Source organism: Pseudomonas sp. BB438 (assembly GCF_057180225.1).
In genome coordinates this window covers 657,501-880,898 of sequence record NZ_CM170001.1, presented here as the reverse complement: position 1 = coordinate 880,898, position 223,398 = coordinate 657,501, and the positions used below count along the sequence as shown (strand labels likewise).

General features: G+C 65.1%; 222 protein-coding genes, 4 tRNA genes, 2 rRNA genes and 5 riboswitches (2 of these 233 running past the window's edge). Of the genes, 79 read left to right on the top strand and 149 right to left on the bottom strand.

What is annotated here, in order from left to right; genetic code table 11:
• The 4 genes in view from AC1ZV1_RS04280 to AC1ZV1_RS04265 are tightly spaced (each overlapping or abutting the next) and all read left to right on the top strand, a layout consistent with a single transcriptional unit that may run on beyond the window.
• Positions 1–456, top strand: partial view of a 4-hydroxyproline epimerase gene (locus AC1ZV1_RS04280; RefSeq protein WP_484295651.1) — the end only. The gene continues 489 nt to the left of window position 1, outside the view; only the last 456 of its 945 coding nucleotides appear in the window; the start codon falls outside the window, past its left edge; the stop codon is at positions 454–456.
• Positions 453–1,565, top strand: coding sequence for an NAD(P)/FAD-dependent oxidoreductase (locus AC1ZV1_RS04275; protein WP_484295650.1), 1,113 nt, complete (start codon positions 453–455; stop codon positions 1,563–1,565). Before AC1ZV1_RS04280 ends, AC1ZV1_RS04275 begins: the two co-directional genes overlap by 4 nt.
• Positions 1,558–1,794: a 2Fe-2S iron-sulfur cluster-binding protein gene (locus tag AC1ZV1_RS04270; RefSeq protein ID WP_484295649.1), complete on the top strand. Its 237-nt coding sequence runs from the start codon at positions 1,558–1,560 to the stop codon at positions 1,792–1,794. The genes AC1ZV1_RS04275 and AC1ZV1_RS04270 overlap by 8 nt, the downstream gene beginning before the upstream one ends.
• Complete coding sequence (locus AC1ZV1_RS04265; RefSeq protein WP_484295648.1) at positions 1,791–3,038, top strand: FAD-dependent oxidoreductase; 1,248 nt, start codon at positions 1,791–1,793, stop codon at positions 3,036–3,038. Before AC1ZV1_RS04270 ends, AC1ZV1_RS04265 begins: the two co-directional genes overlap by 4 nt.
• 25 nt (positions 3,039–3,063) lie before the next feature.
• Here AC1ZV1_RS04265 and AC1ZV1_RS04260 read toward each other — a convergent pair whose 3' ends face one another.
• Entirely contained in the window at positions 3,064–3,429 is a 366-nt protein-coding gene (locus AC1ZV1_RS04260; protein WP_484295647.1) for a VOC family protein, read from the bottom strand.
• A gap of 88 nt (positions 3,430–3,517) precedes the next feature.
• Positions 3,518–4,201 (bottom strand): helix-turn-helix transcriptional regulator, encoded by a 684-nt coding sequence (locus tag AC1ZV1_RS04255; RefSeq protein ID WP_484295646.1) that lies wholly within the window; start codon positions 4,199–4,201, stop codon positions 3,518–3,520.
• A gap of 135 nt (positions 4,202–4,336) precedes the next feature.
• On the opposite strand from AC1ZV1_RS04255, the gene AC1ZV1_RS04250 reads away from it, so the two are divergent.
• From AC1ZV1_RS04250 to AC1ZV1_RS04210, 9 genes are all read left to right on the top strand, one after another.
• Entirely contained in the window at positions 4,337–5,116 is a 780-nt protein-coding gene (locus AC1ZV1_RS04250) for an AraC family transcriptional regulator (RefSeq protein WP_484295645.1), read from the top strand.
• Positions 5,117–5,475: 359 nt separating this feature from the next.
• Positions 5,476–6,282: an ABC transporter substrate-binding protein gene (locus AC1ZV1_RS04245; protein WP_484295644.1), complete on the top strand. Its 807-nt coding sequence runs from the start codon at positions 5,476–5,478 to the stop codon at positions 6,280–6,282.
• A 70-nt stretch (positions 6,283–6,352) separates the two neighbouring features.
• Positions 6,353–8,071: a cis-3-hydroxy-L-proline dehydratase gene (gene lhpI, locus AC1ZV1_RS04240; protein ID WP_484295643.1), complete on the top strand. Its 1,719-nt coding sequence runs from the start codon at positions 6,353–6,355 to the stop codon at positions 8,069–8,071.
• On the top strand, positions 8,071–8,736 hold the full coding sequence (locus AC1ZV1_RS04235) for an amino acid ABC transporter permease (protein ID WP_017521732.1): 666 nt from the start codon (positions 8,071–8,073) through the stop codon (positions 8,734–8,736). The genes lhpI and AC1ZV1_RS04235 overlap by 1 nt, the downstream gene beginning before the upstream one ends.
• A gap of 11 nt (positions 8,737–8,747) precedes the next feature.
• The gene (locus AC1ZV1_RS04230; RefSeq protein WP_484295642.1) at positions 8,748–9,398 is read left to right on the top strand and encodes an amino acid ABC transporter permease; all 651 of its coding nucleotides are present in this window, start codon (positions 8,748–8,750) and stop codon (positions 9,396–9,398) included.
• Positions 9,391–10,113 carry an amino acid ABC transporter ATP-binding protein gene (locus AC1ZV1_RS04225; RefSeq protein WP_484295641.1) on the top strand — a complete coding sequence of 241 codons (723 nt, stop codon included), beginning with the start codon at positions 9,391–9,393 and terminating at the stop codon, positions 10,111–10,113. The genes AC1ZV1_RS04230 and AC1ZV1_RS04225 overlap by 8 nt, the downstream gene beginning before the upstream one ends.
• Before the next feature lie 158 nt (positions 10,114–10,271).
• Positions 10,272–11,303 carry a trans-3-hydroxy-L-proline dehydratase gene (locus tag AC1ZV1_RS04220; RefSeq protein ID WP_484295640.1) on the top strand — a complete coding sequence of 344 codons (1,032 nt, stop codon included), beginning with the start codon at positions 10,272–10,274 and terminating at the stop codon, positions 11,301–11,303.
• Between the two features lie 107 nt (positions 11,304–11,410).
• On the top strand, positions 11,411–12,328 hold the full coding sequence (locus AC1ZV1_RS04215; RefSeq protein ID WP_484295639.1) for a dihydrodipicolinate synthase family protein: 918 nt from the start codon (positions 11,411–11,413) through the stop codon (positions 12,326–12,328).
• A gap of 229 nt (positions 12,329–12,557) precedes the next feature.
• The gene (locus AC1ZV1_RS04210) at positions 12,558–14,135 is read left to right on the top strand and encodes an aldehyde dehydrogenase (NADP(+)) (RefSeq protein ID WP_484295638.1); all 1,578 of its coding nucleotides are present in this window, start codon (positions 12,558–12,560) and stop codon (positions 14,133–14,135) included.
• Between the two features lie 162 nt (positions 14,136–14,297).
• Here the strand turns inward: AC1ZV1_RS04210 and AC1ZV1_RS04205 are convergent, their stop codons facing one another.
• The gene (locus AC1ZV1_RS04205) at positions 14,298–15,293 is read right to left on the bottom strand and encodes an Ldh family oxidoreductase (protein WP_484297500.1); all 996 of its coding nucleotides are present in this window, start codon (positions 15,291–15,293) and stop codon (positions 14,298–14,300) included.
• A gap of 254 nt (positions 15,294–15,547) precedes the next feature.
• Here AC1ZV1_RS04205 and dxs point away from each other — a divergent pair, with 254 nt between their 5' ends.
• Positions 15,548–17,458 (top strand): 1-deoxy-D-xylulose-5-phosphate synthase, encoded by a 1,911-nt coding sequence (gene dxs, locus AC1ZV1_RS04200; RefSeq protein WP_484295637.1) that lies wholly within the window; start codon positions 15,548–15,550, stop codon positions 17,456–17,458.
• Positions 17,459–17,499: 41 nt separating this feature from the next.
• A riboswitch (cobalamin riboswitch) is annotated at positions 17,500–17,676 on the top strand.
• Positions 17,677–17,782: 106 nt separating this feature from the next.
• Positions 17,783–19,639, top strand: a complete 1,857-nt coding sequence (locus tag AC1ZV1_RS04195) for a TonB-dependent receptor domain-containing protein (protein WP_484295636.1) — start codon at positions 17,783–17,785, stop codon at positions 19,637–19,639.
• 171 nt (positions 19,640–19,810) lie between these two features.
• Here AC1ZV1_RS04195 and AC1ZV1_RS04190 read toward each other — a convergent pair whose 3' ends face one another.
• The 4 genes from AC1ZV1_RS04190 to AC1ZV1_RS04175 are packed head-to-tail and all read right to left on the bottom strand — an operon-like array spanning position 19,811 to position 23,445.
• On the bottom strand, positions 19,811–20,410 hold the full coding sequence (locus tag AC1ZV1_RS04190; RefSeq protein ID WP_484295635.1) for an HAD family hydrolase: 600 nt from the start codon (positions 20,408–20,410) through the stop codon (positions 19,811–19,813).
• The gene (tesB, locus tag AC1ZV1_RS04185) at positions 20,407–21,276 is read right to left on the bottom strand and encodes an acyl-CoA thioesterase II (protein ID WP_448679170.1); all 870 of its coding nucleotides are present in this window, start codon (positions 21,274–21,276) and stop codon (positions 20,407–20,409) included. Before tesB ends, AC1ZV1_RS04190 begins: the two co-directional genes overlap by 4 nt.
• Positions 21,277–21,289: 13 nt before the next feature.
• Complete coding sequence (locus tag AC1ZV1_RS04180; RefSeq protein ID WP_484295634.1) at positions 21,290–22,906, bottom strand: nitroreductase family protein; 1,617 nt, start codon at positions 22,904–22,906, stop codon at positions 21,290–21,292.
• Positions 22,903–23,445, bottom strand: a complete 543-nt coding sequence (locus AC1ZV1_RS04175; RefSeq protein WP_484295633.1) for a GNAT family N-acetyltransferase — start codon at positions 23,443–23,445, stop codon at positions 22,903–22,905. The genes AC1ZV1_RS04180 and AC1ZV1_RS04175 overlap by 4 nt, the downstream gene beginning before the upstream one ends.
• 209 nt (positions 23,446–23,654) lie before the next feature.
• Between AC1ZV1_RS04175 and AC1ZV1_RS04170 the strand changes: the two genes are divergently transcribed.
• Positions 23,655–24,860 carry an MFS transporter gene (locus AC1ZV1_RS04170; RefSeq protein ID WP_484295632.1) on the top strand — a complete coding sequence of 402 codons (1,206 nt, stop codon included), beginning with the start codon at positions 23,655–23,657 and terminating at the stop codon, positions 24,858–24,860.
• A 100-nt stretch (positions 24,861–24,960) separates the two neighbouring features.
• A complete protein-coding gene (locus AC1ZV1_RS04165) occupies positions 24,961–25,884 on the top strand; it encodes a histone deacetylase family protein (protein ID WP_484295631.1) in 924 nt (307 codons plus the stop codon).
• Here the strand turns inward: AC1ZV1_RS04165 and AC1ZV1_RS04160 are convergent.
• Complete coding sequence (locus tag AC1ZV1_RS04160; RefSeq protein ID WP_484295630.1) at positions 25,869–26,369, bottom strand: hypothetical protein; 501 nt, start codon at positions 26,367–26,369, stop codon at positions 25,869–25,871. The two genes, AC1ZV1_RS04165 and AC1ZV1_RS04160, sit on opposite strands and share 16 nt — an antisense overlap.
• Before the next feature lie 301 nt (positions 26,370–26,670).
• Between AC1ZV1_RS04160 and AC1ZV1_RS04155 the strand changes: the two genes are divergently transcribed.
• The 3 genes from AC1ZV1_RS04155 (at position 26,671) to AC1ZV1_RS04145 (ending at position 29,040) form a co-directional block, all read left to right on the top strand.
• Positions 26,671–27,912: a TIGR03862 family flavoprotein gene (locus AC1ZV1_RS04155; RefSeq protein WP_484295629.1), complete on the top strand. Its 1,242-nt coding sequence runs from the start codon at positions 26,671–26,673 to the stop codon at positions 27,910–27,912.
• Between the two features lie 59 nt (positions 27,913–27,971).
• Positions 27,972–28,577 carry a GNAT family N-acetyltransferase gene (locus AC1ZV1_RS04150; RefSeq protein WP_484295628.1) on the top strand — a complete coding sequence of 202 codons (606 nt, stop codon included), beginning with the start codon at positions 27,972–27,974 and terminating at the stop codon, positions 28,575–28,577.
• A 94-nt stretch (positions 28,578–28,671) separates the two neighbouring features.
• Positions 28,672–29,040 (top strand): VOC family protein, encoded by a 369-nt coding sequence (locus tag AC1ZV1_RS04145; protein ID WP_484295627.1) that lies wholly within the window; start codon positions 28,672–28,674, stop codon positions 29,038–29,040.
• 61 nt (positions 29,041–29,101) lie between these two features.
• On the opposite strand, the gene AC1ZV1_RS04140 is transcribed toward AC1ZV1_RS04145, so the two are convergent.
• From AC1ZV1_RS04140 to AC1ZV1_RS04100, 9 genes are all read right to left on the bottom strand, one after another.
• Positions 29,102–30,574: an aldehyde dehydrogenase family protein gene (locus tag AC1ZV1_RS04140; protein ID WP_484295626.1), complete on the bottom strand. Its 1,473-nt coding sequence runs from the start codon at positions 30,572–30,574 to the stop codon at positions 29,102–29,104.
• Positions 30,575–30,598: 24 nt separating this feature from the next.
• Positions 30,599–31,417, bottom strand: coding sequence for an ABC transporter permease (locus AC1ZV1_RS04135; RefSeq protein ID WP_484295625.1), 819 nt, complete (start codon positions 31,415–31,417; stop codon positions 30,599–30,601).
• 1 nt (position 31,418) lies between these two features.
• Complete coding sequence (locus AC1ZV1_RS04130; protein WP_484295624.1) at positions 31,419–32,330, bottom strand: ABC transporter permease; 912 nt, start codon at positions 32,328–32,330, stop codon at positions 31,419–31,421.
• A gap of 75 nt (positions 32,331–32,405) precedes the next feature.
• Positions 32,406–33,548 carry an ABC transporter substrate-binding protein gene (locus AC1ZV1_RS04125; RefSeq protein WP_484295623.1) on the bottom strand — a complete coding sequence of 381 codons (1,143 nt, stop codon included), beginning with the start codon at positions 33,546–33,548 and terminating at the stop codon, positions 32,406–32,408.
• Positions 33,549–33,598: 50 nt separating this feature from the next.
• Positions 33,599–34,711, bottom strand: coding sequence for an ABC transporter ATP-binding protein (locus tag AC1ZV1_RS04120; protein ID WP_484295622.1), 1,113 nt, complete (start codon positions 34,709–34,711; stop codon positions 33,599–33,601).
• A 218-nt stretch (positions 34,712–34,929) separates the two neighbouring features.
• Positions 34,930–35,748: a helix-turn-helix transcriptional regulator gene (locus AC1ZV1_RS04115; protein ID WP_484295621.1), complete on the bottom strand. Its 819-nt coding sequence runs from the start codon at positions 35,746–35,748 to the stop codon at positions 34,930–34,932.
• Between the two features lie 169 nt (positions 35,749–35,917).
• On the bottom strand, positions 35,918–37,300 hold the full coding sequence (gene rhlE1, locus AC1ZV1_RS04110) for an RNA helicase RhlE1 (RefSeq protein WP_484295620.1): 1,383 nt from the start codon (positions 37,298–37,300) through the stop codon (positions 35,918–35,920).
• Between the two features lie 50 nt (positions 37,301–37,350).
• Positions 37,351–37,827, bottom strand: a complete 477-nt coding sequence (locus AC1ZV1_RS04105) for a LabA-like NYN domain-containing protein (RefSeq protein WP_484295619.1) — start codon at positions 37,825–37,827, stop codon at positions 37,351–37,353.
• A gap of 93 nt (positions 37,828–37,920) precedes the next feature.
• Positions 37,921–38,673 carry a DUF2076 domain-containing protein gene (locus AC1ZV1_RS04100; protein WP_484295618.1) on the bottom strand — a complete coding sequence of 251 codons (753 nt, stop codon included), beginning with the start codon at positions 38,671–38,673 and terminating at the stop codon, positions 37,921–37,923.
• A 149-nt stretch (positions 38,674–38,822) separates the two neighbouring features.
• Between AC1ZV1_RS04100 and AC1ZV1_RS04095 the strand changes: the two genes are divergently transcribed.
• Together AC1ZV1_RS04095 and AC1ZV1_RS04090 are read left to right on the top strand one after the other, a co-directional pair.
• The gene (locus tag AC1ZV1_RS04095; RefSeq protein WP_484295617.1) at positions 38,823–39,473 is read left to right on the top strand and encodes a YciC family protein; all 651 of its coding nucleotides are present in this window, start codon (positions 38,823–38,825) and stop codon (positions 39,471–39,473) included.
• 88 nt (positions 39,474–39,561) lie between these two features.
• Positions 39,562–39,993, top strand: a complete 432-nt coding sequence (locus AC1ZV1_RS04090) for a VOC family protein (RefSeq protein ID WP_484295616.1) — start codon at positions 39,562–39,564, stop codon at positions 39,991–39,993.
• Between the two features lie 46 nt (positions 39,994–40,039).
• On the opposite strand, the gene AC1ZV1_RS04085 is transcribed toward AC1ZV1_RS04090, so the two are convergent.
• Positions 40,040–40,876: an SDR family oxidoreductase gene (locus AC1ZV1_RS04085; RefSeq protein ID WP_484295615.1), complete on the bottom strand. Its 837-nt coding sequence runs from the start codon at positions 40,874–40,876 to the stop codon at positions 40,040–40,042.
• Positions 40,877–41,018: 142 nt separating this feature from the next.
• Here AC1ZV1_RS04085 and AC1ZV1_RS04080 point away from each other — a divergent pair, with 142 nt between their 5' ends.
• Together AC1ZV1_RS04080 and AC1ZV1_RS04075 are read left to right on the top strand one after the other, a co-directional pair.
• Positions 41,019–42,101 carry an endonuclease/exonuclease/phosphatase family protein gene (locus AC1ZV1_RS04080; protein WP_484295614.1) on the top strand — a complete coding sequence of 361 codons (1,083 nt, stop codon included), beginning with the start codon at positions 41,019–41,021 and terminating at the stop codon, positions 42,099–42,101.
• A 104-nt stretch (positions 42,102–42,205) separates the two neighbouring features.
• The gene (locus AC1ZV1_RS04075) at positions 42,206–42,970 is read left to right on the top strand and encodes a substrate-binding periplasmic protein (RefSeq protein ID WP_484295613.1); all 765 of its coding nucleotides are present in this window, start codon (positions 42,206–42,208) and stop codon (positions 42,968–42,970) included.
• A 106-nt stretch (positions 42,971–43,076) separates the two neighbouring features.
• Here AC1ZV1_RS04075 and hrpB read toward each other — a convergent pair whose 3' ends face one another.
• Positions 43,077–45,608: an ATP-dependent helicase HrpB gene (gene hrpB / locus AC1ZV1_RS04070; RefSeq protein WP_484295612.1), complete on the bottom strand. Its 2,532-nt coding sequence runs from the start codon at positions 45,606–45,608 to the stop codon at positions 43,077–43,079.
• A 193-nt stretch (positions 45,609–45,801) separates the two neighbouring features.
• Here hrpB and AC1ZV1_RS04065 point away from each other — a divergent pair, with 193 nt between their 5' ends.
• Genes AC1ZV1_RS04065 through AC1ZV1_RS04055 form a run of 3 tightly spaced genes read left to right on the top strand, consistent with a single transcriptional unit; the run spans position 45,802 to position 47,628 of the window.
• Complete coding sequence (locus AC1ZV1_RS04065; RefSeq protein WP_259759135.1) at positions 45,802–46,218, top strand: polyribonucleotide nucleotidyltransferase; 417 nt, start codon at positions 45,802–45,804, stop codon at positions 46,216–46,218.
• 1 nt (position 46,219) lies between these two features.
• Positions 46,220–46,732, top strand: coding sequence for a DinB family protein (locus tag AC1ZV1_RS04060; protein WP_484295611.1), 513 nt, complete (start codon positions 46,220–46,222; stop codon positions 46,730–46,732).
• Entirely contained in the window at positions 46,732–47,628 is an 897-nt protein-coding gene (locus AC1ZV1_RS04055) for a cation diffusion facilitator family transporter (RefSeq protein ID WP_253449042.1), read from the top strand. The genes AC1ZV1_RS04060 and AC1ZV1_RS04055 overlap by 1 nt, the downstream gene beginning before the upstream one ends.
• Here AC1ZV1_RS04055 and AC1ZV1_RS04050 read toward each other — a convergent pair.
• Positions 47,621–48,772 carry a DUF6515 family protein gene (locus AC1ZV1_RS04050; protein WP_484295610.1) on the bottom strand — a complete coding sequence of 384 codons (1,152 nt, stop codon included), beginning with the start codon at positions 48,770–48,772 and terminating at the stop codon, positions 47,621–47,623. The genes AC1ZV1_RS04055 and AC1ZV1_RS04050 overlap by 8 nt on opposite strands.
• A 439-nt stretch (positions 48,773–49,211) precedes the next feature.
• Here AC1ZV1_RS04050 and AC1ZV1_RS04045 point away from each other — a divergent pair, with 439 nt between their 5' ends.
• Positions 49,212–49,691 carry an Lrp/AsnC family transcriptional regulator gene (locus AC1ZV1_RS04045; RefSeq protein WP_484295609.1) on the top strand — a complete coding sequence of 160 codons (480 nt, stop codon included), beginning with the start codon at positions 49,212–49,214 and terminating at the stop codon, positions 49,689–49,691.
• Between the two features lie 304 nt (positions 49,692–49,995).
• The gene (locus tag AC1ZV1_RS04040) at positions 49,996–50,199 is read left to right on the top strand and encodes a DUF2788 domain-containing protein (RefSeq protein WP_015475469.1); all 204 of its coding nucleotides are present in this window, start codon (positions 49,996–49,998) and stop codon (positions 50,197–50,199) included.
• A 20-nt stretch (positions 50,200–50,219) separates the two neighbouring features.
• On the opposite strand, the gene AC1ZV1_RS04035 is transcribed toward AC1ZV1_RS04040, so the two are convergent.
• On the bottom strand, positions 50,220–50,846 hold the full coding sequence (locus AC1ZV1_RS04035; protein ID WP_484295608.1) for a pseudouridine synthase: 627 nt from the start codon (positions 50,844–50,846) through the stop codon (positions 50,220–50,222).
• Between the two features lie 90 nt (positions 50,847–50,936).
• Here AC1ZV1_RS04035 and AC1ZV1_RS04030 point away from each other — a divergent pair, with 90 nt between their 5' ends.
• A complete protein-coding gene (locus AC1ZV1_RS04030; RefSeq protein WP_484295607.1) occupies positions 50,937–51,989 on the top strand; it encodes an MBL fold metallo-hydrolase in 1,053 nt (350 codons plus the stop codon).
• An 83-nt stretch (positions 51,990–52,072) separates the two neighbouring features.
• Here AC1ZV1_RS04030 and AC1ZV1_RS04025 read toward each other — a convergent pair whose 3' ends face one another.
• From AC1ZV1_RS04025 to AC1ZV1_RS03945, 17 genes are all read right to left on the bottom strand, one after another.
• Positions 52,073–52,636: a hypothetical protein gene (locus AC1ZV1_RS04025; RefSeq protein ID WP_484295606.1), complete on the bottom strand. Its 564-nt coding sequence runs from the start codon at positions 52,634–52,636 to the stop codon at positions 52,073–52,075.
• A gap of 116 nt (positions 52,637–52,752) precedes the next feature.
• Positions 52,753–53,529 (bottom strand): deoxyribose-phosphate aldolase, encoded by a 777-nt coding sequence (deoC, locus tag AC1ZV1_RS04020; protein WP_484295605.1) that lies wholly within the window; start codon positions 53,527–53,529, stop codon positions 52,753–52,755.
• An 82-nt stretch (positions 53,530–53,611) separates the two neighbouring features.
• Positions 53,612–55,096 carry an AMP nucleosidase gene (amn, locus tag AC1ZV1_RS04015; RefSeq protein ID WP_484295604.1) on the bottom strand — a complete coding sequence of 495 codons (1,485 nt, stop codon included), beginning with the start codon at positions 55,094–55,096 and terminating at the stop codon, positions 53,612–53,614.
• Positions 55,097–55,284: 188 nt separating this feature from the next.
• Positions 55,285–56,934, bottom strand: coding sequence for an acyl-CoA dehydrogenase family protein (locus AC1ZV1_RS04010; RefSeq protein ID WP_484295603.1), 1,650 nt, complete (start codon positions 56,932–56,934; stop codon positions 55,285–55,287).
• On the bottom strand, positions 56,931–57,614 hold the full coding sequence (locus tag AC1ZV1_RS04005) for a TetR family transcriptional regulator (RefSeq protein WP_484295602.1): 684 nt from the start codon (positions 57,612–57,614) through the stop codon (positions 56,931–56,933). Before AC1ZV1_RS04005 ends, AC1ZV1_RS04010 begins: the two co-directional genes overlap by 4 nt.
• Positions 57,615–57,735: 121 nt before the next feature.
• Entirely contained in the window at positions 57,736–58,986 is a 1,251-nt protein-coding gene (locus AC1ZV1_RS04000) for an OprD family porin (RefSeq protein ID WP_484295601.1), read from the bottom strand.
• Between the two features lie 246 nt (positions 58,987–59,232).
• On the bottom strand, positions 59,233–60,210 hold the full coding sequence (locus AC1ZV1_RS03995; RefSeq protein WP_484295600.1) for an NADH:ubiquinone reductase: 978 nt from the start codon (positions 60,208–60,210) through the stop codon (positions 59,233–59,235).
• A 19-nt stretch (positions 60,211–60,229) separates the two neighbouring features.
• Positions 60,230–61,147, bottom strand: a complete 918-nt coding sequence (locus tag AC1ZV1_RS03990) for an SDR family NAD(P)-dependent oxidoreductase (RefSeq protein WP_484295599.1) — start codon at positions 61,145–61,147, stop codon at positions 60,230–60,232.
• 49 nt (positions 61,148–61,196) lie between these two features.
• Entirely contained in the window at positions 61,197–62,342 is a 1,146-nt protein-coding gene (locus tag AC1ZV1_RS03985) for an acyl-CoA dehydrogenase family protein (protein ID WP_484295598.1), read from the bottom strand.
• Between the two features lie 16 nt (positions 62,343–62,358).
• On the bottom strand, positions 62,359–63,114 hold the full coding sequence (locus AC1ZV1_RS03980; protein ID WP_484297499.1) for an enoyl-CoA hydratase/isomerase family protein: 756 nt from the start codon (positions 63,112–63,114) through the stop codon (positions 62,359–62,361).
• Between the two features lie 8 nt (positions 63,115–63,122).
• Positions 63,123–64,181: an acyl-CoA dehydrogenase family protein gene (locus AC1ZV1_RS03975; protein WP_484295597.1), complete on the bottom strand. Its 1,059-nt coding sequence runs from the start codon at positions 64,179–64,181 to the stop codon at positions 63,123–63,125.
• 4 nt (positions 64,182–64,185) lie between these two features.
• Positions 64,186–64,590, bottom strand: coding sequence for a PaaI family thioesterase (locus AC1ZV1_RS03970; protein WP_484297498.1), 405 nt, complete (start codon positions 64,588–64,590; stop codon positions 64,186–64,188).
• Between the two features lie 50 nt (positions 64,591–64,640).
• Complete coding sequence (locus tag AC1ZV1_RS03965; RefSeq protein WP_484295596.1) at positions 64,641–66,011, bottom strand: MFS transporter; 1,371 nt, start codon at positions 66,009–66,011, stop codon at positions 64,641–64,643.
• Between the two features lie 39 nt (positions 66,012–66,050).
• Positions 66,051–66,932 carry a MaoC/PaaZ C-terminal domain-containing protein gene (locus AC1ZV1_RS03960; RefSeq protein ID WP_484295595.1) on the bottom strand — a complete coding sequence of 294 codons (882 nt, stop codon included), beginning with the start codon at positions 66,930–66,932 and terminating at the stop codon, positions 66,051–66,053.
• A complete protein-coding gene (locus AC1ZV1_RS03955) occupies positions 66,916–69,051 on the bottom strand; it encodes an acetate--CoA ligase family protein (RefSeq protein WP_484295594.1) in 2,136 nt (711 codons plus the stop codon). The genes AC1ZV1_RS03960 and AC1ZV1_RS03955 overlap by 17 nt, the downstream gene beginning before the upstream one ends.
• Positions 69,052–69,163: 112 nt before the next feature.
• The gene (locus AC1ZV1_RS03950; RefSeq protein ID WP_484295593.1) at positions 69,164–70,315 is read right to left on the bottom strand and encodes a thiolase; all 1,152 of its coding nucleotides are present in this window, start codon (positions 70,313–70,315) and stop codon (positions 69,164–69,166) included.
• A complete protein-coding gene (locus AC1ZV1_RS03945) occupies positions 70,312–70,698 on the bottom strand; it encodes a Zn-ribbon domain-containing OB-fold protein (protein ID WP_484295592.1) in 387 nt (128 codons plus the stop codon). The genes AC1ZV1_RS03950 and AC1ZV1_RS03945 overlap by 4 nt, the downstream gene beginning before the upstream one ends.
• 141 nt (positions 70,699–70,839) lie before the next feature.
• On the opposite strand from AC1ZV1_RS03945, the gene AC1ZV1_RS03940 reads away from it, so the two are divergent.
• Complete coding sequence (locus tag AC1ZV1_RS03940) at positions 70,840–71,655, top strand: IclR family transcriptional regulator (RefSeq protein WP_484295591.1); 816 nt, start codon at positions 70,840–70,842, stop codon at positions 71,653–71,655.
• Between the two features lie 375 nt (positions 71,656–72,030).
• On the top strand, positions 72,031–73,050 hold the full coding sequence (locus AC1ZV1_RS03935) for a branched-chain amino acid aminotransferase (protein WP_484295590.1): 1,020 nt from the start codon (positions 72,031–72,033) through the stop codon (positions 73,048–73,050).
• Between the two features lie 67 nt (positions 73,051–73,117).
• Here AC1ZV1_RS03935 and AC1ZV1_RS03930 read toward each other — a convergent pair whose 3' ends face one another.
• Positions 73,118–75,508 (bottom strand): hybrid sensor histidine kinase/response regulator, encoded by a 2,391-nt coding sequence (locus AC1ZV1_RS03930; RefSeq protein WP_484295589.1) that lies wholly within the window; start codon positions 75,506–75,508, stop codon positions 73,118–73,120.
• A gap of 207 nt (positions 75,509–75,715) precedes the next feature.
• Between AC1ZV1_RS03930 and AC1ZV1_RS03925 the strand changes: the two genes are divergently transcribed.
• From AC1ZV1_RS03925 to AC1ZV1_RS03910, 4 genes are all read left to right on the top strand, one after another.
• Positions 75,716–76,513, top strand: a complete 798-nt coding sequence (locus AC1ZV1_RS03925; protein WP_484295588.1) for a hydroxymethylpyrimidine/phosphomethylpyrimidine kinase — start codon at positions 75,716–75,718, stop codon at positions 76,511–76,513.
• 43 nt (positions 76,514–76,556) lie between these two features.
• Entirely contained in the window at positions 76,557–77,186 is a 630-nt protein-coding gene (thiE, locus tag AC1ZV1_RS03920; protein WP_484295587.1) for a thiamine phosphate synthase, read from the top strand.
• Positions 77,187–77,227: 41 nt separating this feature from the next.
• Positions 77,228–78,514, top strand: coding sequence for a glutamate-1-semialdehyde 2,1-aminomutase (hemL, locus tag AC1ZV1_RS03915; RefSeq protein ID WP_484295586.1), 1,287 nt, complete (start codon positions 77,228–77,230; stop codon positions 78,512–78,514).
• Between the two features lie 228 nt (positions 78,515–78,742).
• Positions 78,743–79,285: a tetratricopeptide repeat protein gene (locus AC1ZV1_RS03910; protein WP_017521798.1), complete on the top strand. Its 543-nt coding sequence runs from the start codon at positions 78,743–78,745 to the stop codon at positions 79,283–79,285.
• Positions 79,286–79,367: 82 nt separating this feature from the next.
• Here AC1ZV1_RS03910 and AC1ZV1_RS03905 read toward each other — a convergent pair whose 3' ends face one another.
• The gene (locus tag AC1ZV1_RS03905; RefSeq protein WP_138216935.1) at positions 79,368–79,700 is read right to left on the bottom strand and encodes a DUF1820 family protein; all 333 of its coding nucleotides are present in this window, start codon (positions 79,698–79,700) and stop codon (positions 79,368–79,370) included.
• Positions 79,701–79,837: 137 nt separating this feature from the next.
• On the opposite strand from AC1ZV1_RS03905, the gene miaB reads away from it, so the two are divergent.
• The 5 genes from miaB (at position 79,838) to lnt (ending at position 85,338) form a co-directional block, all read left to right on the top strand.
• A complete protein-coding gene (gene miaB, locus AC1ZV1_RS03900; protein ID WP_484295585.1) occupies positions 79,838–81,175 on the top strand; it encodes a tRNA (N6-isopentenyl adenosine(37)-C2)-methylthiotransferase MiaB in 1,338 nt (445 codons plus the stop codon).
• A gap of 105 nt (positions 81,176–81,280) precedes the next feature.
• Positions 81,281–82,285: a PhoH family protein gene (locus AC1ZV1_RS03895; protein WP_484295584.1), complete on the top strand. Its 1,005-nt coding sequence runs from the start codon at positions 81,281–81,283 to the stop codon at positions 82,283–82,285.
• The gene (ybeY, locus tag AC1ZV1_RS03890) at positions 82,278–82,739 is read left to right on the top strand and encodes an rRNA maturation RNase YbeY (protein ID WP_484295583.1); all 462 of its coding nucleotides are present in this window, start codon (positions 82,278–82,280) and stop codon (positions 82,737–82,739) included. The genes AC1ZV1_RS03895 and ybeY overlap by 8 nt, the downstream gene beginning before the upstream one ends.
• A gap of 20 nt (positions 82,740–82,759) precedes the next feature.
• Positions 82,760–83,599, top strand: coding sequence for an HlyC/CorC family transporter (locus tag AC1ZV1_RS03885; protein WP_484295582.1), 840 nt, complete (start codon positions 82,760–82,762; stop codon positions 83,597–83,599).
• Between the two features lie 206 nt (positions 83,600–83,805).
• A complete protein-coding gene (gene lnt / locus AC1ZV1_RS03880; protein ID WP_484295581.1) occupies positions 83,806–85,338 on the top strand; it encodes an apolipoprotein N-acyltransferase in 1,533 nt (510 codons plus the stop codon).
• A gap of 49 nt (positions 85,339–85,387) precedes the next feature.
• On the opposite strand, the gene AC1ZV1_RS03875 is transcribed toward lnt, so the two are convergent.
• Both AC1ZV1_RS03875 and AC1ZV1_RS03870 read right to left on the bottom strand, forming a co-directional pair.
• On the bottom strand, positions 85,388–86,149 hold the full coding sequence (locus tag AC1ZV1_RS03875; protein ID WP_484295580.1) for a YdcF family protein: 762 nt from the start codon (positions 86,147–86,149) through the stop codon (positions 85,388–85,390).
• A gap of 46 nt (positions 86,150–86,195) precedes the next feature.
• Positions 86,196–86,627, bottom strand: coding sequence for a hypothetical protein (locus AC1ZV1_RS03870; protein ID WP_484295579.1), 432 nt, complete (start codon positions 86,625–86,627; stop codon positions 86,196–86,198).
• Between the two features lie 235 nt (positions 86,628–86,862).
• Here AC1ZV1_RS03870 and leuS point away from each other — a divergent pair, with 235 nt between their 5' ends.
• From leuS to holA, 3 genes are all read left to right on the top strand, one after another.
• A complete protein-coding gene (gene leuS, locus AC1ZV1_RS03865; protein ID WP_484295578.1) occupies positions 86,863–89,484 on the top strand; it encodes a leucine--tRNA ligase in 2,622 nt (873 codons plus the stop codon).
• A gap of 80 nt (positions 89,485–89,564) precedes the next feature.
• The gene (locus AC1ZV1_RS03860) at positions 89,565–90,179 is read left to right on the top strand and encodes an LPS-assembly lipoprotein LptE (RefSeq protein WP_484295577.1); all 615 of its coding nucleotides are present in this window, start codon (positions 89,565–89,567) and stop codon (positions 90,177–90,179) included.
• Positions 90,180–90,215: 36 nt separating this feature from the next.
• Positions 90,216–91,253: a DNA polymerase III subunit delta gene (holA, locus tag AC1ZV1_RS03855; RefSeq protein WP_484295576.1), complete on the top strand. Its 1,038-nt coding sequence runs from the start codon at positions 90,216–90,218 to the stop codon at positions 91,251–91,253.
• Positions 91,254–91,324: 71 nt separating this feature from the next.
• Here holA and AC1ZV1_RS03850 read toward each other — a convergent pair whose 3' ends face one another.
• Positions 91,325–92,557 carry an MFS transporter gene (locus tag AC1ZV1_RS03850; RefSeq protein ID WP_484295575.1) on the bottom strand — a complete coding sequence of 411 codons (1,233 nt, stop codon included), beginning with the start codon at positions 92,555–92,557 and terminating at the stop codon, positions 91,325–91,327.
• Positions 92,558–92,879: 322 nt separating this feature from the next.
• Here AC1ZV1_RS03850 and capB point away from each other — a divergent pair, with 322 nt between their 5' ends.
• The 3 genes from capB (at position 92,880) to AC1ZV1_RS03835 (ending at position 97,689) form a co-directional block, all read left to right on the top strand.
• Positions 92,880–94,553, top strand: coding sequence for a caprolactamase subunit beta (capB, locus tag AC1ZV1_RS03845; RefSeq protein ID WP_484297497.1), 1,674 nt, complete (start codon positions 92,880–92,882; stop codon positions 94,551–94,553).
• 11 nt (positions 94,554–94,564) lie between these two features.
• Complete coding sequence (gene capA, locus AC1ZV1_RS03840) at positions 94,565–96,646, top strand: caprolactamase subunit alpha (protein WP_484295574.1); 2,082 nt, start codon at positions 94,565–94,567, stop codon at positions 96,644–96,646.
• 98 nt (positions 96,647–96,744) lie between these two features.
• Entirely contained in the window at positions 96,745–97,689 is a 945-nt protein-coding gene (locus AC1ZV1_RS03835) for an AraC-like ligand-binding domain-containing protein (RefSeq protein WP_484295573.1), read from the top strand.
• 16 nt (positions 97,690–97,705) lie between these two features.
• Here AC1ZV1_RS03835 and AC1ZV1_RS03830 read toward each other — a convergent pair whose 3' ends face one another.
• On the bottom strand, positions 97,706–98,056 hold the full coding sequence (locus tag AC1ZV1_RS03830) for a YciI family protein (RefSeq protein ID WP_484295572.1): 351 nt from the start codon (positions 98,054–98,056) through the stop codon (positions 97,706–97,708).
• 191 nt (positions 98,057–98,247) lie between these two features.
• On the opposite strand from AC1ZV1_RS03830, the gene arfA reads away from it, so the two are divergent.
• The 3 genes from arfA (at position 98,248) to AC1ZV1_RS03815 (ending at position 100,203) form a co-directional block, all read left to right on the top strand.
• Positions 98,248–98,400, top strand: coding sequence for an alternative ribosome rescue factor ArfA (gene arfA / locus AC1ZV1_RS03825; protein WP_045215115.1), 153 nt, complete (start codon positions 98,248–98,250; stop codon positions 98,398–98,400).
• A 71-nt stretch (positions 98,401–98,471) separates the two neighbouring features.
• On the top strand, positions 98,472–98,771 hold the full coding sequence (locus AC1ZV1_RS03820; protein WP_484295571.1) for a hypothetical protein: 300 nt from the start codon (positions 98,472–98,474) through the stop codon (positions 98,769–98,771).
• Between the two features lie 169 nt (positions 98,772–98,940).
• On the top strand, positions 98,941–100,203 hold the full coding sequence (locus tag AC1ZV1_RS03815) for a lytic murein transglycosylase (protein WP_484295570.1): 1,263 nt from the start codon (positions 98,941–98,943) through the stop codon (positions 100,201–100,203).
• A gap of 43 nt (positions 100,204–100,246) precedes the next feature.
• Here the strand turns inward: AC1ZV1_RS03815 and lipA are convergent, their stop codons facing one another.
• The 12 genes from lipA to AC1ZV1_RS03755 form a co-directional block, all read right to left on the bottom strand.
• A complete protein-coding gene (gene lipA / locus AC1ZV1_RS03810) occupies positions 100,247–101,242 on the bottom strand; it encodes a lipoyl synthase (RefSeq protein ID WP_192290498.1) in 996 nt (331 codons plus the stop codon).
• Complete coding sequence (gene lipB, locus AC1ZV1_RS03805; protein ID WP_484295569.1) at positions 101,239–101,892, bottom strand: lipoyl(octanoyl) transferase LipB; 654 nt, start codon at positions 101,890–101,892, stop codon at positions 101,239–101,241. The genes lipA and lipB overlap by 4 nt, the downstream gene beginning before the upstream one ends.
• Positions 101,892–102,191 carry a DUF493 domain-containing protein gene (locus AC1ZV1_RS03800; protein WP_484295568.1) on the bottom strand — a complete coding sequence of 100 codons (300 nt, stop codon included), beginning with the start codon at positions 102,189–102,191 and terminating at the stop codon, positions 101,892–101,894. Before AC1ZV1_RS03800 ends, lipB begins: the two co-directional genes overlap by 1 nt.
• 190 nt (positions 102,192–102,381) lie before the next feature.
• Positions 102,382–103,539 (bottom strand): D-alanyl-D-alanine carboxypeptidase family protein, encoded by a 1,158-nt coding sequence (locus AC1ZV1_RS03795; RefSeq protein WP_054906759.1) that lies wholly within the window; start codon positions 103,537–103,539, stop codon positions 102,382–102,384.
• A 98-nt stretch (positions 103,540–103,637) separates the two neighbouring features.
• Entirely contained in the window at positions 103,638–104,663 is a 1,026-nt protein-coding gene (locus AC1ZV1_RS03790) for a septal ring lytic transglycosylase RlpA family protein (protein WP_484295567.1), read from the bottom strand.
• Positions 104,660–105,682: a lytic murein transglycosylase B gene (gene mltB / locus AC1ZV1_RS03785; protein WP_484295566.1), complete on the bottom strand. Its 1,023-nt coding sequence runs from the start codon at positions 105,680–105,682 to the stop codon at positions 104,660–104,662. The genes AC1ZV1_RS03790 and mltB overlap by 4 nt, the downstream gene beginning before the upstream one ends.
• A gap of 8 nt (positions 105,683–105,690) precedes the next feature.
• Positions 105,691–106,794, bottom strand: a complete 1,104-nt coding sequence (rodA, locus tag AC1ZV1_RS03780) for a rod shape-determining protein RodA (protein WP_416746467.1) — start codon at positions 106,792–106,794, stop codon at positions 105,691–105,693.
• A 44-nt stretch (positions 106,795–106,838) separates the two neighbouring features.
• The gene (mrdA, locus tag AC1ZV1_RS03775; RefSeq protein WP_484295565.1) at positions 106,839–108,728 is read right to left on the bottom strand and encodes a penicillin-binding protein 2; all 1,890 of its coding nucleotides are present in this window, start codon (positions 108,726–108,728) and stop codon (positions 106,839–106,841) included.
• Between the two features lie 15 nt (positions 108,729–108,743).
• Positions 108,744–109,211 (bottom strand): 23S rRNA (pseudouridine(1915)-N(3))-methyltransferase RlmH, encoded by a 468-nt coding sequence (gene rlmH / locus AC1ZV1_RS03770; RefSeq protein ID WP_015475414.1) that lies wholly within the window; start codon positions 109,209–109,211, stop codon positions 108,744–108,746.
• A gap of 7 nt (positions 109,212–109,218) precedes the next feature.
• Positions 109,219–109,572, bottom strand: a complete 354-nt coding sequence (gene rsfS, locus AC1ZV1_RS03765; protein WP_138520096.1) for a ribosome silencing factor — start codon at positions 109,570–109,572, stop codon at positions 109,219–109,221.
• A 20-nt stretch (positions 109,573–109,592) separates the two neighbouring features.
• Positions 109,593–110,249, bottom strand: a complete 657-nt coding sequence (nadD, locus tag AC1ZV1_RS03760; protein WP_045215141.1) for a nicotinate-nucleotide adenylyltransferase — start codon at positions 110,247–110,249, stop codon at positions 109,593–109,595.
• Positions 110,249–111,514, bottom strand: a complete 1,266-nt coding sequence (locus tag AC1ZV1_RS03755) for a glutamate-5-semialdehyde dehydrogenase (RefSeq protein WP_484295564.1) — start codon at positions 111,512–111,514, stop codon at positions 110,249–110,251. The genes nadD and AC1ZV1_RS03755 overlap by 1 nt, the downstream gene beginning before the upstream one ends.
• Before the next feature lie 299 nt (positions 111,515–111,813).
• Here AC1ZV1_RS03755 and AC1ZV1_RS03750 point away from each other — a divergent pair, with 299 nt between their 5' ends.
• Positions 111,814–113,040, top strand: coding sequence for an alpha/beta fold hydrolase (locus tag AC1ZV1_RS03750; protein ID WP_484295563.1), 1,227 nt, complete (start codon positions 111,814–111,816; stop codon positions 113,038–113,040).
• A 36-nt stretch (positions 113,041–113,076) separates the two neighbouring features.
• Here the strand turns inward: AC1ZV1_RS03750 and AC1ZV1_RS03745 are convergent, their stop codons facing one another.
• A complete protein-coding gene (locus tag AC1ZV1_RS03745) occupies positions 113,077–113,931 on the bottom strand; it encodes a class I SAM-dependent methyltransferase (protein WP_484295562.1) in 855 nt (284 codons plus the stop codon).
• Between the two features lie 63 nt (positions 113,932–113,994).
• On the opposite strand from AC1ZV1_RS03745, the gene AC1ZV1_RS03740 reads away from it, so the two are divergent.
• Complete coding sequence (locus AC1ZV1_RS03740) at positions 113,995–114,714, top strand: DNA-3-methyladenine glycosylase (protein WP_484295561.1); 720 nt, start codon at positions 113,995–113,997, stop codon at positions 114,712–114,714.
• Entirely contained in the window at positions 114,711–116,027 is a 1,317-nt protein-coding gene (locus AC1ZV1_RS03735; RefSeq protein WP_484295560.1) for a bifunctional DedA family/phosphatase PAP2 family protein, read from the top strand. Before AC1ZV1_RS03740 ends, AC1ZV1_RS03735 begins: the two co-directional genes overlap by 4 nt.
• 7 nt (positions 116,028–116,034) lie before the next feature.
• Here AC1ZV1_RS03735 and AC1ZV1_RS03730 read toward each other — a convergent pair whose 3' ends face one another.
• Complete coding sequence (locus tag AC1ZV1_RS03730; RefSeq protein ID WP_484295559.1) at positions 116,035–116,949, bottom strand: LysR family transcriptional regulator; 915 nt, start codon at positions 116,947–116,949, stop codon at positions 116,035–116,037.
• Positions 116,950–117,052: 103 nt separating this feature from the next.
• Between AC1ZV1_RS03730 and AC1ZV1_RS03725 the strand changes: the two genes are divergently transcribed.
• Together AC1ZV1_RS03725 and AC1ZV1_RS03720 are read left to right on the top strand one after the other, a co-directional pair.
• On the top strand, positions 117,053–117,340 hold the full coding sequence (locus AC1ZV1_RS03725; RefSeq protein ID WP_484295558.1) for a putative quinol monooxygenase: 288 nt from the start codon (positions 117,053–117,055) through the stop codon (positions 117,338–117,340).
• Between the two features lie 25 nt (positions 117,341–117,365).
• Complete coding sequence (locus AC1ZV1_RS03720) at positions 117,366–118,379, top strand: zinc-binding alcohol dehydrogenase family protein (protein WP_484295557.1); 1,014 nt, start codon at positions 117,366–117,368, stop codon at positions 118,377–118,379.
• 139 nt (positions 118,380–118,518) lie between these two features.
• Here the strand turns inward: AC1ZV1_RS03720 and AC1ZV1_RS03715 are convergent, their stop codons facing one another.
• The 13 genes from AC1ZV1_RS03715 to nrdR form a co-directional block, all read right to left on the bottom strand.
• The gene (locus AC1ZV1_RS03715) at positions 118,519–119,325 is read right to left on the bottom strand and encodes a cobalamin-binding protein (protein WP_484295556.1); all 807 of its coding nucleotides are present in this window, start codon (positions 119,323–119,325) and stop codon (positions 118,519–118,521) included.
• Entirely contained in the window at positions 119,325–119,741 is a 417-nt protein-coding gene (locus AC1ZV1_RS03710) for an MFS transporter (RefSeq protein ID WP_484295555.1), read from the bottom strand. The genes AC1ZV1_RS03715 and AC1ZV1_RS03710 overlap by 1 nt, the downstream gene beginning before the upstream one ends.
• Positions 119,738–120,367 (bottom strand): GTP cyclohydrolase II, encoded by a 630-nt coding sequence (gene ribA / locus AC1ZV1_RS03705; RefSeq protein ID WP_484295554.1) that lies wholly within the window; start codon positions 120,365–120,367, stop codon positions 119,738–119,740. The genes AC1ZV1_RS03710 and ribA overlap by 4 nt, the downstream gene beginning before the upstream one ends.
• Positions 120,368–120,488: 121 nt before the next feature.
• Positions 120,489–121,133 carry a retropepsin-like aspartic protease family protein gene (locus tag AC1ZV1_RS03700; protein ID WP_484295553.1) on the bottom strand — a complete coding sequence of 215 codons (645 nt, stop codon included), beginning with the start codon at positions 121,131–121,133 and terminating at the stop codon, positions 120,489–120,491.
• Between the two features lie 5 nt (positions 121,134–121,138).
• The gene (locus AC1ZV1_RS03695; RefSeq protein ID WP_484295552.1) at positions 121,139–121,924 is read right to left on the bottom strand and encodes a substrate-binding periplasmic protein; all 786 of its coding nucleotides are present in this window, start codon (positions 121,922–121,924) and stop codon (positions 121,139–121,141) included.
• Between the two features lie 9 nt (positions 121,925–121,933).
• Positions 121,934–122,449, bottom strand: coding sequence for a phosphatidylglycerophosphatase A family protein (locus tag AC1ZV1_RS03690; protein ID WP_484295551.1), 516 nt, complete (start codon positions 122,447–122,449; stop codon positions 121,934–121,936).
• Positions 122,450–122,451: 2 nt separating this feature from the next.
• The gene (thiL, locus tag AC1ZV1_RS03685; protein ID WP_484295550.1) at positions 122,452–123,411 is read right to left on the bottom strand and encodes a thiamine-phosphate kinase; all 960 of its coding nucleotides are present in this window, start codon (positions 123,409–123,411) and stop codon (positions 122,452–122,454) included.
• 147 nt (positions 123,412–123,558) lie between these two features.
• Positions 123,559–123,981, bottom strand: coding sequence for a transcription antitermination factor NusB (gene nusB / locus AC1ZV1_RS03680; RefSeq protein ID WP_484297496.1), 423 nt, complete (start codon positions 123,979–123,981; stop codon positions 123,559–123,561).
• A 62-nt stretch (positions 123,982–124,043) separates the two neighbouring features.
• Positions 124,044–124,520, bottom strand: a complete 477-nt coding sequence (gene ribH / locus AC1ZV1_RS03675) for a 6,7-dimethyl-8-ribityllumazine synthase (protein ID WP_015475395.1) — start codon at positions 124,518–124,520, stop codon at positions 124,044–124,046.
• A 234-nt stretch (positions 124,521–124,754) separates the two neighbouring features.
• Positions 124,755–125,861, bottom strand: coding sequence for a bifunctional 3,4-dihydroxy-2-butanone-4-phosphate synthase/GTP cyclohydrolase II (gene ribBA / locus AC1ZV1_RS03670; RefSeq protein ID WP_484295549.1), 1,107 nt, complete (start codon positions 125,859–125,861; stop codon positions 124,755–124,757).
• A 16-nt stretch (positions 125,862–125,877) separates the two neighbouring features.
• The gene (locus AC1ZV1_RS03665) at positions 125,878–126,546 is read right to left on the bottom strand and encodes a riboflavin synthase (protein ID WP_484295548.1); all 669 of its coding nucleotides are present in this window, start codon (positions 126,544–126,546) and stop codon (positions 125,878–125,880) included.
• 153 nt (positions 126,547–126,699) lie between these two features.
• A riboswitch (FMN riboswitch) is annotated at positions 126,700–126,862 on the bottom strand.
• A gap of 122 nt (positions 126,863–126,984) precedes the next feature.
• Positions 126,985–128,085, bottom strand: coding sequence for a bifunctional diaminohydroxyphosphoribosylaminopyrimidine deaminase/5-amino-6-(5-phosphoribosylamino)uracil reductase RibD (ribD, locus tag AC1ZV1_RS03660; RefSeq protein ID WP_484295547.1), 1,101 nt, complete (start codon positions 128,083–128,085; stop codon positions 126,985–126,987).
• Entirely contained in the window at positions 128,085–128,546 is a 462-nt protein-coding gene (nrdR, locus tag AC1ZV1_RS03655) for a transcriptional regulator NrdR (protein WP_484295546.1), read from the bottom strand. The genes ribD and nrdR overlap by 1 nt, the downstream gene beginning before the upstream one ends.
• A gap of 138 nt (positions 128,547–128,684) precedes the next feature.
• Here nrdR and AC1ZV1_RS03650 point away from each other — a divergent pair, with 138 nt between their 5' ends.
• From AC1ZV1_RS03650 to trxA, 3 genes are all read left to right on the top strand, one after another.
• Positions 128,685–129,152 (top strand): YbaY family lipoprotein, encoded by a 468-nt coding sequence (locus AC1ZV1_RS03650; protein ID WP_484295545.1) that lies wholly within the window; start codon positions 128,685–128,687, stop codon positions 129,150–129,152.
• A complete protein-coding gene (locus tag AC1ZV1_RS03645) occupies positions 129,149–129,805 on the top strand; it encodes a class I SAM-dependent methyltransferase (protein ID WP_484295544.1) in 657 nt (218 codons plus the stop codon). Before AC1ZV1_RS03650 ends, AC1ZV1_RS03645 begins: the two co-directional genes overlap by 4 nt.
• Before the next feature lie 255 nt (positions 129,806–130,060).
• Positions 130,061–130,930 carry a thioredoxin gene (gene trxA, locus AC1ZV1_RS03640; protein ID WP_484295543.1) on the top strand — a complete coding sequence of 290 codons (870 nt, stop codon included), beginning with the start codon at positions 130,061–130,063 and terminating at the stop codon, positions 130,928–130,930.
• 109 nt (positions 130,931–131,039) lie between these two features.
• Here the strand turns inward: trxA and AC1ZV1_RS03635 are convergent, their stop codons facing one another.
• Positions 131,040–131,393 (bottom strand): hypothetical protein, encoded by a 354-nt coding sequence (locus AC1ZV1_RS03635; RefSeq protein WP_484295542.1) that lies wholly within the window; start codon positions 131,391–131,393, stop codon positions 131,040–131,042.
• A gap of 124 nt (positions 131,394–131,517) precedes the next feature.
• Here AC1ZV1_RS03635 and AC1ZV1_RS03630 point away from each other — a divergent pair, with 124 nt between their 5' ends.
• From AC1ZV1_RS03630 to AC1ZV1_RS03605, 6 genes are all read left to right on the top strand, one after another.
• Positions 131,518–132,087 carry a DUF2796 domain-containing protein gene (locus AC1ZV1_RS03630; protein WP_484295541.1) on the top strand — a complete coding sequence of 190 codons (570 nt, stop codon included), beginning with the start codon at positions 131,518–131,520 and terminating at the stop codon, positions 132,085–132,087.
• A gap of 15 nt (positions 132,088–132,102) precedes the next feature.
• Entirely contained in the window at positions 132,103–132,810 is a 708-nt protein-coding gene (locus AC1ZV1_RS03625) for an ABC transporter ATP-binding protein (RefSeq protein WP_484295540.1), read from the top strand.
• A 2-nt stretch (positions 132,811–132,812) separates the two neighbouring features.
• On the top strand, positions 132,813–134,078 hold the full coding sequence (locus AC1ZV1_RS03620; RefSeq protein WP_484295539.1) for an ABC transporter permease: 1,266 nt from the start codon (positions 132,813–132,815) through the stop codon (positions 134,076–134,078).
• A 51-nt stretch (positions 134,079–134,129) separates the two neighbouring features.
• Positions 134,130–134,648: a DUF3299 domain-containing protein gene (locus tag AC1ZV1_RS03615; RefSeq protein ID WP_484295538.1), complete on the top strand. Its 519-nt coding sequence runs from the start codon at positions 134,130–134,132 to the stop codon at positions 134,646–134,648.
• A 136-nt stretch (positions 134,649–134,784) separates the two neighbouring features.
• Entirely contained in the window at positions 134,785–135,504 is a 720-nt protein-coding gene (locus tag AC1ZV1_RS03610) for an OmpW family outer membrane protein (protein WP_484295537.1), read from the top strand.
• A gap of 57 nt (positions 135,505–135,561) precedes the next feature.
• Positions 135,562–135,918 carry a SirB2 family protein gene (locus AC1ZV1_RS03605; RefSeq protein WP_484295536.1) on the top strand — a complete coding sequence of 119 codons (357 nt, stop codon included), beginning with the start codon at positions 135,562–135,564 and terminating at the stop codon, positions 135,916–135,918.
• Here AC1ZV1_RS03605 and AC1ZV1_RS03600 read toward each other — a convergent pair.
• The 4 genes from AC1ZV1_RS03600 to AC1ZV1_RS03585 form a co-directional block, all read right to left on the bottom strand.
• Complete coding sequence (locus AC1ZV1_RS03600) at positions 135,899–136,846, bottom strand: NAD-dependent epimerase/dehydratase family protein (protein WP_484295535.1); 948 nt, start codon at positions 136,844–136,846, stop codon at positions 135,899–135,901. The two genes, AC1ZV1_RS03605 and AC1ZV1_RS03600, sit on opposite strands and share 20 nt — an antisense overlap.
• The gene (locus tag AC1ZV1_RS03595) at positions 136,839–137,723 is read right to left on the bottom strand and encodes a sugar nucleotide-binding protein (protein ID WP_484295534.1); all 885 of its coding nucleotides are present in this window, start codon (positions 137,721–137,723) and stop codon (positions 136,839–136,841) included. The genes AC1ZV1_RS03600 and AC1ZV1_RS03595 overlap by 8 nt, the downstream gene beginning before the upstream one ends.
• A gap of 140 nt (positions 137,724–137,863) precedes the next feature.
• Entirely contained in the window at positions 137,864–138,352 is a 489-nt protein-coding gene (locus AC1ZV1_RS03590; protein WP_484295533.1) for a DUF934 domain-containing protein, read from the bottom strand.
• A complete protein-coding gene (locus tag AC1ZV1_RS03585) occupies positions 138,349–140,013 on the bottom strand; it encodes a nitrite/sulfite reductase (RefSeq protein WP_484295532.1) in 1,665 nt (554 codons plus the stop codon). Before AC1ZV1_RS03585 ends, AC1ZV1_RS03590 begins: the two co-directional genes overlap by 4 nt.
• Before the next feature lie 345 nt (positions 140,014–140,358).
• On the opposite strand from AC1ZV1_RS03585, the gene ccoG reads away from it, so the two are divergent.
• The 3 genes from ccoG (at position 140,359) to AC1ZV1_RS03570 (ending at position 145,363) form a co-directional block, all read left to right on the top strand.
• On the top strand, positions 140,359–141,768 hold the full coding sequence (gene ccoG, locus AC1ZV1_RS03580; protein WP_484295531.1) for a cytochrome c oxidase accessory protein CcoG: 1,410 nt from the start codon (positions 140,359–140,361) through the stop codon (positions 141,766–141,768).
• Positions 141,769–141,854: 86 nt separating this feature from the next.
• Positions 141,855–143,264, top strand: coding sequence for a GntR family transcriptional regulator MpaR (gene mapR / locus AC1ZV1_RS03575; RefSeq protein WP_484297495.1), 1,410 nt, complete (start codon positions 141,855–141,857; stop codon positions 143,262–143,264).
• Positions 143,265–143,563: 299 nt separating this feature from the next.
• Positions 143,564–145,363, top strand: a complete 1,800-nt coding sequence (locus tag AC1ZV1_RS03570; protein WP_484295530.1) for an ATP-binding response regulator — start codon at positions 143,564–143,566, stop codon at positions 145,361–145,363.
• Positions 145,364–145,445: 82 nt separating this feature from the next.
• On the opposite strand, the gene cobM is transcribed toward AC1ZV1_RS03570, so the two are convergent.
• From cobM to AC1ZV1_RS03550, 4 genes are all read right to left on the bottom strand, one after another.
• Positions 145,446–146,192: a precorrin-4 C(11)-methyltransferase gene (gene cobM, locus AC1ZV1_RS03565; protein ID WP_484295529.1), complete on the bottom strand. Its 747-nt coding sequence runs from the start codon at positions 146,190–146,192 to the stop codon at positions 145,446–145,448.
• Positions 146,189–146,605 carry a cobalamin biosynthesis protein gene (locus AC1ZV1_RS03560; RefSeq protein ID WP_484295528.1) on the bottom strand — a complete coding sequence of 139 codons (417 nt, stop codon included), beginning with the start codon at positions 146,603–146,605 and terminating at the stop codon, positions 146,189–146,191. Before AC1ZV1_RS03560 ends, cobM begins: the two co-directional genes overlap by 4 nt.
• Positions 146,606–146,682: 77 nt before the next feature.
• Positions 146,683–147,393, bottom strand: coding sequence for a CbtA family protein (locus tag AC1ZV1_RS03555; protein ID WP_484295527.1), 711 nt, complete (start codon positions 147,391–147,393; stop codon positions 146,683–146,685).
• A gap of 164 nt (positions 147,394–147,557) precedes the next feature.
• The gene (locus tag AC1ZV1_RS03550) at positions 147,558–147,746 is read right to left on the bottom strand and encodes a CbtB domain-containing protein (RefSeq protein ID WP_138216880.1); all 189 of its coding nucleotides are present in this window, start codon (positions 147,744–147,746) and stop codon (positions 147,558–147,560) included.
• Between the two features lie 101 nt (positions 147,747–147,847).
• A riboswitch (cobalamin riboswitch) is annotated at positions 147,848–148,066 on the bottom strand.
• A gap of 71 nt (positions 148,067–148,137) precedes the next feature.
• Positions 148,138–148,332, top strand: a riboswitch (cobalamin riboswitch).
• 235 nt (positions 148,333–148,567) lie between these two features.
• Between AC1ZV1_RS03550 and cobW the strand changes: the two genes are divergently transcribed.
• Both cobW and cobN read left to right on the top strand, forming a co-directional pair.
• Entirely contained in the window at positions 148,568–149,620 is a 1,053-nt protein-coding gene (gene cobW / locus AC1ZV1_RS03545; protein WP_484295526.1) for a cobalamin biosynthesis protein CobW, read from the top strand.
• 115 nt (positions 149,621–149,735) lie between these two features.
• The gene (gene cobN / locus AC1ZV1_RS03540; protein ID WP_484295525.1) at positions 149,736–153,467 is read left to right on the top strand and encodes a cobaltochelatase subunit CobN; all 3,732 of its coding nucleotides are present in this window, start codon (positions 149,736–149,738) and stop codon (positions 153,465–153,467) included.
• 57 nt (positions 153,468–153,524) lie between these two features.
• Here the strand turns inward: cobN and AC1ZV1_RS03535 are convergent, their stop codons facing one another.
• The 4 genes from AC1ZV1_RS03535 to AC1ZV1_RS03520 all read right to left on the bottom strand — a co-directional run bounded on the left by AC1ZV1_RS03535 (position 153,525) and on the right by AC1ZV1_RS03520 (position 155,736).
• Positions 153,525–153,737 carry a hypothetical protein gene (locus tag AC1ZV1_RS03535; RefSeq protein WP_484295524.1) on the bottom strand — a complete coding sequence of 71 codons (213 nt, stop codon included), beginning with the start codon at positions 153,735–153,737 and terminating at the stop codon, positions 153,525–153,527.
• Between the two features lie 27 nt (positions 153,738–153,764).
• A complete protein-coding gene (locus tag AC1ZV1_RS03530; RefSeq protein ID WP_484295523.1) occupies positions 153,765–154,145 on the bottom strand; it encodes a hypothetical protein in 381 nt (126 codons plus the stop codon).
• Between the two features lie 58 nt (positions 154,146–154,203).
• A complete protein-coding gene (locus AC1ZV1_RS03525; RefSeq protein ID WP_484295522.1) occupies positions 154,204–155,301 on the bottom strand; it encodes a 3-deoxy-7-phosphoheptulonate synthase in 1,098 nt (365 codons plus the stop codon).
• A 300-nt stretch (positions 155,302–155,601) separates the two neighbouring features.
• A complete protein-coding gene (locus AC1ZV1_RS03520) occupies positions 155,602–155,736 on the bottom strand; it encodes a hypothetical protein (RefSeq protein ID WP_256205205.1) in 135 nt (44 codons plus the stop codon).
• A gap of 143 nt (positions 155,737–155,879) precedes the next feature.
• On the opposite strand from AC1ZV1_RS03520, the gene AC1ZV1_RS03515 reads away from it, so the two are divergent.
• Positions 155,880–156,887, top strand: coding sequence for a magnesium chelatase ATPase subunit I (locus tag AC1ZV1_RS03515; RefSeq protein WP_484295521.1), 1,008 nt, complete (start codon positions 155,880–155,882; stop codon positions 156,885–156,887).
• The gene (locus tag AC1ZV1_RS03510; protein ID WP_484297494.1) at positions 156,869–157,558 is read left to right on the top strand and encodes a vWA domain-containing protein; all 690 of its coding nucleotides are present in this window, start codon (positions 156,869–156,871) and stop codon (positions 157,556–157,558) included. The genes AC1ZV1_RS03515 and AC1ZV1_RS03510 overlap by 19 nt, the downstream gene beginning before the upstream one ends.
• A 27-nt stretch (positions 157,559–157,585) precedes the next feature.
• Here the strand turns inward: AC1ZV1_RS03510 and AC1ZV1_RS03505 are convergent, their stop codons facing one another.
• The 4 genes from AC1ZV1_RS03505 to cbiE form a co-directional block, all read right to left on the bottom strand.
• A complete protein-coding gene (locus AC1ZV1_RS03505) occupies positions 157,586–158,209 on the bottom strand; it encodes a glutathione S-transferase family protein (protein WP_484295520.1) in 624 nt (207 codons plus the stop codon).
• A gap of 135 nt (positions 158,210–158,344) precedes the next feature.
• Positions 158,345–159,073, bottom strand: coding sequence for a cobalt-precorrin-6A reductase (locus AC1ZV1_RS03500; protein WP_484295519.1), 729 nt, complete (start codon positions 159,071–159,073; stop codon positions 158,345–158,347).
• A complete protein-coding gene (locus AC1ZV1_RS03495; RefSeq protein WP_484295518.1) occupies positions 159,070–160,167 on the bottom strand; it encodes a cobalt-precorrin-5B (C(1))-methyltransferase in 1,098 nt (365 codons plus the stop codon). Before AC1ZV1_RS03495 ends, AC1ZV1_RS03500 begins: the two co-directional genes overlap by 4 nt.
• A gap of 15 nt (positions 160,168–160,182) precedes the next feature.
• Positions 160,183–161,394: a precorrin-6y C5,15-methyltransferase (decarboxylating) subunit CbiE gene (gene cbiE, locus AC1ZV1_RS03490; protein WP_484295517.1), complete on the bottom strand. Its 1,212-nt coding sequence runs from the start codon at positions 161,392–161,394 to the stop codon at positions 160,183–160,185.
• 67 nt (positions 161,395–161,461) lie between these two features.
• Positions 161,462–161,702: riboswitch (cobalamin riboswitch) on the top strand.
• Between the two features lie 78 nt (positions 161,703–161,780).
• Between cbiE and cobG the strand changes: the two genes are divergently transcribed.
• From cobG to AC1ZV1_RS03455, 7 genes are all read left to right on the top strand, one after another.
• Positions 161,781–163,136, top strand: a complete 1,356-nt coding sequence (gene cobG / locus AC1ZV1_RS03485) for a precorrin-3B synthase (RefSeq protein ID WP_484295516.1) — start codon at positions 161,781–161,783, stop codon at positions 163,134–163,136.
• Complete coding sequence (locus AC1ZV1_RS03480; RefSeq protein WP_484295515.1) at positions 163,129–163,755, top strand: precorrin-8X methylmutase; 627 nt, start codon at positions 163,129–163,131, stop codon at positions 163,753–163,755. The genes cobG and AC1ZV1_RS03480 overlap by 8 nt, the downstream gene beginning before the upstream one ends.
• Complete coding sequence (locus AC1ZV1_RS03475) at positions 163,755–164,495, top strand: precorrin-2 C(20)-methyltransferase (RefSeq protein WP_484295514.1); 741 nt, start codon at positions 163,755–163,757, stop codon at positions 164,493–164,495. Before AC1ZV1_RS03480 ends, AC1ZV1_RS03475 begins: the two co-directional genes overlap by 1 nt.
• Positions 164,495–166,144 (top strand): precorrin-3B C(17)-methyltransferase, encoded by a 1,650-nt coding sequence (gene cobJ, locus AC1ZV1_RS03470; protein WP_484295513.1) that lies wholly within the window; start codon positions 164,495–164,497, stop codon positions 166,142–166,144. Before AC1ZV1_RS03475 ends, cobJ begins: the two co-directional genes overlap by 1 nt.
• Before the next feature lie 147 nt (positions 166,145–166,291).
• Positions 166,292–166,789, top strand: a complete 498-nt coding sequence (locus tag AC1ZV1_RS03465; RefSeq protein ID WP_484295512.1) for a sigma-70 family RNA polymerase sigma factor — start codon at positions 166,292–166,294, stop codon at positions 166,787–166,789.
• Entirely contained in the window at positions 166,786–167,760 is a 975-nt protein-coding gene (locus tag AC1ZV1_RS03460; protein WP_484295511.1) for a FecR domain-containing protein, read from the top strand. The genes AC1ZV1_RS03465 and AC1ZV1_RS03460 overlap by 4 nt, the downstream gene beginning before the upstream one ends.
• A gap of 147 nt (positions 167,761–167,907) precedes the next feature.
• A complete protein-coding gene (locus AC1ZV1_RS03455) occupies positions 167,908–170,352 on the top strand; it encodes a TonB-dependent siderophore receptor (protein ID WP_484295510.1) in 2,445 nt (814 codons plus the stop codon).
• 84 nt (positions 170,353–170,436) lie between these two features.
• Here the strand turns inward: AC1ZV1_RS03455 and AC1ZV1_RS03450 are convergent, their stop codons facing one another.
• The 9 genes from AC1ZV1_RS03450 to AC1ZV1_RS03410 form a co-directional block, all read right to left on the bottom strand.
• Positions 170,437–170,625 (bottom strand): hypothetical protein, encoded by a 189-nt coding sequence (locus tag AC1ZV1_RS03450; protein WP_484295509.1) that lies wholly within the window; start codon positions 170,623–170,625, stop codon positions 170,437–170,439.
• 367 nt (positions 170,626–170,992) lie between these two features.
• On the bottom strand, positions 170,993–173,584 hold the full coding sequence (locus AC1ZV1_RS03445) for a hypothetical protein (RefSeq protein ID WP_484295508.1): 2,592 nt from the start codon (positions 173,582–173,584) through the stop codon (positions 170,993–170,995).
• Positions 173,581–174,030, bottom strand: coding sequence for a hypothetical protein (locus AC1ZV1_RS03440; protein ID WP_484295507.1), 450 nt, complete (start codon positions 174,028–174,030; stop codon positions 173,581–173,583). Before AC1ZV1_RS03440 ends, AC1ZV1_RS03445 begins: the two co-directional genes overlap by 4 nt.
• Before the next feature lie 104 nt (positions 174,031–174,134).
• Positions 174,135–174,569 (bottom strand): hypothetical protein, encoded by a 435-nt coding sequence (locus tag AC1ZV1_RS03435; protein WP_484295506.1) that lies wholly within the window; start codon positions 174,567–174,569, stop codon positions 174,135–174,137.
• Positions 174,566–176,575, bottom strand: a complete 2,010-nt coding sequence (locus AC1ZV1_RS03430) for a hypothetical protein (RefSeq protein WP_484295505.1) — start codon at positions 176,573–176,575, stop codon at positions 174,566–174,568. The genes AC1ZV1_RS03435 and AC1ZV1_RS03430 overlap by 4 nt, the downstream gene beginning before the upstream one ends.
• A complete protein-coding gene (locus AC1ZV1_RS03425) occupies positions 176,572–178,116 on the bottom strand; it encodes a site-specific integrase (protein WP_484295504.1) in 1,545 nt (514 codons plus the stop codon). Before AC1ZV1_RS03425 ends, AC1ZV1_RS03430 begins: the two co-directional genes overlap by 4 nt.
• Positions 178,091–179,347, bottom strand: a complete 1,257-nt coding sequence (locus AC1ZV1_RS03420; protein ID WP_484295503.1) for a tyrosine-type recombinase/integrase — start codon at positions 179,345–179,347, stop codon at positions 178,091–178,093. The genes AC1ZV1_RS03425 and AC1ZV1_RS03420 overlap by 26 nt, the downstream gene beginning before the upstream one ends.
• Positions 179,348–179,480: 133 nt before the next feature.
• Positions 179,481–179,978, bottom strand: a complete 498-nt coding sequence (gene ssb, locus AC1ZV1_RS03415; protein WP_017521888.1) for a single-stranded DNA-binding protein — start codon at positions 179,976–179,978, stop codon at positions 179,481–179,483.
• An 18-nt stretch (positions 179,979–179,996) separates the two neighbouring features.
• Complete coding sequence (locus AC1ZV1_RS03410; RefSeq protein ID WP_484295502.1) at positions 179,997–181,385, bottom strand: MFS transporter; 1,389 nt, start codon at positions 181,383–181,385, stop codon at positions 179,997–179,999.
• A gap of 212 nt (positions 181,386–181,597) precedes the next feature.
• Here AC1ZV1_RS03410 and uvrA point away from each other — a divergent pair, with 212 nt between their 5' ends.
• Positions 181,598–184,432: an excinuclease ABC subunit UvrA gene (gene uvrA, locus AC1ZV1_RS03405; RefSeq protein ID WP_484295501.1), complete on the top strand. Its 2,835-nt coding sequence runs from the start codon at positions 181,598–181,600 to the stop codon at positions 184,430–184,432.
• A gap of 146 nt (positions 184,433–184,578) precedes the next feature.
• Here the strand turns inward: uvrA and bfr are convergent, their stop codons facing one another.
• The 52 genes from bfr to AC1ZV1_RS03145 form a co-directional block, all read right to left on the bottom strand.
• The gene (bfr, locus tag AC1ZV1_RS03400) at positions 184,579–185,043 is read right to left on the bottom strand and encodes a bacterioferritin (protein ID WP_413348494.1); all 465 of its coding nucleotides are present in this window, start codon (positions 185,041–185,043) and stop codon (positions 184,579–184,581) included.
• Positions 185,044–185,177: 134 nt separating this feature from the next.
• Positions 185,178–186,626 (bottom strand): catalase KatA, encoded by a 1,449-nt coding sequence (gene katA, locus AC1ZV1_RS03395; protein ID WP_484295500.1) that lies wholly within the window; start codon positions 186,624–186,626, stop codon positions 185,178–185,180.
• A 259-nt stretch (positions 186,627–186,885) separates the two neighbouring features.
• The gene (rplQ, locus tag AC1ZV1_RS03390) at positions 186,886–187,275 is read right to left on the bottom strand and encodes a 50S ribosomal protein L17 (RefSeq protein WP_015475338.1); all 390 of its coding nucleotides are present in this window, start codon (positions 187,273–187,275) and stop codon (positions 186,886–186,888) included.
• A gap of 43 nt (positions 187,276–187,318) precedes the next feature.
• Positions 187,319–188,320 carry a DNA-directed RNA polymerase subunit alpha gene (locus AC1ZV1_RS03385; RefSeq protein WP_009617182.1) on the bottom strand — a complete coding sequence of 334 codons (1,002 nt, stop codon included), beginning with the start codon at positions 188,318–188,320 and terminating at the stop codon, positions 187,319–187,321.
• Between the two features lie 22 nt (positions 188,321–188,342).
• A complete protein-coding gene (rpsD, locus tag AC1ZV1_RS03380; RefSeq protein ID WP_054906702.1) occupies positions 188,343–188,963 on the bottom strand; it encodes a 30S ribosomal protein S4 in 621 nt (206 codons plus the stop codon).
• 16 nt (positions 188,964–188,979) lie between these two features.
• Entirely contained in the window at positions 188,980–189,369 is a 390-nt protein-coding gene (gene rpsK, locus AC1ZV1_RS03375; RefSeq protein ID WP_003093689.1) for a 30S ribosomal protein S11, read from the bottom strand.
• 18 nt (positions 189,370–189,387) lie between these two features.
• Positions 189,388–189,744, bottom strand: a complete 357-nt coding sequence (gene rpsM / locus AC1ZV1_RS03370) for a 30S ribosomal protein S13 (RefSeq protein ID WP_024767079.1) — start codon at positions 189,742–189,744, stop codon at positions 189,388–189,390.
• Positions 189,745–189,874: 130 nt separating this feature from the next.
• A complete protein-coding gene (gene rpmJ / locus AC1ZV1_RS03365; protein ID WP_014854209.1) occupies positions 189,875–189,991 on the bottom strand; it encodes a 50S ribosomal protein L36 in 117 nt (38 codons plus the stop codon).
• A gap of 24 nt (positions 189,992–190,015) precedes the next feature.
• On the bottom strand, positions 190,016–191,347 hold the full coding sequence (gene secY / locus AC1ZV1_RS03360) for a preprotein translocase subunit SecY (protein ID WP_024767080.1): 1,332 nt from the start codon (positions 191,345–191,347) through the stop codon (positions 190,016–190,018).
• Complete coding sequence (gene rplO / locus AC1ZV1_RS03355) at positions 191,348–191,782, bottom strand: 50S ribosomal protein L15 (protein ID WP_045215310.1); 435 nt, start codon at positions 191,780–191,782, stop codon at positions 191,348–191,350.
• 3 nt (positions 191,783–191,785) lie between these two features.
• A complete protein-coding gene (gene rpmD, locus AC1ZV1_RS03350; RefSeq protein WP_009617174.1) occupies positions 191,786–191,962 on the bottom strand; it encodes a 50S ribosomal protein L30 in 177 nt (58 codons plus the stop codon).
• A 2-nt stretch (positions 191,963–191,964) separates the two neighbouring features.
• Positions 191,965–192,465, bottom strand: a complete 501-nt coding sequence (gene rpsE, locus AC1ZV1_RS03345) for a 30S ribosomal protein S5 (protein WP_009617173.1) — start codon at positions 192,463–192,465, stop codon at positions 191,965–191,967.
• 3 nt (positions 192,466–192,468) lie between these two features.
• Complete coding sequence (gene rplR / locus AC1ZV1_RS03340; RefSeq protein WP_017521897.1) at positions 192,469–192,819, bottom strand: 50S ribosomal protein L18; 351 nt, start codon at positions 192,817–192,819, stop codon at positions 192,469–192,471.
• Between the two features lie 10 nt (positions 192,820–192,829).
• A complete protein-coding gene (gene rplF, locus AC1ZV1_RS03335) occupies positions 192,830–193,363 on the bottom strand; it encodes a 50S ribosomal protein L6 (protein WP_015475332.1) in 534 nt (177 codons plus the stop codon).
• Between the two features lie 11 nt (positions 193,364–193,374).
• Positions 193,375–193,767, bottom strand: a complete 393-nt coding sequence (gene rpsH / locus AC1ZV1_RS03330; protein ID WP_015475331.1) for a 30S ribosomal protein S8 — start codon at positions 193,765–193,767, stop codon at positions 193,375–193,377.
• Positions 193,768–193,956: 189 nt separating this feature from the next.
• A complete protein-coding gene (gene rpsN, locus AC1ZV1_RS03325) occupies positions 193,957–194,262 on the bottom strand; it encodes a 30S ribosomal protein S14 (RefSeq protein ID WP_045215313.1) in 306 nt (101 codons plus the stop codon).
• A gap of 13 nt (positions 194,263–194,275) precedes the next feature.
• Positions 194,276–194,815, bottom strand: a complete 540-nt coding sequence (gene rplE, locus AC1ZV1_RS03320) for a 50S ribosomal protein L5 (protein WP_017521899.1) — start codon at positions 194,813–194,815, stop codon at positions 194,276–194,278.
• Positions 194,816–194,834: 19 nt separating this feature from the next.
• Entirely contained in the window at positions 194,835–195,149 is a 315-nt protein-coding gene (gene rplX, locus AC1ZV1_RS03315) for a 50S ribosomal protein L24 (protein ID WP_045215317.1), read from the bottom strand.
• A 12-nt stretch (positions 195,150–195,161) separates the two neighbouring features.
• Positions 195,162–195,530 carry a 50S ribosomal protein L14 gene (rplN, locus tag AC1ZV1_RS03310; protein ID WP_017521901.1) on the bottom strand — a complete coding sequence of 123 codons (369 nt, stop codon included), beginning with the start codon at positions 195,528–195,530 and terminating at the stop codon, positions 195,162–195,164.
• Positions 195,531–195,546: 16 nt separating this feature from the next.
• Entirely contained in the window at positions 195,547–195,813 is a 267-nt protein-coding gene (gene rpsQ, locus AC1ZV1_RS03305) for a 30S ribosomal protein S17 (RefSeq protein ID WP_009617165.1), read from the bottom strand.
• Between the two features lie 2 nt (positions 195,814–195,815).
• Entirely contained in the window at positions 195,816–196,007 is a 192-nt protein-coding gene (gene rpmC, locus AC1ZV1_RS03300; RefSeq protein ID WP_003093720.1) for a 50S ribosomal protein L29, read from the bottom strand.
• The gene (gene rplP, locus AC1ZV1_RS03295) at positions 196,007–196,420 is read right to left on the bottom strand and encodes a 50S ribosomal protein L16 (RefSeq protein WP_009617163.1); all 414 of its coding nucleotides are present in this window, start codon (positions 196,418–196,420) and stop codon (positions 196,007–196,009) included. Before rplP ends, rpmC begins: the two co-directional genes overlap by 1 nt.
• A gap of 11 nt (positions 196,421–196,431) precedes the next feature.
• Positions 196,432–197,118 (bottom strand): 30S ribosomal protein S3, encoded by a 687-nt coding sequence (gene rpsC, locus AC1ZV1_RS03290; protein WP_024767387.1) that lies wholly within the window; start codon positions 197,116–197,118, stop codon positions 196,432–196,434.
• A gap of 13 nt (positions 197,119–197,131) precedes the next feature.
• The gene (gene rplV / locus AC1ZV1_RS03285) at positions 197,132–197,464 is read right to left on the bottom strand and encodes a 50S ribosomal protein L22 (protein WP_015475325.1); all 333 of its coding nucleotides are present in this window, start codon (positions 197,462–197,464) and stop codon (positions 197,132–197,134) included.
• A 12-nt stretch (positions 197,465–197,476) separates the two neighbouring features.
• A complete protein-coding gene (rpsS, locus tag AC1ZV1_RS03280) occupies positions 197,477–197,752 on the bottom strand; it encodes a 30S ribosomal protein S19 (RefSeq protein WP_017521902.1) in 276 nt (91 codons plus the stop codon).
• 16 nt (positions 197,753–197,768) lie between these two features.
• Positions 197,769–198,590, bottom strand: a complete 822-nt coding sequence (gene rplB, locus AC1ZV1_RS03275; RefSeq protein ID WP_024767388.1) for a 50S ribosomal protein L2 — start codon at positions 198,588–198,590, stop codon at positions 197,769–197,771.
• Between the two features lie 11 nt (positions 198,591–198,601).
• Positions 198,602–198,901 carry a 50S ribosomal protein L23 gene (rplW, locus tag AC1ZV1_RS03270; RefSeq protein WP_015475322.1) on the bottom strand — a complete coding sequence of 100 codons (300 nt, stop codon included), beginning with the start codon at positions 198,899–198,901 and terminating at the stop codon, positions 198,602–198,604.
• Positions 198,898–199,500 carry a 50S ribosomal protein L4 gene (rplD, locus tag AC1ZV1_RS03265; RefSeq protein ID WP_017521904.1) on the bottom strand — a complete coding sequence of 201 codons (603 nt, stop codon included), beginning with the start codon at positions 199,498–199,500 and terminating at the stop codon, positions 198,898–198,900. Before rplD ends, rplW begins: the two co-directional genes overlap by 4 nt.
• A gap of 14 nt (positions 199,501–199,514) precedes the next feature.
• Positions 199,515–200,150: a 50S ribosomal protein L3 gene (gene rplC, locus AC1ZV1_RS03260; protein WP_017521905.1), complete on the bottom strand. Its 636-nt coding sequence runs from the start codon at positions 200,148–200,150 to the stop codon at positions 199,515–199,517.
• 82 nt (positions 200,151–200,232) lie between these two features.
• Entirely contained in the window at positions 200,233–200,544 is a 312-nt protein-coding gene (rpsJ, locus tag AC1ZV1_RS03255; RefSeq protein WP_003243886.1) for a 30S ribosomal protein S10, read from the bottom strand.
• Positions 200,545–200,699: 155 nt separating this feature from the next.
• Positions 200,700–201,893: an elongation factor Tu gene (gene tuf, locus AC1ZV1_RS03250; RefSeq protein ID WP_054910987.1), complete on the bottom strand. Its 1,194-nt coding sequence runs from the start codon at positions 201,891–201,893 to the stop codon at positions 200,700–200,702.
• Between the two features lie 29 nt (positions 201,894–201,922).
• Entirely contained in the window at positions 201,923–204,058 is a 2,136-nt protein-coding gene (gene fusA, locus AC1ZV1_RS03245; RefSeq protein WP_024767126.1) for an elongation factor G, read from the bottom strand.
• A 30-nt stretch (positions 204,059–204,088) separates the two neighbouring features.
• The gene (rpsG, locus tag AC1ZV1_RS03240) at positions 204,089–204,559 is read right to left on the bottom strand and encodes a 30S ribosomal protein S7 (RefSeq protein WP_138526794.1); all 471 of its coding nucleotides are present in this window, start codon (positions 204,557–204,559) and stop codon (positions 204,089–204,091) included.
• A gap of 84 nt (positions 204,560–204,643) precedes the next feature.
• Entirely contained in the window at positions 204,644–205,015 is a 372-nt protein-coding gene (gene rpsL / locus AC1ZV1_RS03235) for a 30S ribosomal protein S12 (RefSeq protein WP_015475317.1), read from the bottom strand.
• A 154-nt stretch (positions 205,016–205,169) separates the two neighbouring features.
• On the bottom strand, positions 205,170–209,369 hold the full coding sequence (gene rpoC / locus AC1ZV1_RS03230; RefSeq protein WP_413348497.1) for a DNA-directed RNA polymerase subunit beta': 4,200 nt from the start codon (positions 209,367–209,369) through the stop codon (positions 205,170–205,172).
• A 66-nt stretch (positions 209,370–209,435) separates the two neighbouring features.
• Complete coding sequence (gene rpoB, locus AC1ZV1_RS03225) at positions 209,436–213,509, bottom strand: DNA-directed RNA polymerase subunit beta (protein ID WP_484295499.1); 4,074 nt, start codon at positions 213,507–213,509, stop codon at positions 209,436–209,438.
• A 223-nt stretch (positions 213,510–213,732) separates the two neighbouring features.
• Entirely contained in the window at positions 213,733–214,101 is a 369-nt protein-coding gene (rplL, locus tag AC1ZV1_RS03220) for a 50S ribosomal protein L7/L12 (protein ID WP_017516430.1), read from the bottom strand.
• 76 nt (positions 214,102–214,177) lie between these two features.
• The gene (rplJ, locus tag AC1ZV1_RS03215) at positions 214,178–214,678 is read right to left on the bottom strand and encodes a 50S ribosomal protein L10 (RefSeq protein ID WP_017516429.1); all 501 of its coding nucleotides are present in this window, start codon (positions 214,676–214,678) and stop codon (positions 214,178–214,180) included.
• A gap of 202 nt (positions 214,679–214,880) precedes the next feature.
• Positions 214,881–215,576, bottom strand: coding sequence for a 50S ribosomal protein L1 (rplA, locus tag AC1ZV1_RS03210; RefSeq protein WP_484295498.1), 696 nt, complete (start codon positions 215,574–215,576; stop codon positions 214,881–214,883).
• The gene (rplK, locus tag AC1ZV1_RS03205) at positions 215,576–216,007 is read right to left on the bottom strand and encodes a 50S ribosomal protein L11 (protein WP_484295497.1); all 432 of its coding nucleotides are present in this window, start codon (positions 216,005–216,007) and stop codon (positions 215,576–215,578) included. The genes rplA and rplK overlap by 1 nt, the downstream gene beginning before the upstream one ends.
• A 119-nt stretch (positions 216,008–216,126) precedes the next feature.
• On the bottom strand, positions 216,127–216,660 hold the full coding sequence (gene nusG, locus AC1ZV1_RS03200) for a transcription termination/antitermination protein NusG (RefSeq protein ID WP_015475310.1): 534 nt from the start codon (positions 216,658–216,660) through the stop codon (positions 216,127–216,129).
• Positions 216,661–216,669: 9 nt separating this feature from the next.
• The gene (gene secE, locus AC1ZV1_RS03195; protein ID WP_484295496.1) at positions 216,670–217,038 is read right to left on the bottom strand and encodes a preprotein translocase subunit SecE; all 369 of its coding nucleotides are present in this window, start codon (positions 217,036–217,038) and stop codon (positions 216,670–216,672) included.
• Between the two features lie 42 nt (positions 217,039–217,080).
• Positions 217,081–217,156: transfer RNA gene (locus AC1ZV1_RS03190), tRNA-Trp, on the bottom strand.
• Positions 217,157–217,209: 53 nt separating this feature from the next.
• Positions 217,210–218,403 carry an elongation factor Tu gene (gene tuf / locus AC1ZV1_RS03185; RefSeq protein WP_054910987.1) on the bottom strand — a complete coding sequence of 398 codons (1,194 nt, stop codon included), beginning with the start codon at positions 218,401–218,403 and terminating at the stop codon, positions 217,210–217,212.
• 83 nt (positions 218,404–218,486) lie between these two features.
• Positions 218,487–218,562, bottom strand: a tRNA-Thr gene (locus AC1ZV1_RS03180).
• A 19-nt stretch (positions 218,563–218,581) separates the two neighbouring features.
• Positions 218,582–218,655, bottom strand: a tRNA-Gly gene (locus AC1ZV1_RS03175).
• 25 nt (positions 218,656–218,680) lie between these two features.
• Positions 218,681–218,765, bottom strand: a tRNA-Tyr gene (locus AC1ZV1_RS03170).
• Between the two features lie 141 nt (positions 218,766–218,906).
• Complete coding sequence (locus tag AC1ZV1_RS03165; RefSeq protein ID WP_484295495.1) at positions 218,907–219,587, bottom strand: SPOR domain-containing protein; 681 nt, start codon at positions 219,585–219,587, stop codon at positions 218,907–218,909.
• A gap of 9 nt (positions 219,588–219,596) precedes the next feature.
• On the bottom strand, positions 219,597–220,346 hold the full coding sequence (locus AC1ZV1_RS03160; protein ID WP_484295494.1) for a pantothenate kinase: 750 nt from the start codon (positions 220,344–220,346) through the stop codon (positions 219,597–219,599).
• Entirely contained in the window at positions 220,336–221,280 is a 945-nt protein-coding gene (birA, locus tag AC1ZV1_RS03155; protein ID WP_484295493.1) for a bifunctional biotin--[acetyl-CoA-carboxylase] ligase/biotin operon repressor BirA, read from the bottom strand. Before birA ends, AC1ZV1_RS03160 begins: the two co-directional genes overlap by 11 nt.
• A gap of 134 nt (positions 221,281–221,414) precedes the next feature.
• Positions 221,415–221,530: ribosomal RNA gene (rrf, locus tag AC1ZV1_RS03150) — 5S ribosomal RNA — on the bottom strand.
• A 134-nt stretch (positions 221,531–221,664) separates the two neighbouring features.
• Positions 221,665–223,398: ribosomal RNA gene (locus AC1ZV1_RS03145) — 23S ribosomal RNA — on the bottom strand (it continues 1,157 nt past the right edge of the window).

Below are 223,398 nucleotides of genomic sequence, written 5' to 3'. Positions count from 1 at the left end.
TTCTTCCTGATTGCCGATCACGGCCTGCGCGTCGCCGGCGACAACCTCGACGAGCTGACCGCCTATACCGTCGCCGTGCAGAAGGCGCTGGAAGACCAGGGCATCCGTGGCGAGGACGGCGGGCTGATCGACCACATCGAACTGTTCGCCGACGATCCCGACGCGGACAGCCGCAACTACGTGCTCTGCCCCGGCAAGGCCTACGACCGCTCGCCCTGCGGCACCGGTACCAGCGCCAAGCTGGCGTGCCTGGCCGCCGACGGCAAGCTCGCCGCCGGCGCCGCCTGGCGCCAGGCCAGCGTGATCGGCAGCCAGTTCGAGGGCCGCTTCGAGTGGCTCGGCGAACCGTCCGAAGGGCGCATCATCCCGACCATCCGCGGCCGCGCCCACATCAGTGCCGAAGCTACCCTGTTGCTGGAAGAGGACGACCCGTTCGCCTGGGGCATCCGTTCGTGAGCGACGCAGACATCATCGTCATCGGCGCCGGCATCGTCGGTGCCGCCTGCGCCCACGCCCTCGCCCGCCGCGGGCTGGACGTGCTGGTGCTGGACGCGCGCCTGCCCGGCGCCACCGCCGTCGGCATGGGCCACCTGCTGGTGCTCGACGACAATGCCGCCGAACTGGCGCTGAGCAACTACTCGCTGCAGCGCTGGCGCGAGTGGGGCCACGACATGCCCGCCGAGTGCGCCTACCGCAGCAACGGCACGATGTGGCTGGCCGCCAATGACGAAGAGATGGCCGAAGCCGAACGCAAGTTCGCCGTCCTGCGCGAGCATGGCGTCGCCGCCAGACTGCTGAACAGCACCGAGTTGCAGCAGGAAGAGCCCGAGTTGCGCGGCGACCTGCACGGCGGGCTGGAGATCACCGGCGACGGCATTCTCTACGCGCCGCGCGCCGCCGCCTGGCTGCTGGTGTCGGCACTCAAGCCGATCCGCCAGCGCCAGGCCAGGGTGGTGGAGATCGACGAACCCCGCGTGCGTCTCGACAACGGCCAGTGGCTGAGCGCCAAGGCCGTGGTGCTGGCCAACGGCATCCAGGCCGGCGAGCTGTGTCCCGGCCTGCCCATCGAGCCGAAGAAGGGCCACCTGCTGATCACCGACCGCTATCCCGGCAAGGTGCGCCGCACCCTGGTCGAGCTGGGCTACGTGACCAGCGCGCACAACCCCAGCGGCCCGTCGGTGGCCTGCAACATCCAGCCGCGCCCCACCGGCCAGTTGTTCATCGGCGCCTCGCGGCAGTTCGGCACCACCGATCCGCAGGTGGAAGGCTGGATGCTGGCGAAGATGCTGCGCCGCGCCGTGGACTACATGCCGGGGCTCGCCAACCTCAACGTGATCCGCAGCTGGGCTGGCTTCCGCGCGGCCAGCCCGGACGGCATGCCGCTGGTGGGTGAACACCCGCAACGCCCTGGCCTGTGGCTGGCGGTCGGCCACGAAGGCCTGGGCGTGACCACCGCGCCCGGCACCGCCGACCTGCTCGCCGCGCAGCTGTGCGATGAGCCGCTGCCGCTACCGGCCGCCCCCTACTCCCCGCGCCGCTTCCTCGGAGCCAATGCCCATGCCTGAGCTGATCCTCGACGGTCGCCCGCTGCGGGTCGCCGCCGGCACCACGGTCGCTGCCGCGCTCGCCCTGGGCGGCGACGGCACCACGCGCACCTCGGTCAGCGGCGAGCGCCGCGCGCCGCTGTGCGGCATGGGCGTCTGCCAGGAATGCCGGGTGAACATCGACGGCCAGCGCCGCCTGGCCTGCCAGACCCTGTGCCGCGACGGCATGCAGGTGGAGACCCGTCCATGAGCGCTGCAGCCGACATCGTCATCATCGGCGCGGGTCCGGCCGGGCTGTCCGCCGCCCTCGCTGCCGCGCCCAGCGGCGCGAGCATCGTCATCCTCGACGACAACCCGCTGCCTGGCGGGCAGATCTGGCGCGACGGCCCCAACGCGCACCTGCCGAATGCCGCCCTCGAACTGCGCGAACAAGCCACCGCCTGCGCCACTATCACGATTCACAACGGCACCCGCGTGGTCGCCCTGGCCGGCGAACGCGGCCTGCTGCTGGAAGACGCCGAACGCGGCTGGCGCCTGGATTACCGCAAGCTGATCCTCTGCACCGGCGCCCGCGAGCTGCTGCTGCCCTTCCCCGGCTGGACGCTGCCCGGCGTCACCGGCGCGGGCGGCCTGCAGGCCCTGGTCAAGGGCGGCATGCCGGTGGATGGACAACGCGTGGTGATCGCCGGCAGCGGCCCGCTGCTGCTCGCCAGCGCCGCCACGGCCCGCGCCAACGGCGCGAATATCCTGCGCATCGCCGAACAGGCCTCGTGGCCCGCGCTAGCGCGTTTCGCCATGAAGCTGCCGCGCTGGCCGCACAAGCTGTTGCAGTCCTTCGGTCTGTACGACCCGGCCTACCGTGCCGACAGCCATGTGGTCGCCGCGCTGGGTAGCGATCACCTGGAAGGCGTACGTATCAACCAGGGCGGCAAGCTGAAGGAAATCGCCTGCGATCGCCTGGCCTGCGGCTTCGGCCTGATCCCCAATGTGCAGCTCGGCCAGGCGCTGGGCTGCGCAATGGACGACGGTGCAATCCGTGTCGATGCCTGGCAGGCGAGCAGTCGTGACGGTGTCTATGCAGCGGGCGAATGCACCGGCTTCGGCGGCTCGGAAAAAGCCCTGGTGGAAGGTCGCATCGCCGGTCTCGCCGCTGTCGGTGAACACGAGCGCGCGCGCGAGTTCTGGTCGCAGCGCCAGCGCTGGCAGGGCTTCGCCGGCGCCCTGAAGCGCGACTTCGCCCTCGATCCGCGACTGAACCAACTGGCACAGCCGGACACCCTCGTCTGCCGCTGCGAAGACGTGCCCTACGCAGCACTGGCCGGCAAACCGGACTGGACCGCCGCCAAGCTCGCCAGCCGCTGCGGCATGGGCGCCTGCCAGGGCCGCGTGTGCGGCGCGGCGGCGAAGCAGCTGTTCGGCTGGCAACCGCCGGCGCCGCGCCCGCCCTTCAGCCCGGCGCGGGTGGAAACCCTGCTGCAGCTCGCCGACGACTGAAGGGACCCGCGATGGCAGGGAAGGCTCAGCTCAAGCAGAAGACGCGCAGGCGATGACCATCCGGATCGAGTGCGGTGAAGGTGTAGCCGAAGTCCATCTGGGTTGGCGGCTGGATGATCTCGACGCCGTGCTGCTGCCAGTCGCGGTGCAGGCGCAGTACCTCGGCGTGGCTCTGCACGGGCATACCCAATTCGCTGCCACCGGCTTGTGCCTCGGTGCCCGGCTGCACGCCAGTGCGCGTCCAGAGGCCGAACTTCAGGCCATTGTCGAAAACGAACAGGGCGAAGGTCGCCCCGTTTTCCACCGGGTCGCGCTGCAGCAGCTCCGCGTAGAAACCGGCGCTGCGCTGGGCATCGTCGACGTAGAAAATGATCATGTTCGGGCTGACCATGGAAAACTCCTTCCTGTTGAATGAACCGGCTTCGGTGCCGGCCATCGCAGGCTATGGCGTACCCGAGTCAGTTTCCGGCAGCAGTGATTCACTGCGCGGGGATGTCGTGCTGCGCGTACCAGTCCTTGAGCAACGCCTGGCGCGGGTAGCGCTCCGCCAGGCTGCTGACCTGCTCCATGCGGTCGAGCCGGAAGTGCCGCAGGTCCTGGCGCAGCTCGCACCAGGCCATCACCACGCGAACCTGTTCGAAGTAGCCCAGGCCGAACGGCCAGACCACCCGTTCGGTGAACCGGCCACTGGCATCCCGATAGGCGAACCGCAGCTTGCCCTGCCGGCGGATGCTGTCTCGCACCTGACCCAGCAACTCGTCCGTCACTCGTTCGAGGGGCCGGCTGCCCACCAGCAACGCGTTGCTCTCCAGCTCCAGGCGCAGGTTGGCCGGCAGCACCGAGCCGACCTTCGCCAGCACGTCCCGCGCGGCCGCTACCAGACCCTGGTCGCCATGCCGGCTCACCCAGCGCATGCCCAGCACCAGCGCCTCGATTTCCTCCAGCGAGAACATCAGTGGCGGCAGTTCGAAGCCGGGACGCAGCACGTAACCGACGCCCGCCTCACCCTCGATATGGGCGCCCTGCTGCTGCAGGGTGGCGATGTCGCGGTACAGCGTGCGCAGGCTGATGCCCAGCTCATCGGCCAATTGCCGCCCCGACACCGGACGACGGTGGCGCCGCAGTATCTGCAGCAGGTCGAGCAGCCGCTGGGCTCGGGACATGGTGAAAACTCGATGGCTGATGTCGGCCGGCTAGTCCAGCACGCCGACGGCCCGCCGACAACCGCGATGTCGTCCGCTCCCGCTCCGGCTGCAGCGACGCCCTTTCCCACAACCTGATTGCCCCGTATCCTCGCGATGTTCCGACAGCCGACCCGCTTCCCGATGCACGACCTGATCCCCCAGGGCGCCCGCGACCTGGACAGCCTGCTGCAGACTTTCCGGCAGATCGCCCCGCTGCTCGATGCCATGCCCGGCGTGGTGTTCTTCATCAAGGACACCGCGGCGCGCTACGTGCTGGTCAACCAGACCCTGGCGCGTCGCTGCGGCATGAAGGATGCCCGCGAGTTGCTCGGACGCACCGCCGAAGACGTGTTTCCCTCGCGCTTCGGCCCGATCTACACCGAGCAGGATCGACGCGTACTGGACACCGGCGGCCAGCTCAGCGACCAGTTGGAGCTGCACCTCTACCCCGGCCGCCAGCCCGGCTGGTGCCTGACCCACAAGCTCGCACTGCGCGATGCCAGCGGTGTGGTGATCGGCATGGCAGGGATTTCCAGCGACCTGCAGGCGGCGCAGTCCACGCACCCGGCCTATCAGCGCCTCGCGGCGGTGGACGCCTACATCCGCGAGCACTTCGACAAGCCGATCAACCTTGGCGAGCTGACCGAACTGGCCGGGCTGTCCGTCGCCCAGCTGGAACGCCACTGCAAGCGCATCTTCCAGCTCACGCCCCGGCAGATGATTCACAAGGCACGTCTGGGCGCGGCCACTCGCCTGCTCGGCGAAGACCTGCCGATCACCGAGATCGCCCTGCGCTGCGGCTACACCGACCACAGCGCCTTCAGCCGGCAGTTCCGCGCGCTCACCGGGCTGTCGCCGACGCAGTATCGCGAGTCGCAATCCGCTTCCAGCTGACGGGCCCCGCGTCCGTACCTGGGCGGTTCGCGAGCAAGCTCGCTCCTACAGGTTCACACCAGCGCTCGTCGTAGGAGCGAGCTTGCTCGCGCACGCTTTTCCACCCCGACCCGCAGAATCCCACCGAGTGCTCCCATAAGGGGCAGCGAAACGCCCTCCTGCTTCATTTGGTAACAGCGCCCAGAACCCGCCTACAGTTGATTGGGAAGGCCTCCAGCAGCCAATCCCCCGAACACCGGGCCTTGCGACCCATGGGTCACGCTCGAGTGGTTTCTGGCACATGCCTTGCTCTAAGAAATATCGTATACGAAATCCATAATACAAAAATCGCTGCACAACACTGACTCAGAGAGGCCCCCATGAAATTCACCCGAATTGCCCTAGCCCTCACCGCTGTGTTTCTCGTCGGCCAAGCCCAGGCCGACAAGCTCGATGACATCATCGAATCCGGCAAGCTGCGCTGCGCCGTGACCCTGGACTTCCCGCCCATGGGTTCGCGCGATGCGCAGAACAACCCGGTCGGTTTCGACGTGGATTACTGCAACGACCTGGCAAAGGTGCTGGGTGTGACTGCCGAAGTCGTCGAGACGCCTTTCCCGGACCGTATCCCTGCGCTGGTTTCCGGCCGCGCCGACGTGATCGTCGCCTCCACCTCCGACACCCTGGAGCGCGCCAAGACGGTCGCCATGACCATCCCCTACTTCGCCTTCCAGATGGTCGTTCTGACCCGCGAGGACACCGGCATCACGAAATACGACGACCTCAAGGACCGCCCGGTGGGCAACACCAGCGGCACCTACGAAGCCATCGCCCTGGAGAAGGACGTGAAGAAGTGGGCCGGCAAGGGCAGCTTCCGCGCCTACCAGAGCCAGAACGACACCATCCTCGCCGTCGCCCAGGGCCACATCGACGCCACCGTGGTCACCAACACCGTCGCCGCCTCCACCCTCAAGTCCGGCAAGTACAAGGGCCTGAAGGTCGTGGGTAACGCGCCCTACGTCATCGACTACGTGTCGCTGGCCGCCGCGCGCAACGAGTACGGCCTGATCCACTACCTCAACCTCTTCGTCAACCAGCAGGTCCGCACCGGCCGCTACGCCGAGCTGTACGAGAAGTGGGTCGGCGGCACCCCGGTCGATCTCACCGTTCCCCACGTATACTACTGACAGCGGGTGCGACATGTCTTCGATGCAGGCTTCAAGGGTGCAGGAGTCACGCCTGACAGGGCGGGTCCTGATGGGGGGTAGCGCCGAAGGGGCGCTACTCCATGCCGACACCGGGCTGAGCTTCTGGGGAGGCGTCGAGCCTTTCACGGGCGAGGTCATCGACCGCCACCATCCGCTGTCGGGCAGCTTCCTGCCCGGCCGGGTGCTGGCGATTCCCAGCGGACGCGGCTCCTGTACCGGCAGCAGCGTGATGCTGGAAATACTGCTCAACGGCCACGCGCCAGCAGCCCTGCTGCTGGCCGAGCCGGACGAGATCCTTACCCTCGGTGTGTTGGTGGCGCAGGCGTTGTTCGGCCGCTCCATCCCGGTGTTGTGCCTGGGGCGCGAGGGTTTCGAGCAGTTGTCCGCGGGCGGCTGGGCCCGTATCGAAGACGGTCAGGTAACACTCACCGCCGAGCGCCCTGCCGATGGCTGGCAGGGCGTGATGGCCAGCGACGCCGGCCCGCTGCCGGAAGGCCTGGCGCTGACTGCTGGCGACCACGAGTTGCTCGACGGCCAGCACGGCAAGGCCGCCCAGGCCGCCATGCAGATCGTCCTGCGCATGGCGGCGCTACAAGGCGCGAAGGATCTGCTCGATGTCGCCCAGGCGCACATCGACGGCTGCATTTATACCGGCCCCGCGAGCCTGCGCTTCGCCCGCCAGTTGGCGGACTGGGGCGGCAAGGTGAAGGTGCCGACCACCCTCAATTCCATCTCCGTGGACCATCGCCGCTGGCGCGAGCTGGGCGTCGACAAGGCCTTCGGCGAACCCGCCGCTGCGCTGGGCGACGCCTACATGGCGATGGGCGCGCAGATGAGCTACACCTGCGCGCCCTACCTGCTGGACAGCAAACCGGGCCTGGGCGAGCAGGTGGTCTGGGCCGAGTCCAACGCCGTGGTGTACGCCAACAGCGTGCTCGGCGCGCGGACCCTGAAATACCCGGATTACCTCGACATCTGCATCGCCCTCACCGGCCGCGCGCCGAACGTCGGCAGCCACCGCGACGAAGGCCGGCTGGCGACGTTGCGGATCGATGTCGAGCTGCCGGTCGAACACGACGAATCGATCTTCCCGCTGCTCGGCTACCACATCGGCGAGCTGTGCGGCTCACGCATCCCGGTGGTCGACGGCCTGCAGCCGCTGGCCCCGGACAGCGACGCGCTGAAAGCCTTCGGCGCGGCCTTCGCCACCACCTCCGCCGCACCGATGTTCCACATCGCCGGCATCACCCCGGAAGCGCCGGACGTCGCCACCGCCCTGGGCGGCCAGTCGCCGCTGCAACACCTGCGCGTCACCCCGGCGGACCTCATCGCCTCCTGGCGCGAGCTGGACCACGCGACAGAACCCAACGTGCAACTGGTGTCCCTGGGCAATCCGCACTTCTCCGCCAGCGAATGCGCCGAGCTGGCGAAGCGGGTCGCCGGGCGCCGCAAGCATCCGGGCGTCGCGCTGGTCATCACCCTCGGCCGCGCCGTGCAGGAAAAGGCCCGCGCCGCCGGTGACGTGCAGGTGCTGGAAGACTTCGGCGCGCAACTGCTGAACGACACCTGCTGGTGCATGATCGGCGAGCCGGTGATCCCGCCAGCCTGCACCACGCTGATGACCAACTCGGCGAAATACGCCCACTACGGTCCGGGCCTGGCCGGGCGCCAGGTGCATTTCGGCAGCCTTGCCGCGTGCGTCGAGGCGGCCTGCAGCGGTCGAGGCGACAGTGGCGTGCCGCGCTGGCTGAGCGAGGGGGTGCGCTGATGTTCAACTACAGCTTCCACTGGCGCTCCGCCTTCAAGGCCCTGCCGGACATGCTCGGCGGCGCCTGGGTGACCCTGGAGACGGCTGCGCTGTCGATGATCCTGGGCGTGCTCATCGCCCTGCTGCTGACCGTCATGCGGCAGATGAAGAACCCGCTGCTCAAGGGTTTCGCCGACACCTGGGTATCCATCGCACGCAACACCCCGTCGCTGTTCCAGATCTACATCCTCTACTTCGGCCTGGGCTCCTTCGGCCTGCACGTCAGCTCCTGGGTGGCGCTGCTGGCGGGAATCACCTTCAACAACGCCGGCTACCTCGCGGAGAACTTCCGTGGCGGCCTCAAGGCCGTGCCGGACACCCAGATGCGTGCCGCACGCTCGCTGGGCATGAGCGCCTTCCAGGCGTACCGGATGATCATCGTTCCGCAGCTGTTGCGCATCGTCTATTACCCGCTGACGAACCAGATGGTCTGGGCGGTGCTGATGACCTCGCTGGGCGTGGTGGTGGGCCTGAACAACGACCTCACCGGCGTGACCCAGGACTTCAACGTGCGCACCTTCCGCACCTTCGAGTACTTCGCCCTGGCCGCGGTGCTCTATTACCTCATCGCCAAGGTCATCGTGGCGGTCGCCCGCCTGTTGAGCTGGCGGCTGTTCCGCTACTAGGAGAAGCGCGCATGTTTTCCACGAGCTTCACCGCAGGCGACCTGATGTTCCTGCTGCAAGGGGCCTGGGTCACCGTCAAGCTGACCGTCGGCGCCATGCTCATCGGTACCCTCGCCGGCATCGTGCTGGGCTGGCTGCGCGCTGCCCTGCCACGGGCCACGATGCCGGTCGGCTGGTTCCTCGACATCTTCCGCAGCGTGCCGCTGCTGATCCAGTTCGTGCTGTTCAACTCGCTGAAAAGCATCGTCGGCCTGAACTGGAGCGCCTTCACCGTCGGCTGCCTGGTGCTGGGCGTTTACGCGGCGGCGTTCTGCACCGAGATCATCCGCAGCGGCATTCTCGCCGTCGGCCCGAACATCCGCCGGGCGAGCCGCTCGCTGGGCCTGACCTACTGGCAGGACCTGCGCTACATCGTGCTGCCGCTGGCCGCGCGCGTGGCCTTCCCCGGCTGGCTGAACCTGGTGCTGGGGGTGATGAAGGACACCGCGCTGGTCATGTGGATCGGCATCGTCGAACTGCTCCGCGCCTCGCAGACCATCGTGACGCGCATCCAGGAACCCCTGCTGGTGCTGTGCATCGCCGGGGTCATCTATTACCTCATGAGTTGGGTCGTGGCGCGCCTCGGTGCCCGGCTGGAACAAAGGTGGCAGGAAAATGATTGAAATCGACAACGTGCACAAAGCCTACGGCGATCTGGAAGTGGTCAAGGGCGTCAGCCTGACCGTGAAGAAAGGCGAAGTGGTCTCGATCATCGGCGGCTCGGGGTCGGGCAAGTCCACCCTGCTGATGTGCATCAACGGCCTGGAGCCGATCCAGCGCGGCAAGATCCGCGTCGACGGCATCGAGGTCCACGCCAAGACCACCGACCTGAACAAGCTGCGGCAGAAGATCGGCATCGTCTTCCAGCAGTGGAACGCCTTCCCGCATCTCACCGTGCTGGAAAACGTCATGCTCGCCCCGCGCAAGGTGCTCGGCCTGTCCAAGGAGGACGCCGAGGCGATGGCGGTGAAGCAGCTCAAGCACGTGGGCCTGGGCGACAAGCTCAAGGTGTTCCCGCAGAAGCTCTCCGGCGGGCAGCAGCAGCGCATGGCGATTGCCCGCGCGCTGGCCATGTCGCCGGACTACATGCTGTTCGACGAGGCCACCTCGGCGCTCGACCCGCAACTGGTGGGCGAGGTGCTCGACACCATGCGCCTGCTCGCCGAAGAAGGCATGACCATGGTCCTGGTGACCCACGAGATCCGCTTCGCCCGCGACGTATCCGACCGCGTGGCGTTCTTCCGCGACGGGCTGGTGCACGAGATCGGCACGCCGGACCAGGTGATCGTCAACCCGCAGCGGGCGGAGACGGCGGAATTCCTCCGCTCGGTGAACTGACAGACAAGAGCCCCTCTCCCTAACCCTGTCCCGCAAGCGGGAGAGGGGACTGAGCGGAGCAGGAAGAAACCAAGGCATCAGCCGGCACAGCCTGCCCACTCTCCCTTCAGGGAGAGGGCTGGGGAGAGGGCGACCGGGCACGGAACCAGGAGACAGACATGCGTTCGAGCAAGATCATCCATGTGGTCAGCTGCCACGCCGAAGGCGAGGTCGGCGACGTCATCGTCGGCGGCGTCGCCCCGCCGCCGGGCGACACCGTGTGGGCGCAGTCGCGCTTCATCGCCAGCGACAACGTACTGCGCAACTTCGTCCTCAACGAGCCGCGCGGCGGCGTGTTCCGCCACGTGAACCTGTTGGTGCCGCCGAAGGACCCACGCGCGCAGATGGCCTGGATCATCATGGAGCCCGCCGACGTGCCGCCCATGTCCGGCTCCAACTCGCTGTGCGTCAGCACCGTGCTGCTCGACAGCGGCATCCTGCCGATGCAGGAGCCGCAGACGCGCCTGACCCTGGAAGCCCCCGGCGGTCTGATCGAAGTCGTGGCCGACTGCAAGGACGGCAAGGTACAGCGCGTGGAAGTGCGCAACCTGCCCTCCTTCGCCGACCAGCTCGACGCCTGGATCGAAGTGGAAGGCCTGGGCTCGCTGCAGGTGGATACCGCCTATGGCGGCGACAGCTTCGTGCTCGCCGACGCCCACGCCCTCGGCTTCACCCTGCACGCCTCGGAGGCTGCCGACCTGGTCGCCACCGGCCTGAAGATCACTCGGGCGGCGAACCAGCAGCTGGGCTTCAAGCACCCGGAAAACCACGACTGGGCGCATATCTCCTTCTGCCAGCTGACCGCTCCGGTCGAGCGTGTCGACGGCGTGCTGCACGGCCGCAACGCGGTGGTCATCCGTCCCGGCAAGATCGACCGCTCGCCCTGCGGCACCGGCTGCTCGGCGCGCATGGCGGTGCTGCATGCCAAGGGCCAGCTGAAGGACGGCGAGCGCTTCGTCGGCCATTCGATCATCGATTCCAGATTCCACTGCCGCATCGACGGCCTCACCAGCGTCGGCGGCAAACCCGCGATCCACCCGTGCATTTCCGGTCGTGCCTGGATCACCGGTACCCACCAGCATCTGCTCGATCCGTCCGATCCGTGGCCCGAAGGCTATCGACTCTCGGACACCTGGCCGAACGGCTACTGATTTCCCCCTTTCAACCCTGATTCGCCGCGTAGCGGCACCCGACGACGAAATGCTGGGGGATTTCCTTCAGACGTTTCGTATACGAAATACGACAAGTGGAGACAAACATGAGCAAGAAGGTCAATTGGAGTGGCGTGTTCCCCGCGGTGACCACTCAGTTCAACGACGATTTCTCGGTCAACCTGGAAGCCACCCACACGGTGATCTCCAACCTGGTGCGCGACGGCGTCTCGGGTCTGGTGGTGTGCGGTAGCGTCGGCGAGAACACCTCGCTGTCCATTGAGGAAAAGATGGCCGTCACCGAAGTCGCCAAGGACGCCTCCGGCGGCCGCGTACCGGTGATCTGCGGCATCGCCGAGTTCACCAGCCATGGCGCCTCCCAGGTAGCCAAGGCGGTGCAGAAGGTCGGCGTCGACGGCATCATGGTGATGCCCGCGCTGGTCTACTCCTCCAAGCCCCACGAGACTGCCGCGCACTTCCGCAGCGTGGCCACCAGCACCGACCTGCCGGTGATGGTCTACAACAACCCGCCGATCTACAAGAACGACGTCACCCCGGACATCCTCATCTCCCTGGCCGACTGCGAGAACATCGTCTGCTTCAAGGACAGCTCCGGCGACACCCGCCGCTTCATCGACGTGCGCAATGAAGTGGGCGACCGCTTCATCCTCTTCGCCGGCCTCGACGACGTGGTTCTGGAGAGCATCGCGGTAGGCGCCGAGGGCTGGATCTCCGGCATGTCCAACGTCTTCCCGCAGGAAGGCGAGACCATCTTCCGCCTGTGCAAGGCTGGTCGCTACGAAGAGGCCATGCCGATCTACGAATGGCTGATGCCGATCCTTCACCTCGACGCCCGCCCGGACCTGGTGCAGTGCATCAAGCTCTGCGAAGAGATCGCCGGCCGCGGCACCGCCCTCACCCGTCCGCCGCGCCTGGCGCTGCAGGGCGCTGATCGCGAGCACGTGGAAAAGATCATGGCCAAGGCGCTGGCGAACCGACCGAAGCTGCCGGATGTGGGGCTTTGACTCGAGTTGTATCGAGTGTCCGGGACAACCCTCTCCCCCGCCCTCTCCCTGAAGGGAGAGGGAGTATCCGAGCGAGATGACGCTCCGCTGCTCTCCTGATGCATAGGTAGCAGGAGAGGCACGCGGCAACGCATCCTGCCGGCCCAGTTCCCTCTCCCTTCAGGGAGAGGGTTAGGGAGAGGGGCTCTCGCTCCCGCACAAAGCCCACCGAGACGATGGAACCCATCTCATGACCGCCCAGAACTTCATCGCCGGCCAGCGCGTCGGCGCCGGCACCATCCGTCTGCAGAGTCTCGACGCCAGCACCGGCGAAGCCCTGCCCCGCGAATTCCTCCAGGCCACCGAGGCCGAAGTCGACGCGGCCGCCCGCGCCGCCGAAGCCGCCTTTCCGGCCTACAGCACACTGTCACCGGAACGCCGTGCGCAGTTCCTCGACGCCATCGCTACTGAACTGGAAGCCCTCGGCGACGACTTCATCGCCACCGTCTGCCGCGAAACCGCGCTACCTGCCGCGCGCATCCAGGGAGAACGCGGCCGCACTGCTAATCAAATGCGCCTGTTCGCCAAGGTCCTGCGCCGTGGCGACTTCCTCGGCGCGCGCATCGACAGCGCGCTGCCCGAGCGCCAACCGCTGCCACGCCCGGACCTGCGCCAGTACCGCACCGGCGTCGGCCCGGTCGCCGTGTTCGGTGCCAGCAACTTCCCGCTGGCCTTCTCCACCGCCGGTGGCGACACCGCCGCCGCACTGGCCGCCGGCTGCCCGGTGGTGGTCAAGGCCCACAGCGGCCACATGGCCACCGCCGAGTTCGTCGGCGAGGCCATCACCCGCGCGGCCGAGGCCACCGGCATGCCGGCCGGCGTGTTCAACATGATCTACGGCGCCGGCGTCGGCGAACCGCTGGTGAAGCACCCGGCAATCCAGGCAGTCGGCTTCACCGGCTCGCTCAAGGGTGGTCGTGCGCTGTGCGACCTGGCCGCTGCGCGCCCGCAGCCGATTCCGGTATTTGCCGAAATGAGCAGCATCAACCCGGTGCTGGTGTTGCCCACCGCGCTGCAAGCGCGTGGCGAGAGGGTCGCCCGCGAGCTGGCGGACTCCGTGGTCATGGGCTGCGGCCAGTTCTGCACCAATCCGGGCCTGGTGATCGGCATCGCCTCGCCGGCGTTCAGCCTGTTCGTCGCCAACCTGATCACCGAGATCGGTCAGCGCCCAGCACAGACCATGCTCAACGCCGGCACCCTGAAGAGCTACGAGAAAGGCATTGCCCGTCTGCTCGCCCATCCCGCCGTGCGACACCTCGCCGGCCAGGCGCAGGAGGGCAACCAGGCGCTGCCGCAACTGTTCCAGGCCAAGGCCGAATTGCTGCTGGCAGGCGAGGAGCTGCTGCAGGAGGAAGTCTTTGGCCCGACCACCCTCATCGTCGAGGTCGCCGATGAAGCCGAACTGCGCCGCGCGCTGGACGGCCTGCATGGCCAGCTCACAGCCACGCTGATCGCCGAAGCCGAGGACCTGTCACGCTTCGCCGCGCTGGTGCCGGTGCTTGAGCGCAAGGCCGGGCGCCTGCTGATCAACGGCTACCCGACCGGCGTGGAGGTCTGCGATGCGATGGTCCACGGCGGCCCCTATCCGGCAACCTCGGATGCGCGCGGCACCTCGGTCGGCAGCCTGGCCATCGATCGCTTCCTGCGCCCGGTGTGCTACCAGAACTACCCCGACGCGCTGCTGCCTGATGCGCTGAAGGACGCCAACCCGCTGGGCATCGCGCGGCTGGTGGATGGCGAGACGACGCGCGGCGCGGTCACTCGCTGAAAGTTCGTCGGCGCGGGAGTGAACTGTCGGCCAGTCCCGCGCCGATGCTCAGCCCCGGCCTTGTGCCGGGGCTTTTTTATGCCCATTTATTCTTGAGCCCAGGCACCGAGCAAACCTGTAGGAGCACGCCCTCCGCGGGATCGCGAGCAGCGTGTGCTCGTGTCATTCCAGCAGCTTGCGCAGATCGGCATACAGCGAATCGCTGATTTCCACGCCCTCGACGAGGCTGCGCCGGCGCGCCGCGAAGCGCCGCTGGGACGGCAGCCGCGCGCCCATGTCGACGATGGATTCGAACAGCGTCTCCGCTCGCGCCAGGTGCTGCGGGGCGTCCGCGCCAAGGAAGCGTGCCGGGTCCAGCGCGATCAGCAGCTCGCCATGGTGCGGCGAGGATTTCGTCCCCTCGTCGAACACCGAGGACTCCGCACTGGTCAGGTCGCCGATCAGCGGCCCGGCAATCAGCTCGACCATGGTCGCCAGCGCCGAGCCCTTGTGCCCGCCGAAGGTCAGCATGGCGCCGTCGAGCACGGCGCTCGGGTCGGTGCTGGGGTTGCCCTGGGCGTCGATGCCCCAGCCCAGCGGGATCGACTTGCCCTCGCGCTCGTGCAGCTGGATTTCCCCGCGCGCCACCACCGTGGTGGCGAAGTCGAAGACATATGGATCGTTTTCACCGCGCGGCCAACCGAAGGCGATGGGGTTGGTCCCGAACAATGGCCGGGTTCCACCGGCTGGTGCCACATAGGCCTGCGCCGGCGTGACTGCCAGCGCGACCAGGCCCTGGGCGGTGATCCGTTCGATTTCCACCCATAACGCCGAGAAATGCACGCAGTGGTTGATCGCCAACGCGGCCAGGCCCTGGCTGCGGGCCTTCTCTGCCAGCGTCGGCAGACCGAGGTCGAACGCGCACTGGGAGAAACCGCCCTTGGCATCCACGCGCACCAGCGCGGGCGCAGGCTCGGACAGCTCCGGCACGGCATCGGGCACGACCTTGCCGGCACGCACGGTGTGAATGCAGCCCAGCAGCCGCCACACGCCGTGGGACGTGCAGCCATCGCGCTCGCCGGCCAGCACGGTGTCGGTCACCGCCTGCACGTGGGGTTCACTGAAGCCGTTGTGGCGCAGGATCGCCACCGACAAGTCGCGCAATTCATCCAGGCTCATTCGGGTCACGCCATTCTCCTCGAGTGCTGAAAAAGCTGCGGCAATCCGCCGCCGGTCGGTGATCCTGTCTACCATGGCGCCTCGCACCCTGCACCGCTTGCGCGCAATCGCCGGTGGCGGCGACGATTTCGGCACAGCCCTGCGCCCCCAACCCGACCATCCGGTCGTCCGAAGGATTGGCCCCACGTTGCTTGGGCCAATCCGGAGCTTCGGGTAAACTTCCGCATCTTTGCCTTCTCATAACGATCAGCCTGATGCCCACGACGTTTCACGAGATTCCCCGCGAGCGCCCTGCCACGCCCCTGCTCGACCGCGCCAGCACGCCGGTCGAGCTGCGCCGGCTGGGCGAAGCGGAGCTGCTGACGCTCGCTGACGAACTGCGCCAGTACCTGCTGTACAGCGTCGGCCAGACCGGCGGCCACTTCGGCGCGGGCCTGGGCGTCATCGAACTGACAGTCGCCCTGCACTACGTCTTCGACACCCCGGATGACCGTCTGGTGTGGGATGTGGGCCACCAGGCCTACCCGCACAAGATCCTCACCGGTCGCCGCGAGCGCATGGGCAGCCTGCGCCAGAAGGACGGCCTGGCCGCCTTCCCGCGCCGCTCGGAGAGCGAGTACGACACCTTCGGCGTCGGTCACTCCAGCACCTCCATCAGCGCCGCCCTCGGCATGGCCATCGCGGCACGCATGCAGGGCTCCGGGCGCAAGTCGGTCGCGGTGATCGGCGACGGCGCACTGACTGCCGGCATGGCCTTCGAGGCGCTCAACCACGCGTCGGAGGTCAAGGCCGACATGCTGGTGATCCTCAACGACAACGACATGTCGATCTCGAACAATGTCGGCGGCCTGTCCAACTACCTGGCCAAGATCCTCTCCAGCCGCACCTACAGCAGCATGCGCGAAGGCAGCAAGAAAGTGCTCTCGCGCCTGCCCGGCGCCTGGGAGATCGCCCGCCGCACCGAGGAATACGCCAAGGGCATGCTGGTCCCCGGCACGCTCTTCGAGGAACTGGGCTGGAACTACATCGGCCCCATCGACGGCCACGACCTGCCGACCCTGATCGCCACCCTGCGCAACATGCGTGACCTCAAGGGCCCGCAGTTCCTTCACGTGGTGACCAAGAAGGGCAAGGGCTTCGGCCCCGCCGAGATCGATCCGATCGGCTACCACGCCATCACCAAGCTCGAACCCGAAGGCGCCCCCGCCCACGCCGTGCCGAAGAAGGCCGGCGGGCCGAAGTACTCCAGTGTGTTCGGCCAGTGGCTGTGCGACATGGCTGCCCAGGACCCGCGCCTGGTCGGTATAACCCCGGCGATGAAGGAAGGCTCCGACCTGGTCGCCTTCGCCGACAGGTTCCCCGACCGCTACTTCGACGTCGCCATCGCCGAGCAGCACGCCGTGACCCTGGCGGCCGGCATGGCCTGTGACGGCGCCAAGCCGGTGGTGGCGATCTACTCCACCTTCCTGCAGCGCGGCTACGACCAGTTGATCCACGACGTCGCGGTGCAGAACCTCGACGTGCTGTTCGCCATCGACCGCGCCGGTCTGGTGGGCGAAGACGGCCCGACCCACGCCGGCAGCTTCGACCTCTCCTACCTGCGCTGCATCCCCGGCATGCTGGTGATGACGCCCAGCGACGAGAACGAACTGCGCAAGCTGCTGACCACCGGCCATCACTTCGAAGGCCCGGCGGCGGTGCGCTACCCGCGCGGCACTGGCCCCAACGCCCCCATCGAGGCAGCGCTGGAATCGGTCGAGATCGGCAAGGGCGTGGTGCGCCGTGAAGGCACGGCCGGCAAGGTCGCCTTCCTGGTGTTCGGCGTGCAGCTGGCCGAAGCGCTGAAAGTGGCCGAGCAGTTCGACGCCACGGTCGCCGACATGCGCTTCGTCAAGCCGCTGGACGAGGCACTGGTGCGCCAGCTGGCCGCCAGCCACGAGTTGCTGGTGACCATCGAGGAGAACTCGGTGATGGGTGGCGCCGGCGCCGCCGTCAGCGAATTCCTCGCTCGCGAGAACCTCCAGCAGCCGATCCTGCACCTGGGCCTGCCGGACTACTACGTCGAGCACGCCAAGCCTGCGCAGATGCTTGCGGAGTGCGGCCTGGACGCCGCCGGCATCGAAGCCTCGGTGAAGGCGCGCCTGGAGGCCCTCGGCAACCGCTGAGACCGATCGGCGCATCCCTCCCCCGGAGTATTGCCAGCAACGGGCGCACCGACTAAGGTGCGCCCGTTTTCGTTCGAGGTAACGGGAAGCAGGTGAAAGACCTGCGCTGCCCCCGCAACGGTAACCGACGCACTCCCTGCGGGCGTGCAGCATCGCCATGAGCCACTGCACGAATGTGGGAAGGCGGCGATGTGACGTCGGCAGCCCGGAGACCGCCCTCGACACGCCCCGACAGGTGTTGCGGAGGGCCGCACCGTCAAGTGCGGCCTGCCGCCCTTGCCACGCCCTCCTCGAAAGTCATCCGACCGCTTTTGAGGACGCTCCATGAAACTGACCCGACTCGCCCTGGCCACCAGCCTGCTGCCCGGCATGGCCTTCGCCGCTGGCGACATCTACACGCTCTCCGACCAGGTGATCACTTCCGCCCGCCAGGCCCAGCCGCGCGCCGAGGCCACCTCGGCCAACAGCGTGTTCACCCGCGCCGACATCGAACGCCTGCAGGTGCGCAGTGTCCCCGCCCTGCTCGCCCGCGTGCCCGGCGTGCAGATGGGCAGCTCCGGCGGCGTGGTCTCCTACTCCGTGCGTGGCGCCAGCACCGCGCAGACCCTGGTCCTGGTGGACGGCCAGCGCATCGCCTCGGCCAGCAGCGGCATCGCCCGCCTGGACTACCTGAGCATCGACAGCATCGAGCGCGTCGAAGTGACCCGCGGCCCGCGCTCAGCCCTGTACGGCGCCGACGCCATCGGCGGGGTCATCCAGATCTTCACCCGCCGCGGCGAAGCCGGCCTGCACCCCGAAGTGCGCCTGGCCGCCGGCAGCCACGGCACCTTCGAGCGCAGCCTGAACCTCTCCGGCGGTGACGCGCAGACCCGCTACAACCTCGGCGGCAGCCTCGACGAAAGCCAGGGCTGGGACCGCACCAGTGACAACGTCGGCGCCGACAACGACCACGATGCCCAGCGCAACAAGGCCGTGCACCTGAACCTGGACCATCGCTTCAGCGAGGACTGGAAGGCCGGCCTGAACCTCAACGACCAGCGCGGCAAGAACGAATACGACGACGCCTACAATTTCGAGCCGGGTTCGCCCCGCGACGAATTTCGCGTCAGCAGCTACAGCGCCTACCTCGACGGCCAGATCACGAAAATCTGGAACAGCCGCCTGGAACTGGGTCGCAGCTTCGACCGCAACAAGGCCGTGGGCGCTGCCGACAGCTGGAACAACGGCACGCTGGAAACCACCCGCCATTCGGCGAGCTGGATCAACCGCCTGCAGCTGGACGACGCCAACCAGTTGGCCCTGGGCGCCGACTGGTACGAAGACCAGGTCGACGGCACCACCGCGTTCGCCGACGACCAGCGCAGCAACCGTGCCTTCTTCGCCCAGCACAGTTTCAAGGGCGACAGTTTCGGCACCGAGCTGGGCATCCGCCATGACAACAACCAGGCCTACGGCAGCCAGAACAGCTGGAACGCCGCCTTCAGCCTGCCGGTGGGCGACAACCAGACCTGGATCGCCAGCTACGGCGAGGGCTTCCGCGCACCGACCTTCAGCGACCTCTACTACCCCGGCGCGAGCAACCCGGACCTCAAGGCCGAGACCTCGAAGACCTACGAGCTGCAATGGCGCGGCGACATCGAAGGCACGCACCTGGAGGCCTCGCTGTACCGCACCGAGATCGACGACATGATTGCCTGGGACAGCAACAGCAATCAGCCGGAGAACATCAACAAGGCGCGCATCGATGGCTTCGAGGCCAGCGTCGCCCGCGACGTGCTCGGCTGGCAGGCCGCGCTCGGCCTGAGCCTGATCGACCCGCGCGACCGCGACACCGGCCATACTCTGCCGTACCGCGCGCGCCGTACCCTGAGCCTGGACCTCGACCGCCAGTTCGGCGTCTTCGGCGTCGGTGGCACCTGGCGCGCGGTCAGCCAGCGCTACGACGACGCGGCCAACACCCGCGAGCTGTCCGGCTACGGCGTGCTCGACCTGCGCACCAGTTGGCTGGCCAGCAGCGAGATTCGCGTCGACCTGAAGCTGGATAACGTCCTGGACCGCGACTACACCCTGGGCGACTACCTGCGCCCGACCAGCCCCACCGACTACTTCGGCGAAGCCCGCCCCTACCAGGAACCCGGCCGCACCGCGCTGCTGGCGGTGACCTGGACGCCGGAGCTGTAAGGCCACATCGGCATTTCCCCTGTAGGAGCGGCCCATGGGGCGCTCCTACAGGGAGCATCGGTGCGCGGGCTATTCGCGAGCAAGCTCGCTCCTACAGGTTCGAATTACACCGACAGACCGCGCTGCTCGTCGCAGGAGCGAGCTTGCTCGCGAACCCGCACGGCAGCGGACTCAGCCCAGAAGCCCCGCCATCCGCCCGAGCTCCGCGCAGTCCTGCGCGTGCCAGTCGGTCAGCTCCGGCCAAGGGTTCTCGGTGAGGTTCACCAGCGCGCTGTGCGCACCCGCGGCGCGGGCGCAGTAGAGGTCGAAGCGGTAGTCGCCGACCATCAGCATCCGCTGCGGCGCCACGTCCCAGCGCGCGGCGAGACGCAGCAGGCCGTCCGGGCTGGGCTTGGGATCGGCCTCGCCACGGCCGAGAACATCCTCGGTCAGGAAGCAATCACCGATACCAATCGCCGCCAGCGTGATCAGCGCCAGCTCGTGGGCATTGCGGGTGAGGATGCCCAGGCGATAGCCGGCGCCATGCAGCGCGCGCACCAGTTCAACGGCACCCGGTGCGGCGGTGGAAGCCACCGCCAGTTCGCGCTCGTGCTCCAGCAGCCAGGCATGCTTGGCCGCCGCCTCGTCCTCCGGCAGCGCAGCCAGGTGGGTGAGGATGTCGTGCTCCTGGGGAATCCCCAGGGCCCGCTTGATCGACGGGAAATCGTGCACGGCCAGGGTCAGGGTGCCGTCCATGTCGAACACCCAGTGGCGGATGCTGTCCAGCGTCATGCCCAGTCCTCGCGGCGGCGGATCAGGCCTTCCTGGGTCGAGGACGCGACCAGTTGGCCGTCACGGTTGAAGATGCTGCCGCGCACGAAGCCGCGGCCATTGCCGGCCCAGGGACTGTCGATGGCGTAGAGCAGCCACTCGTCCGCGCGCAGGTCGCGGTGGAACCACACGGAATGGTCGATGGTGGCGACCTGCATGTCCTTCTGCCACACCGAGCGGCCGTGGGGCAGCAGCGAGGTGGTGAGGAAGCCGAAGTCCGAGGCGTAGGCGAGGATGTACTTGTGCAGCGCCGGGATGTCCGGCAGCTTGCCATCGGCGCGCAGCCACAGGTACTTGATCGGCTCGCCGACCTCCGGATCGTACGGGTCGTTCTCGGTCACCGGGCGAATTTCGATGGGCTTGGGATAGAGCAGCTTGTCGCGGATGCGCTCGGGGAACTGCGCCGCACTGCGTTTTTTCAGCTCCTGGTCGGTCGGCAGGTTCTCCGGGCCGACCACGTCGGGCATGCTGATCTGGTGCTCGAAGCCTTCCTCGTCGGTCTGGAACGAGGTGCTCAGGGCGAAGATCGGCTGGCCCTTCTGGATCGCGGTGACGCGGCGGGTACTGAAGGTGCCGCCGTCACGCACGCGGTCGACCTGATAGACGACCGGCTTGCTGGCATCGCCCGGGCGCAGGAAGTAACCGTGCATTGAGTGCACATGGCGCTCCGGCTCCACGGTCTGGCTCGCCGCCGACAGCGCCTGGCCGAGCACCTGCCCGCCATACAGCTGGCGGAACCCGAGGTCCTGGCTCATGCCGCGGAACAGGTTCTCTTCGATCTGTTCCAGGCTCAGCAGAGCCACCAGGTTGTCCAGGATCTGGGTCATGCGCGTTGTTTCCTCAATGGCGGTCTTGCTGAAGTGGGAGTCGGCGTGGCGCGTTGTAGGCGGGAAGGCTGGTGAGGCGTTCGTCCCATACCGCGCGGCCGATAGTGAAATGATAGAGGCTGACCGGGCAGTCCGAACCGCCGCCGAGCAATTCGTCCAGCGCCGGATCGAAATAGCAGCCGATGCCGGTGCCCGACAGGCCCGCCGCCTCGGCTTCCAGATAAAGCAGTTGGCCGATCTGCCCGGCTTCCCAGTACAGGCGCGGGTATGCCCAGGCGCCCTCGATCAGCGCGGCGTCGAGGTCGGCCAGCATGGCAAAGGCCACACAGCCGTCGCTGGCGATGTCCTGCCCACAGGACAGGAACGCCGACAGCCCGCGCGCATCGCCGGACAGCAGGCGGTACAGCGGCACGCCGCTCTCCTCGACCGGCTGCCACAGGTAATCCTCGCGCAGGCCGCCGGCCTCGCGGCCGCTGCGACCCAGCCAGTACAGGCCGGGCTCCAGGCCCTGGACGCGGTGAACGAAGAGCAGCAGGTCGATCCGCGATGGCTCGCCGGTGCAGGCAAAAGGCACGGGCGAGCGCTCGGGCATCAGGCGGCGCAGCCAGGCATACAACAGCTCGGCGTGGATGCCGCTGCGGCCGTCCATGGACTGCGCACTGCGTCGGCGATGCAGGATCGGACGCAACGGCAGGCCGGGGTTATCCACAGCCGCGTCGGTTTCCGGCGCGGACCAGTCGCGGGCAGGCAGCGCAGGCGCGCGGCACAGGGAGTGCACGCGCTGCAGTTCCGGCCAGTGGCGATAATCCCGCGACAGGCGATTGGGCACGCCGGCCAGCGGCAGCTCGGCAACCCCCTTGAGCAGGTTGCCTGGCAGCGGGAATTCGGCGGGCTGTGCCGGCCCGATCCACAGCAGGGCATCGGCGAATTCCTGCTCGCTGAATCCCTCGCGGTCGAGGCCGATCAGCGTATCCAATTGCGCTTCCGCCACGCCGCGCAGCAGGCGCAGGTCCCAGCCCTGGATTGCCGCGGCGATGCCGAGGCAGGCCAGCGCATGGCCCAGATCATGATTGCAGTAGCGATAGGCGCGCTCGCCGTATTTCCAGGCCTCGCGCCAGGGAATGCTCGCCAGCGCCAGCAGGAAACCGCCGGCGGGCAGCACGTCGTCCAGTTGATTGGCCAGCGGCGCAGGCAGTTCGGCGCGCACCTCCAGCACATGCTCGTCGGCACTGTAGTGCGCCAGCAGCGCGGCGTTATCCACAGCCCCGGCAGGCAACAGCAGATAGGCCTCGGTCGGGTGCAGGTTGCCGCTCGACGGGTTGACCCGCAGCGCCCAGCGGCTGCCACCGGCGTCCTTCCAGGCGGACAGCGCGAGGCTGTCGTAGAGCAGTTGCGAGACGCTGGCGAGGTTCAGCGGTGCAGGCGCGCCGAGCGGGCCGGCGAACACTTCGTCATAGCCCGGCGACTCTTCCTGCGGGCGGTGCAGCAGGTCGATGCAGCGCGCGCCGGCATAGCGGCGGAAGGCGGCCGGCTGGGTCGCCCAGTCGAGCTGTCCAGGGCCGGGAGCGAAGCGCTCCGGGCGATGGCTGCTCAGTGCGTGATAGGCGCGCACACCGTCTTCGGGCTTCATGGACGAGGGATCCGGTAGAGCACATGCTGGCGCAGCGGATGGCCTTCCGGCAGGCGCGGATGCTCGAAGTCACCGGCCTCGTCGCGCATCATCCCCAGGCGCAGCATCAGCCCCTGCGACGGCAGGTTGGCCGGCACGGTGAAGGCCACCACTTCGCCCAGCTTCAACTGCCCGAAGGCGAACGCCAGCACCGCGCGCGCCGCTTCCAGCGCGTACCCCTGGCGCCAATAAGCCGTGTTGAAACGCCAGCCAATCTCGACTGCCGGAGTGAAGGCGGCTTCGAAGGACACCCGCGCCAACCCGAGCACGCCGATGAACGCAGCGTCCGCGCGGCGCTCGACGACCCACTGGCCGAAACCGTGCTCGTCGAAGTGCTGGAGGATGCGCGCGGCCAGCAGGTCGCTGTCCTCGCGGCTCAGGCAGGCGGGGAAATGGCGCATCACCTCGGCGTCGGCATTCAGCGCAGCGAAGGGCAGCAGATCGTCATGGCGCCACGGACGCAGCAGCAGGCGTTCGGTGGTCAGGCTGGGAAAATCCATGGGAATCATCGCGGATCATCAAAGGTCACCATGATACCCGGCGACGAGCCTGTAGGAGGCAATCCGTCAGACAACGCGCAATCGATTCAGCACAGAGGCGCCTTCATCTGGTATTTTTCTCCTACCTTCGCTGTCGGTCACTGCCTTGACCGTGCTCACGCAGACAGCCGCGCCGCCAGGGCGCACCTCAAAAAGACCAAGGAACCCCAATGACGACCTCCACCACCGGACTGCAACGCAGTACGGCCCTGGTGCTTTTCGCGTTGGCTGTCGGCGGCTTCGCCATCGGCACCACCGAATTCGCCACCATGAGCCTGCTGCCCTACTTCGCCCCAGCGCTGGGCATCGATGCCCCGACCGCCGGCCACGTGATCAGCGCCTACGCCCTGGGCGTGGTCGTCGGTGCACCGCTGCTGGCGGTGCTCGGCGCGCGCCTGCCACGCCGTACCCTACTGGTGCTGCTGATGGCGCTGTTCGCCATCGGCAACGGCCTGAGCGCCCTGGCGCCGACCTACCACTGGATGCTGCTGTTCCGCTTCATCAGCGGCCTGCCCCATGGCGCCTATTTCGGCATCGCCGCGCTGGTCGCCGCCTCCATCGTGCCGCCGCACCGGCGAACCGTGGCGGTCGGGCGGATGTTCCTCGGCCTCACCGTCGCCACCATCATCGGCGTGCCGCTGGCCAACTGGCTGAGCCAGGCCGTGGGCTGGCGCTGGAGCTTCGCACTGGTGGCCGCGCTGGGTGTGCTGACGATGATCTGCGTGCGCCTGCTCGCGCCCCACTCCCCCGCCGAGCCCGACTCCAGCCCGCTGCGTGAGCTCGGTGCGCTCAAGCGCGGCCAGGTCTGGCTGACCCTGGGTATCGGCGCCATCGGTTTCGGCGGACTGTTCGCGGTGTACACCTACCTGGCCGACATCCTTGGCGCGGTGACCCACGTCTCGCCGAGCATCGTGCCGCTGATCATGGCGGTGTTCGGTATCGGCATGACCCTGGGCAACCTGTTCATTCCGGTGCTCGCCGACCGCGCCGTGATGCCCACCGCGGGCGGCCTGCTGGTATGGAGCGCAGTGGTGCTGGCGATCTTCCCGTTCACCGCCGGGAACATCTGGACCATTTCCATCTGTGTGTTTTTCGTCGGCTTCGGCGGCGCCCTGGGCACCGTGCTGCAGACCCGCCTGATGGACGTCGCCGAAGACGCCCAGGGGCTCGCCGCGGCGCTGAACCACTCGGCATTCAACTTCGCCAACGCCCTGGGCCCATACCTAGGAGGGCTGGCCCTGGCGGCCGGCTACGGCTGGACCTCGCCGGGCTGGGTCGGCAGCCTGCTGGCGATCGGCGGCTTCGTCCTCTGGTCGGTCTCGGTCGCCACCAACCGCAGCTCGCGACGCGACGCAGCCGTCTCCAACGAAGGCTGATACGCGGGATCGAACGGACAGCGCCGGCGCACTGCCGGCCCTTTCGTCTGCGCCGTGTGCCGACGTACCCTGTACGGCACATTCCCGATCCGCCGACACCATGCCGCTGCCCCTGGTCTACCACGACGACTACAGCCCGCCCTTCCCGGACAACCATCGCTTCCCGATGGAAAAGTTCCGCCTGCTGCGCGATCACCTGGTGGACAGCGGGCTGGTCGCTGACGAGCGATTGCTGCGCCCGGAACTCTGTCCGCCGGACGTCCTCGCCCTGGCTCACGACCGCGACTACATCGAGCGCTACTGCAGCGGCGAGATGAGCCGCGAGGAACTGCGCCGCCTCGGCCTGCCCTGGACCGAAGCGCTGGCGCGGCGCACGGTGCGCGCGGTGGGTGGATCGCTGCTCAGTGCAGAACTGGCGCTACAGCACGGCCTGGCCTGCCATCTCGCCGGCGGCACGCACCATGCGCACCACGACCATGCCTCGGGCTTCTGCATCTTCAACGATCTGGCGGTGATCAGCCTGTACCTGCTGGAAAGCGGCAAGGCGAGCCGGGTGCTGATCTTCGACTGCGACGTGCACCAGGGCGACGGCACCGCGCGCATCCTGGAAAACGTGCCGGACGCGGTGACCGTGTCCCTGCACTGCGAAAAGAACTTCCCCGCGCGCAAGGCGCAGAGCGACTGGGACATTCCCCTCCCGCTGCACCTGGGCGACGCGGAGTACCTGAAGGTGGTGCAGCAAGCGCTGGATTACCTGCTGCCGCTGTACCAGCCGGACATCGTGCTCTACGACGCCGGCGTGGACGTGCACAAGGACGACGCCCTCGGCTACCTGCAGCTCACCGACGCCGGGCTGGCGGCGCGGGACGAACACGTCATCCGCCGCTGCCTGGCCAGCGACATTCCGGTGGTGGGCGTGATCGGCGGTGGCTACGACAAGGACCGCCAGGCCCTGGCACGCCGCCACGGTATCCTCCACCACAGCGCTGCGCGGGTAGCGGCGGAGTTTCAGCTGACGCGGTAGCGGGCGTTGTTGCTGTCCATGCGCGAGGGCAGGCGCTGCTGTTCCCAGCGCTTCATTTCATGGTCGGTGAACGCCAGCAGCGCAATGGCGCGCACACGACTGTCCTCGGGGTAGTGCTTCTCACAGAAACGCATGACCTGTTCCGGCACGTGGTGCTGCAGCAGCTCCTGGGCCCGCAGCGGCCCTGCGTACTGCAGGTAGCGCGGCAACAGCCGGCTCCAGCTGGTGAACACATAGAGGTTGTGCAGTGCGATCTGTATCGACAGCAGTTCGAGCACCCGCTGCTCGAACTTCACCTTTGCGCCCTGCAGGTTCTTGTTCAGGCGCACCACCATATGAGCGACCGCCTCGTTGAGCAGGGTGCGAATTTCCTCGCCAGGGAGCGCACGGATCACAATATCGAGGCCATTCACCCGCACACGGGTGTCGCTGCCCTCCATCCACAGGTGGGCCTCATGGGAGCGAAGGTAATCACGGACTTTCATCGACATTCGGACCAAGGTTGCAAGAGGCCCGCATGCTGATGGATTCACAAAAGTGCCAATATCGGCACATTCCCGATCCCCTGTCGGAATTGTCGCAACCCCTCCACATCGGCAACGGGAGGTGACCCCTCATCTTTTCCACGGCAACTGTGGAGCGGCCTGTGGATAAGCTGCGGGAAAGCGGCTGTCACCCCCGCCGCCACAGGTTTGGCGAGTCCTGAGCGGAAAATGACCAACCGGCGCGGAGCGACGCTGCGCTAGAATTGCGGCCTTTCCCGCTCTCCTTCGCCTGGCCTTCTGCATGACCGACTCCCGCCCGCTCGCTTCCCGTACCGCCATCGTCTTCGGCGGTGGCCCCGCTGGCCTCATGGCGGCTGAAGTCCTGGCCGGAGCCGGCGTACCGGTGGAGCTGTTCGACGCCATGCCCTCGGTGGGGCGCAAGTTCCTCCTGGCCGGCGTGGGCGGCATGAACATCACCCATTCGGAAGCGCGCGAGCCGTTCCTCTCGCGCTACGGCGAGCGTACGGAAACACTGGCACCGCTGATCGACGCCTTCGACAACCAGGCCTTGTGCGCGTGGATTCATGACCTGGGTATCGACACCTTCGTCGGCACCTCCGGCCGCGTCTTCCCCACCGACATGAAGGCTGCGCCGCTGCTGCGCGCCTGGCTCAAGCGCCTGCGCGAGGCCGGTGTGGTTATCCACACCCGCCATCGCTGGACGGGCTGGGACGCCGAGGGTGCTCTGCTGATCGAGGGACCAGAGGGCCAGCGCCGCATCGCCGCCGAGACGACCGTGCTCGCCCTCGGTGGCGGCAGCTGGCAACGCCTGGGCTCGGACGGCGCCTGGGTGCCGCTGCTGGAACGGCGCGCTGTGGATATCTCGCCGCTGCGCCCGGCCAACTGCGGCTTCGAAGTGGCCGGCTGGAGCGATTTCTTCCGCGACAAGTTCGCCGGCGCGCCGGTCAAGCCGGTGGCGCTCTCGCTTGAGGGCGGCGTGCCGCGCCAGGGCGAGTTCGTGGTCACCGCCGGCGGCATCGAGGGCAGCCTGGTCTATGCGCTGTCCGCTGCCATTCGCCACGGCATCGAGCAGACCGGCAGCGCCACGGTGTACCTCGACCTGCTGCCCAATCGCAGCCTGGAGCAGGTCGCCAAGGCCATCGCCCAGCCGCGCGGCTCCAAGTCCATGGCCAACCACCTGCGCGGCCGCCTGGGGCTGGACGGCGTGCGCGCCGGGCTGCTGCGTGAGTTGTCCACAGCCCAGGACTACGCCGACCCGCAGCGCCTCGCCCAACTGATCAAGGCACTGCCACTGACCGTGCTGCGCCCCCGCCCGCTGGACGAAGCCATCAGCAGCGCCGGTGGCGTGACCTTCGAGGCGATGGACGACAACCTGATGCTCAAGGCACTGCCGGGCGTGTTCTGCGCCGGCGAGATGCTCGACTGGGAGGCGCCCACCGGCGGCTACCTGCTCACCGCCTGCTTCGCCAGCGGCCGCGCGGCAGGACTCGGTGCACTGAAATGGCTCCAGGCACAGGACTGATCGCTGCACCACTAGCACCATAGTGCTAGATTCTCGACTCCCACTCTGGAGTCGCTTGCATGCCGCTGACCTTCCGCCACGCCCGCCCCGATGATGTCGACGCCGCCGTCCCGCTGATCTACAGCTCGGGCCCGGACGCGTTCGACTATGCCTTCGCCCGTCCCGGCCACAACAGCGCCCAGGACTTCCTGCGCTACGCCTTCCTCCAGGGCGGCGGGCAGTTCGGCTGGCGCCAGCATTGGGTCGGCGAACAGAACGGCGAGGTCGTGGTGGCCGGTACGGTATTCGGCGGCGAAGCCAACCTGGGGTACATGCTGGCAGCCACGCGGCAGATTCTCGGTTACTTCGGCCTCGGGTCGGCCGGCGTAATGCGCCGCGGCCTGCAACTGGAAAAGATCATCTGTCCGCCGCCGCGCCGCACGCTGTACCTCGCCCACCTGGGCGTCACGCCGACACGGCGTGGCGAAGGCCTGGGCAGCCAGCTGATCGCTCACTTCCTGCAGATCGGCCGCAACGCCGGCCTGCCCATGGCGGCGCTGGATGTCTCCACGGCCAACCCCAAGGCCCAGGCGCTCTATGAACGCCTGGGCTTCAGCGTACAGGTGGAGCGCGCCTCGACCCTGCCGGGTGTCGCCGGCAGTCGCTACATGCAGCGCCAGCTCTGAGTTAGACTCGCCACCAACCGCCCACCAGAGGTGGCCTGCCCACCTGCAGGGCGCCGTCGAAAGCCTGCTCACGCATTAACCAGGAAGGTTGCCCATGAGCACTGCCAGCGTTGAACTGAAAGTCTTCGTCCCCGCCCGCGATTTCGCGCTCTCCCAGCAGTTCTACAAGGACCTGGGGTTCCTCTCGCCGTGGAGCTCCGAGGAGCTCGCCTACTTCCACCACGGCGACCACTGCGCCTTCCTGCTGCAGAACTACTACGTCAAGGAATTCGCCGAGAACCTGATGCTGCACCTGCTGGTGGAAGACGCCGACGCCTGGTACGCCAAGGTGCGCGGCGCCGGCCTCGCCGAGCGCTACGGGGTGCGCCTGGGTGAGCCGGCGGATCAGCCCTGGAAGATGCGCGACTTCACCCTGCACGACCCGAGCGGCGTGCTCTGGCGGATCGGGCATAACCTCGACTGAGTGGTACACCGCACCTGGGCTTTTTGTAGGAGCGAGCACGCTCGCTCCTACCGTGACGTGGCTACTTCAGGTACCACCCCCAGGGCTGATCCGAGATGTATTCGGTCACCTGCTTCACCTCCAGGTAGTTCTCCAGCCCCCACACGCCCAGCTCGCGGCCGATACCGCTGTGTTTCATGCCGCCCCAGGGCGCCTGGGTGAAGGTCGGCTGCGAGCAGTTGACCCAGACGATTCCTGCGCGCAGCCCGTCGGCGACCCGCGCGGCACGCTGCGGGTCGCCGGACATTACCGCGCCGGCCAGGCCGAAGCGGCTGTCGTTGGCCAGGCGCAGGGCCTCGGCCTCGGTCTTGAAGCGCTTCACGCAGAGCACCGGGCCGAAGATTTCCTCGCGCCAGACCAGCGCGTCCTCGGACGGCTCGTCGAAGATTGCCGGCTCGATGAACCAGCCCTCCTCCAACCCCGCCGGACGCTTGCCGCCAGTGAGCAGGCGGGCGCCGCCCGCGCGGCCTTTTTCAACGAAGCCGAGTACCTTTTCGTGCTGCCCGGCACTCACCAGCGGGCCGAGCAGCACGCCCGGCTGCAGGCCGTTGCCGATGGTGATCGCACGGGTCGCCTCCACCAGCCGCTCGATCAGCCGCGGAGCGATGCCCTCCTGCACCAGCAGGCGCGAGGTGGCGCTGCACACCTGGCCCTGGTTCCAGAAGATGCCGAACAGGATCCACTCCACCGCCGCCTCGACATCGCTGTCGTCGAAGACGATGAAGGCCGACTTGCCGCCCAGCTCCAGGCTGACGTTCTTGATGTCCTGGGCCGCCGCCGACATGATCCGCGAGCCGGTCGGCACGCTGCCGGTGAAGGCCAGCTTGTCCACGCCCGGATGCTGGCTCAGTGGCCCGCCGGCCTCCGCACCGAGGCCGGGCAGTACGTTGAGCACGCCCGCCGGCAAGCCCACCGCGTCGGCCGCGGCAGCCAGTTCGAGTGCGCTCAGCGGTGTCAGCTCGGACGGCTTGAGCACGCAGGTCGCGCCCGCTGCCAAGGCCGGCGCGACCTTCCACGCTGCCATCAACAGCGGGTAGTTCCAGGGAATGATCTGCCCCGCCACCCCCACCGGTTCCTGGCGGATGCGGCAGCGGAAGCGCTCGTCGGGCAACGGAAGCACCTGGTCCTGGCGCTCGTCCAACTCCCGTGCCAGCCCAGCGTAATAGCGGAAGCAGCCGATGGCGTCGGCCACGTCCCACTGCGCCTCGGGCAACGGCTTGCCGTTGTCGCGCACGTCCAGCTCGGCCAGTGAATCCTGGTGGCGCTCCAGCTCTCCGGCCAGCGCCTCCAGCCATTCGGCACGCTCGCTGCCGCGGCTCTGCCCCCAGCCGCGATTGAACGCGGTACGCGCCGCGCGCACCGCGTGGTCGACGTCTTCCTCGGTGGCCGCCGGCACTTCGCGCAGCGGCTGGCCGGAGGCCGGGTCGTAGCTGGTGAAGCGGCCGCCCAGGTCCGGCCTGACCCACTGCCCGTTGATGTAGAGCTGGTCACGCATCCTCGAGTCTCCTTGAAGTCGCCCTCAGGCGGCCTGAACGCCAGTGCGGCGGTTCTGCAGGTAGCGGGAGGTGAACAGCAGCGCCAGCGAGGCGCAGATGATCACCGTGGAGATGGCGTTGATCTCCGGCGTGATGCCCCGGCGGATCGACGAGAAGATGTAGATCGGCAGCGTGGTCTCGGAGCCTGCGACGAAGAAGGCGATGATGAAATCGTCGAAGCTGAAGGTGAATGCCAACAGGAAGCCGGCGAGGATGGCCGGGGCAATCTGCGGCAGGGTCACCCGCCAGAAGGTGTCCAGCGGCGGCGCGTAGAGGTCGGCAGAGGCTTCCAGCAGCAACTTGTCCATCGCCTCGACGCGGGTGCGGACGATCACCATCACCAGCGCCATGGTGAACAGCGAATGCGCCGCTACCACCGTACCGAAGCCCATGTTGAGTTTCGGCAGGCCGATGTCCAGCAGCGCCAACAGCGGGTTGAGCACATCGAACAGGGTGATGAAGGCGATCAGCGTGGCGATGCCGATGACGATCCCCGGCACGATGATCGCGCAGTAGGTCAGCGCGTCGAACAGCAGGCGCACGCGCTTGCCAACCCGCTGCAGGCCGAACACCGCGAGGGTGCCGAACAGCGTGGCGATCAGCGCCGAGCAGAAGGCGATCAGCGCACTGTTGCCCAGGGCCTCCATGATGAACGGGTTGCCGAAGGCGCGGCCGAACCACTGCACCGAGCAGCACTGGAAGCTCAGCCCGCTGCGCCCGGCGTTGAAGGCGAAGAGCATGATCAGCGCGATGGGCGCGTAGAGGAACAGGTAGACCGAGGTGGAATAACTGCGCAGCCACATGTCAGAGCACCCCGTCGTTGCGCGAACCGCCATAGCGGGCCACGAGTTTCAGGTAGACGCCGATGATCGCCAGCATCATCGCCACCAGGGTCATCGCCACCGCGCTGCCGAACGGCCAGTTGCGCGATTGCAGGAACAGGTCGACCAGCGCGTTGCCGACGAAGAACACCTTGCCGCCGCCCAGAATCGCCGGGATCAGGAACTCGCCCATGAGCAGGATGAACACCAGCATCACGCCGGTGATCACACCGGGCGCGGACAGTGGCAGGGTGACCCGGCGGAAGGTCTCGAAGGTGCTGGCGCCGAGGTCGCCGGAAGCTTCCAGCAGGCGCTTGTCGAGCTTCTCCAGGGTCACGTAGATGGGGAACACCATCAGCGGCAGGTAGCCGTAGACGATACCGATCAGCACCGCGTAGGGCGTGTTGATAAGCCGCACGTCGGCGATGCCGAAGGTCTCCAGCAGCGCCGGGATGCCGCGGCCGCTGAGCAGGAAGATCCAGGCGTAGGTGCGGATCAGGAAGCTGGTCCAGAACGGCACGATGACCAGGGTCAGCAGCAGCGACTTGTTGCGTCGCACCTTCACCGCCAGGAAGTACGCCAGCGGGTAGGCAGCCAGCAGGCACGCCAGGGTGCCCAGCGGCGCCAGGGTCAGGGTGTTCCAGAAGGCCTGGGCGCGGGACCCGAGGTTCAGGTAGTTCTCCAGCGTCAGCCCACCGCCGTAGCCACCGACGGCGCTGCGCTCGCCGAAGCTGAAGACCAGGATGATCACCAGCGGCATCAGGAGCAGCAGCAGGAACCACAGGGTGGACGGCAGGAGCAGCAGGAGCGTGACGCGCCGGCCAAGGCGTTTCGCGCGCGAGACCGTGGGCGTCGCCTGGGTCTGCGGCAACGGGGCGCTGACAGCGATGTTCATGTTCGATTCCCTACGCATGGGATTGCACGGACCTTTTTCGTAGGAGCGATCTTGCTCGCTCCTACGATGGGCCGATCAGGCGGCCTTGAACCGCGCCATCAGCTCGGCGCGCGCCGGGCTGGTAAGGGTGGCCGCGGCGCCGAACTCCAGCGGCGACAGACGCTCGGCCGCCGGGTACATGATCGGGTCGTCGAGCATCTCCTTGGAGAGCAGTGCATCGACCCGCTTGTCGCCGCTCGGGTAGCCGTGGGCAAGGACCTCCAGCTTGTTGTGCTGCGGATCGAGCAGGTAGTTGATGAACGCGTAGGCCGCATCACGGTGTTCGGCGCTCTTGGGAATGGCGAAGAAGTCGCTCCAGATCTCGCCGCCTTCCTTGCCCAGCACGAAGGTCATGTCCGGGTTGTCGCGGTGCAGCTGGGAGGCGTCGCCGGTCCAGGACATGGCCATCCAGGCGTCGCCGTTGCGCAGCGAAGGCTGGATGTCGGAGTTGATCGCGAACAGGTGCGGCTTGGCCTGGATCAGCAGCTTCTCGGCCTCGGCCAGCTCTTTCGGGTCCAGCGAATTGAAGCTGTAGCCGTAGTACTTGAGGGCGTTGCCGATGGCGGTGAGCTGGTAGTCGTGGACGATGGTGCGGCCCGATGCGCTGGTCAGCGTCAGGTCCCAGAACTGTTTCCAGGAGTCCGGATTGTCCTTGATGCGGCTCGAGTCGTAGACGATGCCGGTGGTGCCCCAGTTCTTCGGCACCGCGTAGACCTTGCCGTCCACCGTGCCCTGGGCCATGAAGCGCTCCTCGAAGGCCTTCGGATCGAAGTTGGGGATGCGCGAGAGGTCCAGTGGTTCGATCAGGCCGAGCTGCACGTAGGTGCTGATGGTGTAGTTGGTCGGCACGAAGACGTCCCAGCCGCTGCCGCCAGCCTGCAGCTTGGCGAGCATCTCCTCGTTGGAGCCGAAGACATTCATCTGCACCCGCGCGCCGGTCGACTTGGCGAAGGCGTCGAAGTTCTCCTGGCTGTGGTAGTTCGGCCAGGTCGCGAGCGCGAGGCGGTCACCGATGTTGCTGCCCTCGGCCGCGTAGGCCTTGCCGGTCAGCAGACCGGGAGTGTTGGCGGCGACCACCGCCATCGCCAGCCCGAGGCCGGTCTTGCCGAGGAACTCGCGCCGCGTGATGGAGCCGTTTTCCCAGCTGCGCATCGTCTTGATGAAGCTCTTCTTGTCCATCGTCACTCCCCGCCTGTCTGCTGATTGTCGTTATGGTTGGATCGTCGAACTCAAAGGGCCATGGCCAGGCCGCTGGCCTGGTTCCAGCCGACCTGTACCGGCGCGCCATGCTCGAAGGTTTCGGCCTCGCCGGCCTTGCGTGGCACGCGCACGCAGACGATGCCGAAGGCGTCGGTGCGCACGCGGTATTCGGTGAGGTTGCCCAGGTAGATGCGGTCCTCGACGCGGCCCTTCAGGCGCACTTCGCGCTGCAGCTCCGAGTCGGCGGCGGCGATGCCGACCAGTTCGGGGCGCACCGCGATGCAGCCTTCGGCCTGGGGCGCCAGCGAGGGACCGGTGGGTGTCGGCGGGCTGCTCAGTTCCAACCCGGCCGGCGTGCCCAGCACCACCCGGCCGGAGTCGAGGCGGCGCACGGTGCCGGAGAACAGGTTGGACTCGCCGATGAAGTCAGCCACGTAGCGGCTCGCCGGGGTCTCGTAGAGCGCCTCGGGGGTGGCGGTCTGGATGATCAGTCCGTCCTTCATGATGCTGATGCTGTCGCTCATCGACAGCGCTTCTTCCTGGTCATGGGTGACCAGCACGAAGGTGATGCCGACTTCGCGCTGCAGGCGCAGCAGCTCCGACTGCATCTCCTTGCGCAGCTTGCGGTCCAGCGCGGCCAGCGGCTCGTCGAGCAGCAGCACGGTGGGCTTGTTCACCAGCGCACGGGCCAGCGCCACGCGTTGTTGCTGGCCACCGGAAAGCTCGTGCGGCTTGCGCGTACCGAAGCCGGAGAGGCGCACCATTTCCAGCGCCTCATCGGCCATGCGGCGCTGCTGCGCGCGGTCCGGACGCGGCGTGCGATAGCGCAGGCCATAGGCGATGTTCTCGGCCACCGTCAGGTGCGGGAACAGCGCGTAATGCTGGAACACCATGTTCACCGCACGCTGGTGCGCCGGCACACCGGCCACCAGCTGGCCGGCCAGCAGTACCTCGCCTTCGCTGGGCTGCTCGAAGCCGGCGATCATCCGCAGGGTGGTGGTCTTGCCGCAGCCGGAGCTGCCGAGGAAGGAATGGAAGGCGCCGCGCTTCACCCGGAAGCTCAGCCCGTTGACCGCCGGCACGCTGCCGTAGCGCTTGACCACGTTACGGAATTCGATATCGACGTCCTGACCGCTCTCCATCACCGCGCGCTCCCACGTTGTTCTTGTTGGGGCTCACGCTAGCAACGGGGCTTTCGGGGTGTATATATCCCTCGGGGGATAGATGTCGGGATTGGATCGCCCGCTACGCGCTCACGAACTCATCCTGCAGGAGCGCGCCATGCGCGCGATCGCGGGCCTGGCCCGCTCCTGCAATGGGCATCCGCAGCTGGCCGTGACCGTAGGAAAAACCGCCCTGCTCAGCCGACCGCCAGCATGCCACCCGCCGCATCACGCCCCGCCAGTTCGCGGATGAACAGCCCGAGCAGCTCCGACTGGCTGCCGATGCCGAGCTTGGCGTAGATGTTCTTGCGGTGGATCTTCACCGTTCCGGGGCTGATGTCCAGTTGCTCGGCCACCGAGGCGCTGGAATGGCCGCGCAGCAGCAGCTGGACGATCTCCTGCTCGCGGGCGGTGAGCAGTTGGGCGCCGAACTGGTCGAAGGCCTCGCGGATCTGGTAGTCCAGGTCCTGCGCCGGGCGTGGCTGTGCACGACGCAACTCCCAGGCTTCGCGCACCACCTGCTCGACCACCGGCCGCGCGCACTCCAGCAGCTGCATCTCGTCCCGGCTGTAGGCGGGGCTGGAGGTCTTGCGCATCAGCGAGAGCACGGCGGTGGCGCCGTCGGCGAGGTCGATGAAGAAGGCGATCTCCTCGGTCAGGCCGGTCTGCTGGTAATACGTCTGGTAGTACTCGCCCAGGTAGAAGTGGTCCGGCGCGAACTGCCGCAGGCGCCACAGTCCGGGGGCCTGGTTGCGCGTGCAGGCGAGGTAGAAGGGATCGAGCAGGTAGGGGCCGACCTGGTAGTCCTCGACGTAGACGTGGCGGATGTCGGCCGGGAAGGTGTCGAACAGGTCGAGCGGCCGGTGGTTGCCTTCGTAGACGAACAGCACGAAGTTATCCACCGCACAGACCTGCTGCAGCCACTGGCTGAGGCCGAGCAGGCGCGGACGACCGGCGGCCAGCGGGAGCAGGTGGGCGACTCCGCCGGTCCAGGCTTTGAGTTCCTTGTGGCGCATGGGCTGTCGTTCTTGTTGTGTGCGCGATGGGCACACTATAGGCGTTCGGGATTCCACACGGAAATGCAGCTTTTGCGCCACACCCCGCAAGACCCCGTCACGCCTGGAGACAGCCTCGATTCAGCCGTAGGCCGCGCACCGCGATGGAGCAGCGACGCGCCTTATCGGCTCAGGGGCGACGAGCGCCCTTGCCGCCCGGCTTTCCAGCAGGCGACTTGCCGGAGGGAGACTTGCCACCGGCCGGCTTGCCGCCGAGGCCGAAGCCCGGCGCCTTGCGCACCGCCTTGACCTGCGGCTTGTCATCCAGCAGCGAGCCGAGGTGGACCTTGCCCGGCTTGCCTTCCGGCACCTTGGGTTGCTTGGGCTTCTTCGGCTTCTTCGTGATCTGGCCGCCAGGCGCGGTGACGGGCACCCGGTGCTCCGCCTCGAAACCGTCTTCTTCCTGACGCTGCAGGGTCTGCCCGATCAGCGTCTCGATGGCCGCCAGTTGCTGCACTTCATCGGCGCAGACCAGCGAGATCGCCTGCCCGCTGGCACCGGCACGGCCGGTACGACCGATACGGTGCACGTAGTCCTCGGGGACGATAGGCAGGTCGAAGTTGACCACCAGCGGCATCTCCTCGATATCCAGGCCGCGCGCGGCAACGTCGGTGGCGATGAGGAAGTCCACCTCGCCGGCCTTGAACCGCGCCAGGGCACGCAGGCGCGACGGCTGCGGCTTGTCGCCATGGATCGAGTCGGCGCGGATGCCTTCGCGCTGCAGCAGGTCGACCAGCTCGTCGACGCCCTTGCGGGTCTTGGCGAACACCAGCGCCTGGCGCCAGCCCTGTTCGCGCAGCAGGTGCAGGAACAGCTCGGCCTTGCGCTTCTTGTCCACGGTGAGCAGGTGCTGCTTCACCGTCTTCGCCGCGGTATTGCGCGGTGCCACATCGATCGTCAGCGGATCGCGCAGCAGGGTGCGGGCCATCTGGCGGATAGCATCGGAGAAGGTCGCGGAGAACAGCAGCGTCTGCCGGCGCCTGGGCAGCGCGGCGAAGACTTCGTCGAGCTCGCGGGCGAAGCCGAGGTCGAGCATGCGATCGGCCTCGTCCAGCACCAGGACCTGCAGCTGGGTGAATTTCAGGGCGTTCTGCCGGTACAGGTCGAGCAGGCGGCCGGGCGTGGCCACCAGCACATCGACGCCCTTGCGCAGCTTCATCATCTGCGGGTTGATGCTGACCCCGCCATACGCCACGGCGGTGCGCAACGGCACGTGCTGGCCGTAGGCACGGAAGCTCTCGTGCACCTGCTCGGCCAGCTCGCGGGTCGGCACCAGCACCAGGGCGCGGATCGAGTTGGCCGCCACCTGCGGGCCCTCCTGCAGCAGCGTCTGCAGCAGCGGCAGGGCGAAGCCGGCGGTCTTGCCGGTACCGGTCTGGGCGGCGGCCAGGAGGTCGCGGCCCTTGAGCACGGCCGGGATGGCCTGGGCCTGTACCGCCGTCGGGTTCTGGTAGCCGAGCCCGTCGAGGGCGCGCAGGAGAGGATCGATCAGGCCGAGAGAGGCGAAGGTCATGGAGCGCTCGCAGAAACGGTTCGGAATGGGCGGCATTGTAGCCGCAAGGGTCAGGAACGCAGCAGCAGCGCGCCGTCGATGGGCACGTAGCGGCTGGCCGCGCGGATCAAGGCCTGGGCGGTGAGGCCCGGCACGCCGTAGGCGGTCGCGTCGGTGCCGCCAGCACGGACGCGGTCGAGCAGCAGGTCGAAATCGCCGTCGCCGGAGGCCAGCACGATCTCGTCCACGTTCGGCGCCGCGTCGAGGATGTCGATGGTGATGCCCACGTCCCAGTCACCCTTGGCCGAGCCGTCGGCGCGCTGGATGTAGGGCTTGAGCTTCACGGTGAAGCCGAGTTTGCGCAGGATCTGCTGGAACTGCTGCTGACGCGCGTCGCCCCGGTCGATGGCATAGGCATACGCCTGGACGATGGTGCCCTGGGCGCTCAGCTCCGCCCACAGGGCGGCGTAGTTGAAGTGACAGCCGTAGGCCTGACGCACGGTGTAGTAGAGGTTCTGCACGTCGGCGAACAGGGCGATGGTCTTCAACGGTGACTCCGGGGCACGAACAGCGGGGGCGCATTATCGGCACAGCGGCGCGCCCCCGCCAGTCCCGGCGGGCGGGATAGCTTCGCCGACGGCTCAGCTGAACATATCGCCGTCGTCGCCGCCGAAGAAACCGGAGTCGTCGCCGAAGCTGCCGCCGTCATCGTCATTGCTGTCGCTGAAGTTGCTGTCGGCATAGCGGTCGCCGCCGCCGAACGAGTCGTCGCTGCGCGAGTCGTCGAAGCTGGAAGGCTCCGGCTGAACCGGCTGTTCCTGGATCACCTCGACGATTTCCTGCGGCTGGCTGTGGTGGAACATGCTGGTCAGCAGATCGGCAACCATCACGCCCCCGGCCACGCCGGCAGCAGTCTGCAGGGCACCGCGCATGAAGCCGCCGCCCTGGGGCGCCACCGTGGGTGCCGGCTGGGCGGGACGGAAATCATTGGGATTGCTGGCGCCCGGGTTGCCGGCATAGCCCGCACCGCCAGCGGCCGGCTGCGAGAAGCGCGTCTGGCCCCAGCCGTCGGGGCGCTGCTGCGCCTGTTCCTGGCGCGGCTCCTGGCTCTGGCCGCCGCCGAACAGCCCGGCGAGGAAGCCGCCGCTGCTCGGACGCTGCTCCTGCGCCCGGGCCTGCTGTGCTTCGAGTTCCTTGACGCGCTGGTCCAGACGCTTGATCGCCGCTTCCTGGATCAGCATCGCCTGCGCCATGTAGTAGGGCGCCGCGGGCTGTTGCACCAGGTGCTTGTTGATCTGTGCCTCGGCACCGGCGTCGCGCGGGGCGGTCTGCGACTCGGCGTCACGCAGGCGGGTAAACAGACCATCGATCAGGGATTGCTCTTCGGAATTCATGGCGGACCTCGAGTGAGCGGGTGGTTCATGACGGGTGAAACATTGGATCAAGTCGGAAAAAAACAAGTTCCGGTCGCAGAATTCTGGCGTCTTCAGCTGAGGGTTTGCTTAAGTTAGAGTCGAAGCCCTCGGACAGTATCGGGTTACTGATGAATCCCCTTTCCATCCTCCGCGACACCTGGTTCTTCTTCTCCCGTCATCTCGGCACGCTGGTGCCGCTGTGCCTGCCCTGGATCGTCATCGAGACGCTGGTCCAGCAGCAGATCAACGTCGCCGCCGGTTCGCAGAACTTCGCGCCCTGGGGCATGGCCGCCGGCCTGGTGTTCTACCCGATCTACACCGCCAGCCTGATCCTCTTCATGATCGACGCCGGCGATGGCGTGGAGCGCAGCGTGCGCGAGCTGTGGAGCGCCGCACTGCGCCTGTGGCCAGCCTTCGCCCTGCTCTCGGCGATCACGTCGCTGCTGATCGTGATCGGCCTGTACCTGATGGTGCTGCCGGGCATCTTCGTGATGATCAAGCTGGCCTTCGCCGAGTTCCTGCTGGTACAGCGCAGACGCACGCCCATCGATGCGATGCGTGAAAGCTTCGCCATGACCACCGGGCATTTCTTCCTGCTGCTGATGACCTCCCTGGCCATTCTCGCGCCGGTGTGGCTCGCCGAAGGCTGGATCACCGACGCCGGCCAGGACGCCCCCGTACTCGGCGTTGCGCTGCACTCCCTCAGCGGGTTCTTCCAGCTGCTGCTGACGGTGGCCGCCTACCGCATCTTCATCCTGCTCGGCCGCGAAGCCGCCTGAGCGGCAGCACGTCGCAACAAATCCCCCGGCACATCCCGCGCCGGGGTTCTACGCTGGAGTCTCCTTTCCCCGAGTATGGAGACTCGCCGTGAGCGACTTCCCGCCCAGCTGCCTTTCGCACATTTCCATCGGCACCAACAACTACCCGCGCGCCAAGGCGTTCTATGACGCCGTGCTGCCGACCCTGGGTTGCCAGCCGATCATGGAGCACCCTGGCGCCGTGGCTTACGGCCGCGCCTTCCCCGAGTTCTGGCTGCAGGCCCCCATCAACGGGCGCCCGGCCACGGTCGGCAACGGCACGCACGTCGGCTTCATGGCCAACTCCCGCGAGCAGGTGGACGCCTTCTACCGTGCCGCGATCGCCGCCGGCGCCACCGACGAAGGCGCGCCGGGTCCGCGCCCGCTGTATGGCGACCCTTACTACGGCTGCTTCATCCGCGACCTGGATGGGCACAAGGTCGAAGCGTCGTTCTGGGACATGGCGCTGGCCGGCGGTGGATTCGATACCCACTCGCACTGATCGCCGCTCTCCCCTGCAATTGCCGTGCGATTTACCGCGAACCTGCTCAGTGCCCGGGACGCAGCCCCGACATCTTCGGCACCAGCAGCTTCTCGAACAGCCGCGGGAAGAAGCGCGCCAGGAGGCGCGCACGCCAGTTGACGTTGGACAGCACCAGCAATCGCCGACGCCGCAGCGCACCCTGGTAGATCGACTCCGCCACGTCGCGCGGCGAGGCGACTTCCGCGCCCAACACCACTGCGGGCTGGCGGATCACCGAGCCGTCTCCCACCAAGGCGTTCTTGCGCAGATCAGTAGCGGTGAAGCCCGGGCACGCCAGGGTGATGGCCACGCCGGTGCCGTCCAGCTCCATGCGCAGCGTGTCGAACAGCCCGTGCAGCGCATGCTTGCTGGCGTTGTAGGCACTGCGGTAGAGCAGCGGGGCGAAGCCGGTCAGCGAGCTGAGCACGACAATCTGCCCGTGCCGCGCCAGCAGGCTGGGCAGTGCGGCCTGGGTGCAATGCAGCGCGCCATAGAAATTCACCGCCATCACCCGCCGGAACACCGCCAGCTCCGTCTCGATGAACAGGCTGCGGTGGGTGATGCCGGCGTTGTTCACCAGCACGTCGATGCCGCCGAAGCGCTCCACCGCCAGTGCCACGGCACGCTGCACCGCCTCGGCGTCGGCGATGTCGCAGCGCAGGCCGAGGGCTTCGACATGCAGGTGCTCGCGCAGGTGCTGCACCAGGCTGTCCAGTGCCGCCTGATCGAGATCGAGGATGACCGGGTAAGCCCCGGCCTGGGCGAAGCGCAGCACCAGGGCGCGACCGATACCGGAACAGCCGCCGCTGACCAGCACCACCTTGTGCCGGTAGACCGGCTGGAAGAACAACGGGCGTGGCATGGCGACCTCCCGGAGCGAGCGCTGTGCGCGGCTCACAGCCTGTCCCAAGGTTGCAGAATGCTTCGCGCTGCGAATGCGCAGGTGAAATGCGCGGGCGCAGACACTATCCTCTGGACCCAACAAGCATAGCCCCTGGTCACCCATGAGCCTCTCGCTTCGCCGCCGCTTCCTCTTCGTGCTGTTCATCGCCCTGCTGCTCGCCATCACTGCCGCCGCCTGGCTGCTGGCCTGGCACCCCGCCGAACGCGAGACCGTTGCCGCGCAGTGCCGCGCGCCGGCGCCGCAACTGCAGCCGGGGCAGGCACTGAAGGTGATGACCTGGAACGTCCAGTACCTGGCCGGCAAGCGCTACATCTTCTGGGACGACCTGCCCGACACCACCGGCCCCGACGACAGCCCCAGCCCCGAGGACATCGCCTACAGCCTCGACGAGGTGGTGCGGGTGATCCGCGACGAAGCCCCGGACATCGTCCTGCTGCAGGAAGTGGACGATGGCGCAGCCGTCACCGGCAAGCAGGACCAGCAGGCACTGATCGGCGACCGCCTGACCGATCTCTACCCCTGCTCCACCGCCGCCTTCGACTGGAAGGCGCGCTTCGACCCCAATCCCCACGTGTTCGGCAGCGCCGGACGCAAGCTGGTGACGTTCAGCCGCTTCCAGATCACCAGCGGCGAGCGCATTGCGCTGCCGCAGCGCTCGTCGATCCCGCTGCTGCACCTGTTCGCCCCGCAACCGGCGCTGCTGCAGAGCGACCTGCCGATCCGCGGCGGCGGCCAGCTCAGCGTGATCAACACGCGCCTGGAGCGCCCCAACGGCGACGACACCCCGCAGCGCCAGGTCGACGCCGTCGAAGTCCACCTCAACACCCTGCAGGCCGCCGGCCGCCCCTGGCTGCTGGGCGGCGACCTCGGTCTGCTGCCGCTGGGCCAGTACCCCTACCTGCCGGAAGTGCTGCGCGCGCCCTACCGCGCCAACAGCGAGCTGAACCTGCTGGCGGCGCGCTTCCCGGTGGTCCCGGCGGTGGAGGAATCCAGCGGCGCCGACCAGGAGAAGTGGTACACCCACTTCCCCAACGACCCGCGCGTGCACAAGCCCGACCGCACCCTCGACTACCTGTTCCACAGCCCCAGCCTGAACCGCCTGGAGGCCGGCGTGCGCCGCCACGACACGCTGCGCATCTCCAACCACCTGCCGCTCTCCGCACGCTTCCTGCTGCCCCACTGAGCGCTGCGGCACATCGCCGCCGGGCCAGGCTGGACAAGCACGGCGCGGCGGCCCCATGCTCGGTCGGCTACGCATAACAACGACAACGCGCACCCCGGGTATCCATGCACTTTCGCCGTCTCATCGGGCTGATCGTCGCCCTGCTCTGCCTCAATGCCTTCGCCGTCGACAGGCCCACGCTGGCCGACCGGCTACCGCATCCGCTGCCGGTACTGACCGTCGGCTACTACGAATTCCCGCCCTACACCTACACCGCCCCGGACGGCAGCACCCGCGGCAGCGGCGCCGAGATGGTCCGGCGCATCCTGCTCAAGGCCGGCTATCGCGCCGATTTCCGCCCGCTACCCAGCGCCCGCCTGTACCTGGGCCTGCAGGACGGCAGCGTGCAGCTCTGGGCCGGCGCACCGGGCAAGCAGGAGCTGGCGGGCAGCACGCTGGAGTGCGAACGCGTGCTGGGGCATGTCGAGCTGAACCTCTACCGCCTGGCCTCGCGCTCGTCGCCGATACTGCCCGACGGACTGACCGGCAGCCGGATGATCCTGATCAGCGGCTACAGCTACTGGCGGCCGATCACCGAGATGCTCGCGGACCCGAAACTCCAGCTGGAAGTGCACCGCACCAGCACTCACACCGCCGCGTTGCAGATGCTCGAGCGCGGCCGCGGCGACTACCTGATCGACTACCAGACACCGGTGGAGCAGGCGCGCCGCGAGCTGAACATGGCGCCGCTGGCCTTCGACAATCTGTACAGCGTGCCGACCAAGCTGATCGTCTCCCGCCACGCCCCCGATGCCGACGGCCTGCGCGCGCGGCTGGACCACGCCTACGACGAGCTGAAGGCGGCGGGTTACGAGATGAAGTTGCCCTGACTCCGCAAGGCGGGAATGGCACAGGGGCGCACTCAAGCGACGGAGACGACCTGTAGGAGCGGGCATCGCCCGCTCCTGCAGAGAGCACATCGCGTCTGCGCCGCACCTATCCCTTGCGCGGCTTGGCGCGTGCCGTCGGCTCGGCGATCAGCGGATCATCCGGCCAGTAGTGCTTCGGATAACGTCCCTTCAGATCCTTCTTCACGTCCGCGTAGGTGCTGCCCCAGAAGTTGGCCAGGTCCTGGGTCACCTGCACCGGCCGCTGCGCCGGCGACAGCAGGTGCAGCTTCAGCGCCACCCGCCCACCGGCGATGCGCGGCGTGTCGGCCAGGCCGAACAGCTCCTGCAGGCGAACGGCGAGCACCGGCGGGAACTCGCTGTAGTCCAGGCGGATGCTCGAACCGGACGGCACCTGCAGCGTGCGCGGCGCCAGCTCGTCCAGGCGCTGCGGCAGTGGCCAGGGCAGCAGCCCGTGGAGAATCCCGCTCAGCTCCAGGTTGGCGAAGTGCGACAGCCGCGAGACCTTGCCCAGGTAAGGCAGCAGCCAGTCTTCCAGCGAAGCCAGCAGCGCGGCGTCGCTGACGTCCGGCCACTCGCTCTCGCCCTTGCCTTCGAGGTCGAGTCGGCGCAGCAAGGCGATGCGCGCCTGCCACTGGCGCAGCTCCGGCGTCCACGGCAGCAGCTCCAGCCCCTTGCGCCGCACCAGCCCGAGCAACGCACGGCTGCGGGCCTCGGCGTCGAGGTTGGGCAGCGCCTCGGTGGACAGCACCAGTTCGCCGACCTTGCGCTGGCGCTCGGCGCGCAGCACACCTTCGCGCTCGTCCCACTCCAGCTCGTCGTGGACGCTGACCTGCTCGGCAAGGATCGTCTCGAACAGCGCCGGCTCCAGCGCAGCCGCCAGGTAGATGCGCTCCTCGCGCTGGCCCTGGCGGCTGCCGAGGTCGGCGATCACCAGCCAGGCTTCCTTCATCAGCGCATCCGGCTCGCCGAACACTGCGGCGCGACCATTGGCCAGGCGGTACTCACCACCACCGGCACGGCGCTGGCGGGCGATGCGGTCGGGGTAGGCAAAGGCCAGCAGGCCACCCAGCCAGCGCGGATGATCGGGGTCAGCCACCGGCTCGCTAGCCGGGCCACGCAGGTAGCCCTTGAACTGCCGCGCCAGCTGGCGAATGCGCTGCACCGCGCCACGGCTGGCGCGCGGGCCGTTCTGTTCGCCGGCCAGCAAGGCGATGCGGTGATGCAGGTCGGCGTCGTTGCCGCGCAGGATATCGCGCTCGCCCAGCAGGGCTGCCAGGTCACAGGCCAGTTGCCCCAGCCCCAGCGCATGGCCGCGCAACAGCAGATGGGCGATACGCGGGTGCGCCGGCACTTCGGCCATGGCCTGCCCGTGGGCCGTCAGGCTGCCGCCACCGGCGCGGGAGGCCAGCGCGCCGAGGCGTTCCAGCAGATCCTGGGCTTGTGCATACGCGGCGACGGGCGGCAGGTCGAGCCAGGCCAGTTCCTGCGGGGCGACACCCCAGCGTGCCAGCTGCAGGGCGAGGCCGGCCAGATCGGCCTGGAGGATTTCCGCCGCGCCATAGGCCGGCAGTTGATCGTGCTGTGCCTCCGACCACAGGCGGTAGCAGGCGCCCGGCTCGAGTCGCCCGGCACGCCCGGCGCGCTGGGTCGCGGAGGCGCGGGAGATACGCTGGGTGTCCAGGCGCGTCATGCCGCTGCCCGGATCGAAGCGCGGCACCCGCGCCAGCCCGGCGTCCACGACGACGCGCACGCCGTCGATGGTCAGGCTGGTCTCGGCGATGTTGGTCGCCAGCACCACCTTGCGCTTACCCGCCGGCGCAGGCTCGATGGCGGCGCGCTGGGCATCCAGGTCGAGCTCACCATGCAGCGGGCAAAGCAGTATGTCGGGACGGCCGGCCAGCGCCTCGCCCAGTTGCTCGGCGACGCGGCGAATCTCTGCCTGGCCGGGCAGGAACACCAGCAGACTGCCGGGCTCGTCGGCCAGTGCCTGCTGCACCGTCTGCACCACGCGCGGCTCGATGAACTCGCCAGCCTGCCACGGGCGGCCCCAGCGGAGATCCACCGGGAACATGCGGCCTTCGCTGCGCACCACCGGCGCATCGCCCAGCAACGCGGAGAGCCGCTCACCCTCCAGCGTCGCCGACATCACCAGCACCTTGAGCGGCGGCTCGTCACGCAGCAACGCGCGACCGTTGAGCGTCAGCGCCAGGGCAAGGTCGGCATCCAGTGAGCGCTCGTGGAATTCGTCGAAGATCACCAGCCCCACGCCCTCCAGCGCCGGGTCATCCTGCAGGCGGCGGGCGAGGATGCCTTCGGTGACCACCTCGATGCGTGTCTTCGGGCCGACCTTGCTGTCCAGGCGGATGCGGTAGCCGACGGTGTCGCCGACCTTCTCGCCCAATTCCCCGGCCAGGCGCTCCGCGGCGGCGCGGGCAGCCAGCCGGCGCGGTTCCAGCATCAGGATCGACTGCCCGGCCAGCCACGCCTCGTCCAGCAGCGCCAGCGGCACGCGGGTGGTCTTGCCGGCGCCGGGGGGCGCCTCCAGCACCACTTCGTGGCGCGCGGCCAGTGCCTGGCGCAGGGCGGGGAGGACGCTGTCGATGGGAAGGGCGTGCATGCCGGCTCCTGGAACTCGAGTGTCATAAGGCGGTAACCCGCCATTCGCGGGGGGCGGCGATTATAGCGGGCGAACCGCAATGCCAACCGGACGGTCATAGGAGCAACGAGCGCGCTGCCTAATGCGAAACTGCCAGCAGCGGTTCAGAACTCGTTGTTATAGTTATCCGCATCGTCCTCCTGGAGGTTATTTCATGCGTCTTGCCACCCGAGTCTCCTGTGCAGTTCTGAGCGCCGCCCTGTTCAGCCAGCTGACAGCCTGCGGCACCCTGTTCTACCCCGACCGCCGCGGCCAGATCGACGGCCGCGTCGACCCGGCCATCGTCGCCTTCGACGCCATCGGTCTGTTGTTCTACATCATCCCGGGGCTGATCGCCTTCGGCGTAGACTTCGCCACCGGCGCGATCTACCTGCCCGACGCGAAGTACTCGGTCGCCCCGGAAAAGCTCAAGGATGCGGTGAGTGAAGACGGCAGCGTGGACAAGGCTAAACTCAAGGCGATCCTCGAGCGTGAAACCGGCCGCAGCCTGCCCCTGGACGACCCGCGTCTGATCCAGCGCAGCGGCAGCCTCCAACAACTCGCCAGCCTGGGCCTGCGCCCGGAGGCCTGACATGCACGGCGCTCTCGCTTCACACCTTCAGCAACTCCTGGCGTACCACCAGTGGGCCTACGAACGCATCCTGGAGGCCGTCGCGCCGCTGGATGAGGAGGCCTACCGCGCACCGCGCGGGCTGTTCTTCGGCAGCCTGCACGGCACCCTCAACCACCTCGCGGTGGTCGATCGCATCTGGTTCGCCCGTGTGCAGCGAGAGCCCTGGCAGTTCGAACGGCTCGACGCCGAGGCCGCGCCCGACCGCGCCGGCCTCGAAGACTTCCTCATGGACGGCGTCGGTGCCTGGCGCCTGTGGCTGAGCAAGCAGAGCGACGCCACCCTCGGCACCCAGCTGGACTACCGCAACATGGCCGGGCAGGAACACCGCCAGAGCCTGGCGAACATCGTCCAGCACCTGGTGAACCACGGCACCCACCACCGTGGACAGATGAGCGCCGCGCTCACCGCGCTGGGCCAGAAGGCGCCGCTGCTGGACTACATCTACTTTCTTCCCAACCGTCTGGACAACTGATGCTCAAGCACGCCAGCCACGCCCACCTCATGCGGCTGGCGACCTTCGCGTCGCTCGGCGTCGCCACCACCCTGATCGTCGCCAAGGCCATCGCCTGGTGGCTCAGCGGCTCGGTCAGCCTGCTGGCCGGCCTCACCGACTCGCTGCTCGACGGTGCCGCGTCCTTCCTCAATCTGCTGGCGGTGCACTACGCCATTCGCCCGGCGGACGATGACCATCGCTACGGCCATGGCAAGGCGGAATCACTCTCCGGACTGGCCCAGGCGCTGTTCATCGCGGTCAGCGCCGTGCTGGTCGGCACCCAGGCCATCGATCGCCTGCAGCACCCCGAGCCAGTGGAAGCGGTGGGCTGGGGTGTCGCCGTGATGATCCTGTCGCTGGCGCTCACCGCCGGTTTGCTGATGGTGCAGGGCTACGTAGTGAAGATCACCGGCTCCAACGCCATCCGCGCGGATTCGCTGCACTACCGCTCGGACCTGCTGCTCAACAGCAGCATCCTGGTGGCGCTGCTGCTGGCGCAGTTCGGTTGGCAGCAGATGGACGCCATCTTCGGCCTGGGCATCGCGCTGTACATTCTCTGGAGTTCGTTCCAGATCGCCCGCGAATCCGTCGCGGTGCTGATGGACGAGGAACTGCCGCCCGACGTCAGCACACGCATGCTCGAACTGGTGCGTGAAGTGCCCGGCGTGCTCGGCGCACATGACCTGCGCACACGGATTTCCGGCACGCACTGGTTCGTCCAGTTGCACCTCGAGCTGCCCGGCGAACTGTCACTGTCGAAGGCGCACCACCTGTGCGACGAGGCGGTGCTGGCGATCCACAAGGAATTCCCGCGGGCCGAGGTGCTGGTGCACGCCGACCCACAGGAAGTGGTGGGCAAGGAAACCATCAGTTGATGCTGTAACCACGCCCGCTCAGGCAGGCGCCCAGGGCGCGGCGATAGTTGTCGGCAACGTAGGCCGGCGGCGCGTAACTCGCAGAGGCCGGGTCGAAACCACTCTGCTGCACCGCCCAGCCGTGGCACTCATAATGGTCGCGGGCTTGCTGGTCCGGGCTCTGGTTGTACATCGGATAGGCGACCACCTCATAAGGCGACTGCGTCACGGCCACCGTCTGCGGCTGCTGGGGCGGCTCCACGACTTCGTAGTCCTGCGAGCCGGCCTGCCAGAGGTAATAGGTGCCGGCGGCGAGGAAGTAGCCGATGCTGCCGATCCACACCTGTTCGGCATAGGACGGCAGGTAGCGCACCCGCACACCGTAGGGCGGCGTCACGACGACATAGCGGGAGCCATACGGGCGATACCAGTAGCCGTCGTTGAAGTAGTAATCGCTGCCGCGATAGGGCACGCGGTAGTGGCCGCTCGGCATGTTGTCCACGACATAGCCCGGTCGCCAGTAGGACGGATGCGGTCCCCAGTTGCCATGGGACGCCGGCGGGCGCCCCTGCCAGCCCACCGATGGCGGACGACCACCGCCCTGCCAGCCAGGACTACCGTGATCGTCGCCCTGTGGACGGCCCTGCCACTGGCCACCGGTGTTGCCCGTCGGGTGGCCCTGCCACTGCCCTCCGGGAGTGCCCTGCGGACGGCCTTGCTCCTGACCGCCGGTGTTGGCCTGCGGATGGCCCTGCCACTGACCAGCAGCGTTGCTCTGCGAATGGCCTTGCCACTGACCGCCGTTGTTACCTTGCGAATGGCCCTGCCACTGCCCGCCGTTGTTACCCTGCGAATGGCCCTGCCACTGCCCGCCGTTGTTACCCTGCGAATGGCCCTGCCACTGCCCACCAGGGTTGCCCTGCGGACGCCCGTGCTCCTGGCCGCCGTTATTGCCCTGCGAGTGACCCTGCCACTGGCCGCCATTGTTACCTTGCTGATGACCACCGCCATTGCCCTGCGGGCGCCCCTGGGACTGCCCGCCACCGCCGTTCGCCGGCGGGTGGCCCTGGCCCTGCATATCGGGCCCGTCGGCCGCCAGCGCCTGGACCGCGACGGCCAGAGAAAGCACAGCGAACGTGGCGAACCGGCCGATACCCGACTTCATGGATTCCTCACTTCGGCGACAGCCGAAACCGTGATGTGACATTGCCATAGACCACGGCAAAACGCCGCCATTGCAGGGCGTTGGGTAAAGTCAGGGTAAAGATGGCGAGGCAAATCGCGGGCAAGAAAAAAGGGAGGCTCGTCAGCCTCCCTTCCGGAATCTCGTCCTGCTCGTCGCTGTTGGCGCCGGCTCACCTCGCTCCGCCTTCTGGGCAGTGCGTAGCCCGGTGGCCAGCGCGATCCTGTGGGGTCGGCGGGCCGCGAAACGCCTGATTGGGCGGATCGCAGGGGACGTGATGTCCGGGCTGTGAATCTGGAAGAAATAGTAAGGCGACAGAGCGGGGAAATGATTGCTAAGATTGCTCATTCAGGCACCACTTGGGCAACAAATACCTAAAAATTACGCCACGAGCGCAATTTAAACTAAAAACGAGGCTTTCATGGACAAGCTGGACCGCTACGACCTGCGAATTCTTGCCGAACTGCAACGCGACGCGCGCATCTCCAATCAAGAGCTGGCCGAACGCATCGGCCTGTCGCCCTCGCCCTGCTCGCGGCGAGTCAAGCAGCTCGAGGACGACGGCTACATCGTCCGCCAGGTCGCCCTGCTGGACAGCAAGAAACTCGGCCTGAGCCTCACGGCCTTCGTGCTGATCGGCATGGACCGACACACGCCGGAGCGTTTCGAGCACTTCCAGCAGATCATCGGCAAGTGCCCCGAGGTGCTGGAGTGCAGCCTGGTGACCGGCATGGACGCGGACTACCAGCTGAAGGTGATGGTGCCGGACATGGAGCATTACCAGCACTTCCTGCTCGGCACACTGACCCGCATCGAAGGCGTGACCAGCGTGCGGTCGAGCTTCGTGCTGCGCAACGTGCTGGCGAGCACCGAACTGCCGCTGGATCACCTGCGCGCCTGATTGCCGTCTGCACTTCGCCGAGATGCCGGTGCGAGTCTCGACTCCGGCTGCGGGCAGAGCCGGCGCCCCTGCGACACAGCAGCGCACCCCTGCTCCTGCCGAACGAAATCGATACCGCAGATTTCCCCGCCAACGCCATGTCCGCGGGATTTTCCAAGCCGATCCGACCATCCCACGGCAGGAACTGATCATTTTATGAACGGCTCTGAACGACAAAGCGTCGCATGCGTATAATGCGCGCCTTCTTCACCACCACCGCGCCCCGGCGTCCCTCGGACAACCTCCGCACCGGGCAGGAGCTGTAATGAACGAAAGTTTCGAAGACTGGATGATGTATGGCCTGGTAACCGGCCTGATCCTGTTCATGGCCTTCATCGTCTGGGACCTCGCCAAGAAGTCCAAGGCCGGCCGCATGGGCACCATGGTGCTGTTCTTCGCGCTGGGCCTGGGCGTACTCGGCTTCCTGATCAAGTCCGTGGTCGTCGCCGGGCTCGAAGGCGGGTTCTGATCCGCGCCGCGCCCCGGGTTTCAGAGCTCGGGGCTGACTTCCCGCCACTGTCCCGGCTGCAGCCCATCCAGCTGCCAGGGCCCGATACGCACGCGCACCAGGCGCAGCGTGGGCAGGCCGACCGCCGCCGTCATCCGCCGCACCTGACGGTTGCGTCCTTCGCGGATTATCAGCTCCAGCCAGGCCGTCGGCACCGACTTGCGGAAGCGCACCGGCGGGTCACGCTCCCATAACTGCGGCGCCTCCAGCGGCCGCGCCTCGGCCGGCAGGGTCGGACCATCGTTGAGCTGCACGCCCTTGCGCAACTGCTCGAGTTGCTCGTCGCTCGGCTCGCCTTCCACCTGCACCCAATACGTCTTCGGCAGCTTGTGCCTGGGATCGGCGATGCGTGCCTGCAGACGCCCATCATTGGTCAGCAACAGCAGCCCTTCGCTGTCACGGTCCAGGCGACCAGCGGGATAAACACCCGGCACATCGACGAAATCCTTCAGCGTCGCGCGGCCTTCGCTGTCGTTGAACTGCGTCAGCACGTCGAACGGTTTGTTCAGCAGGATCAGCTTCGGTTGCGCCGGCGGCGCCTTGGCAACGCGGCGAGGGGCGGGACGGGCGGCGGGACGGCGATTGGCGGGGCGTGGTGGACGGGACATGGCGAAAAGACTGGTAACCGGGGATGGGGTACGACGAATGCCCGGCATGCTAGGTTGTGCCGAGTACTCATCGCAAGAGCGCGCACGAGCATGCCCATGAGCCACCCCACCTGGCTGATCACCTTGCAGAACCTCAGCGGTCGCCTCGGCGCCCGTTATCGCGGCGCGCAAAGCCCTCATTTCGACGGTCAGCGCTTTCACAACCTCGACCGCCAGCCGCATCACGGCCTGCGCGCCTTCCTCAAATGGCAGCGCGAACGCGGCCGACTGGCGGCGTGGATTGCCCAGCCCGGTCCGGATGTCCGTCCGGAAACGCCGGTCCGCGTCGAGGGCAACGAGCTGCGCGTCACCTATATCAACCACGCCACCCTGCTGATCCAGCACCGCGGCCTGAACATCCTCACCGATCCGCTCTGGTGCGAGCGCACCAGCCCGTTCAGCTTCGCCGGCCCCAAGCGCGTTCATCCGCCCGGCCTGGCGCTGGACGAACTGCCGCCGATCAACCTGATCCTGGTCAGCCACAACCACTACGACCATCTGGATATCCACAGCCTGCGCGAGCTGGCCCGGCGCTTCCCGTCCGCGAAGGTGGTGACCGGCCTGGGCAATGGCGAGTTGATCCGCGCCTGCGGCTTTACCGACATCGACGAGCTGGACTGGTGGCAGAGCCTGCCGATGCCCGAGGGCATGCTGCTCACCGGCGTGCCGGCGCAGCACTGGTCGGCGCGCTCGCGGCGCGACACCAACCGCACGCTGTGGATGGGCTTCGTGCTGGAATCGCCGGATGGGCCAGTGCTGTTCCCCGGCGATACCGGGCTGGGCGAGGAGTTCAGCCTGATGCACCGGCGCTTCGGACCCATGCGTTTTGCCGCCCTGCCGATCGGCGCCTACGAGCCGCGCTGGTTCATGCGCCACCACCACATGAACCCGGACGACGCGGTGCAGGCGCACCAGCACCTGGATTCGCAGTGCAGCATGGCGATCCACTTCGGTACCTTCCGCCTGAGCGACGAAGGCCAGTTCACGCCCGTCAGCGACCTGGCGGCGGCGCTGCAGCAACGAGGCGTCGCGGCGGAACGTTTCCGCGCGCCGAAGCCGGGGGAGCAGTGGCTGGTGCCGCCGATGCCAGACGCTTCACTGTAGGACCGCGCCATGCACGCGATCGCGGGCATGGCCCGCTCCTGCAGCGGAAAGTCAGCGCTGACCTGCCAGATGCCGCCGGTAGATCAGTTCTCCCGCACCCGCTTGCTGCAGCAGTTGCGATAGCGCTTGCCGCTGTGGCACGGGCACGGCTTGTCGCCGCGGCCGCCCAGTTCCAGCCAGCTTTCCAGGCGCTGGCACATGGATTCGCGGACTTCCCGGCGCTCGTCGTCCAGCTGCGGTTTGCTCAGCTCGCGGCTGAGCCAGAGGTAATCATCCAGCAATTCGTCGCGCTCCAGGGCGTGCAACTGCTCGGCCAGGGGCACGCCTTCGTAGCGACGCTTCGGGTCAGGCAGGAAGGCGATGGCCTCGCCGTCCGGCAGCACGTTCCACAGGCGGCCCCGGGCATCGCGCCAGCAAGCGCCGAAACGCGCGCGCAGAGCCAGGCCCGGCCATTCTTCCAGGCACCAGCCATCCACCCGCTCGCCACCCAGGCCTTCCACCGCCTTGCCCACGGAGAACCAGGGTTCGCCCGCAATGCTGTCCGGCAAGGGAAGCGGCGCGGCGACTTCGGGCGTGCCGTTCTCCACCAGTCGACGGGCAAAGCGGCGCAGCGGATTGGTGAGGTGCGAAGGGGCGCGGAACGGCATGGGGTCACCAGCGGAAGAGGTCGGCGAAGGTCCGACCGGAGGGACGCGCCACGGTTCCCCGTGGCGCGAAAGGCGAGCATTCTAGGCCCGCCCGACGCGACGTCAACGCGGGACGATCAGTAGCTCCGCGTGGAGACCGGCTCCGCCACGCCACTCAGTTCGCGCAGCAGGTCGTCGAGCAGCGCGGACGCGCCGAACCGCAGGTGTTCCGGCATGACCCAGCCAGCGCCGAAACGTTCTTCCGCCAGTGTCAGATAGGCCTGCGCATCGGCCAGCGTACGCAGGCCCCCGGAGACTTTCAGTCCGACCTTGCCGCCCTCCTCCTCGATGGTGTCGAGCATCACTCGCACAGCCTCGGGCGTGGCGCTCACCGGCGTCTTGCCGGTGCTGGTCTTGAGGTAGTCGGCACCACCGGCAATGGCGTCGCGGCAAGCGGTGCGAATGAGTTCCGGCTCGGCCAGCTCGCCGGTTTCCAGGATCACCTTGAGCCGATGGTACGGCCCGCAGAGCGTCCTGCAGGTGCGTACCAGCTCCTCGGCACCGGTCGCCTGGCCAGCCTTGAGCTTGCGCCAGGGGTAGACCAGGTCGATCTCGTCGGCACCCTCGGCGAGCGTCTTGCGCACCTCCTCCACCACGTCGGCCAACGGCGCGTCGCCACTGGGGAAGTTGCACACACTGGCGACCCGCACATCGCGCCCGCCCAGGGTATTGAGCGTGCGCCGGGCAACATGCACCAGCTTCGGCCACACGCACACTGCCGCCACTTCGCCATAGGGCGTCAAGGCGCGGCGGCAGAGGTCGACGGTGCTTTGCAGGTCATCACCGGCGTTCAGCGAGGTCAGGTCCAGCAGGGCGAGCACCCGGCCCGCCGGGGTCTTGCGAGGATCGGTCATCGGCAACTGTCTCCATCGGCTTTCTTCATGCAGCCAGGACGACCACCATCTCCCTGGCGGCCGCCCCGTGCCCTGTCGCAGATCAGCGGAACGGCGGCTCGTCGAAACTGCGCAGCTTGCGCGAGTGCAGCGAGTTGAGCTGGGTGCGCAGCAGGTCGACGGCAGCGATGCCGATGGACAGATGCTGGCTCACCGCGCGCTGGTAGAAGGCCGTGGCGGCGCCAGGCAGCTTGATCTCGCTGTGCAGCGGTTTGTCCGACACGCACAGCAGCGTGCCGTAGGGCACCCGCAGGCGATAGCCCTGGGCGGCGATGGTGCCGCTTTCCATGTCCACCGCGATGGCCCGCGCCAGATTGATCAGCGGGCGTTCCTGGGCCCAGTGCAGCTCCCAGTTGCGGTCGTCGTAGGTGAGCACGGTGCCGGTGCGCAGGCGGCGCTTGAGCTGGTCGCCGCGCTCGCCGGTAACCACCGCGGCGGCTTCCTGCAGCGCCAGCTGCACCTCCGCCAGGGCCGGGATCGGGATATGCGGCGGCAGCACGCGGTCGAGAATGCCGTCACGGCGCATGTAGGCGTGGGCCAGCACATAGTCGCCGATGGTCTGCGACTGGCGCAGGCCGCCGCAGTGGCCGACCATCAGCCAGCAGTGCGGACGCAGCACGGCGAGGTGGTCGGTGATGTTCTTCGCGTTGGACGGACCGACGCCGATGTTCACCAGGGTCACGCCGTCGCCGTCCTCGGCGATCAGGTGGTAGGCCGGCATCTGGAAGCGGTGCCACTCGACGCTGGCGACGATGGCGTTGGCCTCGCCCTCGTCGGTGCCGCGCTCGATGACCACGTTGCCCGGCAGGACCATGCGCACGAAGCGCGGATCATCGCGCAGGCGCTCCAGGCCCAGGTGGATGAACTGGTCGACGTAACGGTGGTAGTTGGTCAGCAGGATCCACGGCTGCACGTGGCGCCAGTCGCTGCCGGTGTAATGCACCATGCGGCGCAGGGAGAAGTCGGTACGCGCGGCATCGAACAGCGCCAGCGGCATCGGGTCGGCGTTCTCCCACTCGTACAGGCCGTCCGCCACACCGTCGGAGGTCGCCGACAGATCGGTGCTGGGGAAGACCCGCGCCAGCTCGGCGGCGGTCACGCCCGAGCCACCCAGTTCATCGCCGCCTTCCACCACGTAGGGATAGGGAATGTTCTGCGCACTGACGCCGACTTCCACGCGCACGGTGAAGTCTTCCATCAGCGGGCGCAGCTGCTCCAGCAGGTATTTGCGGAAGGCCTTGGGTTGGGTGATGGTCACGGCGTAGGTGCCGGGTACCTGGACCTTGGCGTAGGCGCGGGTCGTGGAGGGCACTTCGCCCTGGCACAGGTAGGTCACCCGCAGCAGCGGGTAGCGGAATTGTTCGCGCTGCTGCGCGTCGGGGACTTCGCGGTCCTTCAGGTACCGCTTGAGCGCCTGGTTCAGGGCGCCGGTGGCACGCTCATGCAGCGCGGCCAGTTGATCGACAGCCTCTTCGGCGGTCTGGGCGACGACGAACTCGTCACCGGTCGAAAGCGTCATGGTGGGCATCCTGTCTGAACGATCAGATCCATCTTGCCTGCTTCCGTCATGGAAAGGGATGACAGATTCCGAACCGGCAAGACGAGCGGAAGGGTTTGAGAAAGCCTAAGACAGAATCCGCGTCCGTGAGTGCCGATGACAGACCTTGCGGCCCGTGACAGCCAGAGGGCGGGGCCAGGTAGCCCCGCCCCTGCGCCTCACACCAGGTGCGGCGTTGCCCGCGCCACCAGCGCCTCCACATCCACTCCGCGCGGCAGGGTGCCGTAGACGCGGCCGCCGTCGCCCAGGCGGCTGGCGATGAAGGCGTCGGAGACCACCGAATTGCCCGCCTCCAGCAGCAGCTTGGCCTGCAGGGCGATGGCGACGTTTTCGGTGAGCTGGCGCGCGCGGTACTGGATGTCGTTCGTGTCGGCGAAGGACGCCTTGAGGTTGCCGATGAACGAGGCCAGGCGCGCGTCGCCATGCCCGTCGCCCAGTTCGGTGAACAGCGCGTCGAGCACGCCCGGCTCCTTCGACAGGGCACGCAGCACGTCCAGGCACTGCACGTTGCCCGAGCCTTCCCAGGTGGAGTTGACCGGCGCCTCGCGGTACAGGCGCGGGAGGATGGTGTCCTCGACGTAGCCAGCGCCGCCCAGGCACTCGGCGGCCTCGTTGATCATCGCGGGGGCGCGCTTGCAGATCCAGTACTTGCCCACGGCGGTGACCAGGCGGGCGAACTTGTCTTCCTGCTCGTCGTGCAGGTGGTCGAGGGCACGGCCCATGCGCAGGGTCAGCGCCAGCGCGGCCTCGCTTTCCAGGGCGAGGTCGGCCAGCACGTTCTGCATCAGCGGCTGTTCGGCCAGCACGCGGCCGCCGACCTGACGGTAGGCGCAGTGATGCGCGGCCTGGGTCAGCGCCTGGCGCATCAGCGAGCTGGAGCCGACCATGCAGTCGAAGCGGGTCATGGCGACCATCTCGATGATGGTGGGTACGCCGCGGCCTTCCTCGCCGACCATCCAGGCCAACGCGCCGCGGTATTCCACTTCGCTGGAGGCGTTGGACCAGTTGCCCAGCTTGTTCTTCAGGCGCTGGATGTAGAACTCGTTGCGGCTGCCGTCCGGGCGATGGCGCGGCAGCAGGAAGCAGGTCAGGCCCTTGTCGGTGTAGGCCAGGGTGAGGAAGGCATCGCACATGGGCGCCGAGCAGAACCACTTGTGGCCGACCAGCTCGTACGCCTGGCCCGGACCGGGAATACCCACCGGGTAGGCGCGCGTGGTGTTGGCGCGCACGTCGGTGCCGCCCTGCTTTTCGGTCATGGCCATGCCGATGGTGGCGCCGGTCTTCTGTTCGATGGGCAGGTTGCGCGGATCGTATTTGGTGGAGAGGATCTTCGGCAGCCACGTCTCGGCGAGGTCCGGCTGCAGGCGCAGGGCCGGCACGCTGGCGAAGGTCATGGTCAGCGGGCAACCGGTGCCGGCCTCGGCCTGGCTGTGCAGGTAGCTCATCCCGGCGCGGGCGACATGGGCACCGGAACGCGGATCGGTCCAGGGCATGGACGGGATGCCGGCCTCGATGGCCGCCCGCATCAGCTCGTGGTAGGCCGGGTGGAACTCCACCAGGTCGACGCGGTGGCCGAAGCGGTCGTGGGACTTGAACACCGGTTTGTTCTCGTTGGCGAGGAAGCCCGCCGCCATCAGCGGCCCACCGGCCAGCGCGCCATAGGCATCGAGCTGCTGCTCGGCCCAGCCGCCGTCGTAGCGGCGCACCCATTCCTGCAGCGGCACGTCGACGCGATAGAGGTTGGCGCCATCCAGCGGCGGCACCTGGTTGGTCACTTCGTGGGTTTCGGCGTACTGGTGCGGGATCATGGCTGGTCCTCCTTAACAGGCGTGGGCGTTGCAGGCGTAGGCAGAACAGAGGTGGACGCGCCGACGGCGCGCAGGCAGAAGCTGGCGAGGGCGTCGCTGACGTCCTCCAGGGAAACGGCGGAATGACCGGCATCCCGCGCAGCGCGGGCCGGCGGCGAAAGCGGGCCGATCAGGGCTTCGGCGATGGCGCCGACCAGGCACGCGGCGGTCAGTTGCACCGGTTGCGGCTGGAACTCGCCGGCGGCGATGCCCTGCTCCAGCAGGGTGACGAACAGCGCGGCGTAGGCTTCGCGGTAGATCAGGCGCTGCTCGTCCACTTCCGGGTCGACCGGTTCGGCGATCAGGGCGAACGCCAGCTGACGGCTGCCCCAGGCACGGGCGGCAAACTGATGCAGGCCCCGGTTCAGGCGCTCGGCGGCGCTGCCGGAGGCTTTCAGCAGCGCGCCCAGCGTATCGACTTCGCGCTGGCTGGCACGAGCGAAGACCTCGGCGGCCAGTTCGCCCTTGCCGCTGAAGTGTCGGTAAAGACTGCCGGTGGCGATGCCGGCGTCGTCCGCCAGGCTCTGCATGGTCAGCGCGGCGAATCCACCGTCGACGACCCGCACCAATGCCAGCTTGAGGATGCGTTCGCGCAGCTCGCTGTCCCTTTGCAGCCGCGCTGGAGAGTGTCGATAAGCCATGATCTGAATCCGGGTTCACTGCATGAAAAGCAGTGAATCATGGTTCAGACTTTTACTGGAAGGGACATTCCCGCCACGGGCGGGGCGATTCTGGCCAAACCGCCACCGCCCATGCGGAGGGTTACCAGAGCGGCATCTGGTAGCTGACGATGACCCGCGTCTCGTCGATGTCATTGCCGAAGTCACTGCGGAAGGCGCCGTTGCGCACCTTGAAACCGAGGTTCTTCAGCGGGCCGGTCTGCACCACATAGCCGATATCGGTGTCGCGCTCCCACTCCTTGCCGCGCCCCTGGCCGTTCAACAGGTCGATGTGGTTGCCCTGCAGGTAGCGGGTCATGAACGTCAGGCCGGGCAGACCGAGGCCAGCGAAGTCGTAGTCGTAACGCACCTGCCAGGAGCGCTCGTCCTTGTTGGCGAAGTCGCCGATCTGCACGAAGTTGGTCAGGTACGGGTCGGTGCCGCTGAGGTAGGCGAAACCGGTGTCGCCGGACATGCGCTGGTAGCCGACACCGATGCCGCTGCCACCGATGCGGTAGGTGAAGAGTGCGTTGAGCGCGCGGTTGTCGACATTGCTGCCACCGTCATCAGTGGAGCGCGCCCAGCGGATATCCGACTTGAGCGACTGGCCCTCGGCGATCGGCAAGGTGTGCACCAGGCCGAGGTAGTGCTGGCGGTAGAAGTTCTCCAGGCCGCCATAGTGGTAGCTGGTGCTGAGGTTGTCGGTCCAGCGGTAGGTGCCGCCGGCGAGGTTGAAGCGGTCGCTGCTGCTGTGGCTGCCGAGCACGATGTTGCGCTTGTTGCCGCGGGTCATCGACAGGTCTTCATCGTCCGTCGAGTCGCGCTGCTTCACCTGGCGCAACTGGCCAAGCTGGACGGCAAGGCCGTCGATCTCGTTGATCTCGGCGAGGCCGCCCTGGAAGGTCTGCGGGTGCAGGCGGGTGTCGTTGTACTGCACCACCGGCATCTTCGGCAGGAGCGTGCCGACCTTCAGGGTGCTCTTCGACGCGCGCAGCTTGGCGGTCACGCCCAGGTCGCTGTAGTCGTCGGCGGCACGCTTGTCGCTGGCCGAGTACGGCAGCAGGCCGGAGCCGGTGCGATCCGGGCTGGAGTCCAGCTTGATCCCCAGCAGGCCGAGCGCGTCGACGCCCACGCCAACCGTTCCCTCGGTGTAGCCCGACTCGAAGCGCAGCAGGAAACCCTGCGCCCACTCCTCGGATTTCGACTGCGCGGCACCGCTCTGGCGGTAGTCGCGGTTGAAATAGAAATTGCGCAGTTCCAGGTTGGCCTTGCTGTCCGCGATGAAGTCCGCGTGGGCGAACAGGGGCAGGCAGGCGAAGCTCGACACGAGCGCCCGTACGGGAAGATTTTTCATTGTTGTTGTCTCTTCGTCAGGTGAGGTGAAGGCGGCGGCGCTGCTTCATGAAAGTCCGTGCAGGCCCATTCCCTCTCCCTAACCCTCTCCCTGAAGGGAGAGGGGACCGTTCGGTGCAGGTTGAAACCTTGGCGTCAGCCGGCACGGACAGCTCCCTCTCCCTTCAGGGAGAGGGCGGGGGGAGAGGGAAAGCCCAGGCACAGGCGTCCGGAAGAAACGCTTGCTCCCAAGCCGCCAGATTGAAAATCACTGGATGAGCAGCCCCTCCAGTCGCTGGCGGATCAGCTGTCGGGCCTGCTCGACGATGTCGCGCAGCAACTCCTCGCAGCTGGGTTCGTCATCGATCAGGCCCTGGACCATGCCCGCCGACCAGATTCCCAGGTCGGTGTCACCCTGCTCGTAGACGGTGCGCCCGCGCAGGCCGCTGACCAGCGTGGCGATGTCGGCATAGGTGGCGTTGCCGCGTGCCTCGATGGCCAGTACTTCCTGGCTGATGGCGTTGCGCGCGACCCGTGCACTGTTGCGCAGCGAACGCATGATCACATCCGTGGAGCGCTCGTCCGCGGTGCGGATGGCCGCCTTGACCTGCGGGTGGATCGGGCACTCGCGGGTGCTGAGGAACCGCGTGCCCATGTTGATCGCGTCAGCCCCCAGCGCCAGCGCCGCCACCAGTCCGCGGCCGTCGGCGAAACCACCGGAGGCGATGATCGGCACGCGCAGCCGGTTGGCCGCCGCCGGCAGCAGGACCAGACCGGGGATGTCGTCCTCCCCCGGATGGCCGGCGCACTCGAAGCCGTCGATGGATACCGCATCGACACCCAGTTGCTCGGCCTTGAGCGCATGGCGCACGGCGGTGCATTTGTGGATCACCCTGATGCCGTGCTGGCGGAACTCGGCGATGTGCTCGCCGGGGTTGTTGCCCGCGGTCTCCACCACGCGGATGCCGCCCTCGATGATCGCCGCGCGGTATTCCGCGTAAGGGATCGGCTTCTGCGTCGGCAGCAGCGTGAGGTTCACGCCGAAAGGCTGGTCGGTGAGTTCGCGGCAACGTGCGATCTCGTCGGCCAGCGCCTGCGGGGTCGGCTGGGTCAGCGCCGAGAGCGTCGCCAGCCCGCCGGCGTTGGCCACTGCCGCGGCCATCTCGGCACGCCCCACCCACTGCATGCCGCCCTGCATGATGGGGTGCCGCACGCCGAAGGTTTCGGTGAATCGGGTCTTGAACATGCGCCTGTCCTCAGAAGGGTCAGATCGGGTCCCAGGAGAACACGTCCGGGCTGCGCGCCAGGTCCATGAAGCTGCCGCGCAGCGCGGGCATGCCGTGCTCGGCGATGCTCTGCGGGGTCCAGCCATTGTCGCTGTGCACGCTGCGCAGCGGGCGGCTCTGGCTCATCAGGAAGAGTTCGTGGTTGCGCGCGGCGAACACCTGGCCGTTGACCGCACTGGCGGCGTCGGAGGCGAGGTACACGGCCAGCGGCGCGTTCTTGTCGGGCGTCATGCGCTGCAGGTTTTCCACCCGCGCCTTCTGCTCCGGCGTCTCGGCCGGGATGGAGTCGGTCATGCGGCTCCAGGCGAAGGGCGCGATGCAGTTGGAGCGCACGTTGTAGCGCTGCATGTCGAGGGCGATGGACTTGCTCAGCGCGACGATGCCCAGCTTGGCCGCCGAGTAGTTGGCCTGGCCGAAGTTGCCGATCAGCCCCGAGGTGCTGGTCATGTGCACGAAGGCGCCGCTGTTCTGCGCGCGGAAGTGCTCGGCAGCGGCGCGGCTGACGAAGAAACTGCCATTGAGGTGCACGTTGATCACCGACAGCCAGTCCTCGGCGCTCATCTTGTGGAAGATGGTGTCGCGCAGGATGCCGGCGTTGTTCACCACGATGTCGACGCGGCCGAAGGCATCGATGGCGCTGGAGACGATGCGCCGGGCGCTGTCCCAGTCCGACACGCTGTCGGTGTTGATCGCGCCGTCGCCACCGCGCTGGCGGATCAGCCCGAGGGTTTCTTCGGCCGGGGAAGCCGAGCCGCCCTCGCCCTGCAGGGACACGCCGATGTCGTTGATCAGCACCCGCGCGCCGCTGTCGGCCAGGGCCAGGGCGATCTCGCGGCCAATGCCGCCGCCGGCGCCAGTGACGATCGCTACCTTGCCTTCGTTGAGTCGTTGGGTCATCGCTAATTCCTTACTGTTCGTTCAATCAGAAAGTTGGTTACGCGCGCGATCAGCTCGGCAGGCCGAGCAAGGCCTTGGCCAGGATGTTGCGCTGGATCTCGTTGGTGCCGCCGTAGATGGTGGTCGGCCGCGACTGGATGAAAATGCCGGCCGGGTGCAACTCGGCATCGTCGGCAAACGGGTTGAGCAGGGCCGAATCGAGGCCTGCGATCTCCAGCCCCAGCTCGCTGATGCGCTGGTACAGCTCGGACTGGTGGATCTTCAGCAGGGAAACGTCCGGGCCCAGTTCCTCGCCGCGCCGCAGGCGTTCGGCGAAGCACTCGTAGAGCGCCTTGTGGCAGTCCAGGTCCATGCTCAGCGCGGCGAAACGCTGGGCGAACACCGGGTCGTCCCAGAGGCCCTGGTGACGAGCCAGGCGCACCAGGCGTTCGAGGGCAAACGTGGCCTGCTTGGGCGAGCCGAGGAAGATGCGTTCGAAGCCCAGCAGCGCCTTGGCCATGCCCCAGCCGTGGTTGACCGCGCCGACGAGGTTCTCCTCCGGCACACGCACGTCGTTGAAGAACACCTCGCAGAACTCGCCCTGCAGTTCCAGGTTGAGGATCGGCCGCACCTCGACGCCGGGGCTGTCCATCGGCACCAGCAGGAAGCTGATGCCCTGCTGCGCCTTGGCGCTACGCTCGGTGCGCGCCAGCACGAAGATCCAGTTGGCCTCGGTGCCCATGGTGGTCCAGGTTTTCTGGCCATTGATGACCCACTCGCCGTCACGCAGTACCGCCTCGGTGCGCAAGCTGGCGAGATCGGAGCCGGCGTTGGGCTCGCTGTAGCCCTGGCACCAGATGTCCTCGCCGCTCAAGATGCGCGGCAGGAAGCGCTCGCGCTGGGCATCGGTGCCGTAGCGGATCAGCAGCGGGCCGAGCATGGTGATGCCGCTGTCGGGCAGGCGCGCGCAGCCGTAGTTTTCCATCTCCTCGATCATGATCAGTTGCTTGCCGGCGGCGAGTCCCATGCCGCCGAACTGCACCGGCCAGCCGGGGCACAGCCACCCCTGCTTCGACAGTGCCTGGTACCACTCCCAGGTGTCGTCGCGACCCAGGCGGTGCGCCGGGTTGCGGATGCGCTGCGGGTAGTTGGCGGCAAGCCAGTCGCGCACCAGCCGGCGGAATTCGTCATCGCCCAGGGCGTTGTAATCGGTCATGTCACTGCTCTCTTGATTACTGGCCCCGGAAATTCGGGGAACGTTTTTCGAGGAAAGCCGCCTTGCCTTCGGCGTGGTCGGCGCTGAGGAACAGCTGGCTCTGGAAATCGCCCTCGCGCTCGAGCAGCAGTTCCAGGCCGTCGGCGAGCAGGGCCTTGGTCAGCGCCAGCGGTAGCGGTGCCTGCTGCTCGACCTTCGCGGCCAGCGCCAGCGCCGCATCCAGCGCAGCCCCCGGCGCGCAGAGCTGATCGACCAGGCCGATGCGCAGCGCTTCCTCGGCGTCGATGACCTGGCCGAACATCAGCACCTGCCGCGCGCGACCGATGCCGATGCGCGCCGGCAGGGTATGCAGTTGGCCCAGGTCAGCAATCAATCCAACCTTGCCGAAGCCGGCAGCAAAGCGCGCCGTGCCGCCGCACACCAGGCTGTCGCAGGCCAGCGCCACCGACAGCCCGGCGCCCACCGCCCAGCCTTCGATGGCGGCGATGATCGGCTTGCCCATGCGCAGCATCTGGCGGATCAGGTCGGCGTTCTTCTGCATGCGCACACGGCCGGCGTTGAGGTCGGTGACGTGCATGTCGCTAAGGTCGCCACCGGCGCTGAAGACTTCCGGCGAACCGGTGAGGACCACGCTGCGCACGGCGGGATCGACGTCCGCATCACGCAGCGCCTCGAGCAGCTCGGCACGCAGTGCAGGGGACAGCGCGTTGCGCCGCGCCGGATTGTTGAAGCGCAGGAGCCGCACCGAACCGTGGGTTTCCTGCAGCAGCATCTCGCTCATCACGCCACCTCCGCATGCGGCAGGGCGATGTAGCGCGCCCGGTGGAAGGCCAGCGAACCCTGGCTGTTCAGCAGCACCATGGCGCGGCGCAGGAACAGCCCGATGTCGGCCTCGTCGGTGTAGCCGATGCCGCCGTGCAGCTGGATCGCCTGGCGGGTGACCAGCATGGCCGCTTCGGCGGCACGCACCTTGGCGGTGGACACCAGGCGCTGCACCTGCGCGGTCGGTGCGCCGTCGTCCAGCGCGGTGGCCGCTTCGCCGACGATGGCGCGGGCCAGTTCGATCTGCAGCTTCAAGTCGACCATGCGGTGCTGCAGCGACTGGAAGCTGCCGATCTCGCGGCCGAACTGGCGGCGCACGCCGAGGTAGTCGCGGGTTTGTTCGAAGGCCGCGTCCATCAGCCCGACCAGATAGGCGGCGCAGGCCAGGGCGGATTCGTCGAGGGCGGCGGGCCCGGCGTCGACAAGCTGCGCGGGCGTGCCGTCGAAGCGCAGGCGCGCCAGATGGCCACCATCCTGGGTTGGTTCCTGATGAACGCTCACGCCTTCGGCGTTGCGCTGCACCAGGGCGAGGCCGGCATTGCAGGCCACCAGCCAGACATCCGCCGCGGCGCCCAGCGCCACATGGGCGATCTCGCCGCGCAACTGGCCGTCATGCAGCACCGGCAAGGCGGCGCCGGCTTCGTAGCCGATGCCGGCGGGCAGGATCAGCCGCTCGCCGGCCAGCAGCGCATCGCGCTCGTCCGCCGGCAGCAAGGGAGCGACCAGGCTCGCCTCGATCAGCGGTTCGGGCAGCAGACCGCGTCCGAGCTCTTCCAGCAGCGCGGTGTACTCGCTCATGCCCAGGCCGCTGCCGCCCAGCTCTTCGGCCAGGCGCAGGCCCGGCCAGCCCATGGCGCAGATGTCGGCCCAGGCGTCGCGGTCGAGGCCCTGCGGCTGGAAGCGCAGGCGGCGCACCCGTCCCAGGTCGCCGCCACGCGGCACCAGGGAGGCGGCACTGTCACGGATCATCCGCAGGCGCTCTTCGCGTTCCTCGGCCATCGCGGTGTGGTCGGTCATTTCATCATTCCCGTGTCGGTTGAACAGCTCCGGCCGCCGCGGGCCGGTACTTGAAACTGCCGGAAGCGCTGGCGATCAGCTCGCCGGCCTCGTCGAAGATGTCCGCCGCGCAGAAGCACAGCGTGCGGGTCCGGCGCAGCACCCGGCCGACCGCATTGATCTCCCCGCTGGTGCTGCCCATGAAGTGGGTCGCCATGTCGATGGTCACCATCGAGCAACCCGGCAACTGCGCGCGAATCGCCCCGGCCATGGCGGCATCGAGCACGCTCATCAGCACGCCGCCGTGGAAGCTGCCGATGTAGTTCATCAGCTCCGCGCGGTGGCGCAGGCGCACCCGCACCACGTCGCCATCGATCCAGCGCTCCAGGCCCAGAAATTCCTGGAAGGTGAAGCGGCCGCTGGGGAACATCTCCAGCCCACTCTCAACAGATGCAGCGGCGGGGGTGGCAGTGAGATCGGTCATCGGACGCTTTCCTCCGTGGCAGGCTGACCCACCGGGCGAGCCACAGCTTGTGCCGCCGGGCGCACAGGCGCTGTGGAGGCGGCAGCGGGATGCGGGCTGCGGGCCTCGCGGTTCGGGTCATACAGGCGATTGGGGATGAACAGCGCGGGAACCAGGCCGGTGATGACGTAGGTGATGCCCATCACCAGGAAGCCCGCGCCGATGGACACATGCGAGGCCAGCAGGCCGATGGCCGCCGGAGCCACCGCCGCGCCGATGCGGCCGAGGTTGTAGGCAGTCCCCACGGCGGCACCGCGCACCTGGGTGGAGAAGCTCTCGGTCATGTAGGTGGCCAACACGCCCACCGGTACGCCGTAGATGAAGCCGAACAGCGCGAGGATCCAGACGATGTTGTCCGGCGTATGCCAGAACACGATCACCGGCATGAAGATGGCGGTGCCGATGGCGCCGGCGGCGAAGGTGGCGCGACGGCCGAAGCGGTCCGAGGCGATCCCGGCGAGCACCTTGCCGAGAATCATCGCGGTGTAGGTGCCGACCATGTAGCCGGTCATGGACTTGAAGTTCATGCCCAGCTCGCTTTCCAGATACGAGGGCATCCAGTTGTTGGTGCCGTAGTAGCCGAACAGCAGGAAGCATGAGGTGATGCTCCAGAGCAGGAACATGCGTCGCGTCGATGGATCGACCAGCAACTGGCGCATGCCGCCGCTGGGCGCGCTCTGTCGGCGGTTACCGGCAGCCTGCTGCAGCCGTTGCGCACGAGCCGCCAGCCAGGACGGCGACTCCGGCACCCAGGGGCGCAGCGCCAGGCAGATCAGCGCCGCGCCGATGGCGGTGAAGAACAGCGCACGCCAGCCGTAGTCCGGGATGATCTGCCCGGCGAGCACGGTCGCCACGAGGTAGCCCACGGTCCAGCCAGCCTGCATGGTCGCCAGGATGGTGGTGCGGTACTTGGCGGTGACGAACTCGGACATCAGGATGTTGCAGGCGACGAACAGCGAGCCCAGGCCCAGCGAGGAGACGAAGCGGATCAGCGCGAAGGCCCAGTAGTTGTGGGCCATCCCCAGCAGCGCGGTGCCCAGAGAGAACACCAGGATGGTCCAGGTCACCACGCGCACCCGGCCGAATCGGTCGCACGCCCAGCCACCGTAGATGCCGCCGATGGCCATGCCGGCCAGGGTGATGCTGCCGAGCGAACCCGCCTCGAAGTTGGACAGGCCGAACTCGGCCTTGAGGCTGTTCAGGCTGTAGGCGAGGAACATCAGGTCCGCGCCATCGGCGAGCAGACCCAGGAAGCAGAAGAGGAAGGCGATCACCAGGGTCCGCCGCGGTATCGCGGAGCCCTGGGCCAAGCTGTCGGATGCGTTCATTGTTGTTGTTCTCGCAGGTGGGTTGAGGTCGTCTTCGCGCTAGGCCATCCCGGTTCGTTCTCCACTGTCCGGGGTGAGGCGCACGCGGCCGTTGTCCAGCACCACCACGTCGCGCTCGACGACGCGGGTGCGGAAGGAACCGTCATTCCAGATTTCGGTACGCAGGGTTTCGCCGGGGAACACCGGCGCGGAGAAGCGCACCTGCAGATGGGCGAAGCGTTCCGCGCGGTAGTCGGCGACGCCGCGCAGCAGCGCATGGAAGGCCACGCCAAGGGTGCACAGGCCATGCAGGATCGGCCTGGGGAAACCTCCGCGCGCCGCTGCCACCGGGCTGGCGTGGATCGGGTTGTCGTCGCCATTCAGGCGGTAGTGCAGCGCCTGTTCGGGGCGGGTCGGCAGGTCGATGACCAGGTCCGGCGCCTGTTCAGGCAGACGGTGTGGCTGGCTCAACGACTGGCTGTCGCCGCCGAAACCACCGTCTCCGCGGAGGAAGGTGGTGCCACGGGCAATCGCCAGCACTTCGCCGCTCTGCGCGTCGCTGACAACCTTCTCGCTGTAGAGCAGTGCCCCCTTGCCGGCGCCCTTGTCGACCAGGCCGGTGACGCGGGTGCGGCCGATCACTTCCCCCTCCACCGGCAGCGGCCGCAGCCACTCGATGCTCTGCTCGCCGTGGACCAGGCGCAGGGCGTCGACGCCGGTATCCGGGTTGCCCAGCCAGAAGCCCGGATGGCCGAGGACGACAGCCATGCAGGGCAGCGCCTGAAGGTCACGGTTGGCATCGACGAAGGTCAGCTGGTGCTCGTCCATCGGGTCCGCACCGAGGCCCACCGACAGCGCATAGAAGGCGCTGTCGCGGCGACTGAAACGCTGCCGCACTTCCGGGATCGGGTAGTTCAGCAGGTGCTCAGGATTCAGCGCCATGGGCCACCTCCTCCACGTCCAGCACCGCGTCGGCGGCCCAGGCGCCCTGCCCTTCAGGCATGGCGAAGACCGGGTTGAGGTCCACCGAGCGCAGGCGCGGGCCAGCCTCGGCGGCGAACTGCGAGAGCTGCGCCAGCACCCGCGACAGCGCCTTGATATCAGTCACCGGGCGACCGCGAGCACCCAGCAGCAGCGGTGCGCCCTTGATGCTGCGGATCATCTGCTCGGCCTCGTCGACGCCGAACGGGCAGCGGCGGAACACCACGTCCTTGAGTACCTCGACGAAGATGCCGCCGAGCCCGAACAGCGCTACCGGACCGAATTGCGGGTCGCGCTGGATGCCCATGAAGCATTCCACGCCGCCCTGCAGTTGACGCGCCACCAGCACGCCATCGAGGCGAGCGTTCGGCGCGTGCTCGGCGGCGCGTTGCAGCAACAGGTCGTAGCCCTCGCGCACGGCCTGGCCACTGTTCACGTTGAGCAGCACGCCGCCGATTTCCGACTTGTGCAGGATGTCCGCCGAGGCGATCTTCAGCACCACCGGGAAGCCGATCTGCTCGGCGAACGCGGCGGCTTCCGCCGCGCTTTTCAGCACCCGCTCGGGCGCCGATTCGATGCCGGCGCGCGCCAGCAGCTGCTTGGCTTCGGCCTCACCGGGCGTGCTGGCCGGCAGCTCGACACCCCCAGGCGCGGGAATCCTGCGCAGCGGCCGGGCGAAGGCCTCGCCCAACTGACCCATGGCCTGGATGGCGCGCACCGCGCGGGTCGGGTCCTCGAACAGGGCGAAACCGGCCTTCTGGTAAGGCGCCAGCTCCTCGCCCTCGCCCATCACCGAGACCACGAACAGGCGGTCCGGGTGATCGCCCTTGATCCGCGCGAACTGCTCGGCCAGGCGCGGGCCGATGGAGGCGGCGGTGCCGGCCTGGGTGAAAAAGGCGATCAGCGAGCGGTAGCCGCCATCGACCACCATGGATTCGGTGAAGTCGTGGACCAGGCTCAGGTCATTGAGCGCCTGGGCGGTGCAGTCCACCGGGTTGAGCGGCGACGCGTAGTGCAGGCGCTGCTTCAGGCGCGCCTGGGCATCTTCGGGCATCGGCGGCATGGGCAGGCCGACGTCCTCGGCGGCGTCGCTGACGATGATGCCGGCGCCGCCGCTGACAGTGATCATCCCCAGGCTGTTGTTCACCGGGTAGATGCGCTGGGTGGCGAGGTAGGCGATGTCCACCAGTTCCTCGGTGGTGCGCGCGCGAACCACCGCGTAGTCGGCCAGCACCGCGTCGAGCACCTTGTCGTCGCCGGCCAGGGAGGCGGTGTGGGACATGGCCGCGCGGCCGCCCAGTTCGCTGCGCCCGACCTTGTGCAGGATCACCGGCTTGCCGGCGCGGTGGGCTGCTTCGAGGGCGGCGAGGAAGCTGTCGACGTTGCGGATGGATTCGGCGTAGGCCATCACCACGTCGATCTCCGGCGACTCCACCAGCCAGCCGATGGCGTCGCCCAGGGTGACGTCGGCTTCGTTGCCGGTGGCGACGCAGATCGGCGTACCCAGCCCGCGCTGCCGCGACAGGCCCAGCAGGTGCGCGCCGTAGGCGCCGGACTGGGTGGCGATGCCGACCCGCCCGGCCAGCGGGATGCCGCGTTCCAGGCTGGTGGAGAAGAAGGCGTAGTAGCCCAGGTTGGCGTTGAACACGCCCAGCGCGTTCGGCCCCAACAGGCGCATGTTCTCCGCACGGGCGGCGTCGACGATGGCGTCCTGCATGGCCACGCCCTCCTCGCCGACTTCGCTGAAGCCGGAGGAGAACACGATGGCGCTGCGCGCGCCCTTGCGACCCAGCGCCTGGACAGTTTCCAGCACCTGCGGCGCGGGCACTGCGATGATCGCCACGTCCGGCGCTTCAGGCAGCGCGTCGACGCTGGCGTAGGCCGGCAGGCCCTGGATCTCGGTGCGGTTGGGGTTCACCGGCAGGATGCGCCCGGTGAAACCGTTGCGCAGCATGTAGGCGATGGGACGGCCGCCAATGCGGTGCGGGTCACTGGAAGCGCCGACCACGGCTACCGAGCGCGGCTGCACCAAAGGGGTAAGGCTGGAGAAACCGGTGTGTTGCACGTGACTCACGGACATGACGTTCCACCTGAACAAGTAGCGGGTGCCGGCGGTTTGTATGCCGGCGCGAGGGCGAGTGCATCCACGGCGGGCCGTCTGCAACGACCACCGGGAGCGTTGAACCCAAATCTCAGAGCACGTTCTGGGTGCCGAGCAGCGCGGTGACCTGGCTGGACAGCGTGCCGCCGTTGCCGTGCAGCAGCGCCACGTCGGCCTTCTGCAACTGGCGCTCACCGGCCTGGCGGCGCAACTGGGTGACCGCCTCGATGATCAGGAACATGCCGTACATGCCCGGATGCACACAGGACAGCCCGCCGCCGTTGGTGTTCACCGCCAGCTCGCCGCCGGGGGCGATGCGCCCGCCCTGGACGAAGCGGCCGCCCTCGCCCTTGGGGCAGAATCCGAGGTCCTCGAGGAAGAGGATGGTGTTGATGGTGAACGCGTCGTAGACCATCACCAGATCGATGTCCGCGTGCGTCACACCGGCCATCTGCATGGCGCGCGGGCCGCTCTCCGAAGCCGCGGTCACGGTGAGGTCGGGCATCGCGACGATGGAGCGGTGCCATTGCGCGCCGGCGGCGCCGAGGAAATAGATCGGCGCCTTGGGCAGGTCCCGCGCGCGGTCGGCGCGCACCATCACGCAGGCGCCACCACCATCGGTGACCAGGCAGCAGTCGGCCTTGCTCAGCGGGTCGCTGACCATCCGAGCAGCGAGCACCTCATCGATGCTCAGCGGGCCGCGCGCAAAGGCCTCGGGGTTGAGGTTGGCCCAACCGCGCGCGGCCACGGCGACTTCGGCCAGGTGCTCACGGGTGGTGCCGTATTGATGCATGTGCCGGCTGGCGGCCAGTGCATAGGCAGTGATCGGGTGGCGCGGCTGGTAGGGCGTCTCGTGCCACTGCGGCTCGCTCATCGACACCAGCTTGCCGCCGGCGGTGCGCTGGTTGGAGCCGTAGCAGATCAGCGCCGCGTCACACAGGCCGGCCTCCAGGGCCAGGGTCGCCTGCAATAGATGCAGCTCGAAGCTGGAGCCGCCGACGTTGGTGCCATCGACAAATTTCGGCTTGATGCCCAGGTACTCGCAGACCGAGAGGGTCGGGAAGGCGTGGGAGCTGGTGGCCGAAAACACCGCGTCGATGTCCGAGAGCTTCAGCCCGGCGTCGGCGATGGCCTTCATCGAGGCCTGGCCGAGCAGTTCCATGGCGCTGTAGCCGTGGGCTTCGCCGATACCGGCGCTGCCGATGCCGACGATGGCGGTCTTGCCGCGCAGGACCTGGCTCATGCCTGCACCTCCGCCAGGGGCTCGAAGACCACGGCGGGGCCGCTGTCCTGCTGGGCGATGCGCGCCTTGACGCGGGTGCCGATGGGCAGGCTGAGGTGGCCTTCGATGCGCGACATCATGCGCACACCTTCGTCAAGGTCGACCAGGGCGACGTTGTAGTCACCGCTGCGGGCGCGGTTGACGGTCAGGGCATACAGGGTGCCCAGGCCACTGGCGGGAACCCATTCCAGGTCCGTCTCGCCGCTGCCGGGCACCTGGGTGCGCGGGTAGAACACGTGCCGGCCGGTGGAGGCGCTGCGCTGCAACATGAAGCGCCCCTGGGCGAGGAAGGCGAGGTACTGCGCCTCCGGCCCTGGCATGTTGCGGTCGGGGAAATCCACCATCGAGGTTTCTCCTTTGTTCTTGTTCTGCCTTTGTTGCAAAGTGCGTTACCGCCCATGCCAAGCCAGCTTCACTGAAGCCGTTGCAGGCGTCGCAGGGCCAGAATACATTCACAATACTGAATGTCAATCAGAATACAGAATATGACCACTGAAAAGACCGTCGAAGAAGCCAGCAGCAAACGCACCGGCAACGCCAAGGATGTCGGCGCCGTGGTGAACGCCATCCAGATCCTCCGTCACCTGGCCAACGCCGAAGGCCCCGAGGGCGCGACCGCCATCGCCCGCGCCACCGGCATCAGCCCGAGCACCACCTTCAACATCCTGCGTACGCTGAGCAACGAGCAGCTGACCTCGTTCGACAACGAGACCAAGACCTATCGCCTGGGCCTGGGCCTGTCGGAACTGGCAGTGAGCTTCATCGGCCGCAGCTACGCCGACCTGATCCAGCCGGAGCTGGAGCGCCTGAGCACCAATCACCACATTCTGATCGCCCTGTGGCAGGTCACCGACGACGCGCACATCCGCGTGATCGCCGTGTCCGCACCGACCGTGGCGCACGTCAACGTCGCCGTCGGCTCGCGCCTGCCGGAGCTGGCGGGCGCTGCCGGGCGCTGCATCGCCGGCCTGCGCAGCCTTCCCGACGATGAGCTGCGCCGTCGACTGACCCGCGTACGTTGGGAAAGTCCGCCGAGCTTCGAGGAGTACTGCGGCGATGCCGCCGCCACCCTGGAGCGTGGCTGGGCCATCGACCAGAATCACCTCTATCGCGGCGTCAGCATGGTTGCCAGCGCCATCATCGACCACGACCGCCAGCCACGCTTCATCATTTCCGGCATCGGCATCAGCGCCCAGCACGACCGCGAGAAGCTGGAGCAGATCGGCGCCAGCCTGCATGAGACAGCGCGCTTCATCAGCCGCTCGCTGTTCCCGCAGAGCATCGCCAGCCCAACGGAATAGCCCGAAGATCATTCATCATTCGAAATACCATTCCTTAAGATGGATGACTTCGGCAGGCGCAACAGCGCCGACGCGACACCACACGGCGATACGCCGCGCGCCGGCAGCCCGTGTCGCCGCACTCCCGATGCGACTGATGGCAGCGATATTCGCGGGCGGGGGCCCACAGCCGCGACTATCGCCGGTATCATGGCAAGTCTTGATGGAGTCCTGGCGGTGACCATCCCGCGGAGAACACCGTTCCCGCCACGCACCCGAATCCCTCGCCGATTCGGGCAGCCCGCCGCCAGAGCCCGCCAAACCCTCTGCCCGGATGCACGCCGACCTTGCATGGCTCGCGGCAGCCGCAGGTAATCCCATTGAATTGAGGCAACCATGGAACAGAAAGACATCGATTGGGGCACGCTCGGATTCGATTACATCAAGACCGACTTCCGTTACATCTCCCACTGGCGCGATGGTCTGTGGGACGACGGCAAGCTGACCGAAGACAACACCCTGCACATCAGCGAGGGCTCCTCCGCCCTGCACTACGGCCAACAGTGCTTCGAAGGCCTGAAGGCCTACCGCTGCAAGGACGGCTCGATCAACCTGTTCCGCCCGGACCAGAACGCCGCGCGCATGGCTCGCAGCTGCGCCCGCGTACTGATGCCGCAGGTGTCCGAAGCGCAGTTCATCGAGGCCTGCAAGCAGGTCGTACGCGCCAACGAGCGCTTCATTCCGCCGTACGGTTCCGGCGGCGCGCTGTACCTGCGTCCGTTCGTGATCGGCGTGGGCGACAACATCGGCGTCCGCCCGGCTCCGGAATTCATCTTCTCGGTGTTCTGCATCCCGGTCGGCGCCTACTTCAAGGGCGGCATGAAGCCCCATGACTTCGTGATCTCCACCTACGACCGCGCCGCTCCCAACGGCACCGGCGCCGCCAAGGTCGGTGGCAACTACGCCGCCAGCCTGATGCCGGGCGCCCAGGCCAAGAAAGACGGCTTCGCCGACTGCATCTACCTCGACCCGGCCACCCACAGCCGCATCGAGGAAGTGGGCTCGGCCAACTTCTTCGCCATCACTCACGACAACGAGTTCGTCACCCCGCGCTCCAGCTCGGTACTGCCAGGCATCACCCGCCTGTCGCTGATGCAACTGGCCGAACAGCGCCTGGGCCTGAAAGTGATCGAAGGCGACGTGCAGATCGACGACCTGGCCCGCTTCAAGGAGGCCGGCGCCTGCGGTACCGCAGCGGTGATCACGCCGATCGGCGGCATCCAGTACAAGGACAACCTGCACGTGTTCTTCAGCCGCGACGACGTCGGCCCGGTGACCCGTCGCCTCTACGAAGAGCTGACCGGCATCCAGAAGGGTGACGTGGAAGGCCCGGAAGGCTGGGTCGTCAAGGTCTGACCCTGACCCGCAGCCCCAACGAAAACGCCCGGCAGATGCCGGGCGTTTTCATTTCAGCCGCAGCCATTCACGCGGGACTGGGCAGCGCCGGCTGGCACAGCAGCCAGTCATGCAACAGTGCCTGCAACTCCTCGAACTTCACCGGCTTGGCCATGTAGTCGCTCATCCCGGCCGCCAGGCAGCGTTCGCGGTCGCCGCTATGGCTGTGAGCGGTGATCGCCAGCACCGGCAGGTCCGCGCAACGCGGCAGGGTGCGGATCGCCCGGCAGGTGGCGAAACCGTCCATCACCGGCATCTGGCAGTCCAGCAGCACGGTATCGATAGCCTCCCGGCGCAGCAGTTCGATGGCTTCGGCACCATTGTCGGCAGTTCGCACGCGGTACCCCAGCTTGAGCAACATGCCGCGGATCACCAACTGGTTGATGGCATTGTCCTCCACGACCAGCACGGTGCACTGGTCGGGACTGCGCAACACCTGGCCGCCCGCACGACGCGGCGGCGGAGCGATGCTCTGCACCGGCTGACCGACCTGCAAGTCGAGAGCGAAGCGGCTGCCCTGCCCCGGCATGGATTCGTGAGCCAGCGTACCGCCCAGCAGCGCGACCAGCTTGCGGCACAGCGCCAGGCCGATCCCCAGGCCGCCGTATTCGCGGGTCAGCGAGCCGTCGAGCTGGAAGAAGCGCTGGTACAGCGCACCATCCGACGGCGTCGAAAAACCGATGCCGCTGTCCTGCACCTCGATGCGCAGCGCCAGCCCTTCGCTGTTCGGTACACCGCCGACGCGCAGGTTCACGCCGCCCTGGTGGGTGAACTTGATGGCGTTGTCGATCAGGTAGCCGAGCGCCTGGGCCAGCTTGCCGGCGTCGCCTTCGAGAGTATCGGGCAGGCTCTCGTCCAACTGCAGGACAAAGCGCAGCCCGCGCTCTTCGGCACGCAGTGCGTACTGCGCGCGCAGGCCATCGCACAGGCCGCGCAGACTGAACGGCTCGCGGCGCGGGTAGAGCTTGCCGGCCTGCAGCTCGATCAGCGCGAGGATGTCGTTGACCATGCGCATCATGTCCCGCGCCGAGCCGGTGGCGGTCTTGTGGTATTGCGCCAGCTCGACGTCCATGGGCACCGTCTGCATCAGCTCCAGCGAGCCGATCACCCCGCTCATCGGCGTGCGCAGTTCGTGGGTGACGGTGGCGAGGAACTCGTCCTTCAGGCGGTTGCTGCTGGCCAGCTCCAGGTTCAGCTGCTCCAGCTTGCGACTGGTCTCCTGAAGGATGCGCGTGCGCTCCTCCTTCATGGCGTTGATGCGATCCGCCAGCGCCAGGGACAACAGGCCAACCTCCAGCGCAGAGCCGATCTGGCTGGCGTACATGGTGAGGAACACATTGGGCAGCAAGCCCAGCACCATCAGCGTGTTGATGATCCCGCCGAGCAGGAAGGCGCTCCAAGCGAAGATGAAGTAGCGCGCCACGCGCATGCCGCGCAGCCAGGCGACGATGCCGGCGGTGAAGATCACCACGGTGAACGCCAGCGCCAGGTAGGTCGCCAGGCGCAGGGCGACGGCATAACTGACGGTCAACGCCAGCACCATCACCAGCGCACCGACGCCCATCAGCACACGCAGGATGCGGTCGATCCACAGGCTGTGTTCGCGGGTGTGCAGGAAGCTGCGGGCGAACTGGCAGCCGAACAGGCCGGCCGAGCCGATCAGGAAAGGCGTGGAAGCATTGGCCCACCAGGGGTTGTTCGGCCAGAAGTACTCGATGCCCGCGCCGTTGACCGAGATCTGGTAGAGGCCGAACGAGGCTATATAAAGGATGTAGTAGAGGTAGCTGGTGTCGCGGACGCTGAGGAAGATGAACAGGTTGTAGATCAGCATCACCAGCAGCACGCCGTAGATGATGCCCAGCACATAGATGCGCCCCGGCTGTTCCTCCAGGTAGGCCTTGGGCGACCAGAGCGTCAGCGGCGCCTGGATCGAGCCCTGGCTCTCCAGGCGCAGGTAGACGCGCAGCGGCTTGCCCGGCTCCAGCTTGAGGTCGAACAGGTAGTTGTTCTGGCGGATCGGCCGACTATCGAACGGCAAGGTATCGCCCGTGCGCTGGGCCAGCGTGAAGCCGCCATGGCCGTCGGGCAGGTAGAGGTCGAGCTTGTCCAGCGGCGGATACGCCAGCTCCAGCAGCCAGTTGGCCGGATCGGACGAGACCTTCGGCTGGTAGTCCAGGTCCAAACGCAGCCAGAACACCGAGCGTGAATAGCCGGCATTGAGCACATCGCGCTCGTGGCGACGGAAACTGGCGGCCAGCGCCGGCGAGCTGATCTCGGCGATATCGGCCGTGCCGCGTACGTCCTCGAAGACATCCATCGCCCGCCCCAGAGGCAGTTGTCCGACGTGCTCGTCGAAGCTGATGGCGCTCGCCACTGGCGAGAGAATGAAAAGGATCAGGAAGATCAGCCAGTGCCGCATGGTGCCCCGCAGTGCCGCCGACAGCCGCGCCGGAGATCCCCATCTCCCGCTTTGGCGCACCGTGGTGGCGTGTGTTGGAATCGGCGAACTCTAGCACAGGCCTTGTGCCACGTGGCATTCGACCATTCGGGCAGGGCGCGTCCGGGCGATGCGCAATGGACCGTTCGGTCAGCTCAGCGACACGTTTTGGTGATAAGCTCCCGCGCCATGAAAACACCTGCCTCCCGTCCCGTAGTGCTCTGCCTGTCCGGCCACGACCCGAGTGGTGGCGCCGGCCTGCAGGCCGACATCGAAGCCCTGATCGCCCAAGGCTGCCACGCGGCGCCCGCCGTCACTGCACTGACCGTTCAGGATACCGTCAACGTTTCCGACTTCCGCGTGCTCGACCGCGAGTGGGTGCTGGCCCAGGCCAACGCCGTGATCGCCGACCTGTCGGTGGCCGCCGTCAAGCTGGGCATGCTCGGCTCGGTGCAGATGGTCGACACGGTCGTCGAGATCATGCAGTCCCTGCCGGGCATCCCGCTGGTCTGCGACCCGGTACTGCGCGCCGGCGGCGGTGGCTCGCTGGGCAAGGACGATGTCGGCTACGCCATGCGCGAACGCCTGCTGCCGATTGCCGCAGTTGCCACGCCGAACCTGCCCGAAGCGCGCATCCTCGCCGAACTGCCCAACGGCACCGCGGACGAGTGCGCCGACAAGCTGCTGCCGTATATCCAGACCCTGCTGATCACCGGCGGCCATGGCGACGAATCGGAAGTGCACAATCGCCTGTACACCCGAGACGGCCAGCGCCACACCTTCACCTGCCAGCGCCTGCCTGGCAGCTACCACGGCTCGGGCTGCACCCTGGCGAGCACCCTCGCCGGCCGCCTGGCCCTGGGCGAGGAACTGGTCAGCGCGGTGCGCAGCGCCCTGGACTACACCTGGCGCACGCTGCGCGACGCCGAAGCACCCGGGCACGGCCAGTACGTGCCGCGCCGCCTGCCGCTGGATTTCTGCTCTTAATGCTCCAGTGCCCGCTGCGACGGGCACCCTGATCGAGGTTGTGATGAAACTGCGCGGACTCTACGCCATCACCGACAGCCAACTGCTCGACGGCGGCCGCCTGCTGCCCTACGTCGAAGCCGCCCTGAAGGGCGGCGCCAAACTGCTGCAGTACCGCGACAAGTCCGACGACGCCTCGCGCCGCCTGCGCGAAGGCGAAGCCCTGCGCGACCTCTGCGCGCGCTACGGCGCCACACTGCTGATCAACGATGACGCCGAACTGGCTGCACGCCTGGGCGTCAGCGTGCACCTGGGGCAGACCGATGGCTCGCTGGCCGCGGCCCGCGCCCTGCTCGGCCGCGCGGCCATCATCGGCGGCACCTGCCACGCCAGCCTCGACCTGGCCGAAAAAGCCATCGCGGAAGGCGCCAGCTATGTCGCCTTCGGCCGCTTCTTCGCCTCCCAGACCAAACCCGGCGCCTCCGCCGCCAGCCCCGAGCTGCTGGAGCAGGCCAAGGCCCGCTTCAATGTGCCGCTGGTGGCCATCGGCGGCGTGACCCTGGAAAACGCGCCCGCGCTGATCGCCCGCGGTGCCGACATGATCGCCGTGATCCACGCCCTGTTCGCCGCCGACTCTGCGGCCGAAGTCGAACAGCGCGCCCGCGCCTTCAGCCAACTCTTCGAAACCCGCTGAGCGCCACGCGCCCAGCCCTTCACAGCTTCGCGAGGTACACCATGTCCCGTTCCGAAACGCTTTTCGCCAATGCCCAGAAACACATCCCCGGTGGCGTGAACTCGCCGGTGCGCGCGTTCAAGAGCGTCGGCGGCACCCCGCTGTTCTTCAAGCACGCGGAAGGCGCCTACGTGGTGGACGAGGATGACAAGCGCTACGTCGACTATGTCGGCTCCTGGGGCCCGATGATCCTCGGCCATAGCCACCCGGACGTCCTCGACGCCGTGCGCAAGCAACTCGACCACGGCCTGTCCTACGGCGCGCCGACCGCGCTGGAAGTGGAAATGGCCGACCTGGTCTGCTCCCTGGTTCCGTCCATGGACATGGTGCGCATGGTCAGCTCCGGCACCGAGGCCACCATGAGCGCCATCCGCCTGGCCCGCGGCTACACCGGCCGGGACAGCATCATCAAGTTCGAAGGCTGCTACCACGGCCACTCCGACAGCCTGCTGGTAAAAGCCGGTTCCGGCGCCCTGACCTTCGGCGTACCGAACTCCCCGGGCGTACCGGCGGCCTTCGCCAAGCACACCCTGACCCTGCCCTACAACGACATCGCCGCGGTGGAGAAGACCCTGGCTGAAGTCGGCAAGGACGTGGCCTGCATCATCGTCGAGCCGGTCGCCGGCAACATGAACTGCGTGCCGCCGGCCCCGGGCTTCCTCGAAGGCCTGCGCCGCCTGTGCGACCAGCACGGCGTGGTACTGATCTTCGACGAAGTGATGACCGGCTTCCGCGTGGCCCTGGGCGGCGCCCAGGCCCACTACGGCATCACCCCGGACCTGTCGACCTTCGGCAAGATCATCGGCGGCGGCATGCCGGTGGGCGCCTTCGGCGGCAAGCGCCAGATCATGGAGCAGATTTCCCCGCTCGGCCCGGTCTACCAGGCCGGCACCCTGTCGGGCAACCCGCTGGCCATGGCCGCCGGCCTCACCACCCTGCGCCTGATCAGCCGCCCCGGTTTCCACGACGAGCTGACCACCTATACGACCCGCATGCTGCAAGGCCTGCAGGAGCGCGCCGACGCCGCCGGCATCCCCTTCGTGACCACCCAGGCGGGTGCCGCGATGTTCGGCCTGTACTTCACCGGCGCCGACGCCATCGTCACCTTCGACGACGTGATGACCAGCGATGCCGAACGCTTCAAGCGCTTCTTCCACCTGATGCTGGATTCCGGCGTCTACCTGGCTCCTAGCGCCTTCGAGGCCGGCTTCACCTCCATCGCCCATGGCGAAGCCGAGCTGAAACTGACCCTGGATGCTGCCGAGCGCGCTTTCACCGCACTCAAGTAAAAAGCCCCTCGCGAAGGCGCCCATCCGGGCGCCTTCCGCTCTGCCCCGATGCTTTCGGGGCTTTATTCCCACGTCACCACGCCCCGCCGCGCCCGCCGTTTCCAGTAAAAAAACAGAAAAGAAGGTAAAGACTTTGTAAGGAAGCGCCTGCTTATTTCATAATGTGAAGGCTGGCGCATTTCGCCGGCCGGGTTTTACCCGCCCCGATTCTGGAGGCCGTTTCTCCCCATGTACCGTTCCGGTCGCACCCTGCTGGGTTGCCTGTTGCTCGCACTGCCCCTGTTCACTCAGGCGGGCGGCAACTCGCTGCTGATTCCAGCCACCGGACGCTGCACCCTGAACACCGTGCCGGAACAGCTGCAGCAGGCACTGGCCAGCTGCCAGCAAGCCGCCAACGCCGGCGATGCCCAGGCCCAGTTCGAACTGGGGGAATTCTTCTACACCGGCGAACGCGCACCGCGCGACTTCCAGGCCGCCCTGCACTGGTACGAGAAGGCTTCACTGCAAGGCCACGCCGACGCACAACTGCGCCTGGGCACCATGTTCTTCCGTGGCGAAGGCGTGAAGGCCAACAACGTGCAGGCCTACATCGTGCTGAAGATGGCTGCGGTCAACGGCGCCGAAGACGCCATGGACAGCGCCGACCTGGTCGCCGAGCAGATGAACAAGGACGAGCTGGACATCGCCACCAAGGTACTCGGCCAGATCTTCCGCAACTACCTGATCGAACTGCAGACCGCCGGCAACTCGCCGTTCTCGCCTCTGCCCTGATTCACACCACGGTAGATACCTGCAGGAGCGGGCCACGCCCGCGATCGCGCGCATGGCGCGCCCCTACAGAAAAGTCGGGGGATCAGTTGTCCTTGCCGGGCATCGGCATGGGGAACGGCATCACGTTACCGCTGGGCTTGGCCTCGCTGATCTTCGCGGTGCCCAGGCGCTCCACTTCGTCGATGCGGATGATCGAGTGCAGGGGCACGAAGCTGCGGATGACGCCGTCGAACTGCGCCTTGAGCTTCTCCTCGCTGGGGTCTACCACCACCTGGGTGCGCTCGCCGAAGACGAACTCCTCGATTTCCAGGAAACCCCACAGATCGCTCTGGTAGATCTGCTTGGCGTACATCTCGTACACCTGGCCCTGGTTGAGGAAGACCACCTTGTAGATCGGGTTCTCGCGCTTGCTCATGAACGAAGGATGACAGCTTTGCAAAAAGGGCACGCAGCATAACACAGGCAGCCATCCCCCACGTGCCGCCGCTGGTAGACACAAGCGGCGAGGCATATAATGCGCGGTCATTTTTTAACCAGCTCAAGACAGGTTCCATGGCCAAGAAGCTTTTCATCCAGACCCACGGTTGCCAGATGAACGAGTACGACAGCTCGCGCATGGCCGATCTGCTGGGTGAACACCAGGCCCTGGAAATCACCGAGAAAGCCGAAGAGGCGGACGTCATCCTGCTCAATACCTGCTCGATTCGCGAGAAGGCACAGGAGAAGGTGTTCTCCGAGCTGGGTGCCTGGCGCACGCTCAAGCAGCAGAACCCGAACCTGGTGATCGGCGTCGGCGGCTGCGTGGCCAGCCAGGAAGGCGCGGCGATCCGCGAGCGTGCGCCGTATGTCGACGTGGTGTTCGGTCCGCAAACCCTGCACCGTCTGCCGGAAATGATCGACGCCGCCCGCACCACCCGCAAACCGCAGGTGGATGTGTCCTTCCCGGAAATCGAGAAGTTCGATCGCCTGCCCGAGCCGCGGGTCGACGGCCCCACCGCCTTCGTCTCGGTGATGGAAGGCTGCAGCAAGTACTGCACCTTCTGCGTAGTGCCCTATACCCGAGGCGAGGAAGTCAGCCGCCCGTTCGACGACGTGCTCGCCGAGGTGATCCACCTGGCCGAGAACGGCGTGAAGGAAGTCACCCTGCTGGGCCAGAACGTCAACGGCTACCGCGGGCAGACCCACGACGGGCGCATCGCCGACTTCGCCGAGCTGATCCGCGTGGTTGCCGAGGTCGATGGTATCGAGCGCATCCGCTACACCACCTCGCACCCGCTGGAATTCTCCGATGCGCTGATCGCCGCCCACGCCGACGTGCCGCAACTGGTGAAGTTCGTCCACCTGCCTGTACAAGCCGGCTCCGACCGCATCCTCGCGGCCATGAAGCGCAATCACACCGCGCTGGAGTTCAAATCGCGCATCCGCAAGCTGAAGGCTGCGGTGCCGGACATCTGCATCAGCTCGGACTTCATCATCGGCTTCCCCGGCGAGACCGAGAAGGATTTCGAACAGACCCTGAAGCTGGTGGAAGACGTCGGCTTCGACTATTCCTTCTCCTTCATCTACAGCTCGCGCCCGGGCACCCCGGCCGCCGACCTCGTCGACGACACCCCGGAGGACGTGAAGAAGCAGCGCCTGCTGATCCTCAACAGCCGCCTCAATCAACAGGGCTTCGAGATCAGCCGACGGATGGTCGGCACGATCCAGCGGATCCTCGTCACCGACTTCGCCAAGCGCGATCCGGGCCAACTGCAAGGCCGCACGGAGAACAACCGCGTGGTCAACTTCCGCTGCGACAATCCGCGCCTGATCGGCCAGTTCGTCGACGTTGAAATCTACGAGGCGCTGCCCAATTCCCTGCGTGCGACGCTCGTGGAACCACGCCACTGACAATCAACCGCTGAATAACCCGGCGGCGACTGAACTTTCGTACTCGGTCGCGTGGGGTTATTCTTCGACCATCTCCCTTTGAAGCACGGCGACTTAGACAACACCTTGAACGCCCCCCTGGATATCCATCGTTTCATGCTCGAGCCCTTCGAGGCCCGCAGCTTCGCCAACCTGTGCGGCCAGTTCGACGAACATCTGCACCAGATCGAGAAGCGCCTCGGCATCGAGATCCGCAACCGCGGCAACCAGTTCGAACTGGTCGGTACCCCCGAGCGCACCCAAGCGGCCGAAAACCTCCTGCAGCGGCTCTACCGCGAAGCGCAGAACGGCACCGAGCTGACGCCGGACATGGTCCACCTGTTCCTGCAGGAATCCGGACTGGAAGACCTCGCCGTCGAACCCGTCGCCCCGCTGATCACACTCAAGACCCGCCAGGCGCACATCCGCCCGCGCGGTGCGAACCAGCAGCGCTACGTGAAGGCCATTCTCGACCACGACATCAACTTCGGCATCGGCCCGGCCGGCACCGGCAAGACCTACCTCGCCGTGGCCTGCGCCGTGGACGCCCTGGAGCGCGAGCAGATCCGCCGCATCCTGCTGGTGCGCCCGGCGGTCGAGGCCGGCGAGAAGCTCGGCTTCCTGCCCGGCGATCTGTCGCAGAAGATCGACCCCTACCTGCGCCCGCTGTACGACGCGCTGTACGAGATGCTCGGCTTCGAAACCGTGGCCAAGCTGATCGAGCGCCAGGTGATCGAAGTCGCGCCGCTGGCCTACATGCGCGGCCGCACGCTGAGCAACAGCTTCATCATCCTCGACGAAAGCCAGAACACCACGATGGAACAGATGAAGATGTTCCTCACCCGGATCGGCTTCGGCTCCACCGCGGTGATCACTGGCGACGTCACCCAGGTCGACCTGCCCAAAGGCACCCGCTCGGGCCTGAAGCACGTGATGGAAGTGCTGCGCGACGTCCCCGGTATCAGCTTCACCCACTTCAAGTCCAAGGACGTGGTGCGCCACCCGCTGGTGCAGCGCATCGTCGATGCCTACGACGCCTACGAGAACCGTCTGCACGGCAACGCCGAAGGCCAGGGCAACAAGCATGCTTGAACTGGACCTGCAGGTCGCTTCCGAAGCGGCCTGCCTGCCGAGCGAAGCCGATTTCCGGCGCTGGTGCGAACTGGCCCTGCGCCAGCGCCAGAATGATTCGGAACTCACCATTCGCCTGGTGGACGAAACCGAAGGGCGCGAACTGAACAAGACCTGGCGACACAAGGACTACGCGACCAACGTGCTGTCCTTCCCCGCCGATGTCCCCGATGAGCTGCTGGACATCCCGCTGCTCGGCGACCTGGTGATCTGCGCACCCGTGGTCACCCGCGAGGCTGCCGAACAGGGCAAGTCCGCCGAGGCCCACTGGGCCCACCTCGTCATCCATGGCTGCCTCCACCTGCTCGGCTACGATCACATCGACGATGCCGAAGCCGACGAAATGGAAGGTCTGGAACGGGAATTGCTGGCCGAACTGGGTCATCCGGACCCGTACGCGGCCGATGAAGAATAAAAGCCACTGAGCAAGGAAAGATGAGCGAAGACCGATCGAGCAATGGGCACAAGTCGTGGTTGGACAAGATCACCCAGGCTTTTGCCCATGAGCCGAGAAACCGCCAGGAGCTGCTGGAGCTCCTGCGCGAAGCCCACGACAACAAGCTGCTGGACAGCGAAGCGCTGTCCATCGTCGAGGGGGCGATCCAGGTCGCCGACCTGCAGGTACGCGACATCATGGTGCCGCGCTCGCAGATGATCAGCATCAAGGCTACCCAGACGCCGCGCGAATTCCTGCCGGCGATCATCGAGGCGGCGCACTCGCGCTACCCGGTGGTGGGCGAGAGCCTCGATGACGTCATGGGCGTGCTGCTGGCCAAGGACCTGCTGCCGCTGATCCTTCACGACGGTTCGCACGCCTTCAATATCAAGGACCTGTTGCGGCCGGCCACCTTCGTGCCCGAGTCCAAGCGTCTCAACGTGCTGCTGCGCGAGTTCCGCGCCAACCACAACCACATGGCCATCGTCATCGACGAATACGGCGGCGTGGCGGGGCTGGTGACCATCGAGGACGTGCTGGAGCAGATCGTCGGCGACATCGAGGACGAGCACGACGTCGAGGAAGACAGCTACATCAAGCCACTGCCCAGCGGTGACTTCATCGTCAAGGCACTGACCCCGGTGGAAGCCTTCAACGACTTCTTCGGCGCGGACTTCTCCGACGAAGAATTCGACACCATCGGCGGCGTGGTGATGAGCGCCTTCGGCCACCTGCCCAAGCGCAACGAGACCACCGAACTGGGTGGTTTCCGCTTCCGTGTGCTTAACGCGGACAGCCGCCGGCTGCACCTGCTGCGTCTCACGCCGCTGCAGGACTGAGCCACTGCCATCCCTGCAGGAGCGGACATGGCCCGCCCCTGCAGGGAAACGCGCACGCCCTCCTGAGCCAATCCGTACCGCCACACCCTCCGCGCCCTGCAACATCCCGCCGCAGTCAGCTCATGGCTTTTGGCTTTCATCCCCATAGCCTACCGTTCGTCTCTCCATTACTCTTGCGCATCGCTTAACCGCAACAAGGATTCCCGATGCGCTGGATCACCCGCCCCGGCCTGCCAGGCCACCTGCTCGCCCTGGCCGCTGGCGCGCTCACCCCGCTGACCCTGGCCCCGTTCGGCTACTGGCCGCTGGCGGTGCTGTCGCTGGCCCTGTTCTACCTCGGCCTGCGCGGCACCACTGCCGGTTCGGCGCTGTGGCGCGGCTGGTGGTACGGCTTCGGCGCCTTTATCGCCGGCACCAGCTGGATCTACTTCAGCATCCACAACTTCGGGGGCGCGTCCGGCCCGCTGGCCGGCTTCCTGGTCGGCGGATTCAGTGCCGGCGTCGCGTTCTTCTTCGCCCTGCCCGCGTGGGTCTGGGCGAAGTTCTTCCGTCGCAACAACGCACCGATCAGCGACGCGCTGGCCTTTGCCGCGCTGTGGGTAGTGCTGGAACTGTTCCGCAGCTGGTTCCTCACCGGCTTCCCCTGGCTCTACGCCGGCTATAGCCAGCTGGACGGCCCGCTGGCCGGCCTCGCCCCGCTGGGTGGCGTCTGGCTGGTGTCGTTCGGCATCGCTCTGAGCGGCGCGCTGATCATCAACATCCCGGCCCTGACCCGACGCCCCGCACGCCTGGTCGCCGGCCTGGTCCTGCTGATGGCTCCCTGGGCCGTGGGCCTGGGCTACAAGGGCCACGCCTGGACCACACCGGCCGGCGCTCCGCTGAAGGTCGCCGCGCTGCAAGGCAACATCGCCCAGGAAATGAAGTGGGACCCGAAGGCCATCACCCACCAGCTCGAGCTGTACCGTGACCTGACCGCCGAGCAGAACGACGTCGACCTGATCGTCTGGCCGGAGACCGCCGTGCCGGTGCTCAAGGACCAGGCCACCGGCTACCTCGAAATGATCAACGGCGTCGCCACCGCCAAGAAGGCAGCGCTCATCACCGGGGTACCGGTGCGCGAGAAGACCGCCGACGGTATCCGCTATTACAACGGCATCACCGTGGTCGGCGAAGGCAGCGGCAACTACCTCAAGCAGAAACTGGTGCCCTTCGGCGAGTACGTCCCGCTGCAGGACCTGCTACGCGGCCTGATCAGCTTCTTCGACCTGCCCATGTCCGACTTCGCCCGCGGCCCGGCCGACCAGCCGCTGCTCAAGGCCAAGGGCTACGCCGTGGCGCCGTACATCTGCTACGAGGTGGTCTACCCCGAATTCGCTGCCGAACTTGCAGCGCAGAGCCAGTTGCTGCTGACCATCAGCAACGACGCCTGGTTCGGCACCTCCATCGGCCCGCTGCAGCATCTGCAGATGGCGCAGATGCGCGCGCTGGAGGCCGGCCGCTGGATGGTGCGCGGCACCAACAACGGCGTCACCGCGCTGATCGACCCGTTCGGCAAGCTGGCGGTGCAGATCCCGCAGTTCCAACAGGGCGTACTGCACGGCGACGTGGTGCCGATGCAGGGCCTGACGCCGTACCTGAAGTGGCGCGTCTGGCCGCTGGCGATTCTCAGCGCGGTGCTGCTGGTGTGGGCGCTGGTGCGTCGCCGCACGCACCCGGAAGAACGCCGCCTGTTCGGCTGATGCCAACGAAAAAGGGCCTCATTGCGAGGCCCTTTTTTCATACAGTCCGCTAGTGATAGAACAGCCGGTAGCCGACCAGCCCGATCGCCTCGTTGAGCAACTGCCCGCTCTGCCAGATCGCCCGCCCCTCAGGCAGCCAACCGCCCATCGGCACTACGTCGTCCGTGCCGATATAGCCCGAGGGCGCCGGCACCACGTCCAGCCCGGCCTTCTCGAAACTCCAGATGGAACGTGGCATGTGACTGGCACTGGTCACCAGCACCACCCGCCGGATACCTGCCTCGCGCAGCACCTCGGCGCTGAACTGCGCATTCTCCCAGGTCGTGCGGCTGCGCCCCTCTTCCCAGCGTACCGGCACGCCGTAATCGTCCAGCAGACTCTGCGCCATGATCCGCGCCTCGGAGGGCGGCGTGCCGTAATGCAGGCCACCGGAGGTCAGCACCGGCAGGCCACTGGCCTTGGCCAGACGTGCTGCGTAGCGAATGCGCTCGCGGGCCATCAGGCCGGGCTGGTCCTCATCCCAGGCACGATCCCCGCGCACCCGGCCCGCGCCCAGTACCACGATGGCGTCGGCACGCTGCGCCAGACCTGACCATTCCGCCGGCTTGAGCGGGTCCTGCTGCTCCAGCTGGCGCGCGCCCCACTCCACCGTCACCGGCAGGCTCATCACCAGCAGGCCGAGGAAACCGGAAAAGAAGCAGAACACCGAGAAACGCGGGTAGCGCCGGCGCAGGACAAAGCCCAGCAGCAGCAACAGAAGCAGCAGTCCCGGCGGCATGAAAATCTGTTTGAGGATGAAGCGGATAGGCATTGGCGACTCCTTGTCGAGGCGCCAAGCCTAACGGATCGAGGGGATATCAGCGTGCCTTCGCGTTGCGAAACAGCTGCGAACCACAGGACGTGCAGGGCAGTACGCCCTGATTGCGACTCCAGGCCACGGGGGAACCACAGAGCGCGCATTGCAGCTGCTGCGGGCGCGCCACCAGGCGCGGGCGACTGGGCGGCACGGGCTGGCGCACATGCCGCGGCACACGGGCCGGGGCGCGTTCCAGCAGGGCAAGCTCTTCCGCCGCGGCATGCCAGCCGCGCAGCCAGTTCACGTCCTGGTCCAGATACGCCCTGATCAACTCCATCTCGGCACTGCTCAAACCGCGCAACTCCAGTTCCACGGGGCATTCATCACGTAGTCGCTCTGCGGTATCAGCCTCATCCAGGGCCAGCGCGAGCCGTTGCAACAACCGTTCATACAGACCGGAACCCGAAGCACTTGCGCGATGCAGCTCAGCCATCAGTCACCTCAAGACAGGCGGAAACCTCCCGCCCTCAGGCAAAGCTTAGCGGCCCACCCCGTGCCACACCGAGCGCGCGACAAACGGCGCGGGCTACCGGCTCGGGTGGGGGTCATGTATGCTACGAGGCTTTCTGTAGCCGCCCGGCCTGCGTCTTCTCAGGGGTCGGTCCAGCGGAGGGCCACTCGACCTCTCCGGCTGCACACTTCTTTTCCGTACAGGTTCAAATCGCGCCATGCACGAGCAATATCAGCCCCTCGAGATCGAATCCCAGGCCCAGAAATTCTGGAACGAACACAACTCCTTCCGCGTTGACGAAGTCGCCGGCAAGGAGAAGTTCTACTGCCTGTCGATGTTCCCGTATCCGAGCGGCAAGCTACACATGGGGCATGTGCGCAACTACACCATCGGTGACGTGATCAGCCGCTACCAGCGCATGCAGGGCAAGAACGTCCTGCAACCGATGGGCTGGGACGCGTTCGGCATGCCGGCGGAAAACGCCGCGATGAAGAACAACGTCGCACCGGCGGCCTGGACCTACGACAACATCGCCTACATGAAGTCCCAGCTCAACAGCCTGGGCCTGGCGATCGACTGGTCCCGCGAAGTCACCACCTGCAAGCCGGACTACTACCGCTGGGAACAGTGGCTGTTCACCCGCCTGTTCGAGAAGGGCGTGATCTACCGCAAGAACGGTACCGTGAACTGGGACCCGGCGGACCAGACCGTACTGGCCAACGAACAGGTCATCGACGGCCGTGGCTGGCGTTCGGGCGCGCTGATCGAGAAGCGCGAAATTCCGATGTACTACTTCAAGATCACCGCGTATGCCGAAGAGCTGCTGTCCAGCCTCGACGACCTGCCGGGCTGGCCGGAACAGGTCAAGACCATGCAGCGCAACTGGATCGGCAAGTCCCGCGGCATGGAGATCGCCTTCCCCTATGACCAGGCCTCCATCGGCGAAGCCGGCCAGCTGAAGGTCTTCACCACCCGTCCGGACACCCTGATGGGCGCCACCTACGTCGCCGTGGCCGCCGAGCACCCGCTGGCCACCCTGGCCGCCGAGCGCGATCCGTCGCTGCAGGCGTTCATCGACGAGTGCAAGCGCGGCGGCGTCGCCGAAGCCGACATCGCCACCCAGGAGAAGAAAGGCGTTGCCACTCCCCTGTTCGTCGAACACCCGCTGACCGGTGACAAGCTGCCGGTGTGGATCGCCAACTACGTTCTGATGACCTACGGCGAAGGCGCTGTGATGGCCGTGCCGGGACACGACGAGCGCGATTTCGAGTTCTCCAACAAGTACGGTCTGCCGATCGTCCAGGTGATCGCCAAGGTAGAAGGCGACAACGACTTCGAAGCCGGTACCTGGAAAGAGTGGTACGGCCTGAAGGACGAGAGCGTCATCACCGTCAACTCCGGCAAGTACGATGGCCTGGGCTACCAGGCTGCGTTCGACGCCATCGGCGCCGACCTCGCCGCCAAGAACCTCGGCCAGCAGCGCACGCAGTTCCGCCTGCGCGACTGGGGCATCAGCCGCCAGCGCTACTGGGGCTGCCCGATCCCGATCATCCACTGTGACAGCTGTGGCGACGTGCCGGTCCCGGCCGACCAGCTGCCGGTGGTGCTGCCCGAAGACGTGGTACCGGATGGCGCCGGTTCGCCGCTGGCCAAACTGCCGTCGTTCTACGAATGCAATTGCCCGAAATGCGGCCAGCCGGCCAAGCGCGAAACCGACACCATGGACACCTTCGTCGAGTCGTCCTGGTACTTCGCCCGCTACGCCTGCCCGCAGTTCGAAGACGGCATGCTGGACAAGAAGGCCGCCAACTACTGGTTGCCGGTCGACCAGTACATCGGTGGCATCGAACACGCCATCCTCCACCTGCTCTATGCGCGCTTCTTCCACAAGCTGATGCGCGACGAAGGCCTGATCGACTCCGACGAGCCGTTCAAGAACCTGCTGACCCAGGGCATGGTGGTCGCCGAGACCTACTACCGCGTCGCTGCCAACGGTGGCAAGGAATGGTTCAACCCGGCGGACGTGGAAGTCGAGCGTGATGCCAAGGCCAAGGTCATCGGCGCACGCCTGAAGACCGACGGCCTGCCGGTGGAAATCGGCGGCACCGAGAAGATGTCCAAGTCCAAGAACAACGGCGTGGACCCGCAGGCCATGATCGACGCCTACGGTGCCGACACCTGCCGTCTGTTCATGATGTTCGCCTCGCCGCCGGACATGAGCTGCGAATGGTCCGACTCCGGCATTGAAGGCGCCAACCGCTTCCTGCGCCGTGTCTGGCGTCTGGCCCAGGCCCACGTCAACGTTGGCCCTGCCGGCGCCGTGGACAAGTCCGCGCTGGACGACGCACAGAAAGCCATTCACCGCGCCATCCACCTGGCCATCCGCCAGGCCAGCCAGGACGTGGGCCAGCACCACAAGTTCAACACCGCCATCGCCGCCGTGATGACCCTGATGAACGTGCTGGAGAAAGCCCCGGCAGAATCCGCCGCCGACCGCGCCCTGCTGCAGGAAGGCCTGGAAACCGTCACCCTGCTGCTCGCCCCGATCACCCCGCACATCTGCCACGTGATCTGGCAGGAGCTGGGCAAGGACGGCGCCGTGATCGACGCCAGCTGGCCGCAGGTCGACGAGGCCGCCCTGGTGCAGGACAGCCTGCAACTGGTGGTACAGGTCAACGGCAAGCTGCGTGGTCACATCGACATGCCCGCCAGCGCCAGCCGCGAGGACGTCGAGGCGGCTGCCCGCGCCAACGAGAACGTGCTGCGCTTCACCGACGGCCTGACCATTCGCAAGGTCATCGTGGTGCCCGGCAAGCTGGTCAATATCGTCGCCAACTAAACGCAACGCTGGAAAAGACCCATTCGCCCGTGGCACCTTCGCCACGGGCATACCGGATCAACAGGAGTGAGGGAAGCTTGATGAAACGTATCCTGACCAGCCTCGCGCTGATCGGCCTGGCCAGCGTGCTGAGCGCCTGCGGTTTCCAACTGCGCGGCCTGGGCGATACGAACTTTGCGCTCAAGGAAATCGACGTGAGCGCGCGCAATGCCTATGGCGAAACCGTTACGCAGCTCAAGCAGGTGCTTGAAGGCAGCGGTGTGAAAGTCGTCTCCCGCGCGCCGTACCACCTGATCCTCGCTCGCGAAGACGTGACCAGCCGCAGCGTCAGCTACACCAGCTCGGCCCGCAGTGCGGAAAACGAACTGACCAACACCCTGAGCTACGAGATCCGCGGCTCCGACAACCTGCTGCTGCTCGCCAACCAGGTGCAGGTCCGCAAGGTTTATGTACAGGACGAGAACAACCTGATCGGTTCCGACCAGGAAGCCCAGCAGATTCGCAACGAAATGCGCCGCGACCTGGTCCAGCAGATGGTTACCCGCCTGCAGCTGATCACCCCGGCCCAGCTCGACGACCTGCAGGCCAAGGCAGAAGCCAAGGCCAAGGCTGAAGCCGATGCGATGAAGGCCGCGGACGAGGCTGCCAAGTCTCAGCCGCAGCAGTCGCCGATCGAATTCCCGAAAGCGCAGTAAGCGACAAGGGGCCGGCCAACCGGCCCCTTTCTCATCATGAAGCTCAATCCCGGACAACTCGCCAAGCACCTGCAAGGCAACCTCGCGCCCGTCTACGTCGTCAGCGGCGACGAACCGTTGCTCTGCCAGGAAGCCTGCGACGCCATCCGCGCCGCCTGCCGCCAGCGTGATTTCGGCGAGCGCCAGGTGTTCAACGCCGAAGCCAATTTCGACTGGGGCCAGTTGCTGGAAGCCGGCGCCAGCCTTTCGCTGTTCGCCGAAAAGCGCCTCATCGAACTGCGCCTGCCATCCGGCAAGCCCGGCGACAAGGGGGCGGCGATTCTTCAGGAATACCTGCAGCGCCCGCCGGAGGACACCGTCCTGCTGGTCAGCCTGCCCAAGCTCGACGGCAGCACGCAGAAGACCAAATGGGCCAAGGCCCTGATCGATGGCGATGCCGCCCAGTTCATCCAGATCTGGCCTATCGACGCGCACCAGTTGCCGCAGTGGATTCGCCAGCGCCTGTCCCAGGCCGGCCTCGCCGCCAGCCAGGAAGCGGTCGACCTGATCGCCGCGCGAGTCGAAGGCAACCTGCTGGCTGCCGCCCAGGAAATCGAGAAACTCAAGCTGCTCGCCGACGGCCAGCAGATCGACGCCGACACCGTGCAGGCCGCTGTCGCCGACAGCGCGCGCTTCGACGTCTTCGGCCTGATCGATGCCGCGCTGAACGGCGAAGCCGCCCACTGTCTGCGCATGCTCGAAGGGTTGCGTGGCGAAGGCGTCGAACCGCCGGTGATCCTCTGGGCCCTGGCCCGTGAAGTTCGCGTGCTCGCCAGCCTCGCCCAGCAGTTCAGCCAGGGCGTCCCGCTGGACAAGGCCTTCAGCCAGGCCCGACCGCCCATCTGGGACAAACGCCGCCCGCTGATGAGCAAGGCCCTGCAGCGGCACACCGCGCAACGCTGGAACCAGATGCTGCAGGACGCCCAGCTGATCGATGCACAGATCAAGGGCCAGGCCCCCGGCAACGTCTGGAACAGCCTCGCCCGCCTCGCCCTGCTGGTCGCCGGCCAGCGCATCAGCCTGCCCTCGGCCTGAGATCCCTCTATAGGAGCGGGCCCTGCCCGCCATCGCCCCTATGGGGTGCTCCTACCATTGGCGCATGGCCCTCACGGCCGCACCGGTAGCGCTCGATGCGCCTGCCCATCGGCACGGTCCAGCGCCACGCCGCGCGTGTCCCGGCCGGTGCTGATCAGCACGCAGATCAGAACCGCCACCACGCCGGCAACGATGGCCATCGCCGTGCCGTAGCTGTAGCTCTTGGCGATCTCCGCTTGCAGCGGGGCGTTCACCGAGGCGATCAGGTTGCCCAACTGGTAGACGAATCCCGGCAGCACCGCACGGGTGCCCACCGGCGCCAGTTCGTTGAGGTAGGCCGGAATCACGCCCCACGCACCCTGCACCATGAACTGCATCAGGAAGGCGCCAATGCCCAGCGCCACCGCGCCATGGCTGAATGCCCACAGCGGCAGCACCGGTAGCGCCAGCACCGAGCCGCAGATGATCGCCTTCTTCCTCCCGATGCGCTCGGACAGGCTGCCAAACAGAATGCCCCCCAGGATCGCCGCGATGTTGTAGGCCACTGCGATCAGGCTGACCGTGTGCGTATCGAACCCGTGCTGCACCTTGAGGAACGTCGGATACAGGTCCTGCGTGCCGTGGCTGAAGAAGTTGAAGCAGGCCATCAGCACCACCGCATACAGGCACAACTTCCATTGGCTGCGCAGCACCGGCCACAGCGGCGTCGATTCCTTGCGCTCACGCGCCGCCAGCCAGATCGGCGACTCGGGCACCTTGAACCAGATGAATGCCACCAGCACCACCGGCAGGCAGCCGACGATGAACATCCCGCGCCAGCCCAGCACCTCGAAGAACAGGCCATAGATGATCGAGGCGATCAGGTAGCCCGCCGGATAGCCGGCCTGGAACAGCCCGGACACCATGCCCCGCGAACGCTCGGGAATGGTCTCCATCGCCAGCGACGACGCCACGCCCCAGATGCCGCCCATCGCCACGCCATAGACCACCCGCAGGATCAGGAAGGTCGTCAGGTTCGGCGAGAACGCCGAAGCCAGCTCCAGCAGCGAGTAGATCAGGATGTTGACCATCAGCACCGGCCGCCGCCCGTAGCGCTCGGCCGCTCGGCCGAACAGCAGCGCGCCGATGGGGCGTACCGCCAGGGTCAGCAGGATCGCCAGCGACACCTGCGGCAGGTCGACATGGAAAGTCTGGGCAATATCGGTGAGAACGAAGACCAGCAGGAAGAAATCGAAGGCATCCAGCGTCCAGGCGAGCACCGAAGCGATCACCACATTGCGCTGGGTCGGGGACCATGGCTCCATGACACATCTCCAACCGGGGGCGTTGCGGTCCCTGCACACCGAATCGATACTTAGCCAGCTACTAAACTAGCTGAGCCCCAGTACGCGCCACAGCCGTGCAACTGAAAAGGTCTGTTACAAAATTTGCGACAAAGCGTCGCAGCCTCTCAGCGCCAGACAGTGCACTGGGCGACAACAACCACTGCACTGCCACGCAATACGCCGCACGCGCACCTCCCTATCGTCGATTCATCGATCCGCCCCGATAAGGAGAACAAGCATGCCGGCCGATCCGATTACCCTCGCCGTGGTGCGAGGTGCGCTGGAGATGACCCAGCGCGAAATGACCCTGACCCTGGAGAAGACCAGCCGCTCCAGCGTGTTCAACCTGGCGCACGACTACTCCAACGCGCTCTTCGACCATCACTCGGAAATGATCCTGCAGGGGCAGGACATTCCCATCCACCTGGGTTCGCTGATCCCCGCGATGAAGGCGGTTTCCGGCTACTTCGGCGAGGACATCGCCGAAGGCGACGTGATCTATCACAACGACCCCACCTATGCCGGCAGCCACATCATCGACTGCTGCATGTACAAGCCGGTGTTCTACCAAGGCGAGCTGGTGTTCTGGACCGTCTGCAAGGGCCACCTGACCGATATCGGCGGCCCGGTGCCGGCCGGCTACAACCCCGACGCCAAGGAGATCTACGCGGAAGGCCTGCGCATTCCGCCGGTGAAGCTGTGGGAGAAAGGCCGCCGTCGCGAGGACGTGATCAACCTGCTGCTCACCAACATGCGCGCCCGGCGCAACCAGGAAGGCGATCTCAACGCCCAGTACGGCGCCTGCCGGGTCGGCGAGCGCAACCTGCTCGCCCTGCTCGACAAATATGGCGTCGCCACCGTGCGCGAATGCATCGCCGAGCTGAAGGACATGGCCGACCGGCAGATGCGCGAGCTGATCCGCTCGGTCCCCGATGGCAGTTACACCGGCCATGCGGTACTGGAAGATTCCGGCCACGGCCTGGGTGAACTGGCGATCAGCGCCACCGTGACGATCAAGGACGATACCTGCCACATCGCCGTGCAAAGCCCGCCGCAGGTGCCTTATTTCATCAACTCCTACGCGGGCAACTCGATGTCCGGCATCTACCTCGGGCTGATGATGTTCGCCCAGGTTCCGCCGCCCTATAACGCCGGGCTGTACCGCTGCGTGTCGGTCGACCTGGGCGCCAAGGGCACCCTCTGCAACGCGGAAGAACCAGCGCCCCACGTCAACTGCACCACCACGCCGATGGAAACCCTCACCGATGCGGTACGCCAGGCTTTCGAGCAGGCGGCGCCCGAGCGCGTCACCGCCTCGTGGGGTCACACCAGTGGGGTGAACATCGCCGGCGTCGACCCGCGCACCGGCGAGGAATACGTGACCATGGTGCTCGCCTCGATCATCTCCGGTGCCGGCGCCACCTCCGAGCTGGACGGCTGGCACGCCTGCGGGCCGCTGTGCTGCTTCGGCGCCCTGTACTCCGGAGACATCGAACTGCTGGAGTACAGCTATCCCATCCTCATCCACCGCTACGGGCTGATGGCCGACAGTGCCGGTGCCGGTCGCCTGCGCGGAGGCTCGGGCACCTGCCTGGAAGTCGAGCCGCTGGACCACGAGATGACCGTGATCTCCTTCGGCGAAGGCCGCCAGCGCACCACCATGGGCGCCGCCGGCGCCGCCAATGCGCTGATCGAACCCAAGCTCGGGGGCGTGGAGCTGGTACGCGCAGGCGAGCATGAGACGCACACGCGCAACGTCATGACCGTCCTCAAGCCCGGCGAGCGACTGATCAACCGCACCCCCGGTGGTGGCGGCTACGGACAGGCCTTCCAGCGACTGCCCGCGGACGTCCTGCGCGACGTGCGAGACGGCCTGGTCTCCGCGCGAGGTGCCGAACTCGACTATGGCGTGGTGCTTACCGCCGACGGCGACGTCGATTCCACCGCTACCGTCCAACGCCGCCAATCCGCCTGAGGAAATCGACCATGCACAGCCAATACCGCCTCGGCGTCGACGCCGGGGGCACCTTCACCGACTTCATCCTGGCCGAACGCGAGGGCCGCGTGCACTTGTTCAAGGCACTCTCCACCCCGCAGGACGGCACCCTGGCCATCGCCGACGGGCTGCGCCAGATCAGCCAGGCCCTCGGCCGTCCGGTAGAGGAAATCGTCGCCAACTGCGACCTCTGCATCAACGGCACTACCGTGGCGCTCAATGCCCTGATCGAACTCAAGGGCGTCAAGGTCGGCCTGCTCGCCACCCAGGGTCACGAAGACAGCATCGAGATCCGCCTGGGCCACAAGGAAGAGGGCTACCGCTACGACCCCGATTACCCGCCGGCGCCACAGCTGGCCCAGCGCTTCCTGCGCCGCCCGGTGCGCGGGCGCATCCTCGCCGATGGCCGGGAACACACCCCGCTGAACGAGGACGACGTGCGCGCCGCCGCGCGGCTGTTCGCCGAGCAAGGCGTCGAGGCGGTCGCCGTGTCCTTCCTCTGGTCCGTGCGCAACCCCGCCCATGAACAGCGCGCCGCCGCCATCCTGCGCGAGATGCTGCCGGACGTCTTCGTCTGCACCGGCACCGAGGTGTTCCCGCAGATTCGCGAATACACCCGTACCTCCACCACCCTGGTCAACGCCTACCTGAGTCCCGTGATGGCGCGTTACGTAGCGAAGATCGACGACTACTTCCGCCAGCTCGGCGCCCAGCGCCCGGTGCGCTACTTCCAGTCCAATGGCGGCCTGGCAACCGGCGAGCACATGCGCGGCCGCGCGGTGAACGCAATCAACTCCGGGCCGGCGTCGGCGCCCCAGGCCGGTCTGTTCGTCGCCCAGCCGTTCGGCATCCGCAACGTCATCACTGTCGACATGGGTGGCACGTCGTTCGACATCACGCTGACCCGCGAAGGCAAGACCAACCTCAGCCGCGACGCCGACTTCCTCCGCCAGCGCATCGGCGTACCGATGATCCAGGTGGAAACCCTCGGCGCAGGCGGCGGCTCCATCGCCCACATCAACCCCTATGGCATGCTCGAGGTCGGCCCGCAGAGCGCTGGCTCCAGCCCTGGCCCCGTGGCTTACGGCCAGGGCGGCGAGCTGCCCACCGTCACCGATGCCAACCTCGCCCTGGGCTACCTCAACCCTGCCGCGCGTCTGGGCGGACGCATCAGCCTCGACCACGAGGCTGCACTGGAGGCCATCCGCGCGAAGATCGCCGAACCGCTGGGCATCGATGTCGACAAGGCTGCCTGGGGCATCCACGCCATCGTCAACGCCAACATGGTCAACGGCATCCGCCGCGTCTCCATCGAGCGCGGCTACGATCCGCGCGACTTCGCCCTGATCGGCGCCGGCGGCGCAGCCGGGGTGCACATGACCGCGCTGGCCGAAGACATGGGTATCGATACCGTCCTGATCCCGAAGGTCGCCTCCGGCCTCTGCGCGCTCGGGCAGATCCTCTCCGACGTAAAGCACAACTACCTGGCCACCCATCCCATTCTCGCCCAGGAGGATGCCGACCTCGCTGGCCTGGAGGCCGCCTTCACCGAACTGGAGCAACAGGGCCGCACCACCTTGCGCGGCGACGGCTTCCGCGACGAGGACATCGCCTTGGTGCGGAGCCTGGAGATGCGCTACGTCGGGCAGATTCACGAGTGCACCGTGGAAATCGGCGATATGCCGGTCAATGCCGCCACGCTGCCCACCATCGTCGCTGCCTTCCACCGCCGCCACGAGGCGCTCTATACCTACGCCGAACCGGACAATCCGGTGGAGATCGTCAACCTGGAAAGCCAGGTGATCGGCCGCGTCTCGCGTCCCCCCTTCCCGAGCCTGCCCGCCAGCGACGGCCAGGTGCGCCGCGCACTGGTCGGCAGTCGACCGATGCTGTTCGGCGAGGACGGCATCTGGAGCGACACCCCGGTCTACCAGGGTGAAGCACTGATGGCCGGCGACCGCCTGCACGGCCCGGCGGTCATCGAGGAAGCCACCACCAACATCCTCATCCGCCCGGACTGGGTCGTGGAGCTGCACGAGTCCGGCTGTTATCGCCTGACCCGCCAGCGTTGAGCACGACCGGGCCCCGGCGATGAACGGGGCCCGGACCCGCGGCCGGCACGGGACCTGCTTGCAGAAACCACTTCCCCGGCGAACCGCGGCCCCCTCCCATGCACGACCGCTACGACACCACCGAGATTCCAGGCGAGCAGCGCCAGGCGTACTGGAATCGCTGCGTCAGCCAGACGTACTTCCCCCTGGAGCTGGACTTCGCCCGGGCGCCGGGCTTCCGCGGCCGCCTGGAGACCCACGAACTGGGCGATCTCAGCCTGTCGTACCTGGAGTCCAGCCCGCTGCGCTACCGGCGCCAGACGCACCACCTGGCGCAGTGCGACGAGTCATCCTTCCTGCTCACCCTGCCCCTGCACAGCTGTTTCGAATTTACCCAGCGCGGCCGCCAGACCCGCTGCGATCCCGGCGCATTCGTGCTGGAGCGCAGCAGCGAGCCCTACGAGTTCCAGTACGCGGAACACAATGCCATGTGGGTGCTGAAGCTGCCCGAGCGCATCCTGCACCGTCACGTCGCCGTCCCGGATCAGCGCTGCGCCCTCAACTTCGACGCCAGCCATGGCGCCGGCGCCCTGTTCGCCGACTACCTCGCCCTCAGCGCGCGCCGCCTGCCCGAACTGCAGCCCGGCGATGGGCGGCGCCTGGGCAACCAGTTGCTGGAACTGCTCGGCATGGCCCTGGAGCGCCACAGCCCCGGCGAAAGCGACAGCGGCGCCGTGCGTGCGGCGCACCTGCGGCGCATCGAGCAACACATACTCCGCCACCTGGGGGACAGCGCACTGAATCCGTCCGGGATCGCCACCGCCTGCGGCATCTCGGTGCGCTACCTGCACCTGCTGTTCCGTCAGAGTGGTCGCAGCGTGCAGGACTGGATCCGCGAGTTGCGCCTGGAGGCCTGCCACGAGGCCCTGCGTTCGAGTCCGGCACCGGTCTCCATCGGGGAACTGGCCTATCGCTGGGGCTTCGCCGACCAGGCCCACTTCAACCGGGCGTTCAAGCAGCGCTACGGCATGGCGCCTGGCGCCCTGCGCCGCTCGAGTCCGTGATCAGGTAGGCGCCGCCTCACTCCCACTCGCGGACCTGGCGCACTTCCACGCATCCGAGGCGTCCCGGTGGAATCTTCGCAGCGATACGCTCGGCCTCATCCAGACTCTGCGCCTCGATCAGGTAGAAGCCACCCAGCTGTTCGCGGGTCTCGGCAAAGGGACCGTCGGTCACCGCCAGCTTGTCGCCCTGTCCGCGCAGCGTGCGCCCGGTGGCGGTGGGCAACAGCGCATTGGCCGCGATGTAGTTGCCGCTGCGCCGTAACTGCTCGCTGTAGGTCATGCACTCGTCGACGATGCCGCGCAGCTCGGCTTCAGGCAGTTCCGCCGCCTTGCGCTCGTCGAAATAGATCATGCAGAGAAACTTCATCGCCCTCGTCCTCGCTCTTGTCCGTTTTGTCAGAAAGGTCCGCCGTCCCAGCGTAGCCCTGTTCGGCGCACGTCGGCCTTGGCCCGTTAGCCGCCAGACCAGCGGCATGGACAAGCGTGCCAGATAGGCGGAAGATGCCCGCGCCGGCGCTTGGCCGGACTCCGAGAGACAAGCCAGACGAGGAAACGCAGATGGCGAAGAAATCCAAACGACCGAACAAGGCCAAGTCCCTGGTCGCACAACCCCTGTTCCGCAGCCGCCAGGAACAGCCGCTCAAAGGCAAAGGCAGCTACCGCCGCGAAGCCTCCCGTAACTGGGAGGCTTCTTCGCTTCTGGCGGCCTGAAATACTCAGAAAACCTGAACCACTCCCCTCTTTCGCTTTCAACCGGACAGCCAAGCCCTGGAGGTCCTCACATGAAAGCCCCCCTGATTCTCGCCATCCTCGCCTTCCCCTTCAGCCTGTCCGCCCACGCGTTCTGTTCCGACCAGGAAGCCGAAGCCAAGGGCAAGCAGGTCGCCGCCAAGGTCACCGAGGTGACGCGCAGCGATCCCCAGCGCGCCCAGAAGCTCAACGAGAAGCTGGCCGAAATGAAGAAGTCCCGCTCCAGCGAACAGCGCCCGGACGACTGCGCCGCCTACGACGATATGCTCAAGGAGCTGAACCAGAGCGCGCCGAAAGTCGATCGGGAAACCGGCACCAAGCCCACGCCATAGCGCACCCGGCAAGCACAGCCTGGTTCCGCCCGACGAGCGTCTGGCCGTCGCGGGAATTTTCGCCCGCCCGTGCCATCGAATCTGCAGACCTATCGTTTCTGCCCAACGCAGACGCGTCACAGTGGCCATGCTAAGGTGGCCCCTCCCCTGCCAGTTCCCGAGGAGAGCAATGCGCACGCCTGTTTCACCTGTTGTCGGCCAACGCTGCCTGCTCATCGCCGCGCTGTCCCTGGCCAGCTTCGGTCTGCTGACCTCCTGTACCGAGCCACCGCCCAAGGGCGCTTCCGCCGAGCATACGCAACCGACGCAGAGTTTCGCCCAATGGCGCGACGGCTTCCGCGCACAGGCGCTGGCGGCGGGCATCAGCGCGCAGACCTTCGACGCTGCCTTTGCCGGCATCGAGCCGGACGATTCCGTGGTCACCGCCGACCACAGCCAGCCCGAGTTCACCCGGCCCGTCTGGCAATACCTGGAAAGTGCCGTGTCTCCCGCTCGTGTGCGCAACGGCCAGGACCGCCTGCAGCAGAACGTCGATGTGCTGCAACGCATCGACACGACCTACGGCGTCGACCGCGAAGCCGTGGTGGCGATCTGGGGCATGGAGAGCAACTTCGGCCAGCAGATGGGCAGCAAGAACGTCATTCGTTCCCTGGCCACCCTGGCCTATGAAGGCCGTCGCCCTGATTTCGGCCGCGATCAACTGATCGCCGCGCTGCAGATTCTCCAGCATGGCGATGTGCCCGCGAGCAACATGATCGGCTCCTGGGCCGGCGCCATGGGCCAGACCCAGTTCATCCCGACCACCTACAACCAGTACGCCGTGGACTTCGACGGCGACGGCCGGCGCGACATCTGGGGCTCATCCCCCGACGCACTGGCGTCCACCGCCAACTACCTGAAAACCTCTGGCTGGCAACGTGGACAGAGCTGGGGCTTCGAAGTGCGTCTGCCGCCGGGATTCGACTACGCCCAGGCCGACATGGATATCCGCAAGCCGATGAACGAGTGGCTACGCCAGGGCATCAGGGTCGCCAGCGGCAACCTGCCCAGCAACCCACAGGCGAGCGTCTCGCTGCTGCTGCCGGCCGGCTACCGTGGCCCGGCCTTCCTGGTGACGGACAACTTCCGCACCATCCTCACGTACAACAACTCCACCTCCTATGCGCTTGCCGTGGGCCTGTTGGCAGACAGCTTCAAGGGCGGTGGACAACTGGCGGCACAGTGGCCGGTGGGCGACGTCCCGCTCAGCCGCTCCGAGCGCATCGAGCTGCAGCAGTTGCTGGCACAGCGCGGTTATCAGCCGGGCACCGCAGACGGAATCATCGGCGCCAACACGCGCAAGGCGATCCGCGCCTTCCAGCAATCCGTCGGCTCCCCGGCGGATGGTTATCCGACCCCAGCCCTGCTGGGCCAGCTCCGACAGAAGGCTTGAATAAAAAAGGCGCCCGAAGGCGCCTTTTTCATGGATCGACGGTTCAGCCGATCTTGGTACCGTGAGCCTGCTGATCAGCATGGTACGAGGAGCGTACCAGCGGGCCGGAGGCGACGTTCTTGAAGCCCATCTTCTCCCCTTCCTCGGCGAACCAGGCGAAGGTATCCGGGTGGACGAAGCGCTGCACCGGCAGGTGGTTGCGCGAGGGCTGCAGGTACTGGCCGAGGGTCAGCATGTCGATGTCGTGCTCGCGCATGCGGTGCATGACTTCGATGACTTCCTCGTCGGTCTCGCCCAGGCCGAGCATCAGGCCGGACTTGGTCGGTACGTGCGGGACCAGTTGCTTGAACTTCTGCAGCAGGTCGAGCGACCACTCGAAATCGGAGCCCGGACGGGACGACTTGTACAGGCGCGGTACGGTTTCCAGGTTGTGGTTGAAGACGTCCGGCGGCTCGTTGGCGGTGATTTCCAGGGCAATGTCCATCCGACCGCGGTAGTCCGGGACCAGGGTCTCCAATTGCACGCCAGGGGACAGCTTGCGGATTTCGCGCAGGCAGTCGGCGAAGTGCTGGGCACCGCCGTCGCGCAGGTCGTCGCGGTCCACCGAGGTGATCACCACGTACTTCAGGCGCAGATCGGCAATGGCGATGGCGAGGTTGGTCGGCTCATCGACATCCAGCGGCTTCGGACGGCCGTGGCCAACGTCGCAGAACGGGCAACGGCGGGTGCAGATGTCGCCCATGATCATGAAGGTGGCGGTGCCGCCGGAGAAGCACTCGCCCAGGTTCGGGCAGGACGCTTCTTCGCAGACGCTGTGCAGCTTGTGCTTGCGCAGCAGTTGCTTGATGCGGTCGACCTCGGGGGAAACGGGGATGCGCACGCGAATCCAGTCGGGCTTTTTCGGCAGTTCGTCGGTGGGGATGATCTTCACCGGAATGCGCGCGACCTTCTCTGCGCCGCGCAGCTTGACGCCGACTTCCACCTTGCCCGGCTTGGCGGCCGGGGCGGCCTGGCCGGAATTCTCCACAACAGTGCTCATCTAGGTTGGATCCCGCCCGTTAGGGTCTTCTGTGCCGCGTAGCCAAGGCGTTCGACGAGCTCGCCACGCAGGCGCTCGCGCACATCGGCCAATGCGATGGGGCCAGCCAGCTGACTCAGCTGGGTCATGGCCATGCCTGCGTAACCGCAGGGATTGATGCGTCGAAAAGGTTCCAGGTCCATGTCCACGTTCAGGGCCAGGCCATGGAAGGAGCGGCCGTTGCGGATGCGCAGGCCGAGGGAAGCGATCTTCGCGCCGTCCACATAGACGCCCGGAGCGTCGGGTTTGGACACAGCCGTGACGCCGTAGCTGTCCAGCAGGCCGATAAGACTCTGCTCGATGCGCGAGACCAGGTCGCGCACGCCGATGCCGGAGCGACGCACGTCCAGCATCAGGTAGGCCACCAACTGGCCGGGACCGTGGTAGGTCACCTGCCCGCCGCGGTCGACCTGAACGACCGGAATATCGCCGGGGAACAGCACGTGCTCGGCCTTGCCGGCCTGCCCCTGGGTGAAGACGCGCTCGTGTTCGAGCAGCCAGACTTCGTCGGGCGTGTCGGGTTCGCGCTCGGCGGTGAAGCGCTGCATGGCGTGCCAGGTCGGCTCGTAAGGGAGAATCCCCAACTCACGAAAGCCCAGCGTGTCGCCCATCAGAGCACCATGTGGACGCGGCCGGTGGCACGCAGGTCTTTGTGGATGTTCTGCAGTTGGTCGACGCCCGTCGCAGTGATCAGCACCTGCACGGACAGGAAACGACCATTGCGGCTGTCACGGGTGACCAGCGTGGTGATATCGAGGTCCGGCGCGTGGCGCTGGATGACTTCGATGACCAGGTCGGGAAATCCTTCGCCGGCATCGCCGATGACCTTGATCGGATAGCGTTCGCAGGGGAACTCGATCTTCGGTGCGGGTTGTTCTGTGGTATCGACAGAATCAGGAGTATCAGTCATGGCTCTCGCGGGCGGGTGGCCCGCCTCCGCATGAGCGTCCGGGATGGGGGCGCTCCGGGTGGATCGGACGACGGCCGCCGGGCCACGGGAGGACCAGGCAGTCGCAGGCGGGCATTTTACCCGAGTTTGCGACTGCGCGGGCGGGTCAATCCCGACCTTGTATACAAAAGTGCAAGGCCGGGACGGGCGGTCAGTTGAACAGACCGAAGAAGAACAGGCGGATGCTGTCCCAGATGCGGCGGAAGAAACCGCCTTCTTCCACGGCGTTCAGGGCGACCAGATCAGAGGTACGCACGACCTTGTCCCCCAGCTTGACCTCGACCTTGCCGATGACCTGGCCCTGCTGGATCGGCGCCATCAGGTTGGGCTCGACAACCATGTTGGCCTGCAGCTGCTTGAGCTGGCCGCGCGGTACGGTCATGGTCAGGTCTTCGGACAGGCCGGCTTTGACTTCGTGCTCGGAGCCTTTCCAGACCATGGCCTTGGTCAGCTCGGCGCCCTTCTTGTAGAAGGTCTGCGATTCGAAGAAGCGGAAGCCGTAGGTCAGCAGCTTCTGGGTCTCGGCAGCACGGGCCTGCTCGCTGTTGGTGCCGAACACCACGGCGATCATGCGTTGGCCGTCACGCACAGCAGAGGCCACCAGGCAGTAGCCGGCTTCGTCGGTGTGGCCGGTCTTCAGGCCGTCGACGGTCTTGTCGCGCCACAGCAGCAGGTTGCGGTTGGGCTGCTTGATGTTGTTCCAGAAGAACTCTTTCTGCGCGTAGATGGCGTAGTGGGTCGGCTCGCCGTAGATGATCGCGCGGGCCAGGACGGCCATGTCCTTGGCGGACGAATAGTGGTCCGGGTTGGGCAGGCCAGTGGCGTCCATGAAGTGGGAGTTGGTCATGCCCAGCTTCTGCGCGGTGGTGTTCATCATGTCGGCGAAGGCGTCTTCGCTGCCGGCGATGTGCTCGGCCAGGGCGACCGAGGCGTCGTTGCCGGACTGGATGATGATGCCGTGCAACAGGTCGCTCACCGACACCTGGGAGCCGACCTTGATGAACATGCGCGAGCCACCGGTGCGCCAGGCATGTTCACTGACGGTCACCAGGTCGGATTCGGCGATGCGGCCGCCTTCGATTTCCTTGGTGGCGATGTAGGCGGTCATCAGCTTGGTCAGGCTGGCAGGCGGCAGGCGCTCGTCGCCGGCATTCTCGACCAGGATGTTACCGCTGGCGCCATCCATCAGCACCCAGGCCTTGGCCGCGAGCTGCGGGGCGGCGGGAACGACTTCAGCTGCCCAGCTGGCCACGGGGGCGCTGAACAGCACGAGCAAGGACAGGCGTTTGGCGAAGTTGAAGATGTTCATCCGTCTCTCTGGGGTTCACTAATGGTCAAACAATCCCCTTGGGGGGAACTCGGGTGCCGCGACCTCTGGCGGGCCGCTGCGGCGCGTACGGTGGAATCTCAGTCCAGGCGCACGAGCTTGGGTTGGCCAAGGTTGGCCACGCGGATGCTGTCCTGCATCCGGCTTGCTTCATCCTGCGTTCCGATCGGCCCCAGGCGCACCCGGTACAAGGTCTGCTGGTTGACCACGACCGAGCTGATAAAGGATTTCGCCCCCGTCAGGCCGCCGACCTTCTCCTTGAGAAGCTCCGCAGCGTCCGGGTTGGCGAAGGCACCCACCTGGAGATACAGGCCATCGGCTGGTAATGAAGCGTTTTTTTTTGAGTCGATCTGGACTGGCGCCACAGGCGCAGCGTGCTGTGCTGCGGGCGGGGTGTAGGTCTCGATGGGCTGGGCCATGGCAACCGCCTGCGGCTGTGCGGCGGCAGGCTGCGAGGCCATCTTCGGCAACGCCATGATCATCGGTGGCTGCTTGCCCTGGGCGGCCCACCAGCGATCAGGGTCGATTCCCTCGACCTTGACGTGGGCGGTGCCAGTCTCGGCATAGCCGAGCTTCTTGGCGGCGGCGAAGGACAGGTCGATCACCCGGTCGGAGTAGAACGGGCCGCGGTCGTTGACGCGGACGATGACGCTCTTGCCGTTGTCCAGGTTGGTCACGCGCACGTAGCTGGGCAGCGGCAGGGTCTTGTGCGCGGCGGTCATGCCGTACAGGTCGTACTGCTCGCCGTTGGCGGTCGCCTGGCCATGGAACTTGGTGCCGTACCAGGAGGCGGTGCCAACCACGCTATAGGTGTTCGCGTTGTTGAGCGGGTAGTAGGTCTTGCCCAGTACGGTGTAGGGGTTGTTCTTGAACGGCCCGTTGTGCGGCATCGGCACGGCATCGGGGATGCGCGAGACATCCACGTCCCACCAGGGCGCGCCGTCACGGTGCGGACGGTTGTAGTCATACGGGCCGGAAATGCCGCTGTTGGCGACCGGTTGCTGCTGGGGCGCGCGGTTGCCGGTACAGCTGGCGAGGAACACGGTGCTCAGGCCAACGCAGGCGGCCAGCGACCAGAGGCCGGGACGTGCGATTCGCTTGCTCAATGGACACCTCGCGCCTTGGCGATCTCGCCGGCCAGCTGATGGACCGCCATGGCGTACATGGCGCTGCGGTTGTAACGGGTGATCACGTAGAAGTTCGGCAGGCCGACCCAGTATTCGGTGCCTTCGGCACCTTCCAGACGCATGGCGGTGACCATCAGGTCGTCGCGAATCACGTCATGGGTACGCCAGCCCCGGGAGCGTAGCTGACCGAGGTTCATCTGCGGGTCGAGGCCCTGGGTGAGCGCGTCTTCGGCGGTGGACGTGCCGATGTCCGCCTGCGACACCACCGGCTCGCCGGTGTGCCACCCGTGCTGCTTGAAGTAGTTGGCGACACTGCCGATGGCATCGGTGGGGTCGCTCCAGATATTGATGTGGCCGTCGCCGTCGAAATCCACGGCATAGGCGCGGAAACTGCTCGGCATGAACTGTGGCAGACCCATGGCGCCAGCGTAGGAGCCGGTCAGGCTGAGCGGGTCGACCTGCTGTTCGCGGGCCAGCAGCAGGAATTGCTTGAGTTCCTTGCGGAAGAAATCAGCGCGCGGCGGGTAGTCGAAGCCCAGGGTGGAGAGCGCGTCCATCACCTTGAAGTTGCCGGTATTGCGGCCGAAGAAGGTCTCGACGCCAATGATGGCGACGATGTACTGGGCCGGCACGCCGTATTCCTGCTCGGCGCGGGCCAGGGCCTCGGCGTTCTGGTTCCAGAAATCCACACCGCGGTTGATGCGCGCGTCGGTGACAAAGATCGGGCGGTATTCCTTCCAGGTCTTAACGCGCTCGGCCGGGCGGGAAATGGCATCGAGGATGGATTGCTTGCGCTCCACGTCGTGGAAGAGGCCCATGAGCTGTTCGCCGGCGAAGCCGTAGTCACGGGTCATCTCGCTGACGAACTCGGCCACCTGGGGCGAACCATCGTAGTCGCCCGCGCCAGCGGCACCGGACATGCCGATCGCCCCCGCGATTCCGACCCAATGCACCCCCCTGGCAGCCCAGGCGCGCAGTACTTGCATTCCTTTCTTCACTCTTGTCATCAAACCTGGGCGATCCACTTCCGATGGGTGTGGATCGACATCAAAACGCCGAACCCTGACATCAGGGTCACCAGCGAAGTTCCGCCGTAACTAATGAACGGCAGCGGTACCCCCACCACTGGCAACAATCCGCTGACCATACCAATGTTGACGAACACATACACGAAGAAGGTCATCGTGATGCTGCCGGCGAGCAACTTGCCGAACAGCGTCTGGGCCTGAGCGGTGATCACCAGCCCCCGGTAGATCACCAGCAGGTACAGCACCAGCAGGAGGCACACCCCGACCAGGCCGAACTCTTCGCCGAGCACGGCAATGATAAAGTCCGTGTGGCTTTCGGGCAAAAAATCCAGATGGGACTGCGTACCCAGCAGCCAGCCCTTGCCGAAGACGCCGCCCGAGCCGATGGCCGCTTTTGACTGGATGATGTTCCAGCCGGTGCCCAGCGGATCGCTTTCCGGATCGAGGAAGGTCAGCACGCGCTGCTTCTGGTAGTCGTGCATGACGAAATACCACATGCCCACGGCGACCGGCACCGCAGCCGACACGGCCATGATGATCCAGCGCCAGCGCAGGCCGCCGACGAACAGCACGAAAGACCCGGAGGCCAGCACCAGCATGGCGGTGCCCAGGTCCGGCTGCTTGAGGATCAGCACGAAGGGCACCACGATCAGCGCCAGGCCCACCACGCTGTGCTTGAAGCCGGGCGGCAGCGCGCGCTTGGACAGGTACCAGGCGATGGTCATGGGCATCAGCAGCTTCATGAACTCCGCCGGCTGGAAGCGGATCACCCCGGGAATGTTGATCCAGCGGGTCGCCCCCATCGCGTTGTGCCCCATCACGTCCACCACCACCAGCAGCGCGACGCCGATCAGGTAGCCCAGCGGTACCCAGCGGGCGAGGAAGCGCGGTTCGATCTGCGCCAGCACGAACATCGCGCCCAGGCCCAGGCCGAACGAGGAGGCCTGCTTGATCAACAGATCCCAGCTCTTGCCGCTGGCGGAGTAGAGGACGAACAGGCCGACCGAACCGAGGGTCACCAGCAGCAGCAGGAGCAGGCCGTCGATATGCAGGCGCTGCAACAGGCTGGAGCGCCGCTTCATGACGTCTTCGCTGGACAGCGTGCGGTCGAAGTTTCCGTTCATGGTCATGGTTTGGGCGCCTCCGCCGTAGTCTGCGGTGCGTATTCGGGCTTGAGCTTGCCGGTTTCGTCGAGCAACCAGGCATCGGTCACGGCCTTGAGCACCGGGGCCGCGACGCCGGAGCCGGACTCGCCGTTCTCGACCATCACCGCGACGGCGATCTGCGGGTTGTCCGCCGGCGCGAAGCCGACGAACAGGGCATGGTCGCGGTGGCGTTCAAGCAGCTTGGAACGGTTGTACTTCTCGCCTTGCTTGATCGCAACGACCTGCGCGGTACCGGACTTGCCGGCGATCCGGTAGACGGACGTGGCGCCGACCTTGTGAGCGGTACCGCGAGGGCCGTGGACCACCTGCTGCATGCCGTTGTCCACCAGACTCCAGTTGTTCGGGTCCTTGAGCGTGATGTCCGGCATCGGGTCCTCGTCGACTGGCGGTTTGCCGTCGATGGTCTTGGCCAGGTGCGGGCGGATCCACTTGCCCCGGTTGGCGATCAGCGCGGTCATCTGCGCCAGTTGCAGCGGCGTGGCCTGCATGTAGCCCTGGCCAATACCCAGGATCAGGGTTTCCCCGGGGAACCAGGCCTGCCGGCGCAGCGCGCGCTTCCACTGGCGCGACGGCATCAGGCCTTCGGCCTCGCCGAACATGTCCAGGGCGACGCGCTGGCCGAAGCCGAATTCGCTCATGTAGTCATGCAGGCGGTCGATGCCCAGCTTATGGGCGAGGTCGTAGAAGTAGGTATCGTTGGAGCGCATGATCGCGGTTTCCAGGTTCACCCAGCCGTCGCCCATGCGGTTCCAGTTGCGGTACTTGTGGTCGTAGTTCGGCAACTGGTAGTAGCCGGGGTCGAACACGCGGCTGGCAGGGGTCACGACGCCAGCATCGAGGCCCGCGATGGCCACAGCGGGCTTCACCGTCGAGCCCGGCGGGTACAGGCCGCGCAACACGCGGTTGTACAGCGGGCGGTCCTCGGAGTCGCGCAGCGCCGCGTAGTCCTTGAAGCTGATGCCGGTGACGAACAGGTTGGGGTCATAGGCGGGCTGGCTGACCATCGCCAGCACTTCACCAGTAGACGGCTGGATCGCCACGATGGCGCCACGACGGCCGGCGAGTGCGGTTTCGGCGGCAGCCTGTAATTTGCTGTCGATGCTCAGCACGATATCGCGGCCGGAGACCGGCTCGGTTCGCTTGAGCACGCGCAGGACGCGGCCGCGGGCGTTGGTCTCGACTTCCTCGTAACCCACGGTGCCGTGCAGCGCATCCTCGTAGAACTTCTCCACGCCGGTCTTGCCGATGTGGTGGGTGCCGGAATAGGCCACCGGGTCGAGCTTCTTCAGTTCCGCCTCGTTGATGCGCCCGACATAGCCGACCGAATGGGCGAAGTGCTCGCCCAGCGGGTAATGACGGACGAACTGCGCGGCCACGTCGACGCCGTTCAGGCGGTACTGGTTCACCGCGATGCGGGCGATCTGCTCCTCGGACAGCTCGAACATGATCGGCACCGGCTCGAACGGCCGGCGGCCCTGCTTCATGCGCTTCTCGAAGATCGCCTTGTCTTCCTCGGTGAGGCCGAGGATGTCCACCAGCGTCTTGAGCGTGTCCTGCAGGTTCTCGGTGCGCTCGCGAGTGATGGTCAGGCTGAAGCTGGGACGGTTGTCGGCGATGATCACCCCGTTGCGGTCGAAGATCAGCCCGCGATTGGGCGGAATCGGCTGCACGTGGACGCGGTTGTTCTCCGACAGCGTCGAGTGATAGTCGTACTGCGTCACCTGCAGGTGATACATGCGCGCCACCAGCACCAGGGCGAGCAGGAAGATCGCCACCCCGCCGACGATGACGCGGGCGCGGACCAGGCGGGCATCCTTCTCGTGGTCCTTGAGCTGTATCGGCTGCGGCATCGAAAACGGCTACGACTACTTGTGGTAGGGGTGCCCGGACAGGACCGTCCAGGCGCGGTAGATCTGCTCGCCGACCAGGATTCGCACCAGCGGGTGCGGCAGGGTCAGCGGCGACAGCGACCAGCGCTGCTCGCTGCGCGCACAGACCTCCGGCGCCAGGCCTTCCGGCCCGCCGACCATGAGGTTGACGGTACGCGCGTCCAGGCGCCAGCGATCGAGTTCCTGCGCCAGCTGGGGCGTGCTCCAGGGCTTGCCTTCGACTTCCAGGGTGACGATGCGTTCCCCGGGCTGGACCTTGCTCAGCATGGCCTCGCCTTCCTGGCGGATCAGCCGCGCCACGTCGGCATTCTTGCCACGCGTGTTCAGCGGGATTTCCACCAGTTCCAGGGACAGCTCCGAGGGCAGGCGCTTGACGTACTCCGCCCAGCCCTCTTCCACCCAGCGCGGCATGCGCGAGCCGACCGCGATCAGACGCAGACGCACGGCAGGCTTACTCGGCGCTGTGCGAAGCGCGGCTCTGCTCAGCGCCCTGCCACAGGCGCTCCAGGTCGTAGAACTGGCGGGTAGCCGGCTGCATGACGTGGACCACGACGTTGGCAAGGTCGATCAGGACCCACTCGCCGCCTTCCTGGCCTTCGCTGCCGATCGGGCGCACGCCCTGTTCCTTGACCTTTTCCAGGACGTTGTCGGCCAGCGACTTGACCTGACGGCTGGACGCGCCGGTGGCGATGACCATGGCGTCGGTGATGCTGGTTTTCTCGCGCACGTCGATGACGACGATGTCCTGCGCCTTGAGATCTTCCAGAGCGGCGATGGCCAGCTCGACCAGTTGTTCGGTTTGCATTGAATGACTCTCTAGCTTGATCAGTGAGACGCCTGGTACAGGCCGTGCGCCTCGATATAGTTCAATACCGCGTCCGGCACCAGGTAGCGCACCGAGCGCCCCTGCGACAGGAGTTGGCGGATCTGGGTGGCGGATACGGCCAGTGGCGTCTGCCAGACGAAGGTGATCTGTCCAGCGGGGCCGGTCATCGCCTTCGGGTCGGCAACACTGCGCGCCGCCAGCAGGTCGCGCAGGTCTTCCGGCGGCTCGCTGTCGGCATCCGGGCGCTGCAGCACGACGATATGACAGTGCTCCAGCAACTCTTCCCAGCGATGCCAGGTCGGCAGGCCGCAGAATGCGTCCCAGCCGACCAGCAGGAACAACTGGTCCTGCTCATCCAGCTCCCCACGCAGCGACTCCAGGGTGTCGATGGTGTAGGAGGGTTTGTCACGCTTCAGCTCGCGGTCATCGACCACCAGCGGGGTCACGCCGGCTACTGCCAGCTCGACCATCGCCAGCCGCTGCTCCGGTTTCACCTGGGGGGTGTCGCGGTGCGGCGGGCGGAAGTTGGGTATCAGGCGCAATTCATCGAACTCGAACTGCTCGGCCATCTCCAGCGCACTGCGCAGGTGGCCGATGTGCACCGGGTCGAAGGTGCCACCGAACAGACCGACCCGACGGGAACGCGCCTTGTTCATCAAGTCCGCACGTGTCCGTCGCCGAACACCACGTACTTCTCGCTGGTCAGGCCTTCCAGACCGACCGGGCCACGGGCGTGCAGCTTGTCGGTGGAAATGCCGATCTCCGCGCCCAGGCCGTACTCGAAGCCATCGGCGAAGCGGGTCGAGGCGTTCACCATGACCGAGGCCGAGTCCACTTCGGTGAGGAAGCGGCGGGCGTCGGTGAAGTTCTCGGTGATGATCGCGTCGGTGTGCTGCGAGCCGTAGGTGTTGATGTGCTCGATGGCCGCGTCGAGGCTGTCGACGATGCGGATCGACAGGATCGGTGCGTTGTATTCGGTGCGCCAGTCTTCCTCGGTGGCTTCCAGCACGTCGGCGCCCAGCAGTGCGCGGGTGGCGGCGTCGCCGCGCAGCTCCACGCCCTTGTCACGGTAGATGGCGGCCAGCGGCGGCAGCACGCGGTCGGCGATGCCGGCGTGGACCAGCAGCGTCTCCATGGCGTTGCACGGCGCGTAACGGTGGGTCTTGGCGTTGTCGGCGACACGGATCGCCTTGTCCAGGTCGGCAGCAACGTCGATGTAGACGTGGCAGATGCCATCCAGGTGCTTGATCACCGGCACCTTGGCATCCCGGCTGATGCGCTCGATCAGGCCCTTGCCGCCGCGCGGAACGATGACGTCCACGTACTCGGGCAAGGTGATCAGCGCGCCGACGGCAGCGCGGTCGGTGGTTTCCACCACCTGCACGACGCTGGCCGGCAGGCCGGCTTCGGCCAGGCCGGTCTGAATGCACGCGGCGATCGCCTGATTGGAGTGGATCGCCTCGGAACCACCCCGCAGGATGGTCGCATTGCCCGACTTCAGGCACAGGCTGGCGGCGTCGATGGTCACGTTCGGACGGGATTCGTAGATGATCCCCACCACGCCCAGGGGCACGCGCATCTTGCCCAGCTGGATACCGGACGGCACGTAGCGCATGTCGCGGATTTCACCGATGGGGTCCGGCAGCGAAGCAACCTGGCGCAGGCCCTCGATCATGTCATCGATGCGCGCCGGGGTCAGGGCCAGGCGATCGAGCATGGCTGGCTCCAGACCGTTGGCACGGCCATTGGCCAGGTCCTGTTCGTTGGCTTCGGTCAGCTGGGCGCGAGCAGCGTCCAGCGCATCGGCTGCGGCCAGCAGGGCTTTGTTCTTCTGCGCGGTCGTGGCGCGCGCGATAACGCGCGATGCTTCACGGGCGGCGCGGCCCAGGCGGCTCATATAGTCGAGAACGGACTCGGTCATGATCTAACGCGTCTGCGTGAGGGAAATGCGCGAGTATAGCGGGAGCGCCCCCTCAGCGGCCAGCCACAGCAGCCGGCCGGTCAGCAGCGCGCTTCGCGTAACGCCCCTCCCCGCCATCCACCGCCCGTCGGTTACATCCAGCGCTCCCGAGCCCTCCCTGCCGCCCGAAGGTTGGGTAAACAAATTCGTATCCGATGTTTACCTTGCAAGCATGGCTTATTGCCCCCGCAGGACTCGCATTGCCAGGGAGGCACGCCAGGGAAGAACAACAAGAGGCGGTCCACCGCCGGAGAACTGCCATGCGCTATCGCACCGATTACAGCGCCCAGTCCCTGACCGCCGCCCCGGCGGTGCTGGAACTGGACGGTTGGCAACTGCACTATCAGGCCTTCTCCTCGCACGAGGAAGACACCCGCCCGCCGGTCCTGTTGCTGGGCGGCGCCTTCCAGAGTTTCCGCTCCTTCGCCAGTGAAGTCTCGGAGCTGCTCGCCGGGCACCCGGTGATCCTGCTCGACCTGCCCAGCCAGGGCGGCAACCTGCAACTGGCGCCGCAGCTGAGCCTGGAAGACCTGGCCGACCTGATCGCCGCCTTCGCCGAAACCCTGCAGCTGCCGCCGCTGATGCCCATCGGGCTGTCCTACGGCTCGGCACTGGCCGCGCTGTTCGCCGCCCGCCACCCGGCTCGCTGCGGCCGCCTGCTGCTGGCCGGCATCACCGCCTTCGGCCGCCCCGGCGCCCGTGCCCTGCTGGTGGAAGCCCTGGCGCGCCTGGAGCTGGGCGAGCAGACACCCTTCGCCCATGGCGTGCTGACCGGCCTGATCAACCCGCTGCGCCTGGCCGATACCGGCGTATCTCCGGTCTTCCGCAAGGCCTTGCTGCGCCAGTTGCAACGCCTGACCCCAGCGGAAATCGAGCGCTACCGGCAGAACAGCCAGCGCCTGCTGGCGTTCGGCGGCTTCGACCGTCACCCGCAATGCCCGACGCTGGTGCTGGCCGGTGAGTACGACCACTTCACCCAGCCCTGGGAGCACGCCGAGTTCGCCCACGCCTGTGCCGATGCCGAGTTCGCGCTGATCCACAACGCCGACCACCTGGCCCAGTTCGAACGCCGCGATGCCTGCGCGCGCCTGTACACCCCCTTCCTGCGCGGCGAGCCGTTGCCGCGCAGCGCCGCTGGCAGCACGCGCTTCCAGCGCCAGCAGCTGTTGCACCTGGAGCGCCGCTTCGAACCGCGCCTGGCGCCCAGCGACACCCGCGCCGTGCTGCGCAATGGCGAAGGCGGCGAGTGGCACTGCGAACTGACGGAGCTGGGGTATCTCGGCGGACTGATTCACGTCGACCTGCCGAGCGATCGACCGTCGCGCGGCTGGAAACTGACTGCCGCCGGCCTGCCGGAGCTGGATATTCTGCCGCTGCGCTACATGGGCGACGGCCTGGCCTTCATCTTCGCCCACGGCGACCCGCAGGCCAGCGCGGCCCTGGCGGCGATGGTGGTGCCGATGCAGCAGGGGGCGTGTGCGGCGTGAGACACCCAGGCGCATGACCAGCGACGGTCATGCGCTCTATACCCGCGCCTCGATCACCCTCACCAGACTCGGCATCCGCCCCCTCGGCAGCCCAAGCCCCACTCCATCCACCTGTGGATTGAGCACGCCCACCCGGCCAAACCCGCAGCCGCTGAACGCCTGCTCGATCTCGCCGGCATTGCGGTAGTGCAGCGGATAGCCGCCGCGGGTCAGCCGGCCGATCAGCCCGACACCCCAGCGGATCTGCCGGTAGCGCGGGTGTTCGCGCAGGTCGGGGTAGAGCTCGGTCAGGTAGGTCGCTTCCGGGAATACCCGCAGGGCGGAGGCCAGCCGGCGCCAGAAGCCCTCGATGACGGGGCGCTGGAAGTAGTTCACCAGCCCCTCGGTGATCACTGCCACGGGACGGTCCGGGTCCAGTTCGGAGAGCAGCGCAGCCAGGCTCTGTTCACCCTGTTCGGCGAGGATATCCACCGCCCGCACGCGGTGCTTGCCATCCAGCCAGCCCTGCTCCTGCAGCAGCGCGGACTTGCGCGCAGCCATGGGCGGCAGGTCGGCCTCGAGATAGGTCAGCTGGGGATAGCGCTCGCGGAAGCGTCGGCCACGGGGCGACAGCCCGCAGGCAATCTCCACCACCTGGGTGACCCCCCTCCGCTCGATGGCCTGGGTCAGCCGGGCATCGATCAGCAGATGACGTTGTAACAGGAAGTCTTCGATGTTCAGCCCGAAACCGATCCGCGCGCCCCAGTTGATCGGCGCCACACAGCCGTGCACCCAGCGGCCGAACGCGGTGGCGAAGGCCGGATCAGCCAGTTGGTGGCGATACCAGACGTAACCGGTGTAGTGCGCGCTGGGGGTGATGTGGGCGCTGTCGGCCCGGGTGCGTTCAGCCATGCTTAAGCATCTTGTTGTTATGATTCGCCAGCCTAAGACCGGCCCGAGAACCGCGACAATCCGATGCCCGCCGAACCCAACCTAAGTTTGCCCTGGCCCGATGCGAACCCGCTGCCGGACGCCTTCTTCAACCGCGACGCCCTGACCGTCGCCCGCGAACTGCTGGGCAAGGTGATCCGCCACCGCGTCGGCGACCTGTGGCTGTCCGCGCGGATCATCGAGACCGAGGCCTATTACCTGGCGGAAAAAGGCAGCCATGCCTCGCTGGGCTACACCGAGAAGCGCAAGGCACTGTTCCTCGATGGCGGGCACATCTACATGTATTACGCCCGCGGCGGCGACTCGCTGAACTTCAGCGCCGGCGGCGCCGGCAACGCGGTGCTGATCAAGTCCGGCCATCCCTGGCTCGACCGCGTCTCCGGCGATGCCGCCCTGGCCTGCATGCGCCAGCTCAACCCGGCGGCCGACGGCAGCGAACGCGCGCTGGGCAAGCTGTGCTCGGGCCAGACCCTGCTCTGCCGCTCGCTGGGCCTGAAGGTGCCCGACTGGGACGCCCAGCGCTTCGACCCGCAGCGCCTGTTCGTCGACGATATCGGTGAGACGCCCTCGCACGTCATCCAGGCCGCGCGCCTGGGTATTCCCCACGGCCGCGACGAACACCTGCAGTACCGCTTCGTCGATGCCGCCTTTGCCAGCTTCTGCACGCGCAACCCCCTGCGCCGCGGGCAGGTCGAAGGCCATGACTACCACCTGCTCGGACCCCAGGACAACTCCCACCGATGATCGATCTCGCCGCCTTCAACGCCTGGATGGCGACCCATCCGCAATGGCTCGCCCTGGTCCTGTTCCTGGTTGCCTTCCTCGAATGCGCTGCCGTCATCGGCATCATCCTGCCCGGCGTGGTGATGCTCTTCGCCATCGCCGTGCTGGCCGGCAGCGGCGCCCTTGGCCTCGGGGAAACCCTGGCACTGGCGTTCTTCGGCGGGTTGCTGGGCGACCTGTCGTCCTACTGGATCGGCCGCCACTTCCACCAGGACATTCGCCGTCTGCCGGTGCTGCGTCACCACCCGGAGTGGATGGCCGCCGCCGAGGGGTTCTTCCACCGCTACGGCGTCGCCAGCCTGCTGGTGGGCCGTTTCATCGGCGCGCTGCGGCCCTTCCTGCCGATGATCGCCGGCATGCTCGACATGCCCTTCGGGCGCTTCCTGGCAGTGTCGATCGTGGCCGCGGCTGGCTGGTCCATCGCCTACCTGGTGCCCGGCTGGGCGACCGGCGCCGCCATGCGCCTGCCGCTGCCCGAGGGTTTCTGGGCAGAGGCCGGGGTGGTCGCCGCCTGTATCGCCATCGTCTTCGCGCTGATCATCCATGCCGAACTGCGCAAGGAACGCAACGCCCCGCTGATCGGCGCCATCGGCTGCTTCGCGCTGCTGATCGGCATGCTGATCGGCTGGCCGCACCTCGATGCCCTCGACAAGGGCTTGATGGCGCTGGTACAGGAGCACCGTCACGCTTGGCTGGACGACGTGATGGTGGCCGTCACCCGGGTCGGTGATTTCCGCACCCAGTTCATCGCCGGCGCCCTGCTGGCCGCGTTGCTTGCCGCCCTGCGGCTGTGGCGCCATGCGATCTTCGCCGCCGGCACCATGGTCGGCACCGCGCTGCTCAATACCATCCTCAAGCACCTGTTCAGCCGCGCCCGCCCGGAAGTGATCGCCGACCCGCTGTCCGCCTTCAGCATGCCCAGCGGCCACAGCTCGGCGTCCTTCGCCTTCTTCCTGGTGCTCGGCGTGCTGGCCAGCCGGGAGAAGTCCCCGCGCGTGCGCCTGGCCTGGATGCTGCTGGCGGTGATTCCCGCCGCCAGCATTGCGATGTCCCGCGTCTACCTGGGCGCGCACTGGCCCAGCGACATCATCGCCGGCGCCCTGCTCGGCGCCTCGGTGTGCGCCGCCAGCCTGTGGATAAGTCAGCGCCGCAGCGAGTTGCCGCCCCTGGCGCCGCGCATCTGGTGGAGCCTGCTGCCGACTGCCATGGTGCTGCTGGCAGTGGCGAGCGCCTGGGGCCTGCACGCAGCAATCCACCGCTACACGCCGCTCTGACACGGTTTCAGGCCCAGGGGCGCTCGCGCATCAGCTCGGCGCAGCGCAACTGGACGAACTCGCGCAGTTGCGTCACCGCCCGGCTGAGCTGGGCGCGGTGGGTGCAGAACAGGTTCATCGGCGTGGCTTCGCCCAGGTAGTCCGCCAACGCCACTTCCAGCCGGCCGGCGCGCACGTCGGCCGCCACGTCCAGCCAGGACTTATAGACCAGCCCCTGCCCCGCCACGGCCCAGCGCCGCACCACATCGGCATCGTCGCACAGGCGATCGCCGCGCACCGTCACCTCGTGCTGCTTGCGGCTGTCGCTGAAACGCCAGCGCTCGTGGGCACGTCCTCCCAGCATGTAGAGCAGGCAGTTGTGCCGCTGCAGTTCGTCCGGGTGGGTCGGTTTGCCATGCCGCGCGAAGTACTCCGGCGCAGCGCAGAGCACGCGACGGTTGTCCGGAGCCAGCGGCAGCGCTACCAGGTTCGAATCGCCTGGCAGGCCAAGGCGGAAAGCCACGTCCACCGGCTGCCGGTAGAGATCGGCCTGGCGATCGCTGATCAGTAGGCGCAGGTTCATCCGCGGGTGCAGCGTCTGGAACTCGTCGAGCCAGGGCAGCAGCACATTACGCCCGAAGTCCGACGGCGCTGAGACCTGGAAGTTGCCAGCGATCTCGCTCTTGCCGCCCGCCAGCAACTGGCGGCCGTCATCCAGGCTCTGCAGCGCGGCGCGGGCGTGGGCCAGGTACAGCTCGCCCTCGGCGGTCAGGCGCAGGCTGCGGGTGGAACGGGCGAACAGGCGCACATCCAGCTCGCTTTCCAAGCGCTTGAGCGCCGCGCTGGCCACCGCCGGCGACAGCTCCAGCTCTCGGGCGGCCGCCGAGAGACTGCCGCGCTCGGCAGTGCGGACAAAGATCTGCAGGTCGTCGAAACGCAGCATTTTCAAAAATCCTTTGAAAGAGACTCTCTACTTACGCGGTTTTTCTTCCGGGCGAAAGCGAGCAGCATGCCCTCACCTACCCCGCCCCAGTGGAGATACACGGATGAGCCTGACCCTGATCGCCATCATTCGCGCCAAGCCCGGCCGCGCCGACAGCCTGCAGGAGCGCCTGCACGGCATGCTCGCGCCGTCCCGTGCCGAAACCGGCTGCCTGCAGTACGACCTGCACCGCGATATCAACGACGCCGAGCTGATCTACATGATCGAGCAGTGGCGCGACGAGGAAGCCCTGGCCGAGCACGAGGCCAGCCCGCACTTCCAGGCCTTCGTGAAGGCCGCGGAACCTGACCTCGCGGAACTCGATATCCGCCTGATGAACCGCATCGACTGATCGTCTCAACCGAATAGGAATTCCCATGAAAGCCATCGGCTATACCCAGAGCCTGCCCAGCAGCGACGCCAACGCCCTGCTCGACATCCAGCTGCCCGATCCCACGCCCGACCCCCGCGACTTGCTGGTGGAGGTCCGCGCCATCTCCGTCAACCCGGTGGACACCAAGGTGCGCCAGCGCGCCCAGCCTGCAGAAGGCCAGTACAAGGTGCTCGGCTGGGATGCCGCCGGCGTGGTCCGCGCGGTGGGCAGCGAGGTCAGCCTGTTCAAGCCGGGCGACAAGGTCTGGTACGCCGGCGACCTGACCCGCCCCGGCAGCAATGCCGAACTGCAGCTGGTGGACGAGCGCATCGTCGGTCCGATGCCGCAGAGCCTGGACTTCGCCCACGCCGCCGCCCTGCCGCTGACCACCATCACCGCCTGGGAACTGCTGTTCGACCGCCTGCAGGTGGCCGAGGGCTCGGCCAGCGCTGGCCAGAGTCTGCTGATCGTCGGCGCCGCTGGCGGCGTCGGCTCGATCCTCACCCAGCTGGCGCGCCAGCTCACCGGCATGACCGTGATCGGCACCGCGTCGCGCCCGGAAACCCAGGAGTGGGTGCGCAATCTCGGCGCGCACCACGTGATCGATCATCGCAAGCCGCTCAGCGAAGAACTCAAGCGCATCGGCGTCGGCGAAGTCACCCACGTGGCCAGCCTCAACCAGACCGAGGAACACCTCGCCGAGATCGTCGCCAGCCTCCGCCCGCAGGGCCGCCTGGCACTGATCGACGACCCGGAGAACCTCGACGTGCGCCTGCTCAAGCAGAAGAGCCTGTCCCTGCACTGGGAGTTCATGTACACCCGCTCGATGTTCCAGACCGACGACATGATCGAGCAGCACAAGCTGCTGCAGCGCGTGGCCGGGCTGATCGACAGCGGCGTACTGAAGACCACCCTCGGCGAGCACTTCGGCAGGATCGACGCCGCCAACCTGCGCCGCGCCCATGCGCTGCTGGAAAGCAACACGGCGAAGGGAAAGATCGTGCTGGAAGGGTTCTGATCGAGACGGCAGCCGGCCTGGCTTTATGCAGACCTTGGCGAAACCGCTCCCTGTAGGAGCGCCCCATGGGCGCGATCGCGGGCATGGCCCGCCCCTACAGGGCATTCGGTGTGCAGCTTGCTCGCGAACCCCGTCCGGTTCAGTTGCCCGGCTTCGCGCCGGCCAGCAGTTGGCAGAGCTTCTCGGTGGCCGAAAGCATCGCGAAGCTCGGCTTCTCCAGGTTACGGTCCGGCACCACCCAGAGCTGCCTCAGCCGCGTGGCGCTGAGTTGCGGCATGCCGGCCCAGCCGTGCAGTTGGTCTTCGCTGGCCGCCAGGATCACCTGAGGATCACGCGCCAGCACGGCCTCCTGACCGACCTGCGGCGCCGGCAGGTCGAGATCGGCAAACAGGTTTCGCCCCCCGCAGACCTCCAGCGCCTCACTGATGATCTGCCTTCCGCCCACGGTGTACAGCGGGCGGTCCCACACCTGGTAGAACACCCGCAGCGGCTGCCCGCGCCGATACTGCGCGCGCAGCTGCGCCATCCGCGCGTCGAAGGTTTCCGCCAGTTCACGCCCCTTCTGCGCCTGCCCCAGGCGCTCGCCCAACTCACGGAACTGCCGGGAGATATCCTCCAGACGGTGCGGATCTGCCAAATAGACAGGAATGCCGACAGCCTTCAGGCGCTGCAGTTGCGCGTCAGGCACCGCGCCGGGCCAAACCAGCAGCAGGTCGGGCTGCAGGGCGAGAATCTGTTCGAGGTTGACCTGGCCGTAGCGGCCGACGGACGGCAGGCCGCTCAGCGATTCCGGACGCGGCCCGCCATCGAGCACGCCGGCCAGACGGTCGGCAGCTCCCAGTTCGAGGACCATGTCCGTCAGCGAGGGCGCCAGGCTGACCACCCGCTGCGCCGCCGCGACGGGCAGACCGGCGAGCAGCAGGAGCAGGCAGAGGAAGCGGCGCATCAAGCCAGTTGGCGCGGCAGGCGATACAGCCAGAGGATGACCAGGCTGGCGAAGCCCAGCAGCAGGACCGGCACGCCGTGCAGGTCGACCAGCACCGCCAGGGCGCCGATCCAGGCCGGCAGGCTGCCGACCAGTGCTCCACGACGCTGCGCAGCGCCCAACGCCTGCCAGGCAATGGGCTCATCCGCACTGTCGCGGGCCTTGCCGGTGGCGATCAGCGCATGCTTGTAGCGGCGGAACAGCGGCAGGGTGAGGAACATCGACAGCAGGCCGACGACAAATACCGGCGTGGCCAGCGACTCCGGCCCGGGTGCATCGGCCACCAGCGCCAGCATCAGGTGCTGCGGCGCCAGCGCGAGCGCCAGCAACAGCCACCCGATCAGATTCAGCCGGCGCCGGGCGGCGGCGCGATTCACGAAGCGGATGCCTCGGCCTCGGCTTCACCCTGATGCATGTTGCCGAGCATGTGACCCAGCTTCCCTGCCTTGGTCTGCAGGTAGCGCTTGTTATGCGGGTTCAGGCCCTTCTGCAGCGGCACACGCTCGGCGACGGTCAGGCCGTAGCCTTCCAGTGCCTTCACCTTGCGCGGGTTGTTGGTCATCAGCTTCAGCGAGCAGACGCCCAGATGCTTGAGCATGGGCAGGCACATGGCGTAGTCACGCTGGTCGGCGCCAAAACCCAGGGCCAGGTTGGCCTCCACGGTATCCGCACCTTCGTCCTGCAGGGCGTAGGCGCGAATCTTGTTGAGCAGGCCGATGCCACGGCCTTCCTGACGCAGGTACAGCAGGACGCCGCGACCTTCCTTGGCGATGGCCGACAACGCGCCCTCGAGCTGGAAACCGCAGTCGCAACGCAGGCTGAACAGCGCATCACCGGTGAGGCACTCGGAATGTAGACGCCCCAGCACCGGCTGGCCGTCGTCGAGCGTACCCATGGTCAAGGCGACGTGTTCCTTGCCAGTTTCCTCGTCGAGGAAGCCATGCATGGTGAATTCGCCGAAGGGAGTGGGCAGCTTGGAGGCGGCGACGAAAACGACAGACACCGGAAACTCCTGAAAGATTTATCTAAGGAAGGAGGACCGGGATTGTAACAGCTGCACCGGCCGCACCGTCATTGCGAATTCTGCAAGATAAGCATCGATGCTGTTGATAGAAGCCGCGGGCTTACTGCTTGGCCTGGATATACATGACGCCCTGGTCTTCCCGCCAGCCGACACGGTTGAGGTAGCTCATGCCGAGCAGGATGTCGGTAGGGAAGTCACCCTCGAGGACCACCGCCTCGACGCCCAGCACCTCCACGCCGCCGAGCTTGACGCTGTTGAGGGTCACTCGCCAGCCCTTGGCGGTGCCGCTGGCGGTGGACGCCATCATCGGCGTACCACTGGCACGGTAGTCGATGCCCAGCCGCCGGGCCTGCCCCTCGTTCATGGCCACCGAGGTGGCACCGGTGTCCACCAGGAACTGCGCGTTCTGGTTGTTGATGGTGCCGGCCACCCAGTAATGGCCGCCGGTGCCGCGGGCGATGCTCATTTCGGTGCGTGCGGACGGGGTGGCGTAGCCGGCCGTGTTGTACTCGCGGCTCAACTCATAGGTCTGCTCGACGCCCCCCACGCGCAACACCGCCTTGTGGCTGTCGGCGCTGACCACCTGCACGCCCTCCGGACCGGTCTGGCCAACCCTCACCAGCTTGCGCTGGCCGTCGATGCTGAGCACCGCAGCGCCAGGGAACAGCCCCACCACCTGTACCTGCGGCGCGGCCAGAGCGGCAAAGGAACAGAGAGACAGGCAGATCAGGGCGGGCAGGCGCATGACGATCACTCCTTGGGCGGCAGCAGGGGTTTGAGCGGGGCGTAGGGCCAGTGCCAGCGGGCGAAGATGCGCTCCAGCTCGCCACTGCGGTAGAGCGCCTGCATGCGCGAATCATAGAGTTTCGCCAGTGCCTGCCCACGGTCATTGTTGGCGAAGCCAAGATACAGCGGAATCGCGCCGACATCGGTGATGCGGTAGACGCTGGCGTTGACGCCCTTGGCCTCGATCATTTCTTCCAGCTCGGGGCGAGCGTCGATGAAATAGTCGATGCGATGGCCGTCGAGCATGGGGAGCGCCGAGCTGCGCCGCTGCAGTTCGTTGCGCTGCTTGAGATGATCCAGGTAGCGGTCGAAGGCGTAACCGCGCATCCAGGCCAGGCGGTAGCCGTCGAGTGCGACCAGTGTGGGAGCCGGCGAGGTCCTGAGACCCAGCGCACCGATGGGATCGACGTCATAGGGCCAGTGCGGGTAGATGATCTGCTCGATCTCGTTGCGATAGGAGCCCACCCAGGCATCCGCCTCGCCACGCTGCACCAGCCCGACCGAACGTACATACGGCTCGCTGCGCAGGCTCAGGCGCACGCCTTCGGGTTCGTAGATGGCCCGCAGCAGGTCCCAGGCCAGGCCACGACCGTCCGCCTGGGTGTAGTTGACCCAGACCTCGCTGACGACGCGGATCTCCCCCGGCAGCCCGGCAGGCGCCTCAGCGGTCTTGTCGGCCGCCTGAGCCGACGACACGGATATCACCGGCAGCCAGCACAGGCAGAGGAGCAGGCACAGCAGTCGGCGCATCGATCATCCTCAGATCAGCCAGTGGGCCCAACCCCATGTCAGGCCCTGCATGACCAGCCAGGCAAAGACGCCGGCCAGCACGTCATCCAGCATGATGCCCACGCCGCCATGGACGTTGCGGTCGATCCAGCTGATCGGCCAGGGTTTGCAGATATCGACGATGCGGAACACCACGAATCCGACCAGCAGCCACCACCAGCCTTCCGGCACCAGCCAGAGGGTGATCCACATGCCGACCATTTCATCCCAGACGATCCCCTCGTGGTCATGCACGCGCAGGTCGTCGGCAACCTTGCCGCACAGCCAGAAGCCGAACAGCATGGTGATGCCCAGCATCAGCCAGTAACCCCAGTCCGGCAGCATCTGCCAGAGTGGTATGAAGGGTAGCGCAACGAGCGAACCCCAGGTGCCCGGCGCCTTGGGCAGGGTGCCCGAGCCGAAGCCGAAGGCCAGGAAGTGCCACGGATTGCGCCACACGGAATGGGGCACGGGTTGGGCCGGGGCCTGGTTGGGGTGTTCTGTCACGGTCACTCCATGAAATGCAGGTAGCCGCCCTGACGCGGCGTGATGTCGGCACCACTGCTATCGAGCACGCGCACACCCGAACCGGCTTCCACCCTACCGACCACGCGCAGGGCCGGCCAGTTCGCGGAAAGTGCCGGCAGATGCTCGCGAGGCAGGGTGAAGGCGAGTACGTAATCGTCGCCCGCGCCCAGCTTGAGCTGCAGCGCGCGCTCGGCCCCCACGAAGGCCTCAAGCGCAGGGCTCTCGGGCAGCCTGGCGGCCTCGACGATGAGCGCCACGCCGGAAGCACGGGCGATGTGCCCACAGTCGGCAAGCAGCCCGTCGGAAATATCCAGCGCCGCCGTGGCCTTGCCACGCAGCGCCCGGCCGAAGTCCAGCTGCGGCTGCGGCGACCAGTAGCGCGCCAGCAGGGGCTCGGCGACGGCCGGTTCGGCGGTCCGCTCGCCCAGCACCAGCGGCAACGCTCCGCCCGCCTCGCCCAGCGGACCGCCCACGCAGAGCAGGTCGCCCGGTCGTGCGCCGGCGCGGGTCAGCGCCTGTCCGGCAGGCACGCCGCCGAACACGGTGACGGTCATCGCCAGTGGACCACGGGTGGTATCACCACCAATCAGCGTCAGCGCGCATTCCTGCGCCTTCTGGTTCAAACCGCGAGCGAAACCCTCCAGCCAGGCGGGGTCAGCCTCGGGCAGGGTCAGGGCAAGGGTGAAACCAATGGGCGATGCGCCCATGGCCGCCAGGTCGCTGGCGGAGACTGCCAGTGCCCGCTGGCCGAGCAGGAAGGGGTCGCAGACAGTAGGAAAATGCACACCGACGACAAGCGTATCGGTGGAAATCGCCAGCTGTTCGCCGGCGTTTACAGCAAGAAGCGCGCAGTCATCGCCGATCCCCAATGCCACTGCCTCGCCGCCGGCCGCACAGGCGGCCGAGGCGAAGTAGCGACGGATCAGCTCGAACTCACCCATGCTCAGAACCGGTCCAGCCTCTGTAGCGAGAGGCCGTCAGCGGAGCGAAGAGCAGCGCAGGAACCGGAGTCTATGAACCATAAATGAGGATTCCGAGCAGCGCATGAGTTCCGATCACGGTCTCGCAGTAGGAGCATGGACAGGTTCTCAGCGCTTGGCGCCGCGCAGTTCCGCTGCCCGCAGGCGCGGAGCGAGCTTATCCAGCACGCCGTTGACGAACTTGTGTCCGTCGGTGGCGCCGAAGGTCTTGGCCAGTTCGATACCTTCGTTGATGACGACCTTGTACGGCACGTCCAGGCGATTGCGCAGCTCGTAGGTGGCCAGGCGCAGGATGGCCAGCTCCACCGGATCGATCTCTTCCAGCGCGCGGTCCAGGCAAGGGGTGAATTCCTCGTCCAGATCGGTCTTCAGGCGCGGCACGCCGTGCAGAATCTCGTGGAAGTAGGCGCCGTCGACATCGCTGAAATCGTTGTCGGTACGGAAGGTCGCCTCGATCTCGTTCAGCGGCTGGCCAGCAATCTGCCAGGAATACAGGGCCTGCACCGCGAGGCTGCGGGCCTTGCGACGCATCGCGATCTTGTTCGGCTTGGCGGGCTTTGCCGGCTTGTTGTCAGGCGTACCGCTGTCCTGGCTCACTTGGCCTCCAGCTGCGACAGCAGGCTCACCATTTCGAGGGCAGAGAGGGCAGCCTCGGCGCCCTTGTTGCCGGCCTTGGTGCCGGAGCGCTCGATGGCTTGTTCGATGGAGTCGACCGTCAGCACGCCAAAGGCGACCGGCACGCCGAACTGCAGGGAAACCTGCGCCAGACCCTTGGTGCACTCGCCAGCTACGTATTCGAAGTGCGGGGTGCCGCCGCGGATCACCGCGCCGAGGGCGATGATGGCGTCGAACTCGCCACGCTGGGCGACTTTCTGTGCAACCAGCGGGATTTCGAAGGCGCCCGGAGCGCGGATCACGGTGATGTCACTCTGGGCGACGCCATGGCGCACCAGCGCGTCGATGGCGCCTTCCACCAGGCTTTCCACCACGAAGCTGTTGAAGCGGCCAACCACCAGGGCGAAGCGGCCTTTGGGGGCGATGAAGGTACCTTCGATGGTCTTCAGGGTCATGGGCAAGTCTCGTCTGTTAAAGAGCCGGAGCGTCCAGCGACGCTCCGCAAATAAATAGGGTAGAAGAACGGCGCCGCCGTGCCAGGGCACGGCGGCGAGGTTCATTCGGGTAGTCCTGAGCGCGTCGCGAGCGCAAGTCGGGCAAGGCGGAAATCGCCGAAAAAGCGCAGTCTACCGTAGTAAATGAGCATTTTTAGGCGACTTCCAACGCAGCACGAGCAAGCGCCGCAGCGATCAGTGCTGTCCGTCAGCGGGCAGGTATTCTACTACCTCCAGGTCGAAGCCGGATATCGCATTGAAGCGCATCGGTGCCGACATCAGGCGCATCTTGCGAACACCCAGGTCGCGCAGGATCTGCGAGCCGGCACCCACGGTGCTGTAGGTGGTGGTCGGTTTCTGCACCGGGGCGGCGGGGTTGGTGATCTCCCGGACATGCGCCAGCAGATCGTCGCCGCCCACCTGGTGGCCCAGCAGCAGAACCACGCCGGAGCCGGCCTCGGCCACCTTGGCCATGGCCGCGCGCAGGCTCCAGCGGCCCGCCTGGTTGACCATCAGCAGGTCGCGCAGCGGGTCGGGATTGTGCACGCGCACCAGGGTCGGCTCTTCCGGGCAGACGTTGCCCAGGGTCAGCGCCAGGTGCACGTCGCCTTCCACGGAATCGCGGTAGGTGATCAGCTTGAACTGGCCGAGTTCGGTATCCAGCGGCTGCTCGGCGAGGCGCTCGACGGTGCGCTCGTGGATCAGGCGGTAGTGGATCAGGTCGGCGATGGTGCCGATCTTGATGCCGTGCTGCTGGGCGAACTCTTCCAGTTCCGGGCGACGGGCCATGGTGCCGTCGTCGTTCATGATCTCGCAGATCACGCCGGACGGCTCGAAGCCGGCCATGCGCGCCAGGTCACAGGCCGCTTCGGTGTGGCCGGCGCGAGCCAGCACGCCGCCGGGCTGCGACATCAGCGGGAAGATATGGCCGGGGCTGACGATGTCGGCGGCCACGGCGTTCTTCGCGGCGGCGGCCTGCACGGTGCGGGCGCGGTCAGCGGCGGAGATGCCGGTGGTGACGCCTTCGGCGGCCTCGATGGAGACGGTGAACTTGGTGCCGAAACCGGAACCGTTGCGCTGCACCATCAGCGGGATGCCGAGGCGCTCGCAGCGCTCGCGGGTCATCGGCATGCAGATCAGGCCACGGGCGAAGCGGGCCATGAAGTTGATGTCTTCGGTGCGGACACACTCGGAGGCGATGATCAGGTCGCCTTCGTTCTCGCGGTCTTCGTCATCCATGAGGATGACCATCTTGCCCTGACGCATGTCGTCGAGCAGTTCTTCAATGCTGTTGAGTGCCATACGGGGAAGAGCCTTATCAGTGTTTCATGAAGCCGTTTTCGGCCAGGAATGCTTCGGTGATGCCGCCAGCGCCGGCAGCGGGGTCCGCCGCCTTGTCGCCGAGCAGAAGACGCTCCAGGTAACGCGCCAGCAGGTCCACTTCGAGGTTGACCAGTCGACCACCGCGGTAGTCGGCCATGATGGTCTCCTGCACGGTATGCGGGACGATGGTCAGCTCGAACTCGGCGCCGCTGACCGCGTTCACCGTCAGGCTGGTGCCGTCCACGGTGATCGAGCCCTTGAGCGCGATGTACTTGGCCAGCTCGCGCGGGGCGCGCACCGTGAACTGGATGGCGCGGGCGTTTTCCTCGCGCTTGACGATCTCGCCGACGCCGTCGACGTGACCGCTGACCAGGTGACCGCCCAGACGCGTGGTCGGGGTCAGGGCCTTTTCCAGGTTCACCCGGCTGCCGATCTTCAGTTGTGCGAAGGCGGTACGCGCCAGGGTCTCGCGGCTGACGTCGGCCCAGAAGCCGTCGCCGGGCAGCTCGACCGCTGTCAGGCAGATGCCGTTGACCGCGATGCTGTCACCGAGCTTGACGTCGGCGAGGTCGAGCTTGCCGGTCTTCACGTAGAGGCGCACGTCACCGCCTTTCGGGGTGATGGATGCAATGGTGCCAATGGATTCGATTATGCCGGTGAACATGAGGCCTCCCGCACGGCAAAGGCCGCTGGCCGGCAAGGCCGCGAAGCCAACTGGGAAAGATGATGCATGTGGCGAACTCCTGTTTTGGTTAAAAACAGGGCGTCTCGATCGAAGGGATTTCACGGGCGCACACAGGCACGCCCCGATGGCTCATCCCGTTCTCTCTTCATCCGGACTATGACCGTCGGCCCCGGAATCACACCGGGTCTGCTGACCCTGACCATCCGGCAAACCGGTCTGGACAGGCGCTCGCGGGCTAGACGCATTGCGCGTCATTACCGCCGGTGGGGACTTTCACCCCGCCCTGAGAACGTCAATCGCGGTCGTTACAGCGTCGACCGCGTGTGGCGTTTTACCACAGGCCGGCGCAAGTCGGAAGCTTCCTATGGATCGCTCCGCGCCCGGCGACACGCCGGGGACGGTGGCGCCGCCGCGCCATTACAGCGGTCGGGCAGTGACCAGCCAGTCGTCTCCCACAGCGCGGAGGTCGACGATCTTCAGCTCGCGGGATTCGCTCATGCGCTCCAGCGGCAGCTCCAGCAACGGGCGCGCCGAGGAGCCGAGCAGCTTGGGCGCCATGAAGATGCTGTACTCGTCGACCAGGCCCAGGCGCGCAAAGGCTCCAGCCAGGCGGGGACCGGCTTCCACCAGCACCTCGTTGACGCCCCGGCGGCCGAGTTCGCTCAGCAGCGCCAGCAGGTCCACCTGGCCATCGAGGCCGGCGAGGTTCAGCAGTTCATGGCCAACCACGGCATAGTTCGGGTCGTCCTGGGTGCTCACCACCAATGCGGGGCCGGCCTGGAAGAAGGCGGCGCTCAGCGGCACGCGCAGGCGGCCGTCGATCAGCACACGCAGTGGCTGGCGCCGGGAGGCCAGCGCGGTCTGTTCAGCATCCAGGCCCAGTTCGTCCGGGCGCACCGTCAGGCGGGCGTCATCGGTCAGCACGGTATCGGCACCGGACAGCACCACGCTGGACTGCGCGCGCAGGCGCTGTACCGCGCGGCGCGCGGCGGGGCCGGTGATCCACTGGCTTTCACCACTGGCCATGGCCGTGCGGCCGTCCAGGCTCATCGCCAGCTTCACGCGGACGAACGGCAGGCCGGTCTCCATGCGTTTGAGGAAGCCCTGGTTCAGCGCTCGAGCCTCATTCTCCAGCACGCCGGAGCGCGTCTGGATGCCGGCTTCGGCGATGCGTTTCATGCCGCTGCCGGCGACCTGCGGGTTCGGGTCCTGCATGGCCGCGACCACACGGGCGAGGCCGGCAGCGATCAGCGCGTCGGCGCAGGGCGGCGTGCGGCCGAAGTGGCTGCAGGGCTCCAGGGTGACGTAGGCGGTAGCGCCACGGGCCTTGTCGCCGGCCTGGCGCAGGGCATGGACCTCCGCGTGGGGCTCGCCGGCGCGCACGTGCCAGCCCTCTCCCACCACCTCGCCCTCGCGGACGATGACGCAGCCCACGCGGGGGTTGGGATGGGTCGAGTACCAGCCCTTGCGCGCCAGTTCGATGGCACGGGCCATCCAGCGCTCATCCATGCCGTTCATTACTTCGACGGCTCGCGGGCCAGGCGCTCGATTTCCTCGCGGAATTCGTTGAGGTCCTGGAAGCGGCGGTAGACCGAGGCGAAGCGGATGTAGGCGACTTCATCGAGTTTCTGCAACTCGGCCATCACCAGTTCGCCGAGCACCCGTGACTTGATTTCGCGCTCGCCGGTGGCGCGCAGCTTGTGCTTGATATGCGCCAGCGCTTCCTCCAGCCGCTCGATGCTTACTGGACGCTTCTCCAGTGCGCGCTGCATGCCGGCACGCAGCTTGTCCTCGTCGAAGGGTTGGCGGCTGCCGTCCTGCTTGATCAGGCGCGGCATGACCAGCTCGGCGGTCTCGAAGGTGGTGAAACGCTCGCCGCAGGCCAGGCACTCGCGGCGCCGGCGAACCTGGTCGCCCTCGGCGACCAGGCGCGAATCGATGACTTTGGTGTCGTGGGCGCCGCAGAAAGGACAGTGCATGGCGAGTCTTGGGCTGTCTTGTAGGGGAAGAGGTTTAAGAGAGTCATGGTAGCGCATCGACTGTCCGAATAAACCCCGCTCCCCGCAGACAAGCGGCAGGCATTAGGCTATACAGGCGCCCGCCTGGAATCTGTTGCGATGGAGCCCGCCATGTTCACCCGCCTGCTCTGCCTGTCCCTTACCGTCCTGCTGGCTGCCTGCGCCAGCGAGAAGCCTGCGCCGACTGCCCAGCCGGTCGCCGCCTCGAAGAAAGCCACGTCCCCTCTGGATGAGCCCGTGCCAGCCAACCTGCGCGCGCTCACCGGCCAACTGAGCAGCCCCCAGGGCTTCCTACCGGCCGGTAGCGAAGTGGAACTGGCGCTGCTGGTGATCGACCAGCGCGACCGCCCGCAGCAACTGCTCTCCAGTGAAAAGATGATCGCCACCGGCCAGGCCCTGCCGTTCCGCGTGGTGTTCAACCCGCAGTCCTTCCCGGCTGGCGCCCGCGTCGAACTGCACGGCCGCGTCTCGCAGTCCGGCCAGTTGGCCTGGCGCCTGCCGCCGGTGCGCATCACCCAGCCGGAAACCCGCGTTCTGGGCGAGCTGCGCCTGGTCAACGCACCGTGACGCCGCCGCTGTCTCTGCAGAAGGCCCTGGGCGAACTGCTCGGCGACGCGCGCCTGTCCGCCGAAACGCTGCCCGGCACCGACATTCGCCTCTGGCTGATCGACGCGCAGAACATGGACCGCGAGTTCAGCCCCGACGAAACCCGGCGCATCCTCGAAGAGCCGCCCTACTGGTGCTTCTGCTGGGCCAGCGGCCTGGTGCTCGCCCACTGGCTGGCGGAAAAGCCCGAGTGGGTGCGCGGCAAGCGCGTGCTGGATTTCGGCGCGGGCTCGGGCATTGCCGCCATCGCCGCCGCCAAGGCAGGCGCCGCCGAGGTAGTGGCCTGCGACCTCGACCCGCTGGCGCTGGACGCCTGCCGCGCCAATGCCGAATTGAACGGCGTGGAACTGACCTATTCGGCGGACTTCTTCCTGGAGGAGGACCGCTACGACCTGATCATCGTCGCCGACGTGCTCTACGACCGCGCCAACCTGCCGCTGCTGGACGAGTTCCTCAGCCGTGGTCGCGAGGCGCTGGTGGCCGACTCGCGGGTTCGGGACTTCAGCCATCCGCTGTACCAGCGCCTGGGGATTCTCGACGGCTGCACCTGGCCGGACCTGGCCGAGCCGGCCGAATTCCGTCACGTCAGCCTGTACCACGCACGCCGCAGCTGAAACCTGCTCCGCGCCGCCCACGTAGGATGGCGTGGAGCGAAGCGATACCCATCACCCGCCGCTCCGACAGCCTGGGTATCGCCTAGGTGCCACCCATCCTGCGTTCACAATTCATGATCGAAGCACGATTGTGGCAGCGGGCCATGGGGGCAACCCTGCATGCCGGTGCCCTGCCGCGTGGGTTGTTTCCGTTCCAGAGCGCCCCCACTTATAGTGGCAACCACCTTCATCGCCCCACTCGACTCGAGATTCCCCATGAGCGATACGCCCTACATCTTCGACGCCAGCATCGCCAACTTCGATCAGGTCGTCATCGAGAACTCCTTCCACAAGCCGGTCCTGGTGGACTTCTGGGCCGACTGGTGCGCCCCGTGCAAGGCTCTGATGCCGCTGCTGGCGCAGATTACCGAGTCCTACCAGGGCGAGCTGCTGCTGGCCAAGGTCAACTGCGACGTCGAGCAGGACATCGTGATGCGCTTCGGCATCCGCAGCCTGCCCACCGTGGTGCTGTTCAAGGACGGCCAGCCGGTCGACGGCTTCGCCGGTGCGCAGCCCGAATCGGCGATCCGCCACATGCTCGAACAGCATGTGCAGCCGCCCGCTCCGGCCGCCGGCAATCCGCTGGAGCTGGCACAGACCGCCTTCAATGAAGGCCGTTTCGCCGAAGCCGAGGCACAACTCAAGGCGCTGCTGGGCGAGGACAACACCAACGCCGCCGCACTGATCCTCTACGCCCGCTGCCTCGCCGAGCGCGGCGAACTGGGTGAGGCAGAGACCGTGCTCGACGCCGTGAAGAGCGACGACCACAAGCAGGCGCTGGCCGCTGCCAGGGCCCAGTTGACCTTCCTGCGCCAGGCCGCCGACCTGCCCGACGCTGCCACGCTGAAGACCCGCCTGGCCGCCGACGCCAACGACGACGAAGCCACCTACCAGCTCGCCGTCCAGCAACTGGCCCGCCAGCAGTACGAGGCCGCGCTGGACGCTCTGCTCAAGCTGTTCGTGCGCAACCGCAGCTACGGCGAGGACCTGCCGCGCAAGACGCTGGTTCAGGTGTTCGACCTGCTGGGCAACGACCACCCGCTGGTGATCGCCTACCGCCGCAAGCTGGCGAACGTTCTCTACTGATCCCCGCGACAGAACCACCCTTGCAGGAGCGAGCTTGCTCGCGATCCCAATCGTAGGGCGGATGACGCTACCGCGTTGTTCGCCCTACCGGAGCGCGCCGTGAACGCTTTTACTCTTCGACCCAGTTGAACACCTGCACGCCCTCGCGCACCTCGATCTTCACCTTCGGGCTGTGTCGCAGGCGCACCAGCAATCCCTTCGCCGCCCCTGAGCTGCCCGCCAGTGCCGCCAGCTCGTCCAGCAGCTGCGGCCCTTCGCTGCTGCCGCTTCGACGCAGCAGATCCTGCGCCGCCAGCCACAACTGATCCACCGGCGCACTTGCGGCCGGCGCCGGCACAGCCGTGGCCGCAGACGCAACGGCAATGGCCGGCAGGTTCTGCGCCAGCCGCGCCCAGTCGGCGTCATCCATCTCCACGGTCAGGTCCACCGGCCACTCGCCGATGGTGCCCTTGATTCTCAGCATCGCCCTTCTCCCCGCGGCCTTTCGCGCATGCTCCCACGACCCATCGGCAAACGCACGCTAAGCTGGCGTTAATAATTCACCTGTTATAACGTAACAAATCCATTCATCGGACCGGAGTTCCTCCATGCGCCCCCTGCTCCTCGCTGTCGCCCTGCTGCCTCTCGCCGCCCATGCCCACGACGAACATGAACACGGCAGCCTCGGCAAGCACGAGCATGGCGTCGCCCAGCTCAACGTCGCCCTCGACGGCAAGACCCTGGAGCTGGAGATGGACAGTCCGGCGATGAACTTCGTCGGCTTCGAGCACGCCGCCACCAGCGATGCCGACAAGGCCACGGTCGCCACCGTCCAGGCCCAGCTCAAGCAGCCGCTGCAACTGCTCGCCCTGCCAGCTTCGGCCAAGTGCAGCGTGCAGTCGGTGGAGCTCTCCAGCCCACTGTTCGGTGACGCGCCCAAGGCCGACGACCATGACCATGCCGACGGTGACCACGACGAACACGAAGGCCACCACCACGCCGACATCGACGCCCACTACCAGTTGACCTGCGCCCAGCCGCAGGACCTGGCCGCGCTCGATTTCGCCCCGCTGTTCAAGCGATTCCCGGCTACCCAGAAGATTCAGGTACAACTGATCGGCCCGAGCGGCCAGCAAGGCGCAGAATTGACTGCCGCCAACCCGACCCTGAACTTCTGATACCGACCCGTTGAAATGACCGCACTGCTCGAACTCGACAACCTCGGTTTCGCCTGGCCCGGCCAGGCGGAGCTGCTGGACATCCCTCGCTTTGCGCTGGCCCGTGGCGAAACGCTGTTCCTCAAGGGCCCGTCCGGCAGCGGCAAGACCACCCTGCTCGGCCTGCTTGGCGGCGTGCAGCGCCCACAGCGCGGCAGCGTGAAGCTGCTCGGCGAGGACATCGCGCAGATGAAGTCCGCGCGCCGCGATCACTTTCGTGTCGACCACACCGGCTACATCTTCCAGCAGTTCAACCTGCTGCCGTTCCTCTCGGTACGGGAAAACGTCGAGCTGCCCTGTCATTTCTCCCACAGCCGCGCCGAGCGGGCGACCCTGCGCCATGGCAGCGTGGGCAAGGCCGCCCAGGCATTGCTGGAGCACCTCGGGCTGGGCGATGCGGCGCTGGTCGAGCGCCGCGCCGACAGCTTGTCCATTGGCCAGCAGCAACGGGTCGCCGCTGCCCGCGCCCTGATCGGCCAGCCGGAACTGGTGATCGCCGATGAGCCGACCTCGGCGCTGGACGCCGACGCCCGCGAAGCCTTCCTCCAGCTGCTGTTCGCCGAATGCCGCGAGGCCGGCGCCAGCCTGCTGTTCGTCAGCCATGACCAGAGCCTGGCACCGCTGTTCGACCGCAGCGTCTCACTCGCCGACCTCAACCGCGCCGCCCGCGCTCCGGGAATCTGAGCATGTACCTGTTGCGCCTGGCGCTCGCCAGCCTGTCCAACCGTCGCTTCACCGCGCTGCTGACCATCTTCGCCATCGCGCTCTCCGCCTGCCTGCTGCTGGCCGTGGAACGCGTGCGCACCGAGGCCAAGGCCAGCTTCGCCAGCACCATCTCCGGCACCGACCTGATCGTCGGCGCACGCTCCGGCTCGGTGAACCTGCTGCTCTACTCGGTGTTCCGCATCGGCAACGCCACCAACAACATCCGCTGGGAAAGCTACGAGACCGTCACCCACAGTCCGCTGGTGAAGTGGGCGATCCCGATATCCCTGGGCGACTCGCACCGCGGCTACCGCGTGATGGGCACCGACACCGGCTACTTCGAGCACTACCGCTTCGGTCGCGGACAGGCGCTGGAGCTCGCCGAGGGCCGGCCGTTCGGGCAGGACCTGTTCGACGTGGTGCTCGGCGCCGAAGTCGCGCAGGCGCTGCATTACAAGCTGGGCGACAGGATCGTCCTCGCCCACGGTGTCAGTACCATCAGCCTGGTGCAGCACGACGACAAGCCCTTCACCGTGGTCGGCATCCTCAAGCGCACCGGCACGCCGGTGGACCGCACCCTGCACATTTCGCTGCAGGGCATGGAGGCGCTGCACGTCGACTGGAAGAACGGTGTGCCGGCCCGTGGCGCAGGCCGCATCAGCGAGGAGCAGGCGCGCACCATGGACCTGCAGCCCAAGGCAATTACCGCCTTCCTGCTCGGCCTGAAGAGCAAAGTCGCGACCTTCACCCTGCAGCGGCAGATCAACGAATACGACGGCGAGCCGCTGATGGCGATCCTCCCGGGCGTCGCGCTGCAGGAGCTGTGGGGCTTGATGGGCACGGCGGAAAAGGCACTCTTCGTGGTCTCGCTGTTCGTCGTGCTGACCGGCCTGATCGGCATGCTCACGGCGATCCTCACCAGCCTCAACGAGCGCCGCCGCGAGATGGCCATCCTGCGCTCGGTGGGCGCGCGGCCCTGGCACATCTTCAGCCTGCTGGTGGCGGAGGCCTTCGCCCTGGCGCTGGCGGGCGTGGTGCTGGGCGTCGGCCTGCTCTATGCGGGCATCGCCGGCAGCCAGGCGTACGTGCAGGCGAACTACGGGATTTTCCTGCCATTGGCGCTGCCCAGCGCCTATGAATGGTCACTGCTGGGCGGCATACTCCTGGCCGCGTTGCTGATCGGCTGTGTGCCGGCGTGGCGTGCTTATCGGCAGTCGCTGGCCGATGGTCTGTCGATCCGCCTCTGAGCCCCCTTGCGAGCGATCCCCGTGCAAGCCATCCCCGTACAAAGAAGTCCCATGCTCCGCCTGCTGTTCCTGCTGCTGATGCTGACCAGCGCCGCCGTCTGGGCCGCGCCGCGCGAGCTGACCTGGCCCGAGTTGATCCCCGAGGGCGCACCGCCGCCCCCGCCGCCGGTGCCGCTGCACGACCTGTCCAAGCTCTCCGATGTGCTCAATTCGGAGAGTGGCCCGGCGGTGAAGCAGCAGACGCCCAACGCCCCGGTGGTACAGCAACTGGACGGCCAGGAAGTGAAGATGCCGGGCTACATCGTGCCGCTGGAGGTCGAGGACGACGGCCAGACCGTGCGCGACTTCCTGCTGGTGCCCTACTACGGCGCGTGCATCCACGTGCCGCCGCCGCCGTCCAACCAGATCGTCTATGTTCGAGGCGGCAAGGGCGTAAAAGTCGATGAGCTTTACCAGCCGTTCTGGATCATCGGCACGCTGAGCGTGAAACCGGTGGAAAGCGACCTCGCCGACGCCGGCTACCAGATGCAGGCCAGCAGCATCGAACCCTACGAATACACCGGGCAATGACGGGCGCGGCACTTTGCCGCACCCGCCATTCCTGCAAAGCTTGTGGGCTTTATTGAGCCAGGTCAAAAGTGCAGTTTTAGCGCTGTCTACTATTCTGGGCACCAACACTTATACCAAAGAGATATTGGAGCTCATCATGCGTAAGTCCTGGCTCACCACTTCGCTTCTCTCACTCGCCGTCGCAGCGCCGATCGCAGCCCAGGCCGCCGACATTCGCGGCCACCAGGCTGGCGACTTCCTGGTTCGCGGCGGTATCGCCACCGTAGCGCCGGATGACAGCAGCTCCGACATCAAGCTCGATGGCGGCAAGGTCGGCGGCACCAAAGCTACTGTCGACAGCGACACCCAGCTGGGCCTGACGTTCGCCTACCTGCTCACCGACAAGATCGGTATCGAACTGGTCGCCGCCACTCCGTTCAAGCACCAGGTCGACGTCAAGGGCCTGAACCGCGCGACCGGCCTGACCGGACTGGACGGCAAGCTCGCCGACATCAAGCAACTGCCGCCGACCGTGCTGCTGCAGTACTACCCCATGGGGGGTACCAACTCGGCCTTCCAGCCTTACGGCGGCCTCGGCGTCAACTACACCACCTTCTTCGACGAAGACCTGACCAGCTCCCGCAAGGACCAGGGCTTCAGCAACCTGAAGCTGCAGGACTCCTGGGGCCTGGCCGCCGAACTGGGCATGGACTACATGCTCAACGAGCACGCCTTCGTCAACGCCGCGGTCTGGTACATGGACATCGACACCAAGGCCTCCGTCGACGGCCCGTCCGCTCTGGGCGTGAAGAAAACCAAGGTCGATGTGGATGTCGATCCCTGGGTCTACATGGTCGGTTTCGGCTACCGTTTCTGACGGAGCACACATGAAAAAGGCGCCCGAGGGCGCCTTTTTCACTTTCAGGGAACCGGCATGTACCTCGAACTCAAAGCACTGCACGTCAGCCTGGCGATCATCAGCGCCGCGCTCTTTCTGCTCCGCCTGGGGCTGAGCTGGTGGGGCAGGCGCCCGTCCGGCTGGCAGCGCGGGCTGCCCCACCTGATCGACACGCTGCTGCTGCTCAGTGCCCTGGGCCTGGTGCATCTGGCGATGCCCTGGCCGCTGCCGGTCTGGCTGCAGGCGAAGATCGGCCTGCTGGTGCTCTACATCGTGCTGGCGGCCTTCGCCCTGCGCAGTATCTCGAAGCCGCGCAAGGCGCTGCTCAGCCTTCTCGCCCTGGGCTCGCTGGCCAGCATTTTCTACCTGGCAGTCAACAAGCCCTGGTGGTGATCAGCTGCGCGAGGCCTGCCGCCAGCGGCGTCGGCGCATCCAGGCGGTAGCGCTGCTGCAAGCGGCGATTGTCGGCGCGGGAGTGGCGGATGTCGCCGTGGCGCGCCGGCTGGTAGGTGATTGGCGGCAGCCCACCGGTGAGCTTGCCGATTTCGGCCAGCAGTTCGTTGAGACTGGTGGACTGGTCGAGGCCGACGTTGATCGCTGACTCGGCCACCTCGTCCGCCAGCAGCGCCTGCACCAGCAATTTCACCAGGTCGCCGACATAGATGAAATCGCGGGTCTGCTCGCCATCGCCGAACACGGTGATCGGCAGGCTCTGCTCGGCGCGCCGGGCGAAGATACTGATCACCCCGGAGTACGGCGAAGAGGGGTCCTGGCGCGGGCCGTAGACGTTGAAGAAGCGGAAGATCGCCGGCTCCAGCGCATGCTCGCGGCGATAGAAGTCCAGGTAGTACTCGCTCGAAAGCTTGTCCGAGGCATACGGCGTCAGCGGCGCCTTGACCACGTCCTCGTCGATCGCGGTGCCTTCGCCGTTCTGGCCGTAGACTGCCGCGCTGGACGCGAACAGCACTCGGTGGATGCCCTCCTGGCGCATGGCCTCGCAGAGGTTCAGGGTGCCGATAAAGTTGGCGCGATGGGTACCTACCGGGTCTTCCACCGAGGCCTGCACCGAGGCGATCGCTGCCAGGTGCACGACGCCCTGGCAACCGCTCACCGCACCGCGCAGCGCTGCCTCATCGGCGACGTCGCCGACGATCAGCTCGACGCGGCTGTCGAGGTTCTCGCGCTTGCCGGTGGACAGGTCGTCCAGCACGCGCACGGCAAAGCCTTGCGCAAGCAGCGCGTCCGCCAGATGGGAACCAATGAACCCCGCGCCGCCGGTGATGAGGATGGGCTGCGCGGAGGGGGAAAGACGATCAGACATGGCGGTAATAACGGTCCAGCAGGGCGGGCAAGCCGGCACGCCAGGCGCGCGGCTTGATACCGAAGGTGTGGAGGATTTTCTTGCAGGCAAGCACCGCGTGCTGCGGCTCGTCGCCGGCATCCGGACGCGCGGCGTGGGCCTGCGGGCTCGGTTCCTGGACGGCCAGGGCGCGGAAGGCGCGGGCTTCGCCGAGCACCACCTGGCCGAGGGATAGCGTGGTGGTGGCCTCCAGGCCACCGTAGTGGTAGGTGCCCCACAGCGGCGCCTGGCAGTCGAGCTGCTTGAGCACGGAAAGGATCACCCGCGCCGCGTCATCCACCGGGGTCGGGTTGCCGCGCCGGTCATCGGCGAGGAACAGCACCTGTTCCTTCTCGGCGCGCTCGAGGAAGCGGCCAAGCACGCCTTCAGCGCTGTCATCCAGCAACCAGCCGAAGCGCAGCAGCACGTGCCGCGGGCAGGTCGCCCGCACCCACTGCTCCATGCGCCACAGCGCCTGGCCACGCGGGCCCAGCGGCAGCGGCTCGTCCTTCTCGCTGTAGGCAGTGGCGCGGGCGCCATCGAACACGCGGTAGCTGGACGGCTGGATCAGCAGGATTTCGTGGTGCTGGCAGAGTTCGGCGAGGCGCTCCACCGCGCGCTCCTGGCTGGCCAGGCGAGCGGCGTCGACAGACTCGGCCTGGAACCAGTCGTAGTAGTAGGCGAGGTTGATCACCGCGTCGGGGCGGGTCTCGTCCAGCAGGACGGTGAGGCTGGAAGCGTCCCAGCCCTGTTCGGGCGGCCGGGGGGCGAGGAAGCCGATGTCTTCCTCGGCGCCCAGGCGGATCAGCGCCTGTCCAAGGGCATTACCGCCACCCAACAGCATCAGGCGCATGCGCATATTCGGGGGGTCACTCAGAATCCGTGGGTTACCCCGGCGCACGCAGCGTCGGGGATGATGCCCGCATTTTTCCTGCGCCCCGGCATAGCGTCAAGCTTGGCCGACCCGCTGCAGCCTTTGCCACTGGCGGTAGCGACGCCCTAGGAGCGACGACGGAACAGCGGGCGCGGCTCGATCACCGAGCGGCCGTAGAGCACGCTCAGGCCGGCCAGGCCCTTCAGGGCGTCTTCCACTGACTTGTCCTCACGCACGGCAAAGGCATCGAAACCGCACTGGCGCAGGTGCGCCAGCTGGTCTCGCAGCACATCGCCTACCGCGCGCAATTCGCCGCGCCAGCCGAGGCGGCTGCGCAGCAGGTAGGCCAGGCTGTAGCCGCGGCCATCGCGGAAGCAGGGGAAATCGATGGCGATCAGCGCCGGTTCCTTCAGCCGCCAGATCAGGTCCTCGGGGTCGTCCTCGGGCGTCAGCCAGACGCCGAAGCCCGCACCGGATTCCAACGCCAGCCAGCGCTTCAACGGCAGGATCAACCGCCCCTCGGGCAAGTCCTCCGGCACTTCGCGCAGCAGTTCCCAGGGGTCGTCCGCCGCCACTTCCGCCATGCCATCTCGCAAGCGAATCAGGTTTTTCATGCCGGCACCTCCGTCTGGCGGTAGACCCGCGCCTTGAAGGGCTCCAGACCGATGCGTTCGACCGTTTCGACGAAGCGCTCGCCGGCGCCGCGCTGTTCCACGAAGGTCTGCACCAGCGCCTCGATCACGTCCGGCACCTCCGCCGCGCTGAACGACGGGCCGATCACCTTGCCCAGCGCACTCTTCACACCCTGAGCGCCGCCGAGGGTGATCTGGTACCACTCGCTGCCGTTCTTATCGACGCCGAGGATGCCGATATTGCCGATGTGGTGATGGCCGCAGGCGTTCATGCAGCCGGAGATGTTGAGGCTGAGATCGCCCAGGTCGTGCAGGTAGTCCAGGTTCTCGAAACGCTGCTGGATGCCCTGGGCGATGGGGATCGACTTGGCGTTGGCCAATGCGCAGAAGTCGCCGCCGGGGCAGGCGATGATGTCGGTCAGCAGGCCCTGGTTCGGCGTCCCCAGTCCGGCCGCACAGGCTTCCTGCCAGAGCGTGTGGAGGTCGGACTTGCGCACGTCGGGCAGGACCAGGTTCTGTTCATGGGCAACGCGGATCTCACCGAAGCCGAAGCGCTCGGCCCAGTCGGCCACCTGCTCCATCTGCCCGGCGGTGGCATCCCCCGGCGGTGCCTCGGCGCCCGGCTTGGTGGAGATCACCACGCTGGCATAGCCCGGCACGCGGTGCGGGCGCACGTTGCGCGACACCCAGCGGGCGAACGCCGCGTCCGTGGCCAGCGCCGTGCCGTAGGCGAGATCGTCGGAAGGCGCGTAGACCGGCGGTTCGAAGGCAGCGGCCACACGCTGGTACTCCTCCAGGGTCAGCTGTGCCTCGCCATCGCGCAGGTGCTGCCATTCCGCCTCCACCTCACGGGAGAACGCCTCGATGCCCAGCGCCTTCACCAGGATCTTGATCCGCGCCTTGTACTTGTTGTCGCGCCGGCCGTGGCGGTTGTACACGCGCAGGATGGCCTCGACGTACGACAGCAGGTGCCACCAGGGCAGATCGTCGCGGATCACCTGGCCCAGCATCGGCGTACGTCCCAGGCCGCCGCCCACCAGCACCTTCAGGCGCAGCTCGCCATCCTCGGCGCGCCGCAGGTAAAGACCGATGTCGTGCATCATCACCGCCGCGCGATCTTCCTCGGCGGCGCAAATGGCGATCTTGAACTTGCGCGGCAGGAAGAGAAACTCGGGGTTCACCGTCGACCACTGGCGAAGGATTTCCGCCAGCGGGCGCGGGTCGAGGAACTCGTCGGCAGCGACACCGGCGAAAGCCTCGGTGGTGATGTTGCGCACACAGTTGCCGGAGGTCTGGATGGCGTGCATCTCGACATCGGCCAGGCGCTCGAGGATATCCGGCACCTGCGCCAGCTCCACCCAGTTGAACTGGATGTTCTGCCGCGTGGTGAAGTGGCCATAGCCGCGATCGTGCTCGCGGGCGATCCAGGCCAGGGTACGCATCTGCTCGCTGGACAAGGTGCCGTAGGGAATCGCCACGCGCAGCATGTAGGCGTGTTTCTGCAGATACAGGCCGTTCTGCAGGCGCAGCGGCAGGAATTCCTCTTCGCTGAGCTCATCGCTCAGGCGCCGCTGCACCTGGTCGCGGAACTGCTCCACCCGCTCGCGCACCAGCGCGTGGTCGTAATCATCGTATCGGTACATCGCCAGGCCACCTTCGGGTCGTTGCGTAGCGGCCTGCTTCTGTCGTCGAGCGCGCTACTTCAGGGATGACCGAACTATGGCCGGCGCCTGCTGCGCAAAACAGCGGCAGATCACGCGGGAAAAACCGGATCAGATGCGCCCCGCGCCTGCCCCGGCGGGCCTGCGACCGGTTGCCGCAACAGGCCCGATCAGGCGTCCCCACGCGCAGCACGCCAAGCCCGTGGCGCTGCGGGGCGGAGCGATTTTCGGCATCTGATATGGTTTTTTCCGGCAGACCTGAATCTGTTTCGAGTGCAGTTCGGTTCGTACAGTCGCGGCGCCTCTTCTGCCTGATGGGCCACGACAATGAGCGAAAGAATTCCCGCGAAGGTCATCGAGATCGACGCACCGCAACGTTTCACCCCGCCGCCGAAACCGCTGTCCGCGGTGACCCCGACGGTCTACACCAAGCGCTTCGCCGGGCGCTTCCGCGACCTGCGGCGCCTGGGTGGCGGCCTGCTGTTCCTGCTGTTCTTCGGCACCCTGTGGCTGCAGTGGAACGGCCGCCAGGCGGTGCTCTGGGACCTGCCCGAGCGCAAGTTCTACATCTTCGGCGCGACCTTCTGGCCGCAGGATTTCATCCTGCTCTCGGCAATCCTGATCATCGCCGCCTTCGGCCTGTTCTTCATCACGGTGTTCGCCGGACGTGTCTGGTGCGGATACACCTGCCCGCAAAGCGTGTGGACCTGGATCTTCATGTGGGCCGAGCAGGTCACCGAGGGCGACCGCAACCAGCGCATGAAGCTCGACAAGGGTCCGGCCAGCGCCGAGAAAGTCCTGCGCAAGGGCGCCAAGCACGGCCTATGGCTGCTGATCAGCCTGGTCACGGCGATCACCTTCATCGGCTACTTCACCCCGGTGCGGCCGCTGGTGGCGGACCTGCTGACCTTCAGGCTCGACCTGGAGAGCAGCTTCTGGGTCGCCTTCTTCGCCGCCGCCACCTACGCCAACGCCGGTTGGCTGCGCGAGCAGGTGTGCATCCACATGTGCCCGTACTCGCGCTTCCAGAGCGTGATGTTCGACAAGGACACCCTGATCATTTCCTACGATGCGGCGCGCGGCGAATCCCGTGGCGCACGCAAGAAGGACGCCGATCCCAAGGCACTGGGCCTGGGCGACTGCATCGACTGCTTCCAGTGCGTGCAAGTCTGCCCCACCGGCATCGATATCCGCGACGGCCTGCAGATCGCCTGCATTGGCTGCGCCGCCTGCATCGACGCCTGCGACTCGGTGATGGACAAGATGGGCTACGACCGCGGCCTGGTGCGCTACACCTCGGAAAGCGCACTGGAAGGCGACAAGACCCACCTGCTGCGCCCGCGCCTGATCGGCTACGCGGCGGTGCTACTGGTGATGATCGGCGCCTTCGTCTGGGCGCTGGAAGCACGACCGCTGATCAACCTCGACGTCGCCCGCGACCGTGGGCTGTTCCGCGAGAACGCCGCCGGCGAGATCGAGAACATCTACAACCTCAAGCTGATCAACAAGACGCAGCAGCCGCAGCACTACCAACTGAGCCTCGCCGATGGCGCCGGCTACCGCCTGCAGGGCGTGCCGGAGCTGATGCTGCAGCCGGGCGAGATCCGCGACTTCGCCGTCTCGGTGGCCAGTGAGGCGCAGCGCAGCGCCGGAGGGTCGGTGCCGCTGCACTTCCGGGTCAGTGACGGCAACGAGGCGATCGACGCCGCCAGCACCTTCGTCTCGCCGAGGCGCTGAGCATGGCACGGGAGCTTGGCGTGACCTCCGCGCAACGCCTAGAGTGGTCGGATTCTTCCGCCCCTCAGGCCGCCGTGCAGGACAAGATGAAGCGCTACGAGAAATTCGCCGACGAGATCGCCGGCCTGATCCGCAGCGGCGTGCTCGCCCCCGGCCAGAAGGTCCCCTCGGTGCGGCACGCCAGTCGCACCTACGGGGTCAGCGCCTCGACGGTGTTCCAGGCCTACTACCTGCTGGAGGATCGCGGGCTGATCGTCGCCCGCGCCCGTTCCGGTTACTTCGTCCGCGAGCACGTGCAGCGCGCCCTGGCCGAGCCGGAAATCGCCCGCCACGACGCACAGACCACCGAGGTGGACGTCAGCGAACTGGTGTTCTCGGTGCTCAGCTCGATCAAGGACCCGGACACCGTGCCCTTCGGCTCGGCCTTCCCGGCCCCGGAGCTGTTCCCCCTGCCACGCCTGGCGCGTTCCATGGCGCATGCGGTGCGCGACATGGACCCACGCTCGGTGGTCGCCGACCTCGCCCCCGGCAGTCACGCGCTGCGCCGGCAGATCGCGCTGCGCTACATGGTCGGCGGCATGCCGCTGCCGGTGGAGGAACTGGTGGTGACCAATGGCGCGCTGGAAGCGCTGAACCTGTGCCTGCAGGTCGTCACCCAGCCGGGTGACCTGGTCGCCATCGAGGCGCCAGCCTTCTACGCCAGCCTGCAGGTGCTCGAACGCCTGAAGCTGAAGGCCGTGGAAATCCCCGTGCACCCGCGCGAAGGCATCGACCTGGACGTGCTGGCCGACAGCCTGGCGCGCCTGCCGATCAAGGCCTGCTGGTTCATGAGCAACTTCCAGAACCCGCTGGGCGCGAGCATGGCCGAGGACAAGAAGCGCGCCCTCGCCGGCCTGCTGGCCAGGCACCAGGTGCCGCTGATCGAGGACGACGTCTACGCCGAGCTGTACTTCGCCGCCCAGGCGCCCAAGCCGGTAAAGGCGTTCGACAGCGACGGGCTGGTGATGCACTGCAGTTCCTTCTCCAAGAGCCTGGCGCCGGGTTACCGGGTCGGCTGGGTTGCCGGTGGGCGCTACGCCGAACAGATCGAGCGGCTCAAGCTGATGACCAGCCTGTCGGCCTCGGTGCCGGCCCAGGCGGCCATCGCCGACTACCTGCAGCACGGCGGCTACGACCGCCACCTGCGCAAGCTGCGCCACGCCCTGGAAAGCCAGCAGCACGCCATGCTCGCCGCCGTGGCCCGGCACTTCCCCGCCGCGACTCGCGTGACGCGGCCCAGCGGCGGCTACTTCCTGTGGCTGGAGCTGCCGGAGCACATCGACGCGCTCAAGCTGTTCCAGCTCGCCCTGGCCCAGGGCATCAGCCTCGCGCCGGGGCCGATCTTCTCCGCCACACGCCGCTTCGGCCATTGCCTGCGCCTGAACCACGGCCACCCGTGGACGGCGACCAGCGAACACGCCATGGAAACCCTCGGACGGATCATTCACTCTTTGTAGGGCTACGCTGCAGGACTGATCCGCACATTCGGAAACGTTCTGTACCTATGCGGCAAGTTGTCGCAGGAATACGCTGTCAGGCAGGAAAACCCGGACGAGGGAAGCTGCCATGGATTCGGAAGGCCTGACGATCCTGCTGACGGTGTGCGCCGCACTCGGCGTGCACCTGTGGGTGCGCTGGTACCTGCGGCGCGGAGTGATGCCGCGCGGGGACCCGTGGCTGGCATGAACGACTGGGCGTGACCCGCGGGGGTTGCCCTACAGGCAACGCTTACTGATCACCCACCACGGACGGCCCGATGAACCTCTGGCAGCGCGACCTCAGCCATTCCCCCTACGCCGAAGCGGTGCGCGCCGAGCAGTTCGACGTGCTGCGGCGCAATTCGCCGTTCTCCATCATTGCCGCCTATCTCGTTGCCGGCCTGACCACCTGGGTGCTCAGCGATGCCCAGCCGTTGATGCTCCTGTTCGCCTGGTTCGCCGCGCAGACGGTGCTCGGCGCCCTGCGTCTGTGGCTGCTGCGCCGCTATGACCGGCTGCGCGGCGACGATACCGGCGCCCGGCACCGTTGGCTGATCCAGGTGATGCTCACTACTGGTCTGTCGGGCGTGCTCTGGGGCTTACCCGCTGCGTACTGGGTGACGGTGCTGCCGGTGTCGCTGCAGATGTACGTGGTGGTGATTCTGCTCGGCCTGGGCACGGGCGTGATGAACGCCTACAGCATCGTGCTGCCGTTGTTCTACCTGTTCATCGTGCCGGCCTTCACCCTGCCCTTCGCCAGCCTGCTGGTGCTGCTGCCGGACGCCCTGAGCAAGACCCTAGGCGCGGCGGCACTGGTCTATGCCGTCACCATCTGCGCCTTTGCCTACCGCTTCCACGCGACCCTGGTGGACTCGCTGCTGCTGCGCTTCGAGAACATCGAACTGCTGCAGAAACTCAGCATCGAGAAGGAGGCCGCCGAGCGCAGCGACCAGGCCAAGACGCGCTTCCTTGCCTCCGCCAGCCACGACCTGCGTCAGCCGACCTACGCCCTCGGCCTGTACCTGGGCGCGCTGCAGAAACGGCCGCTGGACGACGCCAGCCGCAACCTCGTCGAGCATATTTCCCGCGCCCTGGCCGCGCAGGGATCACTGTTCGATGCGCTGCTGAACATTTCGCGGCTCGATGCCGGCATCGTCCAGCCCAGCCTGCAGTCCTTCTCCCTGGCCGAGCTGCTGGAGCGCATCGCCGAGGATTGCCGCGTACAGGCCACCGAAAAGGGCCTGAGGCTGCGTGTGCGAGCGGGCGCGCCCTTCGTCAGATCCGACCCGGCGCTGCTCGAGCGCATCCTGCGCAACCTGGTGGAAAACGCCATCCGCTACACCGAGCGCGGCGGCGTGCTGATCGGCTGGCGCCGCCGTGGCCGGCAGGTGCGGGTGGAGGTCTGGGACAGCGGCCCGGGGATTCCCGCCAGCGAACGGCAGAAGGTGTTCTGGGAATTCCATCAGTTGAACAATCCCGAGCGCGACCGCAGCAAGGGCCTCGGCCTGGGGCTGGCCATCGTCCAGCGCACCGCCGCCCTGCTCGATCATCCCCTGACACTGCATTCGCGCGAAGGCCAGGGCAGCGCCTTCATGCTCGACCTGCCGCGCGCCACCGCCGTGCAGCCGCGCCCCGTGGCCCCCCCCGCGCCACGCAGCGTGGTCGGCAGCGACAAACTGATCTACGTGATCGAGGACGACGCCGAGAACCGCGAAGGCCTGCGCCTGCTGTTCCAGAGCTGGGACTACCGCCACCGCATCGTCGCCGACGTGGCCGACCTGCTGGACGACCCGGCGGCTGCCCGCGAGAAGCCCGACCTGATCATCAGCGACTACCGCCTGCGCGACCACCAGACCGGCCTCGACGCCATCGAGCGCCTGCACCTGCACTACGCAGACGACTGGATCGCCGCCATGCTGGTCACCGGCGACACCGACCCGCGCCTGCTCGCCCAGGCCGCCGCCCACGGCTGGCCGCTGCTGCACAAGCCGCTGGCGGCCGAGCAGTTGAAGGCGATGATCGATGAGCAGCTGGGCGACCTCGAACCGCTGGACGACCAGGCCGAGCAGTACCTGTAGGAGCGAGCCTGCTCGCGAACCACCCTCTCCGTGACTCCAGAGCCGGGTGGTTCGCGGGCGAGCTCGCTGCTGCGAAGCGCATCTACGGCCGATACAGGTGCGCATGCCCCGCGCTGTACAGCGACGAATCGGCAAAGCCCTCCGCGCCCAGCACCCGGCCCACCAGGATCAGCGCCGTACGCCTGAAGTCCTTGGCCTCTGCCTTGGGCAGGATGTCACCGAGGGTGCCGGTGACCTGGTCCTGGTCCGGCCAGCTGGCACGGTGGATCACCGCGATGGGGCAGTCCGCGCCGTAGTGCGGCAGCAGCTCGGCGACGATGTTCGCCAGCTGGCCGACGCCCAGGTGAATGGCCAGGGTCGCGCGGTGTTGGGCCAGCTCGGCGAGGGACTCGCCCTCGGGCATGCGCGTCCGGCTGGCGTAGCGGGTGAGGATCAGCGTCTGCGAGATATCCGGCAGGGTCAGCTCGCAACCCAGGATCGCCGCGCAGGCGGAGGTCGCGGTCACGCCGGGGACGATCTCGTAAGCAATACCCAACTCGCGCAGGTGACGAATCTGCTCGCCGATGGCGCCGTACAGCGACGGGTCGCCGGAGTGCACGCGCGCTACGTCCTTGCCCTCGGTCTCGGCCTGCGCCAGCAGCTCGACGATCTCGTCCAGGTTCAGCTCGGCGGTATTCACCACACGCTCGGCGCTATGCCCATCCAGCACCGCCGGCGGCACCAGGGAGCCGGCGTAGAGGATCACCGGGCAGGTGCGGATCAGCCGCTGGCCCTTGACCGTGATGAGTTCGGGGTCGCCCGGGCCGGCGCCGATGAAATAGACCGTCATGACGGCTCCTGTGCGGATTCGACGGGGATGAAGGCGAGTGCGCAGGTGGCTTGCTCGCTGCGACGCTTGCCCACCAGCAGGCGTGCCGGCGCGCCACCCTGGGCCTCGGCCTGCAGCAACGCCGCGGCCTCGGCCACGCTGGCACTGCCACTGGTCGCACGCACGACGTCCGACGGATCCCCCAGGCGCTTCTCGCAGGTCGCGAGCTGCGGCGGCGTGAACAGCACCAGCGGCAGGTCGAGGGCGGCTGCCAGGGCAGTCAGCCCGACTTCGTCAGCCTTCAGCGTGGCGCTGGCCAGCGCGGTGAGGTTCGACTCGTCGAGACCTGCTTCGGCCAGCGTATCGCGCAGCAGGGCTTGCAGTTCGTCGAGCGGGCAGCCGCGGCGGCAACCGAGGCCGGCAACCAGCGTCATGGTCGCTCTCCTTGCAGATGAAAATAAAAACCCCGCAGACGGCCGGGCCGGCTGCGGGGTCGAGCATAGCGCCTGGATCAGGCCGAGGGTGCGAAGCGACGGAACAGCCAGGCAGCGATCAGGCCGAGTGCAGCCCAGAACACCGCGTTGGTGACCAGCGAGGCGACGATGAACTCGTGAGCCAGGCTTTCCGGTGCGAGGCTGGAATGCACGTCCGGCTGCGGCGCACCGATCACGTGCGGCACCACCAGCAGGGCGAGTCCGACGATACGTAGCGCCCAGTGGCGGCCGAACACCAGCAGCGCGAGACCGGCGGCGGTGGCGGCGGCAGTGCCGATCCACCAGGTCTGCCGCAGGGTCAGGTCAGCGGCGGCGGTGCCGGGGACTTCCGGCGGCAGGCCGAGGGACGGCGCCAGGGTGAACACGGCGAAACCGGCGAGGCCCCAGAGCAGGCCTTCGGAGGTCTTGCCCGGCTCACGCAGGGTGAACAGGCCCGCGAGCATCAGCGCGAAACCCACCGCGACCACCAGGTTGCCGCCGGTGGTGGAGAGGATGCGCTGCCAGCCATCTTCCGGCTCCCAGGCTTCCGCATCGTGCTGATGGCCGGCGACGGCGCCATCGGCATGCTCATGGACGTGCTCTTCGACCAGCGCGGCGGCGGGTTCGGACTTTTCGTAGGTTTCCGCCTTCAGAATCAGCGGGGATACCCACAGCAGCTGGACCACGGTGAGCACCAGCGCGGCAATCAGACCGGCGAAACCGGCGGTCTGGGCGATTCGTTTGATCATGGGTTCGTTCCTTTTCCTTCTCCGAGCCATCGAATCGAGCGAGCTAGAGCCAGGCAAGACGAAGGATCGCCGGGGACGCGGAGTGGACTGCTGTCCATGAGCCGTCCACGGCGATTCTCCAACGCAGCCTGGCCGACGCGCAGCCGATTGAACTCAGAACCGCATCAGTGGCAGGGGAAGCCTGCGCTGTGGCGAGTATCGTGGGCGGCGTTGTGTACCGCGTCGATGTGCGAGAAGCCGGCGAAGTACACCAGCAGCGCACCGAGCAGGCTGGCGCCAACGGCCAGGCTGATGCGCTTGGAAAGGGGGATGGAAGTACTCGACGCCTGTTGCGTCAGGATGCTGCTGGACATGAACGTTCCCTCTGAAAAGAGTGAGAACGCAGAGGTTGAACGCATTCGAACGCGCCGGATCGGTCGCGCCACGGCCTGCGCCCGCCCACCGCGGGTTTGCCAAAATGTGAGGATTCCAGGCCGGTCTCCGGGCTTGCGACGCCAGCGAGAAACTCTCGCCGGATGGGCCAGCCTTCCCATGCCTTGGCACAGTGGCTACTGACGACCCTCGATGCGCTTACCGTTGCGGGGGCAGCGCCGGACTGGTCCTTGCGGACGCACCGGCTTCCCGTTTCACCTCGCACGCGTCGGCGCGAGACACCTGAAACCGCGCTAGCTGACCACGGCAGTCACGCAGCGTCAACTGCGCGTCAACCGATCCCCGGCGATTGACCGTCCCGGCCGCGCTGCGTAGCCTTCCTCCCTTCGAGGTTCTCCGGCGCTGGCCGGAGCTAAGAGGGAACGTGGAAATCTTCGGATGCGCCACGGCTGCCCCCGCAACTGTGAACAGCCTGTCTCTTCATGCGCCACTGCCGATTCGGGCGGGAAGGCGAAGAGACGATCAAGGGCTGTGAGCCAGGAGACCTGCCTCGTGACTGGTTTTCGATCTGCTGCGCGTCGGCCAGGCTGCGCTGGAGGATCGTCGTGGACTGCTCATTGACCACAGTCAACTCCGCGTCCCCGCCAATCCTCCGCCTTGCCTGGCTCTGGCTCGCGAGATCCGGAACCGGTTCGTTATCAACAGACAACCGGGCGGGGTGATCCGGTGGCGACCTTCGTTGCGCGGCGAACCCGCGCGCGCGCCCTTCATCCGCCTTCAAACTTCCGCTTGCGAGGCGCGCATGAAAACCCTGGCCAAACTCCCCGTCACCATCGTCACCGGCTTCCTCGGGGTCGGTAAGACCACCCTGCTCCGCCATATGCTCGATAACGCCGAAGGCCGTCGCATCGCGGTGATCGTCAACGAATTCGGCGAGCTGGGCATCGACGGCGAGATCCTCAAGCAGTGCTCCATCGGTTGCAGCGAAGAAGAAGCGGTCGGCCGCGTCTTCGAGCTGGCCAACGGCTGCCTGTGCTGCACCGTGCAGGAAGAGTTCTTCCCGGTGATGCGCGAGCTGGTGGCGCGCCGTGGCGACCTCGACCAGATCCTCATCGAGACCTCCGGCCTCGCCCTGCCCAAGCCGCTGGTACAGGCCTTCCAGTGGCCGGAAATCCGCAACGCCTGCACCGTGGACGCGGTGATCACCGTGGTCGACAGCCCGGCCGTGGCCGCCGGCACCTTCGCCGCCCACCCCGAGCAGGTGGACCAGCAGCGCCAGCAGGACCCGAACCTGGACCACGAGTCGCCGCTGCACGAACTCTTCGAGGACCAGCTGGCCAGCGCCGACCTGGTGGTGCTGAACAAGGCCGACCTGCTGGACGCCGACGCGCTGGCCCGCGTACGCGCCGAGGTCGCTGAAGAACTGCCGCCGGCGGTGAAAATCATCGAAGCCAGTTCCGGCCAACTGCCGCTCTCGGTGCTGCTGGGGCTGAACGCCGAGGCCGAGCTGCACATCGACAGCCGCCCGACCCACCACGATCACGAGGGTCACGAAGATCATGACCACGACGAGTTCGACTCCTTCCACGTCGACCTCCCGGAAGTGGAAGAGCGCGCCCTGCTCGACGCGCTGAACGCGCTGGTCGAGCGTCACGCCGTGCTGCGCATCAAGGGCTTCGTCGCCATCCCCGGCAAACCCATGCGCCTGCTGGTGCAGGGCGTCGGCAAGCGCTTCGACAAGCACTTCGACCGCGCCTGGCGCAGTGACGAAACCCGCAGCACCCGCCTGGTGGTGATCGGCCAGGAGCTGGACCAGGACACCATCGCCAACGAACTGCGTACCGCCCTGGCGTAACACCGCTTTTGTAGGAGCGAGCTTGCTCGCGAACAGCCTCGCAGCGGGGATTGGTTCGCGAGCAAGAGCTAGGCGCCCCCTCGCTCCTACGAAGCGCTAGAAACCGAGCACCCCCATGCACCTGCTGCGCACTCAACCCGGCGGCTTCGTCCCCGACGACGGCATCGCCCACCTGGCCCAGACGCCCGCCGAACTGGTGATCCTCTGCAGCGGCGATTCGCACCTGGCGCTGCTCGCCGAGGCCGCTCGCGCGCTGCCGGAGGACTACCCGAGCCTGCGCCTGGCCAACCCCATGCAGTTGCAGAATCACGCCTCGGTGGACCTCTACGTCGACGAAGTGCTGCAGCACGCCAAGGTCATCCTGATCTCGGTGCATGGCGGCGTCGGTTACTGGCGCTACGGCATGGAGCAACTGGTGGCGCTGGCCGAGCGCGGCACCACGCTGATCGCGGTGCCCGGCGACGACAAGCCCGACCCCGAACTCGCCGCCCTGTGCAGCGTCCCGCCGCAGGATGCCGAGCGCCTCTGGCAGTATCTGCGCCAGGGCGGCATGGACAATGCCCGGCAGTTCTTCGCCTGCCTCGCCAATCGCCATCTGCAACGCGACTACGCCTGGCACGAACCACAGACCCTGCCGCGCGTGGCGGTCTATCACCCGCACGTCGGCAGCTGCGACCTCGCCCGCTGGCAGGCCGATTGGAACCCCGAGTGCCCGGTCGCCGCCCTGCTGTTCTATCGCACGCACCTGCAAGCGGCGAACACCGGGTTCATCGACACCTTCTGCGAACGCCTGCAGGCGCAGGGCATCAACCCGCTGCCCATCGCCGTGGCCAGCCTCAAGGAAGCCGCGTGCCTGGATACGGTGGAAAGCCTGCTGGACAGCGCCGACGCCGAGCTGATCATCAACACCACCGGCTTCGCCCAGTCGAATCCGGAAGCGCCGCAGGACCGGCCCTTCCGCCGCGACGTACCGGTGCTGCAGGCCATCTGCTCGCTGGACAACCTCGACCTCTGGCGCGCCAACCCTCAGGGCCTCGGCCCGCGCGACCTGGCCATGCACATCGCGCTACCGGAGCTGGACGGCCGCCTCATCACCCGGCCGATCAGCTTCAAGGGCCTGGCCTGGCGCAGCGAGCGCAGCCAGAGCGACGTGGTCTGCTACCTGCCACACCGGCCGGGGATGGACTTCGTCGCCGAACTGGCGCGGCGCTGGATGCTGCTCTCGCGCAAGGCCAACGCCGACAAGCGCGTGGCGCTGATCCTGGCCAATTACCCAACCCGCGACGGGCGCATCGGCAATGGTGTCGGCCTCGACACGCCGGCGGCGGCGCTGAACATCCTGCGCGCGCTGGAGACTCAGGGTTACCCGGTTGCCGGCCTGCCCGATTCCGGCACCGCGCTGATCCAGCAACTGCTCGGCGGCGTCAGCAACGATCTCGACAGCCTCGACCTGCGCCCCTGCGCACAGAGCCTGGCACTGGACGACTACCTCGCCTGTTTCGCGCGCCTGCCCGAAGCCAACCAGCACGCCGTGCGCGAACGCTGGGGCGAGCCGCAGCAGGACCCGATGTTCCGCAGCGGCCGCATGATGGTCGCCGGCCTGCGCCTGGGCCTCGGCTTCGTCGGCATCCAGCCGGCGCGTGGCTACCAGCTCGACGCCGCGGCGATCTACCACGATCCGTCGCTGGTACCGCCCCACGGCTACCTCGCCTTCTACTTCTGGCTGCGCGAAGTGTTCGGCGCCGACGCGGTGGTCCACGTCGGCAAGCACGGCAACCTCGAATGGCTACCGGGCAAAGGCGTCGGTCTCTCCGAGGAGTGCTGGCCGGACGCGATCCTCGGCGCGCTGCCGAACCTCTACCCGTTCATCGTCAACGACCCCGGCGAAGGCGCGCAGGCCAAGCGCCGCGCCCAGGCGGTGATCATCGACCACCTGATGCCACCGCTGACCCGTGCGGAAAACTACGGCCCGCTGCGCGACCTCGAACGCCTGGCCGACGAGTACTACGACGCCTCCCTGCTCGACCCGCGTCGGGCCACTGAGTTGCGCGGCGACATCCTCACGCTGGTGCGCGAAACCTCGCTGGACCGCGAGCTGGGCCTGCAGCTGAGCGACGATCCGGAAAGCTGGCTGCCGCAGCTGGACGCCTACCTGTGCGATCTCAAGGAATCGCAGATTCGCGATGGCCTGCATGTGTTCGGCGAGTCGCCCGTGGGTGAACTGCGCCGCGATACGTTGCTCTCGCTGGTGCGCATTCCACGCGGCGATGGTCGCGGCGGCAACGCCAGCCTGCTGCGCGCGCTGAGCGAGGATCTGCAGTTGAGCCGTGACCCGCTGGATGAAGCTTTCGCCGAACCCTGGGACGGCCCGCGTCCGGACGTGCTGCTCGCGGTGAGCGACGAACCCTGGCGCAGCAACGGCGACACCCGCGAGCGCCTGGAACTCTTCGCCCTGCGCCTGATCGACGGCTCGGTCAGCGCACCCGGCAGCGCCAGCGCGGCGGTCCTCGCGCAACTTCAGCAGCAGATCGCGCCGACCCTGGATGCCTGCGGCGCCAGCGAAATCGGCCATCTGCTCGCCGGCCTCGAGGGCCGCTTCGTCCCGCCCGGCCCCAGCGGCGCGCCCAGCCGCGGGCGGGTCGACGTGCTGCCCACCGGGCGCAACTTCTTCACCGTGGACGTGCGCAACCTGCCCACGCCCACCGCCTTCCGCCTCGGCTTCCTGTCGGCCAGCCGCCTGCTCGAACGCCACCTGCAGGACCACGGCGACCACCTGCGCCAGCTCGGCCTGTCGGTCTGGGGCACCGCGACCATGCGCACCGGCGGCGACGACATCGCCCAGGCCCTCGCGCTGCTCGGCGTACGGCCGGTTTGGCAGGCCGGCAGCCAACGCGTGGAAGACTTCGAGATCCTGCCGATCACCCTGCTCGACCGCCCGCGGGTCGACGTGACGCTGCGCGTCTCGGGCTTCTTCCGCGATGCCTTCGCCAACCTGATCCGCCTGTTCGACGCGGCCGTGCAGGCCGTCGCCGCGCTGGACGAACCGGACGACCTGAACCCGCTGGCCGCTCGTGTCCGAGCCGATCAGGCGCGTTTGCAGTCTGATGGATTAGCCCACGCCGAAGCCCGCCGCCAGGCTGGCTGGCGCATCTTCGGCGCCCAGCCCGGGGCATACGGCGCCGGCGTGCAGGGCGTGATCGAATCACGCCAGTGGGACAGCCGCGCGGACCTCGCCGAGGCCTACCTGAACTGGGGCGGCTACGCGTACGGCGCCAGCGACGACGGCACCCCGGCGCGTGAGCGGTTCGCCCAGCGCCTGTCCGGCCTGCAGGCGGTGCTGCACAACCAGGACAACCACGAGCACGACATCCTCGATTCCAACGACTACTACCAGTTCCAGGGCGGCATGCTCGCCGCCGCCGAGGTCATCCAGGGCCAGTCGCTGGCCAGCTACCACGGCGACCACAGCCAGCCGGACAACCCACGCATCCGCACCCTCAAGGAGGAACTCGGTCGCGTGGTGCGCTCCCGTGCGGTGAACCCGAAATGGATCGCCGGCATGAAGCGCCACGGCTACAAGGGCGCCTTCGAACTGGCGGCGACGGTGGACTACCTGTTCGCCTTCGACGCCACCAGCGAGCTGGTCGACGACCACCAGTACCGCCTGCTGGCCGACGCCTACCTGCTGGACGACGACACCCGCGAGTTCATCCGCCAGCACAACCCCGAAGCCTTGCGCGACATCGCCGAACGCCTGGTGGAGGCACAGCAGCGCGGGTTGTGGGAAGAACCGGGTGAGTACCGCGAGACACTGGAAAACCTGCTGGTGGACAGCGAGGAGCAGTGAGGAATCGGACGCTCTCGCAGGATGGCGTGGAGCGATACCCACCAATCCGTCGACAGGTCAGCCCGAGAACAGGCCCAGCGCCGACGCGCCCAGCAGGACTAGCAGAGTCACTCCCGCTCCCCGCACCCACTGCGCTTCCATGCAGTAGGAGCGGGACAGCCCCGGCCGCGGATAACGCCCCAGCGTCAGCACCTTCACGATCGGCCAGCCCACGGCATACAGCGCAGGGCCGTACAAGGGTTCAAGCAAGGCGTCCAGCACGTCCCACATTCCGCAGCGCTCCCAGCATCGAGTCGATCAGAAAGTCGGCCCCCAGCGCAAAAACCATCGATACATCCATTCCTCTCTGAAGAGAAACAGATAAGCACTCAATAACGACGGTAGGGCATAGGACCAGCCTTCCGTCAGCCAGAACAGCGTAGCGGCCAACGCAAAGCTGGCCAGATAAAGGCCGCGGCACAGGGGCCGGGACAATACGTCGAGGAAAGGCTTGCTCCGACGGAGCAGGCAAAGAAACGTCACCAACATAAGCGGCGCTCCCAGCCCGGCGAGCGAAATGCCTGCTGCCAGCTCACCAGAAGCGAACTTCGCGGTGGCGGCCAGCATCAACGGTAACGCGAAGATCAGGCTGGCATATCCCATGAACGCCGTACGCACCAGGACTTTTCTGTTGCTCATCACATTGGCATCCCTGCTAACTCCCGGAGCAGATCATATCCTACAGGGGAAATCAGCCTCAGCTCCGGCGCAGCCGCTGCGCCGCGTTCAGCAGCAGCGCCTCGGTGCCGCTCCAGCCCAGGCAGCCGTCGGTGATCGAGACACCGTAGCGCAGCTCGCCGGACAGCGGCTGGCAGCCGTCGAACAGATGACTCTCCAACATCACGCCACGCAGCGAAGCATCGCCGGCCACACGCTGGTCGATGACACTGTCCAGCACTGCCGGCTGGCGCAGCGGGTCCTTGCCGCTGTTGGCGTGGCTGCAGTCCACCATGATGCTCGGGTCGAGGCCGAGCTTCTCCAGTCCCTGGCGAATCTGCTGCACGCTGGCTGCGTCGAAGTTCGGGCCGGCGTGACCGCCGCGCAGGACCAGATGGGTATCCGGGTTGCCCTGGGTCTGCACCAGCGACGGCCGCCCCTGCGCATCGATGCCGAAGTGCTGGTGCGGATGCGCTGCCGAGCGCATGGCGTCAGTGGCGATGCCGATGCTGCCGTCGGTGCCGTTCTTGAATCCCACCGGCAGGTCGAGACCGCTGACCATCTCGCGGTGCACCTGGGATTCACTGGTGCGCGCGCCGATGGCGGCCCAGCCCAGCAGGTCGTCGAAGTAACCGGCCACCAGCGGTTGCAGCAGTTCGGTGGCAATCGGCAAGCCGCGTTCGAGCATGCCCAGCATCAGCCGGCGCGACAGCTCCAGGCCGCCAGCCATGTCGCCAGTGCCGTCCAACTGCGGGTCGTAGACCAGGCCTTTCCAGCCGATGGTGGTACGCGGTTTCTCGACGTAGGCACGCATCACCAGCAGCAGCTGGTCGCTCACCTGCGGTGCGAGCTCGGCAAGGCGGTCGGCGTATTCGAGGGCGGCGACAGGGTCGTGCAGCGAGCAGGGGCCGATCACCACCAGCAGGCGCGGATCACGGCCATCGAGGACGGCGCGGATCGCCTCGCGGCCTTCGCGGACGCGGTGGGCCATGGCGGCGGACAGCGGCAGGCGCTGACGCAGTTCGGCGGGGCTCGGCAGCGGTTGTTCGCGGCGGCGAGCGGAGGGCAGCGGCAGGTCGAGGACTTCGGCGGTGGCTGCGTGTTCGGGACGGATCAGGGTGGAGGTGGTGGCATTCATCTGACTGGCATCCTTGGCCGGCGCGGTGGTCGTTCCGCGCTCGGCGCTCTATCTAAGTGTTCGTGGCAAGGCTCGTTGGGTGGCACGCAGCGCGCTGCTAAATCGCCAGTCGGAGTTGCGGTAATAGCGGTAATCAGTGGTGTAGGTAGTCATGTCTCGATCCTCTGTCTGAGCGTTTGGCTCGTTTCAATGCGTCAGGCCTTGTGGGCCGGAAAAACAAAAACCCCGGTCGGGTTGCCGACCGGGGTTTCATGAATCTGTCTGGTTGGCGACCCTGCTTGCTAGGGCGCCTGTGGGGTATCAGGCGCGCCTTTGGCTAAACCAATACCCATAGAAGAAATAGCCGGCAGCAGCGGCCAGGACCTGCGCACGAGCGACCACGGAGCCGATGGCTCCGAGACGGGCGAGGGACTGGATGGACAGGCTGGACGGCATGATGTTCTCCGTGGAAGTGGAGCCAAGTTACTGCATCGCGGAGCGCCGATCAATGACTTGAATCTATCGTTCCGATGGACATTGGTCGCACCTCCTGCACCCGGTTCGCTACCATGCACGGACGAACTCCGCAGGAAATCCCCATGAGCGCCCTTCCCCATTTCCCACTGGCAGCCGTTGTCGGCGCCGATGAGCTGAAGCTGGCCCTGTGCCTGGCAGCTATCGACCCCGCCATCGGCGGCGTGCTGATCGAAGGGCCGCGCGGCATGGCCAAATCCACCCTGGCGCGCGGCGTGGCCGACCTGCTGGACGGCGGACGCTTCGTCACCCTGCCACTGGGCGCGAGCGAGGAGCGCATCGTCGGCACCCTCGACCTGGACGCGGCGCTGGGCGAAGGCCGCGCGCAGTTCTCCCCCGGCGTGCTGGCCCATGCCCATGGCGGCGTGCTCTATGTGGATGAAGTGAACCTGTTGCCCGACCACCTCGTCGACCTGCTGCTCGACGTCGCTGCCAGCGGAGTCAACCTGATCGAGCGCGATGGTCTGTCGCACAGCCACCCGGCGCGCTTCGTGCTGATCGGCACCATGAACCCCGAGGAAGGCGAGCTGCGCCCGCAACTGCTGGATCGCTTCGGCCTGAAAGTGCAGCTGGAAGGAACGCCCGCACCGAGCGAGCGTGCCGAGATCGTCCGTCGCCGGCTGGCCTTCGATGCCGATCCGCAAGCGTTCCTCGCGCAATGGCAGGCCGCACAGCGGGCCCTGCAACACCGCTGCACTGACGCACGGCAGCAACTGGCCGCCATTGCCCTGGACGATGCTGCGCTGGACACCATCGCCGAGCGCTGCCATGAAGCCTGCGTCGACGGCCTGCGCGCCGACCTCGTCTGGCTGCGCGCAGCCCGCGCCCACGCCGCCTGGCGCGGCGCCCACACCATCGAGGCGGAGGACATCGATGCGGTCGAGCACTTCGCCCTCGCCCACCGCCGTCGTCATGCACCGCCGCAATCAACCACACCGCCGCAGTCGTCCTCCAGCCAGCCGCAGGCGCCCTCCAACGCGTCCAACGGCGAAGGCCAGTGGGGCGAACTGCCCGGCCAGAGCGTCGCCATGGGCGAGCGCCGGCAACTGACGGGCTGGCCAAAAAAGCCCTGAGCATCCGCCCGCGCCAGGCCCCGGGCGCGGATGCCAACCCCCGACCCGGCCAGTTCGCCGGCGGCCGCAGCGGCGCCCGTCAACAGGGCACGCATGGCCGTATCGACTGGCCCACCACCCTGCGCAAGGGTCGCCCGCAACGCCGTGCCGACCTGGCGCTGCTCGCTCGCAGTCGCAAGCCCGGCGAACTCTGGCTGGTGATCGTCGACGCGTCCGCCAGCACCCGCCGCCATGGCGCCCTCACCCAGGCCAAGGGGCTGCTGGCCGACACCTTCGAACAGGCCTATCGCCAACGTGCGCGTCTCGCCGTGCTGCACGCCACCGGCGCGCAACCGCGTTGGTTGTGGCAGGGCCAGAAAGCCTCAAGCCAACTGCAGGACTGGCTGGAGCAACTCGGCGCCGGCGGCGGCACTCCGCTGATCGAAGCGCTGGAACTGGCCCGTGACTGGTTGGGCAAGCGCCAGCGGCAGAAGCCGGGGGAACGCCAGCGCCTGCTGGTGCTGACCGACGGCCGCCTGCGCGACTGGCCAGCGCTGCAGCCGCTGAACTGCCCGACGCTGCTGGTGGATATCGAAGGCGGTGCGATCCGGCTGGGACGGGCCAGGAAGCTGGCGGATGAACTCGACGCCGAGTATCGGCCAGTCAGCGATGTGGCCATCACCGGTCGCTGATTTCACCGCCGCACGACACGAACTCGATCAAGGCTCTCCATTGCGCCCGTGCAGCAGAAACCCGGGCCGCTCGCTCAGGCGCTCGTAGTAGGCCGCCACGGCCGGCAGCTCCGGGCGCTGCATGGGCGTCAGGTGCCAGCGGTTCACCGACAGGCCGAGGACGACATCGGCGAGGCTGAAGCAGGCGCCGCTGACGAACGCGCCGGTGCGATCCAGCTGGCGGTCCAGCAGGGCCATGCAATGGTTCCACTGCGCCTCGCTCAGGGCAATGGCGGACGCGTCGGTATGGCTCGGGCTGTTGCGCACGCGGGCCATGAACACATAGCGCCAGGCGTTGTTCAATTCGGTGGCCTGCCAGCCCATCCACTGCTCCACCAGCGCCCGCTCGCGCGGCGCGCCGGGCAGCAATTCGCCCTGCGGATACTGGGTGGCGAGGTAGCTGCAGATGGCATTGGATTCCCAGAGCACGAAGTCGCCGTCGACGAGGACCGGCACCATGGCATTGGGGTTGAGTGCGATGAACTCCGCCGAAGCGGTGGAGCGGAAGCCGGTGCCCCAGTCTTCCCGCTCGTAGGGCAGATTCAGTTCGGCGCAGGTCCAGAGCACCTTGCGCACATTGATCGATGAAGCACGGCCGAGTATTCGCAACATGGTGTCACTCCCTGTGAAAACCGGGACCCAGCATAGAGGCTGGCGGGGCGGCGGAGAAGCGCGGTCTTGACGCAATCGCAAGCGTGCCCGCGAATCGTTGTGACGGTGTGAACACCTGCCGCGCCGGGCGTTCCGTCAATCGGCTGCGAGGGGCGCCAGCGCCTGCCAGAGTGACTCGACGCCGTCGAACTCCCGGTCCACCGCTGGCAATGCCGGCCGCCCCAGGATCAGTACCGGCACACCCCGTTCGCGGGCGACCTGCAGCTTCGGCTCGGTGGCCTGGCTGCCGCTGTTCTTGCTGACCAGCACATCCGTGCCCAGGCGAGTGAACAGCTCGCGCTCGCCCTCCAGGGTGAACGGTCCGCGCGCGCCGAGAACCTCCGCGCGCGCGTTGCCGGGCAGGCTCTGCAGGCATCGCACGGTCCAGTGTTGATGAGCGGGTATTTCGTCGAGGTGCTCCAAGGGCTCACGGCCCATCGTGAACAGCGGACAACGAAAGTCCTCCAGCGCTTCGATCAACGCTGGCCAGTTGGCCACCTCGCGCCAGTCGTCATCGGTGCCTGCCCGCCAGCCAGGACGACGCAGTGCCCAGCAGGGCACGCCAGCCAATTGCGCGGCACGGGCGGCGTTGGCGCTGATCTGCGCGGCGTAGGGATGAGTGGCGTCAAGCAGCAGGTCAAAACCGCGTTCACCGATGAAGGCCGCAAGGCCTTCCGCGCCACCGTATCCCCCCACGCGTACTTCGCAGGCGAGGTCGTCCGGCACCTTGCCCAGACCGGCCAGGCTGTACAGGTGTTGCGGCCCCAGGCGGCGCGCGATCGCCAGCGCCTCGCCGATGCCGCCCAGCAGAAGAACCCGTTTCATCGCACCTCCAGCGCCTCGCCCACCAGGTTGCCCTGGCGGTCGATGGCGAAGACGTCCAGCTGCACCGTGGCCGGCACGATGCGCCGGGCGAAGGCGAGTGCGCGGGCGCACACCGCATCGCCCAGGGCAATGCCCTCCGCGCGGCACAGCGCCAGCGCCTGCTGGCTGGTGTTGGCGTCGCGCATGCGCTGTTGCAGGTCAGATGACGCGCCGATGTCCGCCGCCCACTCGGCCAGTTGCGACAGGTCGATGCTGGAGTGGCGGCTGTGCAGATCCATGTGGCCGGCGGCGAGCTTGCTGATCTTGCCGAAGCCACCGCAGATACTGAAGCGCTCCACCGGCACCTTGCGCAGGTGCTTGAGCGCGGCGCCGACAAAGTCGCCCATCTCGATCAGCGCCGTGTCATCGAAACCGTAGCGACGGCGCATGGCATCCTCGCTGGCGTTGCCCGTGCAGGCGGCGAGATGGCGGAAGCCGTTGGCGCGGGCGACGTCGATGCCTTGCTGGATCGAGGCGATGTAGGCCGAGCAGGAGAACGGCCGGACGATGCCGGTGGTGCCGAGGATCGACAGCCCGCCGAGAATGCCCAGGCGCGGGTTCATGGTCTTCAGCGCCAGCTCGGCACCGCCCTCGACATGGATAGTGACGTCGAAGCCGCCGGCATAACCGCACTCGGCGGTCAGGGTGGCGAGGTTGTCGCGCATCATCTGCCGCGGTATCGGGTTGATCGCCGGCTCGCCCACCGCGAGCACCAGCCCCGGTTTGGTGACGGTGCCGACACCCTCTCCAGCGTAAAAACGCACGCCCGGCTCATCGCTCAAGGCGACGCGCGCGAAGACCAGCGCACCGTGGGTGACGTCCGGATCGTCGCCGGCATCCTTCAGCGTGCCCGCTTCGGCACCACCGGCGGTCAGCCTGCAGAACTCCAGGCGCAGGGTCGCGCTGCGCTCCTTCGGCAAGGCGATCTGCGCGGCGTCCAGCGCGTCACCGGTCAGCAGCAGGCGCGCCGCCGCCAGACTGGTAGCCGTGGCGCAGCTGCCGGTGGTATAGCCGCTGCGCAGCGGGCGGGGCTCTTCGGGCGTTTCTTCACGCATGGGCGTCACGCATCGTCAGTCGACCAAGGGCTTGCGCACGTCCAGCAGCGTGATCGGCAACGCCGCGCGCCAGGTGTCGAAGCCGCCCAGCGGCTGGGCCTGGGACACCGACAGGCGGGTCAGCTCGCCACCAACGCGGGCACGCCAGCTCAGTAGCATGGACTCGCTTTGCAAGGTGACGGCGTTGGCCACCAGCCGGCCGCCGGGCTTGAGTTGCTCCCAGCACTGCTCGAACACGCCGGGCAGGGTCACGCCGCCGCCGATGAAGATTGCATCGGGGCGCTCCAGCCCGTGCAGTGCCTCCGGCGCGGCGCCGCAGACCAGTTGCAGCGCCGGCACGCCGAGGGCGTCGCGGTTGAAGCGGATATGTGCCTGGCGACCGTCGTTGGCTTCGATGGCCAGCGTGCGGCAGCTCGGATGCGCGCGCATCCACTCGATCCCGATGGAGCCGCAGCCGGCGCCGACGTCCCAGAGCAGCTCGCCGGGCTTGGGCGCCAGCCGCGCCAGGGTCACGGCCCGGACATCGCGCTTGGTCAGTTGGCCGTCATGGCGGTAGGCGTCGTCTGGCAGGCCGATGGTCAGGGGCAGGCGAACGGCATCCGCGCCAGCCACGCAGTGCACCGCCACCAGGTTCAGCGCAGCGGCCTCGCCCAGCGACCAGTCGCTGGCCAGCCCGTCGATGCGGCGCTCCGCCTCGCCGCCCAGGTGCTCCAGCACGCTGAGGCGGCTCGCGGCGAACCCCCGTTCGCGCAGCAGCGCAGCGATAGCCGCCGGGCTATCGCCGTCACTACTGAGGATCAGCAGCTTCACGCCGTCGTGGATCTGCGCATGCAGTGCGGCCAATGGGCGCGCCACCAGCGACAGCAACGTGCAGTCCTGCAACGCCCAGCCCATCCGCGCCGCCGCCAGGGAGGCGGAGGACGGCGCGCAAAGCACGCGCATTTCCTCGGACGGAATCTGACGAGCCAGGCTCGCACCGACGCCGAACAACATCGGGTCGCCACTGGCCAGCACGCAGGTCGGCTCGCCGCGCCGGCGCAGCACCGGCTCCAGGCTGAACGGGCTTGGCCAGGCCTGGCGGCGAGCGCCCAGGCAATGCGGCAGCAACTCCAGCTGGCGTGGCGCGCCAATCACGTCGCTGGCGGCAAGCAGGGCGCGACGTGCAGCCTTGCCGAGGCCGGCATAGCCGTCCTCGCCGATGCCGACGATGGTCAGCCAGGGCGTCATGAAAATTCCTCGAGGGTGCGACGATCGATCCGACGGGCAGGCTTTTCCTGCCTTCGGGCAAAGCAGGCATAATACCCGCTTCGTCGGTGCTCGTAGGACGCTTCGCCTTTCGCGGTGAGGTTTCCCAGAGCCGAAGAGGGAACACGGTTAAGCCGTGGCTGCCCCCGCAACTGTAAGCAGCGAGTCCGCGCAATGCGGCGATACGAGAACAGCGTTCCGTGTCGCCGGTCAGGCCACTGGGTAACCGGGAAGGCCGCGCCGGATGAGGACCTGCCAGCCAGGAGACCTGCCGACGAAACCAGTCGCGTGTGCAGACATCGAGCGGGGTGTATCGGTGTCGTGAAGTCCCTTTTGGGGGATTCGCAGGTCACCGCGACCCAGCCCTGGTGACCTCAGTGCACGACACTTCCGCTTTGCCCGTCCGTCCGCATGCCTGCCCCGGCCTGCTGCGCATCGTGGCCTCCCGCGATGGCGGCATCTGCCGTATCAAGCTGCCCTGTGGGCAACTCGACGCCAGCGCCGCGCGCGCCATCGCCCTGGCCGCCGAGCGGCATGCCGACAGTGTGCTGGAAGCGACCAACCGCGCCAACCTGCAGATTCGTGGCGTGCATGCCGGGACCGAGAATTCGCTGAGCCGCGAACTGCTGGCCGCCGGCCTCGGCCCGCGGGAACTGGCGTCGGACGATGTGCGCAACCTGCTGGTCAGCCCCGCGCTGGGCCTGGATGCTTGCACCGCCCTCGACGCGAGCCCGCTGGCCCATCAACTGCTCGACCTGCTGGAAAGCACCCCGCGCTTCCATGGCCTGTCACCCAAGTTCGGCATCCAGCTGGACGCGGGGGAGGCATTGGCGATGCTGGACCACCCCAACGATCTCTGGCTGTCCGCCATGTCCGACGACGCGGCACCGCTGTTCGCCTTCGGCCTGGCTGGCTGTCCACCGCAACGCGAGGGCGATCGTTCCGCCCTTGGCGCCGTAACCGCCGAGCAGGTGCCGCTGCTGGTGGAAAGCCTGCTGCACCTGTTCCTCGATCTCGCCGGCGATGGCCAGACGCGCATGCGCCACTTGCGCGAGATGCTGCGTGACGACGTGCTGCTGGAACGGCTGCAGCAACGCCTGCCCTTCCAACTGCAACTCGGGCTGGCTGTGGATAACTGGCGACGTCCTGCACCGCAGGCGTTCGGCCATCTCGGGATTGCGCCCCAGCGCCAGCCGGAGCGCGCCATGGTCGGTGCGGGATTCGTCCTCGGGCGACTCGACAGCACCACGCTGTTCGGCCTGGCCGATCTCGCCGAGCGCTTCAGTGGCGGGCAGCTGCGCCTGACGCCCTGGCAGAGCCTGATTCTCCCTGACGTGGCGCAGGCCGACGCCGCCGTCGCGCTCGGCGCCCTGGCCAACCTCGGCCTGCTGATCGATGCGGCCCAGCCGCTGTCGCGCCTCGTCGCCTGCAGCGGCTCCAGCGGTTGCGCGCGCGGGCTGGCCGACACCAAGGCCGACGCCCTGCGCCTGGCCGAACGCCTGCGCCACGCGCCGCCTGCCGGCGTACACCTGTGTGGCTGCCCGCGCTCCTGCGCCGCCGCCCACGTCGCTCCCCACACCCTGCTGGCCGTCGCCGACGGCCGCTACGACCTGTTCCGTCGCGCCGATGGCGTGGCCGGCTTCGGCCTGCCGCTGGCGCGCAACCTTTCCCTCGAGGCCGCCGGCGATCTGCTGGCCGCCCCCGGAGCCTCCACTGATGCTTGATTACATTCGCGACGGCCAGGCGATCTACCGCCAATCCTTCGCCACCATCCGCGCCGAAGCCGACCTGTCCGGCATCCCTGCCGACCTCGAGAAACTCGCCGTGCGGGTGATCCACGCCTGCGGGATGGTCGACGTCGTGCAGGACCTGCGCTTCTCCGAGGGCGCCGGAGCCATCGGCCGCGCCGCACTGGCCGCCGGCGCACCGATCCTCTGCGACGCACGGATGGTCGCCGAGGGCATCACCCGCGCCCGCCTGCCGGCGCACAACGAGGTGATCTGTACCCTCAACGACCCGGACGTCCCGGCGCTCGCCCGCGAGCTGGGTAACACCCGCTCGGCGGTGGCGCTGGAGCACTGGCGCGAACACCTGGAAGGCAGCGTGGTGGTGATCGGCAACGCGCCGACCGCCCTCTTCTACCTGCTGGAAATGCTCGATGCCGGTGCACCGAAACCGGCACTGATCCTCGGCTTCCCGGTGGGCTTCGTCGGCGCCATGGAGTCCAAGGAAGCCCTCGCCGCCGACAGCCGCGGCGTGCCCTACGTGATCGTCCGCGGCCGTCGTGGCGGCAGCGCGATGGCCGCCGCGGCGGTGAACGCCCTGGCCACGGAGGTGGAGTGATGACCGGCCGCCTCATCGGCCTGGGCGTCGGCCCGGGCGACCCGGAACTGCTGACCCTCAAGGCCCTGCGCCTGCTGCGCGCGTCCCCGGTCATCGGCTACTTCGTGGCCAAGGCCAAGCACCACGCCGGCCAGGGTGGCAACGCCTTTGCCATCATCGAGCAGCACCTGCTCGACGAGCAGCAGCGTCTGCCGCTGGTCTACCCGGTCACCACCGAGAAGCTGGAGCCGCCGCTGACCTACGAAGGCGTGATCAGCGACTTCTACGACACGGCCGCCGAGCAGGTGGCGATGCACCTGGATGCCGGCCGCGACGTGGCGGTGATCTGCGAGGGCGACCCGTTCTTCTACGGCTCCTACATGTACCTGCATGACCGCCTTTCGGACCGGTATGACACCGAAGTCGTACCCGGCGTCTGCTCGATGCTCGGGAGTGCGGCGGTGCTCGGCGTACCGCTGGTGTACCGCAACCAGAGCCTGTCGGTGCTGTCCGGCGTGTTGCCTGAAGACGAACTCAAGCGCCGCCTGGCCGACGCCGATGCGGCAGTGGTGATGAAGCTCGGCCGCAACTTCGACAAGGTTCGCCGCGTGCTGCGCGAGCTGGGCCGTGACGGCGGCGCCCACTACGTCGAGCGCGCGACCATGCGCGAACAGCGCATCGTCGCGCTGGACGACGTCGACCCGATGGCCTCGCCGTACTTCTCGATGATCGTCATCCCCGGCCAGCGGTGGAACGGCTGATGCGCGCTGCCATCGTCATACTCGGCCAGGGCGCGCTGGCCACCGCGCGACGCCTGCAGGGCATTTATCCACAGGCACGCGTGCTGGGCCTGAAGGACCGCGTCGAGGGCGCCGATGAGTCCTACGCGAACTTCGGCGATACCCTGCGCCAGCTCTACCGCGACGACACCCCGATCATTGCCCTGTGCGCAGCCGGTATCGTCATCCGCACCCTCGCTGCACTGCTGACAGAAAAAGGCGCGGAGCCGCCGGTGCTGGCCGTCGCCGAAGATGGCAGTGCCGTGGTGCCGCTGCTCGGCGGGCTGGCCGGGGTGAACCGCATGGCCCGCGACATCGCCGCCACACTGGAGGTAGCGCCCGCCATCACCACCAGCGGCGAGCTGCGCTTCGGCGCCTGTCTGCTCGACCCGCCGCCTGGCTACGCACTGGCCGACCTCGAACAGGGCAAGCGCTTCGTTTCCGACCTGCTGGGCGGCGACACCCTGCGCATCGAAGGCGAGGCGCCCTGGCTGGACGATCTGGACCTGCCGCTGGCCGACGACGCCGCGCACACCCTGCGCATCGATGCGCGTGCCGAGGGCATCGCACAGAACGAGCTGCGCCTCCACCCGCGCATCGTCCTCGCCCACGTCACGCTAGTGGACTCGCAACTGCCCGAGCGCATCCGCCAGGGCCTGGCACAGGCCGGGCTGGCCGAAGCAGCGCTGGCGGCCCTGGTCGCCCCACGCTGCCGCATGGCCGATCCGGCGCTGGCCCAGACCGCCCGCGAGCTGAACGTGCCACTGCGGTTTATCCACAACGATGACGAGTTGCCGGCAGCCGTGCTGCAGGGCGACTCCTTCCACCTGCACCGCGCCGCCACGCCGCTCGAGGCCGAAGGCATTGGCCAGCCGCGCGGTCGGCTCAGCGTGATCGGCCTGGGCCCCGGCGCCAGCGACTTCATGATCCCCGCCGTGCGCCGCGCGCTGGACGAAGCCCAGGACCTGCTCGGCTACGAGACCTACGTGCAGATGGCCGAGCCGCTGCGCGACGACCAGGTGCGTCACTGCACCGACAACCGCGAGGAAATGCAGCGCGCCCGCCACGCCTTCGAACTGGCTGCCAGCGGCCGCCGCGTGGTGGTGATTTCCTCCGGCGATCCTGGCGTATTCGCCATGGCCGCCGCGGTAATGGAAGCCCTGCACGAGAGCAGCGACCCGCACTGGCAAGGCGTGGAGCTGGAGGTGCTGCCGGGGGTTTCCGCCGCGCTCGCCGCTGCTGCCAAGGCCGGCGCGCCGCTGGGGCACGACTTCTGTCTGATCTCCCTGTCGGACAACCTCAAGCCTTGGGAGACCATCGAGAAGCGCCTGGACCATGCCGGCGCTGCCGACCTGGCCATGGCCTTCTACAACCCGATCTCCAAGGCCCGCCCCTGGCAGCTGGGGCGCGCGCTGGAGATTGTCCGCCGCCACCGCTCGCCGCAGACGCTGGTGGTGCTCGGCCGCGACATCGGTCGCCCGGCCGAGGCGCTGCGTGTCGTCACCCTCGGCGAGCTGGTGCCGGAGATGGTCGACATGCGCACCCTGGTGATCGTCGGTTCGTCCCTGACCCGGCGCTTCCCCCGTGCCGGCGGCGGCGACTGGGTCTACACGCCGCGCTGGTATCGCTGAAGCAATCCTGTAGGAACGTCCCCAAAGGCGCGCTCGCGGGCATGGCCCGCTCCTACAGGAAACACCGTCGCTTCAGACACATCTTGCAAATGGCTATCGCCTTGTTGAAAATGCGATAAATTATCATTTGCAGCATTCTGCGCGCCCATGTCCTCCACTTCCGACGTCCAGTCGCTCTACAGCGATCATCACGGCTGGCTGCACAACTGGCTTCGCGGCCGGCTGGATAACGCCGCCGATGCCGCCGATCTGGCCCAGGACACCTTCCTGCGTGTGCTGCTCAGGCCCGAGCGCGTCGAGCTGCGTGCCCCGCGCGCCTTCCTGCGCACCGTCGCCCGCGGCCTGGTGATCGATCACTGGCGGCGAGAGGAACTGGAACGCGCCTACCTCGACGCCATCGCCCACCTGCCCGAAGCCCAGGTACCGTCGGCGGAAGACCGGCACACCATCCTGCAGTTGCTGGAAAACATCGCCTGCCTGCTCGACGGTCTCAAGCCGAAGGTGCGCAACGCCTTCCTGCTGGCGCAATGCGAAGGCATGCCCCACGCACAGATTGCCGAGGAGCTCGGCGTGTCGGTACGTTCAGTGGAACGCTACATCGCCGAGGCGCTCTTCCACTGCTATCAGCTGCGGTACGCCGAGTGAACGCCACCGGCGTCACACCCGATCCGCGTGTGGTGAAACAGGCCATCCAGTGGACCCTGCGCCTGAGTGGCACTGCCGACCCTGAAGTGCTCAGCGCCTGCGAGCACTGGCGCCAGGCCAACCCCGAACACGAAACCGCCTGGCTGCGGGTGCAGGCGCTGAACCGCGAACTGGCCGCCGGCTACCAGGCCGTCCCCGGCGCCCGCGTGGCGCTGGAAACGCTGGAGAACACCAGCCAGCGCCTGCAGCGTCGCCAGGCGCTCAAGCTGCTCTCGACCTTCGCCGTCGGCGTCTCCGCGTTGTGGCTGGCCCGTGAAAATGCGCCCTGGCAGCGCTGGATGGCCGACTACAGCACCGCCACGGGCGAGCGCCAACGCATCACCCTCGCCGATGGCAGCCTGCTGCAACTGAACACCGACAGCGCTGTGAACGTGCGCTTCGATCCGCGCCAGCGCCTGCTGGTACTGGAACGCGGCGAAATCCTCGTCAGCTCCGCCAAGGACACCACACGTCCCTTGCGGGTAAGCAACCGCGACGGCCTGTTCGAAGCCCTGGGTACTCGATTCGTGTTGCGCCAGGACGAGCGTTCCACGCGCCTGAGCGTCGAGGACGGTTCGATCGCCATCGCCCCGCGCGTTCGCGGCCGGACCACCGCCATTGCCGAAGCCGGGCAGACCTTCGAGATCAACGGCGACAGCGCACTGCTGGTCGAGCGCAGCAACATGGACAGTGCCGCCTGGGCCGACGGCCTGATCGTCACCCGCGACATGCGCCTGGCGGACTTCCTCGCCGAGATCGGCCGCTATCGCCACGGCCACCTGCACTGCGACGCCAGCGTGGCCGACCTGCGCCTCTCCGGCGTGTTCCGGCTGGACGATACCGACAAGCTGCTGGCCCTGCTGCCACAGACCTTGCCGGTGCGGGTGGAGAAACGCACGGACTGGTGGGTGAGGGTCAGCGCTCGGAGTTGAGCGGGAAGGGGCTCCTGATTGAGCCACGCGCCAGATCCTCGCCAGATAACATTTCCTCGCAAACGAGAATTATTTTTGTCGGGTTTTGCCGCCTCGGCCGGCAAGGAGGAATAACCCGATCATTTCCCTTGTCCACGGAAGCCCCTCATGCGAGCCGTCCACGTCCCGTTGCCCTCCTCCGCCCTTCCCCGCGCCAGCCGGCTTACCCATGCCGTGCGCGGTGCGCTGTTGTGCGCCAGCCTGGGAGCCAGCCTGCCGCTGAGCGCCTTCGCCGCCGACGCCGCGGCCATCACCAGCAGCCGCGCCTATGCAATCCCGGCCGGGCCCCTGGCCGACGTACTGAACAGCTTCGCCCGCGAGGCGGGGATTACCCTGTCGGCCACTCCGGAGCAAACCCGCGGCCTGAACTCGGCCGGGCTGAACGGCACCTACTCGGTGGACCAGGGCCTGTCGCGTCTGCTGGTGAACACGCCGTTGGAAGCGCTGGACCAGGGCGACGGCAACTACGTGCTGCGCCCGGCCGCGCCGACCGACGTGATGGCCATGCCGTCCAGCGACGTGTTCGCCCTCGGCAATGCGCTGGGCGAGGAAGACGGCTACCTGGCGACCCACAGCCAGATCGCCACCAAGACCTCCAAGTCCCTGCTGGAAACCAGCCAGAGCGTCTCGGTGATCACCCGCGAGCAGATCGACGACACCGCCTCCAAGACCGTCCAGCAGGCGATCCGCTATACCCCCGGCATCTTCACCGGCCAGGTCGGCGCCTCGAACCGCTACGACTACATCGTCATGCGCGGCTTCGCCGACAACAGCGTGGACAACATCTACCTCGACGGCCTGAAGGCCATGGGCGACAGCGGCACCTTCAGCTCGATGCAGATCGACCCGTACTTCCTCGAGCGCATCGACGTACTCAAGGGCCCGTCCTCGGTGCTCTACGGCCGCAGCCTGCCGGGCGGCCTGGTGGCGCTGACCAGCAAGAAGCCGCTGTACGAGGACTACCACCAGATCACCGGCACCGTCGGCAATATGGGCCAGAGGGAAATGGGCTTCGACTTCAGCGGCCCGCTGGATGAGGAGAAGCGCATCGCCTATCGCCTGGTCGGCCTGGGCAAGGGTTCGGATACCCAGTTCGACCACGTCAAGGAGGAGCGCTATGCCATCGCCCCGACGCTGGCCATCGATTTCACCGACGACACCACACTGACCTTGCAGGGCTACCTGCAGCACGACCCGAACGGCGGCTACCACGGTGGTGTACCGGCAGACGGTGCACTGTTCCATCACAACGGCCAGAAGATCTCCCGAGAGTTCTTCGACGGCGAGCCGAGCAAGGATGATTTCGACCGCACACAGCGCATGTTCGGCTACCAGCTGGAACACCGCTTCGACGACGTGTGGAGCGCGCGGCAGAACTTCCGCTACCTGGACTCGGACGTGGATCTCTCGCAGGTCTACGCCTACGGTTGGACCGCGCCGGACGAGAACACCCTGAACCGCTACTTCTCCGGCGCCAGTGAGCACCTGCAGGCGTACATCGTGGATAACATGGCACAGGCCGAGTTCAGTACCGGCGCGGCCAAACACACTCTGCTGATGGGTCTGGACTACCAGCGCCGCCGCACCACCGTGGACTGGCGCTCCGGCTCGGCGCAACCGCTGGACGCATTCGATGCGCACTACGGCAACGACGCCATCAGCTACTACCCGGACGACAACCACACCCGGCGCCTGGAACAGACCGGCGTCTACCTGCAGGACCTGATTGACATCGAGCACTGGCGCTTCTCCCTCGGCATGCGCGAGGACTGGGTAACCGTCGAGGACAAGAACCGCAGCACCGGCAGCAAGGCCGACGACGACTGGAAGAAATTCACCGGACGCATCGGCGCGCTGTACCTGTTCGACAACGGCATTGCGCCGTACATCAGTTACTCCGAGTCGTTCAACCCCAATGCCTATTCCGACCAGTCCGGCACGCCGCTGGAGCCGACCGAGGGCAAGCAGTGGGAGGCCGGCCTGAAGTTCCAGCCCGAGGACAGCCGCAGCCTGTACACCGCGTCGATCTTCCACATCACCCAGGAGAACGTCGCGTCGAAGGAGCCACAGGACAACTTCTACACCTCCGTGGGTGAGGTGCGCTCCCAGGGCTTCGAGCTGGAAGCCCACACCCAGGTCACCGACAACTTCAAGGTGCTCGGCAGCTACACCTACACCGACATCACCTACACCAAGTCGCTGGACGGCAACCAGGGCCACACCCCGAACCAGGCGCCCAAACACATGGCCTCGCTGTGGGCCGACTACGGCTTCAACGCCGGCCCGCTGGACGGCCTAACCCTCGGTGGCGGCGCCCGCTATGTCGGCGAGACCTGGGCGGACAAGGAAAACACCCTGCGCGTACCGGACTACACCCTGGTGGACGCGCACATCGGCTACGACCTGTCCCGCGTCGGCCTGAAGGGCCTGGACGTCAGCCTCAACGCCAACAACCTGCTGGACAAGGACTACGTGGCCTCCTGCTACAGCCTGGACTTCTGCTACTTCGGCGAGAAGCGCAACGTCACCGCGACGGTGAATTACCAGTTCTGATCGCTAGCCGGATTGCGCTTTTTGTAGGAGCGAGCTTGCAAAAGCGGCCCCGTGGCGCGGCCGTCGCCACGGGGCTTTCGTGCTCTAGAACTCCGCCGCGTGGCGATAACGCGCCTCCAGCTCCAGAGAAATGCGGTAGGCCTGCGCCTCGCCTTCGGTGTGGAAGATGCCGACCAACTGGCCTTCCTGATGCACATCCCAGCAACGCCCACCCAAGGCGCGAAACTCGCGGGATTTGTGGTCGTCTTCACGCTCGGTCACTGTAATGCTCATGTCTTCTCTTCTCCGGTTTTGCCGTACATCAAGGCAATTCCAGAATCATTTAATTAGCTAGCTAATTAAATAGCGGCTTTCGAGAAAGACTGTTACGAACATTCGCCCAAACGAGCGTCCCAGAAACGCAAAAGCGCAGCTCGAAGGCTGCGCTCTTGGTGACGATCCGTTCGGCTTAGAACGGTTATACCCACTAAAAAGTGTTGTTAGGAATCTAAGATCAAGAAAAACGAGCACATCATACATACACCAACAGAAAAACTGCTGATAGATATCCTATACCACTCAAATTGAGCAAAAAGAGGCTTAATAGCCCCTTTTTGTGGGTAGCAGGGGAGCAGGGGAGCAACAGTCCCTCACCATCCTATTAAGCAGTTCCTTTACCGAACTTCATACGAAGAGCCGCCTTGTAGAGACGCCCAGCACGCCACTCGCCGAAGCGTTTTGGGTGATTTTCAAAGATTCCAACATCGCGCATCCGCTGCATAGCTCCACGAACCTTGCTCGCGTCGAGAGAGCCCTTCAGTATCGATGCAACTTTTTCTGCGGTCGATTCAAACCTGAAGGGAGTTGGAAGCCCCTCGAACGCGCTCATCAGCTCTCTTACGAGCTGCGTATTCCGATGTGAGTCATCGTCTAAGTCGAGAGAAACGCTCAACTCCTGCGTGACACCGTCCGTAAAGGACTGTGCCGCCTCTGCATGAGCCTCTAGCACTACAGTGTGCACAAGGCGATGGTCCTCAATGAACGGTTCGCCTCGATCTGCGCGATTTTGCGATATCGATTCAATCTCCGAGACAAACTGCTCAAATAGACGCGGATAAAACGAAGCTCCTGACTTGCTCTCGCCTCCGGCATCAGAAAAGTATGTTTCGAGAAAGGTGATTGTCTGAATATTGTTGCGACGTAGTTTCTGCGGAAAAATCGAAAGCAGAAGAGGCTCGTACTCTTCCTTCCTTAGACGCCCGGCTTTAATGTCACTCAACCTCTCGCCAATTTGCGCGCATGCTGCAGAGAAATATTCATTAAACCAGTCGGACTGCTCAATTCGCGCAAGCACGAAATTGAAAATACCGTCACTATCCCAGCGCAAGTCAAGCTTACGATTGCTGGTTTGCTGCTCAATATTTTGAGTAGACGCCTGAAGCAGGTCTGTACGAATAAAAAGCCGAACAGAGACAATAGCAGAAAGCTTCGAATCCGACTGAATAGTCAGCATGAATCGCAACAACTCCTCTACAAATTGAGACAATTTTGAAGAGGCGACTGAGGTCTCCACACCATCAACCAAGAAGGTTCGACGACTAGAGCCCTGGAACGTTTTGGCCACATAGTAAGAACTCGCACGCTCATTTCTTTCGGGCTCAGCAAGATCGCACCATGAGTCAACCAGTGCATCCCAATCGTCTTGGCCCGCACCTGGCTGACTTGTAAGACTTATGCCAAGCAACGCCCACCAGAACTTTTTGAAATCACCGCCACATGCATCAAGGAGCATTTCCAGCTTTGTACTAGCGCTTAGTAGACCGCCTTTATTAAAATCGGCAGCCGAAAACATCGGTTCAGCTAATCCGCGCTCTACCAACTCTTTGTGCACGCGGGTCTTCCCAGTACCCTTCCGCCCTGTGACATAACTGATGGGCGAGTTCGGGAGAAACAATCGCGCAATCTCGGGGGTCTCAATGAACCATCCTTGGTCGACTGCACCGCTTGGCGACCTAATCGAAGTAGGAATTGTCACCACTTCAGCTATTGCAGCTGACGCCTTATAAATACCCAGCACATCTCGAAGCTGCCTAAGCGAATTAATATTCGCCTTGATGAGATCTTCAACCGGTGGTGAAACGCTGGTTAGCAGGGCACGGTCTGCATACCATGATATCCAATATTTATCGAGGGCGTCAGCTGGCACAAGAGCATCATCAACTTCAGGTTCAGCACCCTTGGCGATAGCCTCCGAAAGAGTCTGGAGTAGCCGCTGAACGGGCTCTGACTCAATATCGCGCGCAGCAGTTTTTCCTGCATCAAAGTCGAGAGTGAAAGCGACATATGCCCCAGGATTGTCAGGATTCTGTGAGAAAAGCGATGCAAATGCACTTTCCGCTTGGACAGACAGCCCATCTGGACGGACAAAGACTACGGTAGGACCACGCCACTCGCGAATAGCCGGAAGCACCGATGGAGCAATTCCGGTACGGTGGTCGAAAAGCACAATGTCATACCGCTCATGCTCCGGCATTTGACTCACATGTTGTTTAAGCTTTGCGATTCCATCTCGAATGATAGAAATATCTAAAGACGCACGCACAGTAAACGCCGCAAAGTCCATGTCGAAGTTCTCCGACCTTGGCCTACATGGCACAACATCCACACGACCATCTGTACCATGTGCAGCAAATGCCGCAATAGCGCTGAAGCTGTCACTCCAGCCGCAGAGCCCCATCAGAGTAGAACCAACATCGAATGCAGCAGCCTCAAAGAGCAAGTCCAGGGAAGGTGCTTCTACGTCGACATCGACAACGAGAACCTTATAGCCTTCTGCTGCTAGGAATTTCGCAAACAGGCCTAAGACAGTGGAGCGCGCCTGCCCACCTTTAAAACCATAAAAATGCAAAGCATTGACCAACTCAGCGGGGGGCGTTTGAAGTGTATCCCGCATCTTGGAGTCCATCATTGGAAGCCAATGAGTATCCTTTTCACGTCCCTCAAGAAAAAACAGTTCGGTCTCTAACTCATCCGCGCAAACAAGCTCAACAGAGATACCTGATGAGTTTTCGAGGCGCGTGAGCTCTGCATCGGTTGTGTCTACGGCAGCTATAAGCGCTTCGCGCCTAGCATCACTAGATACTTTACTGAAAGCCTCATCAATCACTATTACGTATAATGTCGGATGAGCATAACTAACTTCAACCCGAGCATAATTATCTCTACAGGCGCGGAGAAACTCAATAATCGTCATACCTTCTCCCCCGTCGCCTTGAATATTGTATAAATTATTTGATTTGAGACTGCAAGAACGCCGTTCAGATCTGAATCACTGGAAGCTGAAAAACCCCAATCACTACTATGACGTACATACCTCATATAAGGATAGTTCGCGCTAGGCACTGCACAGGGGCTTCCATCTTTTGCGGCGCACCACAGATTTGCCAAGCGAGTAGCAAGTTGCGTCGCCATACTTGAAAACGCACCTGAGTATTTAACGTTGACATGCGTAGCCAATGTTTTCAGCATTTTTGGTACATCGTGCGTAGCCGGAACTTTACGAACGTACTGCAGCAAGTGTTCCTTCAGAAAAATTTCAATCGCAACCAAACTGACATACGCCCCTAAAAGTGCCGGACACGGTGCACCAGGAGCCGAGATTGGCGCGCGAAAAGCTGCCCTGTTATAAGTAAATCCCATCCTTTTAGCCCCCCGGCCTACAGTCGTTTTTCGAGGAAAATATCGCATACACCGCTTCTATCGCTCAACCTTGGCGCACAAGCAGCATTGGGTCCCGCTGGCTATTACTTCGAAACATTGGAACGTTCACGTTCCGGCTTCGGTAACGGGGCGTTAAGCATCATGATGGTCACCCCTTTCCGCTCAGCGTTGTGAGCCCAAGTGACGAACTGCTCCTTGAGTAATCGGTTCTCCTGAGTTAATCGCTCTACTTTGGCTTTCAGGCGGTCGACTTGGTCCAGTGCAGCACGCACTCGCTCATCTCGAGGGGTAGCCGCCGCCCCGCCCCAAGTCCCCCTCAGAGCCTCTTTCTTAAGCGCAAAGGCATTGGCAATCTCCGGGTAACCAGAGAAAGTAAATCGAGAGTAAGTGATGCCGGTGGAGTCCCTCACCGCTGCAATGAGAAGATCCCATGTGAGCTTGCCTTTCCAGCCGTCCAAAGCATCGAGAACAGCTTGGATGCGCTCATCGGTTAGGTCTGGAGCACGAGTTTTTTTCATGACAAGAGCTTCCGTCTTTCGCTCTGAACAAAGTGAAGCGGCGGGGCGCTAGATTCCTTGGTGATGAGGGAAGGATTAATGACGCGCAATCGAATCCGTGCGCCATTCGGAACAGAGGAGTCCTCATATATAGACAGTAGGGAGTCAATACGCTCAAGCGTCTTTACCTGGTGAGCCACCCATGCATCGGCGCCGTACTCCTCATCGCTGAGGCCCTGCTTTGCCGCCTCTAGCAGCTGTTCCGTTTCAGCCTTGCTGGCGCGTAGGTTCGCCTCCTTTTGCAGTTCGCCTTTCACACACTCTTGCTCCTCGCAATTGATGCAGTCCCTATGCATCTGGCATGGCTCGCCAGCGAAGTCATGTAGGCAGAACCCATAGTCCGTCGTGTGGGCAGCTGTAGCCCCCAACCCTGAGAATTGACTGCGAGCCACCAATCGGCGCGGCTCATGGGTGACAAGGTCCCCCATAAAGCCCTGACTAATGGCATCACTGATGGGGGCTTGAACCTCATCAGAGGTCATGTGGTCATAAGCTCTGTTCTGAGCCACATCTTTTCGCCCGGAGAACAAGGCAATTTCTGCGCTGCTCATCCCTCCCATCTGCGCAAGCATGTTTAGGTAGTGCCTCAGGCTGTGGGTATTCATTTCAATGGGAGAACCATCGTCTTCCACATACCCAAAGCGATCAAAGATGCTCGGCTGCCCGTCGTGTCGCACAAGTGTATTCGAGATGGTGCCATAGTCTGCACAAGTGAACATGCACAGATAAGTCGCCCTTGTCTGGTGCATTTCGTTAACTCGGACGACGATCAGTGCATCTTTGCAGAGCAGCGTCGGGGCCCCTGGCACGTAAGGGAATGTCGTCGGAAGCATCGACAACACAGCACGCTGAACATCCTCGAATTTAAACCCGATGCCTCGAGCGTCTAAATCATACTTCTCCAGCTTCTGGCCCCTCTGCGCCCAGGCGTTTGCGCTTGCCTTTGCTTTCTCGTCACCCCAGAGGATGAGAGCGATATCAGCCGCCGACAGCAAGTCACATCCTCGAAGGTGCGCCGCGCCTTCATGGAGATACAGAGAAGTTGGATTCCTTGTATACCAAGTTGCAATCTCCTGAGCTGCCAAAGTGACCGCTAAAAGGTTTTCTAAAGCTTTTTCAGCCACCGGGGCCATCACGGTTGGAAGCCATTTGATGGTGTCGTTAGCACCCTTGGAGCCCGCCCAACGCAGCCCAATTTGGCCCTCGAAGCGACCATCCCCCTTCTCGACGCAGTTACGGGTTAGTCGTAGTACCTCGTTGACTCGCTCAGGAGCGCAGGTCATGAGCGCCATGCAGCTTGAAACCAGTACATCACGCGGTGCTGCCGCATCTTGGAAGATGCCACCAAGCGCCCGCAAAGCAGCGGCAGAAGGCAGCTTCTCTTGTCGTGCATTCAGCGCATCTTTGGTGATTCTGGAACCGAGTTCACGGGGTTTCTTAAGCCCGTGCTCCCATGCAAATCGGAGTGTGATGAAGCCCTTTGAGTTCATCGTGTCTGCAATCAACTTAAGCTGGCCTGAAACCCTATACGCCACCCCAGCAGAAACACTTTTATGGGCAATTTCTACGGCCGTATCTAAAACTTCGACGTTGACTGCCGTCGGCCTGGAACCTTTGCCCCATTCGCGCAATGACGCCTCAAGGTAGCGTAAGGCTGAGATCCGGTTTGCCTGCGAAGTGACCGGACGAATGTCCTGCAGGTAGATAAGGACTGCCTTGGCAAAGTCGAGGAACGGCGGAGGCATACTGGGCTCTGGCTTGTCCTGACTTGCAGCCTCCATGGTGCTGAAGATTGCCCGAAAGGTTCCGTTGTGCCCCTTGCGCTTGCCAGTATCCCAAATATTTTTGTCAAACTGGACAACTGCCCCTAGAACCTCGGACTGTCTACAAAGCTGGACAAATGCATCGAGATTTTCCTGTGGCGCGAACTCTGCACGCGGGGTGAAATGGAGAATACTGACGCTCACGATACAGCCTCTTCCGCACGCTGCTTACGGACCATGGCGCACTCCGCGATGACCTCTTTCACCGCAATGATGGAGGCGTCATTGACGGCTGCAATTTTGGGGTCGGAAGACCACTTTTCCCGCTCAAGCTCAAGTCGAGCAAGCACCGCTTCATGGGGTCCATCCAGCCATGGCTCAAATCGAAAGCACGTATAACAAGCAACCGGCTTATCAAACGCGCAGGCCTGAGCCTTACCAGCGCAACTCGCGAGCCCCTTCGGAGAAACCCGAAAGTCAATAATGGTGCTACCTGGCTCATCTTTCTGAGTTGCCTGCTCTCTGCCCTCGATAAGTCGCCCCTGAAAGCAACGAGCTACTGGCGCGAGGTGAGGGCCCATCGCGCGATTCATGTTCGCAAGGCCTATTGCGGACTGCTCAAAATAGACGTCGACGTTCTGAAGATCTGCGTGCCCCAAGAGATGCGCCACAACGGTCTTACTCGCCCCCTCATCGACGAGGCGAGTGCCGAACGTCGGCCGGAACCTCTTCGGACTAATAGGCATCTGCTCGAAATCAAGCCTAGCCGTCGCTGGCGCAATACCGCACAGAATACGCGAGAAAGCATGGGACAACTGGTCCCTAGTGCAGTGCCCATAGAACATGTCCCCCTTACTTCGAAGCTGCTTTTGTGGGCCCCGCGTCATAACCTCGGCTACCGGGAAGAGTGGAGCATCGTCGTCATCGCCCTCGGAGCGCAGACTCTCGATGTGCTCCAACACAAGGCGACCTGTCTGCGGGGACAGGTCAAACTCAAGGAAGCCGACGCGTGAGTGCTCAAGACCGGTCTTAACCTGCGGCAGCCGGAGAACGAACTTGCCGTTAGCCACGCCCATGTCTTGGATTTTCAGGGAGGCGTACTGTGAGATTCGACCGCCGGCTGCGAACAGAAGCCGGAAGAGAACAATGCACCAGCGCGAAATCGCGCCTGAGCCATAGGCTGAATCTACGGCCTTGTATAAGGTAAGGTATTCCTCCTCACTAAAGGGCCCCTCGACTGGATCCCGCTGCCGTACCGCTGCCCCCTTCACGTTTCCGGGCTTCCGTCGCTCACGGAGATATTGGACACACTCTGCCTCGACACCAGGGAGGCCCAGCGCGCCCCACTTCTGAAGCAGGGCGTTTAGATGTCCAAGTCGCCACTTCTCATGTTCCTGAAGCTGCGCGGCATAGTTGGAAACCTCGGCCACGCTGAGAGTCTCCAAAAGAGGCATACCACCACGAAGCATTAGAAAGTGCGCGAATGCGTTAAACAGGTTCCCTGCGTATGTCGGAGCATTCTGCTTCACAAAAACATGGAGGGTGTACTTGAGCGAGGCAACGGGGAATGTCGCGGCAACACTCAACCGAGAAAAGTCCAGGCGGATGCGGAACACACCATCGACCCAACTCCAGAGGTCACTGCTGGGGTTGAACGCGATGCCACTGCGCGAGTGAGCGACCTCTGGCAAGGGCTGAGCTAGAGCCCATGCTGTTTTTTTACTTGTCGTCGCGGAGCTTGTCATCAAGTTGCTCCTGGAGCTTTAGAGCAAGTTCTCTGCCCTTTCTTTCTGTGTATCTACGAGTGTAGGTAGCCGAGGTCTTTGAACTGTCGCTCCACCCCTGCTGGCTGTTTCGTGCTCTCTGCTCTGCAACCTCGGGCAGATTCATAGCCTCGGCCTGCTCTGAGAAGCGCTCGTTCCATGTGTGACGCATCACGTGGCTAGTGAGCGTTACCGGTAACCCTGGAATTGCAGCCCTCAGTTCCTTAAAGAGTTTGTCCACGCTCTGCATTGAAAGAGCCTGCCCATCCTCTGAGACGATAACCTGTGGAATGGAACGTGCTGCCCTGATGCTCCGACGCTCCTTCAAGTACCCCTGCAGGGCCCTCATAACGGAAGGAGTCAGCTCTATCGTCCTGTCGTAGGTCTTCGTGTTTGGCTGGCGCGTCCGACGGTCGTCCGAGGAGTCGGCTCGCCGCAAAACGTTCAGTTTTGGCTGATTGGGGTGGATGTCACCGACCTGCAAGCCAAGGAGTTCACCTCTTCGCATCCCACTGGCAAGCAGAAGGATCACGATTAACCAGTTGCGGCGACGGACGAAGCCACGAACCCACGGGTTGTCCGGAGAGTCCGGGTGGACTACGGCCAACACTCGGTCCTGTTCTTCGACGCTCAGCCCCACCCGGGCTCCTAACTTGGCTCGCCTGGATACCTCAGGGATGTGCTCCCGGAAAGCGCTAAGGGCACATCCCACATCCGCTTCAAGGTCCTGCCGATCGCTACGAGGAAGCGTGGCAGCTACATAACCCGAGATGTACGAGAGGTAGTCCGCAATATATCGAAGCCGAGACGCGTAAGTCTGAGCGTCGACTGGCTGGAGCTCTACCAACTTCTGACTCCGGCGAATACTTATACGACGAATGTCGATGATGTTCGCCTTGGTCTCGCCCCACACATCCTCAAGGTCCTCGGAGCGATAACGCGCAGCAGTGACAACGCGGCCCAGTTCAGAAGTAGTAAGAAATTGCCCCTTCAAGAGTCTCTCAAGTAGATCTACGCGCGCCGCGTGCAACTCACGATACAGAACTGCCAGGCTACTGCAGACGAAGTGAATCGTGTTAGCCGCGCGCCCCTTGTTGCGATATTTCCCGAGGTAAAGGGTGACTTCATGGACCGGAAGCCCATCGACTCGCTGGAGTAGCGAGTGCCTCTCCCCATTTCGGAAGGTTATGCGTTGAGCAACAAACCTAGCCATTTATCCACAGTTCTTTTTTGTATGGTTTAGCCCTAGCCAATACTATAGCAAAAACGAAGTGTGGGTAAATAAAAAGGCCCACCGCTCCTGAGGAGGGTGAGCCTTAATCAACACAAATTAGGGTTGGTAGGAACTAGAACGGGATATCGTCGTCGAAGCTGTCGTAGTCCGGAGCCGGTTGCGGCGCGGGCTGGGACTGCTGCTGCGGCGCAGGACGCTGGGCCTGCTGCGGACGCTGCTGCGGCTCGCGGGGAGCGCGCGGGGCGTCATCACCACCGGCACCGGGACGGCCGCCCAGCAGTTGCATGTTGCCGTTGATGTCGACCACGATTTCGGTGGTGTACTTGTCCTGGCCATCCTGACCCTGCCACTTGCGGGTACGCAGGCTGCCTTCGACATAGATCTGCGAGCCCTTGCGCACGTACTCGGCGACGATTTCCGCCAGGCGGCCGAAGAACACCACGCGGTGCCACTCGGTACGTTCCTGCTGCTGGCCGGTCTGCTTGTCCTTCCAGCTCTCGCTGGTGGCCAGGGTGACGTTGGTCACCGCGTTGCCGTTGGGCATGTAACGGGTTTCCGGATCGCCACCGACGTTACCCACCAGAATGACTTTGTTAACCCCACGGGCCATGACGCTCTCCTAAAGGCTTCAGCACGTCGCCTGCTCGGCGCCGGCAAGGCGCGCGAGGGACGTGCGATCCACTTGTTGGGAATCCACTTTCACATAAGCGGCCGCTTCTTCAGCAACCACCATCACATCGCTCACACCGGGCAATGCCTTGAAACGCTCAGCCAACGAAGCATCGCGCAGCGCCTCATCAGAAAGAGGCAGGCGAATACTCGTTACATAAGGCGGTTCACGCATGGTAACAGCAATCGCCAGCCAGAGGGCAGCCAGCACCGCGCAGCCGATGAACACCCCGTCGAGCCCGCCGTGCTGGAACATCCAGCCGCCCAGGATGCCGCCCACGGCAGCACCGAGGAACTGGCTGGTGGAGTACACGCCCATCGCCGTGCCCTTGCCGCCAGCCGGCGACACCTTGCTCACCAGCGACGGCAGCGAGGCTTCCAGCAGGTTGAACGCGGTGAAGTAGACGATGATGCCGAACACCAGTTCCTTGAGGCTGTTGCCGAACTCCCAGAAGAACAGTTCGCAAAGCATCAAGGTCGCCACGGCACCGGTCAGCACGCGCTTCATCTGGCGCTTCTTCTCGGCGTAGATGATGAACGGGACCATGCCGAAGAAGCCCACCAGCAGTGCGGTCAGATAGACCCACCAGTGCCCTTCCTTGGGCAGGCCGGCGCGCTCCACCAGCGCCAGCGGCAGCGCGACGAAGCTGGCCATGAGGATCGCGTGGAGGACCAGGATGCCGGCGTCCAGGCGCAGCAGCTCGCCGTTCTTCAGCGTTGGCAGCAGCGACTGCTTGGCCACGCTGGACTCGCGGTGCTGCATGCGGTGGTCGGGCGTCGGCACGAAGAACAGGATGATCAGCATGCCCACCAGGGCCATGCCGGCGGTGAACCAGAACAGGCCGTGCAGGCCGAACCAGTGGGTCAGCACCGGGCCAGCGACCATCGCCACGGCAAAGGACACGCCGATGCTCATGCCGATCATCGCCATGGCCTTGGTACGGTGCTGCTCGCGCGTCAGGTCGGAGAGCATCGCCATCACCGCCGCGGAGATAGCCCCGGCGCCCTGCAGGACGCGGCCGGCGATGATGCCCCAGATGGAATCGGCGTTGGCGGCCAGGGCCGCTCCGGCGGCGAACACCAGCAGGCCGACGATGATGATCGGCCGGCGGCCGATGCGGTCGGACAGGGTGCCCAGCGGAATCTGCAGGATCGCCTGGGTCAGGCCGTAGGCGCCGATAGCGAGGCCGATCAGCGCAGGAGTCGCGCCCGCCAGATCCTGGCCGTAGGTGGCGAGCACCGGCAGGACCATGAACATGCCGAGCATGCGGAACGCGAAGACCAGCGACAGGCCGGCGGCCGCGCGGGTTTCGGTGCCACTCATGCGCTCAGTGTGGGAATCGTGCATAGGCCCCTCATGGAATGACGAAGAACGGGAATGCGCTACATTGCCCCCGTGGCGAGGCGTCATCCGGGCCTTGCATAGCCAGTTGTCGCCAACGCCGAAAATAGCCGCGCATTCTATCAGTCCTGCGGTCCAACCACACGTACGCGCCACTTTGCCGCGTGCCGACCCCGCCCCGTATACTCATCTGTTTTCGCCCGCCAAGCGAGGCCGTAGTGGACAAGATCCTCATCCGTGGGGCCCGTACCCACAACCTGAAGAACATCGACCTGACCCTGCCGCGCGACAAGCTGATCGTGATCACCGGCCTGTCCGGTTCCGGCAAGTCTTCCCTGGCCTTCGACACGCTGTACGCCGAGGGCCAGCGTCGCTATGTGGAATCGCTTTCGGCCTATGCCCGGCAGTTCCTCTCGATGATGGAAAAGCCCGACGTCGACACCATCGAAGGGCTGTCACCAGCGATTTCCATCGAGCAGAAATCCACCTCCCACAATCCGCGCTCCACCGTGGGCACCATCACCGAAATCTACGACTACCTGCGCCTGCTCTATGCGCGTGTCGGTATTCCGCGCTGCCCGGACCACGACATCCCGCTGGAAGCGCAGACCGTCAGCCAGATGGTCGACCAGGTGCTGGCGCTGCCCGAAGGCCGCAAGCTGATGCTGCTGGCCCCGGTGATCCGCGAGCGTAAGGGTGAGCACCTCGCGGTGTTCGAGGAGATGCGTGCCCAGGGCTTCGTTCGCGCCCGCGTCGACGGCAAGCTCTACGAGCTGGATGAAGTGCCCAAGCTGGACAAGAAGCTCAAGCACTCCATCGATATCGTGGTCGACCGCTTCAAGGTGCGCAGCGACCTGCAGCAGCGCCTCGCGGAATCCTTCGAGACAGCGATCAACCTGGCCGACGGCATCGCCCTGGTCGCGCCCATGGATGACGAAGAAGGCGAAGAGATGATCTTCTCCGCGCGCTTCGCCTGCCCGATCTGCGGTCACTCCATCAGCGAGCTGGAACCCAAGCTGTTCTCCTTCAACAACCCGGCCGGCGCCTGCCCGACCTGCGACGGCCTGGGCGTGAAGCAGTTCTTCGACGCGCGCCGGGTAGTCAACGGCGAGCTGACCCTGGCCGAGGGCGCAATCCGCGGCTGGGACCGGCGCAACGTCTACTACTTCCAGATGCTCGGCTCACTGGCCGGGCACTTCGGTTTCAGCCTGGAAGAGCCCTTCCAGAACCTGGACCCGGACCACCAGAAGTTCATCCTCAACGGCTCGGGCCGCGAGAACGTCGAATTCCGCTACCTCAACGACCGTGGCGACATCGTCAAGCGCGCGCACCCCTTCGAAGGCATCCTGCCGAACCTGGAACGCCGCTACCGCGAGACCGAGTCGGCCACCGTGCGCGAGGAACTGGCCAAGTTCCTCAGCACCCAGCCCTGCCCGGACTGCCATGGCACGCGACTGCGCCGCGAGGCGCGCCACGTCTGGGTCGGCGACAAGACCTTGCCGGCGATTACGGCAATGCCGGTCGGCACCGCCTGCGAGTACGCCGAGAGCCTGACCCTTACCGGCCGCCGCGGCGAGATCGCCTCGAAAATCCTCAAGGAGATTCGCGAACGCCTGCAGTTCCTGGTCAACGTCGGCCTCGACTACCTGACCCTGGACCGCAGCGCGGACACCCTGTCAGGCGGCGAGGCCCAGCGCATCCGCCTGGCCAGCCAGATCGGCGCCGGCCTGGTGGGCGTCATGTACATCCTCGACGAGCCTTCCATCGGCCTGCATCAGCGCGACAACGAGCGTCTGCTGGGCACCCTCACTCACCTGCGCAACCTGGGCAACACGGTCATCGTGGTCGAGCATGACGAAGACGCTATCCGCCTGGCCGACTACGTCGTCGACATCGGCCCCGGCGCCGGCGTGCACGGCGGGCAGATCGTCGCCGAGGGCACCCCGCAGCAGGTGATGGACCATCCGGACTCGGTCACCGGCGCCTACCTGTCGGGCCGCACCAAGATCCTCGTACCCGCCGAGCGCACCCCGCGCAACAAGAAGCAGTTGCTCAAGCTCAAGGGCGCGCGCGGCAACAACCTGCAGAACGTCAACCTGGAAATCCCGGTTGGCCTGTTCACCTGCATCACCGGTGTTTCCGGCTCCGGCAAGTCGACGCTGATCAACAACACCCTGTTCCCGATCACCGCCACTGCGCTCAACGGCGCCACCACGCTGGAAGTTGCGCCCTACGACTCGTTCGACGGCCTGCAGCACCTGGACAAGGTGGTGGACATTGACCAGAGCCCAATCGGCCGCACGCCGCGCTCCAACCCCGCGACCTACACCGGGCTGTTCACACCGATCCGCGAACTGTTCGCCGGCGTGCCGGAAGCCCGCTCGCGCGGCTACGGCCCGGGGCGCTTCTCGTTCAACGTCAAGGGCGGTCGCTGCGAGGCCTGCCAGGGCGACGGCGTGATCAAGGTGGAGATGCACTTCCTGCCGGACATCTACGTCCCCTGCGACGTCTGCAAGGGCAAGCGCTACAACCGCGAGACCCTGGAGGTCCGCTACAAGGGCAAGAGCATCACCGAGGTGCTGGACATGACCATCGAGGACGCCCGCGCGTTCTTCGACGCCGTGCCGGCCATCGCCCGCAAGCTGCAGACGCTGATGGACGTCGGCCTGTCGTACATCAAGCTGGGCCAGAGCGCGACGACACTGTCCGGCGGCGAGGCGCAGCGGGTGAAGCTGTCCCGCGAGCTGTCCAAGCGCGATACCGGCAAGACCCTGTACATCCTCGACGAGCCGACCACCGGCCTGCACTTCGCGGATATCCAGCAACTGCTCGACGTGCTGCATCGCCTGCGCGACCACGGCAACACCGTCGTGGTCATCGAGCACAACCTCGACGTGATCAAGACCGCCGACTGGCTGGTCGACCTCGGCCCCGAGGGCGGCTCCAAGGGCGGCCAGATCATCGCCACCGGCACGCCGGAGCAGGTCGCGGAGCTGGCGGTGTCGCACACCGGGCACTTCCTCAAGCCGCTGCTGGAGCGTGATCGGGCCTGATCCGCACCGGCATGAAAAAGCCCCTGCAGCCCATCGGCACAGGGGCTTTTTCTTGGGCTCTTTGTAGGAGCGAGCTTGCTCGCTCCTACAAAAGCAAAGCCCCCGGAGCATGGGCGCCGGGGGCTTTGAAGAAGCGGAGCTATGGATCAGATCTGCGATTGCAGATAGTTCTCCAGCCCCACCTTCTGGATCAGGCCGAGCTGCTGCTCCAACCAGTAGGCATGGTCTTCCTCGGTGTCGGTCAGCTGCACACGGAGGATATCGCGGGTGACGAAGTCCTTGTGCTGCTCGCACAAGGCAATGCCCTTGGCCAGTGCAGCACGCACGTGACGCTCCAGCTTGAGGTCGGCCTCCAGCATCTCCGGCACGGTCTTGCCCGGATGGATGTCGTCCGGACGCATACGCGGGGTTCCTTCAAGCAGCAGGATGCGGCGCAGCAGGGCGTCGGCGTGCTGGGTCTCCTCCTCCATCTCGTGGTTGAGGCGCTCGTAGAGCTTGGTGAAGCCCCAGTCCTCGTACATGCGCGAGTGGATGAAGTACTGGTCGCGAGCGGCCAGCTCACCGGTCAGCAGCGTGTTGAGATAATCGATAACCTCGGCATGGCCTTGCATCAGCCTTCTCCCTGGGACGTGACAGCAAATTAAACGGCGCTATGGTCGCGACTGGCCATGACCGGGGTCAAGCCCACAATGCCCCACAAACGCAGCCACCCTCCAAAGAGGGCGGCTGCTGGAGCGGCTTGTACTTAGTCCTGCGTCAGGCCCAACGCCTTGGCGACGCCTTCGCCATAGGCCGGGTCGATCTTGAAGAACAGCGCGAGCTGACGACGCTGGATAGCATCCGGAACGCCTGCCATGTCACCGGCAATATTCTCGTACAGACGCTGCCGCTGGGCTTCGTCGAACAGGCGGAACAGCGCGGCCGGCTGGCTGTAGTAGTCATCGTCCACGCGGTGGTTCCAGTGGGCCGCAGTGCCTTCCAGGGTCAGCGGCGGTTCGGAGTAGTCCGGCTGCTCCTGCCACTGGTTGAAGCTGTTCGGTTCGTAGGTGACGGTCATGTCGCCATTGTTGCCGTCCACACGCATGGCGCCATCGCGGTGATAGATGCGCGGATTGTTGCGCGCAGCGTTCACCGGGATCTGGTGGTGGTTCACACCCAGGCGGTAACGGTGCGCATCGCCATAGGAGAACAGGCGGCCCTGAAGCATCTTGTCTGGCGAGAAGCCGATGCCGGGGACGATGTTCGCCGGAGAGAACGCGGACTGCTCGACCTCGGCAAAGTAGTTCGCCGGGTTGCGATTCAGTTCGAAATAACCCACCTCGATCAGCGGATAGTCGCCATGCGGCCAGACCTTGGTCAGGTCGAACGGGTTGTAGCGGTAGGTTGCCGCCTCCTTCTCCGGCATGACCTGCACATACATCTTCCAGCGCGGGAAGTCGCCGCGCTCGATGGCATCGAACAGATCTCGCTGCGAGCTTTCGCGGTCAGCGCCCACCAGCTTGGCGGCTTCCTCGTTGCTCAGGTTCTCGATGCCCTGCTGGGTCTTGAAGTGGAACTTGACCCAGAAGCGCTCGTTGCTGGCATTGATGAAGCTGAAGGTGTGGCTGCCGAAGCCGTGGACATGGCGATAGCTGCGCGGCAGGCCGCGATCGCTGAAGTCGATGGTCAGTTGGTGCAGGGCCTCGGGCAGGTGCGAGAAGAAGTCCCACTTCATCGTGGCGTTCCGCAGGTTGGTACGCGGATCGCGCTTAACCACGTGGTTCAGATCGGGGAATTTCAGCGGGTCACGGAAGTAGAAAACTGGCGTGTTGTTGCCGACCAGGTCCCAATTGCCTTCCTCGGTGTAGAACTTCATGGCGAAGCCACGAATGTCACGCTCTGCATCGGCAGCGCCACGCTCGCCAGCAACGGTAGAGAAGCGCAGGAACAGCGGAGTCTGCTTGCCCACCTGGGAGAACAGCTTGGCGCGACTGTACCGAGTAATGTCGTGGGTGACGGTGAAGGTGCCGTAGGCGGCGGAGCCCTTGGCATGCATGCGGCGCTCAGGGATCACTTCGCGGTCGAAGTGTGCCAGTTTCTCCAGGAACCAGACGTCCTGCAGCAGCATCGGGCCCCGCGGGCCGGCGGTCTGTACGTTCTGGTTCTCAGCGACCGGCGCTCCGGCAGCGGTCGTCAGGCGGGTGTTGTCACTCATCGTTACTCTCCTCAACGGCGGGGTGTGCAATGGCCGGCGGTGAGCGCGGCTCGACATCCCAATCGGACAATTAGGCGCCTCTACCGGCGATCGGGCTGTTGATCCAGCTCAGCAAGCAGTAGAAGTCGACGACGTTAAGGATCGGTGACAAGGACACGGGTCAGCCAATTTATTGATTTGAGCTGATCGATAGAGAAAAACTTTTCGATAGGCGATAAAAAACCGGGCGCAGGGCCCGGTTTCTTATAAGGCGTGAACCTTACTCTGCAGCTTCTACTGCTTGGCCGCCAACTGCGCGGTCAATCAGTTCGACGTATGCCATAGGGGCATTGTCGCCGGCGCGGAAGCCGCACTTCAGGATGCGCAGGTAGCCGCCCGGACGGTTGGCGTAGCGCTTGCCCAGCTCGTTGAACAGCTTGCCTACGGCTTCTTTCGAACGGGTACGGTCGAAAGCGAGACGACGGTTGGCAACGCTATCCACTTTAGCCAGGGTGATCAGCGGCTCGGCAACGCGACGCAGTTCCTTGGCCTTGGGCAGGGTGGTTTTGATCAGTTCGTGTTCGAAGAGCGACACAGCCATGTTCTGGAACATAGCCTTGCGGTGCGCGCTGGTGCGGCTCAGGTGACGACCACTTTTACGATGGCGCATGGTTCAATTCCTTTCCAAACTTTACGTTCGGTAGCTACGACGATCAGGCAGTAGCCTTGTCGTCTTTCTTGAGACTTGCCGGCGGCCAGTTGTCGAGGCGCATACCGAGGGACAGACCGCGAGAGGCCAGAACGTCCTTGATTTCGGTCAGGGACTTCTTGCCCAGGTTCGGCGTTTTGAGCAGCTCTACTTCGGTGCGTTGGATCAGGTCACCGATGTAGTAGATGTTCTCTGCCTTCAGGCAGTTGGCCGAACGAACGGTCAGCTCAAGGTCATCGACCGGACGCAGCAGGATCGGATCGATCTCGTCTTCCTGCTCTTCAACGACGGGTTCGCTGTCGCCTTTGAGGTCCACGAACGCTGCCAGCTGCTGTTGCAGGATGGTAGCGGCGCGACGGATAGCCTCTTCAGGATCCAGGGTGCCGTTGGTTTCCAGATCAAGGACCAGCTTGTCCAGGTTGGTACGCTGTTCGACACGGGCGTTCTCGACCACGTAGGCAACACGACGTACGGGGCTGAACGAGGCGTCGAGCTGGAGACGGCCAATGCTACGGCTTTCGTCTTCATCACTCGAACGGGCATCAGCCGGCTCGTAGCCACGGCCACGAGCGACTTTCAGCTTCATGTTCAGCGCGCCGTTATCGGCCAGGTGGGCGATAACATGGTCACCGTTGACGATCTCGACATCATGATCCAGCTGAATATCGGCAGCGGTCACCACACCCGAGCCCTTTTTCGCCAGGGTCAGCGTCACTTCGTCACGACCGTGCAGCTTGATAGCCAGGCCTTTCAGGTTGAGCAGGATCTCGATGACATCTTCCTGCACACCTTCGATGGCGGAGTACTCATGGAGTACGCCGTCGATCTCGGCCTCGACTACTGCACAGCCAGGCATGGAGGACAACAGGATGCGACGCAGCGCGTTGCCCAGGGTATGGCCGAAACCACGCTCGAGGGGCTCGAGGGTGATCTTGGCGCGGGTTTGGCTGACCACCTGCACATCGATGTGGCGGGGGGTCAGGAACTCATTTACCGAACTCTGCATGGATGCACCTATTTTCTAGCCCTTACTTGGAGTAGAGCTCGACAATCAGGTTTTCGTTGATGTCGGCGGACAGATCGGCACGAGCCGGGACACTTTTGAAGGTGCCAGCTTTCTTGTCGGTGTCCACGTCGACCCACTCAACGCGACCGCGCTGGGCGCACAGGTCCAGAGCTTGAGCGATACGCAGCTGGTTCTTCGATTTCTCGCGAACAGCAACCACGTCACCAGCTTTGACCTGGTAGGACGGTACGTTTACGGTCTGACCGTTGACGCTGATGGTCTTGTGGGACACCAGCTGACGGGATTCGGAACGAGTGGAACCAAAGCCCATACGGTAGACGACGTTGTCCAGACGGCACTCAAGCAGCTGCAGCAGGTTTTCACCCGTGGAGCCCTTGCGGCGGGACGCTTCCTGATAGTAGCCACGGAATTGACGTTCCAGAACGCCGTAGATGCGGCGAACTTTTTGCTTCTCGCGCAGCTGCAGACCGTAGTCGGACAGGCGACCACGACGCTGGCCATGCTGACCGGGAACTTGTTCTGCCTTGCACTTCGAGTCGAGGGCACGAACGCCGCTCTTCAGGAAGAGGTCAGTGCCTTCGCGGCGGGACAGTTTGCACTTGGGACCAATGTAACGAGCCATTTCTCACTGTCTCCTATTACACGCGACGCTTTTTCGGCGGACGGCAGCCGTTATGCGGGATCGGGGTTACGTCGGTGATGCTGGCGATCTTGTAACCGCAGGCATTCAGCGCACGAACAGCCGACTCGCGACCCGGGCCCGGGCCTTTGACGTTTACGTCAAGGTTCTTCAGACCGTATTCCAGAGCAGCCTGGCCGGCACGCTCGGCCGCTACCTGGGCAGCGAACGGGGTGCTCTTACGCGAGCCGCGGAAGCCCGAACCACCGGAGGTGGCCCAGGACAGAGCGTTGCCCTGACGGTCAGTGATGGTAACGATGGTGTTGTTGAAGGACGCGTGGATGTGCGCGATCCCGTCGACCACCGTCTTTTTGACTTTCTTGCGAGGACGAGCAGCAGGTTTTGCCATGACTAGATTCCTAAGCGATTACTTGCGGATCGGCTTACGCGGGCCCTTACGGGTGCGCGCGTTGGTCTTGGTGCGCTGACCGCGAACCGGCAGACCACGACGATGACGCAGACCGCGGTAGCAACCGAGGTCCATCAGACGCTTGATGTTCATGTTGATTTCGCGACGCAGGTCACCTTCGGTGGTCAGTTTGGCCACCTCGGTACGCAGCGAATCAATCTGCTCTTCGCTCAGCTCTTTGATCTTTACAGCCGGGCTGATGCCGGTGGCTGCACAGATGCTCTGTGCGGTAGTGCGACCAACACCATAGATGTAGGTCAGCGAGATAACAGTGTGCTTGTTATCCGGAATGTTTACGCCTGCAATACGGGCCATTCAGAAAAACTCCAATTGACAGCTACCCGGCGCCCAGGGAGCCAAGAAAGGGCGCGGATATTAGCGCTGTAAAAACAAATAATCAACCCGGCAGCACACTAGCTGCCGGGTTATAACGCGTGGTTCACACTCAGCCTTGGCGCTGCTTGTGACGCGGCTCCGCGCTGCAGATCACACGAACGACGCCTTCGCGACGGACGATCTTGCAGTTGCGGCACAGCTTCTTAACCGATGCACGAACTTTCATCAGTGACTCCTCGAACCTTACGGATTAGCGCAGCAGACCGCTGCCATAACCCTTCAGGTTGGCTTTCTTCATGAGGGATTCGTACTGGTGAGAAACGAGGTGCGATTGTACTTGAGCCATAAAGTCCATCACAACCACGACCACGATCAGCAACGAGGTCCCGCCAAGGTAGAACGGTACGTGAGCAGCTACGACCAGGAACTGGGGCAGCAGGCACACAGCCGTCATGTACAGGGCACCGAACATGGTCAAACGAGTCAGTACGCCATCGATATAGCGAGCCGACTGTTCACCCGGACGAATACCCGGAATAAATGCACCGGACTTCTTGAGGTTTTCCGCCACGTCCTTCGGGTTGAACATCAGCGCTGTGTAGAAGAAGCAGAAGAAAACGATCCCTGCACTAAACAGCAGAATGTTCAGCGGCTGACCAGGAGCAATCGCTTGCGCGACGTCCTGCAGCCAACCCAGGCCTTCAGACTGACCGAACCAGGCACCCAGGGATGCCGGGAACAGCAGGATGCTGCTGGCGAAGATCGCAGGAATAACACCCGCCATATTCACTTTCAGCGGCAAATGGCTGGTTTGGGCGGCAAACACCTTGCGACCTTGCTGGCGCTTGGCGTAATGCACGGCGATACGGCGCTGCCCCCGCTCGATGAACACCACGAACGCGATGATAGCCACAGCCAGCAGGCCGATGGCGATCAGGGCGAAGATGTTGATGTCACCTTGACGCGCGGACTCGAAGGACTGGCCGATTGCTCGGGGCAGACCTGCGACGATACCGGAGAAGATCAGCATGGAGATGCCGTTGCCGACACCCCGTTCGGTGATCTGCTCACCCAGCCACATCATGAACAGTGCACCCGCCACGAAGGTGGTGACCGACACGAAGTAGAAGCCGAAGTCGTTGGAGAAGGCCACGCCCTGGCTACCCAGACCAATGGACATGCCAATGGCCTGGACGAGTGCCAGGACGAGAGTTGCGTAGCGGGTGTACTGGCTGATCTTGCGACGCCCAGACTCACCCTCTTTCTTCAACTGCTCCAGCTGCGGGCTGATTGCGGTCATGAGCTGCATGATGATCGATGCCGAGATGTACGGCATGATCCCCAATGCAAAAATACTCATGCGCTCCAGCGCGCCGCCGGAAAACATGTTGAAGAGGCTAAGAATGGTCCCCTCGTTCTGCCGGAACAGTGCCGCCAAGCGATCGGGGTTGATGCCCGGGACTGGGATATGCGCGCCGATCCGATAGACGATGATCGCCAGGAACAGGAAACGCAGACGTGCCCAGAGCTCGGACAAACCACCACCGTTGCTCAGCGCAGAGAGAGCACCTTGCTTAGCCATTTAGTCCTCGATTTTGCCGCCAGCTGCTTCGATAGCCGCACGAGCGCCCTTGGTGGCGCCAATGCCTTTCAGGGTGACTGCGCGAGTAACGTCGCCCGACAGCATGACTTTCACACGCTGTACGTTCTGGTTAATCACGTTGGCATCCTTCAGGGACTGCACGGTTACGACATCACCCTCGACCTTGGCCAGCTCGGAAGTGCGCACTTCTGCGCGATCCATGGCTTTCAGCGAGTTGAAGCCGAACTTCGGCAGACGACGGTGCAGCGGCTGCTGACCACCCTCGAAGCCCGGAGCGATGGAGCCACCGGAGCGGGAGGTTTGACCTTTGTGACCACGGCCACCGGTCTTGCCCAGACCGCTACCGATGCCACGGCCCGGACGGTGCTTTTCGCGACGGGCACCCGGCGCGGAACGCAGATCGTTCAGTTGCATGGATTAACCCTCCACACGCAGCAGGTAGTAGGCCTTGTTGATCATGCCGCGGTTTTCAGGAGTGTCCTGAACTTCGACGGTATGATTGATGCGACGCAGGCCGAGGCCTTTGACGCAAGCCTTGTGATTGGCCAGACGGCCGTTCAGGCTCTTGATCAGGGTAACTTTGACAGTTGCCATGGTTAGAGAATCTCCTCGACGCTCTTGCCACGCTTGGCCGCTACCGACTCAGGGGACTGCATGTTCTTCAGGCCCTTGAAGGTTGCGTAGACCACGTTCACCGGATTGGTGGAGCCGTAGCACTTCGCCAGAACGTTCTGCACACCGGCCACTTCCAGGACAGCACGCATGGCGCCGCCGGCGATGATGCCGGTACCTTCGGAAGCCGGCTGCATGTACACCTTGGAGGCGCCATGGGCGGACTTGGTCGGGTACTGCAGGGTGGTGCCGTTCAGATCAACCTGGATCATGTTGCGGCGAGCAGCTTCCATTGCCTTCTGGATGGCGGCAGGCACTTCACGCGCCTTGCCACGACCGAAGCCAACACGGCCCTTGCCATCGCCAACCACGGTCAGCGCGGTGAAGGCGAAGATACGGCCACCTTTTACGGTTTTGGCGACGCGGTTCACTTGAACCAGCTTCTCGATGTAGCCTTCGTCGCGCTTTTGATCGTTGTTTGCCATAACTTAGAACTCCAGACCGCCTTCACGAGCGGCATCAGCCAGGGCCTTGATACGACCGTGGTACTTGAAGCCAGAACGGTCGAACGCCACCTGAGTGACGCCGGCAGCCTTGGCGCGTTCCGCGACCAGTTGACCAACTTTCTTGGCTGCGTCGACGTTGCCGGTGGCAGCTTCGCGCAGTTCTTTGTCCAGGGTCGAGGCGCTGGCCAGGACCTTGCCGCCGTCGGCTGCAATGACCTGGGCGTAGATGTGCTGGGAGGAGCGGTACACGCAGAGGCGTACGGCTTCCAGTTCGCGCATCTTCAGGCGAGCCTTGCGAGCGCGGCGCAGACGGGTTTCTTTCTTGACGCTCATTTGCTATGCCCTACTTCTTCTTGGCTTCTTTACGAAGGACGACTTCGTCGGCGTAACGCACGCCCTTGCCTTTGTACGGCTCCGGCGGACGGAAGTCGCGGATTTCCGCGGCCACCTGGCCAACCAGCTGCTTGTCGATACCCTTGATCAGGATGTCGGTCTGGCTGGGGGTTTCCGCGACGATGCCGGCAGGCAGTTCGTAATCAACCGGGTGGGAGAAGCCGAGAGCCAGGGACAGCACTTGGCCTTTGGCCTGCGCCTTGTAACCAACACCAACCAACTGGAGCTTGCGCTCGAAGCCCTGGCTGACACCGATTACCATGTTGTTGACCAGAGCGCGGGTGGTACCGGCCATGGCACGGGTCTGCTGGTCGCCGTTACGCGCAGCGAAACGCAGCTCACCGTTGTCCTGAATGACTTCGACGGACGGATGTACTTTCAGCTCGAGAGCGCCCTTGGCACCCTTGATCGAAAGTTCCTGACCAGCCAGCTTGATTTCAACGCCGGCAGGCAGAATGACGGGGTTCTTAGCAACGCGAGACATGCTGATTCCCCTTAGAACACAGTGCAGAGCACTTCGCCACCGACACCAGCGGCACGGGCAGCGCGGTCAGTCATCACACCTTTGTTGGTGGAGACGATCGAAACGCCCAGGCCGCCGCGAACTTTCGGCAGCTGGTCTACGGATTTGTACTGGCGCAGGCCAGGACGGCTGATTCGCTTCACTTCCTCGATGACAGGCTTGCCTTCGAAGTACTTCAGCTCGATCGACAGCAGAGGCTTGGCCTCGGCGGTGACTTGGAAATCCGCAATGTAGCCTTCATCCTTGAGGACTTTGGCGACTGCCGCTTTCAGCTTGGAAGACGGCATGCTCACGACGGTCTTCTCAGCCATCTGGGCATTACGGATGCGAGTTAGCATGTCTGCTAACGGGTCCTGCATACTCATGGGCTTAATGCTCCTGATACAAAAGATAAGCCTTCAACTTCATAACTCGCCCTCAAAACGCCGGACGAACTAAAACCCGGACTCGGGGGAGCCGGGTATTCTAGAGATCGCTTAAAAACGAATCAAGCCCCACGAGGGGGCTTGATCCGCAAAGCGATCAACGGAGCCGTTGCCAGCTCCGTCTAGCACTTACCAGCTGGCTTTCACCAGGCCCGGTACGTCACCGCGCATTGCTGCTTCACGCAGCTTGTTACGGCTCAGGCCGAACTTGCGGTAGTAACCGTGCGGACGACCGGTCAGGCGGCAACGGTTACGCAGGCGGCTGGCGCTCGCGTCACGCGGTTGCTTCTGCAGGGCGACCTGGGCATTCCAACGATCTTCTGCGGAAGTGCTCGGATTAGCGATGATCGCTTTCAGCTCGGCACGCTTTTTGGCGTACTTGGCTACCGTTTGCTGACGCTTCAGCTCACGGTTCTTCATGCTCTCTTTAGCCATGGTCCTACTCCAATCAGTTGCGGAACGGGAATTTGAAGGCGCGCAGCAGTGCACGACCCTCATCATCCGAACGCGCGGTGGTGGTCAGAGTGATATCCATACCGCGGAGGGCATCGATCTTGTCGTAATCGATTTCCGGGAAGATGATCTGCTCTTTGACGCCCATGCTGTAGTTGCCACGGCCGTCGAAGGACTTGGCGTTCAGACCGCGGAAGTCACGAACGCGCGGCAGGGAGATCGACAGCAGACGGTCCAGGAACTCGTACATGCGATCGCCACGCAGGGTGACTTTTACGCCGATCGGCCAGCCTTCACGAATCTTGAAGCCAGCGATGGACTTACGAGCGTAAGTCACAACCGGCTTCTGACCCGCGATCTTTTCCAGATCAGCTACGGCGCTCTCGATGACTTTCTTGTCGCCGACAGCTTCGCCAAGACCCATGTTCAGGGTGATTTTGGTAACGCGCGGAACTTCCATCACGTTCGCCAGCTGAAGCTCTTGCTTCAGCTTGGGAGCGATTTCCTTCCGATAAATTTCTTTCAATCGTGCCATGGTGATCTACCTAGCTCCCTCAAGCCTGAACCGGTTTCTGGGTCGACTTGAAGACACGAATCTTCTTACCGTCTTCGACTTTGAAACCAACGCGGTCAGCCTTGTTGGTTTCAGCGTTGAAGATGGCGACGTTGGAGACGTGCAGAGGCGCCTCCTTCTCGACGATCCCGCCTTGCTGGTTGAGCATGGGGTTGGGCTTGGTGTGGCGCTTGACCAGGTTCACACCGCCAACGACCAGACGGTCGTCAGCCAGAACCTTGATCACTTTGCCACGCTTGCCCTTGTCCTTGCCGGCAATGACGATGACTTCGTCGTCACGACGAATTTTTTGCATGACGGCTACTCCTTACAGCACTTCTGGGGCAAGGGAGACGATCTTCATGAACTTCTCGGTACGAAGTTCACGAGTCACGGGCCCGAAGATACGGGTGCCGATCGGCTCCTGCTTGTTGTTCAGCAGGACGGCGGCGTTGCCGTCGAAGCGGATGATGGAACCGTCGGTACGACGTACGCCGTGCTTGGTGCGAACGACCACGGCAGTCATGACCTGGCCCTTCTTCACCTTGCCACGCGGAATTGCTTCCTTGACGGTGACCTTGATGATGTCGCCAATGCCGGCGTAACGGCGGTGGGAACCGCCGAGTACCTTGATGCACATTACGCGACGCGCGCCGCTGTTATCAGCGACTTCGAGCATGGATTGAGTCTGAATCATCTTCTATCTCCGACCCTTAGACTTCAACCGCGCGCTCGACGATATCAACCAGGGTCCAGGCCTTGGTCTTGGCCAGCGGACGGGTCTCGCGAATGGTGACCAGGTCACCAATGCGGCACTGATTGGTTTCGTCGTGGGCGTGCAGTTTGGTCGAACGCTTCACGTATTTGCCGTAGATCGGGTGCTTAACGCGGCGCTCGATCAGAACGGTGACGGTCTTGTCCATCTTGTCGCTGACGACACGGCCGGTCAGCGTACGGACGGTTTTCTGAGCTTCAGCCATGATTACTTACCTGCTTGCTGGTTGAGCACAGTTTTAACGCGAGCGATGTCGCGCTTCACTTGCGAGAGCAGGTGAGACTGCCCCAACTGGCCAGTTGCTTTCTGCATGCGCAGATTGAACTGGTCGCGCAGCAGGCCGAGCAGTTGCTCGTTCAGCTGCTCAACGGATTTTTCACGAAGTTCATTCGCTTTCATCACATCACCGTCCGCTTAACAAAGGAGGTGGCGAGCGGCAGCTTTGCAGCAGCCAGGGCGAATGCCTCACGCGCCAGCTCTTCGGATACACCCTCGATCTCGTACAGGACCTTGCCCGGTTGAATCTGGGCTACCCAGTACTCGACGCCACCCTTACCTTTACCCATACGTACTTCCAGGGGCTTCTTGGTAACAGGCTTGTCGGGGAATACGCGAATCCAGATCTTGCCGCCACGTTTTACGTGACGGGTCAGCGCACGACGTGCGGACTCGATCTGACGCGCGGTGAGACGGCCACGGCTGGTTGCCTTGAGGGCAAACTCGCCGAAGCTGACTTTGGAACCGCGATGAGCCAGGCCACGGTTGTGACCGGTCATTTGCTTGCGGAACTTCGTACGCTTAGGTTGCAGCATTTGCGTACTCCTTACTTAGCAGCTTTTTTACGAGGAGCGGGCGCTTGGGGCTTCAGCTCTTCCTGGCGGCCACCAATGACCTCGCCTTTGAAGATCCAAACCTTCACACCGATCACACCGTAGGTGGTGTGCGCTTCGTAGGTTGCATAGTCGATGTCGGCACGCAGGGTGTGCAGGGGCACACGACCTTCGCGATACCACTCGGTACGAGCGATTTCAGCGCCGCCCAGACGACCGCTTACCTGGATCTTGATGCCTTTGGCACCAATGCGCATGGCGTTCTGTACAGCGCGCTTCATGGCGCGACGGAACATGACGCGACGCTCCAGCTGCTGAGCTACGCTTTGCGCAACCAGCATACCGTCGAGTTCCGGCTTGCGGATCTCTTCGATGTTGATGTGCACCGGCACACCCATTTGCTTGGTCAGGTCCTGACGCAGTTTCTCAACATCTTCACCTTTCTTGCCGATCACGATGCCGGGACGAGCGGTGTGGATGGTGATACGTGCAGTCTGAGCCGGACGATGGATGTCGATACGGCTGACGGACGCGCTTTTTAGTTTGTCTTGGAGATACTCACGTACCTTCAGGTCGGCGAACAGATAATCGGCGTAAGTGCGCTTATCTGCGTACCAAACGGAGGTGTGCTCCTTGACGATACCCAGGCGGATGCCATTGGGATGTACTTTCTGACCCATCTGATCGACTCCGTTACTTGTCCGCAACCTTGACAGTGATATGGCAAGACCGCTTGACGATGCGATCAGCACGGCCTTTGGCACGCGGCATGATGCGCTTGAGCGAACGACCTTCGTTGACGAAGACGGTGGAGACTTTGAGATCGTCTACATCGGCGCCTTCGTTGTGCTCGGCGTTGGCAACGGCCGACTCCAGCACTTTCTTCATGATCTCGGCGGCTTTCTTGTTGCTGAAAGCCAGGAGGTTGAGCGCATCGCCCACCTTCTTCCCGCGGATCTGGTCGGCGACCAAGCGGGCTTTCTGGGCGGAGATACGAGCGCCCGAGAGCTTAGCGGCTACTTCCATCTTCCTTACCCCTTAACGCTTGGCTTTCTTGTCCGCAGCGTGCCCACGATAAGTGCGGGTAGCAGCGAACTCGCCGAGTTTGTGACCAACCATGTCTTCGTTGACCAGAACGGGCACGTGTTGACGGCCGTTGTGGACAGCGATGGTCAGACCAACCATGTGCGGCATGATCATAGAACGGCGCGACCAGGTCTTGATCGGCTTGCGGTCGTTCTTTTCTACCGCCACTTCGATCTTCTTCAGCAGGTGAAGATCGATAAAAGGACCTTTTTTCAGAGAACGTGGCACTGTCGTATCCCTCTATTTACTTGCGGCGACGGACGATCATGTTGTCGGTACGCTTGTTCGCGCGAGTCTTCTTACCCTTGGTCTGAAGACCCCACGGCGATACCGGATGACGACCAGCAGAGGTACGACCTTCACCACCACCATGCGGGTGGTCGACCGGGTTCATGGCAACACCACGAACGGTCGGGCGAACGCCACGCCAGCGTTTGGCACCGGCTTTACCCAGCGAACGCAGGCTGTGCTCGGAGTTCGAGACTTCACCCAGGGTCGCACGGCAGTCAGCCAGGACTTTACGCATCTCACCGGAACGCAGACGTACGGTTACGTAGGCACCTTCACGGGCAACCAGCTGAGCCGAGGCGCCAGCGGAGCGAGCGATCTGAGCGCCTTTGCCAGGCTTCAGTTCGATACCGTGGATGGTGCTACCAACCGGGATGTTGCGCAGCGGCATGTTGTTGCCGGCCTTGATCGGAGCGCCGATACCGGAGATCAGTTGATCACCAGCCACCACGCCTTTGGGGGCGATGATGTAGCGACGCTCGCCGTCCGCGTATTTCAGCAGAGCGATGTGAGCAGTACGGTTCGGATCGTATTCGACGCGCTCAACGATGGCAGGAATGCCATCCTTATTGCGACGAAAGTCGACCAGACGATAGTGCTGCTTGTGGCCACCACCGATATGACGGGTGGTGATGCGACCGTTGTTGTTACGGCCGCCCGACTTGGACTTCTTCTCGAGCAGGGGAGCGAACGGGGCACCTTTGTGCAGGTCCTGGTTCACTACCTTGACGACGAAACGACGACCAGCGGAAGTCGGTTTGCATTTAACGATTGCCATGATGCACCCCTTTACTCAGCGCCAGCTGCGAAATCGAGATCCTGGCCCGGCTGGAGAGCGATGTACGCTTTTTTCCAGTCGTTACGCTTGCCCAGGCCGCGAACGGTACGCTTGGTCTTGCCCTGAACGTTCAGGGTCGTGACGCGACGTACTTTCACGCCGAACAGGCTTTCTACGGCCTTCTTGATTTCCAGCTTGGTTGCATCAGTGGCAACCTTGAAAACGAATTGGCTGTTGCCGTCCGCCAGGCCAGTGGCCTTCTCGGAGATATGCGGGCCCAGCAGCACTTTGAATACGCGTTCCTGGTTCATGCCAGCAGCTCCTCGAACTTCTTCACGGCGGACACGGTGACCAGCACCTTGTCGTAGGCGATGAGGCTGACCGGATCGGAAGCCTGGACGTCACGCACATCGACGTGGGCCAGGTTGCGAGCTGCCAGGTACAGGTTCTCATCGACGCCTTCGGTGACGATCAGTACATCTTTAAGGCCCAGGCCTTCCAGCTTGCTGACCAGACCTTTGGTCTTCGGTGCATCGACAGCGAAGTCGGCAACGACAACCAGACGATCCAGACGAACCAGCTCAGAGAGGATGGAGCGCAGAGCAGCGCGGTACATCTTCTTGTTGAGCTTCTGGGAGTGATCCTGGGGCTTGGCCGCGAAGGTCGCGCCGCCGCCACGCCAGATGGGGCTACGGATGGTGCCAGCACGAGCACGACCAGTGCCCTTCTGACGCCACGGCTTCTTGCCACCACCGGAGACTTCGGAACGAGTTTTCTGAGCCTTGGTGCCCTGACGGCCGCCAGCCATGTAGGCTACGACTGCCTGGTGAACCAGGGTCTCGTTGAATTCGCTACCAAAAGTACGCTCGGAAACTTCGATCGCCTGAGCGCCATTTACATTCAGTTGCATCTCAGCTTCCTCTCTTAACCGCGAGCCTTGGCTGCCGGACGCACCAGCACATCACCACCGGTAGCGCCGGGAACGGCACCTTTGACCAGCAGCAGATTGCGCTCTGCATCGACACGCACGACCTCAAGGGATTGAACGGTTACGCGCTCAGCACCCAGGTGGCCCGACATTTTTTTGCCCTTGAACACTCGACCAGGAGTCTGGCACTGGCCGATGGAACCCGGGACGCGGTGGGAAACGGAGTTACCGTGGGTGTTATCTTGACCACGGAAGTTCCAGCGCTTGATGGTACCGGCGAAGCCTTTACCCTTGGACTCGCCGGTAACGTCTACCAGCTGGCCTGCCTGGAACAGATCGACAGAGATGGAATCGCCTGCCTTGAACTCCTCTTCGCCCAGACGGAATTCCCACACGCCGCGACCGGCGGCGACATTCGCCTTGGCAAAGTGACCGGCTTGCGCCTTGGTCACGCGAGAAGCACGACGCTCGCCAGCAGTTACCTGCACGGCGCGATAGCCATCGCTCTCTTCGTTTTTGAACTGGGTGACGCGATTCGGCTCGACTTCAATGACCGTAACCGGAATAGAGACACCATCTTCGGTGAAGATGCGGGTCATGCCGCACTTACGACCGACAACACCAATTGTCATCTTTAGAACCTCTTTAGTGTACGGGGCTTTCACCCGCTATGGCCGCCCATTTCAGAGCGTTACACGACCAATGCCGAAGGCATTAGCCGAGGCTGATCTGTACTTCGACGCCAGCAGCAAGGTCGAGCTTCATCAGCGCGTCGACGGTTTTGTCGGTCGGCTGAACGATGTCGAGAACACGCTTGTGGGTACGAATTTCGTACTGGTCACGAGCGTCCTTGTTGACGTGCGGGGAAATCAGCACGGTGTAACGTTCCTTGCGGGTCGGCAGAGGAATCGGACCACGCACCTGAGCGCCAGTACGTTTCGCGGTTTCCACGATTTCCTGGGTAGATTGGTCGATCAGGCGGTGATCAAAAGCCTTCAACCGAATACGGATTTGTTGATTTTGCATTTGACCTCAGACTCCAAGTTGCCATTCCCAACGGACGGACTCCGCCCGTTAAAAGGAGGCGCAATTGTACGGATGCGCCTGGGGGGTGTCAATATTTAACCAACTCAACGAAAAAGGGACCCCGAAGGGTCCCTTTTTCTGGAGCGGATCAGCGATTACTCGATGATCTTGGCAACCACACCGGCGCCTACGGTACGACCGCCTTCGCGGATCGCGAAGCGCAGGCCATCTTCCATGGCGATCGGAGCGATCAGAGTGACAACCATTTTCACGTTGTCGCCCGGCATTACCATCTCAACGCCTTCCGGCAGTTCGCAGTTGCCGGTTACGTCGGTGGTACGGAAGTAGAACTGCGGACGGTAGCCTTTGAAGAACGGGGTGTGACGACCACCTTCTTCCTTGGACAGCACGTACACTTCGCACTCGAACTTGGTGTGCGGCTTGATGGTGCCCGGCTTGGCCAGAACCTGACCACGCTCTACGTCTTCACGCTTGGTGCCACGCAGCAGGACGCCGACGTTCTCACCAGCACGACCTTCGTCGAGCAGCTTGCGGAACATTTCAACGCCGGTGCAGGTAGTCTTGGTGGTCGCCTTGATACCGACGATTTCCACTTCTTCCTGGATCTTGACGATGCCACGCTCAACACGGCCGGTTACCACGGTGCCGCGGCCGGAGATCGAGAACACGTCTTCGATCGGCATCAGGAACGGCTTGTCGATGGCGCGCTCGGGCTCGGGGATGTACGAGTCCAGGGTTTCTACCAGCTTACGCACGGCGGAAACGCCCATCTCGTTGTCGTCCTGGCCGTTCAGGGCCATCAGAGCGGAACCGATCACGATCGGAGTGTCGTCGCCCGGGAAGTCGTAGGTGTTCAGCAGATCGCGAACTTCCATTTCGACCAGTTCCAGCAGCTCGGCGTCGTCAACCATGTCGGCCTTGTTCAGGAACACGACGATGTAAGGAACGCCTACCTGGCGGGACAGCAGGATGTGCTCGCGGGTCTGCGGCATGGGGCCGTCAGCAGCGGAGCAAACCAGGATCGCGCCGTCCATCTGGGCAGCACCGGTGATCATGTTCTTCACGTAGTCGGCGTGGCCCGGGCAGTCTACGTGAGCGTAGTGGCGCACCGGCGAGTCGTATTCAACGTGAGAGGTGTTGATGGTGATACCACGAGCCTTCTCTTCCGGCGCGTTGTCGATCTGGTCGAAAGCGCGAGCGGAGCCGCCCCAGGTCTCGGAGCAAACCTTGGTCAGAGCAGCGGTCAGAGTGGTTTTGCCGTGGTCAACGTGACCGATGGTGCCGACGTTGACGTGCGGTTTGTTACGTTCAAATTTTTCTTTAGCCACGAGAGTAACCTCTTACTAAAAGAGCTGAATCAAGCTTGTTTTTTGGCCAGAGCTTCGACGACGTTCGCCGGAGCTTCAGCATACTTGGAGAATTCCATGGAGTAGCTAGCGCGACCCTGGGACATGGAACGCACGTCGGTTGCATAACCGAACATCTCGCCCAGCGGAACCTCGGCACGGATAACCTTACCGGAAACCGAGTCTTCCATCCCCTGAATCAGACCACGACGACGGTTCAGGTCACCCATCACGTCACCCATGTAGTCCTCAGGAGTCACCACTTCCACCTTCATGATCGGCTCCAGAACCTTGCCGCCGCCCTTCTGAGCCAACTGCTTGGTTGCCATGGAAGCGGCGATCTTGAACGCCATCTCGTTGGAGTCGACGTCGTGGTAGGAACCATCGAAGACGGTCGCCTTCAGGCCGATCAGCGGATAGCCGGCAACAACGCCGTTCTTCATCTGCTCTTCGATGCCCTTCTGGATGGCCGGAATGTATTCCTTCGGAACCACACCGCCCACGACTTCGTTGGTGAAGACCAGGCCTTCAGTGATGTTGCCCTTCTCGTCCACATCAGGAGCGGAGAAGCGAATCCAGCAGTGACCGAACTGGCCACGGCCGCCGGATTGGCGAACGAACTTGCCTTCGATCTCGATGTTGTCCTTCGAGATGGTTTCGCGGTACGAAACCTGCGGCTTGCCGATGTTCGCCTCGACGCCGAATTCACGCTTCATGCGGTCGACGAGGATGTCCAGGTGCAGCTCACCCATACCGGAGATGATGGTCTGGCCGGTTTCTTCGTCGGTCTTGACGCGGAACGACGGGTCTTCCTGAGCCAGCTTGCCGAGGGCGATACCCATCTTCTCCTGGTCAGCCTTGGTCTTCGGCTCAACAGCTACCGAGATTACCGGCTCCGGGAAGTCCATACGCTCGAGGATGATCGGCTTCTCGATATCGCACAGGGTGTCACCGGTGGTGACGTCCTTCATGCCGATCAGAGCAGCGATGTCGCCAGCGCGCACTTCTTTGATCTCGTCACGCTGGTTGGCGTGCATTTGCACCATACGACCAACGCGCTCTTTCTTGCCTTTCACGGAGTTGATAACCGAGTTACCCGACTCCAGAACGCCCGAGTAGACGCGAACGAAGGTCAGAGTACCTACGAACGGGTCAGTGGCGATCTTGAATGCCAGAGCCGAGAACGGAGCATTGTCGTCAGCCGGACGCTCGTCTTTCGGAGCATCGTCGCCGTCGTCAATGTGATCCGGGTGGATACCCTGGATCGCCGGGATCTCGGTCGGAGCAGGCAGGAAGTCGATCACGGCGTCGAGAACCAGGGGCACGCCCTTGTTCTTGAACGAGGAGCCGCAGACAGCCGGTACGATTTCGCAGGCGATAGTACGCAGACGCAGGCCAGCCTTGATCTCTTCGATCGACAGCTCACCCTCTTCCAGGTACTTGTTCATCAGCTCTTCGTTGGCTTCGGCAGCAGCCTCGACCATGTTGTTGCGCCACTCGGTAGCCAGCTCGACCATATCGGCAGGAATTTCTTCCTCGCGATAGGAAGTGCCCTTGTCGTCTTCGTTCCAGTAGATGGCCTTCATCTTCAGCAGGTCAACCTGACCCTGGAAGTCATCTTCTGCACCGATGGCCAGCTGAACCGGAACCGGGGTGTGACCCAGGCGGTTCTTGATCTGACCGACGACGCGCAGGAAGTTGGCGCCAGCGCGGTCCATCTTGTTCACGTAAACGATACGCGGAACGCCGTACTTGTTGGCCTGACGCCATACGGTTTCGGACTGAGGCTCAACGCCGGAGGTGCCGCAGAATACAACGACAGCACCGTCCAGCACGCGCAGGGAGCGCTCAACTTCAATGGTGAAGTCTACGTGGCCGGGGGTGTCGATGACGTTTACGCGGTACTTGTCGTACTGGCCGCGCGAACCTTCCCAGAAGGTGGTGATTGCAGCGGAGGTGATGGTAATACCACGCTCCTGCTCCTGCACCATCCAGTCGGTAGTGGCAGCGCCGTCATGCACCTCACCCATCTTGTGGCTGAGACCTGTGTAGAACAGGATCCGCTCGGTGGTGGTGGTCTTGCCCGCGTCAACGTGGGCGCAGATACCAATGTTCCGGTAGCGGTTGATTGCTGTGTTACGAGCCATAAAGCCCTCGCAGAAGTGTTGTTGCCGTAATTAGAAGCGGTAGTGCGAGAACGCTTTGTTGGCCTCGGCCATACGGTGCACGTCTTCACGCTTCTTGACGGCAGCGCCTTTGCCTTCAGCGGCATCCAGCAGCTCGCCAGCCAGGCGCAGAGCCATGGACTTCTCGCCACGCTTGCGGGCGAAGTCCACCAGCCAACGCATGGCCAGTGCATTACGACGGGACGGACGTACTTCGACCGGAACCTGGTAGGTAGCACCGCCAACACGGCGGGACTTCACTTCGACCAGCGGAGCGATGGCGTCGAGTGCTTTTTCGAAGAGTTCCAGGGGGTCGCCTTTACCGCGCTCTTTGACCTTGTCCAGAGCACCGTAAACGATACGCTCGGCAACGGCTTTCTTGCCGCTTTCCATCACGTGGTTCATGAACTTCGCCAGGATCTGGCTTCCGTATTTAGGATCGGCCAGGATCTCACGCTTGGCCGCTACACGACGTCTTGGCATTGATAAGCCCTCAAACGGTCTTCAGGTTAGCCCGGGACGATGCCCGACCTTACTCTTATCGACTCAGAAAATAGGAAAACAAAATTACTTCGGACGCTTCGCGCCGTACTTCGAACGACCCTGCTTACGGTCTTTAACGCCGGAGGTATCCAGCGAACCGCGCACGGTGTGGTAACGAACACCCGGAAGGTCCTTTACACGACCGCCGCGGATCAGCACTACGCTGTGCTCCTGCAGGTTGTGGCCTTCACCGCCGATGTACGAGGAAACCTCGAAACCGTTGGTCAGACGAACACGGCACACCTTACGCAGTGCGGAGTTCGGCTTCTTCGGGGTGGTGGTGTATACGCGGGTGCATACGCCGCGACGCTGAGGGCAGTTCTGCAGGGCAGGAACGCCGCTCTTGTCTACCAGGCGCTTGCGCGGCTTGCGCACCAGCTGGTTGATAGTTGCCATCTATAGCTCCACTGATTGTCTTACGACACTTAAAAACGAAAATGGGCAGAGCATGCGCCCTGCCAATTTTCGGGGTACAAGATACTAAAGAGCTTACGGAACGCAGTCAAGACAAAGCCCCGGTTGTCAAGACAACCGGGGCTTTGTTTGAGGCTTAGTTACCGCTCAGGTTGAGCGCTTCGGCCAGTGCTGCTTCGGCCTCGCTCGCGCTCACGCGCTGCGGTTTGCCGAGCTCGCGCTGACGCTTGCGCTCGCTGTGGTAGGCCAGACCCGTACCTGCCGGGATCAGACGACCCACGACCACGTTCTCCTTCAGGCCGCGCAGGAAGTCGCGCTTGCCGGTGACGGCCGCCTCGGTGAGGACGCGGGTGGTCTCCTGGAAGGATGCCGCCGAGATGAACGACTCGGTGGACAGCGAGGCCTTGGTGATACCCAGCAGAACGCGCTCGTACTTGGCGGGGAACTTGTCCTGGGTACCCAGCACTTCGTTCTCTTCCAGCACGTGAACCAGCTCGACCTGGTCGCCCTTGATGAAGGACGAATCGCCCGACTCGGCCACTTCGACCTTGCGCAGCATCTGGCGCAGGATGGTCTCGATGTGCTTGTCGTTGATCTTCACGCCCTGCAGACGATAAACGTCCTGGATCTCGTTGACGATGTACTTGGCCAGCGAGCTCACACCCAGCAGACGGAGGATGTCGTGCGGGTTGCTCGGGCCGTCGGAGATCACTTCACCACGGCTTACCTGTTCACCTTCGAACACGTTTAGGTGACGCCACTTCGGAATCAGTTCCTCGTACGGATCGCTACCGTCGGTGGGAGTGATGACCAGGCGACGCTTGCCCTTGGTTTCCTTGCCGAAGGAGATGGTGCCGCTGATTTCCGCCAGGATCGAAGGCTCTTTCGGACGACGAGCTTCGAACAGGTCGGCAACGCGCGGCAGACCACCGGTGATGTCGCGGGTCTTCGAGGTTTCCTGCGGGATACGCGCGATAACGTCACCGATGCGCACTTTCGCCCCATCGTTGAGGTTGACCAGGGCGTTCGCCGGCAGGAAGTACTGGGCCGGTACGTCGGTACCCGGCAGCAGCAGATCCTTGCCTGCAGCGTCGATCAGCTTCACGGCCGGACGGATGTCCTTGCCGGCCGCCGGACGATCCTTCGGATCCATCACTTCAATGTTGGTCAGACCGGTCAGCTCGTCGGTCTGGCGCTTGATGGTGATGCCCTCTTCCATGCCCACGAAGGCCACGGTGCCGTCCATCTCGGTGACGATCGGGTGGGTGTGCGGGTCCCACTTGGCGACGATGGCGCCCGGGTCGACTTTGTCACCTTCCTTCACGGAGATTACCGCACCGTACGGCAGCTTGTAGCGCTCGCGCTCACGACCGAAGTCGTCGGCTACCGCCAGCTCACCGGAACGGGAAACCGCTACCAGCGCGCCATCGGCACGCTCTACGTGCTTCAGGTTGTGCAGGCGAATGGTGCCGCCGTTCTTGACCTGTACGTTGTCCACGGCGGAAGTACGGCTGGCCGCACCACCGATGTGGAAGGTACGCATGGTCAGCTGGGTACCCGGCTCACCGATCGACTGGGCAGCGATAACGCCGACAGCCTCACCGATGTTCACGCGGTGACCACGAGCCAGATCGCGGCCGTAGCACATGGCGCAGATGCCATGGCGGGTCTCGCAGGTGATCGGAGAACGCACAACGACTTCGTCAACGCTCATCTGCTCGAGGAAGTCGACCCACTTCTCGTCAATCAGGGTGCCGGCTTCGACGATCACATCGTCACTGCCCGGCTTGAACACGTCGCGAGCGATCACGCGACCGAGGACGCGCTCACCCAGCGGCTCAACCACGTCGCCGCCTTCGATGTGCGGAGACATGACCAGGCCATGCTCGGTGCCGCAGTCGATCTCGGTCACGACCAGGTCCTGGGCCACGTCGACGAGACGACGGGTCAGGTAACCGGAGTTCGCAGTCTTCAGTGCGGTATCCGCCAGACCTTTACGAGCACCGTGAGTGGAGATGAAGTACTGGAGTACGTTCAGGCCTTCACGGAAGTTCGCAGTGATCGGGGTCTCGATGATGGAGCCATCCGGCTTGGCCATCAGGCCACGCATACCGGCCAGCTGACGGATCTGGGCCGCGGAACCCCGCGCACCGGAGTCCGCCATCATGTACATGGAGTTGAACGACTCCTGGTCGACCTGCTTGCCCTCGCGATCGGTCACCTTCTCTTTCGAGAGGTTGGCCATCATCGCCTTGGACACTTCATCGTTGGCCTTGGACCAGAGGTCGATCACCTTGTTGTACTTCTCGCCCTGGGTTACCAGGCCGGAGGCATACTGGCTTTCGATCTCCTTCACTTCCTCGGTAGCGGCATCGATGATGCGCGCCTTTTCATCCGGGATAACGAAGTCGTTCACGCCGATCGACACACCGGAGATGGTCGAGTAGGCGAAGCCGGTGTACATCAGCTGGTCAGCGAAAATGACGGTGTCTTTCAGGCCCACCACGCGGTAGCAATGGTTGATCAGCTTGGAGATCGCCTTCTTCTTCATCGACTGGTTGACCACGTCGAAGGGCAGGCCGGCCGGAACAACCTGGAACAGCAGCGCACGGCCAACGGTGGTGTCGACGATGCGGGTGTTGGCGGTCAGCTGACCGTCTTCACCTTTGACCTTCTCGTTGATGCGCACTTTCACGCGGGCGTGCAGGGACACCTGGCCGCTGCGGTACGCGCGGTCAACTTCCTGCAGGTCGGCAAAGGCCATGCCCTCGCCCTTCGCGTTGATCGCTTCCCGGGTCATGTAGTACAGACCCATTACCACGTCCTGCGACGGAACGATGATCGGCTCGCCGTTGGCGGGCGACAGGATGTTGTTGGTGGACATCATCAGCGCGCGCGCTTCCAACTGAGCCTCGAGGGTCAGCGGAACGTGAACGGCCATCTGGTCACCGTCGAAGTCGGCGTTGTACGCGGCGCAGACCAGCGGGTGCAGCTGGATGGCCTTACCTTCGATCAGTACCGGCTCGAACGCCTGGATGCCCAGACGGTGCAGGGTCGGCGCACGGTTCAGCAGTACGGGGTGTTCGCGGATGACCTCGGCGAGCACGTCCCACACTTCCGGCAGTTCGCGCTCGACCATCTTCTTGGCAGCCTTGATGGTGGTGGCCATGCCACGACCTTCCAGCTTGCCGAAGATGAACGGCTTGAACAGCTCCAGGGCCATTTTCTTCGGCAGACCGCACTGGTGCAGACGCAGGGTCGGACCTACGGTAATTACGGAACGACCGGAGTAGTCCACGCGCTTGCCGAGCAGGTTCTGACGGAAGCGACCTTGCTTGCCCTTGATCATGTCGGCCAGGGACTTCAGCGGGCGCTTGTTCGAGCCAGTGATGGCACGGCCGCGACGGCCGTTGTCCAGCAGGGCGTCGACAGCTTCCTGCAGCATGCGCTTTTCGTTGCGCACGATGATGTCCGGAGCAGCCAGATCGAGCAGGCGCTTCAGACGGTTGTTACGGTTGATCACGCGGCGATACAGATCGTTCAGATCTGAGGTCGCGAAGCGGCCGCCATCCAGCGGAACCAGGGGGCGCAGGTCCGGCGGCAGCACCGGCAGGACGGTCAGCACCATCCACTCGGGATGGTTGCCGGAGCCCTGGAAGGCCTCCATCAGCTTCAGGCGCTTGGACAGCTTCTTGATCTTGGTTTCGGAGTTGGTCTGCGGAATCTCTTCACGCAGGCGGCCGATCTCGTGCTCCAGATCGATAGCGTTGAGCAGCTCGCGAACGGCTTCCGCACCCATGCGGGCGTCGAAGTCGTCACCGAACTCTTCAAGGGCTTCGAAGTACTGCTCGTCGTTCAGCAGCTGCCCCTTCTCGAGGGTGGTCATGCCCGGATCGATCACCACGTAGCTCTCGAAGTAGAGCACGCGCTCGATGTCACGCAGGGTCATGTCCAGCAGCAGGCCGATACGGGACGGCAGGGACTTCAGGAACCAGATATGGGCGACCGGCGAGGCCAGCTCGATGTGGCCCATGCGCTCACGGCGCACCTTGGCCAGCGCGACTTCCACGCCGCACTTCTCACAGATCACACCACGGTGTTTCAGGCGCTTGTACTTACCGCACAGGCACTCGTAGTCCTTCACCGGGCCGAAGATCTTGGCGCAGAACAGGCCATCACGCTCCGGCTTGAAGGTACGGTAGTTGATGGTCTCCGGCTTCTTGACTTCGCCGAAGGACCAGGAACGAATCATCTCGGGCGAGGCCAGGCCAATACGAATGGCATCGAACTCTTCGATCTGACCCTGGTTTTTCAACAGATTAAGCAAGTCTTTCAAGGCCTTTCCTCCTCACGGACCCGGTGCGACCGGCCTTGACCAGCCGCACCGTTCTGACGTCACGTGTTATTCGGTTTCCAGTTCGATATCGATGCCGAGCGAGCGGATCTCTTTGATCAGCACGTTGAAGGACTCGGGCATGCCGGCCTCCATGCGGTGATCCCCGTCCACGATGTTCTTGTACATCTTGGTACGGCCGTTCACGTCGTCCGACTTCACGGTCAGCATTTCCTGCAGGGTGTAGGCGGCACCGTAGGCTTCCAGCGCCCAGACCTCCATCTCCCCGAAACGCTGGCCACCGAACTGCGCCTTACCACCCAGCGGCTGCTGGGTAACCAGGCTGTAGGAGCCGGTGGAACGTGCGTGCATCTTGTCATCGACCAGGTGGTTCAGCTTGAGCATGTACATATAACCCACAGTGGTCGTACGCTCGAACTGGTTGCCGGTGCGGCCGTCATACAGACGCATCTGACCACTCTCCGGCAGATCGGCCAGCTTCAGCATGGCCTTGATCTCGCGCTCCTTGGCACCGTCGAATACCGGGGTAGCCATGGGCACGCCGCCCTTGAGGTTGTTGGCCAGAGCGAGGATCTCGTTATCGTTCAGCTCGTCCAGACTCTCCTGGCGGCCGCCGATCTCGTTGTAGATCTCGTTCAGGAACACACGCAGCTCGGCGATCTTGCGCTGCTCTTCGAGCATGCGGTTGATCTTCTCGCCCAGGCCCTTGGCCGCGAGACCCAGGTGGGTTTCGAGGATCTGACCGACGTTCATACGCGACGGCACGCCCAGCGGGTTCAGAACGATGTCAACCGGGGTACCGTTGGCATCGTGCGGCATGTCTTCGACCGGCATGATCACGGAGACCACACCCTTGTTACCGTGGCGGCCTGCCATCTTGTCGCCCGGCTGGATGCGGCGCTTGATAGCGAGGTAGACCTTGACGATCTTCAGCACGCCCGGCGCCAGGTCGTCGCCCTGCTGCAGCTTGCGCTTCTTGTCTTCGAACTTGTCGTCCAGCATCTGACGGCGGTCGCTGATGTAGGCCTGGGCCTTCTCCAGCTGCTCGTTCAGGGCATCTTCCGCCATACGCAGCTTGAACCACTGGCCGCGCTCGAGGCCATCCAGGTACTCGTCGGTGATCTCTGCGCCTTTCTTCAGGGCAGGACCGCCGTCAGCCTTGGCACCGACCAGAGCAGAACGCAGACGCTCGAAGGTGGCGCCTTCAACGATGCGGAACTCTTCGTTCAGATCCTTGCGGATCTCATCCAACTGCATCTTCTCGATGGACAGAGCGCGGCTGTCGCGCTCCACGCCATCGCGGGTGAAGACCTGTACGTCGATGACGGTGCCCTTGGTGCCGGTCGGCACGCGCAGGGAGGTGTCCTTCACATCGGACGCCTTCTCACCGAAGATCGCACGCAGCAGCTTCTCTTCCGGAGTGAGCTGGGTCTCGCCTTTCGGGGTGACCTTGCCGACCAGGATGTCGCCGGCCTGAACTTCGGCGCCGACGTAGACGATGCCGGCTTCGTCCAGCTTGTTCAGCGCAGCCTCACCCACGTTCGGGATGTCCGCGGTGATTTCTTCTGGGCCGAGCTTGGTGTCACGGGCAACGCAGGTCAGTTCCTGGATGTGGATCGTGGTGAATCGATCCTCCTGGACCACGCGCTCGGACAGGCAGATGGAGTCTTCGAAGTTGAAGCCGTTCCAGGGCATGAACGCTACGCGCATGTTCTGACCCAGAGCCAGCTCACCCATGTCGGTGGACGGACCGTCGGCCAGGATGTCGCTGCGCGAAACCTGGTCACCCTTCTGCACCAGCGGACGCTGGTTGATGCAGGTGTTCTGGTTGGAGCGGGTGTACTTGGTCAGGTTGTAGATGTCGACGCCGGCTTCGCCAGTCTCGACTTCATCGTCATTCACGCGGACCACGATACGGCTGGCGTCGACCGAGTCGATCACGCCGCCACGACGGGCAACCACGCAGACACCGGAGTCACGGGCGACGTTGCGCTCCATGCCGGTACCCACCAGCGGCTTGTCGGCGCGCAGGGTCGGTACAGCTTGGCGCTGCATGTTCGAACCCATGAGTGCACGGTTGGCGTCGTCGTGCTCGAGGAACGGAATCAGCGAGGCAGCGACGGAAACGACCTGCTTCGGCGATACGTCCATGAGGGTGACGTCTTCCGGCGCCTTCACGGTGAATTCGTTCAGGTGACGTACGGCAACCAGCTCGTCGATCAGCTCACCCTTTTCGTTCAGGGTTGCCGAAGCCTGGGCGATCACGTGATCGGCTTCTTCGATCGCGGACAGGAAGACGATGTCGTCGCTGACCAGACCTTCCTTCACCACGCGATACGGGCTTTCCAGGAAGCCGTACTTGTTGGTGCGAGCATAGGTGGCCAGGGAGTTGATCAGACCGATGTTCGGACCTTCAGGGGTTTCGATCGGGCACACGCGGCCGTAATGGGTCGGGTGTACGTCACGAACCTCGAAGCCGGCGCGCTCACGGGTCAGACCACCTGGGCCGAGTGCGGAGACGCGGCGCTTGTGGGTGATCTCGGAGAGCGGGTTGTTCTGGTCCATGAACTGCGAGAGCTGGCTGGAACCGAAGAACTCCTTGATCGCGGCAGCCACCGGCTTGGCGTTGATCAGGTCCTGCGGCATCAGGCCTTCGCTTTCGGCCATCGACAGACGTTCCTTGACCGCGCGCTCGACGCGCACCAGGCCAACGCGGAACTGGTTCTCGGCCATCTCGCCGACGCAACGGACGCGACGGTTACCCAGGTGATCGATGTCGTCGACGATGCCTTTGCCGTTACGGATGGCAACGAGAGTCTTGAGGACCTCGACGATATCTTCCTTGCTCAGGACGCCGGCGCCTTCGATCTCGGTACGACCGATACGACGGTTGAACTTCATGCGGCCAACGGCGGACAGGTCGTAACGCTCGGCGCTGAAGAACAGGTTGCCGAACAGGGTCTCGGCGGCTTCCTTGGTCGGCGGCTCACCGGGACGCATCATGCGATAGATCTCGACCAGCGCTTCGAGTTGGTTGCTGGTGGAGTCGATCTTCAGCGTGTCGGAGATGAACGGACCGCAGTCGATGTCGTTGGTGTACAGGGTTTCCAGGCGCGCAACCTGGGCCTTGGCGATCTTGGCCAGGGCATCGACGGTCAGCTCGGTGTTGCACTCGGCGATGATCTCGCCGGTAGCCGGGTGCACGACAGCCTTGGCCACGGTACGGCCAATCAGGTAGTCGAACGGCACTTCCAGCTGGCTGATGCCAGCCTTCTCGAGCTGGTTGATGTGGCGCGCGGTGATGCGGCGGCCCGCTTCAACGATGACCTTGCCGGCAGCGTCCTTGATGTCGAAGCTGGCGATCTCGCCACGCAGACGCGACGGCACCAGCTCCAGATTCAGGGTCTCGCCCTTGATCTCGTAGACGTTGGTGTCATAGAACGCGTTGAGGATTTCCTCGGTGCTGTAGTTCAGCGCGCGCAGCAGGACGGACGCCGGCAGCTTGCGGCGACGGTCGATACGAACGAACACGCAGTCCTTAGGATCGAACTCGAAGTCGAGCCAGGAGCCGCGGTAAGGAATGATGCGAGCGGAGTACAGCAGCTTGCCGGAGCTGTGGGTCTTGCCACGGTCGTGGTCGAAGAACACACCCGGGGAGCGGTGCAACTGGGAAACGATGACGCGTTCGGTACCGTTGATGATGAAGGTACCGTTCTCGGTCATCAGGGGGATTTCCCCCATGTAGACTTCTTGTTCCTTGATGTCCTTGATCGCTTTGTTCGACGATTCCTTGTCGAAAATGATCAGGCGCACTTTCACACGCAGCGGGACCGCAAAGGTCACACCGCGCAGCACGCATTCCTTGACATCAAAGGCCGGCTCGCCCAGACGGTAGCCGACGTATTCCAGGGCAGCATTGCCGGAATAGCTGATAATCGGGAAGACGGACTTGAAGGCCGCATGCAGGCCGATGTCTCGGACCTGGTCCTTGCTTGCACCCGCCTGCAGGAATTCGCGATAGGAATCCAGCTGGATGGCCAGCAAATACGGCACATCCATGACGTCCGGCAACTTGCTAAAGTCCTTGCGGATACGTTTTTTCTCAGTGTATGAGTAAGCCATCAGCGTTCCCCAGCTTGGTCACCTGCTTGTTTGGCCTCTCCCGCACAGGGGAGCAGCCCAAAAATCGTGCAAACCCTAAGTTTGCGCCGCCACTCGTGGCGGGACTTTCACGCTATGGGAGGCACCTACGGCACCCCACCCATAACGGAAAAAGGCCGGTGGCAATTGCCACCAGCCATCAGCCTGTCGCTTAACGCTCGGGCTGCCGACGCAAGGTACGAACTTACTTGAGCTCGACCTTGGCGCCTGCTTCTTCCAGGGCTTTCTTGGCAGCTTCGGCTTCTTCTTTCGAAGCGCCTTCCTTGACCACGCCCGGGGCGCCGTCAACGACAGCCTTGGCTTCTTTCAGGCCCAGGCCGGTCAGCTCACGGACGACCTTGATCACGTTCACTTTCTTGTCGCCAGCTTCGGCCAGGACGATGGTGAACTCGGTCTGCTCTTCAGCAGCGGCAGCAGCCGGGCCGGCAGCAGCAACGGTAGCGGCAGCAGCGGTAACGCCGAACTTCTCTTCCATCGCCTTGATCAGTTCAACGATCTGCATGACGGACATTTCGGATACGGCGGAGATGATGTCTTCGTTGGTCAGAGCCATGACTCTAATTCCTGTATTGGGTGACGGCCTAAGGCCATCGAATTAAACAAAAAAGGTTGAAAGCAGATGCCGAGCCTTAGGCTGCGGTAGCTTCTTTCTGATCGCGAATTGCCGCCAGAGTACGAGCCAGCTTGCTGGTAGCGCCTTGGATCACGCTCATCAGCTGTGCAACAGCTTCGTTGTAGGTCGGCAGGGTCGCCAGCACGTCGATCTGATTGGCTGCGAGGAACTGACCCTCGAACGCGGCCGCCTTGATCTCGAACTTGTCCTGACCCTTGGCAAACTCCTTGAAGATACGAGCGGCAGCGCCCGGATGTTCGTTGGAGAAAGCAATCAGGGTCGGGCCCTTGAACGTGTCGTTGAGCACTTCAAACTGAGTGCCTTCAACGGCGCGCTTGAGCAGGGTGTTACGTACGACTTTCACGTACACACCAGCTGCGCGGGCCTCTTTACGGAGTCCGGTCATAGCGCCGACAGTCACGCCGCGTGCATCAACCACGACAGCGGACAGACCGGCTTTGGCAGCCTCGTTGACTTCAGCGACGATGGCCTTCTTGTCTTCGAGTTTAATTGCCACGGGTTTACTCCTGGATGTTACCGATTCGTCCAGCCGGAGCCGGACGGCGTTTTGGTGTCTGATTCGGTAAACGAATCGGGAGCACCATCTGCGTAGGCTTGAGGTTTAAGGCTTGCGCCGCCTACGGTCTTGGATAGCCCCCGCCAGGCAGGGACCCCAATACCTGCGAACAGTGAGCGAACCCACTGCTCGACTTAGTTCATCAGCCTTCCAGCGAAGCCTGATCGATCTGCAGACCCGGGCCCATGGTGGTGCTCAGGGTTACGCGCTGAACGTACACGCCCTTCGAGGAGGACGGCTTCAGGCGCTTCAGATCGCTCAGCAGCGCTTCCACGTTCTGCTTCAGCTTGACCGGCTCGAAGTCGATCTTGCCAACGGAGGCGTGGATGATGCCGTTCTTGTCGGTACGGAAACGCACCTGACCGGCTTTGGCGTTCTTGACAGCGGTAGCGACGTCCGGAGTCACGGTGCCGACTTTCGGGTTCGGCATCAGACCGCGCGGACCGAGAACCTGGCCCAGTTGACCAACAACACGCATCGCGTCCGGGGAAGCGATGACGACGTCGTAGCTCAGATCGCCGGCTTTCATTTCGGCAGCCAGTTCGTCCATGCCAACCTTGTCTGCACCGGCAGCCAGGGCAGCTTCAACACCCGGACCCTGGGTGAAGACGGCAACACGTACGGATTTGCCGGTACCGTTCGGCAGAACGGTGGCGCCACGTACGACCTGGTCGGATTTACGCGGATCAACGCCCAGATTGATGGCGATATCCACGGATTCCTTGAACTTGATGGTCGACAGTTCGGCCAGCAGTTTGGCGGCATCTTCGAAGCCGTATTGCTTGCCGGCTTCAACTTTCTCAGCGATAGCCTTTTGACGCTTGGTCAGCTTAGCCATTACACACCCTCCACGTTCAGGCCCATGCTGCGCGCGGAGCCAGCGATGGTACGTACAGCAGCGTCGAGGTCAGCTGCGGTCAGATCAGCCTGCTTGGCCTTGGCGATATCTTCCAGCTGAGCGCGGGTCACGGTACCCACTTTCTGGGAGTTCGGACGAGCGGAACCGCTGGAGATGCCGGCTGCTTTTTTCAGCAGAACGGATGCCGGGGTGCTCTTGGTTTCAAAGGTAAAGCTGCGGTCGCTGTAAACGGTGATGATCACAGGAGTCGGCAGACCAGGTTCCATGCCCTGGGTCTTGGCGTTGAACGCCTTGCAGAATTCCATGATGTTCACGCCGTGCTGACCCAGAGCCGGGCCGACGGGCGGCGACGGATTGGCCTGGCCGGCCTTTACTTGCAGCTTGATGTAAGCCTGGATTTTCTTAGCCATTTGCTACTCCAAATTCGGGTCAAACGCCCTGACGGGCTCCCCGGTTGCTTTCGCGTTTATCCCAATGACGACAAAACCCCGCAGCCTAGGGCTGCGGGGTGTGGGATTCATTGTGCCAGTTAAACTTTCTCTACCTGGCTGAATTCCAGCTCTACCGGGGTAGAGCGACCGAAAATGAGCACAGCGACCTGGATGCGGCTCTTTTCGTAGTTAACTTCTTCGACGACACCATTGAAATCAGCAAACGGACCATCGATCACACGAACGGTCTCGCCCGGCTCAAACAGAGTCTTCGGTTTCGGCTTGTCACCACTATCGGCAACGCGACGCAGGATGGCATCAGCTTCCTTGTCGGTGATCGGCGCCGGCTTGTCGGCAGTACCACCAATGAAGCCCATGACGCGAGGCGTGTCCTTGACCAGGTGCCAAGTACCCTCGTTCATCTCCATCTGCACCAGGACATAGCCCGGGAAGAACTTGCGCTCACTCTTGCGCTTCTGGCCGTTCCGCATCTCCACCACCTCTTCGGTGGGGACGAGAATCTCACCAAACCCGTCTTCCATGCCGGCCAGTTTGACCCGCTCGATCAGCGAGCGCATGACATGCTTCTCGTAACCCGAGTATGCATGCACAACGTACCAACGCTTAGCCACGGAACACCCTTAACCTACGATCATGGAAACCAGCCAACCCAGCAGGGAGTCGAGCCCCCAAAGCAGCAGCGCCATTACCAGCACTACGGCCACTACGATCAGCGTGGTCTGAGTTGTCTCTTGACGAGACGGCCATACAACTTTGCGAATCTCGGCGCGAGCTTCTTTAGCCAGAGTAAAGAATGCACGGCCCTTGACAGTCTGCAGCGCGAGGAAGCCGGCAGCAGCCGCCATCACGAGGATACCGAGAACGCGATAGAAGATCGGTTGCGCCGAGTAATACTGGTTGGCAACCACAGCCACCACCACCAGCACTGCAACCACAAGCCACTTCAAGAGATCGAGACGCGACTCTTTGGCTTCAACCTTCGCATTCATCTGCTAGGAATCCCGTTTAAAGAAGTGCCAGATCTTTAAATCTGGCAGGCCAGGAGGGAATCGAACCCCCAACCTGCGGTTTTGGAGACCGCCGCTCTGCCAATTGAGCTACTGGCCTAGAACAAAGTCAGGCCGACCATTATGCCGGCCCGAGAGAGAAAGATCAACCGATTACTCGATGATCTTGGCAACCACACCGGCGCCTACGGTACGACCGCCTTCGCGGATCGCGAAGCGCAGGCCATCCTCCATGGCGATCGGAGCGATCAGGGTGACAACCATTTTCACGTTGTCGCCCGGCATTACCATCTCAACGCCTTCCGGCAGTTCGCAGTTGCCGGTTACGTCGGTGGTACGGAAGTAGAACTGCGGACGGTAGCCTTTGAAGAACGGGGTGTGACGACCACCTTCTTCCTTGGACAGCACGTACACTTCGCACTCGAACTTGGTGTGCGGCTTGATGGTGCCCGGCTTGGCCAGAACCTGACCACGCTCTACGTCTTCACGCTTGGTGCCACGCAGCAGGACGCCGACGTTCTCACCAGCACGACCTTCGTCGAGCAGCTTGCGGAACATTTCAACGCCGGTGCAGGTAGTCTTGGTGGTCGCCTTGATACCGACGATTTCCACTTCTTCCTGGATCTTGACGATGCCACGCTCAACACGGCCGGTTACCACGGTGCCACGACCGGAGATCGAGAACACGTCTTCGATCGGCATCAGGAACGGCTTGTCGATGGCGCGCTCGGGCTCGGGGATGTACGAGTCCAGGGTTTCTACCAGCTTGCGCACGGCGGAAACGCCCATCTCGTTGTCGTCCTGACCGTTCAGGGCCATCAGAGCGGAACCGATCACGATCGGAGTGTCGTCGCCCGGGAAGTCGTAGGTGTTCAGCAGATCGCGAACTTCCATCTCGACCAGTTCCAGCAGCTCGGCGTCGTCAACCATGTCGGCCTTGTTCAGGAACACGACGATGTAAGGAACGCCTACCTGGCGGGACAGCAGGATGTGCTCGCGGGTCTGCGGCATGGGGCCGTCAGCAGCGGAGCAAACCAGGATCGCGCCGTCCATCTGGGCAGCACCGGTGATCATGTTCTTCACGTAGTCGGCGTGGCCCGGGCAGTCTACGTGAGCGTAGTGGCGCACCGGCGAGTCGTATTCAACGTGAGAGGTGTTGATGGTGATACCACGAGCCTTCTCTTCCGGCGCGTTGTCGATCTGATCGAAAGCGCGAGCGGAGCCGCCCCAGGTCTCGGAGCAGACCTTGGTCAGAGCAGCGGTCAGAGTGGTTTTGCCGTGGTCAACGTGACCGATGGTGCCGACGTTTACGTGCGGCTTGTTACGCTCAAATTTTTCTTTAGCCATCTTGACCGCCTCCCGTAAGGAATTGAGAAAGTCACGTCACCATTAAAACAAAGGCAGATATTTTCATATCTGCCTTTGCGAGATGGAGCTCATGAGCGGATTTGAACCGCTGACCTCACCCTTACCAAGGGTGTGCTCTACCAGCTGAGCTACATGAGCAAGACATAAGCAACAAACTTGGAGCGGGTAGCGGGAATCGAACCCGCATCATCAGCTTGGAAGGCTGAGGTTCTACCACTGAACTATACCCGCGGAGCTTGCAGCTCACGCTTGAAACTGGTGGAGGGGGAAGGATTCGAACCTTCGAAGTCTGAGACGTCAGATTTACAGTCTGATCCCTTTGGCCGCTCGGGAACCCCTCCGAGTGAGGCGGCATTCTACAGCCTGCCACCACGTTGTCAACTGTTTTTCTTTAAAAAACTTGAGCTTAGCTCTTCGACAACGACTTCAAGCGCTGAACCTTTTCAGGCCACCCCTGTGAAGCGGGCGCCATTCTATTCAAACTATTCGTGGCTTGCAACGTTTTTGCACGGCATTGTTTGCTTCTGCAGCTCAGGAAAGTCGGGAGCCAGTTGGCGCATCAGGGCATCGTCCACCAAACGCCCGCTTTGCGGGGCTATCTGCGCCCAATAGTCATGCTGCGAGCGAGCCAGATCGCGCACAAGAGCCTCGTAACCCGCGGCCTTCAAACGCTCGACCACGCTATCGGCGGAATCCTTGCGCTGGAAGATACCCAATGAAATCCCATCGGTAAGGTCGCCTTCGGTGATGATGTAGCTGTCGATCTTACGTGCTTGCAGCTCACGCAACTGCCACAGCGACGCCTGGCGCGACGCCAGGGGTGGCAGATACACCCAGAAATCCACCCCGGCAGCGGCATCCACCGCCTGCAGCGAAGCCTGTACATCCAGACTCAACAGACGCTGCATGAGCTGCCGCCCACGCTCCTCGGACGAGAAACTGCCCAGGTACACGCATGCGGAAGCAGGCGCCGCGGCCGGTTTCTCTTCGACCGTCCGACGCTGAGGCGCGTCAGCCGATTCGCTCAACAGACGAATGTTCTTCTCTTCGCTATGGAACAGGCCAAGCGGCGCGACTTCCTTGGGGCGAAGCGGCGCCTGCTGCTGGTGCCAGACGTAATAGAAGACGTTGAGGGCGAGCAGGAAGAGGAAGAACCAACGCATGGATCAGACTCACTCGATGGGACAGGCAAGCGCAAGGCCGAGAAATACGAGATCCGGAAGCACAACGGCACGCGCGGACTCGTCCTTGACGAGCTCGGCATCCCCCCCGGTCAAATAGACAGCACAGTCGTCGCCGAGCAGCCGGTTGGCCAGCTCGATCTGCTCTCTTACGAAGCCGCGCAGCATCAGCACACATCCGCGCTCAACCGCCTCGGACGTTTCCTTTCCAGGCAGCAGGTTTTGCAGCGCCACATGAGCCGCGTCGTCGTCATAGCGAATACGCCGCGTATGGGTGCGCAGCTGACTCCGCATCAGCGGCATTCCGGGCGCGATATAGCCTCCCAGGTGCTGACCAGCAGCATCGACAAGATCTGACGTGACTGCGGTACCCAAATCGAGCACCAGGCAGCCACGCCCGGCCAGGCAATGCCCCGCGACCAAAGCAAGCCAACGGTCCATGCCGAGACGCTGGAACTCGCGATAGCCATTCAGCACACCGCCCAGTTCGTTGGCAGGCGCAGCAATCTGCACTGTAATGGGAAAAGCGCGTTCCAGACCAGCGCGGAGCGCGTCGGTTTCTTGCTCACTGCGTACACTGACCATGCGACAGTAGCGAATATCCACCACCTCATTAGCCTGGAGCTGCGTGAGCAGCGCCTGATCGGAGTCAGCCACCCCACCCGCGACGGTTACCAGGTCGTGCTTTCTGACCACCCGCCACTTGATCAGGCTGTTACCGCAATCCAACTCAAGAATCATCCGACAACCTCAGACTCAGCTCGCCTCCGCTGTAGCTCAACTCCTTGCCCTCGACCAGCAGGCGCAATGCGCCTCTCTCATCGATGCCCAGGGCGCGCCCAACGATATTATTGGCGGCAGTAGATAGCGTAACTTGCCGCCCCTGCCATAGATGAAGGGATTCCCATTCTTCGCGACTAGCCGTGAAGCCGCGCTCGCGATGACGGGAGAGAACACTTTCCAGCTGCAACTCCAGGGCCTGCAGCAACTCGCTCCGATCGACCAATCTTCCCAACGCCTCGCGCACCGAGGTCCAGGGCTGATCGATTGCTTCGGCCTTGCGCATGTTCACATTGATGCCAATGCCAATAGCAACGCTACAGATGTCAGCGGGATCACCGGTGAGCTCCAGCAGGATTCCCGCAATTTTCTTTCCGCCGACCAGAACATCATTCGGCCACTTGAGGCCGACATCCTTCACACCCAGCATCTGGACGGCCCGTGCGACGGCCAGACCGACCACCAGACTCAGCCCCTCCAACTCCTGCGCACCACCCCGAACGGTGATACCCAGGGTGTAATAAAGGTTGGCGCCGAAAGGGCTTTCCCATGGCCGCCCTCGCCTGCCCCGTCCAGCGGTCTGCCGCTCTCCGAGAATGGCGAAAGGTGCCACAGTGCCGGCAGCGAGACGTCGCAAAGCTTCGGCGTTGGTAGAGTCGATCGAAAACAGGACATCGAGAGGCCACAGGCCGGAATCAGACCTGGGCGAAATTAGGCTCAATGGCTCTTCCAGGCGATAACCACGGCCGCGCACTCGCTGCACAATCATGCCGTAGTCACGCTCGAAGCCCTCAAGGCGCTTCCAGACGGCACTGCGACTTACTCCGAGCAGAGCACCCAGCTCTTCTCCGGAATGAAAACGGCCATCGCTCAGCAATTTCAGCAAGGTCTGCATATCACCCCCGCAACAGTCAGGCACGCATCATATAGAGGCATGCCTGAATTGCCTACGCAGCAATCGCGCGACTTTCTGGCGCGCAAAAGCAAAACCCCCGGCCAGCGAAGCTGACCAGGGGTCTTGGGATAGGAGCTTGACGATGACCTACTCTCACATGGAGAAACTCCACACTACCATCGGCGATGCGTCGTTTCACTACTGAGTTCGGGATGGGATCAGGTGGTTCCAACGCTCTATGGTCGTCAAGCAATTCTTTCGGATGCTCGTGGCAGATGCACACGCTCATCCAGATTCAGGTATGTGACAGGTAATTTGCGGTTCACACGAACTTTCGGTTCGTTACGTCTTCACCGTACAACACGCAAATTGTTTGGGTGTTATATGGTCAAGCCTCACGGGCAATTAGTATCGGTTAGCTCAACGCCTCACAGCGCTTACACACCCGACCTATCAACGTCGTAGTCTTCGACGGCCCTTCAGGGGAATCAAGTTCCCAGTGAGATCTCATCTTGAGGCTAGTTTCCCGCTTAGATGCTTTCAGCGGTTATCTATTCCGAACATAGCTACCCGGCAATGCCACTGGCGTGACAACCGGAACACCAGAGGTTCGTCCACTCCGGTCCTCTCGTACTAGGAGCAGCCCCTCTCAAATCTCAAACGTCCACGGCAGATAGGGACCGAACTGTCTCACGACGTTCTAAACCCAGCTCGCGTACCACTTTAAATGGCGAACAGCCATACCCTTGGGACCGGCTTCAGCCCCAGGATGTGATGAGCCGACATCGAGGTGCCAAACACCGCCGTCGATATGAACTCTTGGGCGGTATCAGCCTGTTATCCCCGGAGTACCTTTTATCCGTTGAGCGATGGCCCTTCCATACAGAACCACCGGATCACTAAGACCTACTTTCGTACCTGCTCGACGTGTCTGTCTCGCAGTCAAGCGCGCTTTTGCCTTTATACTCTACGACCGATTTCCGACCGGTCTGAGCGCACCTTCGTACTCCTCCGTTACTCTTTAGGAGGAGACCGCCCCAGTCAAACTGCCCACCATACACTGTCCTCGATCCGGATAACGGACCAGAGTTAGAACCTCAAGCATGCCAGGGTGGTATTTCAAGGATGGCTCCACGCAGACTGGCGTCCACGCTTCAAAGCCTCCCACCTATCCTACACAAGCAGGCTCAAAGTCCAGTGCAAAGCTACAGTAAAGGTTCACGGGGTCTTTCCGTCTAGCCGCGGATACACTGCATCTTCACAGCGATTTCAATTTCACTGAGTCTCGGGTGGAGACAGCGCCGCCATCGTTACGCCATTCGTGCAGGTCGGAACTTACCCGACAAGGAATTTCGCTACCTTAGGACCGTTATAGTTACGGCCGCCGTTTACCGGGGCTTCGATCAAGAGCTTCGCTTTCGCTAACCCCATCAATTAACCTTCCGGCACCGGGCAGGCGTCACACCCTATACGTCCACTTTCGTGTTTGCAGAGTGCTGTGTTTTTAATAAACAGTCGCAGCGGCCTGGTATCTTCGACCGGCATGGGCTTACGGAGTAAATCCTTAACCCTCGCCGGCGCACCTTCTCCCGAAGTTACGGTGCCATTTTGCCTAGTTCCTTCACCCGAGTTCTCTCAAGCGCCTTGGTATTCTCTACCCAACCACCTGTGTCGGTTTGGGGTACGGTTCCTAGTTACCTGAAGCTTAGAAGCTTTTCCTGGAAGCATGGCATCAACCACTTCATCATCTAAAAGATGACTCGTCATCAGCTCTCGGCATTAAGATCCCGGATTTACCTAAGATCTCTGCCTACCACCTTAAACTTGGACAACCAACGCCAAGCTGGCCTAGCCTTCTCCGTCCCTCCATCGCAGTAACTAGAAGTACAGGAATATTAACCTGTTTCCCATCGACTACGCTCTTCAGCCTCGCCTTAGGGACCGACTAACCCTGCGTCGATTAACGTTGCGCAGGAACCCTTGGTCTTTCGGCGTGGGAGTTTTTCACTCCCATTGTCGTTACTCATGTCAGCATTCGCACTTCTGATACCTCCAGCAAGCTTCTCAACTCACCTTCACAGGCTTACAGAACGCTCCTCTACCGCACATCTTGCGATG

Coding starts and splice junctions, on each gene's coding strand:
- AC1ZV1_RS03500 (WP_484295519.1), bottom strand. CDS start 159,073: ATGAAACGGGTTCTTCTGCTGGGCGGCATCGGCGAGGCGCTGGCGATC.
- AC1ZV1_RS03725 (WP_484295558.1), top strand. CDS start 117,053: ATGAGCCTGACCCTGATCGCCATCATTCGCGCCAAGCCCGGCCGCGCC.
- lnt (WP_484295581.1), top strand. CDS start 83,806: ATGCGCTGGATCACCCGCCCCGGCCTGCCAGGCCACCTGCTCGCCCTG.
- AC1ZV1_RS03755 (WP_484295564.1), bottom strand. CDS start 111,514: ATGACCGAGTCCGTTCTCGACTATATGAGCCGCCTGGGCCGCGCCGCC.
- cobJ (WP_484295513.1), top strand. CDS start 164,495: ATGCGCGCTGCCATCGTCATACTCGGCCAGGGCGCGCTGGCCACCGCG.
- AC1ZV1_RS04000 (WP_484295601.1), bottom strand. CDS start 58,986: ATGAAAAATCTTCCCGTACGGGCGCTCGTGTCGAGCTTCGCCTGCCTG.
- AC1ZV1_RS03960 (WP_484295595.1), bottom strand. CDS start 66,932: ATGGCGCTGAATCCTGAGCACCTGCTGAACTACCCGATCCCGGAAGTG.
- cbiE (WP_484295517.1), bottom strand. CDS start 161,394: ATGACGCCCTGGCTGACCATCGTCGGCATCGGCGAGGACGGCTATGCC.
- AC1ZV1_RS04250 (WP_484295645.1), top strand. CDS start 4,337: ATGTTCCGACAGCCGACCCGCTTCCCGATGCACGACCTGATCCCCCAG.
- AC1ZV1_RS03885 (WP_484295582.1), top strand. CDS start 82,760: ATGAGCGAAGACCGATCGAGCAATGGGCACAAGTCGTGGTTGGACAAG.
- AC1ZV1_RS03935 (WP_484295590.1), top strand. CDS start 72,031: ATGGAACAGAAAGACATCGATTGGGGCACGCTCGGATTCGATTACATC.
- AC1ZV1_RS03870 (WP_484295579.1), bottom strand. CDS start 86,627: ATGGCTGAGCTGCATCGCGCAAGTGCTTCGGGTTCCGGTCTGTATGAA.
- AC1ZV1_RS04050 (WP_484295610.1), bottom strand. CDS start 48,772: ATGAAGTCGGGTATCGGCCGGTTCGCCACGTTCGCTGTGCTTTCTCTG.
- AC1ZV1_RS04145 (WP_484295627.1), top strand. CDS start 28,672: ATGAGCACTGCCAGCGTTGAACTGAAAGTCTTCGTCCCCGCCCGCGAT.
- AC1ZV1_RS03815 (WP_484295570.1), top strand. CDS start 98,941: ATGCGCACGCCTGTTTCACCTGTTGTCGGCCAACGCTGCCTGCTCATC.
- rplQ (WP_015475338.1), bottom strand. CDS start 187,275: ATGCGCCATCGTAAAAGTGGTCGTCACCTGAGCCGCACCAGCGCGCAC.
- rplN (WP_017521901.1), bottom strand. CDS start 195,530: ATGATTCAGACTCAATCCATGCTCGAAGTCGCTGATAACAGCGGCGCG.
- AC1ZV1_RS04210 (WP_484295638.1), top strand. CDS start 12,558: ATGACCGCCCAGAACTTCATCGCCGGCCAGCGCGTCGGCGCCGGCACC.
- rpsD (WP_054906702.1), bottom strand. CDS start 188,963: ATGGCTCGTTACATTGGTCCCAAGTGCAAACTGTCCCGCCGCGAAGGC.
- AC1ZV1_RS03940 (WP_484295591.1), top strand. CDS start 70,840: ATGACCACTGAAAAGACCGTCGAAGAAGCCAGCAGCAAACGCACCGGC.
- AC1ZV1_RS04095 (WP_484295617.1), top strand. CDS start 38,823: ATGAATCCCCTTTCCATCCTCCGCGACACCTGGTTCTTCTTCTCCCGT.
- rpmD (WP_009617174.1), bottom strand. CDS start 191,962: ATGGCAACTGTCAAAGTTACCCTGATCAAGAGCCTGAACGGCCGTCTG.
- AC1ZV1_RS03945 (WP_484295592.1), bottom strand. CDS start 70,698: ATGGTGGATTTCCCCGACCGCAACATGCCAGGGCCGGAGGCGCAGTAC.
- rplL (WP_017516430.1), bottom strand. CDS start 214,101: ATGGCTCTGACCAACGAAGACATCATCTCCGCCGTATCCGAAATGTCC.
- lipB (WP_484295569.1), bottom strand. CDS start 101,892: ATGGGCGACACGCTGGGCTTTCGTGAGTTGGGGATTCTCCCTTACGAG.
- lipA (WP_192290498.1), bottom strand. CDS start 101,242: ATGAGCACTGTTGTGGAGAATTCCGGCCAGGCCGCCCCGGCCGCCAAG.
- AC1ZV1_RS03750 (WP_484295563.1), top strand. CDS start 111,814: ATGCGCTATCGCACCGATTACAGCGCCCAGTCCCTGACCGCCGCCCCG.
- nusB (WP_484297496.1), bottom strand. CDS start 123,981: ATGCGTCGCAAGGCCCGCAGCCTCGCGGTGCAGGCCCTGTATTCCTGG.
- AC1ZV1_RS03525 (WP_484295522.1), bottom strand. CDS start 155,301: ATGAATGCCACCACCTCCACCCTGATCCGTCCCGAACACGCAGCCACC.
- AC1ZV1_RS04125 (WP_484295623.1), bottom strand. CDS start 33,548: ATGGACAAGAAGAGCTTCATCAAGACGATGCGCAGCTGGGAAAACGGC.
- AC1ZV1_RS03625 (WP_484295540.1), top strand. CDS start 132,103: ATGACCGCACTGCTCGAACTCGACAACCTCGGTTTCGCCTGGCCCGGC.
- arfA (WP_045215115.1), top strand. CDS start 98,248: ATGGCGAAGAAATCCAAACGACCGAACAAGGCCAAGTCCCTGGTCGCA.
- AC1ZV1_RS03420 (WP_484295503.1), bottom strand. CDS start 179,347: ATGGCTAGGTTTGTTGCTCAACGCATAACCTTCCGAAATGGGGAGAGG.
- AC1ZV1_RS03455 (WP_484295510.1), top strand. CDS start 167,908: ATGCGAGCCGTCCACGTCCCGTTGCCCTCCTCCGCCCTTCCCCGCGCC.
- AC1ZV1_RS03495 (WP_484295518.1), bottom strand. CDS start 160,167: ATGCGTGAAGAAACGCCCGAAGAGCCCCGCCCGCTGCGCAGCGGCTAT.
- ribBA (WP_484295549.1), bottom strand. CDS start 125,861: ATGGCACTCAACAGCATTGAAGAACTGCTCGACGACATGCGTCAGGGC.
- AC1ZV1_RS03560 (WP_484295528.1), bottom strand. CDS start 146,605: ATGACGCTGGTTGCCGGCCTCGGTTGCCGCCGCGGCTGCCCGCTCGAC.
- AC1ZV1_RS03440 (WP_484295507.1), bottom strand. CDS start 174,030: ATGGGATTTACTTATAACAGGGCAGCTTTTCGCGCGCCAATCTCGGCT.
- rpsL (WP_015475317.1), bottom strand. CDS start 205,015: ATGGCAACTATCAACCAGCTGGTGCGCAAGCCGCGCAAGCGCCTGGTA.
- AC1ZV1_RS03635 (WP_484295542.1), bottom strand. CDS start 131,393: ATGCTGAGAATCAAGGGCACCATCGGCGAGTGGCCGGTGGACCTGACC.
- AC1ZV1_RS04010 (WP_484295603.1), bottom strand. CDS start 56,934: ATGATCCCGCACCAGTACGCCGAAACCCACGAAGTGACCAACCAGGTG.
- AC1ZV1_RS04180 (WP_484295634.1), bottom strand. CDS start 22,906: ATGAAGCCCGAAGACGGTGTGCGCGCCTATCACGCACTGAGCAGCCAT.
- rhlE1 (WP_484295620.1), bottom strand. CDS start 37,300: ATGACCTTCGCCTCTCTCGGCCTGATCGATCCTCTCCTGCGCGCCCTC.
- AC1ZV1_RS04260 (WP_484295647.1), bottom strand. CDS start 3,429: ATGGTCAGCCCGAACATGATCATTTTCTACGTCGACGATGCCCAGCGC.
- secE (WP_484295496.1), bottom strand. CDS start 217,038: ATGAATGCGAAGGTTGAAGCCAAAGAGTCGCGTCTCGATCTCTTGAAG.
- lhpI (WP_484295643.1), top strand. CDS start 6,353: ATGGGGGGTAGCGCCGAAGGGGCGCTACTCCATGCCGACACCGGGCTG.
- AC1ZV1_RS03570 (WP_484295530.1), top strand. CDS start 143,564: ATGAACCTCTGGCAGCGCGACCTCAGCCATTCCCCCTACGCCGAAGCG.
- AC1ZV1_RS04205 (WP_484297500.1), bottom strand. CDS start 15,293: ATGAGCCTGGATGAATTGCGCGACTTGTCGGTGGCGATCCTGCGCCAC.
- AC1ZV1_RS04255 (WP_484295646.1), bottom strand. CDS start 4,201: ATGTCCCGAGCCCAGCGGCTGCTCGACCTGCTGCAGATACTGCGGCGC.
- AC1ZV1_RS03465 (WP_484295512.1), top strand. CDS start 166,292: ATGTCCTCCACTTCCGACGTCCAGTCGCTCTACAGCGATCATCACGGC.
- AC1ZV1_RS03600 (WP_484295535.1), bottom strand. CDS start 136,846: ATGTCTGATCGTCTTTCCCCCTCCGCGCAGCCCATCCTCATCACCGGC.
- rsfS (WP_138520096.1), bottom strand. CDS start 109,572: ATGCAAACCGAACAACTGGTCGAGCTGGCCATCGCCGCTCTGGAAGAT.
- AC1ZV1_RS03730 (WP_484295559.1), bottom strand. CDS start 116,949: ATGCTGCGTTTCGACGACCTGCAGATCTTTGTCCGCACTGCCGAGCGC.
- AC1ZV1_RS03515 (WP_484295521.1), top strand. CDS start 155,880: ATGAGCGCCCTTCCCCATTTCCCACTGGCAGCCGTTGTCGGCGCCGAT.
- AC1ZV1_RS03875 (WP_484295580.1), bottom strand. CDS start 86,149: ATGCCTATCCGCTTCATCCTCAAACAGATTTTCATGCCGCCGGGACTG.
- AC1ZV1_RS04030 (WP_484295607.1), top strand. CDS start 50,937: ATGCCCATGAGCCACCCCACCTGGCTGATCACCTTGCAGAACCTCAGC.
- AC1ZV1_RS03585 (WP_484295532.1), bottom strand. CDS start 140,013: ATGTACCGATACGATGATTACGACCACGCGCTGGTGCGCGAGCGGGTG.
- AC1ZV1_RS03860 (WP_484295577.1), top strand. CDS start 89,565: ATGAAACGTATCCTGACCAGCCTCGCGCTGATCGGCCTGGCCAGCGTG.
- AC1ZV1_RS04150 (WP_484295628.1), top strand. CDS start 27,972: ATGCCGCTGACCTTCCGCCACGCCCGCCCCGATGATGTCGACGCCGCC.
- AC1ZV1_RS04130 (WP_484295624.1), bottom strand. CDS start 32,330: ATGAACATCGCTGTCAGCGCCCCGTTGCCGCAGACCCAGGCGACGCCC.
- AC1ZV1_RS03795 (WP_054906759.1), bottom strand. CDS start 103,539: ATGAACATCTTCAACTTCGCCAAACGCCTGTCCTTGCTCGTGCTGTTC.
- thiE (WP_484295587.1), top strand. CDS start 76,557: ATGAAACTGCGCGGACTCTACGCCATCACCGACAGCCAACTGCTCGAC.
- ybeY (WP_484295583.1), top strand. CDS start 82,278: ATGCTTGAACTGGACCTGCAGGTCGCTTCCGAAGCGGCCTGCCTGCCG.
- AC1ZV1_RS04065 (WP_259759135.1), top strand. CDS start 45,802: ATGCGTCTTGCCACCCGAGTCTCCTGTGCAGTTCTGAGCGCCGCCCTG.
- rpsQ (WP_009617165.1), bottom strand. CDS start 195,813: ATGGCTGAAGCTCAGAAAACCGTCCGTACGCTGACCGGCCGTGTCGTC.
- AC1ZV1_RS03595 (WP_484295534.1), bottom strand. CDS start 137,723: ATGCGCATGCGCCTGATGCTGTTGGGTGGCGGTAATGCCCTTGGACAG.
- AC1ZV1_RS03990 (WP_484295599.1), bottom strand. CDS start 61,147: ATGACCCAACGACTCAACGAAGGCAAGGTAGCGATCGTCACTGGCGCC.
- mapR (WP_484297495.1), top strand. CDS start 141,855: ATGAAGCGCTACGAGAAATTCGCCGACGAGATCGCCGGCCTGATCCGC.
- birA (WP_484295493.1), bottom strand. CDS start 221,280: ATGCAGACCTTGCTGAAATTGCTGAGCGATGGCCGTTTTCATTCCGGA.
- rplX (WP_045215317.1), bottom strand. CDS start 195,149: ATGCAAAAAATTCGTCGTGACGACGAAGTCATCGTCATTGCCGGCAAG.
- AC1ZV1_RS04190 (WP_484295635.1), bottom strand. CDS start 20,410: ATGACGCTGGACAGCATCCGCCACTGGGTGTTCGACATGGACGGCACC.
- trxA (WP_484295543.1), top strand. CDS start 130,061: ATGAGCGATACGCCCTACATCTTCGACGCCAGCATCGCCAACTTCGAT.
- AC1ZV1_RS04215 (WP_484295639.1), top strand. CDS start 11,411: ATGAGCAAGAAGGTCAATTGGAGTGGCGTGTTCCCCGCGGTGACCACT.
- AC1ZV1_RS04220 (WP_484295640.1), top strand. CDS start 10,272: ATGCGTTCGAGCAAGATCATCCATGTGGTCAGCTGCCACGCCGAAGGC.
- katA (WP_484295500.1), bottom strand. CDS start 186,626: ATGAGTGACAACACCCGCCTGACGACCGCTGCCGGAGCGCCGGTCGCT.
- AC1ZV1_RS03450 (WP_484295509.1), bottom strand. CDS start 170,625: ATGAGCATTACAGTGACCGAGCGTGAAGACGACCACAAATCCCGCGAG.
- rplE (WP_017521899.1), bottom strand. CDS start 194,815: ATGGCACGATTGAAAGAAATTTATCGGAAGGAAATCGCTCCCAAGCTG.
- AC1ZV1_RS04045 (WP_484295609.1), top strand. CDS start 49,212: ATGGACAAGCTGGACCGCTACGACCTGCGAATTCTTGCCGAACTGCAA.
- AC1ZV1_RS03715 (WP_484295556.1), bottom strand. CDS start 119,325: ATGCGCCGCTTCCTCTGCCTGCTCCTGCTGCTCGCCGGTCTGCCCGTC.
- holA (WP_484295576.1), top strand. CDS start 90,216: ATGAAGCTCAATCCCGGACAACTCGCCAAGCACCTGCAAGGCAACCTC.
- rplD (WP_017521904.1), bottom strand. CDS start 199,500: ATGCAACTGAATGTAAATGGCGCTCAGGCGATCGAAGTTTCCGAGCGT.
- AC1ZV1_RS03910 (WP_017521798.1), top strand. CDS start 78,743: ATGTACCGTTCCGGTCGCACCCTGCTGGGTTGCCTGTTGCTCGCACTG.
- rpsE (WP_009617173.1), bottom strand. CDS start 192,465: ATGGCAAACAACGATCAAAAGCGCGACGAAGGCTACATCGAGAAGCTG.
- AC1ZV1_RS03925 (WP_484295588.1), top strand. CDS start 75,716: ATGAAAACACCTGCCTCCCGTCCCGTAGTGCTCTGCCTGTCCGGCCAC.
- cobW (WP_484295526.1), top strand. CDS start 148,568: ATGAAAACCCTGGCCAAACTCCCCGTCACCATCGTCACCGGCTTCCTC.
- AC1ZV1_RS03955 (WP_484295594.1), bottom strand. CDS start 69,051: ATGTCCGTGAGTCACGTGCAACACACCGGTTTCTCCAGCCTTACCCCT.
- deoC (WP_484295605.1), bottom strand. CDS start 53,529: ATGACCGATCCTCGCAAGACCCCGGCGGGCCGGGTGCTCGCCCTGCTG.
- AC1ZV1_RS04270 (WP_484295649.1), top strand. CDS start 1,558: ATGCCTGAGCTGATCCTCGACGGTCGCCCGCTGCGGGTCGCCGCCGGC.
- AC1ZV1_RS04230 (WP_484295642.1), top strand. CDS start 8,748: ATGTTTTCCACGAGCTTCACCGCAGGCGACCTGATGTTCCTGCTGCAA.
- nrdR (WP_484295546.1), bottom strand. CDS start 128,546: ATGCACTGTCCTTTCTGCGGCGCCCACGACACCAAAGTCATCGATTCG.
- AC1ZV1_RS04155 (WP_484295629.1), top strand. CDS start 26,671: ATGACCGACTCCCGCCCGCTCGCTTCCCGTACCGCCATCGTCTTCGGC.
- AC1ZV1_RS03980 (WP_484297499.1), bottom strand. CDS start 63,114: ATGCTGCTGCAGGAAACCCACGGTTCGGTGCGGCTCCTGCGCTTCAAC.
- AC1ZV1_RS03850 (WP_484295575.1), bottom strand. CDS start 92,557: ATGGAGCCATGGTCCCCGACCCAGCGCAATGTGGTGATCGCTTCGGTG.
- tesB (WP_448679170.1), bottom strand. CDS start 21,276: ATGACCCAGATCCTGGACAACCTGGTGGCTCTGCTGAGCCTGGAACAG.
- AC1ZV1_RS03530 (WP_484295523.1), bottom strand. CDS start 154,145: ATGAGCAACAGAAAAGTCCTGGTGCGTACGGCGTTCATGGGATATGCC.
- AC1ZV1_RS04170 (WP_484295632.1), top strand. CDS start 23,655: ATGACGACCTCCACCACCGGACTGCAACGCAGTACGGCCCTGGTGCTT.
- rpsM (WP_024767079.1), bottom strand. CDS start 189,744: ATGGCCCGTATTGCAGGCGTAAACATTCCGGATAACAAGCACACTGTT.
- AC1ZV1_RS03975 (WP_484295597.1), bottom strand. CDS start 64,181: ATGACCGACCACACCGCGATGGCCGAGGAACGCGAAGAGCGCCTGCGG.
- AC1ZV1_RS03605 (WP_484295536.1), top strand. CDS start 135,562: ATGTACCTCGAACTCAAAGCACTGCACGTCAGCCTGGCGATCATCAGC.
- AC1ZV1_RS03475 (WP_484295514.1), top strand. CDS start 163,755: ATGACCGGCCGCCTCATCGGCCTGGGCGTCGGCCCGGGCGACCCGGAA.
- AC1ZV1_RS03695 (WP_484295552.1), bottom strand. CDS start 121,924: ATGCGCCGACTGCTGTGCCTGCTCCTCTGCCTGTGCTGGCTGCCGGTG.
- amn (WP_484295604.1), bottom strand. CDS start 55,096: ATGCCCACCATGACGCTTTCGACCGGTGACGAGTTCGTCGTCGCCCAG.
- rpsH (WP_015475331.1), bottom strand. CDS start 193,767: ATGAGTATGCAGGACCCGTTAGCAGACATGCTAACTCGCATCCGTAAT.
- AC1ZV1_RS03480 (WP_484295515.1), top strand. CDS start 163,129: ATGCTTGATTACATTCGCGACGGCCAGGCGATCTACCGCCAATCCTTC.
- AC1ZV1_RS04135 (WP_484295625.1), bottom strand. CDS start 31,417: ATGTGGCTGCGCAGTTATTCCACCTCGGTCTACCTGTTCCTCTACGCG.
- AC1ZV1_RS03740 (WP_484295561.1), top strand. CDS start 113,995: ATGCCCGCCGAACCCAACCTAAGTTTGCCCTGGCCCGATGCGAACCCG.
- ribH (WP_015475395.1), bottom strand. CDS start 124,520: ATGACCCTGAAGACCATCGAAGGTACCTTCATCGCCCCCAAAGGCCGC.
- capB (WP_484297497.1), top strand. CDS start 92,880: ATGACCCTGACCCTGGAGAAGACCAGCCGCTCCAGCGTGTTCAACCTG.
- AC1ZV1_RS03160 (WP_484295494.1), bottom strand. CDS start 220,346: ATGATTCTTGAGTTGGATTGCGGTAACAGCCTGATCAAGTGGCGGGTG.
- cobM (WP_484295529.1), bottom strand. CDS start 146,192: ATGACGGTCTATTTCATCGGCGCCGGCCCGGGCGACCCCGAACTCATC.
- thiL (WP_484295550.1), bottom strand. CDS start 123,411: ATGGGTGAGTTCGAGCTGATCCGTCGCTACTTCGCCTCGGCCGCCTGT.
- AC1ZV1_RS03630 (WP_484295541.1), top strand. CDS start 131,518: ATGCGCCCCCTGCTCCTCGCTGTCGCCCTGCTGCCTCTCGCCGCCCAT.
- AC1ZV1_RS04120 (WP_484295622.1), bottom strand. CDS start 34,711: ATGGAGAGCGGTCAGGACGTCGATATCGAATTCCGTAACGTGGTCAAG.
- AC1ZV1_RS04080 (WP_484295614.1), top strand. CDS start 41,019: ATGAGCCTCTCGCTTCGCCGCCGCTTCCTCTTCGTGCTGTTCATCGCC.
- leuS (WP_484295578.1), top strand. CDS start 86,863: ATGCACGAGCAATATCAGCCCCTCGAGATCGAATCCCAGGCCCAGAAA.
- rpsN (WP_045215313.1), bottom strand. CDS start 194,262: ATGGCTAAAGAGAGCATGAAGAACCGTGAGCTGAAGCGTCAGCAAACG.
- rplV (WP_015475325.1), bottom strand. CDS start 197,464: ATGGAAGTAGCCGCTAAGCTCTCGGGCGCTCGTATCTCCGCCCAGAAA.
- rplC (WP_017521905.1), bottom strand. CDS start 200,150: ATGACAATTGGTGTTGTCGGTCGTAAGTGCGGCATGACCCGCATCTTC.
- AC1ZV1_RS03445 (WP_484295508.1), bottom strand. CDS start 173,584: ATGACGATTATTGAGTTTCTCCGCGCCTGTAGAGATAATTATGCTCGG.
- AC1ZV1_RS03820 (WP_484295571.1), top strand. CDS start 98,472: ATGAAAGCCCCCCTGATTCTCGCCATCCTCGCCTTCCCCTTCAGCCTG.
- AC1ZV1_RS03905 (WP_138216935.1), bottom strand. CDS start 79,700: ATGAGCAAGCGCGAGAACCCGATCTACAAGGTGGTCTTCCTCAACCAG.
- AC1ZV1_RS03615 (WP_484295538.1), top strand. CDS start 134,130: ATGCTCCGCCTGCTGTTCCTGCTGCTGATGCTGACCAGCGCCGCCGTC.
- AC1ZV1_RS04085 (WP_484295615.1), bottom strand. CDS start 40,876: ATGCCACGCCCGTTGTTCTTCCAGCCGGTCTACCGGCACAAGGTGGTG.
- AC1ZV1_RS03665 (WP_484295548.1), bottom strand. CDS start 126,546: ATGTTCACCGGCATAATCGAATCCATTGGCACCATTGCATCCATCACC.
- rpsG (WP_138526794.1), bottom strand. CDS start 204,559: ATGCCAAGACGTCGTGTAGCGGCCAAGCGTGAGATCCTGGCCGATCCT.
- AC1ZV1_RS03520 (WP_256205205.1), bottom strand. CDS start 155,736: ATGCCGTCCAGCCTGTCCATCCAGTCCCTCGCCCGTCTCGGAGCCATC.
- nadD (WP_045215141.1), bottom strand. CDS start 110,249: ATGAACAAGGCGCGTTCCCGTCGGGTCGGTCTGTTCGGTGGCACCTTC.
- AC1ZV1_RS03165 (WP_484295495.1), bottom strand. CDS start 219,587: ATGCGTTGGTTCTTCCTCTTCCTGCTCGCCCTCAACGTCTTCTATTAC.
- AC1ZV1_RS04100 (WP_484295618.1), bottom strand. CDS start 38,673: ATGAATTCCGAAGAGCAATCCCTGATCGATGGTCTGTTTACCCGCCTG.
- AC1ZV1_RS03555 (WP_484295527.1), bottom strand. CDS start 147,393: ATGATCAAACGAATCGCCCAGACCGCCGGTTTCGCCGGTCTGATTGCC.
- AC1ZV1_RS03700 (WP_484295553.1), bottom strand. CDS start 121,133: ATGCGCCTGCCCGCCCTGATCTGCCTGTCTCTCTGTTCCTTTGCCGCT.
- AC1ZV1_RS04075 (WP_484295613.1), top strand. CDS start 42,206: ATGCACTTTCGCCGTCTCATCGGGCTGATCGTCGCCCTGCTCTGCCTC.
- AC1ZV1_RS04005 (WP_484295602.1), bottom strand. CDS start 57,614: ATGGCTTATCGACACTCTCCAGCGCGGCTGCAAAGGGACAGCGAGCTG.
- AC1ZV1_RS04140 (WP_484295626.1), bottom strand. CDS start 30,574: ATGCGTGACCAGCTCTACATCAACGGGCAGTGGGTCAGGCCGGACCTG.
- cobN (WP_484295525.1), top strand. CDS start 149,736: ATGCACCTGCTGCGCACTCAACCCGGCGGCTTCGTCCCCGACGACGGC.
- AC1ZV1_RS03930 (WP_484295589.1), bottom strand. CDS start 75,508: ATGCGGCACTGGCTGATCTTCCTGATCCTTTTCATTCTCTCGCCAGTG.
- rplF (WP_015475332.1), bottom strand. CDS start 193,363: ATGTCTCGCGTTGCTAAGAACCCCGTCATTCTGCCTGCCGGCGTTGAA.
- rpmJ (WP_014854209.1), bottom strand. CDS start 189,991: ATGAAAGTTCGTGCATCGGTTAAGAAGCTGTGCCGCAACTGCAAGATC.
- rplK (WP_484295497.1), bottom strand. CDS start 216,007: ATGGCTAAGAAAATCCAGGCTTACATCAAGCTGCAAGTAAAGGCCGGC.
- AC1ZV1_RS04055 (WP_253449042.1), top strand. CDS start 46,732: ATGCTCAAGCACGCCAGCCACGCCCACCTCATGCGGCTGGCGACCTTC.
- AC1ZV1_RS03735 (WP_484295560.1), top strand. CDS start 114,711: ATGATCGATCTCGCCGCCTTCAACGCCTGGATGGCGACCCATCCGCAA.
- AC1ZV1_RS04225 (WP_484295641.1), top strand. CDS start 9,391: ATGATTGAAATCGACAACGTGCACAAAGCCTACGGCGATCTGGAAGTG.
- AC1ZV1_RS03800 (WP_484295568.1), bottom strand. CDS start 102,191: ATGACTGATACTCCTGATTCTGTCGATACCACAGAACAACCCGCACCG.
- rplB (WP_024767388.1), bottom strand. CDS start 198,590: ATGGCAATCGTTAAATGCAAACCGACTTCCGCTGGTCGTCGTTTCGTC.
- rplW (WP_015475322.1), bottom strand. CDS start 198,901: ATGAACCAGGAACGCGTATTCAAAGTGCTGCTGGGCCCGCATATCTCC.
- AC1ZV1_RS03835 (WP_484295573.1), top strand. CDS start 96,745: ATGCACGACCGCTACGACACCACCGAGATTCCAGGCGAGCAGCGCCAG.
- hrpB (WP_484295612.1), bottom strand. CDS start 45,608: ATGCACGCCCTTCCCATCGACAGCGTCCTCCCCGCCCTGCGCCAGGCA.
- dxs (WP_484295637.1), top strand. CDS start 15,548: ATGCCCACGACGTTTCACGAGATTCCCCGCGAGCGCCCTGCCACGCCC.
- ribD (WP_484295547.1), bottom strand. CDS start 128,085: ATGAACGGCATGGATGAGCGCTGGATGGCCCGTGCCATCGAACTGGCG.
- tuf (WP_054910987.1), bottom strand. CDS start 218,403: ATGGCTAAAGAAAAATTTGAGCGTAACAAGCCGCACGTAAACGTCGGC.
- AC1ZV1_RS04245 (WP_484295644.1), top strand. CDS start 5,476: ATGAAATTCACCCGAATTGCCCTAGCCCTCACCGCTGTGTTTCTCGTC.
- rplP (WP_009617163.1), bottom strand. CDS start 196,420: ATGCTGCAACCTAAGCGTACGAAGTTCCGCAAGCAAATGACCGGTCAC.
- AC1ZV1_RS03985 (WP_484295598.1), bottom strand. CDS start 62,342: ATGACCGATTACAACGCCCTGGGCGATGACGAATTCCGCCGGCTGGTG.
- AC1ZV1_RS04060 (WP_484295611.1), top strand. CDS start 46,220: ATGCACGGCGCTCTCGCTTCACACCTTCAGCAACTCCTGGCGTACCAC.
- AC1ZV1_RS04025 (WP_484295606.1), bottom strand. CDS start 52,636: ATGCCGTTCCGCGCCCCTTCGCACCTCACCAATCCGCTGCGCCGCTTT.
- capA (WP_484295574.1), top strand. CDS start 94,565: ATGCACAGCCAATACCGCCTCGGCGTCGACGCCGGGGGCACCTTCACC.
- AC1ZV1_RS03720 (WP_484295557.1), top strand. CDS start 117,366: ATGAAAGCCATCGGCTATACCCAGAGCCTGCCCAGCAGCGACGCCAAC.
- rpmC (WP_003093720.1), bottom strand. CDS start 196,007: ATGAAAGCGAATGAACTTCGTGAAAAATCCGTTGAGCAGCTGAACGAG.
- ccoG (WP_484295531.1), top strand. CDS start 140,359: ATGAGCGAAAGAATTCCCGCGAAGGTCATCGAGATCGACGCACCGCAA.
- AC1ZV1_RS03965 (WP_484295596.1), bottom strand. CDS start 66,011: ATGAACGCATCCGACAGCTTGGCCCAGGGCTCCGCGATACCGCGGCGG.
- rplO (WP_045215310.1), bottom strand. CDS start 191,782: ATGCAACTGAACGATCTGCGTTCCGCGCCGGGTGCCCGTCGCGAAAAG.
- AC1ZV1_RS04195 (WP_484295636.1), top strand. CDS start 17,783: ATGAAACTGACCCGACTCGCCCTGGCCACCAGCCTGCTGCCCGGCATG.
- AC1ZV1_RS03620 (WP_484295539.1), top strand. CDS start 132,813: ATGTACCTGTTGCGCCTGGCGCTCGCCAGCCTGTCCAACCGTCGCTTC.
- rodA (WP_416746467.1), bottom strand. CDS start 106,794: ATGAAGCGGCGCTCCAGCCTGTTGCAGCGCCTGCATATCGACGGCCTG.
- AC1ZV1_RS04115 (WP_484295621.1), bottom strand. CDS start 35,748: ATGCGCCACAAGGAACTCAAAGCCTGGACCGGCGGAGTCGCCCACCTG.
- AC1ZV1_RS03425 (WP_484295504.1), bottom strand. CDS start 178,116: ATGACAAGCTCCGCGACGACAAGTAAAAAAACAGCATGGGCTCTAGCT.
- AC1ZV1_RS04175 (WP_484295633.1), bottom strand. CDS start 23,445: ATGGATTTTCCCAGCCTGACCACCGAACGCCTGCTGCTGCGTCCGTGG.
- AC1ZV1_RS03650 (WP_484295545.1), top strand. CDS start 128,685: ATGGAGCCCGCCATGTTCACCCGCCTGCTCTGCCTGTCCCTTACCGTC.
- secY (WP_024767080.1), bottom strand. CDS start 191,347: ATGGCTAAGCAAGGTGCTCTCTCTGCGCTGAGCAACGGTGGTGGTTTG.
- miaB (WP_484295585.1), top strand. CDS start 79,838: ATGGCCAAGAAGCTTTTCATCCAGACCCACGGTTGCCAGATGAACGAG.
- AC1ZV1_RS03550 (WP_138216880.1), bottom strand. CDS start 147,746: ATGTCCAGCAGCATCCTGACGCAACAGGCGTCGAGTACTTCCATCCCC.
- bfr (WP_413348494.1), bottom strand. CDS start 185,043: ATGCAAGGCCATGCCGAGGTTATCGATTATCTCAACACGCTGCTGACC.
- AC1ZV1_RS03995 (WP_484295600.1), bottom strand. CDS start 60,210: ATGTTCAAGACCCGATTCACCGAAACCTTCGGCGTGCGGCACCCCATC.
- hemL (WP_484295586.1), top strand. CDS start 77,228: ATGTCCCGTTCCGAAACGCTTTTCGCCAATGCCCAGAAACACATCCCC.
- AC1ZV1_RS03970 (WP_484297498.1), bottom strand. CDS start 64,590: ATGTTCCCCAGCGGCCGCTTCACCTTCCAGGAATTTCTGGGCCTGGAG.
- AC1ZV1_RS03435 (WP_484295506.1), bottom strand. CDS start 174,569: ATGAAAAAAACTCGTGCTCCAGACCTAACCGATGAGCGCATCCAAGCT.
- AC1ZV1_RS04040 (WP_015475469.1), top strand. CDS start 49,996: ATGAACGAAAGTTTCGAAGACTGGATGATGTATGGCCTGGTAACCGGC.
- rplA (WP_484295498.1), bottom strand. CDS start 215,576: ATGGCTAAGCTGACCAAGCGTCAAAAGGCTATCGCTGAGAAAGTTGAA.
- AC1ZV1_RS03535 (WP_484295524.1), bottom strand. CDS start 153,737: ATGTGGGACGTGCTGGACGCCTTGCTTGAACCCTTGTACGGCCCTGCG.
- rpsK (WP_003093689.1), bottom strand. CDS start 189,369: ATGGCAAAACCTGCTGCTCGTCCTCGCAAGAAAGTCAAAAAGACGGTG.
- rpsC (WP_024767387.1), bottom strand. CDS start 197,118: ATGGGTCAGAAAGTACATCCCAATGGCATCCGCCTGGGTATCGTCAAG.
- AC1ZV1_RS04035 (WP_484295608.1), bottom strand. CDS start 50,846: ATGTCCCGTCCACCACGCCCCGCCAATCGCCGTCCCGCCGCCCGTCCC.
- AC1ZV1_RS03590 (WP_484295533.1), bottom strand. CDS start 138,352: ATGAAAAACCTGATTCGCTTGCGAGATGGCATGGCGGAAGTGGCGGCG.
- AC1ZV1_RS03950 (WP_484295593.1), bottom strand. CDS start 70,315: ATGAGCCAGGTCCTGCGCGGCAAGACCGCCATCGTCGGCATCGGCAGC.
- AC1ZV1_RS04165 (WP_484295631.1), top strand. CDS start 24,961: ATGCCGCTGCCCCTGGTCTACCACGACGACTACAGCCCGCCCTTCCCG.
- AC1ZV1_RS03385 (WP_009617182.1), bottom strand. CDS start 188,320: ATGCAGAGTTCGGTAAATGAGTTCCTGACCCCCCGCCACATCGATGTG.
- AC1ZV1_RS03830 (WP_484295572.1), bottom strand. CDS start 98,056: ATGAAGTTTCTCTGCATGATCTATTTCGACGAGCGCAAGGCGGCGGAA.
- fusA (WP_024767126.1), bottom strand. CDS start 204,058: ATGGCTCGTAACACAGCAATCAACCGCTACCGGAACATTGGTATCTGC.
- AC1ZV1_RS04265 (WP_484295648.1), top strand. CDS start 1,791: ATGAGCGCTGCAGCCGACATCGTCATCATCGGCGCGGGTCCGGCCGGG.
- rplR (WP_017521897.1), bottom strand. CDS start 192,819: ATGAGCGTCAAGAAAGAAACCCGTCTGCGCCGCGCTCGCAAGGCTCGC.
- AC1ZV1_RS03410 (WP_484295502.1), bottom strand. CDS start 181,385: ATGCACGATTCCCACACTGAGCGCATGAGTGGCACCGAAACCCGCGCG.
- AC1ZV1_RS03505 (WP_484295520.1), bottom strand. CDS start 158,209: ATGTTGCGAATACTCGGCCGTGCTTCATCGATCAATGTGCGCAAGGTG.
- AC1ZV1_RS04235 (WP_017521732.1), top strand. CDS start 8,071: ATGTTCAACTACAGCTTCCACTGGCGCTCCGCCTTCAAGGCCCTGCCG.
- ssb (WP_017521888.1), bottom strand. CDS start 179,978: ATGGCCCGTGGGGTTAACAAAGTCATTCTGGTGGGTAACGTCGGTGGC.
- mrdA (WP_484295565.1), bottom strand. CDS start 108,728: ATGCCGCAGCCGATACAGCTCAAGGACCACGAGAAGGATGCCCGCCTG.
- AC1ZV1_RS03745 (WP_484295562.1), bottom strand. CDS start 113,931: ATGGCTGAACGCACCCGGGCCGACAGCGCCCACATCACCCCCAGCGCG.
- AC1ZV1_RS04160 (WP_484295630.1), bottom strand. CDS start 26,369: ATGAAAGTCCGTGATTACCTTCGCTCCCATGAGGCCCACCTGTGGATG.
- rpsJ (WP_003243886.1), bottom strand. CDS start 200,544: ATGCAAAATCAACAAATCCGTATTCGGTTGAAGGCTTTTGATCACCGC.
- rpoB (WP_484295499.1), bottom strand. CDS start 213,509: ATGGCTTACTCATACACTGAGAAAAAACGTATCCGCAAGGACTTTAGC.
- AC1ZV1_RS03610 (WP_484295537.1), top strand. CDS start 134,785: ATGCGTAAGTCCTGGCTCACCACTTCGCTTCTCTCACTCGCCGTCGCA.